General features: G+C 42.4%; 184 protein-coding genes, 1 tRNA gene and 1 pseudogene (2 of these 186 running past the window's edge). 86 read left to right on the forward strand and 100 right to left on the reverse strand.

All coding sequences use genetic code 11. From position 1 onward, the window contains the following. Nucleotides 1–1574 carry the 3' portion of a 30S ribosomal protein S1 gene (gene rpsA / locus SNE25_RS27250; protein ID WP_321566256.1) on the forward strand. Its footprint begins 403 nt before the window's first position, so 1574 of the gene's 1977 nt are visible here — the last part of the coding sequence; its start codon lies off the left edge, out of view; its stop codon occupies nt 1572–1574. Between the two features lie 172 nt (nt 1575–1746). Here rpsA and SNE25_RS27255 read toward each other — a convergent pair whose 3' ends face one another. Next, a complete protein-coding gene (locus SNE25_RS27255) occupies nt 1747–2313 on the reverse strand; it encodes a TetR/AcrR family transcriptional regulator (protein WP_321562179.1) in 567 nt (188 codons plus the stop codon). A gap of 148 nt (nt 2314–2461) precedes the next feature. On the opposite strand from SNE25_RS27255, the gene pyrR reads away from it, so the two are divergent. From pyrR to SNE25_RS27280, 5 genes and pseudogenes are all read left to right on the forward strand, one after another. Next, entirely contained in the window at nt 2462–3010 is a 549-nt protein-coding gene (gene pyrR / locus SNE25_RS27260; RefSeq protein ID WP_321562180.1) for a bifunctional pyr operon transcriptional regulator/uracil phosphoribosyltransferase PyrR, read from the forward strand. 59 nt (nt 3011–3069) lie between these two features. Beyond that, nucleotides 3070–3213 (forward strand): hypothetical protein, encoded by a 144-nt coding sequence (locus SNE25_RS27265; RefSeq protein ID WP_321562181.1) that lies wholly within the window; start codon nt 3070–3072, stop codon nt 3211–3213. Between the two features lie 29 nt (nt 3214–3242). Next, a pseudogene (locus tag SNE25_RS27270) lies at nt 3243–3440 on the forward strand (four helix bundle protein); the annotation flags it as partial. Between the two features lie 98 nt (nt 3441–3538). Then, nucleotides 3539–4465, forward strand: a complete 927-nt coding sequence (locus SNE25_RS27275) for an aspartate carbamoyltransferase catalytic subunit (protein ID WP_090467170.1) — start codon at nt 3539–3541, stop codon at nt 4463–4465. An 86-nt stretch (nt 4466–4551) separates the two neighbouring features. Beyond that, nucleotides 4552–5988, forward strand: a complete 1437-nt coding sequence (locus SNE25_RS27280) for a serine hydrolase domain-containing protein (RefSeq protein ID WP_321562182.1) — start codon at nt 4552–4554, stop codon at nt 5986–5988. A 240-nt stretch (nt 5989–6228) separates the two neighbouring features. On the opposite strand, the gene SNE25_RS27285 is transcribed toward SNE25_RS27280, so the two are convergent. The 3 genes from SNE25_RS27285 to SNE25_RS27295 are packed head-to-tail and all read right to left on the reverse strand — an operon-like array spanning nt 6229 to nt 12016. After that, nucleotides 6229–7323 carry an efflux RND transporter periplasmic adaptor subunit gene (locus SNE25_RS27285; protein WP_321562183.1) on the reverse strand — a complete coding sequence of 365 codons (1095 nt, stop codon included), beginning with the start codon at nt 7321–7323 and terminating at the stop codon, nt 6229–6231. A gap of 16 nt (nt 7324–7339) precedes the next feature. Next, on the reverse strand, nt 7340–10594 hold the full coding sequence (locus SNE25_RS27290; RefSeq protein ID WP_321562184.1) for an efflux RND transporter permease subunit: 3255 nt from the start codon (nt 10592–10594) through the stop codon (nt 7340–7342). Between the two features lie 21 nt (nt 10595–10615). After that, nucleotides 10616–12016, reverse strand: a complete 1401-nt coding sequence (locus SNE25_RS27295; RefSeq protein WP_321562185.1) for a TolC family protein — start codon at nt 12014–12016, stop codon at nt 10616–10618. Between the two features lie 91 nt (nt 12017–12107). Here SNE25_RS27295 and SNE25_RS27300 point away from each other — a divergent pair, with 91 nt between their 5' ends. After that, entirely contained in the window at nt 12108–13055 is a 948-nt protein-coding gene (locus SNE25_RS27300) for a LysR family transcriptional regulator (protein WP_321562186.1), read from the forward strand. Beyond that, nucleotides 13027–14256: a glycosyl hydrolase family 8 gene (locus SNE25_RS27305; RefSeq protein ID WP_321562187.1), complete on the forward strand. Its 1230-nt coding sequence runs from the start codon at nt 13027–13029 to the stop codon at nt 14254–14256. The genes SNE25_RS27300 and SNE25_RS27305 overlap by 29 nt, the downstream gene beginning before the upstream one ends. Before the next feature lie 120 nt (nt 14257–14376). Here the strand turns inward: SNE25_RS27305 and SNE25_RS27310 are convergent, their stop codons facing one another. From SNE25_RS27310 to bglX, 8 genes are all read right to left on the reverse strand, one after another. Next, complete coding sequence (locus tag SNE25_RS27310; RefSeq protein WP_321562188.1) at nt 14377–15687, reverse strand: flavin monoamine oxidase family protein; 1311 nt, start codon at nt 15685–15687, stop codon at nt 14377–14379. 69 nt (nt 15688–15756) lie between these two features. Further along, nucleotides 15757–17316, reverse strand: coding sequence for an FG-GAP-like repeat-containing protein (locus SNE25_RS27315; RefSeq protein WP_321562189.1), 1560 nt, complete (start codon nt 17314–17316; stop codon nt 15757–15759). A gap of 48 nt (nt 17317–17364) precedes the next feature. Then, entirely contained in the window at nt 17365–18930 is a 1566-nt protein-coding gene (locus SNE25_RS27320; protein ID WP_321562190.1) for an FG-GAP repeat domain-containing protein, read from the reverse strand. Nucleotides 18931–18948: 18 nt separating this feature from the next. After that, nucleotides 18949–20268: a vanadium-dependent haloperoxidase gene (locus SNE25_RS27325; protein WP_321562191.1), complete on the reverse strand. Its 1320-nt coding sequence runs from the start codon at nt 20266–20268 to the stop codon at nt 18949–18951. A gap of 10 nt (nt 20269–20278) precedes the next feature. Beyond that, entirely contained in the window at nt 20279–23752 is a 3474-nt protein-coding gene (locus SNE25_RS27330; protein ID WP_321562192.1) for a VCBS repeat-containing protein, read from the reverse strand. A 236-nt stretch (nt 23753–23988) separates the two neighbouring features. Beyond that, nucleotides 23989–25800 carry a RagB/SusD family nutrient uptake outer membrane protein gene (locus tag SNE25_RS27335; RefSeq protein ID WP_321562193.1) on the reverse strand — a complete coding sequence of 604 codons (1812 nt, stop codon included), beginning with the start codon at nt 25798–25800 and terminating at the stop codon, nt 23989–23991. A 26-nt stretch (nt 25801–25826) separates the two neighbouring features. Next, a complete protein-coding gene (locus SNE25_RS27340) occupies nt 25827–29105 on the reverse strand; it encodes a SusC/RagA family TonB-linked outer membrane protein (RefSeq protein WP_321562194.1) in 3279 nt (1092 codons plus the stop codon). Between the two features lie 877 nt (nt 29106–29982). Next, entirely contained in the window at nt 29983–32298 is a 2316-nt protein-coding gene (gene bglX, locus SNE25_RS27345) for a beta-glucosidase BglX (RefSeq protein ID WP_321562195.1), read from the reverse strand. A gap of 198 nt (nt 32299–32496) precedes the next feature. Here bglX and SNE25_RS27350 point away from each other — a divergent pair, with 198 nt between their 5' ends. Beyond that, nucleotides 32497–33258, forward strand: a complete 762-nt coding sequence (locus SNE25_RS27350; protein WP_321562196.1) for an NUDIX hydrolase — start codon at nt 32497–32499, stop codon at nt 33256–33258. Nucleotides 33259–33337: 79 nt separating this feature from the next. Here the strand turns inward: SNE25_RS27350 and SNE25_RS27355 are convergent, their stop codons facing one another. Beyond that, nucleotides 33338–33574 (reverse strand): hypothetical protein, encoded by a 237-nt coding sequence (locus tag SNE25_RS27355; RefSeq protein WP_321562197.1) that lies wholly within the window; start codon nt 33572–33574, stop codon nt 33338–33340. Nucleotides 33575–33718: 144 nt separating this feature from the next. Here SNE25_RS27355 and SNE25_RS27360 point away from each other — a divergent pair, with 144 nt between their 5' ends. The 7 genes from SNE25_RS27360 (at nt 33719) to SNE25_RS27390 (ending at nt 43170) form a co-directional block, all read left to right on the forward strand. Beyond that, entirely contained in the window at nt 33719–35587 is a 1869-nt protein-coding gene (locus tag SNE25_RS27360; RefSeq protein ID WP_321562198.1) for a M1 family metallopeptidase, read from the forward strand. A gap of 230 nt (nt 35588–35817) precedes the next feature. Next, complete coding sequence (locus SNE25_RS27365; protein ID WP_321562199.1) at nt 35818–36876, forward strand: sterol desaturase family protein; 1059 nt, start codon at nt 35818–35820, stop codon at nt 36874–36876. A gap of 69 nt (nt 36877–36945) precedes the next feature. Further along, the gene (locus SNE25_RS27370; protein WP_321562200.1) at nt 36946–37290 is read left to right on the forward strand and encodes a winged helix-turn-helix domain-containing protein; all 345 of its coding nucleotides are present in this window, start codon (nt 36946–36948) and stop codon (nt 37288–37290) included. Between the two features lie 103 nt (nt 37291–37393). Next, a complete protein-coding gene (locus tag SNE25_RS27375) occupies nt 37394–39397 on the forward strand; it encodes a TonB-dependent receptor plug domain-containing protein (protein WP_321562201.1) in 2004 nt (667 codons plus the stop codon). Nucleotides 39398–39729: 332 nt separating this feature from the next. Next, a complete protein-coding gene (locus SNE25_RS27380; protein ID WP_321562202.1) occupies nt 39730–41376 on the forward strand; it encodes a pectate lyase family protein in 1647 nt (548 codons plus the stop codon). A 129-nt stretch (nt 41377–41505) separates the two neighbouring features. Beyond that, the gene (locus SNE25_RS27385) at nt 41506–42651 is read left to right on the forward strand and encodes a cytochrome-c peroxidase (RefSeq protein ID WP_321562203.1); all 1146 of its coding nucleotides are present in this window, start codon (nt 41506–41508) and stop codon (nt 42649–42651) included. 9 nt (nt 42652–42660) lie between these two features. Then, nucleotides 42661–43170, forward strand: coding sequence for a molybdopterin-dependent oxidoreductase (locus tag SNE25_RS27390; protein WP_321562204.1), 510 nt, complete (start codon nt 42661–42663; stop codon nt 43168–43170). Nucleotides 43171–43394: 224 nt separating this feature from the next. On the opposite strand, the gene SNE25_RS27395 is transcribed toward SNE25_RS27390, so the two are convergent. Further along, nucleotides 43395–44042 (reverse strand): ankyrin repeat domain-containing protein, encoded by a 648-nt coding sequence (locus tag SNE25_RS27395; protein ID WP_321562205.1) that lies wholly within the window; start codon nt 44040–44042, stop codon nt 43395–43397. 338 nt (nt 44043–44380) lie between these two features. Here SNE25_RS27395 and SNE25_RS27400 point away from each other — a divergent pair, with 338 nt between their 5' ends. Both SNE25_RS27400 and SNE25_RS27405 read left to right on the forward strand, forming a co-directional pair. Further along, on the forward strand, nt 44381–46939 hold the full coding sequence (locus SNE25_RS27400) for an FtsK/SpoIIIE family DNA translocase (RefSeq protein WP_321566257.1): 2559 nt from the start codon (nt 44381–44383) through the stop codon (nt 46937–46939). Between the two features lie 68 nt (nt 46940–47007). Then, nucleotides 47008–47685, forward strand: a complete 678-nt coding sequence (locus tag SNE25_RS27405; protein ID WP_321562206.1) for a LolA family protein — start codon at nt 47008–47010, stop codon at nt 47683–47685. Between the two features lie 292 nt (nt 47686–47977). On the opposite strand, the gene SNE25_RS27410 is transcribed toward SNE25_RS27405, so the two are convergent. The 4 genes from SNE25_RS27410 to SNE25_RS27425 all read right to left on the reverse strand — a co-directional run bounded on the left by SNE25_RS27410 (nt 47978) and on the right by SNE25_RS27425 (nt 50845). Next, nucleotides 47978–48256: a DUF1456 family protein gene (locus SNE25_RS27410; protein ID WP_321562207.1), complete on the reverse strand. Its 279-nt coding sequence runs from the start codon at nt 48254–48256 to the stop codon at nt 47978–47980. 15 nt (nt 48257–48271) lie between these two features. Then, the gene (locus SNE25_RS27415; RefSeq protein ID WP_321562208.1) at nt 48272–49573 is read right to left on the reverse strand and encodes a DEAD/DEAH box helicase; all 1302 of its coding nucleotides are present in this window, start codon (nt 49571–49573) and stop codon (nt 48272–48274) included. A 238-nt stretch (nt 49574–49811) separates the two neighbouring features. Then, a complete protein-coding gene (locus SNE25_RS27420; protein ID WP_321562209.1) occupies nt 49812–50090 on the reverse strand; it encodes a hypothetical protein in 279 nt (92 codons plus the stop codon). Between the two features lie 77 nt (nt 50091–50167). Further along, entirely contained in the window at nt 50168–50845 is a 678-nt protein-coding gene (locus tag SNE25_RS27425; protein ID WP_321566258.1) for a pseudouridine synthase, read from the reverse strand. 136 nt (nt 50846–50981) lie between these two features. Here SNE25_RS27425 and SNE25_RS27430 point away from each other — a divergent pair, with 136 nt between their 5' ends. Beyond that, entirely contained in the window at nt 50982–52136 is a 1155-nt protein-coding gene (locus SNE25_RS27430; RefSeq protein WP_321562210.1) for an acyltransferase family protein, read from the forward strand. 66 nt (nt 52137–52202) lie between these two features. On the opposite strand, the gene rlmF is transcribed toward SNE25_RS27430, so the two are convergent. Continuing rightward, a complete protein-coding gene (rlmF, locus tag SNE25_RS27435; protein ID WP_321562211.1) occupies nt 52203–53165 on the reverse strand; it encodes a 23S rRNA (adenine(1618)-N(6))-methyltransferase RlmF in 963 nt (320 codons plus the stop codon). 20 nt (nt 53166–53185) lie between these two features. Then, nucleotides 53186–53656 (reverse strand): nucleoside triphosphate pyrophosphohydrolase family protein, encoded by a 471-nt coding sequence (locus tag SNE25_RS27440; protein WP_321562212.1) that lies wholly within the window; start codon nt 53654–53656, stop codon nt 53186–53188. A gap of 396 nt (nt 53657–54052) precedes the next feature. Between SNE25_RS27440 and SNE25_RS27445 the strand changes: the two genes are divergently transcribed. The 3 genes from SNE25_RS27445 (at nt 54053) to SNE25_RS27455 (ending at nt 57341) form a co-directional block, all read left to right on the forward strand. Then, on the forward strand, nt 54053–54412 hold the full coding sequence (locus SNE25_RS27445; protein WP_321562213.1) for a hypothetical protein: 360 nt from the start codon (nt 54053–54055) through the stop codon (nt 54410–54412). Nucleotides 54413–54533: 121 nt separating this feature from the next. Further along, complete coding sequence (locus SNE25_RS27450) at nt 54534–55973, forward strand: DUF2142 domain-containing protein (RefSeq protein ID WP_321562214.1); 1440 nt, start codon at nt 54534–54536, stop codon at nt 55971–55973. Between the two features lie 195 nt (nt 55974–56168). Next, entirely contained in the window at nt 56169–57341 is a 1173-nt protein-coding gene (locus SNE25_RS27455) for a DUF5009 domain-containing protein (protein WP_321562215.1), read from the forward strand. Between the two features lie 215 nt (nt 57342–57556). Here SNE25_RS27455 and SNE25_RS27460 read toward each other — a convergent pair whose 3' ends face one another. The 3 genes from SNE25_RS27460 to SNE25_RS27470 form a co-directional block, all read right to left on the reverse strand. Beyond that, entirely contained in the window at nt 57557–58315 is a 759-nt protein-coding gene (locus SNE25_RS27460) for a ThuA domain-containing protein (protein WP_321562216.1), read from the reverse strand. A gap of 120 nt (nt 58316–58435) precedes the next feature. Continuing rightward, nucleotides 58436–59560, reverse strand: coding sequence for a redoxin family protein (locus tag SNE25_RS27465; RefSeq protein ID WP_321562217.1), 1125 nt, complete (start codon nt 59558–59560; stop codon nt 58436–58438). Between the two features lie 15 nt (nt 59561–59575). Then, nucleotides 59576–61402: a glycoside hydrolase family 9 protein gene (locus SNE25_RS27470; protein ID WP_321562218.1), complete on the reverse strand. Its 1827-nt coding sequence runs from the start codon at nt 61400–61402 to the stop codon at nt 59576–59578. Nucleotides 61403–61663: 261 nt separating this feature from the next. Between SNE25_RS27470 and SNE25_RS27475 the strand changes: the two genes are divergently transcribed. Both SNE25_RS27475 and SNE25_RS27480 read left to right on the forward strand, forming a co-directional pair. Further along, nucleotides 61664–62053 carry a VOC family protein gene (locus tag SNE25_RS27475; RefSeq protein WP_321562219.1) on the forward strand — a complete coding sequence of 130 codons (390 nt, stop codon included), beginning with the start codon at nt 61664–61666 and terminating at the stop codon, nt 62051–62053. Nucleotides 62054–62217: 164 nt separating this feature from the next. Next, nucleotides 62218–62844: an RDD family protein gene (locus SNE25_RS27480; RefSeq protein ID WP_321562220.1), complete on the forward strand. Its 627-nt coding sequence runs from the start codon at nt 62218–62220 to the stop codon at nt 62842–62844. A gap of 15 nt (nt 62845–62859) precedes the next feature. Here SNE25_RS27480 and SNE25_RS27485 read toward each other — a convergent pair whose 3' ends face one another. Continuing rightward, nucleotides 62860–63426 (reverse strand): DUF1572 family protein, encoded by a 567-nt coding sequence (locus tag SNE25_RS27485; protein ID WP_321562221.1) that lies wholly within the window; start codon nt 63424–63426, stop codon nt 62860–62862. 30 nt (nt 63427–63456) lie between these two features. After that, nucleotides 63457–64428: an alpha/beta fold hydrolase gene (locus SNE25_RS27490; RefSeq protein WP_321562222.1), complete on the reverse strand. Its 972-nt coding sequence runs from the start codon at nt 64426–64428 to the stop codon at nt 63457–63459. Nucleotides 64429–64859: 431 nt separating this feature from the next. Between SNE25_RS27490 and SNE25_RS27495 the strand changes: the two genes are divergently transcribed. Further along, nucleotides 64860–67799, forward strand: a complete 2940-nt coding sequence (locus SNE25_RS27495; protein WP_321562223.1) for a PAS domain-containing protein — start codon at nt 64860–64862, stop codon at nt 67797–67799. A gap of 45 nt (nt 67800–67844) precedes the next feature. Here the strand turns inward: SNE25_RS27495 and SNE25_RS27500 are convergent, their stop codons facing one another. From SNE25_RS27500 to holA, 3 genes are all read right to left on the reverse strand, one after another. Beyond that, nucleotides 67845–68675: a sulfotransferase gene (locus tag SNE25_RS27500; protein WP_321562224.1), complete on the reverse strand. Its 831-nt coding sequence runs from the start codon at nt 68673–68675 to the stop codon at nt 67845–67847. 45 nt (nt 68676–68720) lie between these two features. Then, nucleotides 68721–69284, reverse strand: a complete 564-nt coding sequence (gene cysC / locus SNE25_RS27505) for an adenylyl-sulfate kinase (protein ID WP_321562225.1) — start codon at nt 69282–69284, stop codon at nt 68721–68723. A gap of 300 nt (nt 69285–69584) precedes the next feature. Continuing rightward, a complete protein-coding gene (holA, locus tag SNE25_RS27510; protein ID WP_321562226.1) occupies nt 69585–70604 on the reverse strand; it encodes a DNA polymerase III subunit delta in 1020 nt (339 codons plus the stop codon). A gap of 159 nt (nt 70605–70763) precedes the next feature. Between holA and SNE25_RS27515 the strand changes: the two genes are divergently transcribed. Beyond that, nucleotides 70764–71225, forward strand: a complete 462-nt coding sequence (locus SNE25_RS27515; RefSeq protein ID WP_321562227.1) for a type I restriction enzyme HsdR N-terminal domain-containing protein — start codon at nt 70764–70766, stop codon at nt 71223–71225. Here the strand turns inward: SNE25_RS27515 and SNE25_RS27520 are convergent. Both SNE25_RS27520 and SNE25_RS27525 read right to left on the reverse strand, forming a co-directional pair. Further along, nucleotides 71222–73021 carry a response regulator gene (locus SNE25_RS27520; protein ID WP_321562228.1) on the reverse strand — a complete coding sequence of 600 codons (1800 nt, stop codon included), beginning with the start codon at nt 73019–73021 and terminating at the stop codon, nt 71222–71224. The two genes, SNE25_RS27515 and SNE25_RS27520, sit on opposite strands and share 4 nt — an antisense overlap. 104 nt (nt 73022–73125) lie before the next feature. Beyond that, on the reverse strand, nt 73126–75801 hold the full coding sequence (locus SNE25_RS27525; protein WP_321562229.1) for a valine--tRNA ligase: 2676 nt from the start codon (nt 75799–75801) through the stop codon (nt 73126–73128). A gap of 400 nt (nt 75802–76201) precedes the next feature. Here SNE25_RS27525 and SNE25_RS27530 point away from each other — a divergent pair, with 400 nt between their 5' ends. From SNE25_RS27530 to SNE25_RS27555, 6 genes are all read left to right on the forward strand, one after another. Beyond that, on the forward strand, nt 76202–77551 hold the full coding sequence (locus SNE25_RS27530) for an MBL fold metallo-hydrolase (protein WP_321562230.1): 1350 nt from the start codon (nt 76202–76204) through the stop codon (nt 77549–77551). A gap of 27 nt (nt 77552–77578) precedes the next feature. Next, nucleotides 77579–78259: a tRNA (5-methylaminomethyl-2-thiouridine)(34)-methyltransferase MnmD gene (gene mnmD, locus SNE25_RS27535; protein ID WP_321562231.1), complete on the forward strand. Its 681-nt coding sequence runs from the start codon at nt 77579–77581 to the stop codon at nt 78257–78259. Between the two features lie 93 nt (nt 78260–78352). Next, the gene (mazG, locus tag SNE25_RS27540) at nt 78353–79156 is read left to right on the forward strand and encodes a nucleoside triphosphate pyrophosphohydrolase (protein ID WP_321562232.1); all 804 of its coding nucleotides are present in this window, start codon (nt 78353–78355) and stop codon (nt 79154–79156) included. Nucleotides 79157–79221: 65 nt separating this feature from the next. Then, complete coding sequence (locus SNE25_RS27545) at nt 79222–79668, forward strand: hypothetical protein (protein WP_321562233.1); 447 nt, start codon at nt 79222–79224, stop codon at nt 79666–79668. 341 nt (nt 79669–80009) lie between these two features. Continuing rightward, nucleotides 80010–80564: an RNA polymerase sigma factor gene (locus SNE25_RS27550; protein WP_321562234.1), complete on the forward strand. Its 555-nt coding sequence runs from the start codon at nt 80010–80012 to the stop codon at nt 80562–80564. Then, nucleotides 80557–82080 (forward strand): hypothetical protein, encoded by a 1524-nt coding sequence (locus SNE25_RS27555; protein ID WP_321562235.1) that lies wholly within the window; start codon nt 80557–80559, stop codon nt 82078–82080. Before SNE25_RS27550 ends, SNE25_RS27555 begins: the two co-directional genes overlap by 8 nt. Nucleotides 82081–82139: 59 nt before the next feature. On the opposite strand, the gene SNE25_RS27560 is transcribed toward SNE25_RS27555, so the two are convergent. Then, nucleotides 82140–83360 (reverse strand): ABC transporter permease, encoded by a 1221-nt coding sequence (locus SNE25_RS27560; RefSeq protein ID WP_321562236.1) that lies wholly within the window; start codon nt 83358–83360, stop codon nt 82140–82142. An 85-nt stretch (nt 83361–83445) separates the two neighbouring features. Between SNE25_RS27560 and SNE25_RS27565 the strand changes: the two genes are divergently transcribed. Together SNE25_RS27565 and fmt are read left to right on the forward strand one after the other, a co-directional pair. Next, complete coding sequence (locus SNE25_RS27565; RefSeq protein ID WP_321562237.1) at nt 83446–84690, forward strand: exo-beta-N-acetylmuramidase NamZ family protein; 1245 nt, start codon at nt 83446–83448, stop codon at nt 84688–84690. A 27-nt stretch (nt 84691–84717) separates the two neighbouring features. Next, nucleotides 84718–85635 (forward strand): methionyl-tRNA formyltransferase, encoded by a 918-nt coding sequence (fmt, locus tag SNE25_RS27570; RefSeq protein WP_321562238.1) that lies wholly within the window; start codon nt 84718–84720, stop codon nt 85633–85635. Between the two features lie 14 nt (nt 85636–85649). Here fmt and SNE25_RS27575 read toward each other — a convergent pair whose 3' ends face one another. Then, the gene (locus SNE25_RS27575; RefSeq protein ID WP_321562239.1) at nt 85650–86267 is read right to left on the reverse strand and encodes a hypothetical protein; all 618 of its coding nucleotides are present in this window, start codon (nt 86265–86267) and stop codon (nt 85650–85652) included. A gap of 272 nt (nt 86268–86539) precedes the next feature. Between SNE25_RS27575 and SNE25_RS27580 the strand changes: the two genes are divergently transcribed. Continuing rightward, nucleotides 86540–87217, forward strand: a complete 678-nt coding sequence (locus SNE25_RS27580) for a DUF3050 domain-containing protein (RefSeq protein ID WP_407667059.1) — start codon at nt 86540–86542, stop codon at nt 87215–87217. A 232-nt stretch (nt 87218–87449) separates the two neighbouring features. Here the strand turns inward: SNE25_RS27580 and SNE25_RS27585 are convergent, their stop codons facing one another. Both SNE25_RS27585 and SNE25_RS27590 read right to left on the reverse strand, forming a co-directional pair. Next, nucleotides 87450–88286 (reverse strand): aminotransferase class IV, encoded by an 837-nt coding sequence (locus tag SNE25_RS27585; RefSeq protein WP_321562241.1) that lies wholly within the window; start codon nt 88284–88286, stop codon nt 87450–87452. A 137-nt stretch (nt 88287–88423) separates the two neighbouring features. Continuing rightward, nucleotides 88424–89482, reverse strand: a complete 1059-nt coding sequence (locus SNE25_RS27590; RefSeq protein WP_321562242.1) for an RluA family pseudouridine synthase — start codon at nt 89480–89482, stop codon at nt 88424–88426. 123 nt (nt 89483–89605) lie between these two features. On the opposite strand from SNE25_RS27590, the gene SNE25_RS27595 reads away from it, so the two are divergent. From SNE25_RS27595 to SNE25_RS27605, 3 genes are all read left to right on the forward strand, one after another. After that, nucleotides 89606–90496, forward strand: a complete 891-nt coding sequence (locus SNE25_RS27595) for a 1-aminocyclopropane-1-carboxylate deaminase/D-cysteine desulfhydrase (RefSeq protein ID WP_321562243.1) — start codon at nt 89606–89608, stop codon at nt 90494–90496. A 199-nt stretch (nt 90497–90695) separates the two neighbouring features. After that, nucleotides 90696–92027 carry an L-lysine 6-transaminase gene (gene lat / locus SNE25_RS27600; RefSeq protein ID WP_321562244.1) on the forward strand — a complete coding sequence of 444 codons (1332 nt, stop codon included), beginning with the start codon at nt 90696–90698 and terminating at the stop codon, nt 92025–92027. A 235-nt stretch (nt 92028–92262) separates the two neighbouring features. Further along, entirely contained in the window at nt 92263–92700 is a 438-nt protein-coding gene (locus tag SNE25_RS27605; protein ID WP_321562245.1) for a hypothetical protein, read from the forward strand. A 79-nt stretch (nt 92701–92779) separates the two neighbouring features. On the opposite strand, the gene bshB1 is transcribed toward SNE25_RS27605, so the two are convergent. The 3 genes from bshB1 to SNE25_RS27620 are packed head-to-tail and all read right to left on the reverse strand — an operon-like array spanning nt 92780 to nt 94640. Next, a complete protein-coding gene (bshB1, locus tag SNE25_RS27610; RefSeq protein ID WP_321562246.1) occupies nt 92780–93505 on the reverse strand; it encodes a bacillithiol biosynthesis deacetylase BshB1 in 726 nt (241 codons plus the stop codon). Nucleotides 93506–93519: 14 nt separating this feature from the next. After that, nucleotides 93520–94020: a glutathione peroxidase gene (locus SNE25_RS27615; protein WP_321562247.1), complete on the reverse strand. Its 501-nt coding sequence runs from the start codon at nt 94018–94020 to the stop codon at nt 93520–93522. 2 nt (nt 94021–94022) lie between these two features. Then, nucleotides 94023–94640 carry a DUF4294 domain-containing protein gene (locus tag SNE25_RS27620; RefSeq protein ID WP_321562248.1) on the reverse strand — a complete coding sequence of 206 codons (618 nt, stop codon included), beginning with the start codon at nt 94638–94640 and terminating at the stop codon, nt 94023–94025. 108 nt (nt 94641–94748) lie between these two features. On the opposite strand from SNE25_RS27620, the gene SNE25_RS27625 reads away from it, so the two are divergent. The 8 genes from SNE25_RS27625 to SNE25_RS27660 all read left to right on the forward strand — a co-directional run bounded on the left by SNE25_RS27625 (nt 94749) and on the right by SNE25_RS27660 (nt 102971). Beyond that, on the forward strand, nt 94749–96971 hold the full coding sequence (locus tag SNE25_RS27625) for a RelA/SpoT family protein (RefSeq protein WP_321562249.1): 2223 nt from the start codon (nt 94749–94751) through the stop codon (nt 96969–96971). 142 nt (nt 96972–97113) lie between these two features. Further along, entirely contained in the window at nt 97114–97581 is a 468-nt protein-coding gene (locus tag SNE25_RS27630) for a Fur family transcriptional regulator (protein WP_310091542.1), read from the forward strand. 38 nt (nt 97582–97619) lie between these two features. Then, nucleotides 97620–98897 (forward strand): adenylosuccinate synthase, encoded by a 1278-nt coding sequence (locus tag SNE25_RS27635; RefSeq protein WP_321562250.1) that lies wholly within the window; start codon nt 97620–97622, stop codon nt 98895–98897. Nucleotides 98898–99125: 228 nt separating this feature from the next. Continuing rightward, entirely contained in the window at nt 99126–99527 is a 402-nt protein-coding gene (locus SNE25_RS27640) for a LiaF transmembrane domain-containing protein (protein ID WP_321562251.1), read from the forward strand. 318 nt (nt 99528–99845) lie between these two features. Further along, on the forward strand, nt 99846–100682 hold the full coding sequence (locus SNE25_RS27645) for a LiaF transmembrane domain-containing protein (protein ID WP_321562252.1): 837 nt from the start codon (nt 99846–99848) through the stop codon (nt 100680–100682). 17 nt (nt 100683–100699) lie between these two features. Continuing rightward, entirely contained in the window at nt 100700–101035 is a 336-nt protein-coding gene (locus tag SNE25_RS27650; protein ID WP_321562253.1) for a DUF4288 domain-containing protein, read from the forward strand. Nucleotides 101036–101193: 158 nt separating this feature from the next. Continuing rightward, entirely contained in the window at nt 101194–102228 is a 1035-nt protein-coding gene (locus SNE25_RS27655; protein WP_321562254.1) for a sensor histidine kinase, read from the forward strand. Next, nucleotides 102225–102971, forward strand: coding sequence for a LytR/AlgR family response regulator transcription factor (locus SNE25_RS27660; RefSeq protein ID WP_321562255.1), 747 nt, complete (start codon nt 102225–102227; stop codon nt 102969–102971). Before SNE25_RS27655 ends, SNE25_RS27660 begins: the two co-directional genes overlap by 4 nt. 126 nt (nt 102972–103097) lie before the next feature. Here SNE25_RS27660 and SNE25_RS27665 read toward each other — a convergent pair whose 3' ends face one another. The 5 genes from SNE25_RS27665 to SNE25_RS27685 all read right to left on the reverse strand — a co-directional run bounded on the left by SNE25_RS27665 (nt 103098) and on the right by SNE25_RS27685 (nt 106557). Continuing rightward, the gene (locus SNE25_RS27665; RefSeq protein ID WP_321562256.1) at nt 103098–103865 is read right to left on the reverse strand and encodes an NlpC/P60 family protein; all 768 of its coding nucleotides are present in this window, start codon (nt 103863–103865) and stop codon (nt 103098–103100) included. Nucleotides 103866–103868: 3 nt separating this feature from the next. Beyond that, complete coding sequence (locus SNE25_RS27670) at nt 103869–104138, reverse strand: hypothetical protein (RefSeq protein ID WP_310102282.1); 270 nt, start codon at nt 104136–104138, stop codon at nt 103869–103871. A 126-nt stretch (nt 104139–104264) separates the two neighbouring features. Next, nucleotides 104265–105155, reverse strand: coding sequence for a flavin reductase family protein (locus tag SNE25_RS27675; RefSeq protein ID WP_321562257.1), 891 nt, complete (start codon nt 105153–105155; stop codon nt 104265–104267). Between the two features lie 114 nt (nt 105156–105269). Next, nucleotides 105270–106265: a fumarylacetoacetate hydrolase family protein gene (locus tag SNE25_RS27680; RefSeq protein ID WP_321562258.1), complete on the reverse strand. Its 996-nt coding sequence runs from the start codon at nt 106263–106265 to the stop codon at nt 105270–105272. A gap of 25 nt (nt 106266–106290) precedes the next feature. Beyond that, nucleotides 106291–106557: a hypothetical protein gene (locus SNE25_RS27685; protein WP_321562259.1), complete on the reverse strand. Its 267-nt coding sequence runs from the start codon at nt 106555–106557 to the stop codon at nt 106291–106293. Between the two features lie 335 nt (nt 106558–106892). Here SNE25_RS27685 and SNE25_RS27690 point away from each other — a divergent pair, with 335 nt between their 5' ends. The 6 genes from SNE25_RS27690 (at nt 106893) to SNE25_RS27715 (ending at nt 112885) form a co-directional block, all read left to right on the forward strand. Then, a complete protein-coding gene (locus tag SNE25_RS27690; RefSeq protein ID WP_321562260.1) occupies nt 106893–108053 on the forward strand; it encodes a homogentisate 1,2-dioxygenase in 1161 nt (386 codons plus the stop codon). 120 nt (nt 108054–108173) lie between these two features. After that, nucleotides 108174–109319 carry a 4-hydroxyphenylpyruvate dioxygenase gene (hppD, locus tag SNE25_RS27695; protein ID WP_321562261.1) on the forward strand — a complete coding sequence of 382 codons (1146 nt, stop codon included), beginning with the start codon at nt 108174–108176 and terminating at the stop codon, nt 109317–109319. 81 nt (nt 109320–109400) lie between these two features. After that, on the forward strand, nt 109401–109871 hold the full coding sequence (locus tag SNE25_RS27700; protein WP_321562262.1) for a YciI family protein: 471 nt from the start codon (nt 109401–109403) through the stop codon (nt 109869–109871). Nucleotides 109872–109877: 6 nt separating this feature from the next. Then, a complete protein-coding gene (locus SNE25_RS27705; RefSeq protein WP_321562263.1) occupies nt 109878–110531 on the forward strand; it encodes a DNA alkylation repair protein in 654 nt (217 codons plus the stop codon). A gap of 451 nt (nt 110532–110982) precedes the next feature. Continuing rightward, the gene (locus SNE25_RS27710; protein WP_321562264.1) at nt 110983–112455 is read left to right on the forward strand and encodes an ATP-binding protein; all 1473 of its coding nucleotides are present in this window, start codon (nt 110983–110985) and stop codon (nt 112453–112455) included. 13 nt (nt 112456–112468) lie between these two features. Beyond that, nucleotides 112469–112885 carry a response regulator gene (locus SNE25_RS27715; protein ID WP_321562265.1) on the forward strand — a complete coding sequence of 139 codons (417 nt, stop codon included), beginning with the start codon at nt 112469–112471 and terminating at the stop codon, nt 112883–112885. A gap of 48 nt (nt 112886–112933) precedes the next feature. Here the strand turns inward: SNE25_RS27715 and SNE25_RS27720 are convergent, their stop codons facing one another. Beyond that, nucleotides 112934–113914, reverse strand: a complete 981-nt coding sequence (locus tag SNE25_RS27720) for a type I phosphomannose isomerase catalytic subunit (protein ID WP_321562266.1) — start codon at nt 113912–113914, stop codon at nt 112934–112936. Between the two features lie 138 nt (nt 113915–114052). Beyond that, on the reverse strand, nt 114053–115282 hold the full coding sequence (locus SNE25_RS27725; RefSeq protein ID WP_321562267.1) for an NADP-dependent isocitrate dehydrogenase: 1230 nt from the start codon (nt 115280–115282) through the stop codon (nt 114053–114055). A 210-nt stretch (nt 115283–115492) separates the two neighbouring features. On the opposite strand from SNE25_RS27725, the gene SNE25_RS27730 reads away from it, so the two are divergent. Then, nucleotides 115493–116197, forward strand: a complete 705-nt coding sequence (locus SNE25_RS27730; protein WP_321562268.1) for a hypothetical protein — start codon at nt 115493–115495, stop codon at nt 116195–116197. An 84-nt stretch (nt 116198–116281) separates the two neighbouring features. After that, nucleotides 116282–116740 carry a hypothetical protein gene (locus SNE25_RS27735; RefSeq protein WP_321562269.1) on the forward strand — a complete coding sequence of 153 codons (459 nt, stop codon included), beginning with the start codon at nt 116282–116284 and terminating at the stop codon, nt 116738–116740. An 81-nt stretch (nt 116741–116821) separates the two neighbouring features. On the opposite strand, the gene SNE25_RS27740 is transcribed toward SNE25_RS27735, so the two are convergent. Continuing rightward, nucleotides 116822–118642 (reverse strand): DNA polymerase III subunit gamma/tau, encoded by a 1821-nt coding sequence (locus tag SNE25_RS27740; RefSeq protein ID WP_321562270.1) that lies wholly within the window; start codon nt 118640–118642, stop codon nt 116822–116824. 75 nt (nt 118643–118717) lie between these two features. Continuing rightward, nucleotides 118718–118912, reverse strand: coding sequence for a hypothetical protein (locus SNE25_RS27745; RefSeq protein WP_321562271.1), 195 nt, complete (start codon nt 118910–118912; stop codon nt 118718–118720). 176 nt (nt 118913–119088) lie between these two features. Between SNE25_RS27745 and rpsF the strand changes: the two genes are divergently transcribed. From rpsF to mtgA, 4 genes are all read left to right on the forward strand, one after another. Further along, nucleotides 119089–119454 carry a 30S ribosomal protein S6 gene (gene rpsF, locus SNE25_RS27750; protein ID WP_321562272.1) on the forward strand — a complete coding sequence of 122 codons (366 nt, stop codon included), beginning with the start codon at nt 119089–119091 and terminating at the stop codon, nt 119452–119454. After that, nucleotides 119454–119717 (forward strand): 30S ribosomal protein S18, encoded by a 264-nt coding sequence (gene rpsR, locus SNE25_RS27755; protein ID WP_022833472.1) that lies wholly within the window; start codon nt 119454–119456, stop codon nt 119715–119717. Before rpsF ends, rpsR begins: the two co-directional genes overlap by 1 nt. Before the next feature lie 15 nt (nt 119718–119732). Next, nucleotides 119733–120176 (forward strand): 50S ribosomal protein L9, encoded by a 444-nt coding sequence (rplI, locus tag SNE25_RS27760; protein WP_321562273.1) that lies wholly within the window; start codon nt 119733–119735, stop codon nt 120174–120176. Nucleotides 120177–120365: 189 nt separating this feature from the next. Continuing rightward, nucleotides 120366–121046 carry a monofunctional biosynthetic peptidoglycan transglycosylase gene (gene mtgA / locus SNE25_RS27765; protein WP_321566259.1) on the forward strand — a complete coding sequence of 227 codons (681 nt, stop codon included), beginning with the start codon at nt 120366–120368 and terminating at the stop codon, nt 121044–121046. Between the two features lie 439 nt (nt 121047–121485). Here mtgA and SNE25_RS27770 read toward each other — a convergent pair whose 3' ends face one another. The 3 genes from SNE25_RS27770 to SNE25_RS27780 all read right to left on the reverse strand — a co-directional run bounded on the left by SNE25_RS27770 (nt 121486) and on the right by SNE25_RS27780 (nt 122942). Next, a complete protein-coding gene (locus tag SNE25_RS27770) occupies nt 121486–122094 on the reverse strand; it encodes a YdeI/OmpD-associated family protein (RefSeq protein WP_321562274.1) in 609 nt (202 codons plus the stop codon). 62 nt (nt 122095–122156) lie between these two features. Then, nucleotides 122157–122444 (reverse strand): YciI family protein, encoded by a 288-nt coding sequence (locus SNE25_RS27775; protein WP_321562275.1) that lies wholly within the window; start codon nt 122442–122444, stop codon nt 122157–122159. A gap of 15 nt (nt 122445–122459) precedes the next feature. Continuing rightward, complete coding sequence (locus SNE25_RS27780) at nt 122460–122942, reverse strand: ABC transporter ATPase (protein WP_321562276.1); 483 nt, start codon at nt 122940–122942, stop codon at nt 122460–122462. Nucleotides 122943–122987: 45 nt separating this feature from the next. On the opposite strand from SNE25_RS27780, the gene SNE25_RS27785 reads away from it, so the two are divergent. Further along, a complete protein-coding gene (locus SNE25_RS27785) occupies nt 122988–123473 on the forward strand; it encodes a hypothetical protein (protein ID WP_321562277.1) in 486 nt (161 codons plus the stop codon). Here the strand turns inward: SNE25_RS27785 and SNE25_RS27790 are convergent. Both SNE25_RS27790 and SNE25_RS27795 read right to left on the reverse strand, forming a co-directional pair. Next, the gene (locus tag SNE25_RS27790; protein WP_321566260.1) at nt 123468–124235 is read right to left on the reverse strand and encodes a (Fe-S)-binding protein; all 768 of its coding nucleotides are present in this window, start codon (nt 124233–124235) and stop codon (nt 123468–123470) included. The two genes, SNE25_RS27785 and SNE25_RS27790, sit on opposite strands and share 6 nt — an antisense overlap. A gap of 118 nt (nt 124236–124353) precedes the next feature. Further along, the gene (locus SNE25_RS27795; RefSeq protein WP_321562278.1) at nt 124354–125655 is read right to left on the reverse strand and encodes a (Fe-S)-binding protein; all 1302 of its coding nucleotides are present in this window, start codon (nt 125653–125655) and stop codon (nt 124354–124356) included. A gap of 218 nt (nt 125656–125873) precedes the next feature. On the opposite strand from SNE25_RS27795, the gene SNE25_RS27800 reads away from it, so the two are divergent. Next, nucleotides 125874–125946, forward strand: a tRNA-Phe gene (locus tag SNE25_RS27800). A 128-nt stretch (nt 125947–126074) separates the two neighbouring features. On the opposite strand, the gene SNE25_RS27805 is transcribed toward SNE25_RS27800, so the two are convergent. Both SNE25_RS27805 and SNE25_RS27810 read right to left on the reverse strand, forming a co-directional pair. After that, the gene (locus SNE25_RS27805; protein ID WP_321562279.1) at nt 126075–127205 is read right to left on the reverse strand and encodes an acyltransferase family protein; all 1131 of its coding nucleotides are present in this window, start codon (nt 127203–127205) and stop codon (nt 126075–126077) included. A 55-nt stretch (nt 127206–127260) separates the two neighbouring features. Beyond that, nucleotides 127261–127983 (reverse strand): 3-keto-disaccharide hydrolase, encoded by a 723-nt coding sequence (locus tag SNE25_RS27810; protein WP_321562280.1) that lies wholly within the window; start codon nt 127981–127983, stop codon nt 127261–127263. 165 nt (nt 127984–128148) lie between these two features. On the opposite strand from SNE25_RS27810, the gene SNE25_RS27815 reads away from it, so the two are divergent. The 6 genes from SNE25_RS27815 (at nt 128149) to SNE25_RS27840 (ending at nt 138023) form a co-directional block, all read left to right on the forward strand. After that, nucleotides 128149–129036, forward strand: coding sequence for an AraC family transcriptional regulator (locus SNE25_RS27815; protein ID WP_321562281.1), 888 nt, complete (start codon nt 128149–128151; stop codon nt 129034–129036). A gap of 533 nt (nt 129037–129569) precedes the next feature. Beyond that, nucleotides 129570–130211 carry a sigma-70 family RNA polymerase sigma factor gene (locus SNE25_RS27820; protein ID WP_321562282.1) on the forward strand — a complete coding sequence of 214 codons (642 nt, stop codon included), beginning with the start codon at nt 129570–129572 and terminating at the stop codon, nt 130209–130211. 51 nt (nt 130212–130262) lie between these two features. Then, nucleotides 130263–131300, forward strand: coding sequence for a FecR family protein (locus tag SNE25_RS27825; protein ID WP_321562283.1), 1038 nt, complete (start codon nt 130263–130265; stop codon nt 131298–131300). 224 nt (nt 131301–131524) lie between these two features. After that, a complete protein-coding gene (locus SNE25_RS27830; protein WP_321562284.1) occupies nt 131525–134836 on the forward strand; it encodes a SusC/RagA family TonB-linked outer membrane protein in 3312 nt (1103 codons plus the stop codon). A 4-nt stretch (nt 134837–134840) separates the two neighbouring features. Further along, entirely contained in the window at nt 134841–136586 is a 1746-nt protein-coding gene (locus tag SNE25_RS27835) for a RagB/SusD family nutrient uptake outer membrane protein (protein WP_321562285.1), read from the forward strand. Nucleotides 136587–136670: 84 nt separating this feature from the next. Continuing rightward, nucleotides 136671–138023 (forward strand): glycoside hydrolase family 27 protein, encoded by a 1353-nt coding sequence (locus SNE25_RS27840; protein WP_321562286.1) that lies wholly within the window; start codon nt 136671–136673, stop codon nt 138021–138023. Nucleotides 138024–139935: 1912 nt separating this feature from the next. On the opposite strand, the gene SNE25_RS27845 is transcribed toward SNE25_RS27840, so the two are convergent. The 5 genes from SNE25_RS27845 to SNE25_RS27865 all read right to left on the reverse strand — a co-directional run bounded on the left by SNE25_RS27845 (nt 139936) and on the right by SNE25_RS27865 (nt 148112). Continuing rightward, the gene (locus SNE25_RS27845) at nt 139936–141117 is read right to left on the reverse strand and encodes a CehA/McbA family metallohydrolase (protein ID WP_321562287.1); all 1182 of its coding nucleotides are present in this window, start codon (nt 141115–141117) and stop codon (nt 139936–139938) included. A gap of 28 nt (nt 141118–141145) precedes the next feature. Continuing rightward, nucleotides 141146–142786, reverse strand: a complete 1641-nt coding sequence (locus SNE25_RS27850) for a RagB/SusD family nutrient uptake outer membrane protein (protein WP_321562288.1) — start codon at nt 142784–142786, stop codon at nt 141146–141148. A gap of 34 nt (nt 142787–142820) precedes the next feature. Continuing rightward, nucleotides 142821–146045: a TonB-dependent receptor gene (locus SNE25_RS27855; protein ID WP_321562289.1), complete on the reverse strand. Its 3225-nt coding sequence runs from the start codon at nt 146043–146045 to the stop codon at nt 142821–142823. 204 nt (nt 146046–146249) lie between these two features. Further along, entirely contained in the window at nt 146250–147434 is a 1185-nt protein-coding gene (locus tag SNE25_RS27860; protein WP_321562290.1) for a FecR family protein, read from the reverse strand. Nucleotides 147435–147488: 54 nt separating this feature from the next. Next, on the reverse strand, nt 147489–148112 hold the full coding sequence (locus SNE25_RS27865) for an RNA polymerase sigma factor (protein WP_321562291.1): 624 nt from the start codon (nt 148110–148112) through the stop codon (nt 147489–147491). A 297-nt stretch (nt 148113–148409) separates the two neighbouring features. Between SNE25_RS27865 and SNE25_RS27870 the strand changes: the two genes are divergently transcribed. Continuing rightward, a complete protein-coding gene (locus SNE25_RS27870; protein WP_321562292.1) occupies nt 148410–148673 on the forward strand; it encodes a hypothetical protein in 264 nt (87 codons plus the stop codon). A gap of 313 nt (nt 148674–148986) precedes the next feature. Here the strand turns inward: SNE25_RS27870 and SNE25_RS27875 are convergent, their stop codons facing one another. The 5 genes from SNE25_RS27875 to SNE25_RS27895 form a co-directional block, all read right to left on the reverse strand. After that, on the reverse strand, nt 148987–151299 hold the full coding sequence (locus SNE25_RS27875; RefSeq protein ID WP_321562293.1) for a glycoside hydrolase family 3 N-terminal domain-containing protein: 2313 nt from the start codon (nt 151297–151299) through the stop codon (nt 148987–148989). A gap of 179 nt (nt 151300–151478) precedes the next feature. After that, nucleotides 151479–153287: a RagB/SusD family nutrient uptake outer membrane protein gene (locus SNE25_RS27880; RefSeq protein ID WP_321562294.1), complete on the reverse strand. Its 1809-nt coding sequence runs from the start codon at nt 153285–153287 to the stop codon at nt 151479–151481. 21 nt (nt 153288–153308) lie between these two features. Then, complete coding sequence (locus SNE25_RS27885; RefSeq protein ID WP_321562295.1) at nt 153309–156722, reverse strand: TonB-dependent receptor; 3414 nt, start codon at nt 156720–156722, stop codon at nt 153309–153311. A 133-nt stretch (nt 156723–156855) separates the two neighbouring features. Then, entirely contained in the window at nt 156856–158052 is a 1197-nt protein-coding gene (locus SNE25_RS27890; protein WP_321562296.1) for a FecR family protein, read from the reverse strand. Nucleotides 158053–158110: 58 nt separating this feature from the next. Then, nucleotides 158111–158701, reverse strand: coding sequence for an RNA polymerase sigma factor (locus SNE25_RS27895; RefSeq protein ID WP_321562297.1), 591 nt, complete (start codon nt 158699–158701; stop codon nt 158111–158113). A 328-nt stretch (nt 158702–159029) separates the two neighbouring features. Between SNE25_RS27895 and SNE25_RS27900 the strand changes: the two genes are divergently transcribed. The 3 genes from SNE25_RS27900 to SNE25_RS31965 all read left to right on the forward strand — a co-directional run bounded on the left by SNE25_RS27900 (nt 159030) and on the right by SNE25_RS31965 (nt 160469). Continuing rightward, nucleotides 159030–159356, forward strand: a complete 327-nt coding sequence (locus tag SNE25_RS27900; protein ID WP_321562298.1) for an ArsR/SmtB family transcription factor — start codon at nt 159030–159032, stop codon at nt 159354–159356. Continuing rightward, entirely contained in the window at nt 159289–160218 is a 930-nt protein-coding gene (locus SNE25_RS27905) for an SRPBCC family protein (RefSeq protein ID WP_321562299.1), read from the forward strand. Before SNE25_RS27900 ends, SNE25_RS27905 begins: the two co-directional genes overlap by 68 nt. Before the next feature lie 110 nt (nt 160219–160328). Further along, a complete protein-coding gene (locus SNE25_RS31965; RefSeq protein WP_407666965.1) occupies nt 160329–160469 on the forward strand; it encodes a DUF3606 domain-containing protein in 141 nt (46 codons plus the stop codon). On the opposite strand, the gene SNE25_RS27910 is transcribed toward SNE25_RS31965, so the two are convergent. Genes SNE25_RS27910 through SNE25_RS27920 form a run of 3 tightly spaced genes read right to left on the reverse strand, consistent with a single transcriptional unit; the run spans nt 160425 to nt 165087 of the window. Next, nucleotides 160425–160625, reverse strand: a complete 201-nt coding sequence (locus tag SNE25_RS27910) for a hypothetical protein (RefSeq protein ID WP_321562300.1) — start codon at nt 160623–160625, stop codon at nt 160425–160427. The two genes, SNE25_RS31965 and SNE25_RS27910, sit on opposite strands and share 45 nt — an antisense overlap. 59 nt (nt 160626–160684) lie before the next feature. After that, nucleotides 160685–161383 (reverse strand): family 16 glycoside hydrolase, encoded by a 699-nt coding sequence (locus tag SNE25_RS27915; RefSeq protein ID WP_321562301.1) that lies wholly within the window; start codon nt 161381–161383, stop codon nt 160685–160687. A gap of 23 nt (nt 161384–161406) precedes the next feature. Further along, nucleotides 161407–165087, reverse strand: coding sequence for an ABC transporter permease (locus SNE25_RS27920; protein WP_321562302.1), 3681 nt, complete (start codon nt 165085–165087; stop codon nt 161407–161409). Between the two features lie 67 nt (nt 165088–165154). On the opposite strand from SNE25_RS27920, the gene SNE25_RS27925 reads away from it, so the two are divergent. After that, nucleotides 165155–165439: a hypothetical protein gene (locus SNE25_RS27925; protein WP_321562303.1), complete on the forward strand. Its 285-nt coding sequence runs from the start codon at nt 165155–165157 to the stop codon at nt 165437–165439. A gap of 384 nt (nt 165440–165823) precedes the next feature. On the opposite strand, the gene SNE25_RS27930 is transcribed toward SNE25_RS27925, so the two are convergent. The 3 genes from SNE25_RS27930 to SNE25_RS27940 form a co-directional block, all read right to left on the reverse strand. Next, the gene (locus tag SNE25_RS27930) at nt 165824–166741 is read right to left on the reverse strand and encodes an NADP-dependent oxidoreductase (protein ID WP_321562304.1); all 918 of its coding nucleotides are present in this window, start codon (nt 166739–166741) and stop codon (nt 165824–165826) included. 134 nt (nt 166742–166875) lie between these two features. Continuing rightward, entirely contained in the window at nt 166876–167427 is a 552-nt protein-coding gene (locus SNE25_RS27935) for a carboxymuconolactone decarboxylase family protein (protein WP_321562305.1), read from the reverse strand. A 29-nt stretch (nt 167428–167456) separates the two neighbouring features. Next, complete coding sequence (locus tag SNE25_RS27940) at nt 167457–168074, reverse strand: nitroreductase family protein (protein WP_321562306.1); 618 nt, start codon at nt 168072–168074, stop codon at nt 167457–167459. Nucleotides 168075–168181: 107 nt separating this feature from the next. Between SNE25_RS27940 and pdxR the strand changes: the two genes are divergently transcribed. Then, entirely contained in the window at nt 168182–169705 is a 1524-nt protein-coding gene (pdxR, locus tag SNE25_RS27945; RefSeq protein ID WP_321562307.1) for a MocR-like pyridoxine biosynthesis transcription factor PdxR, read from the forward strand. 37 nt (nt 169706–169742) lie between these two features. Here pdxR and SNE25_RS27950 read toward each other — a convergent pair whose 3' ends face one another. Next, on the reverse strand, nt 169743–171215 hold the full coding sequence (locus tag SNE25_RS27950; protein WP_321562308.1) for an aminotransferase-like domain-containing protein: 1473 nt from the start codon (nt 171213–171215) through the stop codon (nt 169743–169745). A gap of 205 nt (nt 171216–171420) precedes the next feature. On the opposite strand from SNE25_RS27950, the gene SNE25_RS27955 reads away from it, so the two are divergent. After that, nucleotides 171421–172068 (forward strand): FMN-dependent NADH-azoreductase, encoded by a 648-nt coding sequence (locus SNE25_RS27955; protein ID WP_321562309.1) that lies wholly within the window; start codon nt 171421–171423, stop codon nt 172066–172068. 62 nt (nt 172069–172130) lie between these two features. Here the strand turns inward: SNE25_RS27955 and SNE25_RS27960 are convergent, their stop codons facing one another. Both SNE25_RS27960 and SNE25_RS27965 read right to left on the reverse strand, forming a co-directional pair. Next, nucleotides 172131–172562: a GNAT family N-acetyltransferase gene (locus SNE25_RS27960; protein WP_321562310.1), complete on the reverse strand. Its 432-nt coding sequence runs from the start codon at nt 172560–172562 to the stop codon at nt 172131–172133. Between the two features lie 29 nt (nt 172563–172591). Next, complete coding sequence (locus tag SNE25_RS27965; RefSeq protein ID WP_321562311.1) at nt 172592–173038, reverse strand: DoxX family protein; 447 nt, start codon at nt 173036–173038, stop codon at nt 172592–172594. A 656-nt stretch (nt 173039–173694) separates the two neighbouring features. On the opposite strand from SNE25_RS27965, the gene SNE25_RS27970 reads away from it, so the two are divergent. Then, nucleotides 173695–174033 (forward strand): zinc ribbon domain-containing protein YjdM, encoded by a 339-nt coding sequence (locus tag SNE25_RS27970; RefSeq protein WP_321562312.1) that lies wholly within the window; start codon nt 173695–173697, stop codon nt 174031–174033. Nucleotides 174034–174569: 536 nt separating this feature from the next. On the opposite strand, the gene SNE25_RS27975 is transcribed toward SNE25_RS27970, so the two are convergent. Next, nucleotides 174570–175664, reverse strand: a complete 1095-nt coding sequence (locus SNE25_RS27975) for a tellurite resistance/C4-dicarboxylate transporter family protein (RefSeq protein WP_321562313.1) — start codon at nt 175662–175664, stop codon at nt 174570–174572. A gap of 275 nt (nt 175665–175939) precedes the next feature. Here SNE25_RS27975 and SNE25_RS27980 point away from each other — a divergent pair, with 275 nt between their 5' ends. The 5 genes from SNE25_RS27980 to SNE25_RS28000 are packed head-to-tail and all read left to right on the forward strand — an operon-like array spanning nt 175940 to nt 180683. After that, nucleotides 175940–177007, forward strand: coding sequence for an MFS transporter (locus SNE25_RS27980; RefSeq protein WP_321562314.1), 1068 nt, complete (start codon nt 175940–175942; stop codon nt 177005–177007). Between the two features lie 41 nt (nt 177008–177048). Continuing rightward, nucleotides 177049–179265: a molybdopterin oxidoreductase family protein gene (locus tag SNE25_RS27985; protein ID WP_321562315.1), complete on the forward strand. Its 2217-nt coding sequence runs from the start codon at nt 177049–177051 to the stop codon at nt 179263–179265. 25 nt (nt 179266–179290) lie between these two features. Further along, nucleotides 179291–179860 carry a 4Fe-4S dicluster domain-containing protein gene (locus SNE25_RS27990; protein ID WP_321562316.1) on the forward strand — a complete coding sequence of 190 codons (570 nt, stop codon included), beginning with the start codon at nt 179291–179293 and terminating at the stop codon, nt 179858–179860. A gap of 8 nt (nt 179861–179868) precedes the next feature. Then, nucleotides 179869–180405, forward strand: coding sequence for a Rieske (2Fe-2S) protein (locus SNE25_RS27995; RefSeq protein ID WP_321562317.1), 537 nt, complete (start codon nt 179869–179871; stop codon nt 180403–180405). Nucleotides 180406–180437: 32 nt separating this feature from the next. Beyond that, a complete protein-coding gene (locus SNE25_RS28000; RefSeq protein ID WP_321562318.1) occupies nt 180438–180683 on the forward strand; it encodes a DUF6755 family protein in 246 nt (81 codons plus the stop codon). A gap of 87 nt (nt 180684–180770) precedes the next feature. Here the strand turns inward: SNE25_RS28000 and SNE25_RS28005 are convergent, their stop codons facing one another. The 5 genes from SNE25_RS28005 to SNE25_RS28025 form a co-directional block, all read right to left on the reverse strand. Further along, nucleotides 180771–183203: a sugar-binding domain-containing protein gene (locus tag SNE25_RS28005; RefSeq protein ID WP_321562319.1), complete on the reverse strand. Its 2433-nt coding sequence runs from the start codon at nt 183201–183203 to the stop codon at nt 180771–180773. A gap of 20 nt (nt 183204–183223) precedes the next feature. Beyond that, nucleotides 183224–184756 carry a glycoside hydrolase gene (locus SNE25_RS28010; protein WP_321562320.1) on the reverse strand — a complete coding sequence of 511 codons (1533 nt, stop codon included), beginning with the start codon at nt 184754–184756 and terminating at the stop codon, nt 183224–183226. A gap of 56 nt (nt 184757–184812) precedes the next feature. Further along, complete coding sequence (locus tag SNE25_RS28015) at nt 184813–186510, reverse strand: RagB/SusD family nutrient uptake outer membrane protein (protein ID WP_321562321.1); 1698 nt, start codon at nt 186508–186510, stop codon at nt 184813–184815. Between the two features lie 12 nt (nt 186511–186522). Next, nucleotides 186523–189753 (reverse strand): SusC/RagA family TonB-linked outer membrane protein, encoded by a 3231-nt coding sequence (locus SNE25_RS28020; protein ID WP_321562322.1) that lies wholly within the window; start codon nt 189751–189753, stop codon nt 186523–186525. Between the two features lie 284 nt (nt 189754–190037). Next, nucleotides 190038–194222, reverse strand: coding sequence for a hybrid sensor histidine kinase/response regulator transcription factor (locus tag SNE25_RS28025; protein WP_321562323.1), 4185 nt, complete (start codon nt 194220–194222; stop codon nt 190038–190040). A 327-nt stretch (nt 194223–194549) separates the two neighbouring features. Here SNE25_RS28025 and SNE25_RS28030 point away from each other — a divergent pair, with 327 nt between their 5' ends. Further along, nucleotides 194550–195113, forward strand: coding sequence for a dihydrofolate reductase family protein (locus SNE25_RS28030; protein WP_321562324.1), 564 nt, complete (start codon nt 194550–194552; stop codon nt 195111–195113). A gap of 186 nt (nt 195114–195299) precedes the next feature. On the opposite strand, the gene SNE25_RS28035 is transcribed toward SNE25_RS28030, so the two are convergent. From SNE25_RS28035 to SNE25_RS28075, 9 genes are all read right to left on the reverse strand, one after another. Beyond that, nucleotides 195300–195833, reverse strand: a complete 534-nt coding sequence (locus SNE25_RS28035) for a carboxymuconolactone decarboxylase family protein (protein ID WP_321562325.1) — start codon at nt 195831–195833, stop codon at nt 195300–195302. A gap of 52 nt (nt 195834–195885) precedes the next feature. After that, nucleotides 195886–196431, reverse strand: coding sequence for a DUF417 family protein (locus tag SNE25_RS28040; RefSeq protein WP_321562326.1), 546 nt, complete (start codon nt 196429–196431; stop codon nt 195886–195888). Between the two features lie 127 nt (nt 196432–196558). Next, nucleotides 196559–197410 carry an AraC family transcriptional regulator gene (locus SNE25_RS28045; protein ID WP_321562327.1) on the reverse strand — a complete coding sequence of 284 codons (852 nt, stop codon included), beginning with the start codon at nt 197408–197410 and terminating at the stop codon, nt 196559–196561. 21 nt (nt 197411–197431) lie between these two features. Next, the gene (locus tag SNE25_RS28050) at nt 197432–198202 is read right to left on the reverse strand and encodes an SDR family oxidoreductase (RefSeq protein ID WP_321562328.1); all 771 of its coding nucleotides are present in this window, start codon (nt 198200–198202) and stop codon (nt 197432–197434) included. Nucleotides 198203–198236: 34 nt separating this feature from the next. Beyond that, nucleotides 198237–198890, reverse strand: coding sequence for a TMEM175 family protein (locus SNE25_RS28055; protein ID WP_321562329.1), 654 nt, complete (start codon nt 198888–198890; stop codon nt 198237–198239). 74 nt (nt 198891–198964) lie between these two features. Continuing rightward, on the reverse strand, nt 198965–199834 hold the full coding sequence (locus SNE25_RS28060) for an alpha/beta fold hydrolase (RefSeq protein WP_321562330.1): 870 nt from the start codon (nt 199832–199834) through the stop codon (nt 198965–198967). An 84-nt stretch (nt 199835–199918) separates the two neighbouring features. Then, on the reverse strand, nt 199919–200779 hold the full coding sequence (locus tag SNE25_RS28065; protein ID WP_321562331.1) for an alpha/beta fold hydrolase: 861 nt from the start codon (nt 200777–200779) through the stop codon (nt 199919–199921). A gap of 79 nt (nt 200780–200858) precedes the next feature. After that, nucleotides 200859–201398 carry a TetR/AcrR family transcriptional regulator gene (locus SNE25_RS28070; RefSeq protein WP_321562332.1) on the reverse strand — a complete coding sequence of 180 codons (540 nt, stop codon included), beginning with the start codon at nt 201396–201398 and terminating at the stop codon, nt 200859–200861. 118 nt (nt 201399–201516) lie between these two features. After that, nucleotides 201517–202068 carry a TetR/AcrR family transcriptional regulator gene (locus SNE25_RS28075; protein WP_321562333.1) on the reverse strand — a complete coding sequence of 184 codons (552 nt, stop codon included), beginning with the start codon at nt 202066–202068 and terminating at the stop codon, nt 201517–201519. Nucleotides 202069–202499: 431 nt separating this feature from the next. Here SNE25_RS28075 and SNE25_RS28080 point away from each other — a divergent pair, with 431 nt between their 5' ends. After that, the gene (locus SNE25_RS28080; protein ID WP_321562334.1) at nt 202500–203900 is read left to right on the forward strand and encodes a tetratricopeptide repeat protein; all 1401 of its coding nucleotides are present in this window, start codon (nt 202500–202502) and stop codon (nt 203898–203900) included. 100 nt (nt 203901–204000) lie between these two features. Here SNE25_RS28080 and SNE25_RS28085 read toward each other — a convergent pair whose 3' ends face one another. Further along, on the reverse strand, nt 204001–204183 hold the full coding sequence (locus tag SNE25_RS28085) for a hypothetical protein (RefSeq protein WP_321562335.1): 183 nt from the start codon (nt 204181–204183) through the stop codon (nt 204001–204003). Here SNE25_RS28085 and SNE25_RS28090 point away from each other — a divergent pair. The 4 genes from SNE25_RS28090 to SNE25_RS28105 all read left to right on the forward strand — a co-directional run bounded on the left by SNE25_RS28090 (nt 204182) and on the right by SNE25_RS28105 (nt 212222). Beyond that, nucleotides 204182–207274: a TonB-dependent receptor gene (locus tag SNE25_RS28090; protein WP_321562336.1), complete on the forward strand. Its 3093-nt coding sequence runs from the start codon at nt 204182–204184 to the stop codon at nt 207272–207274. The two genes, SNE25_RS28085 and SNE25_RS28090, sit on opposite strands and share 2 nt — an antisense overlap. 47 nt (nt 207275–207321) lie before the next feature. After that, nucleotides 207322–209169, forward strand: coding sequence for a cytochrome-c peroxidase (locus SNE25_RS28095; RefSeq protein WP_321562337.1), 1848 nt, complete (start codon nt 207322–207324; stop codon nt 209167–209169). Between the two features lie 21 nt (nt 209170–209190). Then, nucleotides 209191–210630 carry a purple acid phosphatase family protein gene (locus SNE25_RS28100; protein ID WP_321562338.1) on the forward strand — a complete coding sequence of 480 codons (1440 nt, stop codon included), beginning with the start codon at nt 209191–209193 and terminating at the stop codon, nt 210628–210630. A 173-nt stretch (nt 210631–210803) separates the two neighbouring features. Beyond that, a complete protein-coding gene (locus SNE25_RS28105) occupies nt 210804–212222 on the forward strand; it encodes a nicotinate phosphoribosyltransferase (RefSeq protein WP_321562339.1) in 1419 nt (472 codons plus the stop codon). A gap of 24 nt (nt 212223–212246) precedes the next feature. On the opposite strand, the gene SNE25_RS28110 is transcribed toward SNE25_RS28105, so the two are convergent. The 11 genes from SNE25_RS28110 to SNE25_RS28160 form a co-directional block, all read right to left on the reverse strand. Beyond that, entirely contained in the window at nt 212247–213995 is a 1749-nt protein-coding gene (locus tag SNE25_RS28110) for a GxGYxYP family putative glycoside hydrolase (protein ID WP_321562340.1), read from the reverse strand. Between the two features lie 107 nt (nt 213996–214102). Next, the gene (locus SNE25_RS28115) at nt 214103–215737 is read right to left on the reverse strand and encodes an FAD-dependent oxidoreductase (protein ID WP_321562341.1); all 1635 of its coding nucleotides are present in this window, start codon (nt 215735–215737) and stop codon (nt 214103–214105) included. Between the two features lie 51 nt (nt 215738–215788). Further along, nucleotides 215789–217801, reverse strand: coding sequence for an FAD-dependent oxidoreductase (locus SNE25_RS28120; RefSeq protein WP_321562342.1), 2013 nt, complete (start codon nt 217799–217801; stop codon nt 215789–215791). Nucleotides 217802–217851: 50 nt separating this feature from the next. Beyond that, nucleotides 217852–219087, reverse strand: coding sequence for an MFS transporter (locus SNE25_RS28125; protein WP_321562343.1), 1236 nt, complete (start codon nt 219085–219087; stop codon nt 217852–217854). Between the two features lie 10 nt (nt 219088–219097). Next, nucleotides 219098–219835 carry an SGNH/GDSL hydrolase family protein gene (locus tag SNE25_RS28130; RefSeq protein ID WP_321562344.1) on the reverse strand — a complete coding sequence of 246 codons (738 nt, stop codon included), beginning with the start codon at nt 219833–219835 and terminating at the stop codon, nt 219098–219100. A gap of 414 nt (nt 219836–220249) precedes the next feature. Further along, nucleotides 220250–220393, reverse strand: a complete 144-nt coding sequence (locus SNE25_RS28135) for a hypothetical protein (RefSeq protein WP_321562136.1) — start codon at nt 220391–220393, stop codon at nt 220250–220252. Between the two features lie 56 nt (nt 220394–220449). After that, on the reverse strand, nt 220450–220572 hold the full coding sequence (locus SNE25_RS28140) for a hypothetical protein (protein ID WP_321561241.1): 123 nt from the start codon (nt 220570–220572) through the stop codon (nt 220450–220452). A gap of 55 nt (nt 220573–220627) precedes the next feature. After that, nucleotides 220628–222349 (reverse strand): RagB/SusD family nutrient uptake outer membrane protein, encoded by a 1722-nt coding sequence (locus SNE25_RS28145; RefSeq protein WP_321562345.1) that lies wholly within the window; start codon nt 222347–222349, stop codon nt 220628–220630. Between the two features lie 10 nt (nt 222350–222359). Then, nucleotides 222360–225782 carry a TonB-dependent receptor gene (locus tag SNE25_RS28150; RefSeq protein ID WP_321562346.1) on the reverse strand — a complete coding sequence of 1141 codons (3423 nt, stop codon included), beginning with the start codon at nt 225780–225782 and terminating at the stop codon, nt 222360–222362. A 224-nt stretch (nt 225783–226006) separates the two neighbouring features. After that, complete coding sequence (locus tag SNE25_RS28155) at nt 226007–227182, reverse strand: FecR family protein (RefSeq protein WP_321562347.1); 1176 nt, start codon at nt 227180–227182, stop codon at nt 226007–226009. A 101-nt stretch (nt 227183–227283) separates the two neighbouring features. Next, entirely contained in the window at nt 227284–227877 is a 594-nt protein-coding gene (locus SNE25_RS28160; protein ID WP_321562348.1) for an RNA polymerase sigma factor, read from the reverse strand. A gap of 216 nt (nt 227878–228093) precedes the next feature. On the opposite strand from SNE25_RS28160, the gene SNE25_RS28165 reads away from it, so the two are divergent. After that, nucleotides 228094–229080 carry a 3-keto-disaccharide hydrolase gene (locus SNE25_RS28165; RefSeq protein ID WP_321562349.1) on the forward strand — a complete coding sequence of 329 codons (987 nt, stop codon included), beginning with the start codon at nt 228094–228096 and terminating at the stop codon, nt 229078–229080. A 64-nt stretch (nt 229081–229144) separates the two neighbouring features. On the opposite strand, the gene SNE25_RS28170 is transcribed toward SNE25_RS28165, so the two are convergent. Next, nucleotides 229145–230686, reverse strand: partial view of a beta-galactosidase gene (locus SNE25_RS28170; protein WP_321562350.1) — the 3' portion only. 945 nt of this gene lie beyond the right edge of the window; the window shows 1542 of its 2487 coding nt (coding positions 946–2487); the start codon falls outside the window, past its right edge; it ends in the stop codon at nt 229145–229147.

Raw genomic sequence — 230686 nt, forward strand, 5'->3', positions numbered from 1 at the left:
TTGTTGAATCGCAGGAAGATGCTAACGGTCAGTTAGTACTTTCACGTAAACGTGCAAAAACTCAAAAATCATGGGAGCGCATTAATTCAGCCTTGGATAACGATGAGATCATCACCGGTTTTGTGAAGAGCAGAACTAAAGGTGGTTTAATTGTTGATATAATGGGCGTTGAAGCCTTCTTACCTGGATCACAGATCGACATTAAACCTATCAGGGATTACGATGTGTATGTAGGTAAAACAATGGAATTCAAAGTTGTTAAAATCAACCACGAGTTTAAAAACGTAGTGGTATCGCACAAAGTGCTGATTGAAGACGATTTGGAAAACCAAAAAACTGAAATTGTTGCCCGCCTTGAAAAAGGACAAGTACTGGAAGGTACCGTTAAAAACATTACCGACTTCGGTGTATTTATTGACCTTGGTGGTGTTGACGGCTTACTGCACATTACAGATATATCTTGGGGCCGTATTGAGCACCCACGCGAAATTCTTTCATTGGATCAAAAAATCAACGTTGTTGTGCTTGACTTTGATGACGAGAAAAAACGTATTGCCCTGGGCTTAAAACAATTAACTCCACATCCTTGGCAATCACTTGACGAGAACATCGTTGTTGGTTCAAAAGTTAAAGGACGTATTGTTACTGTTGCTGATTACGGTGCATTCCTTGAAATCATCCCTGGTGTTGAAGGTTTGATCCACGTATCAGAGATGTCATGGTCACAAAACTTGCGCAACCCTCAGGAATTCCTGAAAGTTGGTGACGAGATCGAAGCACAAGTATTAACACTTGACCGCGAAGAGCGCAAAATGTCATTAGGTGTTAAACAATTAACTCCCGATCCATGGCAAAATGCTGCTGAGAAATATGCTATCGGCACTCAGCACGTAGCTACAGTTAAAAACATGACTAACTTTGGTGTGTTTGTTGAACTGGAAGACGGCATCGACGGCTTAATCCACATCTCTGATCTTTCATGGTCTAAAAAAGTAAATCACCCTAACGAATTCACTAAAGTTGGTGAAAAATTAGACGTGATTGTTTTAGAACTTGATGTTGAGAACCGCAAATTAAGCTTAGGTCACAAACAGCTTGAAGAAAACCCTTGGGATACTTTTGAAACCATCTTCACTATTGATTCAATACATGAAGGTACCGTTATCAAAGTAACAGACAAAGGTGCTATCGTAGCTTTACCTTACGGTGTTGAAGGCTTTGCGCCAACCAAACACCTGGTTAAAGAAGACGGTAAAAGCATTAAAGCTGAAGAAACCGCTGAATTCAAGATCATTGAATTTAACAAAGAGAACAAACGTATCGTTATTTCACACTCACGTATATGGGAAGAAGCCCGTGCTGACGCTCGTGTACAAGAGTTCGAAAACCGCAAAAAAGAAGCAAAATCTGCAAGCAACGCGGTGAAGAAAGTGAAAGAATCAGTTGAAAAATCAACTTTAGGTGATCTTAGCGTATTAGCTCAGTTAAAAGAGCAAATGGAAGGTGCTGAAAACAAAGCCCGCAAGGCTGCACCAGCTGCTAAAAAATCAGAATCTGAAGAAGAAGAAGCATAAGCTTTAAACTGAACACATATTCTCACAAAGCCCTTTCGTTAATTCGGAAGGGCTTTTTTTTTGCCTCACCCGGCCGTCTCCAAAGGAGAGGGTTCTCAAAAACATGATTCATGTTTTAAACAACAGTGATATGCGACATTAACAATAAAATAAAAATGCCATGGCAAAAAATTCAGAAAATCAATCGTTTAACAATAGCCTTTGACTCTTCTATAGGCTTTACTGACCTTTGCAGTGATGATTCAACGCCGCAGCCCTCAAACAGGGTATAAATTAGTTCTGTTAGCTCTTTTCGTGCAGTTACATAGGTTGCGGGCTCCAGTAATTGAACCTGGTTAAACATAAGTGTTTTAACCAATTGCTTGTGCCTGCGTATCACTGTATATGCTCTTTCATCAAGGGCAGGCAGTTCATAAACCAGCCGTAGAAATGCGCAACCCTTAAACTTATCCGTTTCGGCCAGTTGTTTGCGGTAATCAAAAAAAGTGAGCAGTATTTCTGCAGGCGACTGGCAGTCAACAAGCAGTTCGTTCAAACCATCAAACCATTTTTTTCCGGCATGGGTTAAATATTCTGATAACAGATCTTCCTTTGATTTAAAATGCTGATATAAGCCAGATTTGGATATGCCTGCTTCGGCAGTGATCTGATTAATGTGCGTAGCTAAGTACCCCTGGTCATAAAACAACCTGCTGCAAGTATCAATTACTCTTTCACGTATACCCGGCGCCCTTTCCATAAAACAAAACTAAAAAACAAAGGTCATTCAAGTCTGTTCCATTTTATAATTGTACGTCAACTTCACATATTGGTATACATAAACACTTTAAATCTCATCCCTTAAAACTCAAAACTATTTACTATTTTTGCCCAAATCCACCCATACGATGCAAAATCTTACACTGCTCGACGGACAGAAATTTCAGATCACCATACAACGTTTATGTCGCCAGTTGATTGAAAATCATAATGATTTTTCAGATTCGGTACTCATTGGCATTCAGCCCCGGGGCATTTACCTCGCCAAACGGGTAGCCGAAGAACTGCGTAAAATACTGCCCGGTAAAATCATTTTACAGGGCGACCTCGATATCACCTTTTATCGTGATGATTTTCGCAGGCGCGAATCGCAGCTGGTGCCCAATCAAACAAAAATTGATTTTATTATAGAAGGCAAAAAGGTAGTGATGATGGATGATGTGTTGTGGACCGGCCGTACCATTCGTGCAGCTATGGACGCCATGCAGGCTTTTGGTCGCCCGGAAAAGATAGAGTTGCTGGCACTGGTAGACCGCCGCTATTCGCGCCACATACCGGTATCGGCCGATTATGTAGGCATAGAGGTCGATTCCATAGCATCGCAAAAGGTAGTGGTAAGCTGGAAAGATACCGATGGAGAAGATAAAATTGTGTTGGTATCGGAAGCAGCTGAATAAATAATTAATATCAAACATCGAATTCTGAATATCGAATATCGAAGTTAAACAACATATAAATGAATAACATCAAATACGATTTAGAGGAAAGGCTAATTGATTTTGCTGTTATGATAGCTGACATTATTGAAGCCTTATCGAATACCCGGCTTGGTAATTATATTGCTGGCCACTTGTACGCTCAGGATGCTCACCGGCTTTAAATTATGGTGAAGCTCAGTCTGCCGAATCAAGAAATGATTTCATTCATAAAATGAAGATCATTTTGAAAGAGTTAAGAGAGTCTATGATCTCATTAAAAATCATTAAAAGAAGAGAAATACACAACTTAGATAATACTGCATCAGCCATTAACGAATGTAACCAACTGATAGCCATCTTTGTAAAAAGTATTGAAACAGCTAAGAAAAACAATATAAAACAACAATAACGAAACAGGAAGGTATCAATAATGAAAGTACATCTTACTTTAAGAATTACATCATTATTCGATATTCAAAATTCAATGTTCGATATTATTAAAACATCATGGCAGGACTAAGCACAAGGCACTTATTAGGTATAAAAGATTTAAACCGGGCAGATATTGAATTGATATTTGAAACCGCTGATACTTTTAAATCTGTTTTAAACAGGCCTATCAAAAAAGTGCCGTCACTGCGCGATGTAACCATTGCCAATATATTTTTTGAAAACTCTACCCGTACCCGCCTGTCATTTGAGCTGGCAGAAAAACGTCTCTCGGCAGATGTAGTAAACTTTGCGGCATCATCATCATCAGTAAGCAAAGGCGAAACACTGATAGACACCGTGAACAACATTTTAGCCATGAAGGTAGATATGGTGGTCATGCGCCACCCCTATGCCGGCGCAGGTATCTTCCTGTCAAAACATGTAAAAGCCCAGATAGTGAATGCCGGCGACGGCGCGCATGAGCACCCGACCCAAGCCTTGCTTGATGCCTTTTCCATACGCGAAAAATATGGCGACGTGGCCGGAAAAAAGGTAGTTATCGTAGGCGATATCCTGCACTCGCGCGTTGCCCTTTCAAACATTCTTTGCCTTAAACAATTAGGCGCCGAGGTAATGGTTTGTGGCCCAACCACACTAATCCCTAAATATATTGGCTCTTTGGGTGTAAAAGTTGAACACAACTTAATAAAGGCCCTTAACTGGTGCGATGTGGCCAACATGCTACGCATACAACTGGAACGTCAGGACATTAAATATTTCCCATCGTTAAGGGAATACACGATGCTTTTCGGTCTTAATAAAACCATTTTAGATTCGCTGGACAAAGAGATCACTGTAATGCACCCCGGTCCTATCAATCGCGGCGTGGAAATCACCAGCGATGTAGCCGACAGCAAGCAATCTATCATATTAGATCAGGTAGAAAATGGTGTGGCCGTACGCATGGCGGTGTTATATTTATTGGCCGGACAAACCCCATAATTACTCATCAGAACCTTCAAAATAGATGTTTTTTAGCAGCACGCATATAATAGGTACTATTAAGGGCGTTGTAAATTAAAGCAACAATGATGAAGTTTAATAAGTCGTGCTATCTATATCTTATCATTACAGCGACGTTTTACTCGTTTCCTACCTTTGCCCAAAGCCGTCAGCAAATAAAAACAGATTCGGTGTTCGCGCGGGTTCAAAGATTTTTTAATGCCAAGCAAGCCGATTCACTTTATGCCCTCGGCGGTGAACAGTTCAAAAAAACGTTAAGTCCCGCGGCTTTTAAGGCTGCTTTAGACCAGCAGCTTTTCCCTATGAATGAGATCAGGGGGGCATCGCTCATTAGTTTTGTAAATAATAAGGTGAGTACGTATAAACTCATATTTGAGGCCGTTACCATGCAGTTTCAATTGAGCCTCGATCAAAACAACAAGTTCGATCTGTTTCTGTTCCAGCCATTCAGACAGGTAACCGCCGATAAGCTCACCACCGCTGCCACCACCAACAAGCTTTTAACCTCAATGGATAAAGCAGTGGAACAGGTAGCAAGGCCATACATTCAGAAAGCTAATACAGTGGGCTTAAGTATAGGCATTTTAAAAGATGGCAAAATAACCACCTATAACTATGGTGAAACAGTAAAGGACAACGGACGATTGCCGACGTCGAATACTATTTTTGAGATCGGCTCCATCACCAAAACATTCACCGCCGCGCTCTTGGCTTATTATACTAATGAGGGCAAAGTAAAGCTTACCGATCCTATAACTAAATACCTGCCCGATTCTGTCAGCGCCAACAAATCGCTAAGTGGTATTACCTTATTAATGCTGAGCAATCACACATCAGGGCTCGACAGGGTACCGGGTAACCTGGATATTAAGCCCGGCGATGAACTCAATCCTTACAAAACTTATAATAAGCAACAGCTTTTTGCTTTCCTCAAAACATGTAAGGTTAACAACCCGCCGGGCAGTCGTTACGATTATTCCAATTTAGGCGTGGGTTTGCTGGGTACTATCCTGTCGCAGGTAAGCGGTAAAACATTTGAGCAAATGTTTGCCGATGTAATATGCAAACCCCTGCTGATGCAGAGTACTGCTCAGCATTTAAGCGTGGCACGGCAGGCAAACTTTGCAACTGTTTATAACGAAAGCGGCAATGTCACACCTGCCTGGGATTTTGACGTTTTAGCCCCCTGCGGGGCCCTGCGTTCAACCATAAATGATTTATTGATATACGCCAGGGCTAACATGATACCCGCCACAGACAAGCTTGGAAAGGCCTTTGAACTAACCCACCAGATAACCTTTAGCAAAGATGCCAAAATGGGTTTGGCCTGGCACATAATACTGGTTGATGGTGTTGAATACTATTTTCATAATGGCGGCACTTACGGCAGCAGCAGCTTTTTGGCATTTAACACCCAAAAGAACCTTGCCATAGTAATACTCTCAAACGCTGCCGAAAGCACCGATGCTATTGGGACGGAAATATTGAAAAAACTACAGTAGCTTGGCCTGAGCTTTGATTTTAAAAAAACTGTGTCGTTGCAAGGAGGAACGACGAAGCAATCGCGAATTGTGCATGTGTGCTCGCCTGCGTGAGATTGCCGCGCTATCGCTCGCAATGACATGTTTTTTATCAGGAATCGAACTCCTCCTAAAACATCGCATCCCGCTCTGCAAGCAGAGCGGGATGCGAACCTCAATAATCAGTGAAGCGAATTAACTCAATCTAACCCTATCAACTCATTATTTATCTTTTACGGTAGCACCGTCCCTTATTTCGTCGGTTGCAACTTTCACCAGTTTATCGTCCGGTTTCAGGTCGCCAAAAACTTCGATCATATCACCCGATGAAAATCCTTTTTTGGCATCAACCCACTGTGCTTTGTGGTTTACCACTTTAATTACAAATACCTTTTCAGTTGAGGTAACTACAGCGGTTTTAGGAACAACAAAAGTACTGTCGCCACCGGCAAGTGGTACGTTCACTTCGGCAAACATGTGCGGCAGCAGTTTTTTATCTTTATTGTAAACGTCCATTTCTAAACGTTCCGATCTTAGTTTTTCGTCAAGCGCGCCTGCCATGCGTTTTATCTGCGCGGTAAACTTTTCATTTGGCAGTGCTTTTACGGTGAAGCTAACTTCACTTTTGTTGCTTAGGCTGCCGGTTGAGTTTTCTGGTATAGATACCACCAGGCGCAGCCTTTTCTGATCCTGCAGGGTAAACAGCGGGTCGGCATTTTTGCCGCCCGGCCCTACATAGGCTCCCAGGTTTACATTACGGCTGGTGACCACCCCGTCAAACGGGGCCCTGATCTCCAAATAAGCAAGATTAGCAGAAACCTCTTTATAGGCAGATTTCGCGGCGTCTACATTGGCAAGATCGGCGTTTTTCTTAGCCTCAGCTTGTTCCAGGTCATTCTGTGATACGGTACCGGGGGTTTTGCTGGTGTTTACCAATCTGTCATAAGTGGCTTTGCTGGCATAGTAAATAGCTTCCTGCTGCTTTATGCGCGACTGTGCTCCTGCCAGCTGCGAGTTTATTTCAGGCGCCTCTAAAACTACCAGTAACTGGCCCTGATGTACTTCCGACCCAATATCAACCAGCAGTTTTTTTACATAGCTGTTTACCTTGGCATACAGATCAACCTGCTGATAAGGGATCAATTCGCCGGGGATGGTAACATCAGTATTCAGTTTTCCCTTTTTAACTGGGGTAAGCTCAACCGAAGGGGTTTCAACCGCCTGTTCCTGTTGTTCTTCAGCGCTTTCTTTTTCTTTTTCTTCTGAATGACAGGCACTCAGTACGCTGCTGATAGCTACTGCTAATACAGCAAGCATAAGGGTTGATCTATTTTTAAGCTTTTTCATGGTGGTGCAAAGGGACATAAAATTTACTTTCTTTATCTTCTGGGTCTAATGAAACAGATTGTGTAGAGGCATTGCCTTGTACCCAGGCAAAAACCAGTGGTAATATTAATAATGCGGCAAAGGTAGAAGCAAGTAGCCCGCCTATAACGGCGCGACCAAGCGGCGATGTTTGGTCGCCACCTTCACCCAGACCCGACGCCATAGGTATCATACCCACTATCATGGCCAAACTTGTCATTAATATTGGTCTTAAACGCAAAGCTACTGCTTCGCGGGCAGATTTTAAGGCATCGCCGTTATGCCTGCGTAATTCTTCGGCATTGGTTATCAGCAGCACAGCGTTTGATATGGATACACCTACAGACATGATCATACCCATATACGACTGCAGGTTAAGCGTGGCGCCTGTTATTTTAACCAGGAACAACGAACCGAACAACACCGCCGGTACAGTTGATAATACTACCAATGACATTTTGAATGACTGGAAGTTAGCCGCCAGCATTAAAAATATTACCAGGATAGCTACCAATAAACCCGATTGCAAGCTATCCAGCGTTGAGGTAAGCGTCTGGCTCATACCCCGCAGTTCAATAGTTAGTCCATGCGGTAATTTACCTAACGAGTTTATAGCTTCCTGAACATCATTGGTAGCAGTACCCAGATCCTTATTGTTCAGGTTAGCGGTAACCGAAAGCGTTGGAATGGCGCCTATATCGTCATTTTCACCATTAGTTAAACCGGTTTTAACATCGGCTACATCACTCAATGTTGGCCTTGATTGATTATTTAATACCGGAATTTCCTTTATATCGTTTAAACTCGCCATTTGAAACTCAGGTATCTGAACCTGTACCTGGTAGCTTAGACCTACTTTTTCATCAAGCCAAACATTTTTTTCGGTATATCTTGATGATGATGTAGAGGCAATTAATGACCGTGAAATGTCGCCTACACCCACACCAAGCTGTGCTGCCCGCTGTCTGTCGATATTAATATCAATAGACGGGTAATTAAATGATTGGCCAATCTGCGCGTCACGCAAATAATCTATATTTTTTAACTTATCCAGTACTTTAAAGGCATATTCTTCATTCTGCTTTTTGTTTTTACCCGACAAAGCAATTTCAATAGGGGTTGGTGAACCCTGGCTCAAAATTTTATCGGTAAGTTCAATAGGCTCAAAAGACATTTTTATACCAGGTAATTGTTTATGTATGGCATTTCTGAAACGTTCTTTCAGATCATCAAGATTTTTTACTTTATAATCCTCAGTTAAACTAACCTGCATAACAGCTTCCTGGGGACCAGCCATGAACAAATAAATGGGATTGGTTGAAAAGGATGCGGGATGCGAACCAACCATTGTTGAAGTTATGGCAATATGGTTTTTACCTACAAGCTCACCCAATACGTGCTGGGCCTTGATTGCAATTACCTCGGTACGCTCCATGCGGGTACCGTCAGGAGCTCTCAACCTAACCTGGAAAGTACCTGAGTTAACCTTAGGTAATACATCCCGCCCTATAATGTTAAATAGTAAAAATGCCAAACCAAAAGCAACTACTACGTAAGCAGTTACCAGAATTTTTTTATTAGGCAGCATACGGTCCATCAGGCGCATAAAACCATCTCTGAACCTGTCAAACCGGGTTATTTCGTTACCTTTATGTTCCAGGGCCATTTTCATGGCTTTTTCTTTCTGCTCCCAGGGTTCACCTTCATCCTCCAGCGCAAAACCATCCGGGTGGCTATGATCTTCATGTTTATTAATCATGATCCAGTTGGCCATGATAGGCACAAAGGTTTGAGCCAGAAAATAGGATATGATCATAGAGAAACCTATCGCTAATGCCAGCGGCAAAAACAGCGCCCCTGGTATGCCGGTCATGGTAAATGCCGGAGCAAACACCGCCAGGATACAAAACAGGATAAGCAGTTTAGGGAAGGCTATTTCCTTACAGGCATCCCAAATGGCCAGCGCCTTGGGTTTACCCATGTCAAAATGCTGATGAATATTCTCAATAGTTACCGTCGATTCATCCACCAGGATACCAATGGCCAGTGAAAGACCGCTCAGCGTCATGATATTGATGGTTTGATGAAACAGCGACAGGAAGAATATAGCTGATATAATACACGTGGGTATAGTCAATATCACAATCAACGCCCCACGTTTATCGCCCAGAAACAGTAGTACCATAAGACCGGTAAGTACAGCGCCAATAGCGCCCTCTTCGGCCAAACTCTTAACCGCGTTAATTACGTATACCGACTGGTCAAACACGAACGACAGCTTTACATCATCAGGTAATAAAGCCTGAAACCTGGGGATAGCTTTTTTCAAATTTTGAACCACATCCCATGTTGATGCAGTAGCCGATTTGGTAATAGGTAGATAAACCGAACGTTTACCATTTATTAATGCGTAACCGTTAGTAATGTCTGCACCGTCTTCAACAGTAGCAACATCGTGCAAAAACACCGTTTGAATGCCATTTTTATACAGCGGAATATCACCAAAATCAGAGATCTTTTTAATGGTGGTATTGGTTGGTGCCAGGTAATTATAATCACCTACCCTAACGTTTCCTGCCGGTGTTGTTTGGTTATTGTCTCGTAAAGCTGCAACAATTTGATCGGGGGTTAAATTATGCGAACGCAGCAATCCCGGATCAACTTTAATTACCACTGTACGTTGGTTACCTCCAAATGGGGCCGGAGCAACCAAGCCCGGAATAGAGGTAAAAGCAGATCGTACATATACCAACGCATAATCAAGCAATTCGTTATTTGAACGCTTAGGACTGCTTAATACCAGCTGACCAACAGGTAATGTTGAAGCATCAAAACGCAGAATAAACGGAGGCTGCGAACCCGGAGGAAAGGCTGCCTGGGCACGGTTGGTATAACTCGTGACCTCGGCCGCGGCCTGCGCCATATTAGTACCTTCATAAAAGGTAACTTTTATTAAAGTTAACCCTTGAATATTCTTTGTTTCGATGCTCTTAACACCCGAAACAAATAACAGTAAGTTAACGTATTGCTTACCGAAGTAAGCTTCCATCTGGTTTGGGGTAAAACCACCGTATGGATGGGATACATAGATAACCGGTAAGTTAAGATCAGGAAAGATATCTATCTTGATGGTACGTACCGCATTGATCCCGAAAAAAAACAGTCCGGCTACTATAACCAATATGGTAATTGGTTTCTGAAGCGCCCCTTTTATCATTCCCATTATAAATGTGTAAAGCTGTTATTAAAAATTATTGATAAATGTGCCAAAGTCGCCGGTAGCAGCCGACTTAAATAATAAAGCCTGCCATACATTATTAAAAGCAATATAGCGGTCAACCTCGGCACGGTTCAATGTAAAAAGGGCCTGTGTAAAGTCAACAATATTAGCAAGGCCATTTTTATACAAGGTGTACTTTTGTTTATACGCATCGCCTGCGGCCGAAACCTCAACCGGTACTTCGCGATAATTTTTTAAAGCATTGCCTATGCGTGTTTCGGCAAGCACCTGCTGCGCGGTTAATTTTTGCGCTGCCAGGTCATAGTCATCTTTAAATTGTGCCGATGTATATTTTTGCGATTGCACCTGGTAATGCACCCTGAACGGGCTGGTAAGGTTCCAAACCATGGCCACACCAAATAAATAGTTGTAACGCGTTGGGTTTGCACCTGCACCATAGCTGCTGCTGTAACTGTTTAAATTGGTGCTATAATCAGGATTAAAACCAGATCCCCTGCCCTGGTATACGCCAAACAAGCTAAACGTAGGCAAGGCAAACGTTTTTAAATATTTTGCCTGCTGATCGCTCACGTCAATGCGGTTCTGTAAAAATTTCAGTTCAGGATGATCTGCCAGCTGAACGGCGCCTGGTGCCGATAAATTAGTTGGCAACCTGGTGATAAAGGCGCTATCCAACTCAAATTCTTGCGCAGGGATACCTAAATAAACAGATAACTGGTTGCTTTGCTCCTGCACAGTTTGCTGCGTATTGGTCAACGCTATTTTAGCGTTTGATACTTCGGCATTGGCAAGGGCTGAATCAACACCTGCATTTAAACCATTCTTTACCCTTGCTACAACCACTTTTTGCAGGTCAATAGCCCGGTTAAGATTGTCTTGCTGGGCTTTGGCCAGTTGCTGTGCAGCCAGCAAGTTAAGATAAGTACTTGCAACCCTTACTTCGTGCTGAAACTGCTCTTGCGACAGATCATTCTCATCAAGGTTTACAATGTTACGCTGTACTTTAATTTTTTCGTGAGATTTACCAAAACTGAAAAAATCCCAGCTTACGTTGCTCAAGTAAAGTGAGCCGAAAGCGGCGTTCCAGTTTTGCTTAGGTAGTGTAGGGCCTGATGAGGCCACTGATAAGCCATGATAACCATACAGCGGGCCGTTTTGCCCATTTGCTGTACCGTAATCCTGTTGTGCAGAGATGCTTACATCGGGTAAATATTCTGTTCGTGTTTCCTTTAAATTTGCCTTTGCCGCATTTAGCTGATTAGCCTTGGATTTGATGGTACCGTAGTTAGCGAGTGCCATTTGTTCAGCATCTTTGATATTTAAAACTTTTTGCTGAGCATGTGCCTGGAAGACAGAAAAAACACCTAAAAACAGAAGTAGTTGTTTTGAAGGTAGATTAAACATTATTGTGTATTTTGTACACGGGCAAAGGTAGACCTATATTATATATGAAAAAAATGAATTAAATTTGTCATAATCATTAGAAAAACTAATAATGAATATAGCTCTTCATCATTTCCGCCTGGTTGATACCATTTCAAAGGAGGGAACTTTAACCAAAGCCGCTGAGGCTCTGCACCTTACACAATCAGCCCTTAGTCACCAGCTAAAAGAGCTTGAACGGGAACTTGATATTGAAGTTTTTCACCGGCAAGGTAAAAAGCTGCAATTGTCTGAGATAGGTTATCGCTTTTTACGCAGTTCTGAAAAAATCATTTCCGAGATCAGGACAATGGAAGAAGATATCAGGAATTACAAAAACGGAAAGACTGGTAAACTCAATATCAGCATGCAGTGCTATACTGCCTACCACTGGTTGCCGGGAGTAATTAAAGACTTTAAAAGCCAATGGCCCGATATTAATGTTAATATCGTGTCAGACGCTACACAACGGCCCCTGGAATACCTGATGCGCGGCGACCTTGACCTGGGTATAGTGCGTACACAAATGGTGAATACTAAAATACATTACGAAGCTATTTTTGAAGACCGGCTGAATGTTATCCTGCCGGCCGGCCATCCGCTGGCCCAGAAAGAGGTAATTGATATATGCGATTTCCAGGATCAGGAACTGATACTGGCCCTGTATGACCCCACCTACCAGGATACCCCGCTTATTGAAACACTGATACAGGAGCAACATGTAAGGCCTAAAACGCTTAATCGCATACATTATACGGACGCAACTATTGAAATGGTGAACGCGGGCCTCGGAATAAGCGTAATGGCCGATTGGATTGTACGGCCTTACCTTGCCAACAGAAACGTTGTAGCACGGCCATTGCACCATAGCGTTGCCAAAAGAACATGGTATGCGGCTACATGCAAGGATAATCCGGTTATACAGAATTTTTTATCGTGCCTTAAATTGTACTTTGCCGAAAATCAGATGTGCATGGAGCCAGAAAACTTTGATGAGCTATTGCAATTGCAGGTGGTTTAATTACCTCCTGCTTTTACTTTTAGCAGGCACACGGGTTAACGCGCAAGCGGTATTAAAACCGTTTCCGCAGCATAGCGCATATACTACAGGTTCTGTTAAGCCCAGCCATTTGCCCCAACAGCAACTCGATAAGCAGGTTACCACTTATTATGATCAATGGAAAGCGCGATATGTAAAAGCAGGCTGCGCAAAAGATCAATACTACATTTGGTTTGAGAATAAAGGCAAAGAGTGTGTATCTGAGGGGCAGGGTTATGGCATGATCATTACGGCGCTAATGGCCGGTTATGACAAAAATGCCCAGATCACTTTTGATGGCCTGTACAATTACTATAAGGCACACCCTGCCAAATCATCCCCTTATTTAATGGCCTGGGCGCAGGGCGCAAACTGCAAAGACATTGACCGCAGTACCGCTACCGATGGTGATATGGACATTGCCTATTCTCTGCTGCTTGCCGCAAAGCAATGGGGCACCAATGGAAAGCTCAATTACCTGCGCGAGGCAGGGATTATGATTGCGGCCATTATGCAGCATGAAATAAACCCAAAAACGTATGCTGTTTTGTTGAGCGATGCCATTGAGCACGACAGCAAGGACTATTTTGATATGCGTTCCTCTGATTTTATGCCCGCTCATTTTAAGGCATTTGAAAACATTTTAAAGAATGGTAAGTGGCAAAAAGCTATCAGCAATAACTACCAGCTTTTTAGCTTAATGCAGACTAAATACAGCCCCGATGCCGGCATTATACCCGATTTTATCAAAGACACTTACAAAACCCCCCGCCCTGCGCAGCCTAATTATTTAGAGTCGCCTTATGACGGGTATTATAATTACAACGCCTGCCGGGTTCCCTGGCGCGTTGCAACAGATTATTTGTTGTATGGCGATAAACGCTCAAAAGCCATCACCGATAAAATAAATCATTGGATCAGGGAAACAACTAACGGTAACCCGGATAACATTTCGGCCGGGTATACGCTGGCAGGGAATGATATTAAGGGGCGTTATTTTGAAGCATTAAGTTTTATCGCACCCTTTACGGTATCAGCCATGGTTGATAAGGGCAACCAGCAATGGCTCAATAAATTGTGGGATTACCTGGTTGCTTTTAGGCTAAAGGACTATGATTATTATGACAACAGCATTAAAATGCTGGATATGATCATTGTATCAGGCAATTACTGGAAGCCTTGATGATTCTCCAGGCGTCATTATAAGATACAAGGCAAGCCCACCTTTGTCATTCTGAGGCATGAAGGATCTGCCGTGAATAGATTCTTCGCTCCGCTCAGAATGACAAGTGCTAATAGATTATTACCAAATTTTTTTTATCCTTTTGGCTACATCTTTCCCATTGGTTAGGGCAGCCTCAACGGTGCCCATTGCCGCACCCTCATAAAGATATTCGCCGGTGAAAAATATGGTGTTATCAACAGGTGTATTAAGTGTTTTGCGGGCGGGCGGCGCATTTACGGTATCATAAGCATACGAGCCCCGGGTAAAGGGTTTTGCCGTCCAGTTGATTACGTGCCAGTTTTGGAGGATCCCTTTGAGCTCATCTATACCTAATTTAAAAATATTGGAGATTGATTGCAGGCCCTGCAGTAATATTTCATCGTTGGTAATATCTTTTTTGGCCGCGGCGTAAGGCCCCCCTATCCAGCCTGTAAAAACGGTTGAACGCTCAGGGTATTGCGTCCACCAGGTTGGTATTTCCTCCCCTGAAAACATGTAGCCCATATCTTTGAGATCTTTTCCGGCCATGGCTTTGGTTTGTTCACTCTCCCAAAACGCTTCGTCAAACTCCAGCACTATTTTTATTACCGCACCAAAACCCATTTGCATTATAGCTTCCTGGTGATCTTTTATCGGTGGATGAAACATCATAGCTCCTTTTTCATTTGCACCAGCTTGCAAAACGCCCAGCGGAACGGCCAGTATTACTTTTTCTGCATGATAAGCTGTTCCATCTCCCGTAATAACGCTAACCTTACCCGGTTCGTGGTAGATATCTTTTGTGATGCTGTTTAAATACACCTCGCCGGCGTTTTCTTTACATTCATTGGCCAGGTAGTTCATGAGTGCCGCATACCCTCCCTCAACGCGGTGCTGGGCGTCCTCATCCTCGTTTTGCCATTCCTTCCGCAACGCAAAACAACTTGCCTTTTTAGGATCTGCAGTATCATAACCCGATACAAACTGCCTTACCGATTCCCTGAGCGCGACATATTTATCGCCCGGGAAATTCTTTTGAATAAAATCATCAATATTGGTATCCCGCTCCAGTTTGTTTAGTTTATCTATCAGCAGATCCCAATGCGGTATAAAGTACTCGTTGGTGGTAAACTTTCCATCGCTGTATCGCCACATGGCTGCCGAGGCCGAGTTGTATTTGATGCCGGCTTCGCGGAGCAAACTCAATGTAACAGGTAAGTCGCCGTGCACAAACTCGGCCCCAAGCTCTATATGTTTTGCAGATGTATTTTCATAAACTGTTTGTATACGGCCACCTATACGCTCCTGCGCTTCCAGTACAATAACTTTTTTGCCCGCGTTTGCCAGTTCACGCGCAGCCATCAGACCGGCAGCCCCGGCACCTATTATCAATATTTCGGCAGTATTCATGCAAACTGTTTTATGGGTAAAGTTAGGCTTTGTATGCTTGAAGATTCAAGCTGTACAATGAAATTTTCACTACTTTTTAGCTTTATTATGAAGCACGATAAAAGGTTCATACATATCCCAGTTAGGCTCAACGTCTTTTTGGGTCATCAAACCTTTGGCGCCGAATGAAAAATTGCCCAGGATAATATCGGGGTAACCGTCATGGTCGATGTCATTTACATCCATGGCTATCCAGCGGCCATATTGGTTTATGGGCAGGGCATGCACTTTAAATTTACCCGGACTAATTTGCTCATGGTAAGTAAAACCTTCTTCGGGGTAATATTTAAAATCGGGAAAAAAGGCTATAACTGCTATATCCAGATCGCCATCATGATCAAAATCAGCAGCAATGGCTTTCGAACAGCCGTTTATATGGTAAAAATAAGTTTGTTTAAATTTCCAGTTACCCTGGTTAGTAAAAATATATACCCCATGATAAGGTTTAAATACCGGCGAAAAGTCGTTATTATCGCCACAGGTGTATACAATATCCAGCTTGCCATCATGATTAACATCAATAAGCTGAAAGCTGCTCGAACCATACACTGATGGAAAACGCATCAGGTTTTGGCTGGTAAAGCCGCCTTTTTTATCATTTAAAAACAGCCAGATATCTTCATCGGCCTGGGCAAACAAACATGCAACGTCGGGCCAGCCATCATTATTAAAATCGCCGGTAAACACCTGTGTAGCGCCGGGTATGGCTTTAATTGCCTTTTTAATGAATCGATGGTTCGGTTGCTGCTGTATCAGATATAAGCCGCCCCGGTTTCGCCCAAAACCACAGGATACATAATCAGTAAGGCCATCTTTGTTAAAATCAGCATAGGCGCTTTTTACCGGTCGTGGTAAGCTGTCGGTAATGAGTTTGGTATTCTTTTTTTCCGACTTGCTGTTCAGGTCAATATTTATCAGTTCGCCTTTTAGTGCATCATTGGGCGGTAATATGCCTATACAGGTTACAACAGCACCATTTGGCTCCGATGCTGTTTTAAAAAAGTTAACATCGGTAACGGGAGAATCAAACTGCTTAACAAGTACAGGGTTCAGACTGCTGCCCCACTTGTGGAGGTTATTACCGGCATCGCCGGTATAAATATGATTATCGTTTGGATTGAAAGCTACCATGGTGGTCATCGCCTGACGTCCCTTGCGATCCGTTTGTTGAGGTTGTTGTAAACTGAATATCGCCCAATCTTTTACCGCATTAGGTTTAGGTATCAGCATTTTTTTTGGCGATCTGTTTTTATAATACGCTATAATTTTATACCAATCTTCCTTAGATATGGCCGTACTTGCCGAAACCAGGTAATTACCCATAAAACTCGTAAAGCCCAATTTAGGTGCCATAGCAGGCATGATACCTGTTTCCCAGGTATGACTGTCAAGCAGCGCGGGATCGGGCAATTGATGGCAGCTTGAGCAATGCACCGTCGCCAGTTTTTTGCCTTCGGCCAGGTATTCTTCGTCATTAATGGCATTACCTTTTTCATTGTTGGAGCAACCACTTATTGCAAGAAAAACAATACCCCCAAAAACGAAAAGCAAGCGCAACTTATTTAAACGCAACCCGTATTTTTTAACCATGTACACTTTTCAATTTCGCAACACATGCAGGGTGCAGCTTTTATATTTTTATTTCCCGGTGTGATTTTCAAGCACTATTAAAGGTAATTTCTTATTCCACGAAGGTTTAAAATCAGGTATAAACATAAAACCACTGGAATAATTACCCAATATAATATCTGGTTTACCATCATTGTTCTGGTCGGCAACATCCATGCACATCCAGCGGCCATACTGGCTTACGGGTATGGCATGGGGCTTAAAATCAAAAGGCTTATTTTGTTCAAAATAAATAAACTCTTCTTCAGGCATATTTTTCATGTCGGCAAAAAAGGCAATGGTAGCAATATCCAGGTCGCCATCGCCATCAAAATCAACAGCAATAGCTTTTGTGCAGCCATTTATTGGGTAAAACCAGCGCTGTTTAAAATTCCAATTGCCGCTGTTGGTATAAATATACAAACCATGATAAGGCTTTAGCCTGCGCGAATCGCGGTAATTATAGCCACAGGTATATATCAGGTCGGTATTGCCATCATGATCCATATCCGCCAGCTGAAAACTGGATGAACCGTTTACCGGTGGAAAATGCAATAAATTCCTTTGGGTAAATCCACCTTTTTTATCATTTAAAAATTGCCACAGCCCCTCATCTCCGCTGCCAGTTAACACCATTACATCGAGCCAACCATCTTTATTAAAATCGCCCGCTACTGCCTGTACAGCTCCCGGCTTATTATAAATGGGTTCCTGGTTATAAGTATGGTCACGGTTTTGTGTTAATAGAAAAACACCACCTTTAAGTTTTCCTTGCCCGCAAACCACCATATCAGTAAGGCCATCTTTATTAAAATCGGCAAATACGGTTTGCTGCGGTCTGGGCAGATCGGATGCTACAAAGGTTTGGTCGTTATTTAACTCTTTGGCATCCAAGTTTACCTTTACTACCTTACCATTCGGAAAATCGGCAAGCTCCAGGCGGCCAACACATGAAAAATAACCTGCATTATTACCCGCAGTGTCTTTGGCAAATGCTACGCTTACCGCTGGCGAAGGCAGGGTGCCCAATGAATCTGGTTTCAAATTACTGTCCCAGCCAAGCAGCTTACTATTGGTAAAATCGGCGCTGTAAAGTTTGTGGGTATAAGGATTCACGGCTACCATGGTAGTAAAACTATCATAGTTTACGGGCGCCGGTTTTTTCAGTGTAAAACCTGCCCAATCTGCCGATAACGCAATTGGCTTTTTAGCCGGCAATACCGTATCGGGAGCGGCTTTTTTATAATAATCAACAAGGGTAAGCCATTCCTGCAGGGTAGCGCCGGTTGTATCTGCCGGATTGCGTTTGTAATAGGTTGACCCGTAGAGCGATATATGCATAAAACTGGCCATATACGGCAATACATGTCTTTCCCAAACATCCTTGCTCAATGCATTTACAGGTACAAGGGCATGGCAGCGTGTACATTTTAACTGTGCCAGGTTTCGTCCGTCGACAATAACATTACCGGTTAACTTATAAGGCTGCGGCGGGGCATCTTTTTGTTTACAGCCATTTACGAGTGTTATGACCGATAGCGACACAACAAACAACAGGATATAAGATGATATTAAGTAACACTTTTTAAAATTCATAAAAAAATTGCCCGGCTGTTATTTTTTTAGTTTTAGTTTTTTCCAGATGAATTCACCTACCTGCCGGCCTTGAACCGCGCCCTGATCAACACTATTACGGTAATGTATGCCGCCGTAAAACCGGCTGATAGAGGTTTCATCGGCTGCCTTTAAAAAAGAATCGAAATGACGCTGCATGCCTATATATCTTAAGTCGCTGGTATCCTGATAGGCAAAGTTATCGCCAAACAAATGGGTTAATACTACGGCCGACGCCCCGCTAATATCACTATGACCGCTCGGGTACTCGGGGAACGGAGGTGTTTGCAGCATGGGTAACCAGTTCTGGTCAATCTTATCGTTAATAACAGTTACCGGCCTGATGTAATTCAGGTCGTATTTTACCTGCCAACCGCAAATAAACGCATCAAAAAGAGCTATTGATGTAAGCGCATAGGCCTGGGCGGTTTTTACAATGTCAGCATGGGTTTGTTTACAGGCAATGGCGGTAATACCAATCCAGTGACCGCCTGGGGTGATTTTTTTATTGGCAAACATGATGTGGCCATTATGCTGAATCACAAACGGATTGTCATCCCAAAACTTAGCAATATCGATTTGTTCTTTGGTAAGGTTTTTACTTTGCTGATAAACCTCCATATTTTGTTTAAAGTACACGCTGTTTTTGTCATCGCTGAAAGGCGGCGGCGGTGGCAGTGGAAAATTAGTGGAGGTATCAACCGCAAAGGTATGCATGGTACCCCAGCAAAACTCAACCCCATCCAAATAATCAGGCGGCGTTGGATGCCACTGGCCGGGATTATCGTTACCTAAAAACCGAGGTTTACCACGGGTTTGCGGGTAATTATCAGTGGCACTCCGCTTTAATATATATTTACCAATTTGCTCGCCAAACGCCATTGAACGGGCGTAGGTGGAATCGTCAAGATTATCCTGATACGCCGCGAACACCTTGCTTTCATACTTTTTAAGTGTATCAATGGAAAAGGTAACTTTGTGTGCTACAGTAAAAAAAGCTTTAGTGGCGGCCAGTGAATAGTTATAGGCTTTATCTTTTTGCGGCTTTGGGGGTTCGCCAAATCCTCTTAACTGCGCTGTAATGGAATTATAATCGGGATTGGCATAACGCACCGCTTCATAAGCCGCTAATGTTGAATAGCCATATATACGCGCGGCCACGGGTGGCGTAAAAACATCATATATGATCACCTGCGTCAATTGGTCAACATTTTGATGTATTACATCTATATCGTTCATTTTAGCAGCCTTCTTTTTATTTGAACAACTAAAGATCAAAAAAACACCGGCAACGGCTATAAATATTTTAAAGCACTTCATATATCAATAATTAATTAAGCTGTATATTTCTCTGGCGTCCAAGGCCATCGGTTATTGTTACCGATGCCATATTGCTCTCAATATTAAAAAATCTGCCAGATTGCGACAAGAAAGAACTACCATTATAAAATTCCTGCTTGGTTGTTTTACCATTTTTATATTTAATGGTGGCGTATGCATCCAATGGCTGCAGGTTAACTGTTTTAACCTGCCTTTTTAATTCAAATAATTTCATTGCATCCCTGTTTTGCGTAGCGGCTAACAGGTAATTGCCCCTTGCGCTCTTTAGCTTAACCAGGGCCTTACCATCACCGGGAATATAAAGGCCCGACTGCAATAAAGTAAGTGGCTTAAAGTCCCCTTTTCCATCACCCTTAAGTATAAGGCCGTTAAAAGCATCATAACGGCCGGTTGTAACTTCAGTACCATAATCATTACCATTTATGGCAACATCGAGGTTACCATCTCCATCAAAGTCATCAACTGTAATGCCGCATAGTTCAGATACCTGTGCTTCCAAAGGCAGTGGAATAGCGGTGAATTTCCCGTTACCGTCATTACGTAGGTAGCACGACTGCAAGTACGTAGCTTTTACCCTTACTGCCCCTTCGCGCATTTTTGGCGTTATTACCGAATCCATAGTTGACACGGCGAATGACTTATAATTCTGATACCGGATACGCATACTGATCATTTGTTTTATAATATCATCTCGTCCATTAGCCGGAAATTCACGCATTACTCCTTCTTTATCTTTCAGAAAAACAGATGGAAAAGCATCATAACTGCCATTGTTATCAAAATCTTTGGCAGTGATATATACGGGGTACTGCTCTGTAGCCTTATAAAACGTATTAAGGCCGGTATTGCCAACTATATAGTCAGTATCGCCATCGTGGTCAAAATCGCCGGAGGCAATGGTGTTCCACCAGCCCAGTTTATTTTCAACACCGGTACCGGTAGTTATATTCTTAAACGTACCATGATCGTTTTTAAGGAAGGTGATCGGCATCCACTCACCAGTAAGTATCAGATCGGGCCAGCCATCATTGTTAAAATCGGTAAAGGTGGCATCGCACACCAGCCCAATATCTTTTAAGGATGTAGCCGCCGTCGCAGATACGTCTGTAAACTTAACTACACCGTTTTTACTATCGTTACGCAAAACAAAACTTGAAACCGGCTTAGGATAGTTCCATGGATCAACACGGCCTGAAACAAAAAGATCAGGCTTGCCATCGCGATTAAAATCAGCCGCCTTTACACATAATTTACTGGTAAAGTTCTTAGGCAATGCGTCTGGCTGAAGTGTAAAGTTGCCTTTACCGTCGTTTATGTATAACCTGTCCTGATAATTGACAGATCCGGGCTCACTTTCAAAACCACCACTGGCTATATACAAGTCGGGATGACCATCGCCGTTAGCATCAAACAACAGCATACCTTCATCTTTAACTCTCACTTTCGGTGTTAAATAATCATTATGTGCCGAAGCTGAATTAGCAGTTAACGCTGGTGCTGTGTTTACCTGAGGTAACAGGTTGCGCTGTATAAATTTACCGTTGGGCTGCTGCAATAAAACCTGGGCAGGATATTGAGTGGTACCTCCAATTACCATATCATCAAAGCCATTCCCATCTACATCGCCTACAGCCATAGCCGGGCTGTACTCTGATAATTTATGCGGTATCAGTTTCTGAATATTGAAATCAATATAATCCCTATCCTGATGCTTATAGTTTATACCTGCCGATTTGGTTATCTCGCTAAATAAGGACGATTGGTTAACTGCAGGCTGAGTAAAATTATAATCCTCCCTGGCGTCGGCAATGTTCACCTTTAGTGTTTGACCGGCTTTTATCTTGCGCAGAATTTGTTTTTTGCCATTATCCCACCGTATCACTACCGAATCGAGCATGGTAACCTTACCCAGACCAAAATGAGCTATATTCTGTATAGTTGACAAATATCCGCGATAAGGCGTATTTTCATATACCTGGTGTTTACCGTGGTCATAGTATATATCGGCCCAAGCGCCTATACCCTCCAGATTTTGCTTACCGCCGTGAAATTGTATATTTAAATAGTTGTTATTGCTTTTGTCTTTTTCCCTTGCAGTGTTTTTGTAAATAAATGCTTCATCATCAATATTATTGATAACCATGTCCATGGCCCCATCATTATCAAGATCGGCATAGGCCGCGCCGTTTGAAAATGTCGGGACATCAAGCCCCCAGCTTTTGGTCACATCCTCAAACTGAAGCCCGTTGGTGTTTTTAAACGCGTAGTTAGGTATTTTCACAATAGGTATTTGGTCAAGTACCTGCTTGGTTGAAGCAATAGAATAAGCCTCCTGCCTGAAGGTAATAAAATCATGATCGGTTACATCGCGCGGATAGCCGTTGGTTATGATAACATCGCGGTATCCATCGTTATCAAAATCGGTGATCATGGGGCCCCAGCTCCAGTCGGTTTGGCCTAAACCACTTAAAAACGCCGTTTCACTAAAAGTTGGGTCGCCTATAGAATCATTTTGCCCTAAGCGTGGCCCCTGGTTTATTTGCAGTGTATTGCGTGTATATTGGTACTGATAACCATAGCGGTCAAAATTTTGGTATATCTGGTAGTTATTGGGTGGCATGAACATTTTTTTGCGGTAATTATCCTCCGGGTTCATATCAACCTCAAATACATCGGCCAGGCCGTCATTGTTCACATCTATAATATCCTGGCCCATTGAGCTAAAAGCAGTATGCTTAAAGTATTCTTTTGTTCTGTCAGTAAAAGTACCGTCGTGATTGTTAATGTATAAAATGTTATTGGTTAAAAAATCATTGGTAACATAAATGTCTTTCCAACCATCCTTGTTAATGTCGGCAATACTGGCCGCATGGCCATATCCCTCAATAGTGATACCGGCTTGTTTTGATACATTGGTAAACACCCCATGTTTAAGCGCCGGGTTCCAGTCATTACGGTAAAGCCTGCCGGTACTCTTATGGCTGCCATCGTTTACAATAGGCCTGAATGTGCTTTGGTTATCACTGGCTACCGCCTCGTTCACGGTAAGGTACATATCCAGGTCACCATCGTTATCATAATCAAAAAACGATGCCATGGTAGAGTGTATGTTAATATCCAGACCATATTCCTTTCCCATTTCTTTAAAAATGGGTACCCCGTCTTTACCTACCCCCTGGTTAAGGTACAGCAGGTTGGTTCTTTTAACAGAATCATCCAGCAGTGTATTACAAACGTAAATATCGGCCAGGCCATCATTATTAATATCAATAACAGCAACGCCGCGGCCCCATCCTCCTTTACCGCCAACACCAGCCTTAACGGTTACATCCTCAAATTTCATATCGCCCTTATTGAGGTACAATTTGTTGGGTACAGCATTGCCGATAAAATAAATATCCTGTAGGCCGTCATTATTAAAATCGCCTATACCTACCCCGCCGCCGTTGTAAATATTGAGCATGGTAAGCGGATTTATTTTTTCGTTCTCAACGATTGTATTGCTAAATGTTACCCCAGAATGTGAAGAAGGTATCTTTTCAAAAAGCGTTGATTTTTTGCAGGCTGATAAACCACATGCAAGAAGGCATAAATAGAGGATCAAATACTTCATTAACTTGGAGAAATTGGCTATAAAAAAGGTGGAGATATAAATCTCCACCTAAAATTACACTTTTTATAAATTATAACAGGTTTAAATTAATAACCATTGTTTTGTACCAGGATAGCTTTGCCTGCCAAAGATTTTGACAAATCTATTTGCTGACCCGGGATTGGATAATATTCATTTTTATTAGGAGTGAAATGAGCACCCTGCAATTGTGAATTTATTCTCACATCATAAGCAAAGAAGGCATTAATAGCTGCAGCCATAGTACCGTCACTGGTTAATTTACCTGGCAAGCCGGCAGAGGCACCATCCCAGCGTTGCAAATCGAAGAAACGCATGCCCTCCATACCAAATTCCATTTTCCTTTCAAACCTCACTGCTTTACGGGCGTAGGTTTTATCATTAAATGAGCCTGCCGGATATGGGCTTACTTTGTACTTATCAGCCGGAGTTGCGTTTATAGTATAAGTTGATGAACCCGGAGCGTAAGTTGAGCCTTTATAAACCCATCCTTTTGGATTGGCCGCGCGGGCCCTAACAAGGTTAACATCAGTCTCTGCAGTTGCTGTGCTTCCTGCCTCAATTTCAGCTTCAGCTGCCATTAACAGAATGTCAGAAAAACGCATCAGGTTAATATTGTTTGATACCAACTGCACGTTGTTCCATATACCTGGGGTAACGTCAGAATTTGAGCCTCTCTCAGACAATGAATAAACATTTTTACGTGGGTTGAAAACACCATTTGTTGCGTCACGTATCCAGTTTGGTTTTGGATTACCCCAATCAAGATACGGAACACCCGGGCGGCCAACAGTAATGTCCAAACGTGGGTCAACATTACCAGTCCACGGAGTTGCACCATTGCTTACATCCTGACCTACTGTATTGTAAGTGTCTAATAATGGTAATCCGTTTGCGTCTGTTTTGAATGAGTTACCCAATGATTGAGATGGGTTAAACCATCCGCAGCATCCACCCGGAGCGCCGTCACCATAAGGGAAGTTCAAGTCATCACCTGCGTTACCGTTTTGACCACTGGCACCATCATTTACAGAGCTTTGTGCAGCAAATACCGATTCGGCACTGTTTTTCTGAGCGGCCTCAGGGCTAAAGTTTTGCTGAAACACATCGTTAAGCGCATATTTCTGGCCACGTGCCGTAACACCATTTGTTATTAAATCGCGAAGAATTGTCACCGCATCAGAAAACTTATGCTCACACATATAAGTTTTTGCCAAATAGGCTTGTGCTGCCCATTTATTTGCACGGCCAGCTTGTGGCTGTGTAGCAGGCAAATCAGCCATTGCAGCTTTAAAGTCAGCTTCTATTTTAGGAAAAACTTCTGCAGTATTTGGCACGTTAGTATCAACTGTAGTTTCATCAACATAAGCCACTTGACCATAAGTCCTTCTCAGCTCCAGGTAATAGAAGGCACGTAAAAACTTAGCCTCAGCAGATAATACTTTTGCCTGATCAGCAGGAAGGTCTTTTGCCAAAGGAATAGTCTTTAATACGTCATTAGCTCTTGCAACGCCATTAAATAATATAGTATATCTGTTTTGAATATAAATATTAAATGTGTTTGCAGTAAAGTTACCAACCGGCAAAGCATCCTGACCACCATCTGATGGTTGAGAGCCTTTGTAAGCATCGCCACCGGCAACACTACCGAACATCCAGTTTGAACCCGACGCGTTTGAACCACCCCCAATACCACCTACACCATCTAATAAGGAGTAGGCACCTATTAGCAACCCATTCACACCCGCGGCGTTCGAAAGATTATCGGGACTTAAATTCCCGATCGGGTTTTGGGTTAAAAGGTTCTTTTTACAACTATATGCCAAGCATAGCGCCACTAAAACCAGGGGTACTATGATTTTTAAATGTATTTTTTTCATAATTTTTTTGCTAAAAACATTAAACATTAAAACGTTGCCTGAAGACCTACACTATATCTTTTTTCGTTGGCAGGATAGTTACCAAAGTCAATACCAAAGCTGGTGTTATCACCATTAGTATTGTTATTAAGTGTTGAGTTTGGTAATTCCGGATCTAAACCTGAGTATTTAGTAACAGTGAACAAGTTGTTCCCTAATACAAATATCCTGATTTTAGAAATACCTATCTTGTTTAATTTTGCACCTGGAATGGTATAACCTATTTGTAATGATTTCAACCTCAGATATGAGCCATTTTCAATATAAAAAGAGTTGAAAGCGCCAGTATTACCTAAGCTTGCCGCCCTGGTTAAAATTGGGATTGTAGCATTGCTGTTATCAGCTCCCGCATGCCATGAATCGGTTATGATATTGGCACTTACGTTACCATCAAATACGGCAGGGAAACTGGTCCAGTATTTAACATAGTTAACTACCTTGTTTCCGTATACACCATATATAAACGCGCTCAGGTCAAAACCTTTGTAGCTTGCACTCAGGTTAAAGCCGCCGGTAAATTTAGGGTTAGGGTTACCGATAAACGTACGGTCGGATAAATCTATCTTACCATCACCGTTCACATCTTTTATTTTGAATAAACCAGGTTTCGCGTCAGAGTACTTAGGACCTGCGTCAACTTCGGCCTGGCTCTGATATAATCCTTCTACCTGTAAGCCGTAGAATTCGCCCACCGGCTGGCCTGGCTGTAACCTAACAAAGTTTTGCAAACGGGTAGAACCACCGCTGTTAACATCCAAATAAGGCTGACCAGAGTTTAACGCTTTAACTAAGTTACTGTAGTGGCTAAAGTTAACCCCTAAAGTATATTTAAAATCGTTGATGCTGCCGTGATAGTTTACGTTAATATCAAAACCATTGTTACGTAAATCACCGGCGTTAACATATGGTGGTTTAGTAACACCTGCCGGAGCAAGCAATTGAGATTGGAATAATAGACCGGTTATTGTTTTTCTGAAATATTCAAAAGAGATATCAAGTGAATTATTCAGGATAGTAGCGTCAAAGCCAACGTTTAATACCTTATCGGTTTCCCACGTGGTCTCTTTATTACCCTTTTGATTAAGAGATGCACCTAATAGCGCTGCGTTTCCTTTGCCTTCAATATCGTAATATTGTGTGCCAGGACCAGCAAGATATAAGTCAAATGCGTTATAAGGTTGAGTACTAACGCCGCTTAATGATCCTAAAGAGCCATAACCTCCACGGAATTTCAAATCATTTAACCAGCTCACTCCTTTTAAAAAGTCTTCCTGTGAAGCCCTCCAACCGGCGGTTACTGACGGGAATGTTCCGTAGCGGCGACCTTTGGCGAAGAATGATGAACCATCACGCCTGATAGTAGCTGTTATCAGATATTTATCAGCAAATGCATAGTTAAGTTGAGCAAAGTATGACTGTAATGTATTTGATGTAAGCTGGTTGGTAGCACTGTTATTGGTATTTTGCACACCAGCAGGCGAGCCTGTATCCAGGTTAATATAATCAGGATCAAGTGAAGCTGCATAGTTACCTCTGCTGCCTTGTACCTGGCGGGTGTAGTTACTGGTGTTTTCCTGACCTAATAACAGGTTAATACTATGTTTACCAAACAGTTGATTATATTTCAAAGTATTTGTCCATGTGTAAAAAGATCCGTAACCGGCAACCTCGGTATATGAATTAGCTCCGGTATTACCTTCTGCGTTTTCATAAGGAGTTGGGTTGAAAAAGCGGTTATAAGTATTTTGAAGGCGTCCACCAAATTGCGTACGCAATGTTAAATGCTTCAAAAAGTCAACCTCACCGTAAACGTTGCCTATTACTTCCCAATCCTGATTATTTCCTCTAAGCTTGCTATTATTCAGGTTACGCTGAACAATAGCATATGGATTTGAGGAGTTACTTAAACCGGGCGACCTTGAACCTGCATAATTACCTTTAATATCAAAAACCGGAATTATAGGTGGTTCACGATAAATGTATGAAACCGGGTTACCTTCGTTCTGGTTGTTGATCTGAGGGTTATTTTTGTTAAAGAAGTAAGCATTTTCACCAACACGAACATGGTCGTTAATATTAAAGTTGGTGTTTGCCCTTACAGAATAGCGTTTATCAAAAGTACCAATCAGTGTACCTTGTTGGTTAAGATAAGCCACTGACATTAAATAAGTATTTTTATCGTTACCACCGCTTGCTGTAACACTGTGCGATTGCAGGGTAGCCGGTTTAAATACTTCATGGAACCAATCGGTACCTTGTTTATTAGCCATGGTTACCTGGTTACCAACACCAGTTTGCGGATTAAGTGTATAATCGGCCAGGGTTGTTCCAGGATCACCGGTTTTTGCACCAGCTGGAGAAATAAAATCAGGAATGGTATACGTACCGGTTCCCAGCGGATCAAATTGCTTGTTCACATTCCCATTTACGCCGCCACCAACTTTACCATCATTTCTATATGATTCAAATTCAGCCTGCATATAGGTTTTGGTATCAGCAAGTTTAAAGCCATCAGGTAACGGTCTTGTAGTGCCGTAAAGGCCATCATAAGTAATTTGAGCTTTACCAGCCTTACCTTTTTTAGTAGTGATCACAATTACACCGTTAGAAGCACGCACACCATAAATGGCGGCTGAACCCGCATCTTTCAGTACCTGGATAGATTCGATATCGTTTACGTTAATATCATCCATCGTGCCAGGTGTACCATCAACAATTACGAGTGGTGCAGTACTAAATATAGAACCAATACCACGGATGTTAACCGCTGAACTACCGCCTGGTGAACCCGAGTTGGTAACAGTAACACCTGCAGCCTGGCCTTGTAACAGTGAGGTACTATTACCGGCCGGCACCGATTTGAATGTGGCTACGTTAACTACAGCTACCGAACCTGTGATGTCCTTTTTACGTTGAGAACCGTAACCGGTAACAACCACTTCGTTAAGTGAATTGTTGCCCGCCTGTAACGTGATCCTGAGATTTACATCGGTGCCTACGTTTATTTCGGTTGTTTGGTAACCGATGTAGGAAATCACCAGCGTGTTGCCTGGATTTAGGCTCAGTGTAAAATCACCGTTAACATCTGTTACAGCGCCAGTGGTAGTACCTTTGATGCGTATGGACGCACCAACAATGGGTAATTTGTCATCGCTGCCGATAACCTTACCCTTGTACTTTGTTTGGGCTGTAACTACCAATGAAGAGATCAGGCAGCATAATAGCACACCCAGAAACCTTCCTTTTAGGAGTAAACTTTTAAACATGAGATTGAGATTTAGTTGATTAATATATTTGATTTAAGATTGTTGGTCGATACCTGTTATTTTAAGTTTGTAACTGGACTAAAAAGTGTTTCGGGGTAAACTGTTTGCGGAGTGCAAAAAGCTCTTTATGGTGACTTCTGTGATGAAGCCCGTTAAAATTTGAAGATTTGAAAAAGAATGAATGTAAGAGTTTTATCATATAATCTTCTCGTAATAATTTAAACCTATCCCTCCTGGTTCACCTTTTTAATGCCCCTGATAAAAAGGCATTAAACATTAATATGTTATAATAATATTAGATTTTTTATGATTTCTGCTGTTCCAGAAATTTATATTGGCTATGCATCTAATGTAACGAGAGTGTATTGTTTACACAAGTGAGTAATGCAGATTTGCAAATTAATTATTGGTAAATCATTATAGCAGCTAAACATTGTAAATTACTGTCATTTTATTAAAAAATCCATAACAAACTAAACACTTTAATGCAAATATGTCAATGTAAAAATGTTGCTACTAATGATAACTTATTCAAAAACTTGTTTATAAACAATAACAATGTTTGAAAACCTTAAAAAAGTCGGCATTTTTTTGGCGTGTTTGATCCGATATTTTCTCAACAATTGTTTGTTCTTTAGTTTTAAAAAATCATCATTATTGGCAAATAATGTCATTCAAACATTTATTATTTTCACACATTTATAACTGTAATACAAACATTTATAAAATAATATCTTTAATAATAAACGTCTATGTTACAATTGTTATCCTTTAAAAAAAACATGCTTCTCCTGCATTAAATATCATCAAACAAAAGCGCACCCACATTTTTAATGCAGGTGCGCTTTTGGGTCTGTTCTTATAAATTTTATGCCGCTTATTTACTCCATTGTACCGATGCTGTATGTGTATCACTTGAGTTGGTACCCACTTGTATAATAAACTTCCCGGGCTCCCAGTCATACTTAAGCTGACTGTTATAAAATTTCAGTTCTTCTGGTGTTATAGTAAATGCCACTTCCTTTTGCTCACCGGGTTGCAGGCTTATTTTTTTAAAATCCTTTAACTCCTTTACAGAGCGGCTGATGCTGGCTACCGGGTCGCTGATATATAATTGCACCACTTCTTCTCCGGCATATTTACCGGTGTTGGTAACCGTTACAGTAGCGGTTAACGTTTCTGCCCCTTTTAGCTGGGTTTTATTAAGCTTAACATCGCTGTAACCAAAAGTAGTATAACTCAGGCCATACCCAAATGGGTAAAGCGGATCATTGGAAATATCAAGATAGTTCGATTTGAATTTCGACGGCCCTTTACCATCATAAGGCCGCCCCGTGTTTTTATGATTATAATAAATAGGTATCTGCCCTACACTGCGCGGAAAAGTGGCTGTTATTTTACCGGCAGGGTTGTAATCACCAAACAATACATCGGCAATTGCGTTACCTGCCTCGGTACCAGGCGCCCATACATCAAGTATAGCGCTGGCATGCTCATCTTCCCAGGTTAATGTAAGCGGCCTGCCATTAAACAGCACAATAACCAACGGCTTACCTAATTTAGCTAATGCCTTTAACATATTTTTCTGGCTTTCCGGAATATCAATATCCGACCGGCTTGATGACTCGCCCGACATACTTTGCGACTCGCCCACAACAGCAACTATCACATCAGATTTTTTGGCAGCATCTACGGCTTCGTTCAACAGTTCATCAGCAGTTTTTTTATCAACCGTTACCATTTGCTGACCAAAAAAGTTCAGTCTGTTTATAAACATACTATCTTGGGTAATATTTGCGCCTTTGGCATAGTTAATAGTTACGCCGTTACCCACCAGGTTTTTAATACCCTGCATTACACTTATCGATTTTTGCCACTCCCCGGCAACTACCCAGGTACCCAGCATATCGCGCTGGTTATCGGCCAGCGGACCTACCAATGCTATAGAGCCTGCTTTTTTAAGCGGTAATGTTTGTGCATTATTTTTTAACAATACAAATGAGTGTTTGGTTATATTCCTGGCCTCGGCCCGGTTTTCTGGTGTTAATACGTCCTTGCTCTCGCGCGACGCATCAATTGACTTGTACGGATTATCAAACAAACCCAGTTTATATTTGGCTTCCAGCACACGGCGGCAGGCCAGGTCAATCTCCAATTTGGTTACTTTACCCTCGGCAAGTGATTTTTTCAGCGTGGTTAAAAAGCCCTCTCCTACCATATCCATATCAAGCCCGGCTTTTAAAGCTAACGCCGATACCGCTTGCAGATCGCCAAGCCCGTGGGCTTCCATCTCGTTAACGGCTGTATAATCTGATACCACAAAACCTTTAAAGCCCCATTGCTTACGCAGTACATCAGTTAACAGCCATTGATTGCCTGTTGCCGGCACACCATCAATAGTATTAAAAGAGCTCATGAAGCTGCCCGCACCCGCGTCAACAGCGGCCCGGTAAGGTGGCAGGTAATCCTGGTACATCCGGATACGGCTCATATCAACTGTATTGTATTCCCGACCGGCCTCGGCACCGCCATACAAAGCAAAGTGCTTTACACAAGCCATCACTGCGTCGGCATTTTTCATGCTGCTGCCCTGGTACCCCTGCACCATGGCTTTGGCCACCTGACCACCATACCACGGATCTTCTCCCGACCCTTCTGAAATGCGTCCCCAGCGGGCATCACGCGCTATGTCAACCATTGGCGAATACACCCAGTTAAGCCCTTCAGCTGTGGCTTCTTTAGCCGCTATCTGGGCCGACCGCTTTATCAGCCCCATATCCCAGGAGGCCGATAAACCCAATGGGATTGGAAAAATTGTACGGTGCCCGTGTATTACGTCGAGCCCAAAAATAAGCGGAATATGCAGTCTTGAACCTTTTACTGCCAGGTCCTGCACTTCCTTTACATGATCGGCTCCCCAAATACCAAACACACCGCCAATTGCGCCTTTTTTAATCTTATCTTCAACCCCTTTATTCACCACCGAACCCGTTGTTGCCGCGCCTATAGTTACCAGGTTTAGGTGTCCTATTTTTTCGTCAATGGTCATTTTGCCCATCAGGCCATTAACAAAAACATTCATTTTAGCATCATCGGTTTTGGTTTGGGCCGATATCTTATTAAAAGGCAGCAACGCTACAACACAAAGTGCGCTGAACCTGTTAATACCACGGGGTAAAAAATACTTTCTCATTTTTTTAATTTAGATATATTGGAAACGGATAAACAAATATGGACATAAAAAAAGCCATGTAACTGTAAACTAACAACTTATTTTAATAAAATTTTATGGCTTTTAATTGGTTAAAATAAAACACATCAATGGTGTACAATGTACACAATTGTAATTATTATAATTAAAAAATCAAACTATTTTTGTACAATAGCACAAATGTTAACTAAAAAACAACTTATTGAGTTCTGCAGTGATGCCCGTAAAAACTACCTCGATCATGTTTCTATTGATTGTGTGGTATTTGGTTTTCATGAAGGACAGATGAAAGTGCTGCTGCTGCGACCACATGATGAAACCAAGTGGTTACTGCCGGGAGGATTTGTAATGAGACAGGAGCCTATTGAAATGGCGGCCAACCGTATATTGAAAGAACGTACCGGGCTTGATAAGATATTTTTGCAACAGTTTTTTGTTTTTGGAGATCCTGACCGCGCAAAATTTCACCATGACCTATATAAAGAGATGCTGCCCGATGATGAAAACTGGTTTTCAAACCGTTTTTTATCCATAGGCTATTACGCGCTGGTTGATTTTTTTGGGGTTGTTCCGCAACCCGATCAGTTCTCTGCAACCTGCACCTGGCGTGATCTGGATGATATGCCCGAATTTCTGCTTGACCACGAACAGATTTTTAAAGGTGCTTTAGATGCACTGCGGCTGCAACTAAACTACCAGCCTATAGGCTATAACCTGATGCCCAAACAGTTTACAATGCCCGAACTACAAAAACTGTATGAAAGCATACTGGGTAAAAAACTCGACAGGCGTAATTTTCAGCGGCGTATACTGGGGTTTGGCATCCTGAACCGGGCCGAGCAGCCACGCAAAGGTGGGGCACACAAAGCCCCTTACCTGTATTCGTTTGATCTGGAGAAATATCAAAACGCGCTTACCGAGGGCTTTAAAGGCGGGTGGTAGTTGTTTTAAGTATTGAATTAGATGTTGGAGTATCGAATTCTGAGTTTTAAGTTCAGAACTCAATACTCATCACTCAGAACTACTCTACTATGTACTCGAGTTTTACCTGTATATGCAGGTCTTCGTTCATTTTTGCAAACTGCCTTGGGTTGCGGGTAAAATCGGCATCAGTGTCCATGTACATGTTAATTATTTTAACCTCTTCCGGGTGTTTATCGGTTCCTATATTGTAAGTAAGGCCATTACCGCTCTCCAGGCTTTGCTTTAGCTCCAGGTATTGTTTACCTGTTATCATGATCATTTTTTCTGCAGTCATTTGTTTAGTTCTATAATTGGTTGCCGCAAAATATAAAAAACATAAAATAGGTCAAAATCACCTATTTGAAGCATTTGCATTGCTCTTTATTCCGTTTGCTATATTTACTTCAAATATAACTTATAACTGATATAATTTCTCTTAATGCTCAACCTTAAAAAATTACTCGCCATAACATTTTTGTTTGGCGGTGCCGCATATGCGCAAAATACATTACCAATTGCGGTCAATCTGCAAAATACCTATACCAAAGGCACACGAACTACAGACGGAGCACCCGGCAAAAATTACTGGCAAAACACTGCCGACTATAACATCAAAGTAAATTTCAACCCACAAAATCGGACTCTTACCGGCACAGTATCTATTGACTACTTTAATAACAGCCCTGATACACTGAGCAGGGTCGAGTTCAAGTTGTACCCTAATTTATATAAAAAAGGCGTGATACGCGATATGGCTGTATCGGCTTCTGATCTTACCGATGGCGTACATATCCGGTCCCTGAGTATTGATAACCAGCTGCAGGATAGCGCCCGGCGTAAAATTGATGGAACAAATATGATGGTGCACGTGCGGCCGATATTACCAAAACAAAAGGCCCATTTTGATATTGCATACACTTATACCCTCAACAAAACATCGCATATACGCACCGGGCAAATTGATCCGGGTGCGTTTTTTATAGCTTACTTTTTTCCACGGATTGCCGTTTACGATGATATTGACGGGTGGAACGAATATCCTTACCTGGGCTCTCAGGAATTTTATAATGATTTTTGCCACTTTAATGCGGAGATCACGGTACCCGGCAACTACCAGGTTTGGGCTACCGGTAACCTGAAAAACACCGACGAAGTGTATCAGCCTAAATATACCCGACTGATCAACCAGGCCGGAGCCAGCGATAAAGTAACAGACATTATTACCGAGGCCGATATAAAAGCCGGCAACATTACCAAAAACAGCACCTCCAACACATGGAAATTTGAAGCCGACAGCGTTACCGACTTGGTTTTTGCTTTAAGCGATCATTACATCTGGAAAGCGTCAAGTTTGGTGGTAGATCCAAAAACCAAACGCCGTACCCGTGTCGATGCGGTTTTTAACCCCGTTCACAAAGATTATTTTGAGGTGGTGAACTATGCCCGCAAAACAGTAGAAACCATGAGTTACAGGTTTCCGAAATGGCCTTACCCTTACCCGCATGAAACCGTGTTTGACGGCCTCGACCAGATGGAATACCCAATGATGGTGAACGATAACCCACTTGAAAACTCGGTCGATGCTATTGAACTTACCGATCATGAGATTTTCCACACCATGTTCCCCTTTTACATGGGCACCAACGAAACTAAATACGGCTGGATGGATGAAGGCTGGGCCACCATTGCCGAATGGCTCATCAGCCCAGTTATTGATTCAAAAATTGTAGATACTTATGGTGTTGGCCCTACAGAAAACAGCGCGGGCAACGAGCAGGACGCCCCCATCATGACCCTTACCCCGCAGCTTACCGGTATGGCCAAATTTACCGACAGCTACCCCAAACCGGCCATGGCCTACCTCTATGTAAAAGATATGCTTGGCGATGAATTGTTTACCAAAGCGCTGCATTATTATATTAACCAGTGGCATGGCAAACACCCTATGCCTTATGACTTTTTTAATTGCATGAACACAGGTTCGGGCACCAACCTTAACTGGTTCTGGAAAAACTGGTTCTTTGATGGCGGTATACCAAATCTGGCAATCAGTAAAGTCAGCAATCAGCAGCAAAAATATACAGTAACCATTAACAGTATCGGTACTAAACCGGTACCTGTAAATTTAACCGTTTATTATACCGATGGCAGTAAACAGCTTGTTCATCAAAGTATAGCCTGCTGGGCAAAAGGCGAGAAAACTACCACCGTGCAATTCACCGCGGCAAAACCGATTAAACAGCTGGTATTAGGCACAACTTATGATCCTGATACAGATAAAAGCGACAATGTTTGGAAGCCCTTATAATGAACTAAATGTTCCCGAAAACGCCGGATATAAAAATCTCTTATTGTCATTTTTATATCCGGCTTCTTGTAATACTCTCCTCTAAAACACAAATTTTACATCAGGCTAAATCAATTTAACTTGCGTGATAAATTTCTTTTTCCGACCTTTATAATAAATCTCTATGTATATACATAAATACATATTAATTACGTTATAAATTTAGTCACCAATTATAAAATTTTATCGGAATGGATTTTTTAGATGCCGTATTTAAACAGTTTGTAGGATTTTTTGGCTTCCACAATTTAATTGAGATCATCAAATCTGGCGATTACGACAAGTTGCTCACCTATGAGGGTTTCCAATCCCTTATATTTCCAATAATGCCATTTCTATTGGTGCTTGAAATTATACGCGCAGCCTTTTTCAGGCGATTTAAGGTTATTAGCTATAAGCTGCCTTTCTTCTCCTATGTTTTAAACGCCTTTATAGGCCGGGTAATTGCCATTGCAATGGTTGGCATTTGTATTGGGCTGTTTGAAAAATATGCCATTTTTAAAATTTCGTTCACCTGGTACTGGTTTATTTATGGCTATATAGTTTGGGAGTTCGGTCATTTCCTGTACCATTACTGGGGGCATAAGGTTAGGTTGTTCTGGTGCCTGCACTCTACTCATCACGCGCCCGAGAGCATGAACCTTTCTATTAGCTATGCACATTTCTTCTTAGAAGGGCCATATGCCGATTTTATCCGTACCACAGTTTGTATCTTATTAGGCGTACCACCGGCTATGCTGTTTGTGATCATGTTTATTGATGGTTTCTGGGGTGGTTTAATCCATATCGGCGAAAATCTGGTAGAAGACGGCCGTCTTGGCTTTTTGAATAACATCATCCTTACCCCATCGCACCACCGGGTTCACCATGCCAAAAATCCGCTTTACATGGATACCAATTTTTGTAACCTGCTCAATATCTGGGATAAAGTATTTAAAACCTATCAGCCCGAAGACCGCAGCATACCTATTGAGTATGGCATCAGCCGGCCGATGATAAAAAACAGTTTCCTGGATGCTTATTTTGGAGAGATAGTAGCGCTTGCTAAAGACGTTTACAGGGCACCTGGTATCAAAAATAAATTCCTTTACATGTTTATGCCTCCGGGATGGAGCCATACCGGCGATCATAAAATGACAACCGTAGTAAAAAAGAAATATTTTGAAGAGCTCCAGCAAAACGGAGCGACACCAGCGAAAGAGAAAGCCGATTTGGCCGAACCGAAAAGCGGCGAGCCCGTGTTATCATAAATCAAATGGCACCTTATATAGGGTGCCATTTTGCTTTTAATTAAAATAGCTTTACTTTCATTACCAGTAATGAGCAATCCTATATTTAAATTAAACGGCAGGGTTTGGATAGAAACCGGTGATGAAAAAATACTTGGTCATGGGCGCGTTGAACTGCTGGAGCGCATACAGGCATCAGGCTCAATAAGGCAGGCTGCCCTGCAAATGAAAATGTCATACAAACAAGCGTGGGACCTGGTAAATCACATGAACGATAAATTCGGGCAGCCTTTGGTTACCTCTCAGCGAGGTGGTAAAGGCGGAGGTAAAGCGGTTGTTACCGACCATGGCTTAAAAATAATTAGCCAGTTTCATTCCCTGCATCAAAAACTAAGCGATTTTCTGAAGGAAAACACAGAAAATTTAAGTTTCTAAGTGCGCCAGCATCTAAATCGAGGTTTTTTTTATGAAAAGCAATAAAATGTCAGTCAAAATTGCAATTTTGCGTTATATAAAATAAAATATAACGCAAAGCCGCATGAAAAAACCCTTACCCTCACTACTTACACTTTTAATTCCGCTTTTGGGATTGCATTTTAACCTTAAGGCACAGCAAACTGACACCGCTAAGCATGTTTTCCAGCTTGGGCAGGTTAATATTATCGGCACCAGGGACAGCCTGCGGTCAGACAAGTTAAACTCGGCCACCATAAACCGCTATAACAGACTTACGGTTTCCAACGCATTGAATCTGCTACCCGGCATTACACTTACCGCGGTAGGTCCGCGTAACGAATCCGCAGTAAGCGTTCGCGGTTTCGACGTTCGTTCGGTACCTATTTATCTGGATGGGATTCCCCTGTATGTCCCTTATGACGGTTATGTAGATCTGGCCCGGTTCAACACCTTTAATTTATCAGAGATACAGGTAGCTAAAGGTTATTCATCGGTATTATACGGCCCAAATGCCGAGGGCGGTGCTATCAATCTCATTAGTCGCAAACCAGTAAAACCATTTGAATTTAATGCCGTTGCCGGCTGGCTAAGCGGCGGATATAGGCTAAATACCAATATCGGCTCAAACCTGGGCAAATTTTATTATGAAGTTTCAGCATCGCAGTTAAAACGTAACTGGTACCCGTTATCATCGTCATTCGGTTCAACTAAAAATGAAGATGGCGGTCATCGCGACAATTCATACAATAATGATGTTGCCGTAAGCGGCAAAGTAGGCTTTACTCCAACAGCCAACCAGGAATATGCCATTGGCTACAGCTACCAGCACGGCACCAAAGGCACCCCGGTTTACGCTGGCAATGATGCAGCCAACGCGCTGTTTAAAAGTCCGCGCTTTTGGAAATGGCCAAACTGGGATACCCAAAGCATTTACCTGTTGAGTAATAACCGTATTAACAGTACCAACGTTATTAAAACTCGCTGGTATTATGATCAGTTTAAAAACAACCTGGCCAGTTATGATGACGCCTCATACAGTACCCAAACCAGGCCCTATGCCTTCACCAGTATTTACAACGATTACACTTTGGGCAGCAGCATAGCCTTTGAAAACACGTCGCTCACCAATAACAGTTTCAGCGTAGCCGGCCATTTTAAACAGGATGTACACCGCGAACACAATGTTGGCGAACCCGTTCGTCGCGATGCGGACAACAACTTCACCATTGGTGCCGAAGATACTTATCATATCACACCGGCATTAAAAGCAAACGTTGGTGTTAGCTATATGAACAGGCGCAGCATTGACGCCCAGCAATACACCAACAATGCCATAACCGAACTGCCGGCCAATAACAACAGCGCCTGGAACCTGCAGGGCTTATTGCAATATGATATTGACAGTACCAACAACATTACCCTCTCTGTTGCCCGCAAAACAAGGTTTGCTACTATAAAAGACAGGTATTCATACCGCTTTGGCACCGCCCTACCAAATCCCGACTTGAAAGCAGAGAACGCTTTAAACTATGATCTGAGTTATCAAACCCTACTTGTTGGTAAACTTACCCTGCAGGCATCTGTATTTTACAGCAAGATCACCAACCTCATACAAACAGTAAACAATGTTCAGGTTGATCCTAAAACCGGCACGCAGCAATCGCAGGTGCAAAACGTAGGCAGGGCCGAGTACTATGGCGCCGAACTTGCACTGGGTTTACCTGTTACCAACCAGTTAAGAATAGACGCCAACTACACTTATCTGAAACGTAACAACCTATCAAGCCCGACTATCTTTTTAACAGATGTACCTCAAAATAAAGTATTTGGATCTATCCAGTACACGCCAATAAGCAAGCTGTACATTATGGCAAGTGAAGAATATAACTCAAAAAGGTACAGCACCAGCTATGGCACGGTATCCGGCGAGTTTGCGCTTACCAATGTTAAAGCGCACATTACACTGGTTAAAGGTTTTTCAATTGAAGGTGGTGTGAACAACCTGTTCGATAAAAACTATACCTTGGTTGAAGGCTTCCCTGAAGCAGGCCGCAATTATTTTGCTAACGTTATATTTAGCTATTAATAATTCCTCAATACAGTAACAATAAAGGCGATATGCACTTTGCATATCGCCTTTATTATTTTAAAACGGCTATTTCTCCCTCCCACTTTTCCTTCTGTAGCAGGATTGATACACACCATGCTAACATCGTATAGTACGTGGAGAAAATATTATATGAAACCAATTGCATTAGCATAGATATTTGACTTTATATAAGCCTGACAACTGGAATATTAGATTAAAATGATACGAAAATAGCCCCTGCGCTATTTTTATCAGCATTACTGATGTGTTCAGTGAATTTATGTTGCATATAGTTTTTTGTATTTTTTTATCATTACCATTATAAACTAATGAATAAGTATTTAGCAAGCGCGGCAGTATTAGCCATATCGCTTACCGGGGTTAACGCAGCCAGGGCACAGTACCCGCGCATACCGCCTGCGGTACAGGCCAAATCAGACTCGGCCCTTGACGCAGCCAAAAAGCGCTCGGACGTGGCCTGGCAAAAAGCCCTGCCCATTATTGAGCAGGACGAAAAAAACGGCAAACCTTACGTACCATGGGCAAATAAGCCTTCAGACCTGCCTCAAGCCAAGCTCCCTGCATTTCCAGGCGCGGAGGGCGGCGGCATGTATACCGCCGGCGGTCGCGGAGGTAAAGTATTTGTAGTAACCAGCCTGGCCGATCACGGTCCGGGTACATTGCGTGAGGCTTGTGAACAGGGCGGCGCGCGTATCATTGTGTTCAATGTATCGGGTATCATTAAACTTACTGAACCAATCAGCATCCGTGCCCCTTATATTACCATTGAAGGGCAATCAGCTCCCGGCGATGGCATATGCGTGGCCGGCGAATCTGTTTGGATTGATACCCATGACGTGGTGATCCGCTTTGTCCGTTTCCGCCGCGGCGCTACCGACGTGGCCCGTCGTGACGATGCCCTGGGCGGCAACCCGGTTGGTAATATTATTATTGACCACGTTTCAGCAAGCTGGGGACTGGACGAGAACATGTCTATCTATCGCCACGTATATGACCGCAAAGGCGCAAAGCAAGAAAAAATGGCTACAGTAAATATTACCATTCAGAATTCTATATTCTCCGAAGCGCTTGACACTTATAACCATGCCTTTGGCAGTACTATCGGCGGGCATAACAGCACCTTTATGCGCAACCTTTGGGCCAATAATATTGCCCGTAACCCATCGGTGGGCATGAACGAGGACTTCGGTTTCTTTAACAACGTAGTATTTAACTGGTGGAACCGCAGCGCAGATGGCGGCGATAATACATCGTTCTTTAACTTTATAAATAACTATTACAAACCAGGGCCTATTACCCCGATGGATGAACCCATCAGTCACCGTTTCCTGAAACCTGAGGCTGGTCGTGACCCGGCCCATAAAGGTTATTATGGAAAAGTATATGTGAGCGGTAATATTATGGAGGGCAACGAAAAGGTTACCAAGAATAATTGGGACGGCGGTGTACAAATTGGCGATATGCCCGATGCCGGTCGCTATACTGATAGTATCCGTTCAGACAAACCTTTCCCCATCAAAAACAAGGTAACTATTATACCAACAAAAGAAGCATACAGTTATGTGTTAACCAATGTAGGTTGCTCATTACCAAAACGCGACCCTGTTGATAACCGCATAGTGGAAGATGTACGTACCGGTAAAATTAAATATACCGAAGGCGGTAAACTTCATTTAGGCGCACAATATGTAAAAGAACGCCTTCCTGATTCATACAAGCAGGGCATCATCAGCGATATCAGCCAGGTAGGCGGTTATCCTGAATACAAGGGTACTCCTTATAAAGACAGCGATAACGATGGTATCCCGGATGAGTATGAAACTAAACATGGCCTCAATGCGCATGATGCTGCCGACTCGCCTAAAATTGCAGCCAATAATGGTGGTTACAGCAATATTGAGGTTTACCTGAACAGCCTTGTTTCTTTAAAAACAGTAGTACCAACAGCAAAATAGTGTTACTTGGTTATAATTACAATTGGTTAGGCCTGCTCCGGTTACCGGGCAGGCTTTTTTTATTTCAAAACAATTTGTTTTGTCATAATACAGCTAAACGCAGCTCAATTTTATTCGTTAAATTTGACCATGTTCAGTTCACAATACAACCGGCGGCTATACAGCAGGCTATCCAAAAGCCGGGTTATGTTTTGCTTGTTTGCACTGATCATTATTTTATCGGGTTGGAGCTACTCGTCGCTCACTGTTGAAACCGGCGCTTATAATTTGGTTTATCCGACAAATTTTGGCAACCGAATCCATATCCCCGCAGATAACCCCACCACCAAACAGGGCGTTTACTTGGGGCGGTTGTTGTTTTACGAAACCAAATTATCGGCCAATAACACCCTATCCTGCAGCAGCTGCCACCAGCAGGATAAGGCATTTACCGATGGGCGTCCTTTTAGTCCGGGTGTTGACCATGTTTTAAGCACACGTAATTCCATGTCGCTGGCCAATTTACTTTGGGCGCGTAAGTTTTTCTGGGATGGCCGCGCCGAGGGGCTGGAACAACAGGCCCCCACCCCGCTCACCAATCCGCACGAAATGGGGCAATCGTTAGAGGTATCGGCCCAAAAACTTCGCGAAACTCCTGCCTATTTACCGCTGTTTAAACTGGTATATGGTGATGAAAATATTACCGGCGATCGTATTGTTAAGGCCATTGCCCAGTTTGAACGTACGCTGATATCGGCCAATTCACGTTATGATCAATATTTGAACAAAACCTATCAGCCCACAGCCGATGAACTGAAGGGCATGGAATTATTTAATAACGCGCCGCAACCCGAAAAGGGCATTCGAGGCGCTAATTGCGCGCATTGCCACGGTGGTGTTAAAACCTATATGGAACTATTCCACAACAACGGATTAGATAGCATCCCCCCCGATGCCGGGATGCAAATGCTTACCGGTTTGGCTGCCGACAAGGGTCGGTTTAAGGTACCTACCCTGCGCAATATAACACTGACAGCACCCTACATGCACGATGGTCGCTTTAAAACGCTGGAAGAAGTTGTTGACCATTACAGCGAGCATATTGTGGAATCGGCCTCGTTAAGCTCATTTTTACGCGGCGAATCAAATGTACCGGGAGGCAAAAGCCTGAAACTGTTACCACAGGAAAAAAGGCAGATCGTTGTATTCCTGAATATGCTTACGGATTCGGCATTTATTCATAACCCTGAATTTGCCGATCCGCGTTTACTTACGGCGAAAAATAAAAAACCATAAATTTATACCATGAAGAAACACATCCTGGCAACTTGCATCGCCATATTAAGCTTTACCGCCATCCCTTTTATAACCAATGCGCAAACAACCGAAAAGCAGGCCACCATTAAAGTGAGCGGCGAGGTTTCTGCGCCGCTAACCATAGATGCGGCTTACCTGCAAAAATTCGCCCAAACAACAGTTACACGTAAAGACAGGGATGGTAAAGATCATACCTATTCGGGTGTAATTATATCCGAGATCCTGAAAAATGCAGGAGTCACCCTGGGCCCCGACCTTAAAGGCGAAAACCTGACCAAGTACCTATTGGTTGAAGCCAGCGACGGTTACCAGGTTATTTTTGCTCTGGCCGAACTGGATAAAGGTTATACAGACCGCACCATTATTCTTGCCGACAAGGTAGACGGTCAGCCATTAGCCCCCGCCGACGGCCCTTACCGCATTATCGTACAGGACGAAAAAAAACCTGCCCGTTGCATAAAGCAGGTAACCGGTATGCAGGTGCATTTTGTAAAATAATACATAGCTGTGTATTCGACTCACCCGGTCATCACTCCGTTCGACCACCCTCTCTTAGCCTTCGGTGGAAAGAGGGAATTTAGAAGCTCAATATTAAAAATTAAGAAAATATTTTCGCCCTCTTTCCGCCGAAGGCGAAGAGAGGGCCGACAAGCGTAGCGATGTCGGGGTGAGTCTTCGGCAGGATGATAAAGTCAGCAACTTTTCTTTTCCGGTTGCTCGTATCAACCCAAAATCTCTGCTATTTCTTCAAACCCTTTTTCGCGAGCCAGGTCGGCGGGTAATTTGCCGCCTTCCATACGCACCTTGGTTTCGGCGCCATGCTCCAATAGTAAAATCAACAGGTCAATATTACCATTTTGTGCTGCCGAATGCAGTGGGGTGGCCCCAGCCTGCTGTTTCACGTTTACTTTGGCTCCGTTTTCAATAAGCATACGGGCAATGCTGGTATAATTATCGGCACAGGCTGAGTGTATCGGATAAACATGGAAGCCGTTGTTAGATGGCCTGTTAACCTCCGCACCACGGGCTACCAGGTATCTGGCCACTGCTTCATGACCAAAATAACAGGCCAGTCCTAAAGGGGTAAAACCATCGCCGGCATAATCATCTATGCTATTGGGGCTAACTTCAATAAGATGCGTCACCACCTCCAGCTTTCCGGCTGCTGCGGCTTCAAACAGGCTGATCTCGTTAATATAATTGAGCAGCACCCTGGTAACCTCCGGCTTTTTATAATAACACGACAACATTAAAGGCGAAACCTGGTGACTGGTAAGTGTAGTTGCCAGTGCAGGGGTTTGGTTTAACAATGCGTCAAGCTTACTTAAATCGGCAGTGGTAATGTATTCCTCCAGCTTTTCTATGCTCATTATTTATATTAAAATAACCACATTGATGTTGGTTATACTTTATGTAAAAAACGTTTTACGGTTATATTATCTGATGGTTTCCAATAATACTAAAAAATTAAAATTGCACCTAACTATTTGTTTAATCTGCTAACTTTATAGGAATAAATTTCGGATTTGGGATGTTCGATTTGGGATTTGGTAAATGCAAAAACAAAGTTATTGCATCTTCAAATTAGATAAATCCGAAATCGAATATCCGAAATCCAAATGTTTCAAAAAATTGATATGTTGTTTTAGCAAGGTTTACATAGGTGAAATTTTATGTAAGTTTGCACTTAAAGGATGTTACATCAGCGATGCCGGTAAAAGGAAATCAGTTTAAATCAAATAGTTTTAAGGACGAAAATCAGCCCCGGCAAACCGGTAAGGCCGATAAGGAACGTTATACAAAGCGGAAACTCCCAAAGATGCCTCAGCTGGATATGGAGAATGGCAGGGTGGTGAAAATAGCGGGTCTGCTTTCGCTCTTACTGTCCATCTTTTTTCTCATTGCCTTTACCTCCTACCTGTTTACCTGGCAGGAAGATCAGAGTTATATAGCAACAACCAACGGTGGCTGGCACAACCTGTCAACAGGTAAAACCATCCAGGAAATAGCCGATAATGGCAGCCCGCAAATAGCGCAAAACTGGCTTGGCAAATTTGGCGCCCTGCTCAGTAACCAGTTTATTTATGAATGGTTCGGGGTGGCATCTTTCCTGTTTGTTTTTTTATTTTTTGTGATAGGTTACCGTTTGCTATTTAAAGTACGCTTGTTCTCCATACCCAAAACACTGGGCTACACTATTTTCAGCATCGTATTTATATCTACAACGATAGCCTACTTCCACGCTTTCATCATCGACTATCCGCATTACCTGGAAGGTGGCTTTGGCTTTTGGACAAATCGCTTGCTCGATGCACAAATAGGTCCGGCGGGCACGGGCGGCTTTTTGATATTTGCGGCGTTAACAGTATTGGTAATTGCTTATAATATTGATTTTAAACTTCCGCAGCGCAGAAACAGGGCAGCAGCGCAAATGGCCGTTGATGAAGTAGTGCCCGAGCCCGTGGAGCTTACTGATGAGGAACCATCTATTCCGGTTGAATGGCCGCGCGGAAATAACCGTATCAAAGAAACTCATGTAAATGCCATAAGGCCCGAACCGATGCAGCAACACCCGTTGGTTCAAACCCCGGTTTACCATGAGCCTGTTGTGCTTACCCCAACTTCATCGCACGAGCCCGAGGAAGAAACAGAGATACCGCTTACCATCGACGTAAACCGGCCATTGCCTGAGCTAAGTGTTGAAAAGAGCGACGATGATAAAGCGCAAAGCCTGGTAAACCAGTTTGGTATTTATGATCATAAGCTCGACCTTGCATCATACAAATTGCCGCATCTTGATTTGCTGGAAAACCACGGATCAAACAAAATATCGGTTAATGCCGAAGAGCTGGAAGCCAACAAGAATAAGATTGTTGAAACGCTTAACCATTACAATATCGAGATTGATAAGATCAAAGCTACCATCGGGCCAACAGTAACCTTGTATGAAATTATCCCAGCCCCGGGTGTGCGTATCTCCAAAATCAAGAACCTGGAAGATGATATAGCGCTAAGTCTGGCGGCTTTGGGTATCCGTATTATTGCCCCAATGCCGGGCAAGGGTACTATAGGTATTGAAGTACCTAATCAAAACCCCGAAATGGTTTCCATGCGTTCTATCTTGTCTACGGAAAAGTTCCAGAACACTACGATGGACCTGCCTATTGCGCTGGGTAAAACCATATCAAACGAAGTGTTCATTGCCGATTTGGCCAAGATGCCCCACTTACTGGTTGCCGGTGCTACAGGTCAGGGTAAATCGGTTGGTATTAATGCCATATTAGTTTCTCTGCTGTATAAAAAGCACCCGGCAGAGCTTAAGTTTGTGCTGGTGGATCCAAAGAAAGTGGAGCTTACGCTTTTCCGTAAAATAGAGCGGCACTTTTTGGCAAAACTACCTGATGAGGCCGATGCCATTATTACCGATACCAAAAAGGTGGTAAACACCCTCAATTCGCTTTGTATTGAGATGGATCAGCGGTATGACCTGCTGAAAGACGCACAGGTACGTAACCTGAAAGAGTACAACCACAAGTTTGTAAACCGCAAAATAAGCGATCCCGAAAAACACCGTTACCTGCCATTCATAGTACTGGTAGTCGACGAGTTTGCCGATCTGATGATGACCGCGGGTAAAGAGGTGGAAATGCCTATAGCCCGTATTGCTCAGCTGGCCCGTGCGGTGGGTATCCATTTGGTTATCGCAACACAAAGACCTTCTGTTAACATCATAACAGGCACTATTAAGGCCAACTTCCCGTCAAGGCTTGCTTTCAGGGTACTGTCAAAAATAGATTCCCGTACCATTCTGGATGCGGGAGGTGCCGATCAGCTGATTGGTCGCGGGGATATGCTGTTCAGTACCGGAAGCGATCTGATAAGATTGCAATGTGCCTTTGTGGATACACCGGAAGTTGAAGCCATATCCGACTTTATTGGCAATCAGAAAGGCTATCCTACAGCGTTGCTGCTGCCCGAATACCTCGGTGAGGGTGAAACCAGCAGCGCCAAAGAATATGATCCAGATGACCGCGACCCAATGTTTGAAGAAGCGGCCCGTCTTATCGTGTTACACCAGCAGGGTTCTACCTCGCTTATTCAGCGTAAAATGAAATTGGGTTACAACCGCGCCGGTCGTATTATCGACCAGTTGGAAGCTGCCGGTATTGTGGGCGCGTTTGAAGGCAGCAAGGCCCGCGACGTACTGTACCCGGATGAATACAGCCTGGAAAGGTACCTGGAAACACTTCAAAAACCCAAAGATTAAACCAATTACAATTTATTTGCTCTAAACCAATAACTATTGATCATGATGGTTGTTGATAAAAAACACTAATGAAAAAGATATTCTTATATACCATTTTAGCGATAAGCGCCTGCAGTACGGCTTTCGCGCAAAAAGATACCCAGGCCAAAGCCATACTAAACCAGGTGAGCCAGAAATACAAATCGTACGATGCAATAAAAACAGATTTTACTTTTACCCTTGATAACCAGCAGGCCGGTGTTAAAGAAACCCAAAGCGGTACTTTAATTTCAAAAGCCAAATCGGGCAAATACAAGGTTACCCTTTATACCTCAGCCACCGCTAAGGATGTGGATAAAGAGATCATGAGTGATGGCAAAAGTCAGTGGACTTACCTTAAAAAAGACAAAGAAGTGCAGGTAAGCGAAGCTGCCAAAGGCGGTGATGGCATCAATAACCCCTCACAAATTTTCACTATTTATGAGCATGGTTATAAATACCTGTATACCGGCGAGCAAAAAATTGCAGGCAAGGTGTACCAGGCCATTGACCTCACCCCCGAAAATGCCAAAGCAAGTATTTTTAAAGTTCGCCTGCTGATTGATAAAGTAAAAAAACAGATTTACAGCGCGCAGCTGTTTGATAAGAACGGCAACAAGTACAACTACACCGTAAGCAGCTTTACCCCCAACGCACAGGTTGCCGATAACACATTTGCCTGGGACGCCAAAGCCCACCCCGGTGTTGAAGTTGTTGACTTGCGGTAAGCATAGGTTTTACGTTGGACGTGATACGCTTTAAATAACAATAACAAAAAGAGCGATGGCTTCACCATCGCTCTTTTTGTTTGGCCCCATTGTCAGGCTGAACTTGTTTCAGCATCCCATAGGACAGGTAGCCGTTATAGTATCTAAACTTAGTTTTCGCGTAGGGTCATGCTGAGCTCCGTCGAAGGAGTGTGTAGAAGCCTGCCCACCATGCTTCGACGGAGCTCAGCATGACACCTTTTGATTTATGATTTAAGTTTATGCCATTACTGGTGCTATCACTGACAACTTATTACTTCCCGTCCGGCTTAGAACGTTTATTCTCACCTTCCGGTTTAGGAGCTCTTTTATCGGGCATTGGACCGCGTTTATAAACAATAAGCCCGTTCAAAAAATTACGCAGTATCTGGTCGCCGCAAGGCTTAAAGTTGGGATGGTCGTCGGCGCGGAATATGGCGCCTAATTCTGTTTTGGTAATGCGGAAGTTGGCCAGCTCCAAAACTTTTATAATATCATCGTCGGTAAATTTCATTGCTACACGCAGCTTCTTCATGATATCGTTGTTACTCATGGTCTTCTCGGTTTATTATCTTGAAATATCTATTTTAACTTTTTTGCTTTTGATCTTTTCGCCTTTGACAGCCTGCACAGCGCGTTCAATCCGGTTACGTTTTACCGCTGCGTATGAGGCATAGTCGTGCACCTCTATCAGGCCCACATCTTCCTTATTCAAACCGCCTTTTTTAAGTAGCAGGCCAACAATGTCTATTTTGTTCACCTTATCCTTTTTACCGGCGGCAATATACAATGTGGCCCAGGGCGACAACGGCGGAAGCACAGGATTTCCGGGTAATTCTTCAATCTCCGGCATCTCCCTTAAATAAGGAGGTTTTTCATCGGGAGATAGCATGAGATAAGAAGTGCCTTTGGCGTGCATCCTGGCGGTACGACCATTACGGTGCAGATAGGCTTCTTCGTTATGCGGCAATTGGTAATGCACCACATGTTCTATCTCGGGTATATCCAATCCGCGCGATGCAAGGTCGGTAGTGATGAGTAAACGGTGGCTGCCGTTTCTGAATTTTAGCAGGGCCCGCTCGCGGTCGTCCTGCTCCATGCCGCCGTGGAATATATCATGGGGTAAGCCACGGTCATATAACAAATCGCTGATACGGTCAACCGCTTCGCGGTGATTACAGAAAACAAGCGTGGCCTGATCGCCTATTTTACAGATGAGCGCAAACAGGGCAGCCAGCTTATCGGCAGCTTCTGCTATTACCGCTTTTTGTTTTATATCCGGCTTAGCGGCGGCATTGGTCAGGAAATCCAATTCAACAGGCTTATACATACCGGTAAAATCAGGTATCTGATCCATTTTGGTAGCCGATGTAAGCATGCGCTTTTTAATGGCCGGCATTTGCTTTATAATGAAGGCCATATCCTCTTGAAAGCCAAATTCAAGGGCTTTATCAAATTCATCCAGTATCAGTGTGTGAATGGTATCGGTGCTGAAGCTCTCACGACGCAAATGGTGTGCAATGCGGCCGGGCGTTCCTATCAGTACTGCAGGTGGCTGCGACAGGTTGTTACGTTCAATTTTAACCGGGTGGCCGCCATAACAGCAGTTCACCTTAAAGCCGGTGCCCATTGTTTTAAACACCTGTTCTATTTGCAAAGCCAGTTCCCGTGATGGCACCATGATCATGGCCTGAACAGTTGGGATACTGGTATCAAGCACACTCAACAAGGGCAATAAAAAGCCCAGCGTTTTACCCGAACCAGTCGGCGACAGCAGTATTACATCACCTTTTTTGGCTGCGCTGATAGCGGCCTCCTGCATAGGGTTAAGGGCATTTATTTTGAGGTTCAGGAGTGCTTGCTTTATCATTATGAGTGTTGGGATGTGCGCAAAGATAAGCTAAATAAAACGGGGCTTTAAATTTGTCGTGCTGAGCAATTGTTGTTCGCTATGCATATCGCAGAATAGATCCTTCGCTGCGCTCAGGATGACAAGGTTGAATAAGATTAAATATGATGCAAAAAAAGGCCGTCATGGTGAGCTTGTCGAACCATGGTGGAAAAGCCTCTGCGCAGGTCTTCGACAAGCTCAGACTGACATGCCTATCTTAATTTACGTTCCCTTCCAGTTCCCTACGAATTTTATCTTTTATATAGGTTGCTATTTCTCCGGCCTGCTCATGAGTAAGATCGCCTAAACCTGTATATTCCCATTGGTGCATGCTATCATCAAAAACAATTTCACCCAGGTCCACATGTCCTTCACTCAGTTTAAATACCCCTGTAACATGTGTAGTGCTGCCGGGTAGCATTGGGCTTCCCGGTTTTATGGTGATAGAACGGTCACCATCTGCCGTATATAAACTATATTTTACCGGCTTAATCATCACTTTATGTATTTGAGTAAGCTACAATCAAGCAACGTTTTTGTTTAATTTTATTGCACTAAAATAAAGGAGGAATTTTACCAGCTCATAATATCTATTACGCGTTTAAATTCGGGCTGCAACTGAGCATCAATTTCAACCTGGTTACCCGTAACAGGATGGTTAAATGAAAGGTGCGAGGCGTGCAGTAACATGGTTTCCATACCCCAGGTTTCCTTAAACAGCTTATTCTGCTTGTTGCAGCCATGGGTACGGTCGCCAATAATGGGATGAAAAATATGGCTGAAATGCTTACGCAGCTGGTGCATGCGGCCGGTGGCAGGCATAGCCTCTACCAGCGAATACCTTGAGGTAGCATGTTTACCAAGCGGCACATCCAGTTCGGCACGTTTTAAAGTGGAGTACCGGGTAAAAGCATCCTGCAGGGTACCATTCTCTTTTCGCAACGGGTAATCAATATCCTCGCTATCAGGAGTATGGCCGCGCACTACGGCCAGATATTTTTTATGCACCTGGTTTTCCATAAACTGCTGCTGCATGGCTATTTCGGCCTGTTTATCCAGCGCGAACAATAATATACCGCCGGTTTTACGGTCGATACGGTGCGCAGGGTTCACTTTCTGCCCTATCTGATCGCGCAGTAACTGCAGGGCAAACTCAGACGCATCGGCAGCAATGGGCGACCGGTGCACCAGCAAGCCATGTGGTTTATTAATGGCGATAAGATACTCATCGCAGTATATGATCTCTAACATGCGGCGCTCCATTCCAAAGCGCGAAGTTACGACGCTGTGTAACAATTCCATTTTATAAAGTACAGTTAACTAAAAAAAATATTTTAAATAGTATGCTTTTTATATCTTTAATAAATCACTAAATCTTTTAAAACCAATGGCCTCCACAACAAGTACCACTACTACGGGCAGTAATGCGCCCGATGATATTAATACCGCGCCTACGCGCTTATTTTCGTTAGATGCCCTGCGCGGGTTTGATATGTTTTGGATAATGGGGGGCGAAGAAATTTTTCATACACTGGCAAAAGCTACCGGTTCGCCGTTTTGGGGTACCATAGCCAACCAGTTTACCCATCCCGATTGGAACGGTTTTCACCTGTATGATCTTATATTTCCGCTGTTCCTGTTTATGGCCGGGGTATCAACACCGTTTTCGGTAGGCCGCGAGCTGGAGAAAGGCAAAAGCCGCGGGCAGCTAACCGTCAGGGTTATCAAACGAGCGTTTATATTAGTGCTGCTTGGGTTAGTGGTAAACAACGGCCTCAATATTATGCCAATATCACAAATAAGGTTTGCCAGCGTGCTTGGCCGCATTGGTATCGCTTATATGTTTGCCAATATTATTTACCTGTACAGCAGAGAACGTATGCAAATGGTATGGTTTTGGTTTTTTATAATTGGGTACTGGCTGCTGCTCAAGTTTACATCGGCACCAGGCTTTCATCCCGGCGATCTTACCATGCAGGGCAATTTTGCCTCGTATATGGACCGCCTGTTGTTACCCGGCCGTTTGTATCTGGGTATCCATGATCCCGAAGGCCTGTTCTCTACCATCCCGGCCATCAGCACCGGTTTGCTGGGCATATTAACCGGTTCGTTGTTAAAAAAGAAGGGGCTACAACAAATACGCAAAGTAACCATCATGACGGTTACCGGTGTAATTTTCCTGATCATAGCGCAAATATGGAACCTTGATTTCCCGATCAATAAAAACCTGTGGACAAGCTCATTTGTAATGCATGTAGGTGGTATAAGCCTGTTGCTGATGGCGTTGTTTTATTATGTGATTGATGTACTGGGTTATAAAAAATGGGCGTTCTTTTTCAAGGTGATCGGCATGAACTCCATACTCATTTACATTTCGGGCAAATTCATTAAATGGCAATACACCACCAATGGATTTTTTGGATGGTTAGGTCAGCTTGTAGGCGATCCGTACAATATTGTGGTGATGGCTGTTTGCTTTATTATGGTGAAATGGATCTTCCTGTATTACCTGTACCAGAAAAAGACATTTTTACGCGTGTGATATAAACTCATGTCATTGCGAGGTACGAAGCAATGACACGTTCTTTAATCAACATAATCACTCCCATCAATGGTCAACCCACTGCGTCCGCTCTTCAGGCGAAAGGAATGTCCAGGCCATAATGCGGCTTGCTTTTTGGCCCTGCGACATGTTGATGGTTTGTACCTCGGTTGCGCTCGCTTTTTGCAGGGCATTATATAGAATGCGGAGGTTTTCTTTTTTTGATACCAATGTTGTAAACCATAAACATTGCTTAGCAAAACGGGTACTTTGCGTGGCCATTTGCTTTAAAAAAGCAGCCTCACCGCCCGGGTACCATAGTTCGGCATTCTGGCCGCCAAAGTTGAGCACAGGAGCTTTCTCATTACCTGATTTGAGCCCAAGATTATCCCACTTGCGGCGGGAACCTTCGGCAGCTTCTTTGATAGAGGCGTGAAATGGCGGGTTGCAAATGGTAAGATCAAACCGTTCGCCAGGTTTTATGGCAAATACAAAAATATCTGCCCGGTGCTTTTGCAGGCGCAGCTCAATGGCGTTTTTTAATTGCTTGTTATGATCAATAATGTTTTGTGCCGATACAATGGCCTCCTCATCTATATCTGTCCCTACAAAACTCCAGCCATACTCCTGGTGGCCAATAATAGGGTATACACAATTGGCGCCAACCCCTATATCCAGCACCTTTACCTTTTTACCCTTACGCACAACGCCTTCATTTGATGCTGCCAGCAAATCGGCCACGTAATGAATATAATCTGCACGACCGGGTATTGGTGGACATAAATAACCTTCAGGAATATCCCAATAATCAATATTGTAATGGAGCTTTAGCAAAGCACGGTTCAGCATCTTTACAGCTTCGGGATTGGCAAAGTTGATGGTTTGATTATCATACTGGTTTACCGTAACAAATGGCCGCAGCTGCGGAACGGCCTTTATCAGCGCCTTAAAATCGTATCCCAAGCGGTGCTTGTTACGCGCATGCATGGCGTCTTTAACTTCTGGTTGGTTTGGGGCTGATGCTGGCAAGTTGTTATTTTAAGTATAATTTATCCTACAATGCTGCCCAGATTGGCAGGTGAGTAATTTATTGATTTAAGGGTTTTATTATCGGCATTACGGTACACCAGGAACAAGCCGTCAATCTCTTTATAGTGCGATTCGGTACCGGCCGTATTGCGATAATGCTCAATGGTTTGATTAGCTTCTTCTACTGTTTTACAGGCTTTGCTCATGTTAGAGCGGTGCACCTCATCAAAAAGGTCTTTAAACTTTTCGCCCAGACCAAACTCCAGTACCGCACCCGACAGTACGTATTGCAGATCGCAAAGGGCATCGGCTATTTCAACGAGGTTATTATCATCAACCGCTTGCTGTAATTCTTTCAGTTCTTCGGCCAAAAGTTCGATACGCAACTGGCAACGCTCTTTTGAGGGGATCTGAGGAGCGGCTATTATGGGATGTTTAAAAGTACTATGAAATTCGGCTACCTGGTTTAATGAATTTAAATCTTTGATCATGGTATTTGAGCGTGTATAAGGTTGCTAAGTTATAAATTAACCCAAAAGCTTTCAAAAATCATTAATTATAAAATCAATGCCCCAGTTTTTCAGGGCATATACTCCGATTACACGATATACTAACCATAACAACAAACACGATTGTATTAAACAAAACCTTTTCATAAATTTAATTAGCCATTTAAATACAGCTATATGATATAATATCTAATTAATATTAAAATACAAATATTAGAACCCTAAAAATGAACAGAATAGCCACCCCGTTTTATTAATAATTACTTAACATTGAGGCACTTTGTTAACATAAACATAATATTAAAAGAACTTTTTATTAACTTAACTTTGCGCCGAAGAATATACTCAAAGCACTATTGAATTTCCCTATCCGTAAACATGAAGAACGATAAAAATAAAACCGCCGCTAAGGAAGCCCGCAAAGCCCTTAAAAAACAATTGAACGATAAGTTAGTTACTCAAATTAAAACTACAGTAAGCGAGTTTGAACCCGATTTAAAAAAGGTTAATAAAGCTATCGAAAAAGCTTCAAAAAACTTAGCTAAAACATTGGCATCAAAAATAGACGGTGCTGCGCCTGCCGCAAAGGTGGTAAAAGAGAAAAAGCAAGCCGCACCAGCAATTAAAGTTGCTGCAAATGCAAAACCTGCCGCAGCTCCGGTAAAAACAGTAAAGCCAGCTGCTAAAATAGCGGTAAAAAAACCTGCAGCTAAGGCAGATACTACCCCGGTAAAATAATATTTATTGTTCAGTTTAAGCCTGTAATGATCTATGGGTCATTACAGGTATCCTTATTTTGCTATAATATTGTAGCCATTCGGTTAATATAATTAGTTTTGCTTTTTATTATAAAAACCTGATGTTCAACTTTGAGGCGGCTTATTCAAAGCTACATAAGCACTTACATTTCATATATCTCCTGTATGCCATTCCATTGGTTTGCCTGACTGCTACCATAACCCCTCCACTCCAGAACCCAGACGAGCCTAATCATTTTTTACGAGCCGAACAAGTGTCAAGACTTGATATGGTACCAACTTTTGTATATGACAAAAGCGCTGTTTCTACAAAAAACGATTCATTATCTGCCGATCCAAGAATAATATACCCCGATAAAGGGGGTTTTGCCATTGATAAAGGGATTTTAGATCTTGAGGGTTTATATTCAGCTATTCAGTTTCACCCCGAGGCTAAAGTAAGACGGGATTTGACAAAGCGGGCGAACGATATTAAATGGGGGTTTGGTACCGGTTATAAAAACTTTGGCAACACCGCTATTTATCCTCCGGTTGTTTATATTATGCCTGCCATAGGTATTGCAGCAGGAAAATTGCTCCATTTGTCTATTGTAAAAACATTATATCTGTCAAGAATACTTAATGGCGCCCTTTCTGTGGCCATTTGTTTTTTTGCTTTAATGTTGGCCAGACGCGGTAATATTTTAATGTTCATTGTACTGCTTTTCCCAATGACGATAGCGTTGTTTGCGTCTGTTAGCCAGGATGCGATACTTATTGCTTGTGTTTTTCTTTTAGTTGCCGCTATTGACAACGTGGAATTCAGGGACGATAAAATTTACCGCAGATGGCACATATACACCATGGTTATCGCTATGTGTATAATAGGCATTGCCAAACCACCATACATACCCCTTGCCTTCATTTTTTTACTGTTAAAGCTATCGCCAAGAGCAAAGGCTGCGGGTATCATTTTACCGTTACTTAGCATAGCTGCCTGGCTTATTATCAACCATGCAAACTTTGCTATTAAATTTGCCCCTCCCGAACTCAGAACCAACGCAAAACTGCAGGTTCAGTATATTATTCATCATCCGTTTAATTTCATTGGCCTGTTTTTTAAGTTTGACCTGCCCGGTCTAACCGCCTGTTTGCACTCATTTATTGGCATATTGGGCTGGCTCGATCTCACCTTCCCTACCGATTATTATCATACCGCTTATGTTATCGTTTTTGCGGGTATTATTATAGGGATTAGCCCCGCCTGGAAAGAAAATATCCGATTAAAAACCGGCTTACTCATTTGTGCTTTTATTACCATTATAGCAATTTTAACCGCACAGTATGTTACCTGGACGGCACTCGAAGCAACATCATTAGGCGGTATGCAGGGCAGGTATTTATTGCCTGTGGCGCCGTTTCTGGCATTGGCCTTAAGCGGCAAAGTAACCAGGGACAAGTTTACCCGTTTAAAGTCGGCATTATTTATGGCTATATTGTTATTCCCTATATATAGCTCCATAGAGGTGGTTCATGGCTTATTTAAACGGTATTATGGCTAACAGGGGTTTTCAGGTCGGCTTTAAGGTTATTCTCACCCAAGGCGTATTTACTTTTTTGCTTTACCGTTAAGCGACAAAATAAATTTACTTAACTTACCCCATGTATTTATCTACAAAGGAAAGCGCATGCATTACAGGTATTTTCTGTAGTAAATGAATCGCGCACGCATATTGTTCACCATTAATCCCCTTTAAATGCAACAATTACCAAAACGCCTTTTATCAATTGATGTACTGCGTGCCATTACCATGCTGCTCATGATATTTGTTAACGACTCGAGCGGTGTAAGAAATGTTCCTGACTGGATTGATCATGCCCCCGGTAATGCTGACGCTATGGGATTTGCCGATACTATTTTTCCGGCGTTTTTGTTTATTGTGGGCCTGTCGCTGCCATTCGCCATAAAAAACAGGATCAGTAAGGGTAATTCGTTTATCTCTATTTTAATTTATATCATTACCAGAAGTGCCGCGCTCATTATCATGGGCTTTTTCCATGTAAACCTTGAAACCTACAGCACTGCTGCCATATTACCCAAAGCCCTTTGGGCCATCCTCATCACTATAGGTTTTTTCCTCATCTGGCTGGATTATCCCGAAACCATGAACAAAGCCAAGAGATATACGCTATCGGGCCTGGGCATTGTACTGCTTATAGCAATGGCCATTATATACAAAGGGAGTGAAGATGGCCAAATAACCTGGATGCGCCCGCAATGGTGGGGAATATTGGGTATTATTGGCTGGGCTTATTTAATATGCGCCATAATTTACCTGCTGTCAAAGGGTAAATTGAGCGTGCTTGTTACGGCACTTATTTTATTTATTGCCATAAACATAGGTAAACATACAGGTATTATTAACGGAAGATTGTTCATTATTGGCGATGCTTCTTCCATAACCTTAACTATGGGGGGTATCATCATTACAGAAATATACGCGCGCCTGGTTTCATTGGGCAAAACGCAGCGGTTATGGATCATTTTCGGGCTCACCGGCGTATTGCTTATTGTACTTGGCTTGCTTATACGTCCCTATGCGGATGGGATCTCTAAAATTCGCTCTACCCCGGCCTGGATATTCATTTGCAGCGGTATTACCGTACTGGTATTTGAACTCATGATATTCCTGGTTGATGTAAAGGGTAAAAAAAACTGGTTCAAAATAATATGGCCGGCAGGTACCAGTACGCTCACCTGTTATTTGATGCCGTACTTCCAGGTCTTCCTGATGATGTATTTCCATATTTATTTCCCCCGGGGGTTTAACTCGGGCTTTGGAGGCTTAGCCCGCTCCATGGCTGTCGCGTTTGTATTGATAGCACTGGTTGGCTTAATGGAAAAAAAGCGGATCAGATTAAAGGTTTAACATTTTAGACTCACCCCGTCTGCGCTTAGCTGGATGACCCTCTCTTCGCCTTAGGCGAAAAGAGGGTATAAAAGCTCTTCTTGTCATCTCGAGGAGGTACGAGGAGAGATATTGTGCATTTGATAAACTCACCCTCTGGTCGAGATGACGAGTGGTGAAGAGTAGTGGAGCAGCACCATCACTACACACCTGAAATCTGCATATCCGCACATCCTTTATTGTTTACCTACAGCCCAAAAAATGGCGTTGGTGACAATTTTAACCCAGGCCGGGTTATCAAACAGATTGGGCGAATGCCCCATGAAAATATAAACATTCCGTGCTTTTTTCTGATCATTGGTCCAGATCACCGGGTGATCGCCCATTTTGATATCGCCCTGCGGCTCATAGGTTGATTCATCAACACTGGCCAGCACGTGTACATGGGGGCGCGGACTTTTATCATAAGTGTACCACTCTTCTTGCTGTATAATGAACGAATCCGGCACCCCTTTCATAACAGGGTGCGTCTTATCCTCTATATTTACTTTGCCTTTAGTAAAGGTGGCTATGTAATTTTTGTAAGTAATCCCTCCCATAAAGTTTGAGAACCATTGCCACTCATGATAGCCGTCGAACTCGCCCAAAAGTGTAGCATGGTGAAAACCGATCCAGCCGCCCTTGCCTTCGTCAATGTATTTTTGAAAAGCGGCAACTGCTTTGTCGTTCCAGCCGTAAGGGACATAATCAAGCTGAAGAAAAAGTTGGTAATTGCTCAAAAAAAAATCGTCAATTTTATCGGTATTCTGGATGTAGTCAATAGTGAAACCTTTTTCGGCAGCCAGCTTATCCAACCATACTTTGGCGCGCTTTGAAAACTCAATATGGTGCCCGCCGTTTTCATACAAGGCCAATACCTTAAAATGTTTGGTTTGCGCATTAAGGTTAAAGCAGGCAAATATGCCGGTACAAATGAGCAGCAATAGTTTCTTCATATATCAAATATCATCAATTAAGGTTATTAATGAAGGCGACACCTCACCCAAACCTCTCTTTGAGCGGCTTAAAAAGCATTTAAAGTCTCCCCGTTTGGGGGAGATTTAGAGGGGGCTCTTCTATTTATAAATCCGCCCCATGGTTGGGTCATTCCAAATGATCTTCTTTAACTCCTCCGGGTTAATAATGCCTTGTTTGCCGTAAACCACTTTGCCTTCCGGGTCAACCAGCATGGTGTACGGCAGGGCGCCGTCCCATTTTGGGTCAACAGCTTCAATCATTTTGTATTTATCATCGCCGGTATAAATGTAGTTTGGACCCGAAGCCTGTTTCCCTTTCAAAAAGTTCAGAGCTTTATTTTTTCGTGAGGGGTCATCGGCGCTGATGGTAACAAATTCCAGCCCCCTGTCGCGGTAAAGGTGCATAATGGTTACCAGTTCTGGGAACTCGGCCACACAAGGCCCGCACCACGTAGCCCAAAGGTTAATAAGTCGCAGCTTATCAGATTTATTTTTTACCAGGTTAACTATACCCGCGGCAGCAATGGTATCCAGCTTTACGGGTTCATTAGCCCACGTAACCGTAGCCTTTTGTATCCAGTCCTGCTTTTCGGCCCATTTAATAGAGCAGCCAAAGGTTTTGGTAACGGGCACGGCCACCTCTTTACCGGCCAGCAGCGCTTCGATAGCGTTACGGGCATCTAATGATTTTGGCGTTTTGGCAGGGTTCTCCATATCATCAATACGGCCACTGTAGCGTAGTTTCCTTTCCTTGTCAAAAATAAAAATATGTGGGGTGGCCACCGGACCATATTTGTTACTGGCTACTTCCGTTTCGCCATCGTACAGGTATGGAAAGTTAAAATGGCGGTCTTTGGCGCGTATCTTCATATCATCAAATGAGTCGGTCAGGTCGCTGTACCCCAATTCATCCAACCGAAGCGACGCCGGGTTATTGGGATTAATGGCAACCACTTTAACGCCTTTGGGAGCATAATCGCTGGTGAGTTTTACCAGCCTGTCTTCATACGCCTGCGATGTTGGGCAGTGATTGCATATAAACACCACGGCCAGCACTTTAGCATCTTTAAATGATTGCAGCGTATAAGTTTTCCCATCAATACCGGGCAGACTAAAATCGGGCGCGGCCGAACCGGTAGCCAGCGTGGTGTGGGTAACCTGCGCAAAGCTAAACGGAGCAACAGCAAGCAGTAAAACAAATAGGGTGATACTAAACTTCTTCATATTTTGATAGATTGATTATTCATGTAAAGCAACCGCCAGCAGGTACCAGGCCGTGTGCGGCAGCCATTGTTCGGCCCAGCGCCAGTCGTAATCCTTATGTATCTGCGCGTAGGATAAATTAAAATCGATGTCATTTTCATCATTCAATCCGCCGGTTACGCCATTTACAATACCGCCAGGCGCGTTAGTGTACTCAAACGTTCCAAAGAAACCATACGCCGGGTTATTATGCCCCGTGCCCTGCAGCATACTGGCGTCAAAAGGGTTCAGGCCCAGGATCCAGTTCAACTGATCAACCGCAAAAGTTTCCAGCTGGTCATGATAGGCTTTGTCATCAGCAAACAAACCCGCGGCCAGCCGTGCGGCGGCGGCCATAGAACTTAGCCGCGCGTTTTCGCCCTGCCACCATGGCGAAGCATCGCTGCCCTGCGGAAAGAAGAACGATGTACGTCGATTGCCCAGCGTATCCTGCACCAGTTGCCTGCTGTAACCGAATGGGTTGTTTACCTCACGGGTAACCTTCAGTTCAAAATCAAACGAGGCTTTGATGGCTTTTTTAATGGATATCTGCATGGCATTATCGGCATACGGATAATAATAAATTAGGCTCACCACTGGCAAACCTGCATCTGACGGGTGAAAGAATGGCCTATCGGCACTATCGGCCTTCCAGTAGTTCTGATAGTTTTTCCAGGCAGCTAAACGACCCACAAGATTATTGGCACGTTTGGTAGCCGATGCCAGATATTCCTGTTTTTTGGTGGCTTTATATAATTCAGTAGCCGCGCTCAGGGCGCAATAATCATCAAGGATATTCTCATGACCGTCAAAATCCATCAGTTTGTTGTTTTCTTCCAAAAACTTAAAGGCATTCTCGGCGGCCTGCAAATATTGTGCGCTGGTGAAATCGCCACTTACGTTAAGTGTTGATGCCATGGCCAGGGCGGCTATCGCCATTCCCCCGCCAGAGCGGTAACTGCTTTGGTAACGGTGCCAATTGGTATTTTCGCGATTGGTACTAAACGGAGAATCTTTTGTTTTTTTAATGCGATATGATCCTTCATCGGGCTGAATCACGCGGTCTTTGGCCAGCTTACCGGGACCGGGAGCTGAAACCGACCGGTAAAACGAACCGTTTTTAGCCTGCATACGCGCCAGGTAATCGGCACCATAGGTAGCCTCGTCCAGTACCCGGCGATTGATCTGCCTGAAATCGGTTACGGTTTTTTTATCAAGCAGTTCCTTTGTTTTTAAAAGGCTCCATACCACCAAAGGTATTTGCTGCGGATTAAAATAATTAGAAAACGAAAGGTGCGAAAAATGCTTGCCATAATCGCCGGTGGCATCATACCAGCCGCCATGGGCATCAACCGTATCGGTGGTTTTGCCCGAAAGCAGCAAATGATGATCGGCCTTATCAATTTCGCCCGCGCTGCGCTGCCCTTTAAAATAATATACCACATCAGACAGGGTAGCCTGTTCCAGCACGTTCTTCCCTATTTTAAACGGGTAAGAGCTTAGTTTTTTTCCTGGCAGGGTTATCTGTACTTGGTAGCTGCCAGCGGTTGTAACGAAGGTAAAATCAAGCGTATAAAACTCGCGGTTTTTCCAGCCTGGTACTTTGCCGCTGTAAATAGCTTTCCCATTAAAAACCGTGTTACCATCTGCATCTATTAAAGCAAACGCGTTAATAGGGTATGGTTTATCAGTAACTACAATGGCCTTTTTGGCTTTGGTATCTTCATAACCTACCTGGTTGGTAACCACTTTAATTTTTTGCGCCAGGGCAACAGCAGGGAGCACGGCGATCATCAAAATCAAAAATTTGCAAGCTTTAATCATGAGGTTATAATAAGGTTAATATAAATCTACAACTTTTTAGCCTTCCGATCGTACCGAACATTCAGTAATTTGCTTGCGTTATTATCCGGCTCCTTTACTTACCGAGAGATACCTAACCTTGTTTAATAGCAACGGCGTACCGGCAACTTACTTTCAGAATCTGGTTAAAATTTTGATTTGCTTTCATTCTTTGAACAGCTGATATTTGTAGCAACGCTGTGTTAATTAACCACTTATTGCACCACAAAACGCAAAAAAACAATGTCAAAGCTTAATTTTATTACGCCTTTTTTTATTGTTTCGAATTTAAATGATTCGGTGTCGTTTTATGTAAATAAACTTGGGTTTGAAGTATGGTATACCGGCCCCGGGGACAATCCATATTGGGCGATGGTGGGCCGCGGCCCTGTTTCTATTATGCTAAAGGCAATTGCTGATAACATACAACCCATTCCCAATCATACCCGGCACGAATGGGCCGCCTGGGATGCATACATTTCTGCAGAAGAGCCCGATACTTTATTTGAAGAATTCAGTTCTAACGGTTTAACATTTCGACGCCCCATCCGGGACGATGACGATGGGCTGCGCGGATTTGAGGTAACGGATGCTGATGGCTACGTTTTGTTTTTTGGAAGGCCTAAAGTCTGACAAGCCACCAATCTCATCGCTTTTTTCGCCTTCACGCCTTGCGGATATACCTGCATTTACAAAAAATTATTTCTATTTACCTTACTGTTTTTTTAAACTAAAAAACAGCCAAACTTTGTTGGTATAAATATTTTCATTATTTTTCTGAACCTAAATCAACGCACATGATAAATGAATACTACCTTTTTAAGGATAATGAAAAACAAGGCCCATACAACCATAATGAATTAATGGATATGGGTATAGGCATACACCAAATGGTGCTGTCGCCATTGGCCGAAGACTGGCAGGCGGCTTCGGATCTGCCTGAGTTTGACGAATATTTTAAATCGGCAGGCATCTACGTTCCTGTGGCAAACAATGTAGCTAATTTTGGCTGGCGTTTACTGGCTTACCTTATTGATGATGCCGTACTATTTATTGCCGCAGTAATTCTTTGGTCGCTCGTTGTAATTATTGTACGATATACAACCGGATCTTTTGATACTGATTCAAACACAACAGATCAAGAACTTATGATTAGGCTGATCGCTGTAGTTTTATGGATTTTTTATAATGCTGCTTTTGAAGCAACTAAAGTTCAGGGTAGTATTGGCAAAGTAATTTGCCGCTTAATTGTTGTTGACGGCAACGGGCAAAGGTTAAATTTCACCACTGCCTTAGCACGTAACTTAAGCAAAATAATATCCAGTTTTCTTTGCAGCCTGGGCTTTTTTGCCATGCTTTGGAGCCCTATGAAACAATGCTGGCATGACCAAATGGCCAAAACTTTTGTGGTACGGAAAACCTAATAGAGGTTAAAAACGTCACTTTTCTTTATTAAACTCGTCGGTAAAATGCTCGCGGTGTTTGTCTTTTGCAAACTTATCGGCATTATAAGCTTCTGATTGCCCTCTGGGAATGGAAAGCGATTGCCATTTTTGGTCGCGAAGCATTTTGCCTATGAAAACTATTTGCCCAACGTGGTATGGGTAATGGGCCAGTTGGCGGTTAATGGCCTCGGCCACGGTATGTCCCATATTACGGATATAAATTATCCGGTCAAGATCAGTATCGGTAAGCTGCTCCAATGTATCCACAAGGCAACTCCAGCCTTTGTTCCATAAGGCTAAAATATCTTCGCGCGTATGGTTAATGGGTTCAAATTCGGCCTCGCGATTACGATTAGCCTTTTCGCCGTCGGAGGTAAAAATATCCATCCACCGGGAAACCATATTGCCCGAAAGGTGGTTCACAATCATGGCTATGCTATTTGATTCGGCATTGTATTGCCATACCAGCTGCTCATCGCTCAGCTGCTCCATCGTTTTTTCGCCCAGTAATTTATAATAGGCGAACTGCTTTTTAATACTTTCCAGGTAATCGGGTGTCATATATAAAGTTACCGGCTTTTTTTGTCCCGGTCAATTATTATAGCGTTTTTCAATAAAAGCTTTTACAGTCGCGATAAAGGCTTTGTTTTTTTCATAATACAGCATGTGCGCCCCATCAATGTTCACCATCTGCTGGTTTGGGAATTTAAATGTTTTATAATGATCTACGCCAATGGCATAATCGCGCGTACCGGTAATAACCAGCACCGGCACATTGATCTGGCTGCTGATTGGTGCGTAATCTTTCCAGTATTCGGGGTAGCGGTTTTGTGTGGTGCTATCAATCAAGTGAGCAATAATGGCATAACCAAAATCGGTATTGCGTTTATAGCTTTCCTCAATACTATCCATTTTTATAATGGTGGCAACGCTATCGGCCAGCAATTTGTAGCCCAATCTTATCTTGCTTAGCTGTTTCCGAACAGCCATATTCTGTTGCAGCAATGAAGCGGTATTATCCCCGGTTATGGTGGTATCCTTATGCAGCAAATGATAGGCGTACCCGATCTGCCCTCTCAAAGAACTGTTATTAAAAAAATGCAGGGTAGAATTGGCTAAAATTAAACCATATATATGCCGGGGATACTTTTTGGCGTAATTAACTGCCAGCACACCACCGAATGAGTGACTGAGCAGGTATATTTTATCAACATCTAACTGTTTGCGTGTGTCTTCAATATCATCAACCATCCTATCCAGGCTATAGTTTTTGGCGCTTTGCGAATGCCCGGAGCCCCGCTGGTCTATGTAAACCATCGTGAGGAATTCTTCGAGATTTGCCCCGCCCATTTTTTCAAATGAGAGGTAATCCTGTCCCGGGCCACCATGAATAAAAAAACATACAGGCCCTTTCCCTGCTACCTTAACAGCCAGGCGTACACTATCGGTTGTGGTAATACTTTGCTCACCTGTTTCAAGCGGACTATCCTGCAGGCGCGGTACGCAGCTATCAAATAATAAGCCTAAAAATAAAACGGATAGATATAACTTAAGTCCCTTCATTAGTAAAATTTAAGCCGGCGGTTATTTTTAATTTAGATGAACCGGAAGCACTGTTGTTACATCAATGTGGCCCAACATCAAACTCACGTTGTCATTCTGAGGTACAAAGGATCTTCTTTAATATATCAGTTACCGAATAGATGCTTCACTTCGTTCAGCATGCCAAAATTTGTATTTAGGCTCTATTATTTTGTGTGTTTGCACCTGTTCGGTAACGTTCGCGACTGTTCGCAAGTGTTCGTGGTGCTCGCAGTTCGAAAAAACGAACACTAAAAAACATTGTCAGTAATATTATTGTTTTACACGAGTATATGTGTTAATCCAGAAGCCCACAAGTATTATTTATTTTTCTTTAAAACATTTTCCTATGAGATAATATTTTAATAATTGCCTGAGGTTTAGTAATCTTGTTTATCTATCCGTCTTTTCCTATGCCCATACAACACAGTTCAGCTTTACCACCCGAAATGTTACGGGTTTTTGAAACATTACCTCATCCGTATCTGATACTTTCAAAGGAGCTGTACATACTTACCGCGAGCGACGCCTACACACAATTAACCGGTAAAAGCAGGGCAGAACTGCGTGAAAAATACCTGTTTGATGTTTTCCCCAAAATACCCGACTGGTCATCAGAGGAGGGTGGTATAGCTTTTTCCCTTGAACAGGTGATACAAACCGGAAAACCTCACCACCTGCCGGTAACCCGCTTTGATATTCCCAACCCGGACGATGAAAATAACCTGCTGGAGCGTTACTGGGATACCGCCCACACGCCAATTTTTGATCAGGACAATGATATCTGCTACATTATTCACCATACCCAGGATGTAACCGAGCGGGTGCTTGCAGAACGGAACCTGAAAGCCAGTTTGGAGAAGGAAAGAAAAACTGCCGAACGCGCCGAACAACTCAGCAGGCAAATGGAAAAGCTTTTTAACGAAATGCCTGCCCAGATTGCCATAGTAACCGGTCCGGATCTGATTTATGCGTTTATTAACCCCCAATACGAGAAAGAGCTTTTTCCCGGACGACGAGTGCTCGGTAAGCCGCTGCTCCTGGCGCTGCCCGAAGTTGCCGGCCAGCCCATCTGGGATGCACTGCAGCGTGTTTATAAAACAGGCGAAACTTATGCGGGCAATGAGATATGTATTCCCCTGGCCAAAGAAATTGGCGGTAAACTCGAAGATCATTATTTTAATTTTGTATATCAGGCCATACGTGACGAAAAAGGGAAGATCACCGGCGTTTTAAGTTTCAAATATGAAATAACCGAATTGGTTTTAGCTAAAAAGCGCCTGGAGCAAAACAAGGGCGAACTACTTGTGCTTAACGAGGGCCTCGCCTATGCTAACGAAGAGATACAGGCTACAAGCGAAGAAATACAATCGGCAAATGAAGAGTTAAGCGCTACCAACGAAGAGCTTTTTCAGGCCCAGCAAAACCTGCTTAAGCTTAATGACGAACTGGAGGAACGGGTTGAATTACGCACCATTGAACTGTTTACCGCACAGGCCGAGGCCACCGGTCAGCACGAAAGATTGAAAAGGTTTTTTATGCAGGCCCCGGCAGGTATCTGTGTGCTTGACGGGCCCGATTTTGTATTTGAACTGGTTAATCCACCCTACCAGCAGCTTTTTCCGGGACGTAAGCTTACTGGTAAACCACTAATGGACGCCTTGCCCGAGCTGAGGAGCCAGCTGATTGGTGATATCTTAAAAAATGTGTACGAAACAGGCGAAACCTACGAAGGAAAGGAACTGCTGGTACCCATGGCATATACAGACGATGGCCCGATTGAGGATCGTTACTTTAACTTTATTTACCAGGCACGACATGATGCTGAGCATAAGGTTGATGGCATCATGGTTTTTGTTTTCGAAGTTACTGAAACGGTACTTACCCGGCAAAAAGAAAAGGAAAACGAAGCCCGTTTCCGTTTTTTATTAAATGCTATACCCCAGCAGGTATGGACTGCCCGGTCAAACGGATCGCTTGATTATGTAAACGAAGTGGTTTGTGATGATTTTGGCCAAAATGCCGAAGATATTATCAGGCACGGCTGGCAAGCCTTTATTCATCCTGATGATCAGCAGAGTTGTTTAAAAAAATGGCTCATCTCACTTAGAACCGGTCGGGAATACATGGTAGAGTTCCGCCTAAAGTTTCAGGACGGGCAATATCACTGGCATTTGGCCCGGGCTGTACCTATGGTTGAAAATGGCCAGATCATACTATGGTTGGGTACAAACACTAATATCAATATCCAAAAAAACAATGAACAGAAAAAGGACGAGTTCCTTTCAATAGCCAGTCATGAACTAAAAACGCCGCTAACCAGTATTAAAGCCTTTAATCAGCTGATGCTGCGTATAAATGACCCTGAAAAACAAAAAGACTTCCTCCAAAAATCAGCTGCACATGTACTCCGGCTTGAAATACTGATCAATGATCTGCTGGATGTAAGCCGCATTAACGCCGGCAAAATTGAATATAACATGGAAACCTTTAATTTCCGGGAAATGCTGGCTGATAGTATTGAGGGGGTGCAGCATACAGCGCCATCGCACCGTATAATTCTGGAACATGCGGATGACCTACAGTACACGGGCGACCGTTTCAGGCTGGAACAGGTAGTAAATAATTTATTGACTAACGCCATTAAGTACTCGCCCGATGCAGATAAAGTAATTGTTAACTGCATAGTAAGGCGTGAAGATAACAGTCTCATTATATCTGTTCAGGATTTTGGGATAGGTATTGAAGAGAAGAACCTTACCAGGTTATTTGAACGTTATTACCGTGTTGATAATACCGCTATGCGCTTTGAGGGCCTTGGTTTGGGGTTATTTATTTCGGCCGAAATTTTAAGGCGTCACAAAGGCAGTTTCTGGATTGAGAGCAAACCTGGAGTGGGTTCTACATTCTTCTTCAGGCTTTTGCCAGATACCCCCTTAAAAAAGGAACCAATTATACAAGGCGACTACTTGTATCAGGACAGTACGCTTAAATTGAGTTATAATGAGGAAAATGCCCGTATTGATGCTGATTGGATTGGCTTTCAGAACCTCGAGTCGATACAAGAGGGTTGCCAGCAGATACTGGAAATGATGGTGAAAAATAAAGTATACAAAATACTTGATGATAACACCCATTTATTAGGCAATTGGTCTGAAGCTGTAGACTGGGTATCGCAGGAGTGGTTTCCGGCAATGGCAAAAGCAGGGTTACGATACTTTGCCTGGGTAGATTCGCATAGCATATTCAGCCAGTTATCGGCCCGCAAAAGCGCCGATCCCCTGCCACGTAATATTGACATCAACTTTTTTTCTGAGGTATCTGCAGCGGAGGCATGGTTAAATGAAAAATAATATTTAACCAACAGAAAAAATCAGTAAACCGGAGCCCTTTTGTTATCAAACAAGCTGCATATATCCTTTAAGCTCATCCTGAAGTTGTTTGGCGTTTTCTATGAGCGCTCTATCAGTTATATAATGGTCAATATTTATATCCTCACCCATCTGACTTTCTTTAAATATATCCTTAAACCTGAAATATTTCAGCGAAAAGTTCCAGTTGTTTTTAAGGTGCGAGAAAAGCGGAGTATCCTCTTTACATAATGTTGAATAATTGATGACCACAAAAGAATCATTGTTCAGCTTTTTTATACATTTTAAAATGTCGTGATTATAGGCCACCCATACTTTCAAGAATTTTACAGCATAAGCATGATAAAATTCCTGTAGTTTCTGCGATCTTCTTATCTTTTGCCATACCAGCCTCGAAAAATAGGTACGGGCCATATATTTATCATCAACGTCCTTAAACTCACGTCTTAATAATGAGCTCACTACTGATTGATAATCACGCAGAATGATCAAATAACAAGCATCAGGAAGCAGCTCCTGATAAACATCCAGAAAAAGGCATGTACGCGGGTCTTTCCAGCCCCATTGATCGTACAGCTGCTGCTTAATTTTAATTATACTTTTTAGCTTCTCTTTTTCATATATAGAAAAACTGTCAATTTGTACATCGGTTAAACCAGAGGATGGCAGGTTATTGTTAGTCAATACCTCTTCGTGCATCTTTAAAAATTCCACATCCTCAAAATGTCCGTCTACGTTTCCGTAGCCGGGCCCAACAAGTTTTTCGCCCAACTGTAACCCGCATTTGGCAAGCCAATGTGAAATAAGAGAGGTACCCGAACGGTGCATTCCTGCAATGATGAGTGTTCTTTTCTGCATAGTTTATAAAAAGACGAACGATTTAAAAATGCATAAGCGGGCTGCTTATAAATTATCAGTCATTTTATTTGTTATAGCTTCGGCAGGATAAAGGTTATTGAGTATGTAATAAAGTAATAACGAGGTACTTTGCTGTATAGTGTTCCTGCCGGTATTAATATAAAGATCAGCATCATAGGGTACATCAAACTGATCATTGATGCCCGTTAAGTTTAATAATTTGTTGGGGTGGCGCTGGGGTAAAAGAGCTCTTTTATACAACCCTTTGGTATCGCGCTCAATTAACTGGTCAACCGGGCAATCAACATGTACAATGCTTACATGACCATATCGCTCAACAAGTTCGCGCCTGATATTATCGTAAGGATTGATGGCACTGACAATGGTAATTATACCGTGTGCCGAAAACCGGCTAGCAATGAACCCCAGCCTCCTGATATTCTCACTTCTTTCATTTCTGGAAAACCCAAGATCCTTACAAACTTCCTGACGATATTCATCACCGTCAATTATTTCGGTCTTTATCCCGAGTTCGGATAATCCGATGGCAACACTTTTTGCCAGTGTTGTTTTGCCCGCCCCCGACAAGCCGCAAAATAAAAGTATCATACTCCTTAATTAAGTTTGTAAACATCATCTTGCGAAAGCCTTGCAGGACACTTTCTAAACGTGAACTTAATACAATTACTTATTGGTTATTTTATGGCCGATTGTAAATAATCGTTTACAATCATTCAAAAAACTTTCGTGAGCGTAAATCAAGAGGGCAAAATCTCCAATACAATGTTATTAGCGGGGTTTTTAATAAAACTGCCACTATTACGTAATACCAAATCTGTTTGATACTTCTTAACAAGAATGTTACTCAACTTTACAGGTATTACGCTCTTTGTCAGTTTAATTTGGGGATTAATGGAGTATCTTAAACATCAGTTCCTTCATTAGCTCGCCATGGGGCGCGTTTGATTCAACACCTTTGCTCTTTAGGTCGTATTCGCGTAGGTAACTAATAATCTGCATGGTTTTTTGATAATTGTAGCTACGGCCAGCCTGTTCATAGTCCTTTACAAAGTATGGGTTTACCCCCAACTCGCGCGCCAGATTTTGCTGCGATTTATCTTTTACATAGTGATAAGCAAGCACCTTGCTAAAATAATTATTCAGGTTACCCAGCACCAGCACAATGGGGTTGGCTTTTGGGTTGGCCTCAAAATAATTAATGATCTGGTTTACCTTATAGGCGTCCTTTTTGCTCAAGGCTGTTTGCAGTTCAAATACATTGTATTCTTTACTAATGCCTATATTATCCTGTATATGTTTTAGTGTAATTTCCTGACCAGCCGTTACATTCAGCATCAGTTTTTCCAGCTCGTTGGCAATTTTCGCTAGATCATTACCCAGGTACTCAGAGAGCATAGCCGATGCCGACGGATTAATTTTATACCCTTTGTCGGTTATATAGCCCTCTATCCAGACCGGTATTTTACTATCATACAAGGGGGCCGATTCAAAAACAAGTCCATTTTTTTCTATGGCCTTATAAGTTTTTTTTCGTTTATCAAACTTGCCATATTTATAGCAAAACACCAATATGGTGCTTTGCAAAGGGTTCTCAAGATAGCTCAGTAAAGGATCGATACCTTTTTTATCATCATCTTTACCCCATTTTATGTCCTGGGCCTCCTTTACCAATACAACCTGGTAATCGGCCATCATTGGATAGCGCTTGGCAGCGTTAAGTACCGCCATCATATCCGTATCCTTGCCATAAACAACTGTTTGGTTAAAGCCCTTCTCGGCCTCTGGCAGTAAACTGTCTTCAATATAATTGCTTACCAGATCAATAAAATAAGGTTCTTCACCATGCAGCAGATACAGGGGTTTATATTTACGGTTTTTAATATCTTTTAATATCTCTGCTGCAGTCATGCTGTTAATTCAAAAGTAAAAATTCAAAAGTCAAAATGCTTTTGTGTTCAAAAGTAAAATTAAAAACTGATAGCATATAAATTCAACTGTTTGAATTATTGAACCAGCCCCGTTATTTGCCGCTGATAATTTTTTACTTTTGACCTTTGAATTTAAACAATGGATCTGCTGCAACCGCTTAACCTGCCCCCATACCCTTTTAAAATAAGTGACCACAACGGGCAGTTAACGTTGTTTGACGAAATACGGAAGAAAAATATAATTATTACACCTGAGGAATGGGTGAGGCAGCATTTTGTTCAATATCTTATTAAACACAAAAACTACCCGCGTTCGCTCATTAAACTGGAAGGCGGCATGAAATTGAACGGCTTGCAAAAACGTACAGACATTGTTGTATTTAATACCCAGGGAAAACGCATATTAATGGTAGAGTGCAAAGCGCCATCTATAACTATTGACCAAAAAACATTTGATCAGGTGGCGCGATATAATATGGTGCATCAAGTATCGTTGCTTGCTGTTAGCAACGGGCTGCAACATTATTATTGTAATATTGACCTCGATAAGCGGCAATATCAGTTTATAACAGATTTGCCGGCTTACATTAAAGCGTTTTAAACCAGCGCTACAAGGCTCTGTATCTTTTCAAGCAGTTCATTCGGCTTAAATGGCTTTGATACATAATCATTCATTCCGGCCTCGAATACTTTATCTTTAATATCAATCATTGCCGAGGCAGTTAGTGCAATAATAGGCACATTTGCCTTTTTAGGATCGGCCATTTTTCTGATCTCGTCGGCCGCGTCAAAACCATTCATCACAGGCATCTGCAAGTCCATTAATATAATATCAAAATTACCATACTGCATAAATTCAACCGCCCGTTCACCATTTTCGGCAATAGTGGGTATTATATCCCATTTTGACAGGAGTTTTTTCATCAGCATTACATTCACCATGTTATCCTCAGCAATAAGCACCTTTAAGCCTGTTGACCCGCCCTGCTTTGTCTCTCCCGATGGTGTATCTGTTCCTTCGTCAATTACAGCGGTAGAAACAGGCAGTTCCATATTAAACGAGAACTCCGATCCTTCATCTATCCTGCTCAAAACATTCAGGTGCAGCCCCTGCAAATCAAGCAAACGTTTTACAATAGCTAATCCCAATCCTGTACCTCCATACTGGCGGGTTGTAGTTAAAGATTCCTGTGTAAAAGGTTCAAATATGCGGCAACGGTTTATTTCTTCTATACCTATTCCTGTATCTCTTACCGAAAATTTAACCGTAACCTTATTGTGTCTGTCTTCAAGGCAGATAACCCGTACCCACACATTTCCCTGAGTGGTAAATTTTATAGCATTGCTTACCAGGTTAAAAACAACCTGGGTTATGCGGGTAGGATCGCCAAAAAACACTTTATTATTTAACTTAGCATCAATATTAAGCGTAAACTCCAGCCCTTTTTCTTTGGCATTTAGCTTTTGGCCTCCGCAAACATTGTTCATGAGTTCGGCCAGGTTAAAACTTATGTTTTCAAACACCAATTTACCTGATTCTATTTTGTTAAAATCAAGTACATCATTTACAATAGCCAGCAGGTTGTTTGCCGAAAATTTTAATATCTCGAGGTTTTCCTTTTGCTCGGGCCTGGGGCTCCCCATCATCAGCAAATTGCTCATGCCAATTACAGCATTAAGGGGCGTACGGATTTCGTGTGACATGGTTGAAAGAAATTCCGATTTAGCCTGGGTAGATTTTTCGGCCTTTTCAATAGCTTTTTCAAGTTTACTGTTAAGCGCGGCCTGCTCCTCTCCGCTCTCTTTCAATTGTTTAATATTTTTTAAAAAGGAAGTGTAGAGGTGGCTGTGAATAAATATAAGCAGTATAAAATTGGCAAAAAGACTAATGATAATGGTAGCCTGGTCTATTTTATCGGGCTTAATATGTATTACATAGCCATTGCTATAGTCAATAAGCAAAAAAAACAATATGGGTACTGTATTTAATAAAGAATATACCAGGCCCCAGGTTTGGCCGAGCATATAATAGCTAAATATTATAACTACTATTACTGCCTGTACTGTTACAATATTTATAGTCTGCAGCGATACATAAACAATACTGAAGTTAATAAGGGTGCCGGCAATAAGCAGCGCATGCGATATCCGGAACCAATTGGGCCGATAGGTTAATGCCTTAAATAATACAGCAACATAAAGCATTAAAAAACCTGCTGTATAAGCCAGCAAATGTTGCCCTTGAAAATAAACACTTATAAACAAAGTTCCCGATGCAATAAATACCAGGAACAGGCCATAGTATAATAAACGTATACGGGCCTGGTTTAGATAAGATTGCTCCTTTGAAATTATTTTGTGAATGGAAAAATTAAAAAAGCTGACATCTTCGCACATATTCAAACCACAAACATTTGTTTATGCACTATTGTAACACAGCTGCTACAGGGTAACAGCCATGTTACAATGATACAATAGTTTGCAATTAATATGCAATGCAATTAATCAGCCAAACCGTCAAGGGCTTCCTGAATAATTTGCAGCTTGGCTTCGGCATCGGCTTTTTTACGCAGCTCAACCTCAATAATTTCGGGTTTTGCATTGCTCATGAAACGCTCATTACCAAGTTTTGCATTTACCGATTTTAGGAAACCTAAAAGATATTCTTTTTCCTTCTCAAGCCGGGTGCGCTCAGCAACCGGATCTATGTTTTCGCTCAGCGGAATATAAAATTCATCGGTTGAAGCTATGAAGTTAACGGCGCCATTAACCTTATCAGTAACAGTACTAAATTTGCTGATATTACCCAGCTTTACAATAATAGGCTCATACTGCTGGTACTGTAAACCAGAGTTTATTTTTACCGAAAGCTCCAGGGCCTCTTTAGGCGAAATTTGCTTTGTGTTACGAATGTTCCTTATTTGTGTAACAATTGTTTTGATAACTTCTAAGTCATTCAGTATCTGTGAATTTATTTCCCCAATAGCAGGCAACTGCGCAACAATGCAACAATCTTTTTCATCACGGGCACCAAACAACTCATCATGCCACAGCTCTTCGGTAAGGAAAGGCATGAATGGATGTAAAACTTTCAAAATATTTTCAAAATACTGAACTGACGTCGTGTAAGTAGCCCTGTCAATAGGCTGCTGATAAGCCGGCTTAATCATTTCCAGATACCAGGCGCAAAAATCGTCCCATACCAGTTTGTAGGTAGCCATTAGCGCTTCAGACAACCGGTATTGTTTAAAGTTATCTTCAATTTCGCCGAGGGCCTGATTAAAGCGGTTTCCGAACCATTCATTGGCTATCTTATTTGGATTTTTCAGGTTGTCATCAACTTCCCATCCTTTTACAAGCTTAAAGGCATTCCATATTTTATTGGCAAAGTTACGCCCTTGTTCACAATAACTTTCATCAAACATGAGGTCGTTACCGGCAGGCGAGCAAAGCAGCATGCCTACCCTTACACCATCGGCGCCATATTTCTCTATTAAATCGAGCGGATTAGGTGAGTTGCCAAGCGATTTTGACATTTTACGGCCCAGTTTATCGCGCACTATACCGGTAAGGTAAACGTTTTTAAACGGGACTTCTCCCCGAAATTCGTGCCCGGCCATAATCATCCTCGCTACCCAGAAAAACAAGATTTCCGGCGCGGTCACCAGATCGTTAGTAGGATAATAATAGTTGATGTCGGCATTATCAGGGTTTTTAAAACCATCAAATACCGATATTGGCCACAACCACGATGAAAACCAGGTATCTACCACATCAGGGTCCTGGGTCAGGTCATCAACGGTGATCGCGGGATTTTTGAGTTTTGCTTCCGTTAATGCTTCTTCAGCATTTTTGGCTATTACAAACTCACCGTTTGGAAGGTACCAGGCAGGGATTTGCTGCCCCCACCATAATTGCCTGCTAATATTCCAATCCCTCACATTCTCCATCCAATGGCGATAGGTATTTATAAATTTATCAGGAATCAGCTTTATTTCTCCGTTTAGCACATAATCAAGGGCGGGTTTGGCCATCTCGCTCATTTTACAAAACCACTGCATAGAGAGCTTAGGTTCAATAACCGCGTCGGTACGTTCTGAAAATCCTATTTGTGATTTATAATCTTCAACCTTTGCCAGCGCGCCGGCCTCTTCAAGCAGTACAGCAATCTTTTTACGTGCGGCAAAACGGTCTTCACCAACCAGTATCTGGGCCCTTTCGTTCAATGTACCATCATCATTTAAAATATCAATAACGGGCAAATGATGTTTCTGGCCCAGTTCATAGTCATTCAAATCATGCGCCGGGGTAACCTTTAAACAGCCTGTACCAAAATCCATGGTCACATATTCATCCAGAATAACAGGTATTTCACGGTTAATTAAAGGGATAAACACCTTTTTACCATGCAGGTGCAGATAACGCTCGTCATTCGGGTTTATGCAAATAGCCGAATCGGCCATTATGGTTTCCGGGCGTGTGGTAGCAATGGTCAGGTAGTGAGAACTTGCAGGTGAGTGGTGAGTTGCTCTTGCTTCACTCATAGCCGATAACTCATCAACGGCAACCGAGTAACGTATATAATAAAGCTTCTGATTAACCTCCTTACGGATAACTTCTTCATCGGATACCGCCGTTTTGCCTTGCGGATCCCAGTTCACCATCCTTACACCGCGATAGATCCAGCCTTTTTTATACAAGTGGATAAAAGTATCTATCACCGCTTCAGATAAATCCTCATCCATAGTAAAGCGAGTGCGGTCCCAGTCGCACGAGGCCCCTAATTTCTTAAGCTGCTCCAGAATAATACCGCCATATTTCTCTTTCCACTCCCAGGCATAAGTCAAAAACTCGGGTCGAGTAAGGTCGGCTTTACTGATGCCACGCTCTTTGAGCATGGCCACAACCTTGGCTTCGGTAGCTATGCTGGCATGATCAGTACCGGGAACCCAACAGGCGTTTTTGCCTTTCATACGGGCACGGCGAACCAATACATCCTGTATGGTATTGTTCAACATGTGCCCCATGTGCAAGACACCGGTGACATTTGGTGGCGGAATGACTATGGTGTAGGGCTCGCGCTCATCGGGCACCGATTTAAAAAAATCGTGCTTTAACCAGTAACTGTACCACTTTTCTTCGGTTTCTTTGGGCAAATATGTTTTAGAAATACTCATAACGCGCAAAAATAATGATTTTAAGTTGAGACCACTTATTTAGGTGATTTTTTACAATTGATTTAAATGATTTCCTGATTTTCAGCTAATTTTGGCCATTTGCACTGCCACTTCGTGCATACAATAGCACAATATTTTTACTATCAAATCGTTTTATAACAAACAAACCACAACAGTCATGAAATCAATGGATTTGCACCGTATCTGGCTTGATGTTTTAAAAAGGTCAAGACTCGGATTTTTTATAGACTGGTTTAACCGTTAAGCGGTTCCCTTTATTATAGTTGTAGATAGGTTTAGATCACAATAACACATAACTATACAAATTCATCATTTTACTTTACAATAACTTAACTGCCGTAGCCTATTACTTCTAAACCAGTATCTTTGCAGCTACATTATGGTAATTCATCAGTTCTACGATAAAGGTTTAGCGCATGCGTCATACGCGGTGATACGTACAGGTAAAATGATCGTTATTGATCCGGCCCGCAATCCGCAGCCTTATTATGACTTTGCCACGTTGCATGATGCAGATATAGTGGGCGTTATTGAAACCCATCCGCATGCCGATTTTGTGAGTTCGCACCTGGAAATACATGAGGCCACCAACGCGGTAATATATTGCAGCAAGCTCACCGGCGCCACTTATCCGCATGAAACTTTTGATGATGGCGATTTCATTCAGCTTAATGATATAAAACTTAAAGCCATCAATACTCCCGGCCATTCGCCCGATTCTATCTGTATTTTGCTGGAAGATGAGCAAGGCCGCGATACCGCGATTTTTACCGGCGACACCCTGTTTGTAGGTGATGTAGGCAGGCCTGATCTGCGCGAAAACGTGGGAAACATCACCGCTAAAAAAGAAGAGCTGGCCAAACAAATGTATCTGAGCACCCGGCAAAAATTAATGACACTTCCAAAAAGCGTTATCGTATACCCGGCTCATGGCCCGGGCTCATTGTGCGGCAAAAACATGAGTCCTGATCTGGAAAGTACCATAGGCCGCGAATTACGCGAAAACTATGCACTGCAACTGATGGATGAACTCACTTTTATTAAAACCCTCACCACCGATCAGCCTTTTGTGCCAAAATACTTTGGTTATGATGTTGATCTGAATAAAGCCGGAGCCGCATCTTTTAAGCAAAGTGTTGATGCCATTAAACGATTAAATCCTGAAACACCTCTCGAAAACAATATTGTTGTTATTGATGCACGCCCAAAACAGCAGTTTAGAAACGGGCACCTCAAAGGAGCAATTAATTTGCAGGACGGTGAGAAATTTGAAACCTGGCTGGGATCGATATTAAACCCGGAAGAACCCTTTTACCTGATAGCCGAAAATGAGGAGAGTATTGATAAGCTTGTAAAGAAGGCAGCTAAAATAGGTTACGAAAATAATATCAGGGCCACACTGCTGGCGCCAGCCAATGCCACGGAGAGATCTGCGGATCTTGACTTGAATGACTTTAGGAACAACCCTGAACATTATCAGGTTATTGATGTACGCAACCAGGGCGAAGTAAATGAAGGCAAAGTATTTGAAAATGCCATCAGTATACCCCTGTCTCAATTGCGTGAGCGAATAAACGAAGTACCAACTGATAGACCTATTGTAATACACTGCGCGGCAGGTTATCGTTCTGCTGCGGCAACCAGTATTGTTGCTGGCCAGATACACCAGGTACCTGTGTATGATCTGGGCGAAGTGGTGATCAACTTTGCAGAAGGAATCAATAGTTAATAATCCTGTAATACCTGCTAATTTGTAATGACTAAGGATAACCTTGAAATAGTAATTACGGCCGATGGCTCAAAAACCATTTACAATGCTGCTGTTGGCGAACATTATCATTCGCGTCACGGGGCCTTGCAGGAAAGCCGCCATGTATTTGTTAATGCAGGGCTCAATTATTTCTTAAGTCAAAACAGTGTTAATGAGGTAAGTATATTGGAGGTTGGCTTTGGCACCGGGCTAAACTTTTTATTAAGTGCCGATGAATGTTCATCAAAAAAGATATCGTTAAACTACACCGGCATCGAAGCTTATCCTCTAAGTGAGGCTATGATGGCGCAAACCGGTTATGAACAATATTTACCCTTAACCTTGTGGGAAACTTATTTAAAGCATTATCCTGAGACATTGCTAAATAAAGTTGATCTGGATACACAATGTCAACTGCAAATAGCAAACACTAAGCTTCTTGACTTCAGGGGTAGCACTCAGTACAACATTGTTTACTTCGACGCCTTCGCTGCTGCGCACCAGCCCGAAATGTGGGAATTACCGTCCATAAGTCATACCGTTAGTTTATTAAAGCCGGGAGGAGTATTTGTTACATACGCCATAACCGGCAATTTAAAAAGGATGCTTACCTCTCTGGGCGTCAAAATAGAAAAGGTTCAGGGTGCGCCCGGTAAACGCGAAATGCTGCGCGGGGTGAAGGAATAACAACCTGATAATTTGGCGCTGCCCTATTTCCATTTTACTCATCACGCACAATTCACTACTTCTCCTATCTTTGTAGTAATAAAAATTTATAACATGCCGTTACAAGCACCAGCAACTGCCACTACCCCTGCAACCGGATTTGAGCGCCTGCTCCACATTATGGACGACCTGAGGGCCAATTGCCCCTGGGATAAAAAACAAACACTGGAAAGCCTGCGGCACCTCACCATTGAAGAAACCTATGAACTTAGCGATGCCATTTTAAGCGCCGACATGCCCGAAATAAAAAAAGAACTGGGCGATATTATGCTCCACCTAGTTTTTTATGCCAAAATAGCTTCTGAAACAAATGACTTTAATATCACGGATGTACTGAACAGCGTTTGTGAAAAGCTGATAAACCGCCATCCGCATATTTATGGTGATATAGAAGTGCAAAATGAGGAAGATGTAAAACGTAACTGGGAGCAAATTAAACTAAAAGAGGGTAATAAATCTGTGCTGGGTGGTGTACCCGCTTCACTGCCTGCGTTGGTTAAGGCATCGCGGATACAGGAAAAAGCCCGCGGAGTTGGTTTCGACTGGGAAGAAAAAGCACAGGTATGGGCCAAAGTTGAGGAAGAAATGCAGGAATTTAAAAACGAATTTAATGCCGAAGATGAAAGCGCCATTGACCACGAAAAAGCCGAAGGCGAATTTGGCGACCTACTGTTCTCCCTAATCAATTATGCACGTTTTATAAATATCAACCCGGAAAACGCACTCGAAAAAACAAACAAAAAATTCATTAAACGTTTTCAGTACTTGGAACATAAAGCAAAGGAAAACGGTAAACAACTGCATGACATGAGCCTTGCCGAAATGGATATTTTTTGGGACGAGGCAAAAAAACTGTAAAAAATTTTAGCACGTTGTAGCGTTTAGTTAAATATTCACGTAATACTTAAAAAAAGATGAAGATTATGAAGCGCAATTTACTCTACTTATTACCATTGTTTTTATTGTTTATATTAGGTGAAGCCTGTTCACCTAAGTCTGATCCTGTACCTGTTCAAGAGCCATTTGGTACTTTCAGCGGCAAGTTCAGGTTATTGGTAAGAAACCCTACCAAAGGTGGCTATGACACCGTAAAAAAGGATTCAGCACTTATTTTAAATCTTGCTTCAACCGGCCGGTTCGCAGTAACCGGCGATACTGCTACAATACATGCCGGCAGTAAAGGCGTATATAGATATGATGGTGTTTACATGGGTTTTCTTGACAGCACATACAAAGCTGTACCTCAAACCAAATTCCATCTTGCGGGCACTTACGCATACCTTTATAACGGCACAGTATTGGCAATACAACGGGTTAATGCGGCTCAAGACTCTATTCTTGATTATAGATTTAATAAAACTTCGAATTAATTATTGTTTTAATTATTGGCCGTCGCTTTCTTAGTGGCGGCCTTTTACTCCGTATTTTTTTACCTGTGCAATATTAAAGATCAGCGGCACTTCATAACAGCGTTGCTGATCCTTTAATTTTTCTGGCAAGGTATCCCCATCGTTACCCAGCCGGGTATATTACAGATAAACAATCTATTAACATTTCCGTGTAATAAAAGATGCCGACAGGAAATGTATCGGAGCCTATTAAAAAAATAAATTACCGGGGCTGAAAAATCTTTTTTAAGATTGTATCAATATCCTGTTTTACTGCGTAAAGGGATAAAAAGAAGTAACATTAGCAGAATTAAATACATTTAATGCATCCACCCCCTCGCATTACTGAAGAAGAGATCATCAGCCAATGCAAAACAGGCAGCTTAAAGTACCAGGAAATGCTGTATAAGCTATTCTATGGCTATGCTATGGGTATAAGTCTGCGTTATAGTTTAAACCGGGACGATGCGTTAGAGGCTGTGAATGATGCTTTTATAAAGGTGTTTAATGCCATACACAATTACAACATAGATAAGCCATTTAAGGCGTGGCTGCGCACCATTGTGGTTAATACCGCTATTGACCGCCGCCGCAAGGATCTTAAATTCCAGTTAAATGTTGATTTGGATAATGCTGCCCCAATAAGCAGCAGCATAGGCACAGTTGATAATTTAAATGTACAGGATATTTTGAAACTGATGAGTGAGCTGCCTGCAATACAGCTTACCATTTTTAATTTATACGAGATAGACGGATATAATCACGACGAAATTGCAAACATGCTAACTATTCCGGTAAGCTCATCAAGGGTTTACCTGAGCAGGGCAAAAGAAAGATTAAGAAAAATGTTAAAGAAAGAAACACAAAGCCATGGATGAGCAGTTGGATAACGACTTGAGCAACCGCATCAGGGAGGTGTTTGATAATTTTGATGAACTCCACCCCTCTGCTGATGAAGGTTGGTTACTGCTCAGGAATAAATTTCCTGAAATGGAAAAGAAGCGTCCCGTTGCCTGGCTTTGGTGGGCAAGCGCGGCCGCGGCTATTTTATTATTTGCCACTATTGGCTTGTGGATGCTGAATAAAGAGCAAAAACCAGACACTTTAGCTTTAAAACCAGCAAAACAACAACACAAAACGTTACCAGCCGATACTGACAAATTACTAACTGCAAAACAAACACCATCTGTTAAGAATAATGAGACAGCAACGAGTCCCGAACCGGCAACTAATACAAATAACGCCATTGATAACGCTTCAAAAACACCAGAAAATAAGTTGGCTGTAACGCCTCCTGCCATCGGTGTAACAGATAGTACCCGGCCTGCTACTACCAGGCCTGGCATAACCCAACCGTTAAATAATGCCCAGATTGCAGCTTTAAAAACCAGGCAGGCAGATAGTGCAAAAGCCGCCGCCGCTAAAACTAATTCATCGCAATATGCTGTTACACCTCCTTCTGCTGTAAATTCGCCAGTTGTAACAGCCCCTGGTAAGAACAAGCCAGATAGCGCTAAAACCTTTATTGCCAAAACCAATATACAGCAGAATACTAATAATATACCTGTTGCTTCAAACAAGGCAGTTGCGGGGAGTTCAAGCGTTGTTATACAACAACCGGTTAAAGTTCCCAAAGTACCTGCCAATTCTATGGCCACATTGTTTGCCAATGAAAAAGCTGAACCGCAAAAACATAAAGAAGACTATACTGAAGACAAAAAAGTACGCTTTGGCGTTTATGCCGCTACTTTTTTTAATTATGCTAAAGGCAGTACCAACCAGGTAAATGCCGGGGCAGGCTTTACCTCAGATATTAAGCTCAGCAAAAACTTTAAGCTTTCAACAGGTGTGGCCCTGGCTCAAAATACACTGAGCTATAATGGCGGCCCCCCTGTTGCCTCCAACACCGATGCATTGGCAAGAGCGCCACAGGCTTTAGCCCCTTATGATAAACAAAGCTTATATTCAGCTGCTAATGCATCTTTTCCGGTACTTAAAAATTACAATGCCAGTTTAATCGGGTTAGATATTCCAATGAATATCAAATACGAATTCAACCCACAAAAAAATAACACCTATGTTTTGGCGGGCTTAAGTTCGGGTACATTTATAAATGAAGCTTATACATCGGTTTATAGCTACCCTGCATCATCAGTAGCTGCGGGCGCATCCACTCAAACAAGTAATGATGTAACCCGTAAAAATTTCAGCGGATTTTATATTGCCAAAACCCTTAACGTGTCTTTTGGCGTTGGTTATCCGATTGGGAAAGGCAACAAGCTATTTATTGAGCCATTTTTAAAATACCCGCTTGCGGGTTTGGGTTCACAGCAAATTCAGTTTGGAGCCGCAGGTTTAAACCTGAAGCTTAATTTCACATCGCCAAAAAAATAAAACGGGAGCGTTGGCTTGCCAACAGTGAATTAATATTAAAGTCTGTGGCTTGATTTAATTTATTTAAATCGTATTGCTTTTACCGGAGAGATCTTGCTCACGAGCATTGATGGTATGATAAGTACCAGGAGACAAATAACCAATGTACCGATATTCAGCATCAAAATATCGCCCAGGTTAAACTCAACAGGTACAACGCTCATATAATAAGATGCAGGATCGAGTTTAAAGAAATGGGTTTTGTTTTGAAAAAAGCCCAGGCCTAAGCCCAGCGCATTACCCAGCAGCAGGCCTAAACCTATCAAATAGGTAGCATTAAATAAAAACACTTTCTGTATGTTCCAGTTAGATGCGCCCATGGCCTTGAACATACCTATCATGGCGGTACGCTCGAGGATCATGATCAGCAGCGCCGATATCATGTTGATAACTGCAACTATAACCATAAGCACCAGCATTACTACCGAATTTACATCGAGCAGGTTGAGCCATTCAAATATGGCAGGATAATCTTCAACAACAGTATGTGACCGTAGCTTTACCGGCAGTATATCATCAATTTTATTAGCGGCATAATTTACATGGTCAAAATCAGATACGCGTAGTTCATACTCACCGATGTCGCCTGGTTTCCAATCGTTTAACCGGTTAATTAACGATAAAGCTCCCACTACAAAGGTTTTATCAACTTCTTCAACTCCTGTACTGAAAATGCCCTTTATGGTAAACTGGCGTTTACGCAGCGGCTCCTGTACAAAGTACATCAGCAGTTTGTCACCAACCCTGAGTTTTAAACGGTTGGCCGTTGTTTGCGACAGCATAATTTCTTTCTGCGCCTCTACCGAGTCGGTAAAATCAATAACACTACCAACCACCATAACCTTTTTAAAATAGGACCAGTCGTACGTTTTATCAACTCCTTTCAATACCACTCCTTCAATTTCGTTATTGGCTTTAATTATACCCGGCTTTGTAGCAGAAGGCATAACATGAGTAATAAGCGGACTTTTGAGCGCGCGCTTTATAAAACTGCTATCGCTCGCGAATGGGGAGCTTTCATAAGAACTGTTCAGGTCGAACTTAACTATGCGGATATCACCTGCAAATCCACGCACTTTTTCGCGGATCTCATGCTTAAACCCTTTAACAATGGCTAATGAAAGTATCATTACGCCCAAACCCAACATAATGCCAATAATGGCAATGCGCACTATCAGTTTTGAAAAGGTGCGTTTTGACTTAAAGGTTATACGTGCGGATATAAAGGAGGCGAAACTCAATGCAGCGTGATTTTTTGTACCTTCGCAAATATGCGGTTTTGCTGTTAAACCTGCTACTTTTTAAATTGTTTCAACATAATATTTTATGATAAGAACAAGTACCTTTTTACAATGCGCCTTAATAGCCGTTCTGTTATCAAACCCCGCGTGCGGCGGCCCTGCTGATTATAATAATCGCGATTCGATAATTACCCAAACCGCGGCGAAAATAATTCCTGAAATAATTACCGGGGCCGAGCAAATTCCGCTGTATATTGATTATCTTAAAGGGAAAAATATTGGGATGGTTGTAAATCAAACTTCTGTTATTGGTAAAGCCCTTACACCCAGTGTTGATAGTTTGGTAAAAGCAGGTATAACGGTAAAAAAGATCTTCGGGCCCGAGCATGGCTTCAGGGGCAACGCCAGTAATGGCGCAACCGTAAATGACGCAACCGATACCCAAACCGGGCTGCCCGTAGTTTCATTATATGGCAATAAGCACTACAAGCCCACTCCTGCTGATCTGAACGGTATTGACCTGATGATATTTGATATTCAGGATGTTGGCACCCGGTTTTATACCTACATATCAACTCTGCATTATGTAATGGAGGCTTGTGCCGAAAACAATGTAGAACTGATGATACTGGACCGGCCAAACCCTAATGGTTACCTGATTGACGGTCCGATACTCGATACCATAAATCATTCATTTGTGGGCATGCACCCGATCCCCATAAGCCACGGCATGACCATTGCCGAATATGCCCAAATGATAAATGGCGAGGGTTGGCTTAAAAATGGTGTAAAATGCAAACTCAAAATTATTAAGGTAGCTAATTACAAGCATGATATGGTTTATAAACTACCTGTAAATCCATCGCCCAATTTAAATACCGATCAATCTATTTTACTCTATCCAAGTGTTTGCCTGTTTGAGGGTACAACGCTTAGCCTGGGCAGGGGCACATTTTTTCCTTTTCTGGAAGTAGGGCACCCTTCATTGAAAGGGAAATACGCATTTTCTTTTACCCCGGTAAGCATACAGGGAATGAGCGAAAACCCGCCGCAAAAGGATAAACTATGCTACGGCATCAGTTTAAAAGGATATAGCAGCGATGCCATAAGAAACAAAGGCCGCATTGATTTATCCTGGTTGTTAGAGCTTTACAAAGCTTTCCCCGATAAAAAACATTTCTTTAATGAATATTTCATCAAATTGGCTGGCACTGCCGAGCTCAGAAAACAAATTGAAGCCGGCAAAACCGAAGACGAGATACGCAGCAGCTGGCAAGCCGGATTAAATAAATTTAAAACCACGCGCGGCAAATATTTATTATACGATTAAAAAGGATCACACCAAACATATAGAAACATGAGAATTGTATTTATGGGCACTCCCCAGTTTGCCGTAGCATCGTTAGATGCATTGATAAAAGCGGGCAGCGATATTGTAAGTGTGGTTACCGCTCCGGATAAACCCGCAGGTAGGGGTCAAAAAGTTAATGAATCGGCAGTGAAACAATATGCCGTGGCTAACGGATTAAAAGTACTTCAGCCCGAAAAGTTAAAGAACCCGGAATTTTTAGCTGAGCTTGAAGCCCTAAACGCCGACCTGCAGGTTGTAGTGGCTTTCCGGATGCTGCCCGAGCAAGTTTGGAATATGCCGCCGCGGGGCACTATTAATTTACACGCGTCATTGTTACCGCAGTACCGCGGCGCGGCCCCTATTAACTGGGTGCTGATCAACGGAGAAAAAGAGAGCGGCGTAACTACCTTTTTCCTGAAACATGAAATTGATACCGGCGATGTGCTGTTTACCGAAAAGGTAACGTTAAAAGGCCATGAAAGTGCCGGAGAACTACATGACTGGCTGATGAACAAAGGTGCAGGCTTACTGGTAAAAACAGTAAAAGCTGTAGAAAGCGGCCGGTACCATGAACACCCCCAAACACAACTGTTAACCGGTGAAGAATTAAGGCATGCTCCTAAAATTTTTAAGGAAGACTGTCTGATTGACTGGACTCAGCCCGCCCAACATATCTACAACAAAATACGCGGTTTAAGCCCTGTACCTACAGCTTACACCGAACTGAACGGAAAGGTTTTAAAAGTGTACGCATCGGTGCTGTTACCAGACGAACCGGCTATACAACCGGGAGGTTTCCTTACGGATAATAAAACCTACCTTAAATTTGCTGCAAAAGATGGATTCATCAGCGTGACTGACATTCAATTGGAGGGTAAAAAACGCATGGGTATTGAAGATTTTTTAAGAGGGATGAAGTTGTAATCCCTCCCATATCTTTATTCTTTGCTTAATTTAACAGCTTGTTGCTTTAATTTTTTCGACGTATTAGCCAAACTTTCAGCACTCTTGCTATCAGGCATATTTTTGTCCTGATAATTTTCTATTACGGGCATAGTTACAGCTATCTTCAGCGCAAGGTGATAATCATTTATCACCATCCTATTGCTGTCAATATCCTTCATCAACGCCGAAAACTTTTTTATTTTACCCGTGTACTTGCTGTTGCTGTTTTCTATTAACAAACGCAATCTTTCCCGCAATACCGAATCTTTAATGGTTAATAATGACCGTCTTGCTGCGTCATAATAACGGGCAGACTTTGCCGCATAATTATTAAATGCTTCCAAACTATCGGGCATGCCGGCGTAAAATTGCTGCAATCCTGTTTCCAGGCTTAGCAGGGCAGGCCGCTTTTTCACAAAGTCGGCATAAATGTCATCTACTAAGTCCCCTCCTCTTGAACTCACCCTTTTAATACTGATATCAGAATAATCATCTTTCAATGGTTCGGGAATCTCCGCTTTAGCAGACTCGGTATTTTTGGCGGGCATATGATTACAGGCTGAACAAAAAACAGCTATTACGGCAATTGACAATAAGGTTGTAACTTTCATGATTAAGGCTATAACTATATGACTGGTTAATTCATAAATTGTTACCAATCTAATTATAAGATCAAACCCATCAACCTAAAGTCAAAATAAACTAATCACTGCGTTAATAATCACCTTGTTTGCTACTTTTGTCCCCCATAAGTTTTATACCCCATGGCAAATTACAGCGACAGAATTACCCTTCTAAAAAACGAGATACAGCCATTACGCGAGCAGTTAATACAGCATGAGCTTATAAAAACATTAATTTGCTTGATGAGCTCAACGTTTTTATGGAACACCATGTATTTGCCGTGTGGGATTTTATGTCGTTGTTAAAATCATTACGGCAAAAACTTACCTGTACCGCTACCCCATGGATGCCAACAGGCAATGCAAATACCCGTTACCTCATTAACGAAATAGTTACCGGCGAGGAAAGTGACGTAGACGAAAACGGTAACCGCACCAGTCATTTTGAATTATACCTGCGCGCCATGCAGCAGGCAGGCAGCGACGCTGTTGCCATTAACAATCTGTTTAATGAGCTTAACTTTGGCAAACACATTGACGAGGCGTTGATAATTGCCGATATTCCTGTTGCGACCCGCAATTTTGTACAGCATACGTTTGAAGTGATCAGCAATAATAAAGATCACGTACAGGCTGCTGTGTTCACCTTTGGCCGCGAAGACCTGATACCTGAAATGTTTGTGAGCATTGTAAAGGAACTCAGCAGCCAGCTACCCGGAAAAGTTGATATTTTATTATACTACCTGGAGCGCCATATCGAGGTTGACGGCGACCATCACTCCCACTTAGCCTACCAAATGACTGCCGAACTTTGCGGCGATGATGACATCAAATGGCAGGAAGCAACCGCAGCCGTTAAAGAAGCGCTGCAGGCAAGGATAGCGCTTTGGGATGGCATATTGACCGCAATAAAAGCACCTGTATCTGTAGTAGAGTAATTGTAGATTTCTTAGAATACAACCAACCGTAGGGAATTCATCGTCTCCACGCGTCATTGCGGGGCACGAAGCAACCTCTATGCTATACAGAGCGAATAGAACAGTTTAGACCTTGCATACACGACCTGCTGGTGTAGAGATTATAATGTGTTTATTATTTTTCAGGTATTAATGAACTCACTTCGTTCGGTTGTCTTCGTACCTCGCAATGACGTCTTTTTAGTGTCTTCTACTACAATTTATTCAACTCATCAATCAGCACCTTGCTGATGCGGTTAAAATAGCGCCTTACGCCAAAGCCCATTACAGTTTGGATACCCCGGGAGGCATTGGTTAAAAACACTTCATCGGCTTCGTAAAGTATATCGGGGTTTATCTGGGCTTCGGTAACGTCAATGTTGTTTTCAAGGGCCAGCTTGATGACTATCTGGCGCATCACCCCTTCCACGCAACCCTCGCTCAAAGCCGGCGTGTACAAATGGTTCTGATAGTAAATAAATATATTGGAGCTGCTGGCTTCGCACAAAAAACCAGCCTGATTTAGTAAAAATACATCATCGAGCTTATTCTGGCTTTTATATATCCCTGCCATCACATAAATAAGCGAGTTGCAGGTTTTAATGTTCGACAGGTAATTTGATGGCTTGGGCAGTTCGGTAAACACATCCATGATCAAGCCTTTTTCGTTTAAAAAGTAACGGGGCTCGTCAGAGGGGGTAAGCTCCAGGCAATACCCCATCTTATTTTGCGATGGAGTGTAAAGCCCCTCGGCATCACGGTAAACCGTTAAACGCAGGCGGCCATGTTTTACTTTATTCCTTTTGGCAAGTTCTTCGGCAATGTCCTTCAAAAACCAGGCATCCATTTGCGAGTAGCCGTCAATTTTAAGCGCTTTCATACCGCGTTGCAAACGGCCGGCATGCAAGTCGGCAAATTTAAGCTGCCCCTTCATTAAGCGCATAGTTTCAAACAAACCATCGCCATACTTAAAAGCCCTGTTGGCTATAGTAAGCAAGTGACTGTTTGCCGGCAGTATATCTCCATTAAAATTGATAAAAACGGGCATCATTGGATGTGCAGATTTCAAGTGTGCAAATGTGCAGATTTTTTTAACTGGTAAGGTTATTCATTATGCTATACCATTGTAAATTCCCGCAACGATAGCTTCATATGCAAAAACCATGCTTATATTGATAAAACAAACACCTAAAATTCTTCTGCAACAGTATTTGTTTGATTACCAGCAGCTATATATTTGCGCCATTTTTGCAATACACTTTCAAAATCATTGGGTAACGGCGATTCAAAAGCTATTTGTTTTTTTAACGTAGGGTGCAAAAAACCGAGTGTCTGCGCATGCAGTGCCTGGCGCGGCATCAGTTCAAAACAGTTTTCTACAAACTGCTTATATTTGCTAAAAACAGTGCCCTTCAAAATCTTATCGCCTCCGTACATGGCATCACTGAACAGCGGATGCCCTATGTGCTTCATGTGCGCCCTGATCTGGTGCGTACGACCTGTTTCCAGCTGGCACTCTATCAATGTAACATAATTAAGTCGTTCCAGCACCTTATAATGCGTTACAGACCATTTACCCTTTTCAGGGTCGTCATATATTGACATTACCCTACGGTCGTTCATACTGCGACCTATGTAGCCTGTTACGGTGCCGTCCTGCTCCAGGTCGCCCCAAACCAGCGCTATATATTTACGGGTAATGGTATGATCAAAAAACTGCCTGGCCAGCCAATTCATGGAACGCTCATTTTTACTGATAAGCAGCAAGCCCGAGGTATCTTTATCAATCCGGTGAACTAAACCCGGCCTGCCATCGTTACCCGGTAGGGTGGGTAATTGCTGAAAATGATACACCAGCGCGTTAACAAGGGTGCCCGTGTAATTATTATATCCCGGATGCACCACCATACCCGCGGCCTTATCAACTATCAGCACGTCATCGTCTTCATAAACAATATTAATGGGTAGGTCTTCCGGGTAAACCTCGGTATCGCGCGGCGGATGTGGCAGCACCACCGATATAACATCGAGTGGTTTTACACGATAGCTTGATTTGATGGGCTTATCGTTCACCAGTACGTTCCCTAGATCAATAGCGTTCTGGATGCGGTTTCGCGAAGCGTTCTCCACCCGGTGCATTAAAAATTTATCAATACGTAGCAGGGATTGCCCCTTGTCAACCACAACACGTAAATGTTCATATAAATCCTGTTCTTCCTGCTCTATAAGTTCGCTATCGTCTGCCATTTGAAGGCAAAAGTAATCGTTTTTTGTGTTAGGTTAAGATAGTATCAGGATATTAGTATCAAGTATCAGGATTTTTAAATAGTTTGGCATTTGCAAACATATCTTGATACTTGATACTATATAATGAATATTGATTTGGAAATTTTTAGTCCGGTTCACTCCATCAGCAATCCGCTGTTTGATGAACATGACGTAAAAGTTTTTTTAAAACGCGATGATCTGATACACCCCATGATATCGGGCAATAAATGGCGCAAATTAAAATATGTGCTTAAAGCTGCCCGGCATCAGCGTAAAAATCATCTGGTAACATTTGGCGGGGCCTACTCCAACCATTTATTGGCCACAGCAGCGGCAGCGGCCCGGTTTGGGTTTAAAGCAACCGGTATAGTACGCGGCGAAAACGCCGATAATGACACCCTTTTTTTATGTAAGCTGCACGGCATGCAACTTTTATTTACCGACAGGGAAAGCTACCGCAATAAACAAGGCCTATTTATTAAACATTTTGCAGATGATACCAATGCCTTCTTTGTTGATGAAGGCGGTGCGTCAGCCGAGGGTGCTCGGGGTTGTAGCGAGTTGGTTGGTGAACTTACCGAAACTTATGACCATATAGTTTGCGCCTGCGGTACGGGCACAACCGCTGCCGGTATTATTAACGGGTTAACCGATCACCAGTTAAAAACGCGGTTTAATGCTGTACCGGTACTTAAAAATGGCGTTTTTATGAAACAAGAAATAGACCGCTTCCTAACCGCCCCTGCAGATTATGACCTGCACCTTGACTACCACTTTGGCGGTTACGGAAAAACCAATGATGAACTGATTGATTTTATAAAACAATTTGTTGCGTCCACCGGCATCGTGATTGAACCGGTTTATACGGGCAAAATGATGTACGCTCTTTATGACCTTATCGGCAAAAAATACTTTAAACCTGACAGTAAAATACTGGCCATCCACAGCGGCGGCATCTGGGGGTTGTTGGGGCTGAAAGACAAGTTTGTCTGATTCAGACACTCCTCATTTTAAGCATTATCTGCGCATCTGAAACCTGCACATCAGCACATATCACCTTATACTGTTTTTGGCTTTGGTACAAAAAGTAACTTTAAACAATTTAAAGTTACTTTTTCCCCAATCGGTTCAAAAACCGCCTAAATTTTGTTTTTGAGGGCTTTTTAGTAGATTTGTATTAAACCAAAATAATATGTACAACCTACTTGTTTCTCCCGAAAACGTACAGGCTTCGTTACAAAAGCACGTACTTGCCGATGGGTTCGACCTCACTTTTGATATGGAAAAAAGTAAGGGTGTTTATATTTACGATGCTAAATATAACCGGACGCTGCTTGATTTTTTTACCTGTTTTGCTTCGGTGCCCTTAGGTTATAATCACCCAAAAATGGTGAACGATGAGGAGTTTAAAAAAAATCTGATGCTGGCAGCTTTAACCAATCCATCAAACTCGGATATATATACCGCCCAGTACGCTCAGTTTGTAGAAACCTTTGCCAGAGTAGGCATACCTGATTATCTGCCCCATGCCTTTTTTATATCGGGTGGTTCATTAGCTATTGAAAACGCGTTAAAAGTAGCAATGGATTGGAAAGTACAGAAAAATTTTGCCAGAGGCTACACCAAAGAGAAAGGGCATAAAGTACTGCACTTTGAACACGCTTTCCACGGCCGTTCTGGCTATACCTTAAGCCTTACCAATACGCTGCCCAATAAAACAAAATGGTTTGCCAAGTTCGACTGGCCCCGCGTATCAGTACCTTATATTAAATTTCCATACAGCGACAGCAACCATGACGACCTGGTACAGCGTGAGCAGTTTTCTATTTCACAGATCAGGACAGCCTTTGCCGAGAATAAGGATGATATATGCGCAATTATTATTGAGCCGGTACAATCTGAAGGGGGCGATAACCACGTACGCAAGGAGTTCCTTGAAAAATTAAGGGAGCTGGCCGACGAATATGAGGCCATGCTTATATATGACGAAGTGCAAACCGGGGTTGGCCTTACCGGCAAATTCTGGTGCCATGAACATTTTGGAGAAAAGGCCCGTCCGGATATTTTAGCATTTGGCAAAAAGATGCAGGTATGCGGCATATTAGCCGGCAACCGTGTTGACGAGGTGGAGAACAATGTTTTCAAGGTATCATCGCGCATTAACTCTACCTGGGGTGGTAGCCTGGTTGACATGGTAAGGGCATCAAAAATCATGGATATTATTGAAGAAGATGACCTTTGCGAAAACGCGGCTCAAATGGGCGAATACCTGCAAAACCAGTTAAGTGAAATCGCCGCCAGAACTCCCGTGATAAGCAATGTACGTGGCAAAGGCTTACTTACCGCGTTTGATTTTCCTGACAAAAGCAAACGCGATGCATTTATTAACCGTGGTTTCGACAATAATATTATGTATTTAGGCTGCGGAGATAAAAGCGTACGTTTCAGACCCGCGCTTATCATTGAAAAAGAGCACGTTAACCACGGACTCGACGTACTTGAAAAAATATCACGTACTTTATAATAACTAATAATATCGTTGCAAGTAAATTAGTTCCCTCTACAAAGCATCCGATTTTAATATATAATATGTAATTAAGCCGTTGTAGTGAACAAAGAATGGCTCATTTGGAGCGCCTTGGAGAGTAAAATATTAATATATACTATTTTTTAACCAAAATACGCTATATTTTTAATTATTATTCGAGTTAAATTTGTACTATCCCTATTAAAGTATAAATCAATTCTTTTTTTACGCCATGAGCAAACACATAGAGAAATTAAAGAAACAACTTGTTGAGGTGTCTGAAGTTGTTAATTCGTTCCAATCCGAAGCTGTGCAGGTGCGGATCATTGAACGCTTATTAGATGTAATGATAGAATCCGAAAAAGTGGATGCGGACGGATCTGAGATATACAGCAAAAAAGGTCGTAGAATGCGCCCAGATGAAGAAAATTTCGCATCAGCCAGTCGTAAAAAACCAGGCGCCACCAAAATACTTAATCAATTATTGAACACTGATTTCTTTAACGAATCACGCTCAATATCATCAATTGCCAATTATTGCAAAGAACAGTTTGACTCAGATTTTAAAACCTCAGAACTTTCGGGCATATTATTAAAACTTGCTAATGAGGGTAAACTCAGAAGGGAAAGAAGCAATGAAAATAACCGCTTCGAATATATAAAAGCCTGATATTAATTTGCTTACATATTAATAAATAAGCCGCAGCGTTAATACATTGCGGCTTATTTATTAATAGTTAATATAGATATTATTTTAAGTAAAATAAATTATCTACTCCTAAAATCTTTCTACTGGTAAATCCTTCGGCATATTTTACTGATATGCTTTTACCAAACTCAATGGCACGGGCCTCAACAACTTTAATAAATTGCGGCGATGAAATATAGGTTTGTGGTTCGTCTCCCCAGTCAGGGTTATAAAATTGCGAACCAAAAGCGTAAATACTCTCTATTTTTTTATCCCAGTAATCAGTAACATCAATTAAAATATCAGGTTTAATGTAATTATCCTGTATAAAATGTAAAACATGATCAGGTCGCCACGCTTGTTGCACTACGCCGTCGTCATCCAGGGTTTCAATTTTACGCAGTCCTGCCAAAAAAGCCGATGCTTCTACCAGTTCGTTGGCCCGTCCATGATCCGGGTGCCTGTCATGGTAAGCATTGGTTATTACAATTGCAGGCTGGTATTTGCGTATGGCAGCTATAACCTTCAACTGGTACTCTTTGGTATTCTCAAAAAAAGCATCGGGCAGGGCCAGGTTCTCCCTTACGGCAAGCCCTAATATTTTTGCAGCGGCTGCCGCTTCCTGGGCTCTGATCTCTGCCGACCCCCTTGTTCCCAGTTCACCAAGGGTAAGGTCGACAATACCTACCTTTTTACCCATGGCTATATGTTTTAAGATAGTGCCTGAGCACCCCAGTTCGGCATCGTCGGGATGAACCGATAAGACTAATATATCTAATTTAAGCATAAATGTGGATTGAATTAACGAGCGACCGATAAAAGGCGCTCAATTTTTTTCCTGATCTTTGAAGAGGTGGGTTTGGTAAAAGGATAATAAAAATCAGTTACATGGCCTAATTGATCAATCAAAAACTTATGAAAATTCCATCGGGGGACTGACTTAAGGCGACCATTATCTTTTCTGGTGGCAAAAAACTGGTACAATGGATGCGCATACGGGCCGCGCACCCTTATTTTATCAAATACAGGATAATTAGCTCCGGCATTATCACAAAAAGCCGCAATGGCCGCTCCTTCCAGAGGCTCCTGCCCGCCAAAATCATTAGACGGAAAGGCCAGTATTTCAAAATCCCTGTCCTTAAACTGCTCCTTCAAAATGGCCAATTCTTTAAGTTGCGGTGTAAACCCGCACTGGGAGGCTGTATTAACTATTAAAAGTACTTTATCTTTATATGCAGATAAGCTGATCTCTTCACCGCTTAATGTATAAACATTAAACCTGTAGATACTGTTATTATCCATTATTAATTGTTAGTGGAAGTATATCCGGCCTGCCTAAGTATAGCCTCGATATCTTTCTGCTCTTCAGGGTCATAGGTTTCCTTTAGGTTATGGCCAAATATACTGGCAACTGATTGAAACATAAATGCTTTAAAACCGCCCTTCAGTTCTTTAACCATTGCAAAACTGGTAGTACCGGTTTCGCGGTCAATCAGCTTTATCAAAACCTCACCCTGACTAATTGTCAGATTTTTTATTTCCTTGTTAAACAATGTTTTTATTTCCGTTTCACAGGCTTTCACCAGCTCCTTTTGCTTGTGTTTATCTCCTGTAAGTGCCAGGTCGCGTTGCAACTGGCGATAGCGTTCCCCCGCAAAACGTGCGTAAGGCAACACTTTGAACACATTATACCTTAGTCTGAGGTAAGCCATACGGTCGGCCTCACTGGCAAATATACGTGTATCAACAATTTTCACTTCGGGTGTAACAATCCAGGGGACCAATTCTCCGTCAAGATCGGTCATAGCCGTTTTGATGGTATCATTTTTGCCTAAACTTACTGGTGCAGGTTTATCTGTCTGGGCCCGCAGCGAGCCCGTTATGCAACAACAAAACAACAACAGAAAACCAATAAATTTCATAATTTTACTTAATACAAAATTAAAGCAATTTTTTGTGGTATTTTAATATAATCTGTAATAATAATTTATAATTACAAGTTTATCAAGTAATACCATTAATATCAACATATGAAAGAGTTAGTGATTGACCTGGAAGCGGAAAAAAATGAGATATTAAAAAGATATCGCGCCTTACTGCGTGCCTGTAAATCAACCCTGCAAAAAGGCGATAAGCGCATGATACGCAAGGCATTTGATATGGCCTTGGAAAGCCATAAAGATATGCGCCGTAAAAGCGGCGAGCCCTATATATACCATCCCATTGCGGTGGCACAGATAGCCGCTGAAGAAATTGGGTTGGGTACCACCTCCATAGTGTGTGCCCTGCTGCATGACGTGGTTGAAGATACCAACATGACGCTGGATGATATTGAGATGGAATTTGGTAAAAAGGTAGCCAAGATCATTGATGGTTTAACCAAAATATCAGGCGTATTTGATACCAATAGCTCTTTACAAGCCGAAAATTTCCGTAAAATGCTGCTCACCCTTGCCGATGATGTACGGGTGATATTGATTAAATTGGCCGACCGTCTGCACAACATGCGTACCATGGAGTTTATGCCGCGCGATAAGCAGCTTAAACTATCGTCAGAAACAGTTTACCTGTATGCCCCGCTGGCACACAGGCTTGGCTTATATACCATAAAATCTGAGCTGGAAGATCTTTCCATGAAATACATGGAACGCGAAACTTACCAGTTTATTAAAAACAAGCTGAACGAGAAAAAGGCCGAACGGGAAAAATTTATCCGCGATTTTATTGAGCCGGTAAAAAAGGTACTTATTGGCCAGGGATTGGATGCTGATCTGTTTGGCAGGCCAAAATCAATACACTCCATCTGGAACAAGATGAAGAAAAAGTCGATCCCTTTTGAAGAGGTGTATGACCTTTTTGCCATCAGGGTAATTCTGGACAGCGCCCCCGAGCATGAAAAGGCCGATTGCTGGAAAGCCTACTCAATTGTTACCGATTTGTACCGCCCTAACCCCGACAGGCTGCGCGACTGGATCTCGTCGCCAAAGGCCAATGGTTATGAATCATTACATACCACGGTAATGGGTCCGCGCGGGCAATGGGTTGAAGTGCAGATACGCACCAAACGCATGAACGAAATTGCCGAAAAAGGTTTTGCCGCACACTGGAAATATAAAGAATCATCAACCGATAGCGGGCTCGACCAATGGGTGCAAAAGGTTAGGGATATGCTTAAAAACCCCGACTCGAACGCGCTCGACTTCCTTGACGATTTTAAAATGAACCTTTTCAGTGATGAAATATTCATTTTTACGCCAAAAGGTGCGCTTATACAGCTGCCGCTGAATGCCACCGCGCTTGATTTCGCTTTTGAAATACATACCGATGTGGGCGCCAGTTGTATTGGGGCCAAAGTGAACCATAAACTGGTGCCGCTAAGCTATAAACTGCAAAATGGCGACCAGGTGGAGATTATTACCTCCAGTAAGCAAACACCCAAGGAAGACTGGCTTAATTTTGTAGTTACCGCGAAAGCGAAGGCGAAAATAAAATCGGCATTAAAAGAAGAAAAAAGGAAAATTGCCGAAGATGGTAAGGAGATCCTGGAACGTAAACTCAAATCGCTCAAGATCACCTATAACTCTGAAAATATACATAAGCTGAGCTATTTTTTCAAGCTCGGATCAACCCAGGACCTGTTTTATAATATTGCCAAGGGTATTATTGACATGAAGGACCTGAAGGACTACCAGGCGTCAGAGAAAATAATTGAAAACAAGCCCCAGGATAAAATAGAGCAGGAACAGGTTCACAGCATGTTGCGCAACATTAAAACCAAAGACAGTGATATGCTGCTCATTGGCGAGGACATGCAAAAGATTGACTATAAACTGGCCAATTGCTGTAATCCTATCCCCGGCGATGATGTATTTGGTTTTGTTACCGTGAGCGACGGTATTAAAATACACCGCACCAACTGCCCTAATGCCGCTAAACTAATGGCTAATTACGGCTATCGTATTGTGAAAGCCCGGTGGACCAACCAACAGGAACTCGCATTCTTAACCGGTTTACGCATTACCGGCATTGACGATGTGGGTTTAATCAATAAACTTACTACGGTAATATCGCACGATTTTAAAGTGAATATCCGCTCCATTACGGTAGATAGTGATAACGGCATCTTTGAAGGTTCGCTGATGGTTTATGTTAATGATACCCAGCACCTCGAAAACCTTATCAAGAATTTAAAACTGGTAAAGGGTATTACCTCGGTTAACCGTTTTGATTCGGTAATTGAAAAGGCTTCTTAAACGAGAGGCAAGAGTTAAGAGAGAAGAACCAAGATGTTAAAATCAATTCAAACACATTTTTTGGATTATAACTTCTTGTCTCTTGATTCTCATTTCCTGATTCTATCTTTTATTAATAACTTTGTTCCCTTAATAGACTATTATGCCTCAACAGGATACCATAGCGCTGGTGAAAAAAATTTTCGAGGCTTATCTCGAAAATAAAAACCTGCGTAAAACGCCCGAGCGTTTTGCTATACTCGAAGAAATTTACTCGCGCACAGATCATTTTGATGTGGAATCATTATACATCCACATGAAAAATAAAAAATACCGTGTAAGCCGTGCCACTGTTTATAACACGTTGGAGCTGCTGGTATCATGCGACCTGGTTACAAAACACCAGTTCGGTAAAAATATGGCCCAGTTCGAGAAATCGTACGGCTACAAACAACATGACCATATTATTTGCATCGACTGCGGCAAAGTAGTTGAGTTTTGCGACCCGCGCATACAGCAGATACAAAGCATGATGGGCGATATCTTAAAATTCGAAATCAAACACCACTCCTTAAATCTTTACGGCAATTGCGTAAAATTAAGGGAGGGTAATTGTGACAGAAAAATTTAACTTTGCCTCCCTTAATATTATACTCTGAATTTACATAAATGGCTGTTGACGTATTATTAGGCCTCCAGTGGGGCGATGAAGGTAAAGGAAAAATTGTTGACGTGCTTAGTGCAGGTTATGACCTGATTGCACGTTTCCAGGGCGGCCCAAATGCCGGGCACACTTTAGAGTTTGATGGTAAAAAATTCGTTTTAAATACCATTCCTTCGGGCATATTTTTTGAAAACACTATGAACCTTATTGGTAATGGTGTGGTAATTGACCCTATAACCCTTAAAAAAGAATTAGATAAATTAAAGGATGCCGGGCACGATCTTTTAGCTAAAAAGAATTTACTGATAGCTAAAAAAGCGCACCTGATATTACCTACCCACCAGTTGCTCGATGCTGCAAATGAGAAAAAAATGGGTGATGGTAAAATAGGATCTACCTTAAAAGGTATTGGTCCTACTTATATGGATAAAACAGGTCGTAATGGCCTGCGCATTGGCGATATTACTCTGCCTGATTTTAAGGAGCGCTACCAGAAACTGGTTGATAAGCATGTATCCATGCTACAGGCATTATATGGCGAAGTAGCTGATTTTTCTGAACGCGAAGCAGCCTTTTTTGAAGCATTGGAAGTATTGCGCCAGTTTCCGCTTGTTGATTCGGAACACCTGGTAAACAAATACATTAAAGAGGGCAAAAAAGTATTGGCCGAAGGTGCCCAGGGCGCGATGCTTGATATCGATTTTGGATCATACCCTTTTGTTACCTCGTCAAACACTACAGCAGCCGGAGCCTGCACAGGCTTAGGTATAGCACCTCAGCAAATTGGCGATGTGATAGGCATTTTCAAGGCTTATTGTACACGTGTTGGCGGCGGCCCATTCCCTACCGAACTGGAAAATGAAACCGGCGAAGAATTACGCCGTACAGGCCATGAATTTGGCGCAACAACCGGAAGGCCCCGCCGTACCGGCTGGATTGACTTACCGGCTTTAAAATATGCCATTATGCTTAACGGCGTTACCCAACTGGTAATGACCAAAGCCGATGTATTGAGCGGCTTTGATAAAATATATGCATGTACGCATTACAACTACCTGGGAGAAAAAATAGACTACATGCCATATGATATTTGCTCGGTAAGTCCTGAACCAATTTTGAAAGAAATTGATGGCTGGAACGAAGATTTAACCGGCATTACCGAACTATCCCAGATCCCGGCCAAACTGCAATCATACATTGATTATTTAGAAACCGAGCTTGGCGTTCCGGTAAAATACCTATCTGTAGGTCCGGACAGGAAACAGACTCTGGTATTGCATTAATATTTTCGGTTTTGCAACTCTTCAAAAACGAAGAAGCCGTCTCATAAGTCAATTATGAGGCGGCATTTCGTTTTTGGTATCAAATCTACTCCGATTTGCCTTAACCGCCCCTCCATTTTCACCGGGTAAACCTACCTGTTTACCGTTTATTTGCCCAATGCCACCAACTTTGCCTTGTGGTACCCTATATAGTGGCGTAGTTTTAGGTATAATTTAATACTTAAAACGATGAACAACGATATAGAAACTACCATTACTCCCAATAATAGCAAAACCGCCGCAGGGGTAATTTTATTGGCCATAGGCAGTATATTACTGATCAGGCAATTCGACTTATTTTTTACGCCCGATTGGCTGTTTAGCTGGCCCATGTGGGTTATAGCATGGGGTTTATATATGGGCGCTAAATATAATTTCCGTAAACCATCATGGATCATGATCATGTTAATAGGCTTAGCCTTTTTACTTGACCAGAACATTCCCGGTGCCGACAATATTGTTTGGCCTGTAGCTATAATGGGTTTTGGCGCATGGATGATATTTAAGCCCCAAAAACATAAGGAAGATTATTATTTTGAAAAACCAAAAAGCACTTTTCATTTTGGTAAACCAACCGAACCAGAGGCATAATTTAATAGTTTGTTTTCAATTAATATAAGGGGGGTACCGCTTGGGTATTCCCCTTTTTGTTGAGTATTCAGGTTGTTATCAACTTATTCCAATATTGGCAGGAAGTATTTCAGGTCGTCGTTTGCAACAAGCTTCAGCGTGCAGCCGTACAAGTTGAGCATTACATTTTATGATATGATCAGCAGCCAAATATTTCCCCAGGCTTTTTCACCGACAAAACCTGTATTTTTACCGATTTCTTTAAATATATCACCAGTTTTTGTTTGGCTCATCTATAATGTTACCTTAGTTTTGGATATGATTTAATATGCACACAAAATGAACAACGATATAGGACAATCAAACAACCCCAATAGAGGAAAAGCCATGGCAGGTGTTATACTGCTTGTAGTAGGTGGGGTATTGCTTTTAAAGCAGTTTGGCGATTTTTTTATTCCCTCATGGATATTCAGCTGGCCAATGTGGCTTATAGCCTGGGGCCTTTATTTAGGCGCCAAACACAACTTCAGAAAAGCATCATGGGCCATCCTCACCTTTTTAGGAATAGCATTTTTATTTAATGAAAACATTCCCGATGCCGGCCGCATAGTTTGGCCCATAGCCATTATTGCTTTTGGTATGTGGCTCATACTACGCCGGGGCAAAAATTCAGACCCCGAATTTTGGGAAAAACAATATAAGGGCGGTAAATGGCAAAAACAGGACAAAGAGGCTATCAATTTTGGCACAGAAGGCCCCGAAGCTGATTATACTATAAAAGATGGCGATGTACCACCAAAAGACCCAAATATCCCTCCTTATGATTACCAAAGGGGCGATGACTTCCTTGAAGCGATTTCTATTTTTGGCGGCGTTAATAAAACCATACTCTCCAAAGACTTTAAAGGAGGTGAAATAGTAAACATTTTTGGTGGCGCCGAACTTGATTTTACACAAGCCGATATTAACGGTAGGGTAATTATTGATATTACCCAGGTTTTTGGCGGCACAAAAATCATTGTACCATCAAACTGGCAGGTAATATCTGACCTCGCTGCAGTTTTTGCCGGTGTTGATGATAAAAGGATCAGGAGTACCGCCTCGCCCAATAATGATAAGGTATTGGTACTTAAAGGAACATCCATTTTTGCAGGTGTTGACATACGCAGCTATTAATTATAAAATCAATAATCATGAACTGGTACGTAGCAAAATTAGTTTTCAGGGTGATTAGTGGCAATGGCGACCATCTGCCACAATTTGATGAGCAATTACGATTAATTAGTGCCGATACAGAACTGAGTGCCTATGAAAAAGCAAACAAAATTGGTCATGCCAATCAGGACTGCTTCAAAAACATTGAAAAACAAACCGTTAAATGGCAGTTTATTGATGTGGCCGAACTGAACCAAATCAATGACCTTACCGATGGCGCCGAACTGTATTACAATATTCATGAAACACCCGATGCCGACCTGTACATTGCCTGGGCGCATCATAAATCGGCACTATTAGGTGCAAGAAATTAGCAGAAAAAATAAAAATCCTAATATTGAATAATGAATTTCCAATATCTAAGAACGATGTGAAAATTTTAAATCAGTAACCAACCTGATTACTTCATTATTCAATATTTATTATTCGGTGTTCATCATTTTTAAAATCAATTAGTAAAAGAATATAAGTTTTGGCATTACCAACATTATCAGCTTCAAAATTGTACGGTGCATTTGTTGTATGCGGCCTTGTATGGGCTGGCCTGCAAACTTATATTGTGCATAGTTTTGGCTTTTTTTGGTTTACCGCCTCAACAGACGGCTTGCTGAGCGCTGTTTTATTATCTGGCGCCTGCTGGCTTATAAATAATAACCTGCGCTATTACCAGCCTGGTAAAGGCAGCTATATTAACCTATTTATATGGTGCGTGGCGCTCGCGGGCATTTGCACACTGGGTTGCCGCTACCTGCTGCCGCTTATTCATTCCGACAAGGTGTTTGTGAACTTTGTACAGCAATCATTAACCATCCGTTTTTTTACCGACTTTTTAGCCATCGGCTGGATGGCCATGATCAGTTTATTATGGTATTCGCAGCTTGATCAAAAAGAAACCCAGAAACGTAAAACCGAAGCTGAACAATTGGCGCGCGATGCCGAACTTTACAATCTGCGCCAGCAATTACAGCCTCACTTTTTGTTCAATAGCCTTAACTCCATCAACGCGCTCATTGGTTTTAAACCCGATGAAGCCCGCCGCATGATACACCAGCTGTCTGACTTTTTAAGAGGAACTTTAAAAAAAGACGATCAGCTCCTCGTGCCTTTAAGTGAAGAATTAGCACATTTGAACCTGTACCTGGACATTGAGAAGGTTCGTTTTGGCCATCGCCTGCAAACCGAAATAAGTTGCGACGATAAATGCGGCGAAGCGGTAATGCCCTCAATGCTGTTGCAACCCCTGGTTGAAAACGCCATAAAGTTTGGTTTGTATGATACGACCGGCGAGGTTACCGTTAGCATACGCAGCGAAATGGAGGAGCATTACTTGGTACTGATGGTGCAAAACCCTTATGACCCGCAAACTTCACGGCCTCAAAAAGGTACAGGTTTTGGTTTAAGAGGGGTGCAGCGCCGTCTTTATTTGCTTTTTGCCCGTAACGATTTGATGGAAACTCATGCAAATGATGATATATTTACAACCATTATAAAAATACCACAGTTATGAGGCGAGCCTTAATTATTGATGATGAACCTTTAGCCCGCATGGTTGTAAAGGAATACCTTCAGAATTTTAGCGAAATTGAATTGATACAAGAGTGTAATGATGGCTTTGAGGGATTGAAAGCCATACAGCAGCACCAACCCGATTTGATTTTTTTGGATGTACAAATGCCTAAAATAAACGGGTTTGAAATGCTTGAACTTGTAGAGCAGCCTCCTGCGGTAATATTTACCACCGCATTTGATGAATATGCCATAAAGGCCTTTGAAGCGCATGCTATTGACTACCTGTTAAAGCCCTTTAGTAAAGACAGGTTTAACAAGGCTATGGAAAAATATCTGGCTACTGCTCCTGAAAAACATACCCCTAAGCAAACCGAAGAACTGCTGGAAACCGCGGCATCTCAATCGCCGGCACAGCATGAGCGCATCGTGGTTAAAACAGGCACTAAAGTGAAAATCATTCCAGTATCTGATGTAGTATACCTGCAGGCCGATGATGATTATGTAAGCGTATTTACTCACGAGGGCTCATACCTAAAAAATAAAACCATGAACTTTTTTGAGCAAACGCTTGATGCACGCCAGTTTGTGCGGGTTCACCGTTCTTATATCATTGCCATACAGCAGATAACCCGTATAGACCCTTACGAAAAAGATGCCCATCTGGCCATACTAAAATCGGGCGCCAAAATACCAGTAAGCAAAACCGGGTATGTGAAGCTGAAACAGGTATTGGGTATATAAGCTTTTTAAATGTTCTATTTATCGTAGAGACACATCCATGTGTCTTTTTTTATGAATCAAAATAATTAAATACTTACGAAGTTTTAAAAACTTCGTAAGTATTCCCAAACGTGTTCAAAAGTTACTTTAATCATATTCAACCCGGTAATAACCTATAAAAGGAAAATATTCGGTATTGATATTTATGGTATCATAAATACCTAGGGGGGATACCGCTTGCAGAGTGCCTATAGCAATACCCTGCCCGCTTTTGGCACCAGGGGCAACGTAAAAGAAACCAAAACTACCAATTTGTCCCTTATAAAATATTAAGTCGCCAGGCAAGGGCTTGTCTACTTTTTTATAAAGTTTCATGATAGTTCCTGAAAGCGGTTCAACAGTGTTTCTGTTAATATTAATCCCGGTTTGTTTTAGTACATATTGTATATATCCGGGAGAATCAAAACTGGACTTAGGAGTGTTTCTGCCCAACTCAAACGGGATTTGTTTCCAGGTTGTTAAAAGCGCTATTGTTAATGCAAGCTTTCTTTTCCCCGACGGTAGATTTATAATTGTGCTTTTGATATTGCTCCAGTCAATTCTTTCGCCATCGGCAAGCGCGTTGCCTTGATTTGCCTGCGTGCTTTCTATTAAACTTATCAGATACTGATTAAGCTGCGATTCATCTGCTTTAAGCCCAGTTATCCGGTTTCTCAATTCAGCTACAGCCTTTTTTTGAATAATTAAGCTATCGCTTGATTTTTTGAGTTCGGCCTTTATTTCTTTCAGCTCTTTATTTGAATTGAATAGATTATAGCTGGCAAATATTAATGATGTAATAAAAATCAAAATACCAATAAGGCTGATTATTGCCGATCTTCGGGAAGATTTCTCCAGGTTATCGAGCTCATTCATTACTTACATTTTACCGGTTACAATAATTTTTAACGCCTGATCCCACATTCGAAGAAGTCGGCCGCCAGTGTAGGTAATTAGGCCCGAGGATCCAAACATTAGTGATAATTCGGCCTTACCGGCTTCTTTATTGTAAATCATAAGTGAAATGGCAACAAGCAGAATCACCAAGGAAATACCAGTAACAGCAAGATGAATAAACCGCTCAAACTTAAACAGCCTGACCAGTTTTTCAACTATGGAATAACGTTCGTCCAATTCTTCCTGTTTCATTTAAGCTCATTATTAGGCCGTTATACGAATTTATGAAATAATTCACATTATTCAAACAGACCATCAATGATGTTAGCGATAATAAAAAAAGTTAAAATACCCGGTAGATATCAGGTCATTCCAACCTCATTCCATCAATAACACCATTAACGCCTCTGCTACCCTATCTTCATCAAGCAATTGTTTGGCTTTTAAGTGTAGCTGCAGTTCGCGGGTTTGGCTGTCGCCAATGGTGGCATCCAGCAGTTCTTTAATTCCGGGGGATAACATGTAAGCTTCAATGGCTTCGTCGGAAGGTAATGCCTCCAGGTTGCCGAGCTGACCCAGATTATTACCGGTAAGCACCCTCGAATTGCGGATGCTGTATGGCAGCGCATCCACACCAATACACATTTTCATATTGGGTTTAGCTACTTTAAACAGGTTGTCTTCGGTAACGCGGCAGTACCAGTCGCCACCCAAACGGGCCACCAGATCAATCTTTGCCTGATCTATCCTGCCCTCGGCGTCCAAAATCTCGTCCTTAATGTGAATCAGCTTAATTTCGGCCAAAACCAGGTTGCCCGCGCCCGGTGTATCGCCAAGGGAGATCACCTGGTTAATAACGCACTCAAATTGTACAGGCGCCTCGGCTACGCGGGGCGGTTTAACTAATTCGGACGCCACAGGCGTTAAACCCGATTTAATAAACTCATTTATCCCCTTGGCATACATTACGCTCGAAAGCGATACCTGTTGCACCATATCGTAATTAACAATATTAATCACACATTCAGGTACTTCTAAAATATTTTCAAGCGTATGTTTTGTTGTATTGTCGCGCACACTGCGCGATGGCGAGAACACGCAAACCGGGGGATTGGTGCTGAATACATTAAAGAAACTAAAAGGGCTCAGGTTCACATTACCATCCTTATCTACCGTAGAAGCCAGGCAAATAGGCCTTGGCGCAATTGCATGGTTAAGATAGCTATGCAGATGCGCTATGGAAATATCGGAAACCTTTATTGATGGCATATAACGTATTACTATATGTCATTGCGAGCGCAGCGTGGCAATCGCATACTATGCAGAACATATACAGTCCGCGATTGCTTCGTTACTCGCAACGACATGATTTTTATTTTTGTGTTACTTCTTCAGTGCCAATATCGAAAAATCACTATCGGCTTTTTTTATGATGTTGCCCAGCATACCCAGGCCGGTAACCTCCATTTCAATAAGGTCGCCGTCTTTAAGCCATTGGGGCTGATAGCTGGGGTCATTCAATAACCCCGTTCCATTCAGCTCCAGAAAACAGCCGGTACCAACCGTGCCTGAGCCTATAACATCGCCGGGCAGCACATCACAACCGTAAGCGCAACGTTCAATAATCTCGGCAAAGGTCCAGTCCATATCAGCCATATTACCTGCCGATACCTGTTTGCCGCTTATTACACATTTCATTTCGAGGTTATAGGTATTGCCGATGTGGCCGGTTTTGGGGGCAACCTTATATTGTTCCAGTTCATCGGGTGTTACCAGCCAGGGGCCAATCACCGTCGAAAAATCCTTACCTTTTGCCGGGCCGAGGTTCAGCAGCATCTCTTCCATTTGCAGAGTGCGGGCGCTCATATCGTTCATGATCATGTAACCCGCAATAAAACTATCTGCATCGGCAGCTTTAATGTTACGTCCCTTTTTATTGAGCACTACCGCTACTTCCAGTTCAAAATCGAGTTTGTTAAAATGATCGGGCATACATTCAATTTCGCCGGGCCCCTGTATGGCATTATGGTTGGTAAAATAAAATATGGGGTATTGGTCAAACTCCGGTATCATATCAACCTTACGGTTACGACGGGCCGCGGCCACATGCTGCCTGAAAGCGTACCCGTCCCTGCATGACGACGGATGGGGCACCGGCGCAATCAGTTCAAAAAACAATTCCTCCTTAGCCTCCATTTTACCCGAACTAATAGCGTTGTGAACTTTGCGGGCATGATCCATCAGTTCGTCGCCTCCCCACAAAAACTCGTTCATATTGTCGGGGATCAGCTTGTCGCACGAGTTTAGGTTATAAATGTGATTATTTATAAAAATACCTAAATGCTCACGGTCTTCGGTTTTATAGGATACTAATTTCATAGGATGATGTGTTTATAATTGAGTTTTAAATCGGCTTTCGCCTGCTTAATAAAGTAATACGAACCAATAAAATAAAAGCAATCAATGCAATAACATCTATTAAAAAGTACGTTAAAATAACTCCGTGTTTTATAAAACTACCGGAGGCTGATTTACCTTCAAAATAGGTATAAAAGTGCAGAGGAAAACCAATAGACGTGAATCCGTCTGCAGCAGCATCAAATGTTGAAAACGCTACGGTTATTATAATCCAGATAGGTATTCCCCATAATATGGCTTTCTTCTTGATCATAACTGGTGATTGGTTAACTCAAAACTAATCAATTTACTTTACGGGTGGTTAATTTATTATGCTTGCATATTAAAAATATTACGTTTAATTTCGTGTTAACCATGTTAAGCATACAAAAGCATTTCCTGTTTTCGCTGGGCCTTACCAGTATGAGCGATGCCTCATCGTTCAGAGATGCTGTGCTTGCTAAAATTGTACTTGCTCAATACTAATTACGGTACTTTTCCCTGCTTTAAATAAGCCGTTAACCGCACTGTTCATTTTACGTTGGCGGTACAACTGCTTAAAACTATCCTGATATTTTAAACGTTTTATTGTTAACCAATTAAAACATTATGCCTGTATATCATTCATTAGGAGCTATTCCGCCAAAGCGGCATACACAATTCCGTAAGCCCGATGGTTCATTATATGCCGAAGAACTGGTATCTACCGAAGGTTTTTCCAGTTTATACTCATTGGTTTACCATGCCCACCCGCCCACCATCGTAAAAACATTGGGCGAGCCTTACAGCGTGGAGCCAAAAATAGTGCGCGAAAAACACCTGAAACACACTAGTCTGATAGGCTTCAACATTCAGCCGGAAGATGATTATCTGCAAAGCCGCAAACCGGTGCTTGTTAACAGCGATCTGCATATTTCGCTGGCCGCGCCGCGCAAATCCATGACCGACTATTTTTATAAGAACAGCCAGGCCGATGAGGTGGTGTTTATACATGAAAGTTCGGGTACATTGAAAACAGGTTTTGGTAAGATTAAATTTGTGTATGGTGATTACCTGGTGATACCACGTGGTACCATATACCAGATGGAATTTGATACGCCAGATAACAGGCTTTTTATTGTAGAAAGCTTTAGCCCGATTCGTCCGCCAAAACGTTACCGCAACCAATATGGGCAATTGATGGAGCACTCCCCTTATTGCGAGCGCGATATTAAACGCCCGGCCAACCTGGACACCCGCGATGAGTATGGCGATTTCAAGATACTGATCAAAAAGCAGGGGCTTATTTATCCATACATATATGGCACCCATCCGTTTGATTTTATTGGTTGGGATGGCTTTCATTATCCCTGGGCGTTATCCATACATGATTTTGAACCAATAACCGGGCGCCTGCACCAGCCGCCTCCGGTACACCAAACCTTTGAGGGCAACAACTTTGTAATATGCTCCTTTGTACCGCGTAAGTTTGATTATCACCCGCTCTCAATCCCAGCGCCTTACAATCACAGCAATGTGGACAGCGACGAGGTGCTGTACTACGTGGACGGCGATTTTATGAGCCGTAAAAGCGTAGTAAAAGGGCAGATTACCCTGCACCCGGGCGGCATACCGCATGGCCCGCATCCTGGTTCGGTAGAAAAATCAATCGGTAAAGAATCAACCGATGAACTGGCTGTAATGATAGATCCATTCCGCCCGCTGATGCTTACAGAGGATGCTGTAAAAATTGAGGATGAGAATTATTATAAGAGCTGGAGCCTCACCTAAATCCTCTCCAAAGGAGAGGACCTGGAATTGCAAAAGCGTAATAAATTAAACATCAACTACTCACTAAACAAGACTCCCTCTCCTTTGGAGAGGGCCGGGGTGAGGCAAATCATTAAAACAATGCAAACACAAACCATAAATAAAAAAGTCTCCCCTACCGGGGGAGATTTAGAGGGGGCTGATTTTTTACCCCTTAACGGTACCGATTATGTGGAGTTTTATGTGGGCAACGCCAAGCAGGCCGCTCATTATTATAAAACCGCGTTCGGGTTTCAGAACCTGGCCTACTCCGGACCAGAAACCGGTGTGCGCGACAGGTCATCGTACGTTTTACAACAGGGCAAGATCAGGATTGTGCTGACTACTCCCCTGCACTCCGACCACCCTATTGCCGAGCATATTAAAAAACATGGCGATGGCGTAAAGGTACTGGCACTTTGGGTTAATGATGCTTATGATGCCTTTGAGCAAACCGTTAAACGCGGCGCTGTACCTTTTCAGCAGCCCCAAACCCTTACCGATGAACATGGCGAAGTACGCACCAGCGGCATAAAGCTATATGGCGAAACTGCGCACCTGTTTATTGAGCGCAAGAACTATAAAGGCTTGTTTTTACCCGGATATCAAAAGTGGGAAACTGTATATAACCCGCCAACCGCAGGCTTACTATATGTTGACCATTGCGTGGGCAATGTGGGCTGGCATAAAATGAACGAGTGGGTTAATTTTTACGAGGACATTATGGGTTTCAGGAACATTTTAACCTTTGATGATAAAATGATCAGCACCGAATACTCCGCCCTCATGAGCAAGGTAATGAGCAACGGCAATGGTTATGTAAAGTTCCCGATCAACGAACCGGCCGAGGGCAAAAAGAAATCGCAGATTGAGGAGTACCTGGAATTTTATGAGGATGAAGGCGTACAGCACATGGCGCTGGCTACTGATGATATTGTGGCTACAGTAACCAATCTGCAAAAACGGGGTGTGGAGTTTTTAACCGTACCCACTACCTACTATGATGACCTTACCTCCCGGGTTGGCCATATTGATGAAGATCTGGAGCCCCTGAAAAAACTGGGTATCCTGGTTGACCGCGATGATGAGGGCTACCTGCTGCAAATATTCACCAAACCTATTGAAGACAGGCCTACCCTATTTTTCGAGATTATTCAGCGTAAAGGTGCAAAATCATTTGGTGCCGGTAATTTCAAAGCATTGTTTGAAGCTATTGAACGGGAACAGGAATTAAGGGGAAATCTTTGATGAGAAATGAGAAAGCCGGACATAGCCCGGCTTTCTTTTTTTGATTTAGTTATATTTGGTATACCTTAAATCCCCAATATCATGAAAAAGCTCATTTTGTTAATGGCAATTATAGCCTTCGGTTTTAATTGCTTTGCGCAAAATACCACCGCCGCCAAACCTGTTTATGATGCCGTTCTTGCCAAAAAGCTGGGTGCCGATGAGTATGGCATGAAAAAATATGTAATGGCCTTTTTAAAATCAGGCCCAAACCGGCTAAAAGATTCGGCGGCAAGGATGCACTTGCAAATGGCACATTTAAAAAACATTACCCGTTTAGCCGATGAAGGAAAGTTAGTGGTGGCAGGGCCATTTTTAGATGACCAGCCCATTAAAGGAATATTTATTTTTAATGTAGAAAGCATTGAGGAAGCTAAAGCACTCACCGAAACAGACCCTGCCATTAAAGCAGGTTCATTAGTTATGGAGTTACACCCCTTTTACTGCTCGGCCGCGCTGATGGAAGTAACCGGCATACACAACAAATTACAAAGTAAAAGCATAACTGATTAAATCCGGATGGCGGTACGGGAGATCATTGACCTTTTAAAAGATAAAGCGGAGCCTGCTTATCTTGCAGGTATGCAGCGTTTTGGTATTGACGCCACTCATGCCATTGGGGTAAAGCTTCCCGAGTTGCGTAAACTGGCTAAAATCATCGGGAAAAATCATGCCCTTGCGCTCGAGCTTTGGGATACCGGTTTGCACGAAGCACGTATGCTGGCCTCTATGATTGATGACCCGGCCCTAGTAACAGAACAGCAAATAGACAACTGGACAAAAGATTTTTACTCCTGGGATCTGTGCGATCAGGTATGTGGTAATTTGTTTGACCGTACCCCCTTCGCCATTGCAAAAGCTATAGAATTTAGTGCCCATGAAGAAGAATTTATTAAGCGTGCAGGCTTTGTTTTAATGGCCGAATATGCAGTGCATCACAAAAAAGCATCCGATGAAACATTTTTCAGGTTGTTCCCTATTATGGAACGTGAAGCCTGGGACAACCGAAATTTTGTTAAGAAAGCCGTAAACTGGGCATTGAGACAAATAGGGAAGAGAAATAATATTTTAAAAATGGCAGCCATACAAACGGCACATAATATTTTAAAGCAAAATCATAAATCTGCAAAATGGATAGCGACCAACGCGCTAAACGAGCTGACTTCCAGATAATGACAATATTTTCTCCTTTATTATAAAATGGCTAAAATACAGGACGTAAACTCTTAAATATATATCAAAAGCTCCTATTTTTTATTTTTCAATTTGGTATCTCTCTATTTTTCAAAGAAAAGCTCTCGGTTTAAAGTCATTATTTATTCGTTTTGCGGTAGTTTTGGTCAAATAACACTCAAAACGTCTAAATCCTCCTTATTTACTTCCTTATCACCGTAAATAATAAAAAAAACACATTAATAAATTTATTGGGTAATAGTCAGAATAAGAGCAGATTATATCGTTTCAAATATTATATTTGACCCAAGACAGTTTAAGTTTTAATATTAAAGATCAGAAAAAAACAGACACAACCTATGGTTGTAATTTTCGGGATTTAAAATTATGGCACATAATTTTCTAATAGAGAACATGTCCTTAATGAATAAATGAGTAGGGTATTAACAATATGAGTTTTTCTGAAGATAAATTTTCTGACGATAGCAGGCTGCATCTTGCTCAAATAATTGATAATGTTAATGCCGGTATCTGGGAGTATAATATTAATACGCGAGCTATAAAATGGTCAACCGGCTTTTATACCATTTTAGGGTACGCGCCAAACGAAATTGAGTGCTCCAACCATTTATTTTTCGAACATCTGCTTTACCATCAGGACAAACATATTTTTCTTAACGCCTTAAATAATCAAAACTCTGCCAAACCTTTACAAATAAGATTACTTACCAAAGCATCAGGCTATCATTGGTTCGAAAGTACCATTAAAAGGCACGATGATCAAAACGGGCACGTAATTTACGGCTCTATTATTAATATAAATCAATATAAGCAGGCCCAGCTGCAGGCTGCCAAAAATGACCTGCTTTATAGCGAAACCATCAGGATTGCCAAGCTGGGCAGCTGGGAAATTGAAGCAGGAACCCTCAACCTTACATTATCAAAACAGATATATGATATTTATGAGCTACAGAGCCAGGTAAAACTAACCCTTGATGAAGCTATAAGCTTTTTTGAGCCCTCCTATCGCTCTGTAATACAACATGCCATAAATAATGCCCTTGAATTTTGCCAGCCTTATGATCTTGAATTACTGTTCAGAACAGCTAAAAACAACGTAATATGGGTAAGGGCCAAGGGGGTGCCTATTATTGATGATTTTGGAAAAAGCGTTAAGGTTAGAGGCATCATACAGGATATTGACAACAACAAGCGCAAGGGCCTTAGCCTTGAATCGTCGCTGAATTTGCTAACTGATCAAAACAGGCGACTGCAAAATTTTGCCTATATCGTATCGCACAATCTGCGGTCGCATACCGGTAATTTACAGTTTATGGTGAATTTATACGAAGAAACTGAACTTGCAGGAGACCGTAATGAAATTTTTTCGCATATAAAATCAATTAGCGGAAGCCTAAACGCAACCATTGAACATCTTAATGAAATTGTTAAGATACAAACTGAAATTACCAACGAGCGCAGTATAATCAGTTTCGAATCCATTTTCAAAAACATACAATCGGCTATAAAAAGCAATATAGACGCGCTTAATGCACGTATAGAGTATGATTTTAGCCAATGTCAGCAAATAAGTTATATACCGGCATATATGGAAAGCATATTACAAAATTTGCTCACCAATGCCTTAAAATACAGCCATCCGGAGCGCCAGCCGTTGATCAGGTGCTATACTCTGAAAGACCGAAATCATATTTACCTCATATTTGAAGACAATGGAATAGGAATTGACCTTGAACGTTATGGCGACAAGATATTTGGCATGTACAAAACATTTCACCAAAATCCCGATGCAAGAGGGATTGGGCTATTTATTACCCGCAACCAGATAGAGGCCCTTGGAGGTACCATCAAAGTTGAAAGCACCGTAAATATTGGCACTAAATTTACAATCAAGCTGGTATAATTACAAAGCTATAATGATTGTAAGTCCCCCTCCTGTTAACGCCTGTATTATTGATAACAACACAACCTATGTTTACGGGTTTAAAAAATTGCTTAACCTGAAAAACCTGAGCAGCCGGGTATGCACTTTTAACAACGGCAGTGAGGCAATTTCCTATTTTAAGAACCCGCTCAACGCAAATAATTTACCCGATGTTATATTCCTGGATATCAGTATGCCCGTTATGGATGGATGGGAATTTATGAATGAGTTTGCGGAAATAAAATCACAACTGGGGAAAAAAATCACGATTTATATACTCAGTTCCTCAACTGATATTAATGATATTGAACGTGCAAAAAAAAATTCTGATATTTCTGATTACATCATTAAACCGGTAGATGTATCACGTTTAGCCAAAATATTCCGCGATCTTAACGATACAAATTAATAAGTACAGGCCCTATAAAATGCCCCATACTTATCAGATGCTTTCTAACTATTCAATATAGCTTTCCAGTATTTTAAAGCCGCCTGTTGTTTCCAATTCTATCTTATCAATGTTTTTAGGCAGCAATATACATTCGCCCATTTTTACAGGGTATGCCTCATCATTATATTTTACGGTATAGTCACCTTCCACACATATGTGGATCACAAACGAATCGAGCGTTGAATAATCTTTTGCAGTGCTGTGGGTAAAATCAAGCAGATTGGTAGTAAAGTAAGGGCATTTAACCAACTTTACAGTTTCATCCTTTTTAGGCTGATAACCGGTTTTATATTCCGGGTAATGTTTGTAATCAATAGCAGCAAGCGCTTCTTGGGTGTGCAGCTCACGTTTGTTGCCTTTATCATCAACCCTGTCAAAATCATATATGCGGTAGGTAATGTCAGACGTTTGCTGAATTTCGGCTATCAGTAATCCTTTGCCGATGGTATGCACCCTGCCGGCCGGTAAAAAGAAAACATCGCCCGCGGTTACATCTTCTTTATTCAGAATATCCATAATATGGCCGCTGTTTAAAGCGTCGACATATTTTTGCTCTGTCATATCCTGGTTAAAGCCGGCAATCAGTGTAGATCCCGGATCGGCCTCAATTACATACCACATTTCGGTTTTACCAAATGAGTTGTGACGTTTTTTGGCCAATTCGTCATCAGGGTGCACCTGTACAGATAGGTCATCATTAGCATCAATAAACTTTACCAGCAGCGGAAATATATTACCGAAATGAGCGTAAACTTTTTCGCCCACCAGTTGGCCCTGGTATTTCTCCAGTAAGTCGGCTAATGATTCGCCTGCCAGTGCGCCATCAGCAACAACAGATACATCAGATTTCACGCCTGATATTTCCCAGGTTTCGCCGCAATTTGGCAAAGCGCCAAAATCTTTATGCAGATAGGTTTTGATCTTTTGACCACCCCATATTTTGTCTTTATAAATGGTTTTGAATTTTAACGGATATAATGCTGACATGACTAATGTTTTTATGCCGCTAAGTTAGGAGATAAATAAGAAATGATAAAACGCTAAATTGATTTATCATTAATTAGCAAATGAATAAAAAAAGTCCGCATAGTTTTTATGCGGACTTTACTTTTTACAATTTCAATATTACTTACCTAATTTGGCTTTCAGGTTTTCGTCAATAGCTGCCAAAAACTCTTCGGTATATAAATAATCTTTACCGTGCTCCACTTTGGGTTTAATGGTGATGGCCAAATCTTTGGTCATTTTACCGCTTTCAACAGTTTCAATACAAACCTGCTCTAAAGTTTTGCAGAAGTTTACCAGTTCATGGTTATTATCAAGCAAACCACGGAATTCCAAACCTCTTGTCCACGCAAAAATTGAAGCGATTGGGTTAGTTGAGGTAGGTTTACCGGCCTGGTGCTCGCGGTAGTGGCGTGTTACGGTACCATGTGCTGCTTCAGCTTCCATTACGGTGCCATCTGGTGTAACCAGGGTCGAGGTCATTAAACCTAATGAACCAAAACCTTGTGCTACGGTATCAGACTGTACGTCGCCGTCATAATTTTTACAAGCCCATACAAAGTTACCATGCCATTTTAAAGCAGATGCAACCATGTCATCAATTAAGCGGTGCTCGTAAGTTAACTGGTTGGCTTCAAACTCCAGCTTAAATTCGTTTTCATATATCTCCTGGAAAATATCCTTAAACCTGCCATCGTATTTTTTAAGGATGGTGTTTTTGGTTGACAGATATAAAGGCCATTTTTTTAACAGAGCCTGGTTAAAGCAGGCGCGGGCAAATCCTTTTATTGATTCGTCGGTATTGTACATAGTTAAGGCAACACCATCGCCTTTAAAGTTATATACTTCGTATGACTGTTCTGCACCGCCATCTTCGGGGGTAAAAGTAACAGTAAGCTTGCCTTTACCTTTGGTAACAAAATCGGTAGCGCGGTACTGATCGCCAAATGCATGACGGCCAATACATATAGGAGCTGTCCAGTTAGGTACCAAACGCGGTACATTGGCCATTACAATTGGCTCACGGAAAACGGTACCATCCAGAATGTTACGTATAGTTCCGTTTGGCGATTTCCACATTTGTTTTAAGCCAAACTCCTGTACGCGTTGCTCATCAGGCGTAATAGTTGCACATTTAATACCTACACCATATTTTAAAATAGCATTCGCGGCATCAATAGTCACCTGGTCATTAGTTTCATCACGATACTCGATACCCAGATCATAATATTTTATATCAAGATCAAGATAAGGAATTATCAACCTGTCTTTGATAAATTTCCAGATAATTCGGGTCATTTCATCTCCATCCAGTTCAACTACCGGATTTTCTACTTTAATTTTTGACATACCTGATGTTGTTTTTTTGTTTTATTGGCACCAAATATATTAAATAGACTTTAGCTATTGCATTAAATAATACATGAAAATTATTGATTGCTTTAACCTGACTTTATTATGGCCAACTTATTGTAATTGTGAGGTTGCGTGCTATTTTTACAAAAAATAACACAACTAACCAAGCAGGTTATATAAAACAGCCCTTTATTTTCACAAAACATGATCAAACCAAGATTAAAAACACTCCTTATAACCATATTATGTATTTGCTCGTTTTTAGCAAAAGCCCAAATAGGATATGATTATGCACAGTATGATATAGGTTTTGCGGCAGGTTTAAACAACCCGACAGGTACCGATGTAACTACTGCAATAAAAAAAACGCCGTCGGCCCATTTCAACCTTACTTACAACCAAACACCTTTTCTTAATTATGTTTTTGAGGGCCAGTTTGGCAGGCTTAAGGCCGGAGACCCCGCTGCGGGTTACGGTTTGCAGTTTGAAAATCATTTTGCTTTGTTTTTTTTAAAGGTGCAGTTACAGGCCGGTGAACTGATTGATTACTCGCAAAGCAATGTGCTTAATGCCTTTAAAAACTTATATCTTTCAACCGGTGTTGGCTATCTGGTAAATCACGTAGTTGAAAAAGCGGATGTCGGCCTGCCCGGTGATAACAACACCAATATCCCCGTTATACCTGCAAGGATAGGCTATGAAATTAAGATATTTAACCAGTATAATGAACCCAGCGTAAAAATTGACCTGGGCTATCAGTACAATTTTGTAATGAATGATAATCTGGACGGTTACAATACAAAATTGCTAAACACAAAGTATGCTAATGATATGTTTACGCAATTTACTTTGGGGGTAAAATTTGCCATTGGCGGGGTAACTTCATATAGAAAGCAAATACATTATTAGTATAAAATTCAGCAATGTTAATTTGATGAATTGGTTTTGCTTTTTTGGCAAGGTTTTCGGTATATTTAAGTAAAATATAAACCTATGAACGATCAAAATATAAATCCCGGATATGATGATTATGAAGACGACGATGCACTAAATGATAATAGTACCGATCGTGACAGAACATTAAAGGATGAATTAGGTGAAACCATTGACAAGGAAGACCTTAAATATAATCCTGATGATAACAGCTTTGAATATGATGTACGAAGTGATGATCCGGACTATGACCATCCCGACCCGTATGATACTTCGGTAAAAAATGGCGACGATATGAATTCGACCTATGATGAGGCAAACCCCTATGATACGGCTGATGAATATGTAGAAAAAAGATCGCTTGAAACGGATGTTGACGACCTTGGCATGCACATTGATGAAGGCTCTATTGTAGAGGTTGACCCTACAGATTCTGCATTAGCACACACCCCCGAAGACGATCGTGATGATCTTGACGATGAAGGGTATCCTAAAAACGACACGGAATTTTTGAAATAATTTTTAAGTGATGAGTTTTGAGTTTAACCTTGAACAATTTAACTAACTCATCACTCAAAACTTAAAACCCATAACTACCTATCAGTCAAAATCAAGATTAAAGCGGCTCCTTAAATCATTAAGCTGCGGATTACGTGCAGCCATGTGCTGAAATTTCTCTATCGCAGTGTAAGGCTTTCTGACAACCTGCTGCTCATCAACCCGGGCATGCACTTCAATACTAAAATTGTTGAGTTTGCTGCGCAAAAAATTGTGCATTTCAGGGCGTTCCTCCTTAAACAGATTTTCCTGTACCTTATTCCCAACCACAACCTCAAATTCATAAGGCTTTAACATACGGGGCGCATTGGAGGTAAAAATGGTAACCAGGTTCTTTTTACCCTCAGCCTTTACTTTTGCGGCAAAATCGCTCCAGTATTTTAAAAAGCTGTCCATGGTAAAATCCTCGCGGGCGTCACCCTTTAAATAAGGGTCTTCCTCTTCCGCAATTTCTTCTTCGGTTTTCCCGGTATCGTTAAGTGAGGGTATTTTTATAGATAACGAGCCCAGGCTTGGGTTCGGGATAAATATTTTCGGCTTTTCGGCAGGTACTACCGGAGCCGTTTCCATTGCCCTCTGTGCTGCCTGGTTATTTTGTGGCTGCGGTGCCGATTTATTATAGGCAAGCGGTGTATCGCTCAATACAGGCGCATCATTACTGATCTTATTTTCCGGCGTTGGGGCGGTTACTGCTGAGGTATCAGGTTTTTTTTTTAATGACCCGTCTGTGGCGGATGTTGCGGCAATTGGTGAAGTTGCCATATTAAATACCGACGGCAGGTGGCACATTTTAAGCAAGGCCAACTCTACCTGCAATCGCTGGTTCTTACTGAGTTTATAACTAATATCGCACTGGTTGGCAATATTCATGGCCGACAGTAAAAACGACACCGAGCCGGTTTGCGATTGCTGCAGATACTTATTTCTGATACCCTCGCTTACTTCCAGCAATTTTACGGTAGCCTGATCTTTACTTACCAACAGGTTACGGAAGTGTTCGCTCAGGCCGGCAATAAAATGGGCGCCGTCAAAACCACGCGAAAGTATCTCGTCAAAAAACAACAATACTTTAGCAGTATCTTCCTGCAGCAGGCTATCAGTTATGTTAAAATAGTAATCGTAATCAAGTATGTTCAGGTTATCAATTACCGACCGGTAGGTAACCTTACCACCCGAAAAGCTAACGATCTGATCAAACATGGACAAGGCATCGCGCAAGCCGCCATCAGCTTTCTGGGCTATGATGTGTAAACCGTCGGGCTCATAGCTAATGTTTTCTTTAACCGCTATAGAAGCCAGGTGGCCTGCCATATCATCAACCTTAATACGGTTAAAATCAAATATCTGGCAGCGCGAAAGTATGGTGGGCAGTATTTTATGCTTCTCCGTAGTAGCTAATATAAATATGGCGTAATGAGGCGGCTCTTCCAGTGTTTTCAGAAAAGCGTTAAACGCCGCCTGCGACAACATGTGTACCTCATCAATAATATATACTTTATAACGCGCGGCCTGTGGTGGTATCCGCACCTGGTCAATCAGGCTCCTGATATCATCAACAGAATTGTTTGATGCTGCATCAAGCTCGTGTACGTTAAATGAGTTACCGTTTTCAAAGGCTTTGCACGAAGGGCATTCGCCGCAGGCTTCGCCATTGGGTTGTAAATTGGTGCAATTGATGGTTTTTGCCAGGATACGCGCGCAGGTAGTTTTGCCCACACCACGCGGACCACAGAACAAAAATGCCTGAGCCAGCTGATTATTTTTAATAGCGTTTTTAAGCGTGTTGGTTATATGTTGCTGACCAACAACGGTTTCAAAAGTAGCCGGACGATACTTGCGAGCCGAAACAATAAAATTATCCACAGGTACGAAGTTAACAAGAAAATGTTTTAAGTTAAAGTAGCATTAACACGATTGTTGAAAGATATTAATCCGCGCTTACTGCAGATCATCGTCGGGCAAATGATCATCATCTTCAGGATCAGACACATCTGGTATAACATAGGCATCCAGGCGGTCGTCAAAGTCTTCATCGTCCTCATCGCCCCAGTCGCCCTCAATAGGCCTGTTATCGCGCGGCGCGGCAAGCCTAACAGGGTTCGGTGTAAAAAACTGAGCATTAGCATGTTTCATTTGGCGGGGCGCAATCAGCATAAATGTATCTATTAAAATCCGAAGACTTTGCAAATGCAAGCAAATTAAGCGAAAATACTATTTTTCATTGCAATAATTGATTTGATTAATTCAAATTTCTTCGTACATTTGCAGCCCCGTATTAGCGGGTAATTAATTAAAAATCAAGTATAATAATGCAACAGTACGAAATCGTGATCGTTCTAACCCCGTTGTTATCAGAAGAGGTTGCTAAAGAAGCTAACGCTAAATATAGCAAAATTTTAACTGATGGCGGAGCCGAAATTGTCCAGGAGGATAATTGGGGTTTGAGAAAATTAGCGTACCCTATTCAAAAGAAAACTACAGGGTACTATCACTTAACTGAATTTAAGGCTCCAGGTGATTTAATTAACAAATTGGAGGTTGAGTTAAGGCGCGATGAGCGTGTTTTGCGTTTCCTGACCATTGCTTTGGATAAACATGCCATTGCTTACAATGATAAAAAACGCAGCGGTGCTTTTAACAAAAAACCAGCAGCTAAAGTGGAGGAAACAAACTAATGGCTAACGAACAAATTAAATACGTTACCGCTCCAAAAGTGGAGGATAACCGTAAAAAATACTGCCGTTTTAAAAAGAATGGTATTAAGTATATTGATTACAAAGACGCTAACTTTTTATTAAAGTTCATTAACGATCAGGGTAAAGTATTACCACGCCGTTTAACAGGTACTTCATTAAAATTTCAGCGTAAAGTGGCTCAGGCTGTTAAACGTGCACGCCATATTGGTTTATTACCTTACGTTACAGATTCATTAAAATAATAGGAGATTTAAGAAATGGAAGTTATTTTAAAACAAGATGTAAAAAACCTGGGTGATAAAGACGATGTAGTAAACGTTAAACCAGGTTATGGCCGTAACTATCTTTTACCAAAAGGCTACGCCATATTAGCTACTCCAAGCGCACGTAAAGTTTTAGCTGAAAACTTGAAACAAGCTCAGTTTAAACAAGAAAAAATCCGTAAGGATGCCGATGCGATAGCTGCCCGTTTAGAAGGTGTTAAACTTACCATTGGCGCTAAAGCCGGTGAAAGCGGTAAAATTTTCGGTGCCATCAACACTATTCAAGTTGCTGATGCATTGAAAAAAGAAGGCTTTGAGGTTGACCGTCGTCGTATTACTTTTGATCAGGATCCTAAGTTTGTTGGTGATTACATCGCAAACATAAACCTGCATAAAGAAGTAAAAGTACAGGTTCCTTTCTCAGTAGTAGCTGAGTAATTTATATTTCAGGATTCGGATTTTCGATTTCGGATTTTGAACTTAATTTTAGAATTTTAGAGGGTGTTTTGCTAAAGCAAAGCACCCTTTGTTATTTATAGATAATTATTAGTTTTCGTGAAACGAACACCCCCTTCTAAGAAAAATCCTAAATCGAAAGCCCGAAATTCAAAATCAAAGTTTGGTGGGATACCGCGGCTTATATTCAGGATATTTAAGCTGGCGTTTTTACTTTTTGTAGGCTTAAGCCTGCTTGGGGTATTATTTTACCGTTTTGTACGCCCGCCGTTTACCTGGCTCATGATTGAACGCGGCTTTCAGCAAAAGGCCCGCGGCAAGGAGTGGAAGATAGATAAACAATGGGTAAGTTTTGATGACATATCTGACAACATGAAACGTGCCGCTGTTGCCGCCGAAGACCAGACCTTTTTGGAGCACCATGGTTTTGATTTCCATGCTATTGAAAAAGCCATTGAAAAAAACGCACACAGCAAAAAATTGATTGGCGGCAGCACCATATCGCAGCAGGTAGCCAAAAACGTTTTCCTTTGGGACGGGCGCTCCCTGTTAAGAAAAGGTTTTGAAGCTTACTTTACAGTACTTATTGAGGTTTTCTGGAGCAAGAAACGTATCATGGAGATTTATCTCAACGAAATTGAAATGGGCGATGGCATTTATGGTATTGAAGCTGCCTCACAAGCTTATTTTCATAAACCGGCATCAAAACTAACCAAACATGAAGCGGCTGCCATAGCGGTAATTTTCCCGAGCCCGCTCAAATGGTCGGCCACCCACCCTACCCGTTACTTACGGCACAGGCAATACCTTATCATGAAAAATATGCGCCGACTGGGACCGCTGGATTTTTAAACCGCTTACAATACCAGTGCTGACATAAAGAAAGTGTCGTCTTGTGCGCCACCCTCCCCACGGGAGAGTGCAGGGAGGAGTTTCACCAGTAAGCCAGTATATCAAAATACGCATAAACCTCTCTCTGCCACTACGCATTCCTAACACACCCTCCCCATGGGGAGGGAATAAAAAAGGCATTTAAGTCAAGTAAAAAATATAGCTTGTCATTCTGAGCGCAGCGAAGAATCTATATTTCCTTTCACGCGTAATTACGAGGCAGGAGGCAAACCACGTGGGCTTGTCATCCTGAGCTTGTCGAAGGATCGTGCGGAGGGACCTGCCCACCATGCTTCGACGGGGCTCAGCATGACCGCTCTCTTTAGTATGAAATTTGATTAAGTACCGGCATGGCCCTTCAGTGTTCGTGGCGTTCTCACTTCAAAAAAACGAACACCTTTTATTTATACTTCCACATCCTTGTTTTGCCCTCGGTAAGCCATTCAATGGCTGTATCCAAACGTTTTTGACGGGTAGCATCAGTTTTGGCCTCAGTAAACCATTCCACATATTCTTTCTTATTAGAATAGCTGAATCCGTCAAACACTTCTTTAGCGCGGGTGTGATTTGCCAGTAATTCCGTAAAGTAATCAGGGACAACTAACTCTGCCCTTTCTGTTGCAGGCTTTTTAGGGTGGGCTTTAACGCCTAATTCATTCAGGGATATGGCCTGCTGTATATAGTCAATTAATATCTGTTTAGATGGAAGGTTATCAATGCTTACAAGGCGGCCAAAGCTTCCCATAGCCGCTTCTTCGCTGGGGTTCAATATGCCGTAAGTATCTTTAATAAGCGACGATCGCCAAAAACCAAACGCGCAATGCTGTTTAAAGGCGGCTATGTTGCATACCGAACCTTTGTAATCAAAAAAAGGCATACCCCATTTCATGGTTTCGCCAATCAGCGGCGATGCTTCATGCACAACGTCTCTGATGTATTCAAGTATTGGTTTGGCAAACTCGGCAGATTTGGCGATATATGCATCTACCCGGCTATCGTATTGTTCCATAAATAAATTTAAAAACAAATAGCCTAAAAATAAACTATAAAATACCGACCGCCTAATTATCCTTAACCAAGCAACCCCTCTAAATCTGGACGGTGTTTAGAAACTAAGGATTCTGTTATGGTGATCTCGGCCAATCCGTGTATGTGGAACGGATCTTCGGTAATGATTTTTTCTACGTCATCCTTAGTGGCGGCTAAAGCCAGGATAATACCACCAGTACGCGGTTGTTTGCGTCCCCATACCACAAATATTCCTTTATCGTAATATTTTTCCAGGTATTGAACGTGAGGATCCATGTATTTATCTATCTCTTCAAGCGGCACAATATAATTAAGATCGATGATGAACATAGTTTTAATGTTTGTTTAATTAACAAGGTCCCTGAACAATTGTATATGCCAGCTATTTTTAAACGGCACCTCCCACTTGCTTTCCAGTTCAGCCACGTTTTGTACCATGTTATTATACACGATGGTTTCGGTATTGATTTTACCTTGTTTTAAAAGATCTTCAAAAGCATGGCGGGGTAATGATTTCACCTCTTCGCCATCACGATAAGCGAGGTTAAACCTGTCGAACAGGTTAACGTTAAAACGCTGTTCCAACTGTTTCATAAAATGAACAGATTTATCGATAGAACATCCGCTGGCACCTGCCTGGCTTTCATCAACTACCAATATAAAAAACCGGTTATACCGTACCTCGGCCCTGGCCTTTAACTGGTTGTTATGGGCTGTCCAGCTGATGGTAAAATTATCCAGTTGCTGCTGCACTTCCTGCACTTCCAGATCGGTCAATTTTTTATCGGCCTGGTATATCCAAACTCTTGAGTGTTGAGAAAATTCCATTTACAAAAATATCAATTTATTAACTTCGGGTAACATTTTGTTGTCATGAAAAACACACATCTGTCGCAAACAAAAAAAATGCTGTTAGCCGGCTGCATTTTGCTCGCAGGTTGGCTTAATTATAGCTTCAGGCCACAAACAGACGATCAGGAATGGCTTGATTGGAGCAATAAATGTCTTTCAGAATCGTACAATCCACCGCCCGATGTTAAACTAAAAAAGTGGGAACTCACCCTCACAAACGATTATTTTTTACGTCTCCGAAAAACTTATCAACACGGTAAACAGGAGTATTACTCTTTCAATTTGAACCGTTTAAACGACGTCGAATACGAGGGCGATGACAAGGCCGGAATCCTGCAATTAAGCACTAATGCCGATGATATCATTGTGCAAACTTATGAAGATCCAAAGGGCGATATCGACTCCATGTCGACCATGATTGACCTACCCGTCAGGAACATGAGCAGCGAACGTTTAGACAGTCTGAAAAACGCGCTAAATTATTTTAAAACAAAAGGCGGTTTATAAGCCATTTGCCTTAACGGTAATTTCGGCTATATCCAATACGCGTATCTCCTGCTCCTTGTCCTGATGTTTTACGCCATCGGTAAGCATGGTCATACAAAACGGACAGGCAGCCGCTACTACCTGGGCCTTTGCTTCCAGCACATCCTGCATGCGCTCCATATTGATATCTTTTTTACCGGGTTCTGGTTCTTTAAACATCTGTGCCCCTCCGGCCCCGCAGCACAGGCCATTTGATTTGCAGCGTTTCATTTCTACCAGTTCGGCATCCAGAATTTCAAGGGCCGCACGCGGGGCCTCATAAACACCGTTTCCACGCCCAAGATAGCATGGGTCATGAAACGTGATCTTTTTACCTTTAAAGCTTTCGCCGCCCTCTGCTTTGAGTTTTCCCTCGTTTATCAGCTGCTGAATAAGCTGTGAGTGATGGATAACCTCGTAATTGCCACCTAAACCCGGATACTCGTTTTTAATGGTATTAAAACAGTGCGGGCAACCCGTTACTATCTTTTTTATATTATAGCCATCAAGCACCTGTATATTGGTCATGGCCAGCATCTGAAACAAAAATTCGTTACCCGCGCGTTTGGCCGGATCGCCGGTGCAGCTTTCCTCAGTGCCCAAAACAGCATAATTGATGCCCACATGCTGTAATATCTTGCAAATGTCGCGAGTGATTTTTTGCGCCCTCTCATCAAAACTACCGGCACAGCCAACCCAGAACAATATCTCCGGCTCCTGCCCCCGCGCGGCCATGTCGGCCATGGTAGGTATAACCTCATCCCGACCCTCTCCTCCAGAGAGGGAGCTTAATTCATTATTAATTAGATCTTCGCTCATCTCTTTTTTCAATTGTTTTAAAGTCCTCCACTCCGGGAAGGATTTAGGAGGGGTTACTCCAATTAAACCTGTCGGCCTGACTGTATTTCCAGGGAGCTCCATTATTCTCCACATTACCAAACATATTATTCAAACTTGCAGGGGCCTGAGATTCTTCCATCACAATGTAGCGACGCATTTCGGTAATAATCTCCAGCGGATTGATATTTACCGGGCAGGCCTCAACACAAGCGTTACAGGTGGTACAGGCCCATAACTCCTCGCGGGTAATGTAATTATCCAGCAAAGTTTTACCATCGTCATAGTCCTTACCATGTTTATCCAGGTTGTTACCCACTTCGGTAATGCGGTCGCGGGTATCCATCATGATTTTACGTGGCGATAACAGCTTACCCGTAATATTTGCAGGACAAACCGACGTGCACCTTCCGCATTCTGTACAGGTATAAGCTTCCATCAGGTTTTTCCAGGTGAGGTCGGTAACATCCTTAACACCGAAACGTGCTGGTTCGCCAGTATTTTCGGGCACAAAAGATGGATCAAGCATGGCCTTTACCTCATTGGTAACCGATGCCATATTGGTGAACTTTCCTTTTTTATTCAGATTTGAATAATAAGTATTTGGAAAAGCCAGCAGAATATGGAAATGCTTGGAGTAAGGTAAATAGTTCAGAAAAATCAAAATACCTACAATGTGAAACCACCAGCAAACACGTTCAAGAATTACCAGAGCTCCCGACCTGTTAGGCAGCAAAGGCGCAATCAGCGAACTTATGGGGAAACTGCCTGCCTTAACATAATGTTCAAAGTGCAATAGCTGTAGCTTATAGTCGGCCGCGTTCATGGTCAAAAAAGCGGTCATCAATAGAATTTCAGTAATGAGGATATAGTTGGCATCAGATTTAGGCCAGGCCGTCATTTCGGTACCTGTAAAGCGTTTTAAATGTACAATGTTACGCCGGCACAGGAAAACTACACAAGCAATTAGCACCAGCACTGCCAAACCCTCAAAGCCTCCTATCAGCAACCCATACAAACCACCCAGCGGATGAGCAAATATCCGGTGCGACCCAAAGATACCATCAATCATGATTTCCAACACCTCCAGGTTAATAATAATAAACCCGATGTAGATAAAAAAGTGCATAACGGCGGCTACCGGGCGTTTTACCATTTTGGTTTGCCCAAGGGCTATCTTAGCCATCACCTTCCATCGTACAGCAGGTTGATCTGAGCGGTCAGTATCTTTCCCCAACAATATGTTACGCCTTATTTTACCCGCGTTTTTGGCAAACAGATAAATGGCGGCCCCTAAAATGATAATAAATATAGCCTGTGCAATCATTATGCGTGCATAGTAAGTTTTTCAAAGTTAATTGAAATGTTTAAAGAGAAAAATGTTTTAATTTCTGAAAAATATTATCGAAGCTAAGTGACTGATTAATTGGATAATTGTTTGATTTTTTTGTTAAATTGTTTGATTCTATTCAAAAATTGGAAACTTTTTTCAAAAAAAACTTTCCAAACATAAAAAAAAAGCTACATTTGCACTCCCCAAACGGAGGTATCATAGCTCAGTCGGTAGAGCAAAGGACTGAAAATCCTTGTGTCGCTGGTTCGATCCCAGCTGATACCACAAAAGTTCGCAAGTTGCTAAGCACTTGCGAACTTTTTTATTTTATATTTCTTATAAGCATGTTTCTGCAATTAATTGGGATCGGTCGGAAAAGTTATGGGGAGACAGTGCCCTTCGAATATCAACGGTCAACCTTTTTTCATTAGAACTTTTCTTTTTAGCCATTTGCGGACAGGAGCGTCATAGAGTTTCAGGCAGGCATAGGCCAGCAATAAGCTCAGTATGGTTACCACTAAACCAACCAGTAAAGTCTGTTGCCCCATCGCCAGTTTATTGCTTACAACCCAGGCTGTGAAAACGTAAATCAACGGGTAATGCGTTATATAAAGAGGATAAGAAATATCGCCCAAAAACTTGCACAGTTTGGCCGATCGCGCGGTATGCAACTCACCACCCGCGCCCAATGCCACAACAATCGGAAAGACAGCGATAACACAAAGCGCTTCATATAGGCCATTCATCCATGCGTGATGAATGTCGCCAATCCGGGGAATACAAAATACTGCTATCAAGAGGACACTGCACCACCAGAACGCGTTTTTTGTTTTCATCAGCTTTCCTGTCCTGCAAAGCAAAACACCAGCAAAAAACGGATATAGTAGCCGGGTAAATCCAATAAATAATTGCATGGGATCAATTGACCAGCCACCGATAAGCGCCCCAAATTTGCTGGTCGCCAAATAACCGAGCAATAAGCAGCCAGAAAGTGCTACAAATATGGAAAGCCCCAGTTTGGAGAACCTGCGAATAACAACCGCGTAAAGTATGTTCGCGATATATTCAAAAAATAACGACCAGGCCGGCCCGTTTAAGGGGTGCATTTCCTGCCACCCGCGGATATCCATCGAAATTGGTACAGGGATTAATGTGCAACCTATCACCATGAGGAGCAGCATTTTCCAGATCGGCGTACCTGCTATGAGTGGAAATGCCGGACTAACCTGGAAATAAAAAAGTGCGGCACCAACCACGGAACCCATAATTACCATTGGTTGCAGGCGCACGAGCCTTCGTTTGTAAAAATCCCACTGCGTCATTTTACCCCAACGATCATCATATGCATACGCAACCACAAAGCCCGAAAGCAGAAAAAAGAAATCGACTGCGAGATAGCCGTGATTGATGAGCTGGCCAAATGCATTGCCTCCGCTTAAAGTTTCAAAAATGTGATAAATTACGACCAGCACCGAGGCAACGCCACGCAATCCGTCTAATATAGGATAGTGTTGCTTGGATTCGAGGTAAGTACTCTTGCTCATAAAAGATTTGATAGTTTTGACAGGGTTAAAATTGGTTGATAAAACTTTTTGCGATTTATAGTTCTCTTATTTTGATGTTTCTAAATGAGATGCCTGTAGCCCAGTCTTGTAATGCGATATGACCATTAATATGCTTGCCGAATTCAGGAAATCCCTTAAAATGAGAATCTGCTACTTTTTTTGCCCATGCAGTAGATGCAAAATCTTCTTCTGCTGTCAATACACCGTTCAGATAAAATTGCACCTTGCCATTCTTTTGTTTAATCTCCGAGTGATTCCAGGTATCAGAAGGTTTACTTTTCACCGGGTTCTTTTGAGGAGCAAACCCGTATAAACAACCCGAACGCGATTGTGGCTTTGCATAATCGGGGTGAGCGTCATCCAGCAATTGGTATTCCGGTCCTGACGCCCAGCCCGCCGGAATATCGTTCCTTTCTAAAACATTTATAAAGACTCCGCTATTCCCGCCTTTAGGCAGCTTCCAGTCAAATTTCAAATCGAAGTTTTTGTATTCTTTGTCCGTAATCATATCGCCAGGTCCGGATTTGTCCTGCGGATCACAGAATAGTTCACCGTCCTTCGCCTTCCATGCTGTAAATGCCGCCTGGCTGTTATACAAATGCCACCCTGCTGTTGAATGTCCGTCAAACAAAAGCTTCCAGCCCGCGGCCTGTTCTTTGGCCGTCAGTTTGTTGTTTGGATCGGGAGTGTAGGCGCAGTTAAAAATGGCCGCTAATACGACCAGGGCAGAGACAAATTTGGTCATGTGCTTTTTCATAATTTAGTTTTTTATTATTGGTGAATACTGCGGGATAAATTTTAAGGCTTATCCGCTTTAGCGCATTAATGAAAGTTGGAAAGCAAAAGTACAGGTAATGGGAAACCGGCATTTGTCTTATTATTGAAATTCATTGTCTTATATTTGGATAAATGCCTGCATTTGATGAAACAAACTGTTCAAAATATTAAATTTTGTCCGCCACCTACCGATAATGAACGGTCATTCTTTGTCGATCATGTTCGTATTCCGCCTAACGAGCAAATAACTTTCCATCAACACGAGGCCCTCGAAATTTCTTATATCATCGTTGGCTCAGGTAACAGGGTGATTGGTAATACCATGGAACCATTTTCTCACGGTGAAGTGGTTTTTATTCCTTCAAATGTTCCTCATTGCTGGTCTTTTGACGATTTCGACACTTGGCCCGACGGAACGATAGAAAATATTACCATCTTTTTTTCACCGCAGTTACTCGAGAATGCCTATCTGAATTTTCCCGAATTAAGAAGCTGCATATTAAAAATTCAACAAATCCGGGACGCAGTGGTGATTGCCGAAAGTACCATAACCAAAGTGCAGGTTTTGATGAAAGCAATGATGGCGGAAACTGAAATTGAGAAATTTTCGACGCTACTCAGGATATTCTCACTGATATCTTCAGAGCAGCAAAAAAATGTTGTTGGACGGCCTGTAGCCGAAGATCGGAACACCAAAAGAATACAACGAGCCTATAGCTTTGTAATCAACAATTTTCAAAAAGAGATTACACTTAATGAAGTAGCGCAACATGTTGGAATGGACAAATCTTCTTTCTGTACATTTTTTAAAAAGATGACAGGCAAAACATTTTTCACATTTCTTACCGAGTATCGTGTTGAATCTTGCGGCCAAATGTTGAAGAAAACCAGTTTGTCCGTGTCTGAAATCTGTAACGCAACGGGATTTAACGATGTGCCTTATTTCAACAGGGTATTTAGAAAAATAAAACAGGTGACCCCCACCCAATTCAGGGAAGGTAAATCAGTTAAAAGTACTGTTAATTTATTGTAATCAGACGCAGTGTCGAATTACCGTAGATTTCTTCACAAGAAGACCATAATTTTCTTGCTTAGCAAGGAGTTCGCTAACGGACAAATGTTTGCTACCATTTTAATAAGCATCACAGGCGCCGTTCGCAAAATCACAGTCAAGCCAGTAGCCGTCCACCTGGTCTGCTGTTTTTAATAATCCTGTTCAACCTGTCTTTGCTTCAAACGATAGGCTTCCCAAAAGCCCTCTGTCCTGTTTTTCAGCAAACGGGATATGATTTCAACATCTGGATTTTCTTGAGGATCATCCTTAACGACCAAATATCCTAATCAAGGGGACCATATTGCACAATTTAGCCGCCAATAGCATAAATATTTTAAAAAGTTAAATTTTAATTGTTTTTTTTACAATTAAAATTTAACTTCGTTATTAGTATAAGCAAAGTATAGACCAGGGCAGTTCACGCCTTTCAACAATTGCAATAAATTTCACGGATATGAATAATGTATATCGGGGACAGATGTACTTGTTAACGACCGGCTAATCGAACGATCATGGGCAATACAGATAATGAAGTACTGGAATGTTGGAATAAAATTATCCAGAACGATGATTTAAAGGCGCTTGAACGGTTGTTTTACCTTTTGCACGATAAATTTGTACGATTTTGCCTCCATTATGTTAAGAGTAAGGAAGTTGCCGAGGAAATCGTATCGGATGTACTGACTGATTGCTGGATGGACAGAGCTCAGTTGAAAGCCATCCTAAAACCGGAGGTTTACCTGCTCGTCGCCATAAAGAACCGGGCCATCTGCCACTGGAGAAAAAGTGCCGGTATGCAGATCGTTGACCTTCATGATACCTGCGCCGATCTCACCAGTCAATACCGGCCCGATCTTCAGTTGGAGAAAAAAGAGCTTATGCTCAATCTTGATAAAGCTATTGATTCCCTGCCCATACAATGCAAAACAATATTCAGGCTGGTTAAAGAAGAGGGAATGAAATGTGCTGATGTTGCAGAAGTACTTGACATCTCTGTAAGGACCGTACATACCCAGGTTTACAGGGCTATGAATAAACTCAGCAACTCCATGGATAAATATGTTAACGATGAACGGAAGGCAATTATCGTCAACATCTCCTCTTCATTTCTCTCCGTTTCGTCTATTCTTTTTTTTTATTTTCAATGCGTGTAAGTAATTTCCTGAAAAATCTCGTCCTGTCATTCAAAGGCACCAATTATTCCAATGGACCAGGACAATTTTATCAGGTTAGTTACAAAAAAATTTACGAAACAGCTCTCGGATGAAGAGCGTAAAGAACTGGCGGGCTTACTCGAGGATAATCCTGTATATCAGGAGAAATATGAAATCTTCAAAGCGTATTTCTCCATTAATCATACCGGGCAGTCCGGAAAAGAAGAAGCCTTCCTGAGAATCAGGGAGAAGATCACTAACCGGGAACAGCAACTCGACCTTAAACCTCGGTATCCTTTCAAAAAGTTCTATTTGAGGGCCATGGCTGCGGCAATAGTTATCCTGTGCATCACCTTTACATATTTACATTTTAATATTCCTGATCAAAATACGGTTCCGCTGGAAGCCAGGACTTTACGGTCATCTAAAAAGAATATTATCCTGAGCGACGGCACAAGAGTGATGTTAAATGCAGACAGTAAACTAACATTTCCCAAAGAATTTAACAATTCGACCCGAGAGGTATCTCTGACCGGAGAGGCATTTTTTGATGTGCATCATGATGCATCGCACCCCTTTATCATACATACCAGCAAAATGGACCTTAAAGTTTTGGGGACTGCATTTAATCTCAAAGCTTATCCGGATGATAAGTTTAGCGAGACAACATTACTAAGAGGAAAAGTCCAGATCACTTTAAAAGACAGGCCGGCAGATGTCATTACACTTAAACCTTCCGAAAAGCTGATCATCAGGTTTACCGAAGCCATTAATCCGGACATCAGCCACAAGGGTAAGAAAATGACAACCTTACCGGAAATCACTTACCTTCAGCATCAGGACACAGCCGTAGTCGAAACCTCGTGGATGTATCACCGTGTCTGCTTTAAGCATAAAACATTTGGAGAAATCTCCAATGAATTAGAACGGGCCTATGATGTTGATTTCGTCTTTAAGAATGAAAAGATCAGGAATCAGGTCTTCTCAGGAGCATTTGACCAGGAAAATATCCGCGAGGTTTTAGATGCGTTACGCCTTATTGAACCTTTCTCCTATAAAATTCAGAAAAACCAGATTATAATCAAGTAACCAATTTAACAACCTAGTTCATTTTAATTATGACAGACACTTTTACTTAGAAAAAACACGGGGATTGGACATCCCCGTGCACAAAATGACGATTCTTTAATTAAACAGGCAGCTTTGACCGGGTGCCTGTATTTCATCACCTTTAACAAACTAAAGTTATGAGTTTTTTTACGCATAAAAAGCGTGGACGGCAATTTTTTTGCCCTAATAATCCCCTATTAATCATGAAGCTAACGGTTTTGCTGATTTTAGCATTCAACTTACAGATGCTGGCAAAAGGATATTCACAATCCAGGATAACGCTGAACCTGAAATCTGCCGATTTCAAAACGGTAGTTTCAGAGATAGAAAAGAAAACAAGCTATCGTATTTTATTTAGTGACAATAAGATTCCGACAACGAAATTCACCGACATCCATGCAGAAGACCGCGATGCACTGGACCTGATCAGTGAGCTGTTGACCGGCAGTGATTTTACCTATCAAAAATTAAACAATGATTTGATCGCCATCGTCCCGAAAGGCCTACAGATTACGGAGTTGGTGGTATCCGGCTACGTAGTCGACGAAAAAGATCAGCCGCTGGCAGGGGTAACTGTAAAAATCAAAGGGGTGGCAACAAGTGGACTTGCCACGGATAAAAACGGTGCATTTAAAATCAATGTTCCGGATAATGCCATCTTGACCTTTACTTTTCTGGGCTATGAAACAGCTGAGGTCCCGGTAAGCGAAGGTAAACCATTAAAAGTAAAACTAACTCCGAATTCGCAGGGCCTGGGTGAGGTTGTTGTGGTTGGCTACGGCACGCAAAAAAAAGTGACTGTGACGGGTGCAGTATCCAGCATCAAAGGAGATGATTTAAAAACAGCACCGGTACCAGCCATATCCAACTCATTAGTTGGCCGTACCCCAGGCATAATAAGCTCTCAGGGAAGCGGCGAACCGGGTTATGATGACGCATCTATTTTGATCCGGGGGCGCAGTACATTTCAGGATGCCAGCCCATTGGTTGTTATTGATGGCGTTGCAGACCGTGCTGGTGGTTTTTCACGCCTGGATGCCAACGACGTGGAGAGTATTTCTGTTTTAAAAGATGCATCGGCTGCTATATATGGGTCTCGTTCAGCAAACGGCGTTATCCTGGTTACCACAAAACGCGGCAAAACGGGCAAACCCACTGTGAGCTATACCTTTAACTATGGTTTAAGGCAGCCTACACGTTTACCTAAAATGCTTGACGCAGCTACCTATGCGGAGGCATACAATGAAATTGAACAAACCATTTATAACAGGGCACCCAAATATACGGAAGATGATATACGAAAATACAGGGACGGCTCAGACCCGATAGGTCATCCAAATACAAACTGGTATGATGTAACCCTTCGCAAAACATCGCCGCAATACCAGCATAATTTATCGGTACAGGGAGGTACAGATAATATTAAGTATTTCGTTTCAGGCGGGTACCAGTTTCAGGATGGCTACTATATAAACAGCGCCACTAAATATAAACAATACAATGTGCGATCTAATATTGATGCGCAGATTACCAGTTCATTCAAACTTTCATTAAATCTTGCAGCCCGGCAGGAAAACCGCAGGTATCCTCACCACGGTTCCGAGCGTATTTTTAACGACATCATCAACGGCGATCCCAAAGCAATTGCCTATTGGCCGGACAGTAAATTACCCGGCCTTCCGCTCGGAGACGACCGTAACCCGGTTGTAGCAGTTACCGATGCCGCAGGTTATCAGCGCGATGACCGCACCTTCCTAAACGGCGACCTGGTTGCCACATGGAACCTGCCGGTTAAAGGACTAACACTGACCGGTGGTTTTTATGTGGATAAAAGCAATACATTCTACAAAAACTGGTTCAAATCTTTCACGCTTTATGACAGAGACCCTGTTACCGGAACGTCCATACCCCGCATTTATGGCCCGGCAGATAATGCTAATTTAAGTGAAAATATGAATGTTGGCCTGGGTATTACCGCTAACATCCGGCTCAATTACGCACATAAGTTTGGCGATCATAACCTCAGCGGTTTTGTAGCTTATGAACAATATAATTATTCGAGCGATTACCTGGCCGCAGCCCGTTCCAGTTTTATCAGTTCCCAGCTTGACCAATTGTTTGCGGGCAACACGGATAAGCTAACATCTTACAGCAATGACGGATCCGGAACAGAAACAGCCCGTCAAAACTATTTCGGTCGTGTAGATTATGATTATAAAGGTAAATACCTCTTTCAATTTAACTGGCGCTATGATGGCTCGCAGGCGTTTCCTCCGGGCTCCCGTTTCGGTTTCTTCCCCGGTTTCTCCGGTGGCTGGAGAATCTCCGAAGAGCCTTTCTTTAAAGAAGCCGCTCCCTTTGTCGATAATTTAAAGATAAGGGCGTCATGGGGGCAACGAGGTAATGACCGTGTTGCCGCTTTTCAGTACTTAGCCAGTTATGCCTACGGCTCGCCGGCTGTTTTCGGAGGGAACAATCCTGCCAATATACAGGGTGCCTACTCGGTGCGTACCCCTAATCCTAACATTAAATGGGAGGTTGACAATACCACTAACATAGGTTTGGAGTCACAGTTATTTAATAATAAAGTTAATTTCCAGGTAGACCTGTTTCAAAGTCTGCGCAGTAACATCCTCACACAGCGTAACGCTTCCATACCGCAGTATGCAGGCTTGACTTTACCCGATGAAAATATCGGTAAAGTTCGAAACAGAGGCGCGGAAGTTACCCTCGGTTACTCAAGGACTATAAATGATTTTTGGTTCAACGTCAGCGGCAATGTAACCTATACCAAAAGTAAAATATTGTTCATGGATGAAGCGGCATCTGCCCAACCCTGGCAAATGCGGACCGGGAAGCCTGTTGGTGCCGATTTTGTGCTGTACAATGCTATCGGGATCTTCCGCAGCGAGGCACAAGTTAACAGTACCCCGCACCTTGACGGTACTAAACCCGGTGACCTGATATTTGAGGATGTGAACAAGGATGGCATAATAGATGCCAAGGATAAGGTAAGGCAAACAAAATCTACTATACCCTCAACAATTTATGGTGTAACAGTGGCTGCCAGGTACAAAAATTGGGGTATTAATATGCTTTTACAGGGGCAGGGAGGCAATGTTGCTCAATACGTATACTTTGCTTCAGGCGAGATCGGGAATTTCCTGCAGGATTATTACAATAACCGTTGGACCCCCGCTAATCCCAATGCTTCAGGCCCGAGGCTTTATGATCGTGAAACGATCCCTTCAACCCGGGAAACCAATACTTACTTTTTGCGGAGTGCGGCGTTTTTACGCTTGAAAACAGTAGAGTTATCTTACACCTTGAATAAGCAAAGCGTTAAAAAGCTTCCGTTCAGCAACATTCGGCTTTATGTAAGCGGATTTAACCTGCTGACATTTGATAAGCTAAAATATATCGATCCTGAAGGACAGGCAACCAGCCAGAATTATGCCGGCTGGCTGACGCCACAGGCCCGTATCTATAACTTCGGTGTAAACGCTAATTTTTAATATCATGAACCTGACAAAGAAATATATATTGTTGCTGCTGGTACTGTCTCTGGCCGGTACAGCCTGTAAGAAAGACTTCCTGGACAAAAAACCGCTCACCGAAATTTCGGCGGATGTTTTCTGGAAGGATCAAAACCTGGCTAAAGCTTATGTAAACACCATTTACAGTCAAATCGGGCAAGGTTTCACCGAGTCCTGGATGAGTTCTGTTGTTGACGAAACTTATTTGACCTGGAGCCGTGGCTGCGAGCCTATAACGCAGGCCTATATCACCCCGTCCAATCTGGGGCGTATGAATGGTGCATGGTATGGTAATGACTACCGGAACTGGGGGACCATTTGGGCGAATATCAAAAACTGCAACGTCTTTTTTGAGAATGTAGATAAAACAACCTTTACTGACGCCAGCTTGAAAAACCGCTTATTGGGCGAAGTTACCTTCATCCGTGCCCTTGAATATTTCGACCTGGTATCCCGATGGGGTGGTATGCCTGTTATTACCAAGTCGTTCAACCTGGATAATGTAGACGAAGCGTCGAAGATGGTAAGAAATACCTACAAAGAAAATGTAGATTTCATCGTTGCCGAATGTGATAAAGCAGCTGCGTTGTTACCGGTAAGTTACAGCGGGCAGGATATCGGCCGCGCTACTAAAATTGCAGCGCTGGCATTAAAATCGCGTATGCTATTGTATGCCGCCAGTCCGCTGATGAATAAATCAGGAGTAGATCCCCTGGTTGGTTACGCAACTCCTGATGCGGCGCGGTGGCAAAAGGCTGCAGATGCGGCCAAAGCGGTCATAGACCAAGCCACGGCCAATGGCTACAGCCTGTATAATAAGTACAGCGATGTTAAGGCTAACTATACCCAGCTTTTTTTGGATAAAAACAACTCGGAGATCATATTTGACCGTCAAAACTTTGGAAGCATGCATTACCTTGACCAGTCGAACGGGCCTAATGGCTATGGCGAATGGGGCGGTAACACCCCTATACAAGAGTTTGTAGACGATTTTGAAATGGCAGACGGCACCAAGTTTGACTGGAACAACCCGGCAGAAAAAAAGGCTCCTTTCGCCAATCGTGATGCCCGTTTATATGCCACTGTGCTATCTGACGGCGACCCCTGGAAAGGAAGAGCTGTGGAGGACCATTTTAATGAGGTTAATGAAGGCGGCAAAGTCGTCTTAAGAGGAGGCAAAGACACCAAGGACGGCCCCAGCAGTTGGAATACCAGCAAAACAGGCTATAACGTACGCAAGTTTCTAAATGAGGCTTATGTCGTTGACAGCTGGACTTTTACCGGTGCATCGGCACAAAACTGGATCTGGTTCAGATTGGCTGAATTTTATTTGAATTATGCCGAAGCCGAATATAATTTAGGTAATGAAGGCGAAGCAAAACTTGCGCTGAACAAAATAAGGCAAAGGGCCCAAATGCCGCTGGCTACAGAAAGCGGTACGGCACTTTGGGATAAAATCGCTCATGAAAGGCGAATAGAGTTGGCTTTTGAAGAACATCGTTATTTTGATACCCGGCGCTGGATGATAGCTGCTACCGTATTGAATAGACCTGCAACCGGTATCGTTATTACTAAAAAGCTGGATGGAACTACAGAATATCTGGCACATACGGGGACCTCAGCCACGTTGGTCGAAGATCGTAAGTTTAAGGAGGCCAATTACTGGCTTCCTATTCCGCAGTCTGAAATAGAGCGCAATGCAGCCTTAAAACAAAACCCGGGTTATTAGCATAGCATAATCCTTTTCATATACAGATCAGAACATGCCCTTTCGCATGTTCTGATTTACAAAAACTTCAATAAAAAAACAGTTATGAATTTCAGAAAAAGCTGCTTACTCTTCATTTATACTTGCTTTATTTATTCATCCGCAGCGTTTGCTCAACAAAACTTCAGCACCTGGGCCCCTACCCCACCCATGGGCTGGAACAGCTGGGATTGTTATGGGCCAACAGTTACTGAACCAGAAGTAAAAGCCAATGCTGATTATATGGCCAAAAACCTGAAAGGTGCTGGCTGGGAATATATTATAGTCGACATCCGCTGGTATGTGGGTAACGATAAGGCACATGGCTATAATGAAAACAACCCCGACTATGTGTTGGACGGATACGGCAGGTTCCAACCCGCTGCCAATCGTTTTCCATCTGCCGCAAACGGTAAAGGCTTTAAACCACTGGCCGACTACATACATAGTAAAGGTTTAAAATTTGGGATCCATATTATGCGGGGCATCCCTGTTGAGGCTGTAAAACGCAATACGCCTATTATGGGCAGTACCGCCAAAGCTGCCGACATTTACAGCACAGAAGGGCAATGCAAATGGCTTAAAGATATGTACACCGTTGTTGCCGGTAAACCAGGTGCTCAGGAGTACTATAATTCGCTTTTTGAGCTTTATGCCTCATGGGGAATAGATTTTGTAAAAGTTGATGACCTTTCCAGGCCCTACCATGGCCCTGAAGTGGAAATGATCAGGAAAGCTATTGACAAAACAGGTAGAAAGATACTACTGAGTACATCACCCGGCGAAACCCCTATAGAAAGTGCCGCTGATGTACAGCAACATGCCAATATGTGGCGTACAGTTGATGATTTTTGGGACAACTGGTCTATGCTCAAAGATCATTTTGATGTTTTTAAAAGATGGAACGCCTACCGCATACCCGGAGGCTGGCCCGATGGCGACATGTTGCCGCTTGGCCGGATCGGTATTCGTGCGGAAAGGGGCGACAACCGTATGAGCAAATTTAGCAAGGATGAGCAATATACCTTGATGAGCTTATGGTGCATTTTTCGCTCGCCGCTTATGTTTGGAGGTGATTTACCCAGCAACGATCCCTTTACACTTGCTTTAATAACCAATAAAGAAGTGCTGTACATATTGCAAAAGAGTACAAACAACCAAGAACTTTTCAGGGAAGGCAGTAATATTGCCTGGGTAGCAGATGACCCCGAAACCGGCGATAAATTTGTAGCCCTATTCAATACAGGGGATGGAGATAGCGCAGTAAAGGTATCTGTTGACTTAAAACAACTTGGGTTTAGCAGAAGCTGCAAAGTACGTGATCTTTGGCTCAAAACCGATATTGGGACAGTGCAAGATAAGTTTGCTCCGATTATTAATAAACACGGAGCAGGTTTGTATCGATTTTCCAAAAACTGAGCGAAAAATTTCTTATGTCACGGTTTAATGCGAATCTAATCTTTTATAAATCAAATGAAAGTACAGTCGGAAAAAAATCACGATCAAAATCTTTAAAGTTGCTTTACTGTTCAGCTTCTTTACTATTTCATATGTCCCCCGTACAAATGTTAAGTGACCAGACAATAGTTATTGACGGCGAGGCTGGAGGCCGGCGGCTTGACGGCATTGGAGCAGTAAATGGCGGCGGTGCTACTTCGGTGTAAATGAAAGATTATCTGGGTAAACAACGAAATCAGGTGCTTGACGTATTATTCAAACCTAAGTTCGGCGCTTCCATATATGACGAGCCGGTCCGAAAATGGTTGAAATCAAAATGGGCTTAACAGTTAAATATATAATTTAATAAAGTGCGGTTGAATGTTTTATTTTCTTTAAGACCTAATAAAATAAGGTAATTAATTCACCTCAATTTGTTAATGACAATCCTTAGTCTTATCGAAGAGCAAATGCTTGTAAAGCTTAAAAATGATCTTTAACATAACTATAGGCTCTTAGGATTAGCTGTGAACTGGTCAGAGACATGGTATACTACAGAAATAACGATATTTTTCTGATGTTATACTGAAAAATTCAAATAACAAGGCGTCCCGGTTCCAAGGGGACGCCTCGTTATTGTTACAGCAAGTTAAATCCATAATCTTCAACTTGTTATGTCATTCATTTTCTCAGATCATCTTTTAATCCGGATGCACTTCAAAAAACCGGAAGATTTTTCCAGAGAGGATTAATATTTCCTTTCGGATCATGGGTTCAGATCCGAGATACTTCTTGCCAGTCCCGGGTTTTATGAAGTTCTCCGTAAACATGAATTCAGGCAGGGCGATTAGAGCCCAAAGAAGCATTAACGCTTAGGAAGTATATCAACCGTTATTGTTACCGTTCAATTCCTTTCGGTTTTTTCGCATTTGTGTCAGTCACCCAATGGCACACGGAGACAAAATTGGAAAGGCTCTAAACCTTCACCACGATACTTAGAACAAACCAGGGATAGCAGACCCAGGTATCTGGTCAATTACTGGACAAGTTAAACGGTCTGATTTGCAATTTGAAAGCATTCCCTCAATATACAAATCCCTAAAGAATATCGCTTTTTCAGAAGCGGTTTGGATACTGCTATGAAGCGCAGAGAGTACCAGCTGCAATCCATCGCGCATTCAAAAATCCTAAAGGGGTTTACTCCGAGATCGTCCGAGTCGGTATTGACATTTTACTTTGTAAAGCTCGCTACCAATTGCTCCATGCTGCACTATTATTATTCTTTTCATCCATAAACAACGAAAAGGCGTTTTGTTTAAAGTGTGACCTGCTAATACCATGTTGGTGGATAAAAAAGTCTCGGGTTCTCGAATCAAGACTTTACTTTTAATGGGGTATACGGCAGAGAATAAAAGCCTAGCTTAGAGGTGACTTACAGTAAATTGAAAAAACAAAAGAATTATTCTATTCCAGATGATTCGAATTTGGACAAGCGAGATCTAAGCATTACCATATACTGATAGGTAAAACAGGACTATGACTATAGTTAAAACCGCATGAGCTGACATCCGTAAAAGAACTGACGGCTCATGCAGGTTTCACACATTAAATTTACCATAGCGGCTTCATTAATGCTACTAAAAGATAAATAATACGTCAATAAAACAGTGGTGATTGATATGAATGCTGCTTACTCCCATTAACGAATACAAGATTCACCTTAATGTACTTTTCACCTTAAAAACAGCCCCGATAATCCGAGCCCCAAACCGTACTTTAAAGTCCTGTATTTTGTTAATCAGTAAGTCGTCAGAAATTTCTTTGCCCCGTCGATACAGTAAAGGCAAGCAGAAAACAAATCAGCACTTTCGTAGGGCTATCCTTTTAAATTTCATCAAAAATGCGGATCGAAATTAAAATATATCGGGTTTGACAAAGCAACCATATTACCGGAAACCGCCGCAGAACGAGGTACCTGCGGATAATCGGTAGACGGTCCTTCAACTATAAGGCGGTAGTACATGCGCTCAACTAATTTGGGCGTATCAGTAAACTCAACGACAGGGTTGCTGCCTGCCATTTTATAGCTACCAAACTTGCGGCCATCTTTAATTACATTCACAGTATAAGTACTATCCGCTTTTACGTTTCCTTTAAGCTCAACACGGAATTTAATAGGCTTACCGGTAGATTTTGCATTATCGCCCATCATCATATCCATTTTGCCGTCCTCGTTAATGTCAGCAAAAAACTCAACGCGTGGTGCATATGGGTTGGCGCTTATGGAAACGCGGCCGTTTACCAGTGCATCTACCACGGCTTGTGCAGTGTGTTTCGCTGCAAAAACCCAGGTGGTTGGGGTACCAATGTAATTTACATCACTTGGCCTGTGGACGTCGCTACCGCCACGTGCAGTAATTCTACGGCCTGAGGCTAACATATCTTCCCAGATCAGGTTTGAGTTAGCGTTTCTGGTCCACTGGCAAGAGTTCCAAACTTCCATGGCATCAACCAGGTCATAAGAAAAACCAAAGTGATCTTTAGGACCGGCCGGGTGGTTGGCCGACAGGTGGATGCCCAATTCTTTTTTCACTTTGGCTATATCCGCATCACGCTGATCACGAACATCATAGAATTTCTGGTGATCGTATGGTGTGGCGGAGAAAGTATTACCATGACCGCGGGTGGTTGTCCATTCTGCACCGTAAAGCATCAACAAAGTATTATCCTTGAAAGCGGTATCGGCCCAGGTATTATGCGCTACATCACCCAAAACGTGATTATCATGATCGGTAATACCAATAAAACCAAAGCCTACAGACTTGGCAAAAGCTTTAATTTTTGAAATAGGGTGACGTGCAGGGTCGTAGCCGCCCTCAGAACTGTAGCTGGAATGAACGTGCAGGTCGCCCTTCATCCATTCACCTTCGGTCAGGCTGGCAATTGGAGGCAATGCGCCCAGCGGCTTGATCCAGGGGTTAACATGGTTTTTGGGTATTTGTTGTTGTGCAGATACCATGTTACTAATGCTGATCATGGCCAGCAGTGCAAATGCGATGCGAATACTATTGTACATATTGATTATTGATTAAGTGATTCTAAAATTATTTACCAGGATAGCCAGGGTTCTGTGTCAAAGTTGGGCTGCGCACAATCTCCGTCACCGGGATGGGGCGTACCAAATACTTAGCATCAATGGTGGCAGGGTGATTGTGAGCGGTGAAAGCATTGTATTGCGCTGCGCGGGTAAGCAATGTTCCGGTACGCTTCAAATCCATCCACCGGTTTGATTCGCCAAAAAGTTCGCGGGCCGATTCGTCGAGCACATCCGTTAATGTGGCACTCCCGGTTAGCAGGTCATTTCCGCTCAACTTGGCTCGTGTGCGCAAGTCGTTGATCAATCCGGTAGCTAACCCTCCTTGTCCTTGTTTAACATATGCTTCGGCCAGGAGCATCATGGTTTCGGCGCGACGGAAGATGTATGTGTCGCGGTGCCCCTGCGGATCTACACCCGAATTGGTATAAACTACTACCGTGGGGTCATAGAACTTCCAGATGATAGGATAAATAGTGTTTGATCCAAAGAACTGATGATACTGATCTGGATTCACCACATAATACGTTGGCTTGTTAGCTGCCTCATAGGCGGAAATATCGCTTGCGCTCATTGCCACGCGGGGCAGGTAGATCACGTTATCGCCTGCCTTAATTGCGCCGTTAGGCCCTGTTGCATTGGCAGCAGCCACGATGTGTCTTTGTAAAAACCGCTCAGACGCCCGGTAATCAGTAGCGGCATAGAGGTTGAAAAGGTAAGAAGAAGGCTGATAAGAGGCATCCTGCCGCCAGTACGGCGCTGCCAGCGCTCCACCCGGAAACCTGTCGGTCCAAAATTTGAACTGCTGATAAAGGTTGTTGCCGGTTTTGTTGTTCGCATCGGTGCTGGAATAGCGGGCCGCAAAGATGACTTCTTTATTGCCACCAGCCGAGTATTGGTCGCCGAAGAGTGCATCCCATGTGCTGAGTGTCGATTTGTTCATAGCACCCTGCAAATTGCTAACGGCATTTGCCAAATCGGCCGATTGCGCATACGATTTATAGCTGCGCGTAAGCAATACCTTGCCAAGTAGGTGCTGGGCCATGGCCTGGGCTACGCGTCCATAGTCGCTTGGGTCGGCAGGCAACTGGGCGAGGGCTTGATTAAGATCGGCCACAATTTGTTTATACACATCTTCTTCAGAAGAGCGGGTAAAATTGTAGGTAGCCTGGGTCACCTCGCTGGTAATCAGTGGCACGCCTCCAAAAGTCTCCACCAGGTTAAAATAGGCATAAGCCCGCAGGGCCAGCAGTTCGCCGGTGCGGGTGGCATATACTTTCGGGTCTATATTCCCTTTTATTGCAGCTCCGCGTGTTAGGGCTGTGTTAGCCTTGGTTACCAGGTTGTAGTTGTCGGTCCACCAGCCCTGGCTTTCGTCGCCCGTAAATGTAGTGTAATCGTTAAGTGGCAATTGAGTGTCATCTACCACCCCTGTACGATCATACATATCTGTACCGTACCACATATGCGAAGTGTTTTGCAGCAAGGGGCGCAGGTATCTGTATGTTTCGTTCACCAGCTCCTCATATGAGTCTTGAGTAACAAAATACTTGTCACTCGTCACCGACGAGGGGTTAACTTCTTCCAGGCTGCACGATTGAGCGAATACCAGCAACCAAATTGCTAATATATAATTGATTGTCTTTTTCATGATTAATAATATGATGTGCGTGATCCTTAATGAATTAAAACGCTAAATTGAGTCCGAACATAAACTTACGTGTCATCGTATAACCATAGGTTTGCGTGTCCTTGCCTGCATTTTCCGGGTCCCAGCCTACATAATCGGTAAAGATGAAGGGGTTTTGACACGAAGCGAATACGCGCAACTTGCTAAGCCCCATTTTGCCTGTCAGGCTCTTAGGCAAATTGTAGCCGGCATTGATATAACCCACCCTCACGTACGAAGTCTTCTGATAATATAATACCTCCATCGGGCCGGAAGGTACGCCGGGGCGCACCCAGGTACCACCGGTATTTTGTGGGGTCCAGTAGTTGAGTTTCAGCACATTGAAATTCTCGTTGTCCTCCAGCGAGTATGATCCATGGAACTGCGAATATGAATATTGTCCCTGACGGGTGGTCACCGTAAATGCTAAGTCAACATTTTTATAAGTAAAAGTATTGGTGATGCCTCCTGTCCATTTAGGGAAAAGCGATCCTTTAAATACCTTGTCGGCATTGTTGATCGTGCCGCTGTTATCAATATCGCGCACTTTGATACTGCCTGGTGCCAGTCCGTATTTTTTCGCTTCTGCAGCCTCGTTTTCACCCCAATAACCAATCTGGTCATAGGTCCATACAACACCCACGGGTTGCCCCACAAACCAACCGTTGGCCTCATCGCGGCTCGAACCATCCGAAAGGCTTACAATTTTATTACTATTGGACGCAAAGTTGAGTGATGTATTCCATGAGAAGTTATCGGTTTTAATGTTGACGGTGTTTAGGCCAATTTCAATACCCTTGTTGTTAACCGAGCCCACATTGTCTGTCAGACTGGTAAACCCATTAAGGACAGACATCACCCTGTTCATAATAACGCCGTTGGTGCGGCGGTTGTATAGGTCGATCGTTCCGCCGATCCTTCCTTTGAAGAGTTCAAAGTCTAAACCAAGGTTAAACTCGTTAGTTCGCTCCCACGTCAAGTTTTTATTTGCAAAGCGCGTTATGGACGATGTATTCACCACATTTGAGGTGCCAAAAAGGTACCTAGCATTGGCTACTGTTGGATAACTGCTATAAGGCGACACACCATTATTGCCCGATACACCATAGCTAAAGCGTAGTTTCAAATTAGAAAGCGGGGTTTTGTCTTTCAAAAACTCCTCTTCAGAGATTCTCCAGGCAGCTGCTGCTGAGGGGAAGAATGCCCATTTGTGCCCTTCCGCAAGTTTAGAGCTACCGTCTGTACGCCCTGTAGCGGTTAAGAGGTAACGTCCCTTATAGTCGTAGTTCAGACGTCCAAAATACGAATCCAGCTGTTCTTGTATATAACCAGTAGACATGGAAGACATCGTTCCGGCTCCCAGGTTATACCAATCATAAGCATCGGTAGGGAATGCTCTTGCCGCCTCGGCCGAATTCATGATGGATGATTTATAATAGGACGAACCCAAAAGAAAATTTACGGTATGATCACCCCAGGTTTTATCAGCTTGCAACAAGTTGTCCCATGTATATTTTACCGTACGTCCTGCCTGGTATTGAGCACTGCTATTGGCCAGCGCTCCTGCACCGGTTTTTGTCATCGACCCGATGTACGATCCATATTCTAAATGCGTGATATCGGGAGCAAAGGTGGTGGTAAACTTCAGCCAGCTCAGTGGTTTCACTTCAAGGTATACGTTTCCAAAAGTATGCGTGTTGTTGGTTTGCGTATGCCTGTTCTTCTCCTCTATAAAAGGGTTGGTAATGGTTGTTATTCCGTCCGGATAGAACTTAAGCGACCCGTCTGCATTAAACTTATCAGACAACGGATTGAGGCGATAGATGGTCCGGAAGGTTTCGGGGCTGGCTTGCTTAGTGATTTCGTAAGCTGTATAGATGGTAGTCCCAATTTTAAATGTTTTGTTAATCTGCTTATTTAGCGATGCATTCAGGTTGTAGCGGGTATAGCCGTCGCCCTTAATTTCGCCATTTTCCGAATTGATTGCTGCGCCCAGGCTGTAAGTAAGCTTTTCTGCACTGCCATTCACGCTCAATGCATGTGATTGCGAATAAGCCGTTTTTAAGATTTCATCCGGCCAGCTAATAGATTTGCCTGCCTTGTAGTTACTGTATGCCGCCTGGCCAAGCAACTGTTGCAGGTCAGGTTGGTAGTTAGGGTTGGTATAGTTTTGTCCTTTGCTACGGTCTATTCGATATTGTACCCACTCATCGGCGTTGGTGAAGTGAGGTAGATTCATGGCGGAGCTCACCGTGCCTGAGCCTGTATATTCTACAGTATTTCTGCCTTGCTTTCCTTTTTTGGTAGTAACGATGATAACACCATTTGCCCCGCGCGAACCATAAATGGCCGTTGAAGAAGCATCCTTCAATACGTCGATCCGCTCAATATCGGTTGGCGAGATATCATTGATAGAATTGACATAGATACCGTCCAACACATAAAGGGGTGGATTAATGGCACTTAAGTCCGTGCCCGTTTTAATGGTGTTTTGTCCGCGGATGGAGATATCGAAGCCTCCACCAGGCTTAGTACTATTTGTTACGATGTCTACACCCGGTAGCTGACCGGCCAGTGCCTGGATGGCGTTGTTGAAGTGCGTAGCTACCAGCTTATCGTTGGATACAGAGCTCAGTGCGCCGGTAAGGTCGGCACGTTTCTGCGTACCATAACCTACTACAACCACTTCGTTTAGTGCAGAAACATCCTCCATGAGCGCTACGGTAATATCATTACGATTAGCGGTTACCTCCTGGGTTTTGTAACCAACATAAGTAAATACCAATGTTTCATTTTCGTTTGGGACTATAATGCTGAACTTACCGTCTTTATCTGTAATAACAGCCCGGCCGTTTGACTTGCATTTTACAGCCACACCAATCAATGTAACACCCTTTTCATCTACCACCTTTCCTGTTATTGTTTTTGGAGGTTCCGGCGCTGTTTTTTCTTTTACAACGATGGCTTTGTCTTCGGTAGTAATAGTGTAAGTAAGGGGCTGGTTGCTAAAGATTTCTGCGAGCGCATCCTTCAATTCCGCGTTTTTAATGTTCACAGTAACCGGCTTAGCTCTTTGAATAAGCCTCAGGTTATAAAAAAAATCATACCCGCTTTGATTACGGATATCATCAAACACCTGCTCCAGCGAAGCTTTATTTTTATTGAGCGTAATTTTTTGCGCGTAAGTAGCTGCACTCACCTGAAGGATGGCCGTTGTTAGTATGATGATAGTCAGTTTCATAATTAACAGGCATTTTTTTAGGACATGGTAAAAAATACCAAGCCTAACTTTTGAGAAAGTTTTATACATTTGTTACTAAGGGTTTAATCGAAAAAATCTTGTTCGCATAATATTTTTTCCGCTAACGCGGTAGGTAAGCCCAACATAGGCCAGTGGTGGTTCCAAGCACCTCTGGCTTTTTAGGTTACCGTTTGCTGTACTGGTTTATTGCATAACGGTTACCCTCCTTCCTTCAACTTTAAAGTGAACATTCCCGGTTAATTCCATGATCTTTAATGCAGATGATAGATTTTTGTAGCGTGATATTTTTCCGCCGAAGCGCAGAGAAGGATCGATATTGCCTGTGTAACTGACTTTTACATCATACCAGCGGGCTATCTTGCGCATAGTACTTTCCAGGTTTTCATTAAACTTGAAATAGCCGTTTTTCCAGGACGTTACATCTTCCAGATCAGCAACTTCTGTCACATTCATCTCCACATTGCTAACCTGCGCCTGCTGACCGGGCACCAATATACGCGACCTTCCATTATCCGAAATCCTAACCGAACCTTGTAACAGGGTAGTTCTCATCATTTGCTCATCATCATAAGCCATGATATTGAAATGTGTACCCAAAACCTCAACAGTCTGGCTTTTACTCGCCACCTTAAAAGGCATTTTCTCATTATGGGTAATCTCAAAATAAGCTTCGCCTTTCAGTTGTACCTTACGTTCGTTTCCCACGAAGCTTATTGGGTAAGTAAGGCTCGATTTTGCATTCAACCAAACTTTCGAATTGTCAGGCAGTACAACCTGCCATTGCCCGCCGGCCGGCGCTTCTATTGTATTATATTCAGGCAGTTCATCACCACCAGTCGATTGATCTGATATTTTATAAACGATTTGTCCATTAGCGGTTTTCGTGATCTGTGCTTTACCCTGCACCGCAATTTGGCCATTGCCGGATTCAGACAGAATAATTTTTTTACCGTTGCCTAATGTCAAAACAGCTTTATCACCACCTGGCTTAATGTCAACCTTTTGTGCGATGATGTTATTTTTTTCAAGCTTTAAGGTACGGTGATAGATAAGCGCCACACTCGTTATGATCAGAATTACGGCAGCGGCAGCTAATGACGGCTTCCATGAAGATTTTTTCTTTACTGGCGTTATAGGCAAACCGGCCATTTTTTGCTGAAGTTCTTCAAAATGCCGATCGCGCAGCATTTTCTGAGATGTTTTGGCCATCATAATCACCGTTCGTCTCAGTTCTTCTATCTGTAGGGCATCTTCGGGATGGTCTTCCAGCCATTGATTCCAATGTCTCACATCATTATCGTTCCGTCCGAAACAATAGTTCAGAAAACTCTCCTGATGAAGTAATTGCATGAGGTCTTTTTCAAGCATTTGCTAAAGCTTTGCATAATAGAGCAAGACACTCACAATTTTTCCTATGCTTTTTTAAAAAAAATAAAAAAACAAGGCAATCAATGAAATAACCACAGAAAGCACGTCCACATATTCCTGCCCGATGCGTTTTCTAAGCTTATTGACTGAATTATAAATGGTGTTATAGGCTGTTTTGACAGAGATATCATTGACATCTGCTATTTGTTCGTAGCTGAGATCGAGATAGAATCTCTGATAAACAATTTTGGTTTGGCTTTCAGACAATTCGCCAATGTATGATTGCAGCACCTCGGCTACTTGTTTTTGGGTTGTTTGCTGAATATATTCAGCCTCTACCGATGGGTAAACGGGCATCCCAGGCAGATCCAGCAGTTCCAGACTTTCTTCTGCGCCAAAATGTGGTTTACGGAACAGATTACGGATAAAAGCAGTTACCAAATAGTTATGATGATTACGGATGTGCAACAGCCTGCTTCGATTCTCAAACACGAACAGGAAAAGATCATTAATGCAATCTTTCGACTTATCCAGCGTGGCACCTCTCAAATTGCCTATATAGATCAGGTAATCATGATAGTGAGAGTAAAGCACATAAAAAACATCCTGATCACCTTCCAAAAGGAAAGTATCCCAATGCGCTTTTAACGCTAAACCGGATTTACCAAAACTGGGCATTTATTAAGAGCTAAAATGGGGTAGTAATTCGGGTTACAAATTTGGTTACTGCCCGTGCATTTCCGGTTTAGCCAATATTATTAATTTGTTAAAATTTATACCCGCCAGGTTTACTTTAAACACCCATTAAACGCTATGGTTGAAATATTTTAAATAAAAGCGGCCGGTAAACTTAAACTTGACAGTCAAATAGTAACTTTTATCAACAAGATTTCCTGAAGGTAACTGCTCCAGTTTATTGATTATAGCTGTTTCCAAGTCTGATTCACGGCAAACTCCATCAGAAAGGTATTTTGTGTGAAAGTCAATGGCAAATACGAATACTTTTGCCTTTCAGCGCTGGCTTTGAACAGCCGAACATCGAGCTGCTCTATTTCCCCTACAGCTGGCTGCCGGGCTTTATTACACCCGCACATGGCAGGTCCGTTCGACCTGACCGCACCCGTAACTAAAATGCTGGCCATCGGCCGTTGGACTGAAAAAGGCATGGATAAAGCCGCCCGCTTCAGTTTACCGCTGGCCGACGCTTACAACATAAAAATGATGAAATGGCTGCCGTGATAATTAAGAACGTCTACGACGAATTATTGAAACAGAGTTTGACATTTCTGCTATTGTAATTGATCTGATTTTATAAAAAAGTATCGCCATTAAATTTTATGCAAATAAAAAACCCCAACTCGCCAGAGTTGGGTTAAATCATTTATTTTCAGGATACTTATACTGGGTTATCTTCGAACCAATTCATTGAAAATTTACGAAGAATTGGAAATTTGGGGGAATCATTTTAAGACTTTTTTTATATATTGCTGTTCTTTTAAAATATTTCAACCCAAATCGATGTTCTTTCGAGGGGATATTTAAAATACCTACATTAATTTTTATACTCCAATTGTTTCTTCAGCACCACATTATTTGCGGCTTTAGCAATCATTATATCAAACGTGCCCGACTCGGTAACCTGCTTCATTTGGCGGTTCCAGATCGCTATATCTTTAGCATTGATGGTAAAGTTCACTGTCTTAACCTCACCTGGCTCGATCTGTATTTTGCTGAAACGCCTTAATGACATCACCGGTGTACTTACAGAATTCACCTTGTTGCCCAGGTATAACTGCACTACTTCTTTACCTGCCATGTTACCTGTATTTTTCACATCTACAGAAACAGTTACCTGCTCATTTTTGCTGAACTCTGTTTTTGATACCTTAAGGTTACTATAATCAAACGAAGTATAGCTCAGGCCAAAACCAAATGCAAACAATGGATCTGTTGATGAAAACACGTAATCACGTCCTGGTTTTTCAATGGTTCCTGGCTCTCGGTTATTACCCCGCGATGAGTTTACATAATTATAAAACACCGGGATATGTCCTGTAGACTGCGGCACGCTCATGTTAAGTCTGCCCGATGGGTTTACTTTACCAAACAGGATATTGGCAATAGCCGTACCCCCTCTTTCGCCCGGGTACCAGGCTTCTAAAATAGCCGGGACATTTTCTTTTTCCCAGCTTATACTCCAGGGTCGGCCATTTTCCAATACCAGTATAACCGGTTTACCCGTTTTGTAAACAGCCTGCAGTAATTCGCGCTGAACACCCTGCGGGTTTATATCAGTAACATCATATCCTTCACCGCAGGTAAACGGATCTTTAGGTTCGTTACCCGGTGCCTGCCCGTTCCAGCCAACACCAGAGAATACAACACTGGTTGTTCCTAACACAACTATTACCGCGTCACTTTCCTGCGCGGTTTTTACTGCTTCGTCAAACCCGCTTTTATCAAGCCCGGTAAGTTCGCATCCTTTGGCGTAGTTTACTTTAATGCTGTTTCCCGCAAATTGTTTTATACCTTCCAATACGTTTACGCCGGATAAGTTATCCCGGGTAAAGCTGTAATCGCCGTATTGAACTTTATTGGCATTGGGGCCTATAACTGCTATTGATTTTAGCTTGTTAATATTAAGCGGCAACAGGTTATTATTGTTTTTTAATAGAACGATAGACTCCTCTGCTATTTGCTGGGATAGTTTAATATGCTCAGGTGTGTGTACCCTGTCTTTTAAACGCGCGGTGTCGGCCAAGGGCTTTTCAAACAAACCAGCCTTAAATTTAAGGGTAAGAATACGGGCCACCACGGTATCAATTTGCGATTCTTTGATTTTACCGGCTTTAACCAGTTCAACCAGATGAGGGTAAACGTCAGGACGTGCGGCTTCCAGGTCAACGCCGGCTTTCAGACCCAGCAAGGCTGCCTCCGATGCATTTTTAGCTATTTTATGAAAGTCGTACAGTTGACTAAGACCTCCGTAATCAGAAAATACATACCCCTTAAATCCCCACTCTTCTCTTAACACCTGCTTCAATAAAAACTCATTGCTATGTGCCGGGATACCGTCTATTTCATTATATGATGGCATGATAGCCGCGATATTTGCACCCTGTACCGCGTCGCGGAAAGGCGCAAGGAACATAGAGCGCAGTTCTCGTTCGCCAATTTCGGCCGGCGCCAAATTAATACCCGCTATAGGTTTGCTGTAGGCCGCAAAGTGCTTGCCGGTACACATTGCTTTATCAAAGGCAAAATGGTTACGGGTTTGTACCGGATCGCCCTGCATACCTCTTACAAAAGCTGAACCAAGCTGGCCAACCAGGTATGGATCTTCTGAAAAACACTCTTCTACCCTGCCGTAACGGGCATCTCTGATAAGGTCAAACAATGGAGACAACGCTTCGTCAACTCCTGATGTGGATGCTTCGGAAGCAATGGCCTGCCCCATTTGCTCTATAAGTGCAGGGTTCCAGGTGCTGCCTTGTGCTATGGCTTGCGGAAAGGTAGTTGCCCCCGCTGCTAATTGCCCGTGCAAACACTCGCCAATTTGTATAGGCGGAATACCCAGACGCGTTTGTTCACGACTATATTTTTTTGCAGCGGCAGATTTTATGGCCACATCCTTAACGTTAGTAAAAGGACTTTCTAAAACGCCGTAAGCAATTTTACTATTCTTCGCGCCCGTGAGTGACGACATGCTCATCTGGCCTACTTTTTCTTCCAGCGTCATTCGCTTTAAAAGGTCGGCCACCCGTTTTTGTACTGGTGCTTTTGGGTCTTTGTAAACTTGTGCTTGTGCCTTAAAAGCCGTTATCGCGGCACACATTAACAGAAAGATAGATTTGTTGTAGCGCATTTGATTTAATTAAAATTTATAATAACCGATGTTTTATTATCCGGTCATGCTTAGCTGCAAATGACCGGTACAGGTTTCATCTGCACCGGTCGTTTCCATTTGGCGTAACTATACTTTTTATAACTATTACTCCCAATAAGTAAAAATTAAAAGTAAAACCTCATGGGTATGATTCTCTCCTAATAGTTAGGGTTTTGTTTAATATTTGGATTTCTGTCAATTACTGGTTGTGGTATGGGATTCAAATACATTTTTGGTGTAAATACATGCGGATGGTTGAGCAAAACCGGCTCATATTTCCAAACACCTTTATTATCAGCAGGTGAGGTATTGGTGATCTTCATACCATGCCGGTCAACATTCAGAACACTCTCGGCTATACGCCAGCGGATAATATCATAATACCTCTTATTTTCCCAGCAAAGCTCTACTCTGCGTTCATTACGGATAACGGCACGCATTTGCTCCTGACTTAAAGTCTGACCTCCGTAAGCAGCTTCAAGTGTAGGAAGCTGGCTTCTGACCCTGATCTTATCAAGAGCAGCGTAAACATCTGCACTGGGGCCACCTGCTTCATTTTGTGCCTCGGCGTAGTTCAAGAGCACTTCCGCATATCTGAAGTAAACATAATTTACACCGTCGCTTGCACCGCCAGAGGGTCGGATATCAGGATTAAGCCGTTTTTTGAAATAATAGGCTGTATTGGATACATCCGACGAGCCAAAATCGATCTCGTTTAAGGACGGATGAACTTTATTAATCCGGGTAAAAATGGTATCTGTACCGGTCATCCAGTTTTGCTTGTAGGGAGCGCCATCATACACAATCCAGTCGTAAAAACGTTTTTCACGGTGCAGGTATGGGTGCTGAGGATCGTAACCCGATTTTGGATCAGTAATCGGTAAACCATTATCCATCCTGAACTGATCAACCAGCTCCTGGGTTGGATCATAATTACCCCAGGTAAAATACTGCCCTTGTATATAAACCGGCCCACCAAAAAGACAAAATGCACTGCCGGTTGTATTAGCAACGGCCTGTCTGTCAAATATCACTTCGGTGTTGTACTCGTTTGATTCCTTCCAGAAAGTGGTCATATCCGGGTATAATCCATAAGTTCCGCCAAGCTCATCCATAAATTTTTTGTTGGTTGCCGCGGCCTTGGTATAACGGGTTACGTCGGTATTGCCAAAACTGAAAAACTTATTAGGATCTGATCCCATAACGGCAGAGGCTGTATTAAAAGCCGGGCTTGCAGCATATAGCTCAATCCAGCCCTTTAAAGCCAGCGCCGCGCCAATGGTGGCACGTCCCGCATCCGCTTCGCCGGCGTTATATTTTTTTGCGAGATAGTTGTTATTTACCACAGAATCTAACTGGGTATCAATAAAATTAAAGGTGTCGCCAAAGGTGCTCCTTGGTTTAAATAGTTCGTCATGGGTATCTGTACTTCTGTCCTGAGGAACTGTTATAATCGGTAACCCGCCAACATGCATCCATAAGTAACTGTAAAAAAATGCCCTCAGGAAACGCACCTCATCTATTCGTTTGTTCCGATAAGCCTGCGATAAATTTGCCGAGTGTGCATTCACCTCCTGTATAAAAGTATTACACTTCCTGATTTTGGCGTAAACTGCATTCCATTCTTCATAGTTAGATGCATTACCATCATTTTCCTGCGGGGTTCCGTCTTCAACACCGGGGCCAATAATGCCCTGTCTCCATCGCCATGATTTCCAATATGGCCCTCCGTCATTATCATCGGTATAGCTATCCAGTGGGTCTGGCGTATCGCCCTGGTTATTTATCTGATGGTAAATGTCGTTTAAAAACAAATCGGCAGTGGTTTCGTTGCTCCATTGCACATCGCCGGCAATTGAATCTTTTGGTACATTATCAAGGTACTTTTTACAAGCCGCCATAGGCAGCACTACAACAGCCAATAAAAGCCAGCTGTAGTAAATATTATATTTATTTAATTTTTTCATGACTTTAATTACACTGGTTTGTTAAAAAGTTACGTTTAGCCCAAAAATGAAAGCTTTTTCAACTGGATATGATTCCTCACGCGAGGTATAACCTGTTTCAGGATCCATAAATTTCAGCTTGCTTGCCGTGAAGATATTTTGACCGGAAACATAAAACCGAAGCGACTGGATGTTGAACTTTTTGGTAATTGCAGATGGGATGGTATAACCAATTACTCCGGTCTTCAGTCTTAAAAACCCTGTGTTCGCCATCCATATAGATGATGAAAAATCACCAAACCCATCACCATTTAAAGGATTGGTTGTGTTATTGGTGTTTTTTGAAGCATAGGCTCTTGGATATTTTGCATCCTGGTGTTCAGGGGTCCAGCGGTTGTCAAAATATTCGTAAGATGTGTTGGTATTATTAATACGGAATGGTACGGTTTGATAACCCTGAATATTTAAACTGGCATGCGCCGCACCCTGAAAAAACAGGGTAATGTCAAAGCCTTTCCATGAAGCGTTTAGGTTAAGGCCGTAGGTTATTTCAGGATAGGTAGGATAACCAACTACGGTTTCATCATTGTCATCAATTTTCCCATCGCCGTTTAAGTCGGCATATTTCACATCACCCGGATGCAGCGTACCAAATTGGGTTATGTTATAACCGTCCTGACTGTCAATAATTCCGTCGCCATTTTTGTCGTCAGATGTTTTAAACAGGCCAAGTGCCTGGTAGCCAAATGGAGTGCCTAACGACCGGCCGGTACGGCTGCGCCTTGGATTATTCTTTGTAACGTCATTTTCAAAAACCTGCAGTAGTTTGTTTTTAGCAAAGCTAAAGTTACCCGCTACGCCCAACTGCAAACCATTACTGAACTTGTTATTTGTACCAAGCACAAACTCAACACCATGATTGCTCATTACCCCAGCGTTTTCCTGCGCCAGATCTAAGCCATATTCAACCGGTACCGTAACAGTAGGTTGGGTTAACATGTCAGACCGTTTTTCATAAAAATAATCGGCTTCAACAGTTAACTTTCCCTGCCATAAAGAGGCATCGAAACCAACATCAGATTTATTGGCTTTTTCCCAGGTAATTCGCGGATTGGCTTCCCGTGGTATATAAGATCCCTGTACAAGGCTTCCGGTACCAAAAGAGTAGGCGTTGCCATATAAATTATATTTAGTGAGATACTGATAGTCAGTAGCCGTAAGGTTTCCTGATTTACCCCACGACCCTCTGATTTTCAGGTTATCAATAAATGACAAATTATTTTTTATGAAGGGCTCTTCAGACAAGCGCCATGCTCCCGAAAAAGCTGGAAAAAAAGCCCACCGGCTGCCGGGTGCAAAACTGTAATGCCCGTCATACCTGCCGGTAGCCTCAATTAAGTATTTGCCTTTGTATGCATAGTTTACACGGTAAACATATCCGAGCTGGCTGCTGGTTGATGACGAGCCGCCGTTATCAAAGTTAAGGCGGTCTGATGTACCTAGACTCAATTCATCAACGTCCACGCTAAACCCTTTTCTCGAAGCATAAAAACTACTTCCTTTACCATTGCGCGCTTCTGCTACTAACAAACCCGTTATCTCGCTGTTACCAAATGTGCGGTGATAGTTCAAATAGCCCTGGTAAGTAAAATTCTGGCTTTTGCCAAAAGTTTGCGTAAGTGTTGTAAAGCCATCGCCAAGCTGCGTTTTTGTATAGGTGGCCGGCGTTTTTGTGCCATCATATAGGTAATAGTAATTTGGACGCGCCCAGTTTTTATCCGTTTCTGTACTTGGGTCGTAACCAAACACGCCTTTTATGCTTAAACCTTTTACAAATGGCAACTGCTGCTCTACTGATATGGAATTTAATGCCGTGTTTCTGCTGATTCTGGCATAACTTCCGCTTTCCAGATCTCCTGCTGGTGAATAACCGCCCGATTCACCCCAAAGACCGTTATGATAATAAATAGCTGCCGTAGGTATATAAGAAATGCCCTGCGGATTTGGCCCGGTTTGATTTTGCTCAATGGAATTGTTTAAAGCTACAGTTACTTTAGTGGTAGATGTGGCATTGATATCCAGCATAGCATTATAATTATAGCGGTTATATGATAGCGGATCATAAACACCATTCTGCCGTAAAAAATTAAATCCTACGTAATACTGTACCCTATCAGTACCACCTGATATTTGTAAACTATAGTTTTGCTGTGGTTTATTTAATTTAATCAGTTCGCGTTCGGCATTGCTATTAGGATATTTGTCGGGGTTTTGGGTATGCAAGTTATCATAGTTGCTTATAAGGTCTGCAGGAAATTCCGCTTGCCCCCCTGAGTTTACATCACCTTCGTTTTTGAGCGTCATGTAATCTTTTGCATTCAACATATTTGGCGGGAATGTTGGGCGCTGAAAGCCATAATAGCCACCCAATGAGATGGTAGGTGCACCGCTCTTTCCATGCTTGGTTGTTATCAGTATTACACCGTTGGCGCCTGCTAAACCATACGGGGCTACAGCTGCCGCATCTTTCAAAATAGATACTGATTCTATCTGATTTTGATCTATCTGGCCTATGTTGGGCCTAATAATACCGTCAATTACAATTAGTGCACCGCTGCTTCCATTTGTTCCTATTCCCCGCACGTGAATATCCGGATCATCCTGTCCGGGTACTCCTCCATTGGGTCTGGCAGATATACCGGCAACCCGGCCCGCCAAAGACGAAGTAATGTTAGGAACAGGAGCTTTAGCCAGCTCACTGCCTTTAACAGCCGAAACTGCAGATGTTAATGATGTTTTGCGCTGTGTACCATATCCTACTACCAAAACTTCATTTAAGTTTTGATTACCCTCTTTAAGCCGAACGTTGATAACAGTGTTTGCCCCAGGTACAATTTCAGCGCTTTCAAAGCCAACAAAACTAAAAATGAGGGTTCCTTTATTATCGGGTACAGTAATTTTATAATTGCCATCCCCATCGGTAACGGTACTGGTGCTGGTTCCCTTCAATATAATATTAACACCGGGTAGCGCCACGTTTTTATCATCGGTTACTTTACCGGTAATTGTAACAGGCAGCAGCTTTTCAACAACCGGAGCAGGTTTATATTTAATAACAATTACATTATTGGTAATTGTATAGGTCAGCGGTTTATCCTTAAAACAGGCCTTCAGTGCATCGTCTATAGTGGCATTTTTAAGGTTCAGGTCGGTATTGCCTAAACCATTTACCATTTCTTCGGCATACAGTACTTTGAAAAATGTTTGCGTTTGTATAACCTGAAAAAGCTTTTCTACAGGAACATTGGTGCCCTTATAGGTGATGCGCTGACCATAACTGGCCTGCGAAACCTGTAAAAAAACGGTGATCAATAAAACAACGGTAAGTTTCATTACCAGCAAAATTTTAGGAATACAGGCAGGGCGCATGCATCCCGTTTGAAAATAAAATTTCATACATTTGAGTGTTTGGGTTAAATTTTGGTTAAAGATTGGTCGTACAATTGTTAGCGGTTTATCCCAGGCTTAGCCAGGAGAGCGTTCGTAGCGCTTCCTGGTTTCTATTAGAAAAACCGCAATGAAGTAAATATTAAGGCATGGCGGTAATTCTCCTTTCTGTAATTTTAAAGTGTACTAATCCGGTTAATTCAAGGTATTTTAAAACTTCGGTGATGTTTTGCGAACGGGGTATGGTACCCACAAAGGTTGCCGATGTAGTTTTGCCCTCATAATCAACATCCACATCATACCACCGGGCTATTTTGCGCATAATGCTTTGCAGCTTTTCATGAGCAAAATTGAAGTTGCCGTTCTTCCATTCAACAGCCTCATTTACATTCACATTTTTCACTGTGATATCTTGTTTTACCATAGCCTGCTGGCCAGGCACAATCATCTGTTGTGTATTGCCTTTTATAATTTTAACAGATCCCTCAAGCAGCGTGGTTGTAGTCGCATCCTCGTCGTTGTATCCCATAATGTTAAAATGGGTGCCAAGTACCACTACCTCCGTGTTATTTACGCTTACCTTAAATGGGTGCATTTTGTCCTTAGCTACTTCAAAATATGCTTCCCCTTCCAGCGTCACACTCCGTTGTTTATCGGTAAAACGGGCCGGAAATTTCAGTGAAGATTGCGCGTTAAGCCATACCTTACTACCATCAGGCAGCACAACCTGATATTGGCCACCACGCGGCGTGCTTATGGTGTTATAAGTCAGTTCATCGGTTGGCTGAGCATTGTATTTTGAAACATCATAAACAAGCCGGCCATTTTTTGATTTATAAACATGTACGCCGCCCTGGCTGGCCAGCATACCATTGTGAGCTGAATCAAGAACAATCACCTTTCCATTGCCCAGCGTAAGCATGGCTTTATTGCCACCCGGAACTATTTTTGCCGCGTGAGTAACGTGAGCCGAAAACTCAGGCGTTTTTTTGTCTTTAAAAAAATAATAAAACAGGCCCAAAGCACACAACATAGCTGCCATAGCGGCTATTTTTTTTATAAAAGGCCACGAGTTTTTTTGTTTTGGAAGTTTTTTGTTTGATTCCGACGAGCCTTCAGCTTCATTGAGCTTACTCTCAATCAGGTTAGCCAGATATCCGTTTTCGGGATAGCGTTCATCCGGTTCGTTTTGAAAATACCAGCTATATTTGTTCAAAACCTCCTCAATTTCAGCTTCCGAAGCGGTTCTAAACCATTCTGTAAGCTGCAGATGATCGCTTTCGCTTTGTTGCTGATTTTTAAGTTTCTCGAAAAATTGATCAGGTATTGATTGGCTCATATCTATTAAGACGAACGCCAATTGTTAAAGAACCCCTGAGTGTGAAAATATTTTTAATTTACCGTGAAGAAATTGTAAGGTACAGTAATATTGCTACTATTTCGCCGTGTTTATAAAGGTATTTGCGCACAAAGCTAACACCGGCATATAATTGTTTTTTTACTACCGATTTGGAGATGTGGAGTTTTAAAGCAATCTCATCGAGCGTAAGTTCGTCATTTAAACGCAGTTTAAATATTTGTTTGCGTTTTTCGGGTAACAGATCTATGGCTTGCTGAGCCATTTGATAATATTCGCTATAGATAAAGTGATTGTCGGTATAATTTTCTCCCATCAAAGCATTTAATTCTATTATATCCAACGCTTTACTTTCCACCTGCAAACGGCGGATATAATCAAACAAGAGATGCTTTGCCGATTGGTATAAATAAGCTTTTACAGATTTCACTTTAACCAGGTTTTCGCGATTTTCCCAAACTTTTAAAAAAAGTTCCTGTACAATTTCCTCGCTGGTTTCTTTTACATAGCAAATGCTATATATGTATTTATAAATGTTCTTAAGGTATGCCGTGTAAAATTGTGTAAATGCTTCTCTGTCGCCAATGGCGATGCGATTAATTAATTCGGGTTCATTAAAAAGCACTTTCATTAAATTAAAATAGGGGTACTTATTATAACACAATGCTTCGCAATCGATTGCAATTTAATTTCAACTTTGCTCGCTGCTTAAATTTTTTTTTAATATAATAAACTATTTAATGGTTTGATTGGCACAAAGCAATTATACAAACATAGAAAATTCCCTGCAATACTTAAAATAATGCATTTTTCGATTTCTGTGGAGACTCAAAACTTAAGATTACAAATGCTATTAATGGATGATATTCATGTGATTTAAAAATACAAAAAAGATTTGCAAGTATTAAAATTATTAGTAAGTTTGTACTTACCGTAAGTTATTACTTACTAAATAAACAATGAACAGTAACCTGGCATTTAACGCATTAGGCGACCCGACCCGCCGCTCCATCTTTGAGAAATTACAGCATGGCCCTTTATCCGTAGTGCACATCGCCGAAGGGATGAGCGTCAGCCGCCCGGCCGTATCGCAACATTTAAAAGTGCTCAAGGAAGCGAAGCTGATCAGTCTGAAAACCGTCGGCAACAATAACATTTATGAATTGAACCGTGAAGGAATCATTGCGATGAGAAACTACTTAGACAAATTTTGGGACGATGCTTTGGCGAACTTCAAAGCACTGGCTGAACAAACCGAAAAAGCAAAAAATAATGGAAACCATTGAATTAAACACCATCAGAAAAGAAATTAGGGTAACGGCCTCGCAGCAGACCGCCTTTGAAGTATTTGTCAACCAGATGGGCCTCTGGTGGCCCGCTTCCGGGCACAATGATGACTGCCCGATGGTCAAAGTCGGCCTGGAAGCTAAAGCCGGCGGCCGCTGGATCGGCTACAACAGTGACGGTAAAGAACGCGATCTCGGTAAAGTGCTGATCTATGAACCTTACACGCTGTTTGCACTCGACTGGCAGACAGATGCCAACTTCCAATATAACCCGGAACTGCATAGCGAGGTAAGGGTGGAGTTTATCCCCGAAGGTCCGAAAAGCACCCGCGTCACCTTAACGCATAAAGACCTCAATGTATTAGGTGATCTGCAAAACGCGGCCGACATCAACGAAGGCTGGAGCGATGTACTGGCAGTCTATCAGCAATTTGCTACCAATTACACCACCCGTATTCAGGTAAACGCCAACCCGCAGGAAGCCGAAAAAGCGATCAGTCAGGTAGCCGGCTGGTGGGCGAAAAACTTTGAGGGAAGCGCCGCAAAGCTGCGCGACCAGTTTACTGTTCGTTTCGGCGAAACTTTTGTGGATTTTGAGATCGCTGATCTGATCCCGGGCGATACCATCGTTTGGGAAGTGAAAGATTGCTTCTTGCACTGGCAGGCAGACAAAACTGAATGGAACGGTACCCGTGTCGTCTGGGAACTCATCCCCGAAAATAACGGCACAAAAATCATTATGACCCATATCGGCCTGACGCCGGAAGTAGAATGTTATGAAAACTGCCGCACCGGTTGGACGGAACACATTAACCAAAGCATGCATAATTTCATCAACACGGGTAAGGGTGAACCACAATAATGACACTGGAAAATAATGTTTGAAATCGTCGCTCAAACCTCTTGGAATAAGATTTGTTAATTCATAAGAAATAACAAATTCATCGATCTATAAGTACTAGAGGAAGCAAAGTGGAACACCTTTCCGTATCGGATCAGCCCCACGAAATCAAATACGAAGCGCATAAAGAAGGCGTTAGCAAGCAGGAAATCAAAGACGCAAAGAAGTCAACCGGCAACCAGCGTAAGGATATCGAAAAGAAAGTCAAATAAGAACAGCCCCGTAAGGGGCTTTGTATCGGAATAACTTACGTGGTGAAGGTTATCTGGCCTGGCGTTCCCGCTCAGATGCATGCCCGAACTCAGATAGATCAGTCGTTTGGTTTTTTGGATCAGGCAGGTCAGGATATAGGGAGCCAATATATTCACATTTAATAATTGTTCGCTTGGTGCCTTTCATGTTTCGAATTTGTCAAAGAAGATCAAAACTATTTTTCTTTCACCACTTTGATATCCCGGAAAAAAGCATCCGTGCCGGCATCCACCCAAAGGCCGATAGCGCCGCTGTTGGATGCACCCAACTTCAGGTCGTTAACGATCAGGACGGGCTGCGGTTGATCGTTCAGGTAAAGTTTAGCCTGGGCATCCCTGACCACGATCTTCATTTTGATCCACTCGTTAAGCCCCATGTCGGCATAGGATTCATATTGTCCCGCAGCTTCTTTTCGAAGCCTGTCGAACTTATGATCAGGATAAGAGAAATATTGCGTGGAATGGTTCCTGCGAAGTTGGTCCTCCGCCCTTCCGTTGGTAGGCCTGATATAAATGGATTCAAACCGGCTGTTGTCCTGGCTGATCCGGAAGGCTAACCCGATAAAGCCCCTTGCATAACCCTCCGCGGCGGGCAGCAGCCGGCTCAACAGCTTGACCTCAATGGTCCCGTTGCGGAAATCACCGGTGTTGCTCAGCCGTACGAACGTGGGAATGTCAGCGCCTTTGATCGTGGTGTCCCTGCTTACGTTCACCGCTTTTCTGCCGCCGATGCTGGTGACCGACATCTTCACCGATACGGGTTTCAGGCCATAATTTTCAAAATTGGTATTCTGCGCGAATAAGCGGCAGCAAGAAGATAATAACCATATACTGATGATCGCGCCGCGTAAGAGGGGGAAATTTGATGAAAACATAATGATTTTTTTAAATGAAGTTTTTATTCGGTCCTGAGACTCTTTGCGGGATTGGCAACCGCCGTGCGCACCGTTTGGAAACCAATCACCAGCAATGCAATAATCAGTGATAGCAAACCTGCTGATGCAAATATCCACCAGCTGATATGGACACGATAAGCAAAATCCTGCAGCCAGACATGCATGATATACCAGGCAACAGGTGAAGCGATAATGATCGCGAGCAGTACCAGCCTGATAAAATCTTTCGAAAGCAGCAACACGATACCTGGTACGGAAGCGCCCAGCACTTTTCGTATGCCGACCTCCTTGGTACGCTGCATCGCAGTGAGTAACGATAACCCGGATAAACCCAGGCAGGCGATCAATATAGCCAACGCCGCGAACAGGCCGAATACTTTGCCGAACAGGTAATCGTTACTGTATTGTCTGTTGAACTTTTCGTCAAGGAAATAGTAATCAAAAACATTCTCCGGGAAATAGCGGTCATATAGTTTCCGGATGTCTTTAATAACCGTAGCCATATGTTGCGGGTCCACTTTTACAGAGAACTGGGTGAAGTGACCCGGCAGCGTCGGCAACAGCAACACCGGTTCGATCCCGGCCCTCAAGGATTGCTGATGAAAATCAGCCACCACGCCAATGATATACCAGGTGCGGCCCGATGCCATTACAGATTTACCGATGGCTTCCTGCGGCGATTGAAAATGCAGTTGTCGCAATGCGGTTACGTTGATGATAAAGTTGTGCACTTTGGTGAGGTCTTCATGGTAATCCAATGGAGAAAAGTTCCTGCCCGCCAGCAATTTCATTTGGTACAGGTTGATGAAATGCGTATCCACACCCATGGTCGCCATGGTCGATTTGCTTTTTATTGGAATATCCGTGCGGTCCACGTCGCTGATCTTGTCCAGTTCCTGCCCCGGTATCCGGCCCGAAGCCGCGGCGCCTTTTACGTAGGCCAACTGCTGTGCTGCCTGGATAAATTCATGCACGTTGTTCATGAATGCAGCGCCCGGATTACTCAGTACCGGCTTACGCAGCACCATCATCTGGTCCATATTGTAGCCCATGTATTGGCCGGTCATAAACCGGAGTTGCCTGTATATCACCAAAGAGCCGATGATCAGCAGTATGCTGATGGCGAATTGCGCAGTAACCAGGCTTTTCCTCAAGAACACACCGGTTACAGAATGTGCAAACGTTCCCCGCAGGACTTTCAGGGGATTGTAACCGGAGAGTATGAATGCCGGGTAGAAACCGGAAAAGAAAATGCCGGCGACCGTAAATAAGGCGAACAGGATGGTAATCGCTGCCTGCTTTGAGAACAGCATAGCCATCGAAAGGTTGCGATTGACGAGTTGATTAAATTCACTTTGCAGTAACCATGCAAAGAAAACCGCTATGATGATGGCCACCAGGTTAACTAACAGCGCCTCGGTGAGAAACTGCTTGATCAGTTGCATCCTTGATGCGCCCGTAACTTTTCTGATGCCTACTTCTTTTGCCCTTTCCAGCGACCGGGCGGTGGCTAAATTGATATAGTTCACCCAGGCCAGGACCAGTATAAAAAAAGCGATCACCAGCAGGCTCCATACAATGCGGTAACTGCCCGTTCTACCGATCTCATATTCAAAGTCGGAATAGAGATAGGCTTTTCTTAAAGGCTGCAGGTAAAACACATCCCTTGTGCCGGCAGCCGCGGCTTTGGGAAAATATCTGGTGTTCAATGCGGCAAATTTCCGTTCGACCGTTTGTGGATCGGCGCCTTTCCTCAACTGGATATATTGCCAGAAAGAAGGTTGCGTAAAATCATAATCGGCCACTGTGTACCTGTTGTTGCCATTGTTGCTGTAGAGTGAATTGTAAGAGATCAGAAGATCGAAATGCAGCTGTGAACGATCTGGTACATCCTTACATATACCTGTTATTTTATAAGGGAGGGAATCCGTATCGAATACCATTACCTGTCCAAGCAATGATCGCGGTTCTTTTACGCCCAATTGCTCCCTGGCCATTTTTTCCGAAATGATTATGCTGTTGGGTTCCAGTAAAGCGGTCTTTTGGTCACCTGCCAGCAGTGGGTAGGTAAACATGGAAAGAAAGGACGCATCCACCGCAATGGCGCGCTGATCGGCTATTTTTTTATCCGACCAGGAAATAACCTCTACCCGGTAAGGGGTCACGCGGCAATAAGCTTCCACTTCGGGTAGGTCCTGTTTCATGGCCCTCCCAATTCCGGAATAAGTCATGGCGCTGTGCTGTACCAGTGAACCCTGCTGGTAACGGTCGTCCACCACCCGGTACAGGTTATCCAGATTTTTGTGAAAACGGTCAACATTGAGCTCCGTGCTCACATATTGAATGATCAGGATACAGGCGCATAGCCCGATAGCAAGCCCGGTAATAGAAATAAATGAAAAGAACCGGTGTTTGACCAGGTTGCGCCAGGCGGTTTTTAAATAATTCCGAAACATATAATTGCGGTTTGATTGCTCTTCCAACCACTTATGCGTGGTTTCCTGGTTCGAAATTACCGCTGCAAACCGGGGATGACGCCCCAAATTAGAAAATGGTCGCTCTTTTTTTAGCCCCCTTTTATATTCTGCTGGATTTTTCCCTGTCATTTGCCGGAAAGTACGGTTAAAGGTCGTTTTCGAATTGAAGCCCGATTCGTAGGCGATGCCCAGGAGCGTGATATGATCATAAGCCGGGTCCTGTATCTTTAAGATGACCTCCCTAATGCGGTATTCATTGATAAAGTCATTGAAATTTTTTTTGAGCGCTGTGTTAATGATCCTGGATAATTCGTGGGGCGGGATATCCAGTTCATCAGCCAATGAGCTAACGCTGAGTTCCGGGTCTCGGTAATACCGGTTGGCCTGCATTGCTTTTTTGAGCCAGCTACCTTTTTCCCTCTGTTCCGTCGTGAGCGGTGGTTTAGGCGCAGCAGGCGGTTGGACCATCCATCCGGCATGCGGCCGTAAAAAGGCTGCCGCTGCAGTCCATATAATGATCACAGCGAAAAAGATATAAAAGGGATAATAAACATGTACACCCAATTGACTGCGATAACCAAGATAATCAACCACGGCAAAACTTATCCATAGTAGCCACAACAAAGCAGTAGCCGCCAGCAAGCGGCGCAGCCACCTGAATTCAAGACGGGACCGGTCCATCAGCACAGGCTGCAACCGGCGGTAAAAGTGTTCGATGAGCTTATGAGATCGGTACAGGTAGGTGATGATCGAAATGAATATGAGCAGTTGTAATACCGGGTTCAACTGCTGAAAGATCAGCGTAGTATAAGTTGCCACGCCTGTTCGGGTAACTTCTCTGGCCTCCAATGCCAGGGCGCCCTGTTCGAGCAGCAGCGGGATAAAATGCAGCAGGTCCTTCCACCTGAATTGATATGCCGGCCGCGTTATTTTCAGGACATAAAAATAGATCAGGGGCCCAAGTGCCAGCAAGAACTGCATTGGCAGCCGGTCCCAGCCGGGCAGGTAAGTTTCCAGCCGGATGTCAATGGCCAATACCTGCATCATCCATAAGATCATGGTGAGCAGCGCCAACGCGAGAAACCGGTTTGCGGCACGATTGACACTTTTGACGAATGCTAATAACACGGCAAAATTAAGCCCGATGAATATCATTCCGAAAAAGAACAGATCGTAAACGGTGATATGGAATGTATATGAATTCAAGTAAAATTAATAGCTCAATGGCTGTTCCAAATCTATAAAATGTTAATTTATAAAACCTTAACTGAAAATGGAAATAAATGGTGTACCGGAACCGGACGAAGGAATGTCCGGTTTTGAAAACCGGACAATTTTGGGAATACCTTACTTTCCCCTTTATGCTCATGGAAAAGGGAAATGTAAAAACTGGGTGTCACTATCGGGTTCGCTTTTTAACGAACGCCCTTATTTAGACCATGAGTGCTACCTGTTTTTAACCCTCTTACCACTAAGCCGCAAGCTTTCTTCATCGGCCTATTGCAATATCCTGCACAATTCAATAGCGCCTGTGGAATACAAAGACGAGTGTTATTAATAATTGGGTCGTTGGCTTGGTTGACACTGCTGAAATACCAGTAGGCATTCCTGGCACAAAACGGATAAACGTTGTAGATTCTGTCATTTTCATTCACAGTCAGAAAACACTTTTAGATGGTTAACCAGTTAAGGAATCTGGTTTGTTATTATTCCCAAGAAATTACTTTTCCTGAAGTTGGATTAGCTTATGCTATAATTGACCTTGGGGTGGGTGTAGTAACTGGAAAAACAATTACCGATCGTATAGGCGACGGAGTAGACAATGTTGTGTACATTAACGAATACAAATGAGTAATTTTTTGATTATATTTTTTATAGAACCACGGAGTTCTTCTATATTATTCCTATAATGGGGAGGTCGCTGGTCGACCTCCCCGGGTTCTTATTGGCGAACGCGGACAATTATTTTGCCCTTAGCCCGGTCGGTTGAGTTATAGGTGGCGACCGCGTTGTCAAGCGTAACAATGTTACCGGTGTTCGTTTTCAAACGCCCGTCACGAAACCGCTGCACGATCTCATTCAGTTGAGCGCGATCCGCTTCTACGACGAAATCAATATTCAAAACCCCGTGGGCTTGTTCTTCATTCCAGCCGGTAATGGACACAAACCTTCCGCCGGGACGAATTACACCCAGGGAACGCTTCGCGATGTCGCCGCCGAGAACATCAAAAACCAGATCGACCTGGCCGATATTTTCTAAAGCATCGTCATCGAGATCAACGAACTCGTTTGCGCCGAAACCGAGCGCTGCGTCACGGTGAGCAGCCCGACCGGTGCCGATGACGTACGCACCCGCCTCACGCGCCAACTGGACAGCCATCGAACCGACGATACCCGCCGCCCCATGTACGAGGACTCTTTGCCCTGACTGAAGCTGTCCGTGATCGAAAAGTGCCTGCCACGCCGTTAAGCCAGGCATCACGAGCGCAGTTCCGTCATTGAAGTCAACATCGTCCGGCAGCGGCGCCAGGTTGCGCGCCTCGATGGCCACGTACTCTGCCAGCGAGCCGTTGCGATACCAATCCTGAAGACCGAACACCCGTTGTCCCACCGACAATCCTGTCGTGCCATAGCCAAGTGATGTTACCACTCCGGCCAGTTCGTGGCCGGGGACCGATGGCGTCCGGCTAATGTCGGCACGGTCTGTCCAGGTGGATGGCCATGACAATTCGTCCCCGGTAATACTGGCCGCATAAACCTGAACGATGACATCATTTATCGCTGCCGGCGGCTCGGGCAACTCTACCAGTTTCATTCCGGCTAATCCCGCGTCCTGGTCTGTTACAACAATTGCTTTCATAATATACCTCCTTTTTTTCCAGCAACCACTTACTTAAGGAAGTGATGTTGCTGCATATTAGTTTTTTTTATTTTTTTTATTTTTAGCGTTAATCCATATCACAAACCATCCAGGCATTCCGGGAGATTACTATGCTATAGTGAGATCGAGCCAGCAGGCAATACCGGCGGAAAATCCTTTTCAGGATCAGACACGTTATTGATAAAATTCGTCAGGGAGTACATCGCCACAAGGCCAACGATCTCCATGATATTTGCATCTGTGTAGCCGGCATCCCGTACTGCGGCAAAATCGGCATCGCTAACCTTGCCTCGGGTCTCGATCACTTTTTTCGCAAACTGAACGGCTGCATCACGCTTAGGGTCAGTTGCGTTGCCCATACGGGCGAGAATGATCTCATCGGCCTCAAGCTTAGCCATATGCTTAGCGGTATAGCTATGAACGGTCAGGCAGTAGTTGCAGCCATTCACTTCTGAGACGGCGAGGCCGATGCTATCGCGTGTCTTCACATCGAGCGCTTTGGTCATGACGCTGAAAAGGGCAGTCCATGCGTTGAACGCGATTGGGCTCGCGGCGAAGGTTGCCATCATATTTGGAGTGAACCCGATGTTCTTGGTGAACGCATCAAGGGTCGGTTTTGAATCAGCCGGCACCTGCTCCGGCTTAAGGGCTTCAATTCTAGGCATTGTAGGGTCTTTTAGTTTTATTTTAATAATTATACAAAATCCAGTACTTCAGTAACCGGACGACGAGGCTTCTGCTTCCAGTTCCCAGAGCGTACTTTGCCTATAGATAAAAGCAAGACCGGTATTTCGTTTTCAGCCAGGCCGAACTCACGGGCAACATCTTCGGCATCAAAGCCGATCATCGGCGTCGAACCCAGGTCAAGTGAGCGGGCGGCGTACATCATCGCTGCGGCACCGAAGCTGGCGGTGCGTACAGCTTCATCGCGCTGACGCTGCGGGTAATCCATGTACAGATCGCGTGCAGGGATTTCCCAATCCGGCACCATCGCCGCCGGCATAACGCCAGCAGCTACCAAAGGAGCCAGACGCTCGGGTATAACGCTGGAATCGGCTAACTGGCCTACAACAATGAAAGTAACAGATGCCTCGGTGATCGCAGGCTGATGCCAGGCGATCGGACTAAGTTTGGATTTCGCTTCATGCGAGCGTACGGCAATGAAGCGCCAGTTCTGTAGGTGGAAAGATGTGGGTGCGCTGGTGCCAATTCGCACCAGTTCACTGATTTCGTCATCGCTCAGGGTAGCGGCCGGATCGTAGTACTTGGCGGCGCTACGGCTAAGGATCGTGTCAATGACAGCGTTGGTCATAATTTTAATATTAAAGTTGTACAATGATTTTTAAAATAATAGGATAAAATTATGTAGCTATTTGGATACCTTAGTGGACCAGATTTGAAAATTTCAGGGAACCAGTTATGATTCAGAAATTTCTTGACATTTCATTAAAAAAGGGCGGAAAACATCGTCCATTATATCAGCAGTTAGAAGCGGAAATTATTCAGTTGATCTGTCGTGGGACTTTGAAACCCGGGCAGCTTCTCCCATCTTCGAGAGAACTGGCACAAAGCCTGAAACTTAGTCGTAAAACAGTGGTGGCTACCTACGACGAGTTGAATGCGCAGGGCTGGGTGGAAACCTGGGACAGAAGTGGCGTTTATGTTTCCGATCATCTACCAGACACTACAGATCGCGTGATCAAAGAGGATAGCGAAAAATTGACACAAAACAGCCAACCGGGTTATCTTTTGATCATCAAACAAGCTGATGAACCAATCGCTACAAATCCAAATATAGATAACGATACGCCGGGAGCGACAGCACCACGCTACAGGATCGATGACGGTTTTCCTGATCCCAGGATAGCGCCTATCGAGCAGATAATCCGGGAGTTTAGAAGATTCGGGAAGGGCCACTTAACAAATCGATTGCTCATGTATGGCCCGGAGCAGGGCTCCTATCGTCTCCGGGGCGAACTCGCTCAGTTTTTAAACCGGACCAGAGGGCTTAAGGTCACTGAAAGAGAAATACTCATCACTAAGGGGACGCAAATGGCCATCTATCTGACCGCGCAGGTTCTTATCCGCCCCGGAGACACCGTATTTGTACCCGAACCCGGCTATAGGGATGCGAATCAGGCCTTTAAATTGGCGGGAGCCAACCTGGTATTCATTCCGGTGGATAAAGAAGGAATGGACGTAGACCGGATCGAACAATTATGTAAAAAGAAGACACCCAGAATGATCTATATTATCCCGCATCACCATCGGCCCACTACAGTTACCCTGAGCGCAGAGCGGCGCATGCGATTGATGAATCTGGCCTCCAAATACAGATTTGCATTGCTTGAAGATGATTATGATTTTGATTATCACTTTACAAGCGATCCGCTTTTTCCTTTAGCAAGTATGGATACGGGTAGACATGTTATTTATGCGGGTTCCTTTTGTAAAAGTATTGCGCCCGGTATCCGGATCGGTTTTATGGTCGCCCCGGAAGCGGTTATAAACGAAGCTGGCGCGATCCGCAAATTAATTGACCGGCAAGGTGAACGGTTATTGGAAGAGGCAACTGCTGAACTTTTGAGCACGGGTGAAATTTCCCGGCATCTTAAAAAGTCGCACAAGATCTATCAGGAGCGGTTAGAAAACACTTGCCGCTTGCTTCAGGAACAATTGGGTGAATATTTAACGTTTGACAGGCCCAACGGTGGTTTAGCTATTTGGGCAGCCTACAGAAAGCATATCAATGCCGGAACAGTTGCCCTGAATGCGGGAAAGCTGGGACTAAATATCAGCGACGGCAGTAATTATTTTTTTCAGCCCGATATTGCTATGTCAAATGATTTCATACGCATAGGTTTTTGCTCTCTAAACGAAACAGAAATGGCCGGTGCTATTGGTATATGGAAACAGGCGCTATCTTCGTTTGCTAAAAAATAATAGATGATAAACTATGGCAACAATAGTTCGCGTAAGGTTATTTTGCAAATGTGATCTTTTTAAGAACATCGACAGCAAATTCTAACTCCTTTTCATTTAACGAAGCAAATCCAAAACGAATAGCATCATGTGTTAAATCGCTGCTTTTGAAATAAGGCATTCCGATGAGTTGTAATCCTAAAGAACTTGCTTTATTAACGATGTTGGCTACCTGGTAATTCTCCTTAAACTTTAACCATAACGCCATGCCTCCCTGCGGCTTTTTAAATTCTACCAGATGGTTAAGTTCACTATTAATCAAGTTTGAAGCAGAGTCGCATCTGTATTCATACAGCTTGTTCGCTTTCATGATAAATCTTGAAAACTCGCCATTCTCCATAAGTGATGCTATTGTTCCTTCCATCAATGCATCGCCCCTTATATCAATTAACATTTTTAATTTAACAGCGCTGTGCAAAAAATTGGGTGTTGAAATCATGTAGCCAAGCCTAAAATTAGATCCAAGCACCTTTGTAAGCGAACCTATGTAAATCACGTTGCCGTCATGAGCCCCGCTGGCTAGCGGTAAATACGGGCTGTACTGATATTGAAAATCGTAATCATAATCATCCTCAATTACAGCCAGCTGGTGTATTCTGATCAATTCCAGGAGCTTGGCCCTGCGCGTGGAGCTTAATGTAACCGTTGTCGGATGATGGTGATGCGGAATAATGTATAATAATTTTATGTTATTTTTTTCCAAAGCATCTGCTATGGCGTCAACATCAGCACCTTCATCATCTACCGGCACAGTTATTAGTTGAGCGCCAAGCTGCATGAAAACAGCATCCGCTAAAAAAAAGTTCGGGCTGGTTACCAAAACCTTATCGCCAGCTTTTATGATTAGTGATGCTGCCAGGTAAATGGCCATTTGCGCCCCCCGTGTAATCATCAGATTTCCCTGCTCAATGTTCAGTCCCCGTGTATCATTCAGAAATGATGACAATGCCTCTTTAATAACCGGGCTCCCATCAATGTTCCAGGTTGCTGTAGATTTTTTTAATGTTTGGTGAGTAAGTAGTCTCCTGTATTCTTGTGAAACCCTTTCAACCGGAAATATATTAACGTCAGGGAAACCATCATCTACAATAACTTTAAATCCGGCAGCTATTTTGGGGAAGGATGGCAGATGCTCCAGTTTATCATAGATAATCGCTGATTCAGCCTTATAACTTGATTTGGATTTACTGGCATAGGTCCGGGGCTTTATAATAGGTAAGAGCGTAGATACCCGATACTCTTTCCTTTCTTTACTAATGAGCCAATCTTCTGCGATAAGTGTGTTATATGCGGCCATGATGGTTTTACGGTGCAAACCCAGATCTGCCGCCAGCAGGCGTGTACTGGGTAATTGCATATCGGGCAGTAATATTCCTTTTTGAATTAACAACACAAGCTGTGAGGCAATTTGCTTGAACACAGCTTCCGGACTGTTTTTATCGATATTTAATAGGGTTTTAAAAGGAAGCATAAATAGTCAAAGTAATTTTTATCACCGAACATCAATTGGGCTGGTCACTCTGATTGGAAAAAGCTGGTACCCGAAGCTATGAACAGTCGTATTTAAGTTTGTACTGTACAAATATATTACAATCGGCAGGATATGATAAACGCTTACGAGATACATTTATCGCGCAGGAAAGGCCGCCCCTTATTTGAATTAAACGATTAAAGAAATGAAGAACTTATTGATTATTAACGCGAGCCCAAGAGTTGAACGTTCGGTCACCAGAAATATGACCAAATTGTTTGTCGACAAATGGATAGAAGCCAATCCCGATCACATGATCTGCCACCGTGAAGTTGGCCAGGAACCTATACCGCACGTATCTGAGCTATGGATCTCAGCGGCGTTTAAATCAGCCGAGCTCAGAACTGAGGCCGAAATCAATGTATTGAAAATAAGCGACAAATACATTGCCGAACTCAAAGCTGCTGACGTTATCGTACTGGGAACGCCGATGTTCAATTGGTCTATCCCAAGCGTGTTAAAAGCCTATTTAGACCAGGTGATCCGGGCTAACGAAACGGTTAAAATGAGGCCTGATGACCCCCAAAACCCGTACAGGGGATTATTGATGGATAAAAAGGTTTATCTGTTTTTTAGCCGGGGAAATGCAGGTTATGAGCAAGGCGAATATTATGCACACATGAATTTTCAAACCGAATACCTTAAAACAGTTTTTAAGATCATGGGGCTTACTGATATCCAGGAAATCGCTTTAAACGGAAGCGCCTTTGATCCGGAAGTGTATGAGCAATCTAAGAAAGATGTTTATCATAAAATAGCCGAAATGGCAGCAAATACAGTGCGTAATTCCTAAAAGATTTTCGCGATAAGCTAATAAGCGATATCAATACTTACGAGTATTGATATCGATAAAAATCAATTGATTGATTTGGCAAAATGGTTGCACGCAAGGAAGTAACCTTTGTTAAGATATAATCTATGTGCCGTATGCAGCGCGTAGCCACTATCAAGATGAATGCTTTTTATACCTTCACTTGCAGCTTGTTCGGCAACATAATCTAATAAGGCACCGGCATAACCTAGTCCTCTGAATTCAGAAAATGTAAATAGGTCATCAACATAGATTATAGGCCCGGTACGTAGTAAGTTCAACTTTCGGTAGCCTATAAATGCCCCAGCTTTTGTATAATCCGCATTGGGAATAAAAACTAATTCAAAGCCTTCATGGTTAATCATCTCAAAAACCTGGTCAACGACCGTTTTCGAATCTAAATTTCCGCGAAACTCAAGGATCGCTTCTTTACAAATTTCAATATCAGCTTTAGTGATAGCTCTTCTGCATTCCATGATTTTTAAATACTTATAACAAAAGTTAATTACAAAATCTTTTTCTTGATATAGTTATCAATACTCCATTTATAATGATCAATGTCCGAAAGCACTAACGCACTACCCGTAAAAACAAAAACAGGGTAGTTAAACGGAGCGCCTATGCTTAAAAAAATTGCCATGCATAAGCCAAATACAAGGGTCAGGATACCCGCACCCAAAGCAACTTCTTTAATTCTGAAGCCTATGATGAGGCATATCCCAAATACAGCTTCTGCAATTGTTGCAAGAAAGCCCATAATATTAGATACTGGCCTGCTTGCAAATGGAATCAGCGTATTAGTATAATCAATAAAGTGTTTCCAGTCGCCCCATGTAGCTCCGCCAGAGCCTTGAGGACCCATGAAACCTAACCTGTCCATTACAGGCATTAAAAAACCAATTCCAAGGGCTAATCTTAAAAAAAGTTGGGCTATTCCCGAGGTGTTTTTCATTTGTTTTTGATTTTAAATCAAAGATAAAACTGGTTTTGTAAAATATCAGGTACCAGTTATTACAATTCAGACGGGCCAGCATTAGAAGTCTCTTTTACTTTTTGTTGCATATGAGTTTAGGGGCCCTGATTGGACATTCTGGAGCCATTGATCATTAAGTTCTGAAATTACGATCAATGAATTCTGCAACTTTAATCATGTTAATTAGTTGATTATCAAGTTCGTTTTCTGCCAATTCAAACACGACCTGATGGTCTAAAGTCTACAGAATGGACTGGTCAAGGCTCCCGCAATCCCCACTCTCAAAAGTAATGACAGGAAAAGTAAACGATATCGTAAAAGATTACTTCAATCGTTTGATAAAATACTAATCGATCATCGTTTTCGAAACAAAGCAGAAAATATTATAGAAATGCTTCAGAAGTGCTACACGATTTTAGTGTTTTTTAAACTCATTTAAATATTTGTACCATTTCTAACTCAAGTCCAAGTCTGCTAATCGCTTCAAATCATAGAAAAAGCGGTTTGTTATATGTAAAGTCTGGACCACAGAAAGAAAAAACCTCGATTCTACGCTGAAATCGGTTTTTTTGTTTTAGAAGTCGAAGGCATTACCCAGTGTCGGGCCACAATTTTATCTTTGTCAAAATTTTTATATGACAGAATTAGCCCCTTGCCCGTCGTGCAAATCAACTTTCACCTATGAAATGGACAACCTGCTGGCTTGTCCTGAATGCGGCCATGAGTGGAGCATGGAAGAAAATATTACTGGTGACCATGAATTTATAGTAAAAGACAGCAACGGCAATATACTGCAAAATGGTGATGCGGTAGTAGTTATAAAAAATCTGCCCGTAAAAGGTTCTTCCCAAAGCATAAAGGCAGGTACGAAAGTCAGGAACATTCGTTTAGTAGATAGCGACCATAATATTGACTGCAAGATTGATGGTTTCGGCGCAATGGCGCTTAAATCCGAGTTTGTCAAAAAAGCATAGCGCAGATTCGGTTGCTTACTTCTACAAAATGCCGCCCTTTTTCTCACTTTTTTAAAGTAATCCATGTTTTAAAGATATCGCTTTTAGTAGTTGACGAATTCAGATAGTATTAAAATAATTAAACCATTTTCAATTCAGGTCTAAATCCGCCAACCGCTTTAAATCATAAAAGAAATGGTTTGTTATAATTAAAGTCTGCACCACAAAAAGCCCTTAGATTAAGTTCTAAGGACTTTTTTATGCCCTACAACCGTTTTCAAGAATAAGAACTATCGAATTTCGCTCTCTTGGGTTACCCAGATATACACCTGGAGTTTAGGTACAAATCCATTTATCGTTCCAATTTATTCATTATTTTAATTAGTATAGAGAATGGAAAACTCACTTGTTTTAACAGCCTATCTGCAAAGAAAACGCCAAATCTTTTACAAGTATTCTATTTATTTAAGAGTTACATTGAATAAAAAGGAAGCTTATTTTCAGCTATTTTAATATAACAACAGATTCTTTACGAATAGGGCAATCTGTTTTTATACTTAAGTTTTCGAAATATTTAAGATTTCTTTTCTGGATATAAAAAACCCGATGAGCTGCCTCATCATCCCGATAAAAACAATTACCCAGGCTATAGCTGAAAAACAAATAAAAATATTGGAAATGGGCAGAATAAACGGGAGATTAAGTGCTTTAGAAAAATTAAAGGTAGCAACGGTGTACATCCCAGCCGGAAAAACGAGTGACCAGTATTGAGGATCATATTTTACAGGAACCTTTTGTATGATATGCCGCCATATAGGCAGTAAAAACAAGATCGGGATCCACCAGGTTGCAAATGCCCAGAAAAAAACAGTAAGACCAGGCAAAAAATATTGAATACCACTTATCCATTCGTAATGATGCGAATACATCAGTAAACGTGAACCCGCGAGCGTTGTAATGGCTACAGCACCCATGTTTATCCAGTAAGGAGGGGTAAGCAGTTCCGCTTTCATGCTTATAAAAAGCCACCGGTATATAATTAATGATATAAATACCATATAGTGCATGGCGCCAATGAGAAAAGCACAAAATGATATAAAAATAATAACGTCTTTATGAACCATCTCACCTGCAATTATGGCCCCGAGCACTGCAACAGATTCGGTTGCCACTACAATAAGCAGCCAGGCTCCGCTTAAACTTGCTTCCACGCCCTGCTTGGGTTCCTTAGCGGTAAGGACAACAAAAAAAGTGTAAGTGATCAGTACCCAGAGCACGATGCCAAACTCCCATAAAAAAATGGCTACGTCTTTATAGGGTGTCATTAAGGCAAACTGATTTCCTAAAACATTATTCGCGGCAACAATGGTTAAAAAAGTAACCCCCCGGGATGAACTGCTTATATCTTTCCATACATCTGCAGGGTATTTTATTACCCGGAGTACGAGCACTGCCCAAAGCAGAATATAAAAAATGACGTTAGCAACCAACATGATGTTGGCCACCTGTTTCATATTATATAAAAAAGCACCGACAGAAACTATTCCGGTTGCCATTACCAAAGCAAAATAACCCGGGAAAAAAGTTTGGAGAGAGTGGCCCGTAATTGGTTCGCCCGGTTTAGGTGGCAGTACTATATGCTGAGCTTCCATATTTATAACGAGGTGGTTAAAAACAGGTATTAATAAAAGGTAATTATTGAAGAATATGCTGTAATGTAATTAAAATCGATACAAGAAACTATTTTTTTGTATTTTTAAATGATTTATTATAGCATAGCATATTATAATAAACAAAAACTAGGAAAAACCCACATCAGAAATAGCAGTATATTTTTTGATGAAAATCTAATCCGGCTTTAGTGAAGCCGGTAATTGCTCAGTTTATAGGATACGATTTATATCATACCTTTTAATACAATTAATAGATGGATATTTCTCTCAATAAAAAGGCTTTATTTATAGCTACCGGAGTTTCCTTGTTGTTAATTTCATTAGTCTTTTATGGCTCCCGCAAGCTTCAAAATTTTGACCCGGCGTTAATTATTTATTTATTCGGAACGGTATTCGCTTTTTTTGGGGTAGTTTACCGTTATACCGTGTGGCTGCAACGGCCGCCTACCTGGATGTATTTTAAACGTACCTGCCAGTTTTTTTTTACGGGGAAGGTATTTTTACATGTTATTTCATTTGCAAAAGAGTTTATACAAAATATAGGTTTCCAAAAGTTTATTTATCCCCGCGGGCGTAGCCGGTGGATAGGACATTTTTTAATGGCAACGGGTTGTACAATGGCCTTTTGCGTTACTTTTCCTTTAACCTTTGGCTGGATAAATTTTACCATGAACCCGGCAACCAGTATAAACCCAACGAGCGTGCACATGTATGAAGCTCATTTCTTCGGGTTCAAGATGTTTGAGTTTGCACTGGGCTCATTTGTGGCATTTTTGATTTTCAAGGCGCTTTATTGGTGTTCCTGGTTAGTTATTGCCGGCGTATTGATATTTATGCGCCGCCGCCTCACCAACGCGGGTTTGGTAGCTACCCAAACATTTGAAGGCGATTTGCTGCCTTTAATATTGCTTTTAGCTATTGCAGTTACCGGTTTAGGCCTGAGTTATGGCTATGAGTACATGAAAGGTATTGCGTATGATTACATGGCTGTAACCCATGCTATAACGGTTATTATGTTTCTGATCTGGATCCCTTTTGGCAAATTTTTTCATATTATACAACGTCCAGCCCAGATAGGCGCTCATATTTACAAAAGAGAAGGTATAAAAAGAGGAATGGCAGTATGCCCTCATACCCACCAGGAATTTGCTACCCAATTACATATAAACGATTTGAAAATTGTAACCAAAGAGTTGGGCTTTGACTTTACACTGGAAGATGGCACATCGCACCTTGATCTGAGTCCCGAAGGGAAGCGCTCAAGACTGGCCATGGCTCATCTTAAAGCCCGGCAACAAAATGGAGGTAACCTTTTCGGTTAATTGACGGAGGTAGCAATTTAACAAGGCATTATACAAAATTTATGGCCCATTTACCAGTTTCGCCCGAAAAGTTAATAGAACAGTTTGGTCCGCATTTAAACTATCCTCCCCGGGAAGGGTTTGCCGGCCGTGATGAGCCTGATAAAGTGGTGAAAACGCATTGTTGTTTCTGTGGAATGCAGTGTGGTATAAAACTATTGGTAAAAAATGATAAGGTTGTTGGTTTTGACCCCTGGGAGGAGTTCCCTTTTAACGAAGGGCGCTTATGCCCGAAAGGGGTGCAACGATATATGCAGAACAATCATCCGGACAGGATTTTGCAGCCATTGCAACGCAAAGAGGGAGTGGGTTTTACTCCGGTTTCCTGGGATGAGGCGATGGAGAAAACGGTGGCCGAAATAAAACGGATACAGGAAAAATATGGAAATGATGCTTTTTCCGTGCTATCAGGAGTTTCACTTACCAATGAAAAAAGTTACCTGATGGGCAAGTTTGCCCGGGTTGCATTAAAAACTGCCAATTTAGATTATAATGGGCGTTTATGTATGGTTAGTGCTGGTGCAGGAAACAAAAAAGCTTTCGGACTTGACCGTACCTCAAATACATATGCCGACCTGGAGAAGGCAGAAGTGATCATTGTAGCCGGCGCCAACATCAGCGAAACCTTTCCGACCCTCACCCATTGGGTTTGGCGGGCGCGGGATCATGGGGCGAAACTGATCGTAGTTGATCCGCGGGTAATTCCACTGGCCAGAACCGCTGATCTGCATTTACCTGTCAAACCAGGAACGGACTCCGCCTTATATGGCGCTATACTTAAATACCTGGCCGATCATGACATGCTTGATCATGATTTTATTGATAATCATACCACAGACTTTGATAAGGCATTGGCAGCTGTAAAGGATTATACGCTGGAATGGGCAGAAGAAATAACCGGCATTGAAAAGGCAAAAATTGAATTGGCGGCACAATGGTGGGGCAAAGCAAAAACAAGTTTCCTGTTGCATGCCCGCGGTATAGAACATCATTCAAAAGGAGTAGACAACGTGCTTGGTTGTATTAATATTGTTCTTGCAACAGGTCGCATTGGGAAACCTTATTGTGGCTATGGTACTATTACAGGCCAGGGAAATGGACAAGGCGGAAGAGAGCATGGCCATAAATGCGATCAACTACCGGGGAACCGCGATATTACCAATCCTGAGCATCGCAAATATATAGCAGGGGTTTGGGGAATTGATGAAAAAGACATGCCTGGCAAAGGCTACACCGCCTATGAACTTATTGAGGCCATTCACCGGGGCGAAGTAAAAGGATTGCTGTCTATTTGTTTTAATCCGTTGGTGTCCCTGCCTAATAATAATTATGTGCGCGAAGCGCTGGAGAAGCTGGAATTTTATGTCAGCATTGATTTCTTTATGAATGAAACCGCCCGTCATGCTGATATTATCCTGGCCGGATCATTACAGGAAGAAGAGGAAGGAACGGTTACTACTGCCGAAGGCAGGGTGGTTCGTATCCGCAAAGCGGTGAACCCGCCGGGGCATGCGCGCAGCGATACATCCATTATATTAGAATTGGCAAAAAGGCTTGGTGCCGAAGATAAATTTACCTATCAGAACAGTGAAGAGTTATTTAATGAACTAAGGGTTGCTTCAAAAGGCGGTACCGCGGATTATTATGGTATCACCTACCAAAAAATTGAAGACACGATGGGCGTTTTTTGGCCTTGCCCTACTTTAAACCATCCGGGGACACCGCGTTTATGGGAGGATAAGAAATTTGCTACCCCCGATGGCAAGGCGCACTTTAACCCGGTGACTTACCGTGACCCCGGTGAAATTACAGATGAAGAATATCCAGTAATATTAACAACCGGCAGGGTTGTATCGCAATATTTAAGCGGAACGCAAACCCGCAGGATTGGCAAATTGGTTGATTTGTATCCTGAACCTAAACTGGAAATACACCCGGAACTTGCGCTGAAATATGGAATTAAACAAAATGAACTGGTGCAGGTAACCACTCGCCGTGGTACAGATGAGTTTCCGGCTAACATTGTAGAAACTATCCGTACCGATACCGTATTTTTACCTTACCATTGGCCTGGCAAAAAGTCGGCAAATCAGTTTACACCGGCAACGCTCGATCCGGTATCAAAAATTCCGGAGTTTAAAGTTTGCGCCTGTAATCTAAAGGCAACAGGTGTTATATCACCGCCATCAACAGCGTCAGGTGCGTATGCAAGTATTTAATAAATTGTAACCTAAAATTATAAATATGCCCGTAACCAATTATAGAACAGATCAGGAGTTCTTTGTAGACATGCAAAGATGTATCGGATGTAAAGCCTGTGAAATGGCTTGTTCAGAATGCGAAACAAACGGACACGAGTCTATGATCCATGTCAATTATATTGACCGTGCGGTTACTGTGCAAACCACCGTTCAGGTTTGTATGCACTGTGACGATCCGGTTTGTGCCAATGTTTGTCCGGCAGATGCTATAACCAAAGATGAATTTGGTGTGGTGCATACGGCTAATACAGCACGGTGTATTGGGTGTTCAAACTGTGTGATGGCATGTCCTTTTGGAGTACCGCAAAAAAAAGAAACGTATGACCTGATGATGAAATGTAATATGTGTTACGACAGAACCAGTGCCGGCAAAAAACCGATGTGCGCCACCGTTTGCCCAACACAAGCATTATATTATGGCACCAGAGAGGAGATCGCGAAAATGCGTCCTAACAGTACGCCTGTAAACAATTTTATTTTCGGGAAAGAGAGTGTGAGCACCAAGGTAAATATTATGATGCCTAAAGGAAGTACCTCATTAATTATAGATTGATATAATTTATGGCAACCGATAAAAAGGACAATCACTGGAAAGAAGATTTTCCGGTGTATCAGCTTGAATCTACCCAGGTAAGCCGGCGTGATTTTGCAAAATTTTTATGCCTCGTATCTGGTGGGTTGGCCGTTGGAAGCGGATATGTTGCTATAAAGGCTAATTTTTTTCCTCCTGAGAAAATTGCAGGCGAACATTTTGTCTGTAAAAAATATGAACTCCCGGTAGGCGGCACCCGCTCGTTTGTTATTGCCGGCAGTACCATTCCTTATATCCTTATTCGCATGGAAAATAATGAGTTCAGGGCATATGAACAAAAATGTACACATTTATCGTGCGCGGTTTTTTATAAACCCGGAAGCGGGAAAATCGAATGTCCCTGTCATAATGGTTTATTCGACGCTTTTACGGGCGAAGTGCTTGCCGGCCCGCCACCCCGGCCGTTACCCCGTTTAGAGGTAGTGATTAAAGGCGAAGAAATATTTGTTAAAGATTTTAAATCTGACAAGGAAAATTCAGAAAGAAGTAATCATTCGGCAACATAAGTCGTCTGCATTATAAAATTATAATTTAGGTTATGAGTAATTTTCGCGAAGCCCAAAATCAGGCACATCCCAATAAAACCAGTACACTTATGCTGGCGCTGATCGTTATATTGATTTTAAATGTGAGTATCCAGATATGGTTATTATATACGGCTTTGAACAACGCGCTGGAAGAAAATGCAGATATCGCTTTTCCTTCCTTTATTGCGTCTTTTGTTCTTTTTTTAATCGGCTTTGGCTGGTTGTACTTTTTGCCGTTGGGTCCACGAAAAATATAGCGATGTTACAATTAAATCGTTACCAAATATGCACCGGGCCTTTGGTTTGCCTGCGCGCCGGCGCACCTGTTAATTAGCCTGGTAGAATTATTTTATGGTTAATAATATACCTGCCGATTTAAGGCTGCCCGAACTGAATTGCACCTGCACACTCCCCGGCTTACCAGAAGTTTGTACATAGGCTAATAAACGCCCGTGCAACAACTTTCTTTGACTTGCCTGGTAACTTTCATGGCTACTATTGCTACCGTTTTCCAGTCCCAGTAATTTACCCGGACCAATAACGGATACTGTTACCTCATCATCAGCAGTAAATACTTGGTTACCATTTTTATCGATAATATACACCTCAATTTGGCTAAGCCCTTTTAATTTATTACTAAATACAATATTGTCAGGTATCGCCTTAAGCTGGTATGGGTCTCCGGCTGTTTTTATAGAGTTGTTGCACACCTCAATGCCATTATTATACCCTTTAACTAAAAGTTCGCCAGGTTGGTAATCCACCTCCCATGAAGGCACGTGCCCCCTTGATGCGCTACGCGATTGTTTTCCCAGCGAACGGCCATTCAAAAACAGCTCCGTTTCCTGACAATTGGTAAAACAATCAACTCTTATTTTACTACCAGGGCTCCAATTCCATACAGGTTCGGCCGTACGATGACTCCAAATACCTTTATCATCAGTTTTTGTAATTTCCCGGGCGCCTACGTAAACCATTGGTTTAGCAGACCAAAGACTTTGCCTATAAAAATATTCAGGCTTTTTAAAGCTAGCTAAATCAATAAGACCAGCTCCATTACTGCGCTGTGGCCATTTCCCTGCTTCGCCAAGGTAATCTATCCCCGTCCACAGATATTGAGCCGAAATGTACTCATTACTATCAACAGCGTTCCAGGCTTGTTGCTGCATTCCATTTTCACTGCCATAAATTATACGGTTGGGATACTTTTTATGATCATCAGCGTAGCGGTATTCCTGGTAATTATAACCTACAACATCCAATACATCTGGGTAACCAACCTCATTCGACATAACTACCCCAGCCAACGCGGCAGTTACCGGACGCGTTTCATCAACTGCCTTTACTGCTTTAACCAATTGTTTGGCTATTGGAGTTAGGTTACTGGCAGCAGGATGATCGGCTAAATAGCCTTTACCGTATATCTGCGGGTTACGCCCGGTATTTAATACTTCATGTGTATAAGGATCATTAGGGTAATCTATTTCATTACCAATACTCCACATGATGATAGAGGGATGGTTGCGAGCTCTCAGCACCATATCACTGATATCACGATTGGCCCACTCTTTGAAATATTCATGATAGCCGTTTTTGGAAGGTGTGCCTACATTCCAGCCTGCCACCCATTTATTTTTTCCTACTTCCCATTCGTCAAAGGCCTCATCCATTACCAAAAAACCCATCTTGTCGCACAAGTCATACAGATAATCAGCATGCGGATTATGGCTGAGCCTAAGTGAGTTTACCCCGGCATCTTTTAATATTTTAAGCCGGCGAACCCAGACCTCCGGCGGAACCGCTACACCAAGGGCGCCTGCATCATCATGGATACATACCCCTGTCAGCTTTGTACTTTTATCATTTAAAAAGAAACCTTTATCCTTATCAAAACGGATGCTGCGGATCCCTACATGTTGTGTTACCTCATCAATCTGTTTGCCGTTACGACTAACCGATACCTGAAGTTTATAAAGGTAAGGTGTTTCTGTATCCCACAACTGAGGAGATGTAATCTGCTGATCAAATTCTAATTCGCGCTTGCCGGTTTTTACCTGTATTTGTTTTTGTAAGGTCGCCGCTATTTTATTCTTATCATTTAACAGGTTCATCTTCACGGTCACATTCGCATTTGCAGACGTACTGTTTGTAACATTTACTTTAACCTTCATGGTAGCCTGACCTGCCGATACCTGAGGAGTGGAAAATGCCACATCCCACAGACCTATATGTACCGGATTTTTAACAACGAGATAAACATTACGATAAATGCCCGAACCTGTATACCATCTTGAATCGGCAAACTCACTGTGATCAACCTTTACTGCTATCGTATTTTTACCTTTTAAATTTAAATAAGGGCTGAGTTCATATTGAAATGGAATAAAACCATTGGGACGTTTGCCTAAATAATGCCCGTTTATCCATACCTCGCTATTTTTATATACTCCGTCAAAATAAATATACACCTGCTTGTCCTGCCATTTGCTACTGCCTGCAAAGCTTTTTTTGTACCATCCTATGCCACCGGGTAAATACCCTGTAGCACTCGCCCATTTGTCACTAAAAGGGCCTTCAATACTCCAATCGTGTGGCAAATCAATCATTTTCCACTGAGTTTCGGAGGCGAGGCCATTAATTCCAGTGCTGATATCGGCATTGTGAAACTCCCAGGCCGAATTAAATAAAACGGGCTTACCTGTACCCTGCGCTCTCAGTGCGCAAGGCAATAATATCAAACATGTAAAAAAAAGGAATAGGTAGATTTTATTTTTCATTAGTGGTAGATATATAATATTCAATTTTTGATAATTCCCGTAAGCGTTATAATAGAGCGTGCCGGAACAACGTTTTCTGCCGTTGATATTTTACCAGCTTTAAGTTCATCAGTTTCTGATGTAAGGTAAGAAGTGTTGAAGTGTATATCAGCAATATTGGTATTAAATATGGTCATTACATCCTCGTGCGTCGGATTGACAATAACAACGGTGAAATTTTTTCCATTTTTAAATGCCGAAACCCGAAGGGCGCTATTTTTTACCGATGAAACCCCGGCATCAACCCGTATAGCACCTGGCCTTACGAACCTGCTATAGTTGCCCATAGCCCAAAGCATTTTACTGACGTAAAAATCACCATCCGTTTTATGCTTATCAACGTAGATGAGGCCGTCCTTATAATCATAGGCAGAAATAGCGGTCCACCATTGCCACGCCGAAGCATTGGCTACAGTAAGATCGGTATGGATCACCGAAGCCAGATAAAGGGCCGCATTTATGCCCAAATCGCGTTTGTTACCGTCTATTTCGCCTGCATTATCACCTAAAATACAATATTCCGACTGCCAGAAATCCAAATCCTTTATTGTCGCTATACTATCGGCCAGCATCCCTCGCGCTTTCAAAGCCGCCGTTGCAGGAGATGTAGTAAAATAACTGTGTGCTGCTATGGTTTTACTTACCCCCGGCAAGTTGCCAATATAATTTGCGGATTCCGGTTTAAAGAAGTCATTTATCTGGTTTCCTTTGCCTGGCTTATCCCCGGCGGTATACAAATAATTAATGCTCCCCGCCTCTCCAATGATAATTTTGGAACCGATTCTATGATTTACAAATTCCTTGCTTATTGCTGTTGCAATACCCGCCATTTCGGTATTGGTATATGGGCAACCTTCTTGTCCGCCATCGCTCCAATCCCACTGTGGCTCATTTATCGGGCTTATATAATCAAATGAAACCGAACTTACCTTCTCCACTCCTTTTACAACATTTGCCAGGAATGTGGCAAAGGCGCCGTATTTATCAGTACCGATGTTAACCTTACCCCCATCTGTATATGCTTTACCGTTTAAGGTATATTGTACCGGCGGACTATTACTAAATCCTAAAAACTGGTTTACTCCTCGGTTTTTGGCTGCCTTTAAAAACCATAGCTGTCCTGCCTGGCTTTCCCAGTTATAACTACCGTTATTATTTAAAAACGACCCGGCACGGCGCCACTCATCTTTAATACCGCTTTGATCTGCCTGTTGGCTGCTGCCTGCGCCTATGTTGAAGCGCCATAATGACAAGCCTATACCCTTTGGCGAACCATTGACGTAATTATCCTGGCTAAAAAGCAGATCAGCAATTTTATTCCGTTTATCATCGGGCCAGTTGCCTACAAACTGGCATGACCATGCATCAGACGCGCCGAAGTTGGCGATGGTTTGATAAGTTTTTGAAAAATCGATGTTAATAGTAACTTCCTTAGTTTGACTGCTTGCTAAAGGTATATTTAGCGCCATAACAACAAATACAGGAAGCAATCTTTTTATAATAAATTTTAGCATAATCAGGGTTTAGATAAAAGGGGAGGAAAACAAGTTCCTCCCCTTTATAATGATGATCAATAACCAGTGTTTTGCTGCAGCTGACCGCCCGATGCCTGGATCTCAGCCCTTGGTATTGGTAACCAATAATGCTTGGTTGCAAAGGCACGACCATCTAATGCTACTTTAGGAGTGTAAATAAAGCTTCCATTACTTTTCGTGATGATTATTCCGCCTGCCGGTTTATTTTCAGTAACCTCCGCAATTTTCCAGCGACGTACATCATAAAAACGATGCTCTTCAAATGCAAGCTCAACACGGCGTTCATAACGTACGGCATCGCGCATTTGCGATTGTGAAAGTCCGCTTGGCAGATCGGGCATGTTAATACCCGGACGAGACCGGATCTGGTTAATAGCGGTACGTGCTGATAAGGTAGAACCTGCAGGAACCGCATCAGGCCCATAAGCTTCATTGGCAGCTTCGGCAAAATTTAATAGTATTTCGGCGTAGCGGAAATATATCCATGGCTGGAAGCCAGCATTACCCCATGGGTTTTGAAGCGGATAAGCATCATTCATGAACTTTTTAAGATAATAGCCGGTTTTGGTAGTATTCCAATTATCAGGCCCATCTTTACTATCTTTTCCACCTGGTATAAAGGTCTCAATAGTTTGGCCTCTGTAAGTAGCGCCGTTGTACAATACAGTAGCGGAAAATCTCGGATCGCGGTGTACATATGGGTTGTTAGCATCGTATCCCGAAGTTGGGTCGGTTATAGATTTGCCATTATCCATTTCATAATCATCAACCAGGTTTTGAAGAGGGGTATTACCGGCCCAGCCACCATAACCGTTTGGCCCATTGGCTATTTCAAGATGCGTGTGATTTGCGTTTTTGGTGTACAGACGAGCAAAAATAGTTTCGTTGGTTTCATTTATCAAAAACAGGTTGTTATATCCGCCGGTATATATGCCATATTTATTCAGGCTGATAACTGCCTGTGCCGCGGTTACCGCGCTTGCCCAGGTGCCTGCATTGTACAATGGGCTTGCCGCGTAAAGCAACAGTCTTGATTTTAAAGCCAGCGCCGCCCCTTTAGTAGCACGACCTAAAAGCCAGGCACCATCATTATTTACAGGAAGTTTTGACGCGGCATCATCAAGCTGTGCAACAGCATAATCAATACTTTCCTTAATACTTACCCTTTTAAACAGTGATGCATCCTGTAAGTTATCGGTAAGATTAGTCACTTTGTCGCTCATTAAAACAATACCACCGTAATTGCGGATGAGGTCCTGATAGCGGAAAGCCCTTATAAATTTCAGTTCGCCTTCAATACGGGTTTTATGTGCCGGACTAAGCGGCATGTTTGGCAAAATGCTTAAAGCGTAATTGCACTCCCTTATACTTCTGTAGCTGCGTCCCCAAAGTACACCCGCGCCCCCTAAATTTTCCGGAGCAAGTTGTCCTCTTTGCACAAGCCAGGTCGCGTCGTCATTATTATAGATAGACTCATCAGTAAGTGAGCTCCACATACTGTATTCAAATCCGCGGCCAAAACCTGGGTTTGAGCCGTCACCTTCTTTATCTTGTAACCGCTCGCCAATATACCTGTTAGTTACAAATGCCTCGAAAACTGCTGTATCCGATTCTATGGCCGACGTTGCTATCCTATCCGTTGGCTGTACATTTAAAAGATCTTTTTTACATGCTGTTATGCTGAGCGTACCGCCAATCATAAAATACAGCAAGGTTTTATATTTTAGTTTCATTATCTGTCCTGATTAAAATTTCACGTTAACACCTAAGTTTATAATTCTCTGCTGCGGGTAAAACTGGCCGCTGTTACCGGTTCCGTCCGAATAGTTTTGGCCGCTTCCACTGGTTCCTTCAGGATCATAATCCTTCACTTTTGTAATCGTAAATAAGTTGAATGCACTTACATATACTCTTAAACCGGAAACTTTAATTTTTGAAAGGAAAGGCGCATTAAAGCTATACCCCAACTGGATGTTTTTTAATCTGACAAAAGATGCATCGTTAAGCCAGAAAGTGTTTGGAAACGATCCGCCGCTGATGGCGTTTGATGCACGGTCGGCTACCTTTGGATAAGTACCATTCGGGTTTGTTGGGCTAAACCTATTATCTGCCCAACTGCTGTAAAAGTTGCCAACGCTGCCAGCCTCTGGCAAAACATACTGGCTAACTTGTGCCTGGCCTGAAAACAACACCGAAAGATCAAAGTTTTTATAAGCAGCATTAAGATTTAATCCATAAGTAATTTGCGGAATGTTGCCGTATTTAGTACGGGTTTGGTCATCAGCTGTTAGTTTGCCGTCATTGTTATAATCCTGATATTTCAAATCACCTACCTGAGCACCCGGTACATGTGGGTAGCTGTCAAGCTCTTGCTGGGTGCGGAAAATGCCTATGCTGTTGTATAACAAATAAGTATTTAACGGGCGGCCTGTTTTCCGCTGGTAATCTAAGGTACCACTGGCTTCATCAATAAAGATGATCTTGCTTTTGGCATAAGTAATGTTACTACTTACACCCCAGCTAAATTCCTGCCCGGTGTGGTTGTAACCTAAAGTTGCTTCAAAACCAGAGCTGTTAACCTTGCCGATATTTTCCGAAGGTACTAATGGCGTGTAAGTAGATGAGCCATCATTATAAGGATTTACTATACCTGAAGTGCCCGGAAGCGAAGCATTCCTGTTTGTAAGAATATCAGACCGTTTTTGCTTAAAGTAAATAGCCTCTAAAGTAAAGTTGTGCAAGAAGGTGGCGTTAACACCAATATCCAGTTTTTTGGCAACTTCCCAGGTAATATTGGGGTTTGCCAATTTTTTCAGACTAACATTAGGCTGAATAACGTTAGAAGTTGAGGATGGGTCATAGGCAACAAAACCGTTACCAACCAAAACGTAATTATCAAAATATTGGAACCCGTTAACGTTATCATTACCCAATGAACCGTATGATGCCCTTAATTTCAAGTCGTCAAAAAAACCGACATTGCTCTTAAACCAGTTTTCTTTAGATATTCTCCAGCCAACCGAAGCTGAAGGGAAGTAGCCCCATTGTTTTCCTGGGGGAAATATGGAACTGCCATCAGCACGTAACTGACCTTCAAATAAATATTTTTCGTCATAAGCATAGGCCAGACGGCTAATCACGCTTCGGCGGTTATAGTTTGAGCTGTAACCGGAGTTTAGGTAGTCTGTAGCAGCGCTCCCTCCCTGTGATAGTTCGGGCAGTTGTGATGACAAATAGTTGTAACGCCTGGCATCAAAATATTCAATATGATTTTTGCTTTGCTCGTAACCCACAAATGCGTTGATATCATGCAATCCATATTTTCTTACAAAATTCAGCTTAATGTTTGAGGTAATTAATGATTGATTATTCTGCGATTCAAACAGTGTTGCTTTGTTGTTGTTACCGCCAACCACAACAGTAGGGTATGTATTGGTAGCTGCATTATATTGGTATAAAACGTAAGGCTTGCTGAAGTTTTTATCAAAAGCGTCTGATTTATCTACAGAGAAAAAACCATCAAGCGATAAGCCTTCAATACCTGGTATTGCGTAACTACCTCTTAAAATACCATTGAAAACCTGTGTTGGGTTATTGTTTGTGCCGCCAATATCTGTTACCTGTACAGCGGGGTTGTTATTTTCAATACCGGTTGTTGGCAAGCCGTTGGGGAAATAGGCTCCAATTATAGGTTTTGCCCTATACACCGAACGGAAGATATCACCTGCGCCAGTGCCTGGGAACAACCTGTCTTCTTCTCTGCCCGAAAGGGATAATCCCACCTTTAAGCGTTTGGTAACGTTAGCATCGATATTTGAGCGAAAGTTGTACTGGTGGTATTTTGTAGCACCGTTTTTGTATATCCCATCCTGGTAAATGGAACCCAGCGACACGAAATATTTTACATCTTCACTGCCACCTCCGATAGATAGGCTGTGTTGATTTTGCAACGCAGTACTTTTAAGGGTCTGTTTTTCCCAATCGGTATTTGGATAATTAAGCGGGTCTGATCCATCTTTAAACTTCTGGATCTGTTCGGCAGTATAAGACTGGTTTAAACCCTGAGTAGGACTTGCATAATAATTGATCTCGTTCATGATCTGTGCATAGGTTGCCGCATCGGCCATTTTAGGCAAACGGGTTGGCGAACTGAAGCCCTGGTTAAAGCTGTAATTTATAGTAGGTTTACCAGTTTTACCTCTTTTGGTAGTAACCAAAATAACTCCATTGGCGGCCCTGTTACCATATATGGCTGCGGATGCATCCTTTAGTACCGACATACTTTCTATATCATTAGGATCAAGCCGTTCCAGCCCGCCAATTTGTCCGGGAACACCGTCAACCACAATAAGTACATTGTTGCTGCCCGTTGTAGCAAGACCACGAACGGTAATATTTGAACCATCATAACCTGGCTCGCCGCTACGGTTATTGACAATTACACCCGAAAACCTGCCAGCAAGCGCATTGGAAAGATTGGGTTGCGGGCTTTTAACCAGCTCGGCACCTTTAACCTGCGATATTGAACCGGTAAGCGTAGCCTTTTTCTGTGTGCCGTAACCAACAACCACCACCTCGTTCAATGATCTTGAATCGGCCTGTAGCTGTACATTAATTGTTGTTTGTCCGTTTAATGTTACCTCATGTGATATGTAGCCGATATAACTAAACACCAGTGTGCCCGATGAAGCACTTGGAACATTAAGCGTAAACCTTCCGTTAACATCCGTAACAACACCGGTGGTAGTTCCTTTCAGCGCAACACTTACTCCGGGTAATGTTTCACCTTTTTCACTGGTTACTTTACCGGTAATTTTTTCATCCTGGGTATTTAGTATTTTATTACTATTTGCAAAAGCAGCCGAAGGCGCTTGACAAATAATAAAACAGGCCATTGCAATGCCGGTAATAAGCAGAAAAAAACGGGGTGATCTTTTTCTGTGAGGAGAATCCTTTACATGTAAATTTAATTTCATATAGTTTTAATTTGGTTTTTAATTGGCTAAATCTTAGCTGAACAAAACGTACTTACCAACAGGCATGCAATAATGCAGAGCTAGGTTAGCCAGTCTTTTGTATGGGTCAGATCTATACCGAATACAGATATTGGGTTTATGCCATGGTTATTGGCGAAGCTAAATTGCAGCTTAAACGCAAAAGAAGTGAGGGGTAAATTCGGATTTAAACCGGGCTAAAATCACCAAAAAGCCGCAAAATAATATGTTTTGCGGCTTTTTATACAGGGGGTAAAATAATATCATCAATGATCTTTAACAATATCGCGGCTTACATTATAATTGTTGTGAAATGGCTTGCGGTATTTTTTTACATAATCAGAGGGGTTTATTCCAAAAAGTTTATTGAACTGTTCCCTGAAATATTTGAGATCGTTTATGCCTACCATTGAAGCGGTTTCATATACTGTACTATCGGTAGTTAAAAGAATCTCCGCCGCTTTCCTTAATCTGATAAAACGGATAAAACTATTGGCCGACTGGCCAGAAATTGATTTGATACGCTTATAAAGATTTGAATGGCTCATGTTTATTTCAGTTGCAAGCGTCTTTATGCTGAAGTCAGGATCCGATAAATGCAGTTCAACTATCTGTAAACATTTTTCAAGAAATTCCTTATATTCCTGTGATATTTTAAGATCATTTGATTTTAAAGTTATCTCATTATAAAAGTATTTCTGAAGATTATTCCGGCTTTTCAGTATACCATTAACGCGGGCGATCAGCAGTTCTTTTTCAAACGGTTTACTTATATAATCATCAGCGCCGCCTTCAATACCTTTAAGCTTTATCTCGGGCGATGAACTGGCTGTAAGCAATATTACCGGAATATGATTTAAAACCTGGTCTTCCTTAATACGGCTGCAGACTTCGATACCACTTAAACCCTGCATCATTACATCACTTATTACAATATCAGGCACCAGGTGATAAACCAGTTCGAGGCCTTGTGTGCCATTATCAGCCTCAAAAATCTCAAACTCAGCTGCAAATATCTGTTTAAGATAACTACGGATCTGATGATTATCATCAATAAGGAGCATGGTTTTGGTATCCGAACTTAAAGCTTCATGGCTTCTTGTTTTAATAGAATTTCCGGTTTCAATTGTAACCAGCTCATCCTTGATCTCTATCAGTTCATCCAAAAACACGGAAGTTTCTGCAACATCTTCAAAAACAAAATGCTGCCCCAAATGCTCACGACCCTTTAGCAAAGAAACATTGAACACAGTTCCCTGTTCCTGCTGGCTGGTATAGCTAATGGTTCCTTTATGACTTTCAATAAATAATTTAACGAGGTAAAGTCCTATACCAAAACCACCAGCCAAAGGCGCTGTATTTTGTAACTGATAAAACTTATTGAACAATTGATCGCCTGTACCTTCGGCTATACCACAACCGCTATCCTTTATTTCTATACCAACCCTAACATCAGCATCAGTAATTATGCAGCTTACACTACCGTGATCAGGAGTAAATTTTAACGCGTTTGAGATGAGGTTAAATAAGGCTATCTCGATCTTTTCTCTGTCGGCAAATATTTCAATAACTTCCTTTGGGCTAAAAAAATCAAACTGTATATGTTTGGTGCGCGCCTGATGATTAAAGCATAAAAATACTTCATGGCAAAGCGCTACTATATTAAGCCTTACAATTTTCAATTTATCTGTCTCGCTCTCGGCCTTTCGGAAAAGCAATAACTGATCAACAAGGCTTAAAAGGCGGCGCGCATTGCGATAAATAATATGCACGTTGTTTGGGTCATTAATTTGCCCGCTATTGCCAAAAAGCATATCCTTTACGGGGTTAATTATCAAGGTTAGCGGAGTCCGAAACTCATGTGATATATTAGTAAAAAAAGAAAGTTTGCGTTCACTTAACTCCCTATCTTTTTCTGCTGATAACTGGGCAACTTTTATTTCGTATTTAAGTTTAGTTTGGTTGGCCCTGTAAAGCATATAGCGATAAATAATCAGTCCGGTTACAATAATATAACTTAAGTAAGCCCACCATGTTTTATACCATGGCGGCATAATCTTTATTTGCAAAGTGGCGTAGTTTTCAGACCATAAACCATCCTGGTTTGATGCTTTCACTTTAAATACATAGTCGCCTGGTTCAAGGTACCGGTATGTGGCCAATCGCTGATTGCCCACGTAATTCCATGATTTATCAAGGCCTTCGAGTTTGTACGCGAAGCTTCCTTTTTGCGGATAAGTATAATTTAAAGATGTATACTGGATTGAAAACACAGACTGATCTGGCATTAAAGTAATTTGCCGGGCTTCATTAATCGCCTCGGGTAGTACGGCCCGGTCTTTATCAACCGCTCCCACTTCAACTTGCTTGCCAAAAATTTGGAGCCCTGTTATAATTACCCTGGGTTTGTAATTACTTTGATTTACCTTCTCAGGGTCAAAAAAATTGAGGCCTTCTGTCCCTCCAAAATACATCAGTTTATTAGTAGTATCAAATAAAACAGATCCGCCATTAAACTGGCCTGCCTGCAAACCGTCAGACTGATCATAATTTAGTATCTTATCAGTATGGGTATCAATGTTTGATAACCCCTTGTTGGTACTCAGCCATAAAGACCCGCTGCCTGATTCTTTAATGGCCGATACTGTATTATTGGCTAACCCGTTTGTTTCGTTAAATTTCTTAAATCTTTTATTTTCCAAATCATAAGAGATCAGGCCATCTCCTTCGGTTCCTATCCATAATCGTTTTTGGTTATCAGGAACTATTGAAAAAATGACCTGGCTGGGCAGGTTATTTTTCTCATCAACTGGGCTAAAAAACCTGCTAAATTTCTTTTGCCCAAAATTGTAAAAACTCAGACCTCCGCCGTAAGTACCAATCCATAAGTTCCCATTTTCAGCTTCGGCAATTGATCGCACATCATATGAAGTGATGCCGCTGTTGGCAGGGGTATAATTGGTAAATGTTTTTGTAATTGTATTGAATAAACTCAAACCTCCACCATTTGTTCCTACCCACAGATTTTTATGATTATCCTGATAAATTACCCTCACATCATTACCGCCTAAGCTTTTAAGATCATTCTGATCATGTTTGTAATTTATGAATGAATCTGTTTTTTTATCATATAGAAAAAGGCCTTTGGCATAAGTGCCGATCCAGACATTCCCATTCTTATCACTGTAAATACATAAAATAGCATTATCTGTAATACTGCCAGGTTTTCCATCGGCCTTATATTGCTTTACCTGATTGCCGTTATGACTCGTTTTAAATATACCTTCGCCATCGGTGCCCAGCCATAAAAAGCCGTCCTGGTCAGAACACATCCCATAAAATCTTACCGGGCTTTCACCTCCAAACCCAAACCGTTTCTTTGTGATTTTAGAAAACTTCTCTTTAATACTACTTACCATGTAAATACCATCGCCATAGGTACCTACCCAAATATTCTTGTCCTTATCTATATAAAGTGTTTGAACAGATCTTTGCGTAAGATAATAATCATCGTCACCTGTTACCGGCTGTAATAAAAAGTTTTCGGTATTATAATTTGCGTCATGCCCAAGGCTAACCTTATACAATCCGCCATCCTGCAAACCAACAAGCAATTGTTTATTACTGTCCTCAATAACAGATATGTATCTTTTACTTTTAATATCGGGTTGACTGGTTTGTAAAAGGGAAAATTTATTGTATTGCCTATTATAATATATAAGCCCGTTTCCTGTTGCTATCCATATATTGTGAAAATGATCTTCAAAAATGTCATTGATACGCGCAGCCGAAAGGTTTGCTATTTGACTTGTTAAACTTTGCCGGGTAACTATGACGCCGCCGTTATGGCTAAATACATTGATACCGTTCTCCTGCGTACCAACCCATAACAGCCCCTTTGAATCCTCAAATAAACTTATAACCCGGTTGCTTGATAGCCCGGGCAAATTAGCCTGAGTATAATTAATGAACTTTGTGGTTTTAATGTTAAAATATGAAAACCCTAAACCGTATGTTGCTATCCATAAATTACCATCATGGCTTTGTACGATATTACCTACGTCACTTTTAACGGCGCGGCCTGAAGTTAATTTATAATGGATGAATTTTTCTGTCCGGGTATCAAGTTTACTTAGCCCGTTTCGTGAAGACACCCAGATATTTCCGTGTACATCACATAAAACTTTCTGAACATAATTACTGGCTAAAGCGGAAGGATCAACTTGCCTTGATTTAAAAACCCTAAAATTTGTCCCATCAAACCGGTTAAGCCCATCGTTTGTGGCAAACCACATAAAGCCTTTATCATCTTGTGTAATGCTGTTTACAATACCAAAAGAAAGGCCATCTTTTAAAGAATAGTTAAGTATTTTGTTTTTTATTGGGGATTGTGCATAGCCCGAAAAAACGAATACAAAAAGAAAAAAGTAAAGGGGAATCTTTTTTTCCATTAATAGAAATCTGGTTACGATACAAATAATTGGTAAATTAAAGCTACCTAATTAATTGTTAAAAACACAATAAATATCATATCCTAATTAATTTAATTGATCTGCACCTGTAAAATAGTGCTGAAAGCAAGGCTTATTAATGGCATTACCGGCACAATAATTTTCATTTGCCCATGGTAGGTCTTTTTCTAAAGTGTTCAAAAAATATCAAAGCCTTCAGATTGTTTTCTGAAGGCTTTTTATCTAAGCATTAATAACTTATCTTACATGGGTTTGTTGGTAATAACATCTACATACAGCTAAACGCATATCTCAAATAACGTATAAATGGCGACAGATGCATTTAAAATAACCATACATATGGTTTCAAGTCTTGACGGCTATATTGCCAAAAAAGACAATAGTGTTTCGTGGTTTGAGACATCTGACAATTATGAGAAAGGAGTTAATGTTTCTGAGCAGGAAGTAAAGGAATTTCTTAGAACGATAGACTGCTATGTAATGGGTTCCCGGACATATGAGCTCGCTTTGGAACTTTCAAAATCTTATGGATGGGCTTACGGAGATAAGCCGGTTATTGTAGTAACTCACAGAAAACTTTCGATTGACAGACAGCACATTGAGATTTATTCGGGCGACCTGAACAAATTGGTGAACGAACGGCTAAAACCAAACTACAAGAATGTTTGGGTTGTGGGTGGCGCTAAACTTACTAAAGATTTCATTCGGTTAAACTTGGCGGACGAAATAAGACAGTCAATTCTACCTGTTATCTTAGGTGATGGAACACCTTTTTTTGATCAGATAGGACAAGAACAAACATTACACCTAAAAGGTGTAACAGCCTATAAAAACGGAATGGTGGAATTATGTTATGAAATAAAAAAATAACAGAATGATGGCTCGATATTGGTATCGTAGCTACCACAAACATCAAAAACCTCGATTTCAGTAAAATTGAGGTTTTTTGATGTTTATCTTTTTGAGACCTACTATGCTTTTAAAACCACGATTTCGGTTGGTGCATAACAAAGTCGATCCGAGGGGGTATTCTCGTTTTTTACTATCAAAATAATATTATAACTCCGGAGCAATTGGATAATCAATAGGCACCACGGTTAAAGCAAATACGTAATTGGTAATAATCTTATCGCCTACTGCAATAACCACATCGATCAGGTTACCGTCATTATAGCCTGCAGCATAAAAGTTTTCTACTAATTGCGGGTCAGCATGTCCCTGGTTTTCTGCTATGCTTTTAACCAGTTTAGCCAACGTATCCAGTTTAGGATCAAAGGTGATTTCTGCCCTGCGTACCTCCAATACCTGGTCATCAGAAAAGCCCAGTTTTTTTCCAATGGCAGTATGGGCGCTCAAACAGTATAAACATTTGTTTACCTGGCTCACAACCAGGTTAACCACTTCGCGTTCTTTAGCCCGCAGGGATGTTTTGCCGCTACCCAGGGTAAGGTAATTACCTAACGCGTTTTCTGAATGGGCAAATACGGCGTACAAATTTGGAACATGACCAGCCATTTTGGTCAGGTTATCAAAAAAGGCCTGGTTTGCAGGTGATACTTGTTCTCTGGTTGGAATTTGAAAAGTTTTCATGTTGTTATATTTTTAAAAGAATTTACTTGTTTATCGGTTTACTTACTGTTAGTTATGATTCTCTGACAGAATTGCTTTTTTTTCCAAAATAGCTGATCAGGTAAAAGGCAACACCAAGAGAAATTATATCCTTGAAAAGAAACAATCCGAGGAAACTCATATAGCCAATTCCATTAACCGGAGTAATTGCGCCCGGTGTGGTAATAACCATTGTACTGGTCACGAAAAACATAAGCATTGCTATGAATCCGCCTATAATACCTGCTTTCGGTTTAAAATAACCGGCAATAAGTAATACGGCTGCAGTAATTTCGGTCAGACCGATCAGATCAGACCCAACATAAGTACCGAATAATTTAAAATGCCAACTGATCAGCGGGCTATTGGAAACTAACGGAACAATTCCTTCCGCCCCCGGATTGGTCATTTTATAAGACCCGGCCCAAAGGAGCATCACTATCATGCCGATACTGGTGATCAGGAAAGGAATATTACGGTTAGTTATCCATTCAGCCAGGTTAATTAAGCTACTTTTGGTTGTTTTTGCAAGGTTAGCCGAAGAAATATGTTCTTGCGTCGGGTTTGATAAAGTTTTCATTTTCTTGTTTTTGTTTTGAATAATTGACACCTCAAAGGTCTGGCGAAAACGACTGCCGGAGAAGGTCAGGATTTCCCGAATAAGGGTTCCAATTTCCCGATCTGGCCTATGTGGCTTTCTAATGCGATCAATTAAGCGGTATGTACCTCTTATAATCGGTTGGTACAAAACCGGAATGCTTCTTAAAAAACTTGCTGAAATGGCCGGCATCTTCAAAACCCAGTTCGTACGCAATTTCTTTCGACGTTTTTTCCGTGTACAGCAGCAATCTTTTTGCCTCCGTCAATATCCTTTCCTGTATCACCTGTACCGGGCTTTTATGATTATACAGGGCAAAAACATTAGAAAGCGTCTTTGGCGATTTATAAAGTTTCTCAGCATAAAATTTCACCTGGTGCTGTTTCCTGAAATGATTTTCAACAAGCACACTATATTTCCTTACCAGATCCAGTTTATCGCCGGTTAGTTCCTTTTCTGCAATATACTGCTCCCTGGCCAGCCGGGTTACAATGATGATCAGGCGCTTCAGGAGTACCAGCATCATCTCTCCCTGTATAAAGTCTGCTGTTTCAAACTCGTCCCGAAAAATCTCTAATAACAGTTCGATCTGTTTTTGGTTACGTTCAGCCAGGCTAACGAGCATTTTTTCTGATGATCCGAAGAACAGGAAACCGGCACAGCTCACTTCCTTATCATGGTCAACAATACAGTAAAATTCCCTATCGAATTGCCAGGCCACAATAGCCGAAGGGTTTTCAAAATGGAAAGTTTCACTGGCCATCAGGCAGAGGACAGTGTTGGCTGGAAAGTTATAAAGCACACTATCGATATTTACCTGTTGTGCTTCGCCCCTATTCCAGGCAATGGTAAGCAATTTGTCTTCCCGGTCTTTACCATAAAAAATGCGGTCAAAATTATTTTCGTTATAAACCAGCCTAAACTGGGCGTTGCTCTGGCGGTGATTAAACTGTCGTATCATTGATGGTCATTTTTTATCGGATTATATGCCCTTCACTTCGCCGCCATCCATTCTTACCGCCGTACCGGTCATCCATTTGGCGGCTGGTGATATGAGGAACGCTACCAGCTCCGCAATTTCTTCCGGCTCACCATAACGTTCAATATGGGCCTCTACGAGGAATTTGGCTTTCGCCTCATCGAGGCTGATCTGGTTAGCCTCAGACCATTTTTTAAGAAAACTGATGCGCCGGTTGCTCATTACAGGGCCGGGAAGTATGCTATTTACCTGCACCCCGTCAATGATTCCCTGTTCTGCAAATGCTTTAGCCAGCGCCACAATTGCAGCGTTAATGGTTGCCACTGCGGCAAAACCGGGCTTTGGGGCTTCCGCGGAATTACCGGAGGTCAGTACAACAGATCCTTTTGAAGCTTTCAGATATGGCCACGCTTTAATGGTTAGCCGGCGGGCGCCATGCAGTTTCATTTCCGCACCGTCATTCCATTGTTCATCGGTCATTTCAAACAGATGTATCTGAGGGACAGCACCGGCAATATTGATAACGGCATCAATCTGTCTGAACCTTTCGATCGTTTTATCAACCACTTGCTCTGCTGCTGCGGCCCGCCGCAGATCAGCCTGAATAATCAGTGGCTCTGCGCCAGCGGCTTTTACAGCCTCAGCCGTTATTTTCAGTTCTTCCTCCCGGCGGGCTATGAGCACTAAACCCGCAAAATCTTTCGCTAATCTCACAGCAGTAGCTGCCCCGATACCGGCACTGGCACCAGTCACAATCGCAATTCTGTTTTTCATAATTGATTTGGTTTTAATTATATTTTATTGATCATCACATTTCTCTGTTTTTCATTATCCGGGGTTCTGAACTTTTGGTACCGGATACTTTTATTTCTGGTCTCAGATAAAGCAGTAGGCAACAGCAAACCACCGCAAACCCCAGGAGCGGAAACCAGAAAGCCAATATCATGGCGGCTAAAAACGCTGATAACGTAAGAAATGACCGCACATTAAATAGCCTCATTACCCTATCCGGAACGGCTGGATTTTCTTCGTTACAAAGCGTTTCCCAAACCAACACCAGGTAGGTGGCGTTCACCAGGAAAAATACAAACGCATACATGGCCACCGGTACCGGTGCTAATTCGCTTTCGGCCATCCAATCGGTTAGAAAGGGAATCAGGGACACAGAGAACAAGTGCCCGAAGTTGGCCCATATCAGACGAGGTGTTGCCTCCGAGGCGTACTTCAATAAATAATGATGGTTCACCCATACAATAGCAATAAATAAGTAGCTTGCTCCATAGCTGATCCAGGTGGGCCACAGCCGAAACAAGGCATGAAAAGTAACGCCTTCTGGTTTTTTTAACTCCAATACCATGATAGTAATGATGATTGCAAACACCCCATCAGAGAATGCGTACACGCGGTCTGGCGACGCGCCGTTCATCATCATTGGTTTCATTTTTTTGTTTTCGCGTAACATATCATAATCTCCTTTTCTTAATATAAGCAGCTGATATGAACAACTGCCTTATTCGTAGGAATCTAAATGCTGGCTTATTCAGGCAGTGTTTCCAGGAACTTAAGTATCTCCTCGCCGATCTCATTGACATGGGTTTCCAACGCGAAGTGTCCTGTATCAAAAAACTTCACAATGGCATTTGGAAGATCGCGTTTAAAGGCTTCGGCACCTGGCGGCAGGAAAAAAGGATCCTTATCGCCCCAGACAGCTAAAAAAGGCACCTGGCTTTCTCTGAAATATTGGTGAAATGCTGGGTACATCGCCACGTTGCTGGCATAATCTTTAAACAGGTCAAGCTGTGATTCTTCGTTTTCTTCACGATCAAGAAAAAACTGGTCTAATGAATACGACTCGGGTGCCACCAGGCTTTTATCGCTTACGCCGGTAAAGTATTGCCATTGGGTAGTAGCGGCGGTTGACATTGACCTTAAATTATTGCGATTTTCTTCGCTTGGATCTGCCCAATACTTCTGGATCGGGTTCCAGCCATCGCTTAGACCTTCTTCATAGGCATTGCCGTTTTGTGAAATGATACCGGTAATTTTTTCTGGGTTGGCTACCGCCAGCCTGTAGCCCACCGGCGCGCCGTAATCAAATACCTGGATGGCAAAACGTTTTAAGCCCAATTGATCTACAAAGCCCTGAACATATTTGGTGAGGTTATCAAAGGTGTAATGGAAAGATTTGTAATGTGGCGCGTCAGAATATCCGAAGCCGATCAGATCCGGCGCGATCACATGGTATTTTTCGCCCAATATCGGGATCAGGTTCCGGTACATGTGCGATGACGTTGGATAACCATGTAATAAAAGTACTACAGGTGCATCCTTGGGCCCTGCTTCACGATAAAATACGTTCAGGTCATCGACCTTTGTTTTCAGATATTTAACGATTGGTGTTTTCATGATATTGATTATTTGTATTGATTTTTATGTTATTTCTATATAAACCGAACGGGCTTATTATTAGTCGAAAAAGTGACGATTGCCTTACAGCATCAGAAATGTTTTTATTCTTTGGGCGATATCATCATGATATTCCCCCAGCGCCAGGTGGCTGGTGTCGTAAACATGTAGCTCCGCGCTTGGTACATTACGTTTAATTGCCTCAGCGGCCGATAGCGGGAAAAACACATCATTCTTTCCCCATACTAAAAGTATCCGTGGCTGTGCTTCTTTCAGGAAACGTTGCCAGTTCGGGTACTCCGCGATGTTGGTACGATAATCATAAAGCAGATCCAACTGAATCTCCTGCTGACCGGGGCGGCTTAAATAATACAGGGAGTTCAGGTAACCGTCCGGGTTGATCCGGGTCACATCTTTGGCGCCATTCAGGAAGAATTGTTTAATGCCATCCAATGCTAACAGCGGCTTTACCAGTTTCTCGGTTTCTTCATTCCGGCTTTCCAGGTAGGGCGCAGCAGCAATCATTGCCGGGCCTAATCCTTCTTCATAGGCATTAGAGTTTTGAAGAATATAGTTATTAAATAATGTAGGCCTTCTTAATGCGATCCGGAACGTTATGGGGCCACCATAACCTAATGCATAAACACTTGGGTAGGTAAGGCCAAGTTTATCGATAAATTTTTCAATAATTACCGAGATATTATGGAAAGTGTATTCAAAAGTATTTTGGTCGGGTATATCGCTGTTACCAAAACCCGGGAAATCCGGCGCTACCAAATAAAATTTGTCTTTCAGATCGTGGATCAATTCCTGGAACGCACCGGATGCGTTAGGGACACCGTTTAGTAAAACGATCTGCGGCTTGGTTTTATCACCAGCTTCTCTGTAGAAAATGTTGATCCCATCAACATTTACAGTCTTATAAAAGATACCTTGTTTATTCATTGTTTGTTTATATTATTATTACCTCAAAGCATTTTTTATATTAAAACAGACAAGTCTGTTTTATAAAGGATAAAAAAAGTTAAATTATTTTTTCTGCAACTTTGCGTGCTGATATCACTGGCCACGGATCGTCATGTACCTTATTACTAATCAGCGCTCCTTCAAATAAGATATAAATCTCATCCGCAAGAAGCTCTTTATCTATTGGCTTTAATATTTCCCAGAATAACTCACGCACACTATCCTTCTGTTTTTCAACCTGCTCCCGGACACGTATCGCACTCTGGGGCATTTCATAAACCATATTCAAAAAATGGCACCCGTAAAAATCATTATTGAGCATTATAGTTTTCAGATAGTCAAATACGGCGAGTATTTTATCCTTCGGTGTGTGATAGCCGTCAGCTGCCTGTTTCAATAAGCCAAGCGTTTCTGTACCAGTCTCTTCCAGGTACGCTATGAGCAGATCCTCTTTTGAACGAAAGTTATGGTAAAGGGACGATTTTGCAACTCCAGCTTCTTCAACGATCTGGTTAATTCCCGTATTACTGTAACCATTTTGATAAAATAACCGCGCCGCTGTTCGCATAATAGATTCTCTTACTGGTTTTGTTCTCATGAGTCAAAGTTAAATAAAATAAATAAAAACAGACAAGTCTGTTTTTATTTATTTTAAAGCTTATTATCTTTTTTATCATTTTATTGAATAAGCTATTGATTGTCAGTTAGATTATTTTTTATCCAAGAAGTTTTTCGGCAATTTTCCGGGCACTATTTACGGGCCATACTTCGTTATGCACCTTATTTGCGATCAGAGCACCATCAAACAAGGTATAAATTTGGTCCGCCATATCTGCTTTTCCAATTGGTTCCAGGATTTCGGAAAATAGCCGGCGTACACCATTTTTTTGTTTTTTGATCTGCGCTATTACACGCTCATCTTCTTTAGGTATTTCTGAGATAATATTAAGGAAATTACATCCATAATACTCTTTTTCCTGTACCAGTTCAACCAGATAATCAAACACTCCTAACACTCTTTCTTTAGGGTCTGTAAATTTGTAGGCAGCGTTTTTCAAGGCTTCATCCGTGGCGGCTCCCGAACTTTCCAGATAAGCCATCAGTATATCTTCCTTTGAGCGAAAGCTTGTATATAATGAAGACTTAACTACCCCGGATTCTTCGATGATCTGATTAATTCCGGTATTACCATACCCTTGCTTGTAAAACAACCGGGACGCAGTATCGACAATAGCCTGCCTGACTGCATTCTTTCTCTCTTTACGCATATACAAAGATAATAATAAAAACAAATCAAACAGACCTGTCTGTTTTAATTTTTAATTTGAAGGTATTTTAATACTTATCCGTTTCCATCACAATTGACGTCTTAACAATTTTATAACGTATAATTTATTGTGAAAAATTAATATTGATTTAAGTTTACTACTAATTGTTATTTCGCTAAAAAAATTGTTTGAGAAACTCAGGTATCCGGTTTTATTGTATTTCTCTTTTAAGACGTATTTGCTTCATATTTCTTTTTATTTGTGCTTTTTTCACTTGCTTTTGCAAACAGTTTCAGCATGGACAATTACTGAATAAGCCAGATAACTTAATTTTAAAAAATCCAGATTCTGCACTCTTTTCTATCCAGGAACTGAGCAAGAAATATGCTTTAACAGGAGATAACCACGCACTGGCCATAAGCTATCAGCAAATGGGCAAAATCTTATACGCGCAAGGCGCCTATCCTCAAGCCTTAAATTTTTATTATAAAGCCGATAAGCTATTCAGGAAATTAAACGATCGATTATTTCTTGCCCAAAATCTCAACAATATCGGCCAAACTTATAATTCTGTCCGTCTAAAGGAACCGCCCCTGCCTGTTTTTGATGAGGCTTTGCATATTTTTAAGGAGTTAAATAACACGAGCGGTATCGCACAAACTTATCATCTGGTCGGTCAGTTCTATGAAAAACGACATGCTTATGATACCGCCCTGCTTTACCAGCAGCGGGCCCTTAATACCTACCAAAAAATTGCCGATAGTAATGGGATCGCCGCGGTTTATGCTAATATGGGTGCTGCCTATGAACATAAACGCTTGTATTACAAAGCTTTTCATTATCTGAACAGTGCATTGATACTCAATAAAATGACCGGAAATATCTCTGCTGAGGTAGGCATATTAAACAATATTGGAGACACCTATCGAAAAACCGGAAAATTAAAAGAAGCCTTAGCTACAACTATGCAGGCCAAACAAATGGCCGTTCGCTCAAAGAACAAGCGGCAGCAATTCAGTACCAGCGATGACCTGGCAGAAACTTACAAACTGATGGGCAATACGGACAGCGCTTACTTTTACAGCCAGGCCGCCAATGAGCTTTATCACCAGGTCTTTCAGGAAGAAAGCGGGCGGCAAATCAACTTGTTGCACACGCTTTATGAAGTGGAACGTAAAGACAGCGAGATCAATCGCTTAAAACTGGACAAGCAGCTTACGCTGATCACAACAGGTGCAATTGTAGTAATTCTCCTGTTACTGATCATGCTTGGATATACTATCAACAGCCGCCAGCGGTTGAAAGCCCGGAACGATAAGACGATTTTCGAAACGCAAAGAAATTATATGGAAGTCGAGCTAAAAAACAGGCAGTTACAGGAAGAAAAGCTGAATGAAGAACTGAATGTAAAGAGTAAAGAACTGACCAGCCATACGCTGCATATCATCCAGAAAAACCAATTGCTGGAAGAACTTAAGCGTAACCTCACGGCCATTATCAGGAACGATAAACGGGATCAGCGAAAAGAGCTGAAGCAAGTAGTAACGCAAATCAACGTTAACCACAACCAGGATAAAAACTGGAATGACTTCAGGGTTGTTTTTGAAAATGTACACACCTCGTTTTTTACAAACCTTAAAAAGCATGCGGAAAACCTAACACCGGCCGACTTGCGTTTGCTAGCCCTGCTCAAGATGAATCTTGACTCTGCTGATATTGCTACCATGATCGGCATCTCACAGGATAGCTTGCGGACATCCAAATACCGGCTGCGTCAGAAATTACAAATACCCGAAGGCGAACAACTGCATAGTTTTATCCAGCAGTTTTGAGTCGTTATTGACGCTCCTCAATTTAATAATAGCTGCTTAACTTAAATTTAATGGCTAAATATTTCATGACAAGTATTTAATAAACAGTTGTTTATGGATTTTAAAAGCCAATTGTAGCTATTTGGTAACAGTTGTTCCTGTCACGGTAGCTGTTTCGTAACACCCACTGTTTTGACAACAGGATTTTCCTGTCAACCTTTGGGCCGTTATCCGGAAAACTTAACAAAGCGCTTTGAATTCTAACCTGTATCGCAACATCACTATCAAATCCAGTATCAAACATGAAACACCATTTACTAATCCTAATATTATTTTTATTATTGCCATCGGCGCTTTCCGCACAAAGCCTCATTACAGGCCGGGTGATTGACGAAGGTGGCCTTACCTTACCCGGTGCTACCGTAAAAATTGCTAATTTGAACAAGGGTACAGTAACCGATGAAACCGGCAGTTATAAATTACTGAGCGTACCAGCCGGAACGTATAATGTAGTAGTTACCTACATTGGTTATCAAATCCTGAGCCAGTCGGTGACCATTGCCCATAAGCCTGTCACCGTGGATTTCAAACTAAAACTGGCATCGAATGGCAACCTCTCAGAGGTTGTAGTTTCAGGCCAGATGAGCTCAACGTTAAAAGCACTTAACCAACAAAAAAACTCCGACAGGATCGTTAATGTGATCTCGGCAGACCAGATTGGTCGTTTTCCCGACGCCAACATCGGCGACGCGCTCAAAAGGATACCGGGTATCTATGTTCAGCTCGATGAGGGCGAGGCATCTTTAGTTAGTATTCGCGGCACCGATCCGTCAAAAAGTACCATCAACATCAATGGCACCAGTATCCCCGGTACCGGTGACGACCGCTCTGTGAGCATCAGTGCCATCCCGGCTGATATGGTGCAGACCGTGGAAGTCTCCAAATCAATTACGCCAGACATGGACGGCGATGCTATCGGTGGTGTGGTTAACCTGATCACCCGCAAGGCGCCTTATACCAGGCTGCTTTCATTCACGCTCGGTTCCGGATACAGCGAGATTGTCAATAAACCTACCTACAATGGCAACTTTGTATTTGGCGCCCGTTATTTGAAAGGTAAAAAACTGGGTGTTATGGCTTCGGCCTCTTATTATAGGCAGTTTCTGGGATCTTCCTCGCACGAAAGCGAGTGGGAAGATACCAAATGGGTGAACCAGCAAACCTATTTCATGCCAAAATACCTGAATATGGTGCAGAATAAGCTGGAGCGTATCCGGCAAAGCTATACAGTTGGCCTTGACCTGAAAATCAACCCTAAAAATACGCTGGTGTTTACCGGAATCTATAACAATTACCAGGACTGGCGGCAGATATCCACGCTGAAAGTGGATGATATCGGCGCTAAGTACCCGAAAAACTGGCAGCGGGCATCTGGCTGGGAGGGCGTTAAAACCAAGATCACGGATAAAAATAACGACTACGTGGATGATGTGAAGGGGCAATCCTATTTAAATACAACCAATGATCCGCTTCACCCGGTATTTCAGCCCGAACTGGAGAGACACATTGAGGGGGGTCTGAACGATCGCGACGCGGCCTACGTAGAGCAGAAAATCGTGAATTTTGGTTTAGAGGGAGAACACATTCTTGGTAAAGTAAAGATCAACTGGAAAGGATCTTATCTGCGAAATGTCCAAAACACACCTAACCGCCGCGAATTGGAACTGGAAAGCGAAAACGAAAAATCAGTGCAGATGGATTATACCGCCCCCAGGTTCATCAAAGCCAATAACGGTTTCGAGATCAACAATATCCTGGGTAACCTGAAAGGGCGTACATCTGCTCACGCAGATTCGGTAGACACCTGGTATATGGACAACTTTACGGGCACAGATGCCCGTGCCACCACCAAGCAATACCTGGCCCAACTGGACCTGACCGTGCCTATTGCTACCGGCAAATTTGCCAATTCGTTAAAATTTGGCGCTAAATATCGTGATATGGATAAATTGAGCGAAACGCTGGCTAAAGTGACCTGGCTGCCTAGTATAGATCCGGCTCTAAAGGCCGAGTATGATGCCAAAGTTGCCGCTGGTCAAACAGTCAACCTGAGGGATTATATTGGTTGGAATCCTTTTTGGACAGGCTTTGGCAATAACCTTTATAATATGAGCGACGCGCTGCATGTGCGGAACGCGGAATATAATGTTGGCAGCGCGGCCAGCTCTGCCTGGGTATCACATCAAAATGCCAGTTATTTCGGAAATACCGGCGACTATATCGTCAATGAAGTGAAACAGGATGCCCTGGCAAACAACTATAATGGTAATGAAGGTGTAGCCGCCGCTTACCTGATGAGCACGCAGAACTTCGGCGATAAGCTATCGCTGATTGCCGGCGGCCGTTTGGAAAGAAGTTCGGTTCACTACGGAGGTTACAATTACAATGAAGACTTGAACTCCGTGCCGACACCGGTAGAGATTGACCGCTCGTTCGTCAACTTTATGCCCGCAGTTTTGCTGAAATATACACCAACGAAGGATAAGGTATTTCGCTTTGCTTATACAAGCACCATCTCCCGACCTAATTACAAGGACATTTCCCCGTACCGCAGCGTTAATATTGAGGATCAGGAAGTGAGCGAGGGAAATGCAGACATCAAACCCACTACCTCTACTAATCTGGATCTGATGGGCGAGTTTTACACTGGTAATGCAGGATTGATCTCTGCTGGCGTTTATTATAAAAACATTCGCAAGTACCGGATTGACCTAAGAGATGAAGTTCGTTTTAATGATATCAAAGGTTCTGTTCAAAGTCCACAGTCGCTGCTGGATGAAGGAGCTGATCCGGCTTCTATTGCCGATTACCAGGATAATTATAACAAACTTGCCGATGAGAACGGTGTGCTGGAACGTACAAGACCAGGCAATGGGGGTGTTGCCAATTTGCTTGGTGTAGAACTGGCTTTTCAACGCAACCTGACTTTTTTGCCAAAACCGCTGAGCAATTTCAGTATTTACAGTAACTATACACATAATTTCATCTTTGTGAAAGCGGGTGAGCCCAAGCTGCCCGGAACGGCAAAAGACATCCTGAATCTTTCTCTGGCATATGAGGTTAAACGGTTTAACGCTCGAGTGTCTTATAACCACACCTCTGCCTTTGTAACAGTTCTGGGAGATATTTTTCAGAACGATGTGTATTACGACCAGGTTAACTATCTTGACGCCAATATTAACTTTTTCCTTACACCCAAAATAGTAATTTATGCATCGGGCAATAACCTGCTCAACCAGGCGCAACGCAAGTATCAGTATCAGGCGCAGTACACTTATTCGGCTTTATACACCGGTGCCACCGCTACTCTGGGTGTCAAATTCAATGTATATTAGGTAACTAATCCCGCTCCGGGTTTCGTACAACCCGGGGGCCTTTTTAAATGAGAAAAAAAACGGTCATATTTTTAGGTGTATTTAGCCTGTTAGCCATGCTGATATCTGCAACTGCATCCTATAAAGAGGATGTAGGAGCCACTGCTACCATCGAAACTTTCAGAAAGAATGCATTGTCATTTACTACATCGGTTACGGAACTTAACGCCGCCATAAAAGCAATCGATAAGGATAAGCTTAGTATTACGCAAGCAAGGAAATGCTTGCTAAATTGCAGGCTTAGTTATAAAAACATCGCCTTTTTTACCTCATACTTTTTTCCAAGTGAAACCAAATTGTATAATGCGCCACCCAAGTATGAGGTAGAAGAACCAGAATTAGAACTCGAAGAACCTATGGGCCTGCAGCAAATAGAAGCATTATTGTTCGATGCTGATGTCGTTGCTCATAAACCGGAATTGCTGGCGCAGACTGATGCACTATATACCTCCGCAAAGGATCTTCCATCGCTATTGTATCAGTTTAAGGCGGATGACCGGCAGATTTTGGAGAGCCTGCGGTTGGAATTGATCCGAATGGCGGCTCTTTATATCAGCGGCTATGATGCACCTTCGTTAAAATCGGGCATTACAGAAGCCCTCCAGGCCAGTCGCGCCCTGCAAGTTACCCTGCAGCCTTACTGCCTTTCGGGCAATCAGGCAGGGCATCTCCTGGCGCAGACATTGAACAATTCCATTGTTTACTTGTCGGCCCATCAGAACTTTGATGCGTTTGACCGGATGGCTTATCTGACCCGTTTCAACCTGCCTTTGCAGCAACAATTAGGCGCTTTGATCCAAAGCCTGCATCTGGAGCTGAATACCACAGCTTATCTGAACTATGGGGCCGGCAATATGTTTCGTCCGGGCTTTTTGAACCGGTGGGATTCCATTCCGCCCGTTCAGCGGAAAGACCTGGCCGCTTTAGGTAAGCGCCTATTTTTTGACCGCTCCCTATCGGGTAACCAGCAAGTAAGTTGCAGTACCTGCCACCGTCCGGAACAATATTTCACCGACGGAAAGTTCCGGAGTCCAGCCATGATGCGGGATTCGATCTTGAAACGCAACACACCGACCTTGCTGTATGCCGGTTTTCAGCACATGCAGTTTTGGGACGGTCGTGCGCCGGATATGGTCACGCAGATCAAAACGGTGTTATTTAATCCGCTGGAAATGGGCAGCAGCCCGGCTGCATTGCAAAAGCACGTTTGGCAAAACCCAGGTTACAGTGCCGAGCTCAAAAAATTAGCGCAGGCAGATCTGGTCGCACAGGACAAAACCGGTTTGCTCGCCCGCGCCATATCCGCTTATGTTGGCACCTTTGCACCACTGAACTCGCCCTTTGATCGGTATCTGGCCGGAGAAAGAAAAGCCATGTCGCCAGCACAGATCAAGGGCTTTAACCTGTTTATGGGCAAGGCGCAATGCGGAACCTGCCATTTCGTACCTTATTTTAATTCACTCGTACCGCCCTTGTACGATGTTTCTGAAACCGAAATATTGGGCACACCAAAAACAGATCAGCTGATCAAGCCGGCCGCAGACAGCGACCCGGGGCGCTATGACCTGTATGCCATCCGTTATTATCGCCAGGCCTTTAAAACACCTACCGTAAGGAATGCTCAGATGACCGCGCCTTATATGCATAATGGGACCTTCAAGACTCTCAAAAGCGTGCTGGACTTTTACAATAAAGGTGGCGGTAACGGCATTGGCCTCCAAACCGAAGAACAAACTTTGCCCGCTCAGCCCCTTAAATTATCTGACCGGGAGATGGACCAGATCACTTCATTTATTAATTCACTTACCGATAAACCTGTTAAACGCCGGTCGTCAAATACAGCTAAAACATCATAATTTAATCACATAATCAAATACATGAAAACACTAAAATTAGTATTTCTTTTTTTTCTGCTAATGCCTTTACTAACACTGGCTCAAGATAACGACGATGCCGCTCCAAAAAATCCAAAAAAAGTAAGTAGTGTACAACCCATACTTTTAAGAGGCCCGTATCTGCAGGTAGCTACGCCCACCAGCATGACCGTACGCTGGCGGACCAATGTCTACAGTCGTAGCCAGGTACGCTATGGATTAACAGCAGAAAAACTGGATAAAGCAGCCAGTGATTCAACCTTAGCCTCAGAGCATATTGTCAAAATATCCGGGTTGCAGCCTTTTACCAAATACTATTATGCCATCGGTGACTTTACCGGTCAGGTATTGCAGGGCGACGAAAATAATTATTTCTACACGCTCCCCGAGAAAGGCAGTGAACAACTGATACGCATAGCCGGCTTTGGTGATTGCGGTAATAACTCGATCAATCAGCGCAACGTGCGCGACCAGATTGTGAAATATCTGGGCAGCAATTACCTGAATGCCTGGATATTAATGGGTGATAATGCTTACTCAGACGGGACAGACGCAGAGTTTCAGGCGAAATTCTTTAATAATTATGAAGATTACCTGCTTAAAAAATATCCCTTATTCCCCGTTCCCGGCAATCATGATTACCATGACCTGCAATCGGCTGCGGTGACTGATCAGTTTAAGATCGCCTATTACCAGAACTTTTCGGTGCCAACTAAAGGTGAAGCCGGCGGTGTACCGTCAAACACCAAGTCTTATTATTCGTACGATATTGGCAATGTGCACTTCCTGGCGCTGGACTCTTATGGACCCGATAGCAAAGGGCAGCACATTTATGATGAAATGGGCGAGCAGGCGGAGTGGGTAACGAAAGATCTGAAAGCCAATACCAATAAAAAATGGATAGTTGCCTATTGGCACCATCCGCCCTACACCATGGGCTCGCATAATTCAGATACCGAGAAATTGCTCGTTCAGATTAGGGAGCACTTTATTAAAATCCTGGAAGATAATGGCGTTGACCTGATCCTTTGTGGTCATAGTCACGTTTATGAGCGATCCAAACTGATGAAAGGTTATTATGGCATGGAAGCTGATTTTAACCCGGCAAAATACAACCTGAGCACTTCGACTGCGTTGTATGATGGCAGCAAGGACTCGGCACCTTATTTAAAGAGCAAAACCAACACCAATGGTACCGTTTACGTGGTAAGCGGCTCATCCGGCGCGCAGGGCGGGCATAAACCAACCTGGCCGCATAATGCCATGTATTATTCCAATTGTGACATCGGCGGCGCGGTGATGCTCGAAGTGCAAGGCAATCGCCTGGATTTAAAATGGATTTGTGCTGATGGTCAAATTCGTGATCATTTTACGATGATGAAAGACGTGAATAAAGCGGATGAAACCATATTGAAAAAGGATAAACAACTTACCATTAAATAATAGTTTCATCAGTGCCTGGCGAGTTTGTTCAGGCACTGATAATTGAAAACCTGAACAAATTGTAAGCATCTTTAAATTATCAGGCATTATAATCAACATTTGTCTGCTTTGTGCAGATTGATAACTTTGCAACATGCCAGCCATGCGAAATATTAAAGCAGCTGTTGATGCCCATGAAACGCGAGAATTTGATCTTATTGGCTGACGCCTACAAATACGCCCACCATAAATTTTACTACCCTGGTACTACTCAAATATATAGTTACCTGGAAAGCCGGGGCGGCATGTTTAATGAGACTATCTTCTTTGGACTGCAGTATTTTCTGAAAGAATATCTGCAGGGCTCTTCTTTTACGCAACAGGATTTAGATGAGGCCGACGAGTTTCTGCAACAAGTGTTTGGCCGCGATGATGTGTTTGACAAATCTAAATTTCAATATATTTTAGATAAATATAACGGCCGCCTGCCGGTAAAAATCAAGGCCGTTGCCGAAGGCACCGCGATACCAACAGGTAATGTGTTGATGACCATCGAAAACACAGACCCCGAATGTTACTGGCTCACCAACTTTTTAGAAACCCTGCTCATGCAGGTTTGGTATCCATGTACGGTAGCAACATTAAGTAACCAGATCAGGAAAGTAGTAAGCCAATTTTATAGTGAAACTGCAACCGAGGGCACCGAAGCAGGGATTGATTTTGTGCTGAATGATTTTGGATTCCGTGGGGTAAGCAGTGTGGAAAGTGCTAAAATTGGCGGCGCGGCTCATTTAATCAATTTTAGTGGCAGCGATAACCTGGCCGGCAGCGGTATGGCCATTAACTATTACGGTGCTCAAAAGGTTTACGGCCTAAGCATCCCGGCGACCGAACACAGTATTTGTACTTTATTGGGCCGCGAAGGTGAACTGGAAATTTTCAAACATGTATTGCGCAGCTTCCCTACCGGCACCATAGCCTGTGTATCTGATAGTTTTAACATTTTTAAAGCTTGCAAAGAATACTGGGGCGGCGAGTTACGAGATGAAATCCTGAAGCGCGATGGCACCCTGGTTATTCGCCCGGATAGCGGCGACCCAATCATGACGCTGCTTAAGATATTCGAAATATTGTTTGAAACCTTTGGTTTTACCACCAATACCAAGGGCTACAAAGTACTGCCACCGCAAATAAGGGTAATACAGGGCGATGGTGTAAACTATAATGAGATCATTAATATTTACAATGCCTTAAAAACAAACGGTATTAGTGTCGAAAACCTGGCATTTGGCATGGGCGGAGCCTTGTTGCAAAAAATTGATCGTGACACCGAGCGGTTCGCCTTAAAATGCAGCAGTGCAATTATCAACGGACAGGAAGTAGAAGTAGAAAAAAGTCCCACTGAAATGGACGCACACGGTAATATTACCCCGAGCTTTAAAAAGAGTAAAGCTGGCCGTTTAAAGCTGGCTAAAATAAATGGCATCTTTAAAACTATGAATCAGCATGAGCATTTAGAATTAGCTGATGAACTGCACACTGTATTTGAAAATGGCGAACTGGTTAATACTATCACCTTTGAACAGGTGAAAGCCAATGCAAATAAAGCCTAAACTGTAATGACTAATGATGACTAATTAAAATTGAGAATGATCTATAACACTTTTCGTGTCCACGCTATTGTGTTGCATCCTCAAACGCCATAAAAGCTCTTCTATAGATATTACTTTGACAGTTTTATCCAGTAATTGTTTTGTCCACTTTACCGGCGTAACGCCCCTGGCACCTTTCATTGCAACTCTTTCATTGTTAGGTACATCTTCATTCTCATTATAATATTGGGACCAGGCATGTACAATAGTCCAGTTCAATTGCTTGGTCTTTCCAACTGCCGGAGCATCATCCTGATTGATCAAGTCAGCCAGTTCCACAGGGTTGCCCGAACCATTACTTTTCAAGTTGGCCCACAGCTGATATTTCGCGGTGATGACAGGAATTTCTATCCCATCCTTGTTTTTTACCCAAAATATTTTGCCGTGCCCGCCATTATAAGGCGAATATTGTACGGCTATGATACCAGTAATACCTTCCAGTTCTTCAGCATAAATTTGATATGCTTTTAAAGCACCGGCTGAGGAGATGTCCTTACAGATAAATCCAAAAACTTTTACACCTGTGAGCTTTAGCTGCGCATTGATTTTTTTCGCATAGGTTCGTAAAAGCTTCTCGCCGTCTTTCGTTTTCCGGCCAAACAAATCAGGATAAAAATAACCCGCACCATATTCTACAACCGATACATTGGCCTGCTGAGATTGTACCAGCTGGTCGTATACATCATCCGCGGCTTGTACTAAATTAACAGGGCATGCAGTAAAGGACATGGGAATTGCCGCATTAGCCCGATTATTCCAGTAATCCCTGCTATAAATAAAACTGCCAAACGTCCATTGCAGATTGTCGCCATCGCTCATTACAAAGGCCTCATAGTTTTTATCTTCTTGCCAGTTAATTAGCCCGGGATTAATGGATTTAACTTTTGCCGGTTGCCGGGATGAGGCCGCTGACAGTAAAGCCAGATTCTCGCACCAATCAGCCGGGATATTAACTAAACCCCGGCTTGTACAGGGTTCTATCTGTTTAAATTCATCACCCACATTCCATCCAATGATTGGCGACAGTGGTTGGATCCAGTTCAAAATGTTCAAATAGAGGCTGTCTACGCCATAATAAATGGCGCATTTATGCGCTATGGCAAAGTCTTTATTATTTGAAAACCGGGGGTTTGCTACTACGAGCAGATTGGAATTTAATTGACCGGATACGGATTGAAAAGCTTTCAAATCAAACGTACTTTTTGTTGCATCGTACAATTTGGGGAGCCCTTTACGAATGGCTGTTGCCTCCTGTGAAATATCTATTAATACCCCATTTTTTATTGAAGCGTAAATAGTGGCTAAATTGATCGAATTGTCCCTCCTGTTAACATCATATAAAATGTACCCATCAATAATACCACGTTGCTGATAACGGCCAACCAGTTCCCATACAGAAAACAATCCTCTCTCTTTAGCAGCTATCCGCTTAATTAAGGATTGATAATAGGTTTTATAATTGGCATTTCTACAATTCAACCAGACACCTTCATCACTGCTGCCTTCATTGACAGATTTGGCTGCCAGACCAGATACCGATTGTGCGAGATTCATCTCACCTACATCTGAGAAATTTTGAATTTTACAAGTAACCACATATTTAGGTGCTTTTTGCAAAGGCCAAAACGGTTTGGTTTCCTGTGCCGTTACCAGACTTGGGATGACCTGTAAAATAATTAACAAGAAGAAAACAGGTATTAATCCAGAATAGTTTTGCTTTACTATGTGGCACATATAAAATTTTTATGAGAGCGGATTTTCAAAGGATACTTCAGACACACGCAGATTAATTACGGGATAAGTACGCTTATCCCGTAATCATAGTTTCCACTTATAATATGTTAATCAATACCCATACCTGGTTTTAAATCGCCCAGGGTTTTAATTTTAGATTCGAGAAACGCACCGCGGGTACGCAACAGCGCTGCCAATTCTTTAATATCAATATCCTGCACCGTTTTTTGCTGTTTTACAGCCAGATAAGCAGCAGTACCGGCAGCCTGGCCAAGAATCATAAACTGAGGTTCCATCCTAAGCGTAGAATAAGCCACGTGACTGGCTGACAAACATACCGGAACCAGCAAATTCTTCACTTCAGATTTCCTGGGTATTATAGCCCGGTAAGGAATTTGATAAGGGATATGCTTCATTCTTTCCTGTTCAGTGCGCTGTGGCCGTCCCTCATATTTTAGTAATCCTTTATCATTAACCCAGGCTTGTACCGGGTGAACATCCAGACCATAAGAGCCTAAACCAATGGCATCTGTTTTTTGCATATCTGACACCACATCGTGTTGTGTTATAACATATACCCCAACCATGCGCCTTGCCTCTCTCACATAAAGTTCATACGGCCAATTATGATTATCTATAAACTCATCTTTGGAAAGCCCCCAGCGATTAATGGCATCACGATAGGCTTGTGGCAGATGTTCATCGTGACCAAGGAAATACATATATCCTGCAACATAATCAACGTGATCTTCCCATATTTGCTTCCTGCGCTGATATGATCCATCTGGATAGTCCCAGTTGCCCCCAACATAGTCGGCTGCATTGAGATCTACCTTATCATGTGGTACCTTGCCCATTCCGGGAAACATGTGTTCCGCAGCTTGTACAGCTCCTTCTTTATTGATCAATGTTAAAGTAGTTCTTAAAAGGTCAATATATCTCCTTGTGTCGTAGTGTCCCGGTTTTGGAAACGGGACCAAATTGCCAGGGTCGTTAGTTAATGATAATCTAAAATTATATGCTTGGGTTTTGGTATCACCAGAGCCCACAGGGCCGGGCGCTTGCGTTTGTACCCGGGGCAATAGCTTACCAGCATCGTCATAGGCGCTTTGAGAACCAAAGGAATCCCTGATACCGGCCGAATACTCATTGTATACTTCTTTAGCTTCGCGACCTACAATGTAAGATACACCGGCGAAAGCCATTAAATCGCCCTCATAAGTCGCATCGATAAACACCTTCCCCGTAAATTCGTCACCGTTTTCCATAATAAGGCCGGTAATTTTTCCACCTTCTATTTTCACACCCCCTTTTTCTTTTAGTCTTTTTTGATAGTATACGGTAATGCCCGCTTCTTTGATCATTTGATTTAATACTAATTCCGCGACGTGAGGTTCCGGGAACCATCCGATAGAATCCCTGGTCATTGATTGGTAATTGTAATACTTACCCAAACGTTTGAAAAACTCCAACGGATAGCCGCCAATAACTGATCGTCGGCCAATATCAGTGGCCGCTAATCCACCTGTTACCATCCCCCCTATGTGTAATTTAGGTTCAAGTATAACAACTTTAGCCCCTTCTTTTGCAGAGGCTATTGCCGCCATTACACCAGATGCTGTACCACCGTAGATAACAACATCGTAAGTGTTATTTTTATTTTTTTGTGGTAAGCCAACAGAAGTTTTATTTATGAAGAGTGCTATTATTAAAATTAGCAATGAACGAATAATTATTTTCATTTTTTATTTTTTAAAGTTATTATTGATAGATACATCATCGGAAAGGGGAATTTATTTTGATGGGTAAAACAATACCGCATCCGCGGCAATGGCACCATCGGCATTTTTATTGGTGATGGTTACAGATGCTTTGTTTCCCTTTAGCATTTGATAGCGCCCAAGGCTAACCCATTCGCCTGAGGTTTGCCCCCTGACCATAATTTTATCATGATTAATAACCACCTCTTTAGCCAAACTGCCATTATTTACGATACAAACCATATTTGATGACGCTTGATTTAACTTAGGAAGGACATAAGTATAAATCTCATAATATCCGGTTTGAGGAATTGTCTGGGTAAACTTTACCGCTTTGTATGCGTCGGTAACCTTATTCGAGATGTAAGCATTCGGGCCATAAAACCCGCCCTTCACCAGGGCCCAGTCTCCGGTAAGCTCAACATGCTGCTGATCGCTATTATCTACAATCATTTCCGGCAGGCTACCATCCACCAAAGGGTTTTGTTTGAGTATTTTCTGAATCTCACTAACATCGACATCCTGTACAGGAGCATTGTTGTTTACCGACAGTACAGCTGCCGTTGCCGAAGACTGTCCCAGCACCATAAATACAGGCTCCATCCGGATAGATCCGTAGCCGATATGACTTGCCGATAAACATACCGGAACCAATAAATTGGTGCATTCATTTCTTTTGGGAGTTAAGGCCCGGTAAGCAATGGGATAAGGCCCGACCCCGCCCTTCTCCACATCACCCTCATTTTTAGCCATACCATTAATTACTAACCGTTGAGTATTATGAGAGTCCATGCCATAAGCAGCCATACCTATCCCATCGGGAACAACTTCCCGGCGCTCACAATTTGCCTGGGTCATCACATATTCACCAATCATGCGGCGTGCCTCCCGCACATACATTTGCGGGCTCCAATGATGGTTATCCTGGTATTCATCTTTGGGATATCCCCAGTTTAACAGGAAATTCCTCATAGCTGCCGGAATACGCGGATCATGTTGTATAAAGTATAATAAACCCTTATCATATAATTCGTGCATTTTTTGAATCTCCGCCCTTTTCTTGTAGCCGGCATTCGGGTAATCCCAATTATAGCCAATCATATCGGTTGAAAAGCCGCCACCATTGTTGATGTCTGTTTTATGATTGGGCATCAGGTCAAATTTCAGGATCTCGCGGATATCATTCGTATCGGTTAATTTAGCGATATAACGGGGAAGCAATTCATAACGAACGGGGTCATAACCCGGGGGTTTGGCAATGGTAATACGGTTAGCTGGGTCATCCGTTAAACAGATCCGGAAATTATAAGCCTGAACGTGGTTGTCCCCCGTCCCTATTGATGCTAAAGGAGCATTGCTTATTCCCCATAGCAAACCACTTTTGGGATCGCCCGGGGTTTTATAGGGGTCCACTCCATCCGGTATCTGGTTGCCATGCTGTGGTGTTGCGGCGGGTTGTACCTGTACACCATTATAGCTTTCTCCATATACACTGGCGTCTTCGCGCCCTACTTTATAAGAAACTCCGGCTTTGGCCATTAAATCTCCTTCGTAAGAGCAATCAATAAAAACTTTTGCCCTGATGGTTTTGGCAGGCTTTAATTTGGAGTCAGAATTTTCAAGTACGATCTCCTTTATTACACGATTAACTTTTTTAGCTGAGATAATACGGTATTGATATAAAACCGGCACATGCGCTTTGTTGATATATTGCATAAATATATTCTCCGCCACATGTGGTTCAAAAATCCATGATTCAAGCTGTCCGTAATATTTACCTGTACGGCGATAAAAGTCAAGTCCTAATCCGGTAACTGCATATTTATTACCGATATCGGTATAACCTAATCCACCGGATGACAAGCCACCCAAGTGTTTACCCGGCTCGATCAGGAGAACTGATTTACCCATCATTTTAGCGGTATAAGCAGCGGTTACGCCGCCTGATGTTCCTCCGTATACACATACATCATATGATGATTGCGCGTTTACCTTTAGTGAAAGAAACACCATAAAGACTATGTATATTCTTAATAATTTAATCATGTTTTTGAATTTTATAAAAGGTTGATTAATTTTTTTAATTGAATGGCAGATTAGATTTCCAGGTAATTGAGATCTTTATGAAAAGTCTCCTCCATTTTCCATAAGGCCAGCAACGCCAAAATAATGGTAAGTGCTCCCACTGCACCTGCCGATGCAGTAATGCCCCAGTAGCCTTTTCCCAAAAGGAACAAAGGGGTAATCACATTAACACTGCCACGTACAAAGTTGGGCACAGTAGTAGCCACGGTAGCTCGCATATTGGTGCCAAACTGCTCTGCCGAAATGGTAACAAACAGTGCCCAAAATCCAATCGAAAACCCAAGGAAAAGGCATAGGCCATAAAAAACTATAGCATCTTTTGAATTTTGCAATAAAAACAGGGCGATAAAAAGGCTGGTCAGTAATAAAAAAATCAGTACTACCTTTTTGCGGCTTTTGAAATGCTGACTTAACAGGCCACTGCTAAGATCGCCCAGAGACAGGCCGATGTAGCCGAACATTACCGCTTTGCCGGCCTGAACAGGAACCGAAATACCGAATACTTTACCAAACTCAGGTGAGAACGTGAGCAGAACGCCAATAACGAACCAAATGGGCAGGCCGATCATGATACAACGCACATATTTCATCAGTTTAGTACCGGAAGTAAAAAGCGACAAAAAATTCCCTCTCGAAACTTTTTTCTCTTTTACGTGGCTAAACATTCCCGACTCAAATACATTAAACCGAAGTACCAAGAGCGCCAGCCCCAGGACCCCACCAATAATATAAGCGATTTTCCAGTCAAACGTATCTGCAACCAGGTATGCCAGCACAGCGCCAAGCACACCAACCGATGCAACAATAGAAGTTCCATATCCCCTGATCTCTTTAGGAAGGATCTCGGCTACCAGGGTGATTCCCGCGCCCAGTTCTCCGGCCAGGCCAATCCCGGCAATGAACCTGAGCAGGGCATACTGATCAACATTGGCCACAAAGCCATTGGCAATATTGGCTATAGAATACAATAAGATGGAACCGAACAGCACCGTAAGGCGTCCTTTTTTATCACCGATAACACCCCATAGGATACCTCCAAGCAACATACCAGCCATTTGTACATTGATCAGAAAGATCCCTTTTTCTAACAGGAGGGTAGACGGAACGTACAATGCCTTTAAACTGGGAACCCTGACAATGCTGAACAACAGCAGATCATAGATATCAACAAAATAGCCCAGGGCAGCGACAACTACAGGGATAGACAACAATTTTTTAAGAGAGGAGCTCTCTGGTATATATTTCATTTACGTGTTTTTATGATAATAACTTTTTTAAATAGGCCGGGTAGCTTTCATGGTCTACAGAGCCGTCTCCACGGGTTATGCTATCGCCGAAACAAACAATACGACTGGCAGGCAACTGATTATACTGGATAAACTGGCTGACGGACAATGCCAGAAAACGGTATCCGTTGGGTGTTGGATGCACACCATCGGTTTTACCGCTGTTTGCTTCATTCCTGATTAAACAGTCCTTGTCTGTTCCTATTTTCCCCACTTTTTCAAAGAGGATCCCTGCATCGAAAAAGGAAGTATTATACTTTTTGGCAACAGTTTTAATCACCTGGTTTAATTCGGTTCGCCTGCCAGACGGTCCCTGGGGTTCAAAAAATGAAGCCGGGTGACGGGTGAGTAAATAAGGTTCATAAAATGGGAGAATAGTTAACAACAGCACCTTACTGCCGGATGAGGTGATAAGTTCAACCAGCTTACCGAGGTTTTGATGGTATTTTTCCAGCGGAACATATTTGCCATTATTCATATCATTGGTACCAATCATCAGGATGGTCAGTGTTGGATTATGGCTCAGGCAATCAGGTTGCAGCCTTGCAATCAGGTTGTTTGTATTATTGCCTGATACACCTGAGTTGAAAACTGATACATCTTCTATAACTGTCTTGTCACCAAATGCACATAATAAGCCGGGAAAGGAAAATCCGGCAACGGTGCTTATTGTGCTGAAGAGAAATTTTTTACGATCCATTTTTACCATAATGTTTCTGTTTGTTTAATGATTCGGGGCGACTCATAAGGGCATGATCATGGCTACCGAAACAACAATTGTCCTGGTAGCCATTTATTGGTTTTAGTTACTAATATTTATTTTTGTCGAGTAGACCTGGGGAATTTCACCCCAAGTCCCTCATAGAACCGTGCTTGATAGTCTCCCATCACACGGCTCTTATTAACTAATACACCGGGGTCTGTCCTTGACTCCGCGTGTTTTGCTTTCATCCTTTGCTACCTCCTGATCGCTCAGTTTTGCGCCGGATATAGAAAGCCTGTTAATACATCCCCTTCGCTCCATTCCCATTACAGGAACTTCATTACTAATACGGGATGTTCCGCCCCCGTGCCATCCATCGGTACTTTCCCTCTTGCCGGTGCACCGACTTGAGGTTTTCCCTTAACATGATGGCGACAGGTTCTCGCGTTCCATACAAAAGCCTGTGTTAAGCTCGTGCCACTTATACACCGGATGCCGCAAAGCCAGTAAACAGGTTCCCGCCTTGCTTGTCCCTGGGTCGCTACTGTTACCCGGTTTTGACATCGTCTAATCCTTTCGATGCCTCATCAGTGGTTCACTTGCGTTCACCTTCTTAACACTTACCTGACACCTTTAATGATGCCTTTTCCGCTAACGCTCACTACCAAGGCACTTAACCAAAGCAGCTTAGCGGCGGTTTGGTACCCGCTCCTGTAAGCCGATACCGAGGGGCCGTCCCTCATCTTTTATACAGCTCGCAATCAGTGGTTCTGCGAACCTCTGATTTGCTCGCGACACTCAGTAGTTAGGATTTTGCTTGAAATTATCTTTATTGGTCGAGAGATCTAACTCTGCCTGCGGAATCGGAAACAAGTAGTGCTTTTCCGGGTTAAAGCTGGTGCTGGTATTCACAATTTTGGTGTCGGTAGGAGATCTTGTCTTTTCCAGAAAATCCTCAAACTTACCTGTTCTCGTAAGATCAAACCATCGTTGAAATTCAAAACAGAGTTCCCGGGCTCGTTCCATTAATATCTCATCAATGGTAATATCTGAAGCAGTATAGTTGTTAAAACCTGGTGTTGCTGTTTCTTTTATAGGATTACCGGTAGCATCCAACCCCCTCGCCCGTTGTCGTACCAGGTTTATAGCCGCTAACCCTTCATCAGAGATCGTTCCATTCTTTTTATAGTCTGCTTCTGCAAACATGAGCAACACATCGGCAAATCTCAGCACAATAACATTGTTGGGAGCATTGGAATACAGGTACTGCGAGGTTGTATGCCATGATGCCCCCCAGCGGTATTTGGTCACCCCACAACGCCCGAGTACGATCTGGTTATAAGAATCTGGTGTAGAGGTTGTGCCCCAGATATAAGTAAGTGTAGCCGGTACATTATTAACTACATTAACCAGTGAGTCTGCCAGGTTCCAAACCCGTCGTTTATCATAATCAATGCTTTTTATAGTTGGTTTATAATATTTATAGAACTTAGGAACGTAAACCAGGTTCCCTTGCCCGATCAACGAATTGGTATAATAGGCTGGATTACCATTGATGGTGCCACTACCCACCATACCATATTCTTTTGTCCACTGGGTACCATAAGGCACCACCGTGCTGAACTGTAATTCCCAAAGCGATTCCTGATTGATATTTTTGTTCTCTATTTTAAAAACGTCACCATAAACAGGTAATAAGGTAGCACCACTATTATCTTTTACATCTTTTAAAACTGTCCAGGCTTTAGTATATAGATCGTTTGTACTTTCAGTAATTGTTTTATAGCCGTCAACTTTTCCAACAGTTTTATTCATGGCTGTTTCTTTTGCCGAGGCCATGGTCAGATAAACTTTGCCTAATAATGCTTTTGCTGCCCAGTGGTTGGCATGGCCGTTATTGGTTTTTGCCGTAGGCAATACGCCGCTTGTTGCAAAAAGTAAATCACCAATAATAAAGTCATAAACCTCTTTGATTGATTGCCGTGGTTTTCCGTAATCAAAATCTCCGGTAACAGGCTTATCGGTTATCGGCAGCTCACCAAACGTTTGAACCAGCCGAAAATAGACATAGGCCCGCAAAAATCTTGCTTCGCCAATAATTGCATTTCTATCGGCTGTTGAAATGTTAGTGACGTTATTTGCAGCTGCGATTATACTATTTGCTCTTGCAGCAATCTCATAATGCCGTATCCAAAATTCGTCAATTGCTCCTTCGCTCGGAGAAAATGTGGACCGGTCAAAATTATATCTTACACCGGATGTGCCTTTGAACATCGCTTCATCGGTTCCTATCTCAGTCATGAACAGAGGTGTGTTGGTATAAACACCAAATAAATCCTTAACTGATGAATATATTCCCACTACACCGGCGTCTAATGATGTTTTATCTATAAAGAAGCTACTGGTTGTATATTGAGTTTCTGGTTTTTCTGCCAAAAACTTTTTACAGGAGCTGTTACTGAAAGTCAGCACGATGCAAGCCGCCGCAATTTTTATGATGTTTTTGTAATAATTTCTCATTTTTTTTTATTTAAAATTGAGCCCTGATACCTAATGAATAAACTCTTGACCGTGGATAAGATGCATAATCAAGTGATGGCATCAGATCGCCGAAACCGCCTTGCCGCGTGTTAACTTCCGGGTCATAACCGGTATATTTTGACCAAAGCCAAAGATTTTTACCGCTCCCGAAAAGTGTTAGCCCCCGTAATCCTACTCTGGAAATAAATTTGGATTTGAACTGATAGGACAGGGTTACATCGCTCAAACGCAGATAGGCCCCATCTTCGATCCAGTCTGAAAGCATTAAATTCTCTTCGGGGCTTCCGGGCATTCTATAACTATTGTTCGGGTTTCCGGTTTCTACTAACGCTCCGGTGGTATTATCATATAAGTTAGGACGCCAGGAGTTGGCAAGAACTGCATTTGAATTGTTGACATTCCTGCCTGATTCTAAAGCCACCCGGTTGGCATTGTAAATCTTATTTCCATAGCTATATTGTAAAACAACGTTAAGATTAAACCCTTTATAAGTAACCGAGTTAGTAAGACCACCGGTAAAAGCGGGCTGCCCCTGCCCTAATATGGTCCTGTCATTGGCATCAATTTTATTATCGCCATTAATGTCAATAAATTTTCTGGTGCCCGGTCGTACCGCGCTAATGGCGATTCCATTAATTTCGGTTAAGCCCGAGGCATTGATTTCCGCTTGTGATTGGAAAATGCCATTTGTTTTGTAACCATACCATTGGCCAAGAGGCTGGCCGTTTTGAATAATAGCTGATGTTCCAATACCTGACACCACTCCAGGTGCTAAACTCAATTGATCGCCAATTTGGATGGCCTTTGATCTGTTGAATCCAATATTGGCACCTATATTCCAGGAAAAGTTTTGCTTGGTAATAATTAGTCCGTTAATATCGACTTCCAGGCCACTGTTTTGAATGGATCCTAAGTTTGTCCAGGTGTTACGATAGCCGGTATATCCCGGAGTCACTTTTTGTATCAGCAGATCTTTGGTTCGTTTCAAGTACCAGTCAACCGTTAAACTAAGCCGGTCATGAAACAATCCCAGATCCATTCCGCCGTCTACCTGCGTTGTTGTTTCCCATTTAAGTGAAAGGTTTTCGGGCCTATCCACAACTACACCGTACGAGGGTGTATTGCCATTGATCGGCGAAAAATACGTGGCAATCGTTGACAAGGTTAGATATGAAGGAATAGCCGTATTTCCGCTTTGGCCAATACTTGCCCGGAATTTAAGATTACTTAGCGTACTTATTGATTTTATAAATTTCTCTTCTGAAGCGCGCCAGGCCAACGCAGCCGACGGAAAATAACCCCATTTATTTGCGCCGCTAAACCGGGAAGATCCATCGGCGCGCATTGTTGCGGTAAACAGATATTTATTTTTGAATGAATACTCTGCCCTCCCTAAAAATGAAGCCATCGTCCATTTAGCAATGTTGTAAGTTGGAATGATGGGGGTTGTGCCATTTGACAGTCCAAATACACCCAGAGTTTCCACGTTATAGTTCTGATTTTCAGCTGTGATCAGGCTATACTTACTTTGTTCAAATGTGGCCCCGACAAAAGCATTAATACGATTATCCTTATTGATTTGTGTTTTGTAATAAAGTAAGTTTTCATTTAAATACCTGTTGGTTACACCTCTTGACAATAAAGCTCTCCCGTTAAATTTAGAACCGGCAGAAACATTTTTTGGATAATAGGAGTCCGTGTTAGCATTAGTGTAAGTAAGTGTTCCGGTTGATCTGAAACTGAAATGATCATCTATGGTCCAATCTAAAGCCAACCTGGTAATGAGTTCGCTAATGTTCCGGTTATTGGTTACATATTTGGCCAATGAATAGGGATTGGTGGTTATGTAACCTGCTTGCTGGGCATTGTCCTCAATGTCAGTAAACGAAAGCGGATTTGCTGGGGGTTGCTGCAACATGGCGGTAATAATGGGATTTGATACAATTCCACCATTAAGCGCGCTTGTAGTTGGAATGAACCCATCGGTATTACTTCTGGTAAAAGAAATGTTGCTGGTTACTGTTACATTTTTTGCCAGGTTTTGTTGAAAATTAAAGCGGCCATTATAGCGCTGGTAATCACTGAAAACAATTAAACCTCCTTGATTAAGATATCCTCCCATAAAAGCGTATTTTGTATCCTTTGTTCCTCCTTGCACACTAAGTCTATATTCTTGTACAAGACTGTGTTGAAACATGGCTTTTTGCCAATCAGTATTCACAGAATCAGGGCTGGTATAATTTTGCCATGTACTATATGGAGAATCTGTTGGAACACCCCAAAAACCTCCTGGCGTTCCCAAAGGAGTATCGCGGTAATAATTATACCCGGTTAAGGTTGAGGCTGGCGTATTCGGGTCTACAGAACTTGCCGGTGCGTAAACATAATTGGCTAAATATTGTCGGTGAACATACTCTGATGAGTTCATTAGATTATACAAATGCGCCGGGGTTTGGTAACCTGTGTTGTTATAAAGTTCAACCTGTGCCTTTCCTGATTTGCCGCTCTTGGTTGTGATTAATATGACACCGTTGGCGCCGCGTGACCCATATATTGCTGTGCCAGACGCGTCTTTTAGTATTTCGATATTTTCAATATCACCGGGACTAATGTTATTAGCATCATCCTGTAAAACACCGTCAATTACATATAACGGCGTACTACTTGCACTGACAGAACTGGCTCCCCGAATCCGAATTGTATTGTCTGAACCGGGAGTACCATCATTTTGTGTAATTTGCACGCCAGCCGCCTTACCTTTAATAGCGTCGGCAAAAGAAAAGAGTGTGCGTTGTGATAGGGCTTCTTTAGATATTGAAGACACAGAAGCTGTAAGGTCTGATTTTTTTGTAGTGCCATAACCGATTACAACTATCTCGTTAAGCCCAGAATTTTGTGGTTTCATTGTAACGTTAATATCTGTCTTCTCCTGGCGGGGTATTTCGAGCCTTTCATACCCTATAAAAGAAAAAACAAGCACTGCATTGCTTTCAACCGCAAATTGATAGTGGCCGTCGTTATCGGTCACACTAATTTTTCCGCTTAGCTTGTCTTTAACAGTCACTCCCGGTAACGGTTGGTTCTTCTCATCAGTGACCAATCCGGAAACACGAGATGGTTCTTTTTCTGTTGCAGGAGCTGAAGTAGGCGTTTTTGATTTTATAGTAACTGTTTTACGGGTAATGGTATAAGTTAGGGGCTGCCCCGATAAACACTTATCCATAACATCGTTAATTGAGTTGCTGCTGATTGTTATGGTAACAGGCTTACCCGTTTTTAATAAATTGGCTGCATAAACAAAATCATATCCGCTTTGTTGCTGAATGCTCGCCACTACATTTTCTAATGACGCATTAGTAACGTTTAACGTAATTTTTGGAGGAGCTCCCTGTGCATATGCACCGAAAAACATTAGGGTACATAATATTAAAGACAGACAGAAAGCAGTGGCTTTTGAGTAAAAATGGGTAATAAGAAGCCACCTGCATTTTATTGCAGTAAAATTTTTATACATTTGAATGTTAGGTTAAATTATAATTGGTAAAATCGATATTAATACTACCTAATATAGGCTAAAAGCTTACCAACCGGGAGCGCGCCATCGCTCCTGGTTTTAGGTATTGTTACGACGTTATATTATGGCATAACAACTACCCTCCTTCCTTTCATCTTAAAATGAATAGTTCCTGTTTGTTCGAGTGCATTTAACAATTCTGTAATATCTTTTGAATTTGAATAGGTACCATCAAAACTTTTTTGCATTACGTCACCCTGATAACTAACGTCAATGTCATACCATCTTACCAGTTGGTCCATAATCGTTTTAATGTTATCATTATGAAAAATGAAGTAGCCATTCTTCCAGGCTACTGACTCGTAAGTATTTACGTTCTTTACTTGAATATCACTGGTGCTGTTTTTTGTAATTGACTGTTGGCCTGGTTTTAAAAGCATTGTTGAACTACTATTTGCTGTTTGTACCGTGCCCTCCAAGAGGGTTGTTTTTGTTTCTGCACCTCCGCCATACGCATTTACATTAAAGTGTGTGCCCAAAACCTTTATCGTGGTATAATCAGTTTTCACGATGAATGGCATGTCTTTATTCTTGGCGACTTCAAAATAAGCTTCACCCGAAAGTTCAACATTTCTTTCTCCCCCGGCAAAACGGATTGGATAACGTATAGATGAAGCGGCATTCAACCAAACATTGGTTCCATCGGCCAAAATCAAATGCCATTGACCGCCTCTTGGTGTCTCCGTTGTATTGTAACTGACAGACTGGGTAGCATCGCTATCTCCCCCCTGCACTACATACGTTAGTCTGCCTTGTTTGTCTTTATAGATTTTTAGGCCTGCTTCCTTAACCAATTCACCTGACTTTGCACCATTGAGATCTATTTTTTTTCCGTTCGCCAGGGTCAGTATGGCCTTATTAATACCTTTTTCTAAACTGGCGACCGGCTGTTTCATTACCTGGTCTTTGGAGCCTCTGTAAGTTAAAAGATATGCGCCAACGCTAAGAAAAATTATCAGCGATGCAGCAACGGCGTACCGGTACCATATTTTTATAGGACGAACCATGGCTGCTGGTTCTTTTGCCATGGTAATATCCGTTAAAAGCTGATCGCTTTCTTCGGCAGTTAAGAAATTTCCTGAGAAATCATGTTTATTCCACGATTCTTCTAATAATACATTTACCTGTTGCTCATTTCGATCATCAGCTACAAGATCCATTAATTCTTCTTTTTCCGCCGCAGTTACTTCACGGTGGAGAAATCGTTGAAATAAAAAATCCAGCCTCTTGTTTGTCATACCAGTAAATTCAATAATTAGATTTCAGGTTGTGCTACTTTTTAAGCAATATTATCCTAAAGACACCGATATACTAAAAAGTGGATATTGAAATTGAAAAATTATTTTTTCAGAACAGCGATGATAGCAATTATTACGGTTAACTCGCTGTGTGCTTTAACAAAACGAGAGATTGCTTTAATAGCTATTTGCTGATATTTAATTACTGATTGTGGTGAAATCCCCAATTCATTAGCGATATCCGCATTTTTGCATCCTTGCTGTTTAAGTACAAAAACACGCTTCTGCTGAGGAGGTAATTGGGCGATTGCCTGTTCAATAATTGGTTCGAACTGGTCGTAATTATGATCAGGAGAAGGTTCAGTTTCTTCCTGGGGCAATTGCAATTGAAATGTTTTTTTTCGATGCTGTTCACGAACAGTTGCGCGAATGGCGTTCAACGTAAAATTACGAGTTGTGATAAAAAGCCAGGAACTAAAATTTTTTATTTCTGGTAAAGTTGTACGTATTTCCCATATTTTGATAAATACATTCTGAATAATTTCTTTGGCCATTTCACGAGAATCCGTGACCAAAAAAACATATTCGCCTAAGCTCTGATGATAGCCATAAAACAACTCAGCAAAAGATTTTTCGTCATCTCTGGCTATTCCATTAAGGAGTTCGGCTTCATTATGAATACTTTTGATAGGCAAGGATGGCCAAGGCTTAAAATTAATTTAAAGTAGGGTGAATTTAAAATAAATTCTGTAGCAAACATACGATTCATCTTATAAAAACTACTTCTACAAGAAAAAAAAGCATTTTAAACCCCATCAATATCCAATTTTTTCTACTAAATGACATACATGATTAAACTGCAAAAAATTGAATGATAGTTTGTAGATTTAGAATTCATAAAATAGCATTTAATGAAAAACTTAACCGTATTAAGCAGCAAGTGTGTTACCAGGGCTATCCTGACACAAATTATTTTATCATTATTTCTTTTTTCAGCTACAAATGCGTCAGCGCAGGCGGCAGGAATAACAAAAGATCCGGATGTAATTGGGAGATGGGACATCACCATGGAAAAGGGAGGTAAAAGCCTGCCATCCTGGTTAGAGGTACAAAAATCTGGTTTCCATACACTTATTGGTCGTTTTACATACGCGTTTGGTAGTGCACGCCCCATTACAGAGGTTAAACCGCATGATGGCAAATACAGTTTCTCTATTCCACCTCAGTGGGAAGAAGGCGCCCGCAACATGGATTTTGAATTCGAGGTTTCCGGCGATAAAATAAAAGGCACCATGGTTTATACCGATGGAGCCTCCTATAACTTTACCGGTGTAAGGGCGCCTTTGCTCACAAGGACTAAAGCGCCGGTTTGGGGTAAACCTATCAGCCTATTCAACGGAAAAGATACCAAAGGCTGGCACACCGATGGCAAGAATCAATGGACAGTTGAATCCGGGATTTTAAGAAGCCTGCATTCCGGAGCTAACCTGATAACTGACAAAACCTTTACCGACTTTAAACTACATATTGAGTTTCGCTATCAGAAAGGCAGCAACAGCGGTATATATCTGCGCGGCAGATATGAAGTACAGGTTATTGACACCAAAACCGGCGAGCCGGAACCTATTAATAATCAGTTCAGTTCTATCTATGGTTTTTTGCCACCAAATAAAATGATGGCAAAAGATGCCGGCCAGTGGCAATCATATGATATTACTTTAGTAGGCAGGTTAGTTACCATTATTGCCAACGGAACAATGGTGATATGCAGGCAAGAGATACCAGGAATTACCGGTGGTGCCATTAACAGCCAGGAAGGTGAACCCGGACCATTACTTATTCAGGGCGATCATGGACCTATTGATTACCGAAACATCGTTATCACTCCTGCAAACTAACCTATTGCACCCGGTGCGTTATATTATAAAAAGCCAGCAGAATGTTTATTCCTGCTGGCTATTTTTATTTAAAACTGATAACCGACTTGTATTCGGGTGTAAATGTTACCCCGTTAATCTGAAGTGTTTGTTTCCCCTTATCCGCCATATCAGCAACTGATGCAGGCAGATCAACCAGGTACGGAGCACCTTTCATAATAGGCCTAAAATAAAAACCAAACTGGTTATCTTTAACTTTTTTGATAAAACGCTTTAAGCCAATTTCCCATGGGATGCCTTTATAAAATTCATCAGTAACCAAATTCCCGTCCAGAAAACCCATTCCTGTATCCCCTATATAATCTATTTTCAGGAATATGTCATTCAAGCCTACGGGTAATGTTTCGGGAAGATTTACCATCAACTTGCGGGTTCCAGATTTTGAAAACACAGGCGATAGGTTTGCCGGAAGCAATTCAACTGCATAGTTGGAGAACAGTTTGTCAGTTCCGGTTTCTGTGAGCTTGCCGCGATCAATTTGAGGCAAGGAGTGAATTTTCGGGTATACAGAAAAGTTATATTGATCATGGCCAGTGCTTAGCATTTCGGCCGATTTATCGGTTGTTAAAACCAAAGCATCTGTAAATACTAAATGACGCCCGCCTTTCCATTCCTGCAGATAACATCTCAGCGCCATAGCTTTGTTAATTACCAGTATGTTTATTTTAATCCCGTCTTTTCCCTGGAGTACGAAACCGGCAGGCTTATCGGTAATACAGTTTACAAATATTTTCCCATCGCGCGTTGTTGTTTTGCTGCCGGTAATTGGTTTAATGTTCACATTTCCTTTTGAAAAACAAAACTCTGGGTTTATACCCTCCGGGTTAAAAAACACATAGTAAGGATTAGCCGGATCATCCCCTTTTGCCAATAACTGTGCTGTGGCATAAATTAAATTAGTACCATGCACATCAAAATTAAATGGCAGTATAGCATTTTCTTCTGCCTTAATATTCAATCCTCCGGTTTCAGGTATATTAATTACACCTCCTTTAACTTTAACATTTATCCTTACCGCGTTTAAATCATGATTTTTCGAATTATCCTGGAAATTATTCAGGAAAAGAAAACCGGAGTTTCCGGAGGAACGGACAGCATAACGGAGTTCATCCATATTGTCAGGCTTTAGCTGAGCGACATTTCCGGGCAACGTTGTAACCATTGGAGCCAATTGCGGTGCAAAATCATTGATAAAAAAGTGGATCAGTTTAAGTCTGTTAAATGACGGCCGAATCTGCCCGTACTCTCCTACCGGGGCCTGAAAATCGTAGGATATTTTTGGGTAACCATAAGCTTCGTCATTAAAAAAATAGCGGTCGGCAACGGGGGTTGATCCGCCATGATACATGTAATAGCCTATACCATTGGCCCCACCGCCAATACAGCGATTAATAAGCGCGTCAAGGCTTTTCTCGGGAACAAGAGGACGCCGGGTGTATGTTGTCATAATCCCCGATCCGAGTTCGGCAGCAAAAGCGGGGTAATCATTTGCTTTATAACGCACCGGCGAATAATCAGGATCGGAATGCAGATCTTTATATAAATAAAACGGAGAAAGTTCTCTTTT

Source organism: Mucilaginibacter sabulilitoris, from assembly GCF_034262375.1.
Lineage (GTDB): Bacteria > Bacteroidota > Bacteroidia > Sphingobacteriales > Sphingobacteriaceae > Mucilaginibacter > Mucilaginibacter sabulilitoris.

Coding starts and splice junctions, on each gene's coding strand:
- SNE25_RS27255 (WP_321562179.1), bottom strand. CDS start 2,313: ATGGAAAGGGCGCCGGGTATACGTGAAAGAGTAATTGATACTTGCAGC.
- pyrR (WP_321562180.1), top strand. CDS start 2,462: ATGCAAAATCTTACACTGCTCGACGGACAGAAATTTCAGATCACCATA.
- SNE25_RS27265 (WP_321562181.1), top strand. CDS start 3,070: ATGAATAACATCAAATACGATTTAGAGGAAAGGCTAATTGATTTTGCT.
- SNE25_RS27275 (WP_090467170.1), top strand. CDS start 3,539: ATGGCAGGACTAAGCACAAGGCACTTATTAGGTATAAAAGATTTAAAC.
- SNE25_RS27280 (WP_321562182.1), top strand. CDS start 4,552: ATGATGAAGTTTAATAAGTCGTGCTATCTATATCTTATCATTACAGCG.
- SNE25_RS27285 (WP_321562183.1), bottom strand. CDS start 7,323: ATGCTTGCTGTATTAGCAGTAGCTATCAGCAGCGTACTGAGTGCCTGT.
- SNE25_RS27290 (WP_321562184.1), bottom strand. CDS start 10,594: ATGGGAATGATAAAAGGGGCGCTTCAGAAACCAATTACCATATTGGTT.
- SNE25_RS27295 (WP_321562185.1), bottom strand. CDS start 12,016: ATGTTTAATCTACCTTCAAAACAACTACTTCTGTTTTTAGGTGTTTTT.
- SNE25_RS27300 (WP_321562186.1), top strand. CDS start 12,108: ATGAATATAGCTCTTCATCATTTCCGCCTGGTTGATACCATTTCAAAG.
- SNE25_RS27305 (WP_321562187.1), top strand. CDS start 13,027: ATGAGCTATTGCAATTGCAGGTGGTTTAATTACCTCCTGCTTTTACTT.
- SNE25_RS27310 (WP_321562188.1), bottom strand. CDS start 15,687: ATGAATACTGCCGAAATATTGATAATAGGTGCCGGGGCTGCCGGTCTG.
- SNE25_RS27315 (WP_321562189.1), bottom strand. CDS start 17,316: ATGGTTAAAAAATACGGGTTGCGTTTAAATAAGTTGCGCTTGCTTTTC.
- SNE25_RS27320 (WP_321562190.1), bottom strand. CDS start 18,930: ATGAATTTTAAAAAGTGTTACTTAATATCATCTTATATCCTGTTGTTT.
- SNE25_RS27325 (WP_321562191.1), bottom strand. CDS start 20,268: ATGAAGTGCTTTAAAATATTTATAGCCGTTGCCGGTGTTTTTTTGATC.
- SNE25_RS27330 (WP_321562192.1), bottom strand. CDS start 23,752: ATGCTCAATATTTACAACGGCGGCGGGGTAGGTATAGGCGATTTTAAT.
- SNE25_RS27335 (WP_321562193.1), bottom strand. CDS start 25,800: ATGAAAAAAATACATTTAAAAATCATAGTACCCCTGGTTTTAGTGGCG.
- SNE25_RS27340 (WP_321562194.1), bottom strand. CDS start 29,105: ATGTTTAAAAGTTTACTCCTAAAAGGAAGGTTTCTGGGTGTGCTATTA.
- bglX (WP_321562195.1), bottom strand. CDS start 32,298: ATGAGAAAGTATTTTTTACCCCGTGGTATTAACAGGTTCAGCGCACTT.
- SNE25_RS27350 (WP_321562196.1), top strand. CDS start 32,497: ATGTTAACTAAAAAACAACTTATTGAGTTCTGCAGTGATGCCCGTAAA.
- SNE25_RS27355 (WP_321562197.1), bottom strand. CDS start 33,574: ATGACTGCAGAAAAAATGATCATGATAACAGGTAAACAATACCTGGAG.
- SNE25_RS27360 (WP_321562198.1), top strand. CDS start 33,719: ATGCTCAACCTTAAAAAATTACTCGCCATAACATTTTTGTTTGGCGGT.
- SNE25_RS27365 (WP_321562199.1), top strand. CDS start 35,818: ATGGATTTTTTAGATGCCGTATTTAAACAGTTTGTAGGATTTTTTGGC.
- SNE25_RS27370 (WP_321562200.1), top strand. CDS start 36,946: ATGAGCAATCCTATATTTAAATTAAACGGCAGGGTTTGGATAGAAACC.
- SNE25_RS27375 (WP_321562201.1), top strand. CDS start 37,394: ATGAAAAAACCCTTACCCTCACTACTTACACTTTTAATTCCGCTTTTG.
- SNE25_RS27380 (WP_321562202.1), top strand. CDS start 39,730: ATGAATAAGTATTTAGCAAGCGCGGCAGTATTAGCCATATCGCTTACC.
- SNE25_RS27385 (WP_321562203.1), top strand. CDS start 41,506: ATGTTCAGTTCACAATACAACCGGCGGCTATACAGCAGGCTATCCAAA.
- SNE25_RS27390 (WP_321562204.1), top strand. CDS start 42,661: ATGAAGAAACACATCCTGGCAACTTGCATCGCCATATTAAGCTTTACC.
- SNE25_RS27395 (WP_321562205.1), bottom strand. CDS start 44,042: ATGAGCATAGAAAAGCTGGAGGAATACATTACCACTGCCGATTTAAGT.
- SNE25_RS27400 (WP_321566257.1), top strand. CDS start 44,381: ATGCCGGTAAAAGGAAATCAGTTTAAATCAAATAGTTTTAAGGACGAA.
- SNE25_RS27405 (WP_321562206.1), top strand. CDS start 47,008: ATGAAAAAGATATTCTTATATACCATTTTAGCGATAAGCGCCTGCAGT.
- SNE25_RS27410 (WP_321562207.1), bottom strand. CDS start 48,256: ATGAGTAACAACGATATCATGAAGAAGCTGCGTGTAGCAATGAAATTT.
- SNE25_RS27415 (WP_321562208.1), bottom strand. CDS start 49,573: ATGATAAAGCAAGCACTCCTGAACCTCAAAATAAATGCCCTTAACCCT.
- SNE25_RS27420 (WP_321562209.1), bottom strand. CDS start 50,090: ATGATTAAGCCGGTAAAATATAGTTTATATACGGCAGATGGTGACCGT.
- SNE25_RS27425 (WP_321566258.1), bottom strand. CDS start 50,845: ATGTTAGAGATCATATACTGCGATGAGTATCTTATCGCCATTAATAAA.
- SNE25_RS27430 (WP_321562210.1), top strand. CDS start 50,982: ATGGCCTCCACAACAAGTACCACTACTACGGGCAGTAATGCGCCCGAT.
- SNE25_RS27440 (WP_321562212.1), bottom strand. CDS start 53,656: ATGATCAAAGATTTAAATTCATTAAACCAGGTAGCCGAATTTCATAGT.
- SNE25_RS27445 (WP_321562213.1), top strand. CDS start 54,053: ATGAAGAACGATAAAAATAAAACCGCCGCTAAGGAAGCCCGCAAAGCC.
- SNE25_RS27450 (WP_321562214.1), top strand. CDS start 54,534: ATGTTCAACTTTGAGGCGGCTTATTCAAAGCTACATAAGCACTTACAT.
- SNE25_RS27455 (WP_321562215.1), top strand. CDS start 56,169: ATGCAACAATTACCAAAACGCCTTTTATCAATTGATGTACTGCGTGCC.
- SNE25_RS27460 (WP_321562216.1), bottom strand. CDS start 58,315: ATGAAGAAACTATTGCTGCTCATTTGTACCGGCATATTTGCCTGCTTT.
- SNE25_RS27465 (WP_321562217.1), bottom strand. CDS start 59,560: ATGAAGAAGTTTAGTATCACCCTATTTGTTTTACTGCTTGCTGTTGCT.
- SNE25_RS27470 (WP_321562218.1), bottom strand. CDS start 61,402: ATGATTAAAGCTTGCAAATTTTTGATTTTGATGATCGCCGTGCTCCCT.
- SNE25_RS27475 (WP_321562219.1), top strand. CDS start 61,664: ATGTCAAAGCTTAATTTTATTACGCCTTTTTTTATTGTTTCGAATTTA.
- SNE25_RS27480 (WP_321562220.1), top strand. CDS start 62,218: ATGATAAATGAATACTACCTTTTTAAGGATAATGAAAAACAAGGCCCA.
- SNE25_RS27485 (WP_321562221.1), bottom strand. CDS start 63,426: ATGACACCCGATTACCTGGAAAGTATTAAAAAGCAGTTCGCCTATTAT.
- SNE25_RS27490 (WP_321562222.1), bottom strand. CDS start 64,428: ATGAAGGGACTTAAGTTATATCTATCCGTTTTATTTTTAGGCTTATTA.
- SNE25_RS27495 (WP_321562223.1), top strand. CDS start 64,860: ATGCCCATACAACACAGTTCAGCTTTACCACCCGAAATGTTACGGGTT.
- SNE25_RS27500 (WP_321562224.1), bottom strand. CDS start 68,675: ATGCAGAAAAGAACACTCATCATTGCAGGAATGCACCGTTCGGGTACC.
- cysC (WP_321562225.1), bottom strand. CDS start 69,284: ATGATACTTTTATTTTGCGGCTTGTCGGGGGCGGGCAAAACAACACTG.
- holA (WP_321562226.1), bottom strand. CDS start 70,604: ATGACTGCAGCAGAGATATTAAAAGATATTAAAAACCGTAAATATAAA.
- SNE25_RS27515 (WP_321562227.1), top strand. CDS start 70,764: ATGGATCTGCTGCAACCGCTTAACCTGCCCCCATACCCTTTTAAAATA.
- SNE25_RS27520 (WP_321562228.1), bottom strand. CDS start 73,021: ATGTGCGAAGATGTCAGCTTTTTTAATTTTTCCATTCACAAAATAATT.
- SNE25_RS27525 (WP_321562229.1), bottom strand. CDS start 75,801: ATGAGTATTTCTAAAACATATTTGCCCAAAGAAACCGAAGAAAAGTGG.
- SNE25_RS27530 (WP_321562230.1), top strand. CDS start 76,202: ATGGTAATTCATCAGTTCTACGATAAAGGTTTAGCGCATGCGTCATAC.
- mnmD (WP_321562231.1), top strand. CDS start 77,579: ATGACTAAGGATAACCTTGAAATAGTAATTACGGCCGATGGCTCAAAA.
- mazG (WP_321562232.1), top strand. CDS start 78,353: ATGCCGTTACAAGCACCAGCAACTGCCACTACCCCTGCAACCGGATTT.
- SNE25_RS27545 (WP_321562233.1), top strand. CDS start 79,222: ATGAAGCGCAATTTACTCTACTTATTACCATTGTTTTTATTGTTTATA.
- SNE25_RS27550 (WP_321562234.1), top strand. CDS start 80,010: ATGCATCCACCCCCTCGCATTACTGAAGAAGAGATCATCAGCCAATGC.
- SNE25_RS27555 (WP_321562235.1), top strand. CDS start 80,557: ATGGATGAGCAGTTGGATAACGACTTGAGCAACCGCATCAGGGAGGTG.
- SNE25_RS27565 (WP_321562237.1), top strand. CDS start 83,446: ATGATAAGAACAAGTACCTTTTTACAATGCGCCTTAATAGCCGTTCTG.
- fmt (WP_321562238.1), top strand. CDS start 84,718: ATGAGAATTGTATTTATGGGCACTCCCCAGTTTGCCGTAGCATCGTTA.
- SNE25_RS27575 (WP_321562239.1), bottom strand. CDS start 86,267: ATGAAAGTTACAACCTTATTGTCAATTGCCGTAATAGCTGTTTTTTGT.
- SNE25_RS27580 (WP_407667059.1), top strand. CDS start 86,540: ATGGAACACCATGTATTTGCCGTGTGGGATTTTATGTCGTTGTTAAAA.
- SNE25_RS27585 (WP_321562241.1), bottom strand. CDS start 88,286: ATGATGCCCGTTTTTATCAATTTTAATGGAGATATACTGCCGGCAAAC.
- SNE25_RS27590 (WP_321562242.1), bottom strand. CDS start 89,482: ATGGCAGACGATAGCGAACTTATAGAGCAGGAAGAACAGGATTTATAT.
- SNE25_RS27595 (WP_321562243.1), top strand. CDS start 89,606: ATGAATATTGATTTGGAAATTTTTAGTCCGGTTCACTCCATCAGCAAT.
- lat (WP_321562244.1), top strand. CDS start 90,696: ATGTACAACCTACTTGTTTCTCCCGAAAACGTACAGGCTTCGTTACAA.
- SNE25_RS27605 (WP_321562245.1), top strand. CDS start 92,263: ATGAGCAAACACATAGAGAAATTAAAGAAACAACTTGTTGAGGTGTCT.
- bshB1 (WP_321562246.1), bottom strand. CDS start 93,505: ATGCTTAAATTAGATATATTAGTCTTATCGGTTCATCCCGACGATGCC.
- SNE25_RS27615 (WP_321562247.1), bottom strand. CDS start 94,020: ATGGATAATAACAGTATCTACAGGTTTAATGTTTATACATTAAGCGGT.
- SNE25_RS27620 (WP_321562248.1), bottom strand. CDS start 94,640: ATGAAATTTATTGGTTTTCTGTTGTTGTTTTGTTGTTGCATAACGGGC.
- SNE25_RS27625 (WP_321562249.1), top strand. CDS start 94,749: ATGAAAGAGTTAGTGATTGACCTGGAAGCGGAAAAAAATGAGATATTA.
- SNE25_RS27630 (WP_310091542.1), top strand. CDS start 97,114: ATGCCTCAACAGGATACCATAGCGCTGGTGAAAAAAATTTTCGAGGCT.
- SNE25_RS27635 (WP_321562250.1), top strand. CDS start 97,620: ATGGCTGTTGACGTATTATTAGGCCTCCAGTGGGGCGATGAAGGTAAA.
- SNE25_RS27640 (WP_321562251.1), top strand. CDS start 99,126: ATGAACAACGATATAGAAACTACCATTACTCCCAATAATAGCAAAACC.
- SNE25_RS27645 (WP_321562252.1), top strand. CDS start 99,846: ATGAACAACGATATAGGACAATCAAACAACCCCAATAGAGGAAAAGCC.
- SNE25_RS27650 (WP_321562253.1), top strand. CDS start 100,700: ATGAACTGGTACGTAGCAAAATTAGTTTTCAGGGTGATTAGTGGCAAT.
- SNE25_RS27660 (WP_321562255.1), top strand. CDS start 102,225: ATGAGGCGAGCCTTAATTATTGATGATGAACCTTTAGCCCGCATGGTT.
- SNE25_RS27665 (WP_321562256.1), bottom strand. CDS start 103,865: ATGAATGAGCTCGATAACCTGGAGAAATCTTCCCGAAGATCGGCAATA.
- SNE25_RS27670 (WP_310102282.1), bottom strand. CDS start 104,138: ATGAAACAGGAAGAATTGGACGAACGTTATTCCATAGTTGAAAAACTG.
- SNE25_RS27675 (WP_321562257.1), bottom strand. CDS start 105,155: ATGCCATCAATAAAGGTTTCCGATATTTCCATAGCGCATCTGCATAGC.
- SNE25_RS27680 (WP_321562258.1), bottom strand. CDS start 106,265: ATGAAATTAGTATCCTATAAAACCGAAGACCGTGAGCATTTAGGTATT.
- SNE25_RS27685 (WP_321562259.1), bottom strand. CDS start 106,557: ATGATCAAGAAGAAAGCCATATTATGGGGAATACCTATCTGGATTATA.
- SNE25_RS27690 (WP_321562260.1), top strand. CDS start 106,893: ATGCCTGTATATCATTCATTAGGAGCTATTCCGCCAAAGCGGCATACA.
- hppD (WP_321562261.1), top strand. CDS start 108,174: ATGCAAACACAAACCATAAATAAAAAAGTCTCCCCTACCGGGGGAGAT.
- SNE25_RS27700 (WP_321562262.1), top strand. CDS start 109,401: ATGAAAAAGCTCATTTTGTTAATGGCAATTATAGCCTTCGGTTTTAAT.
- SNE25_RS27705 (WP_321562263.1), top strand. CDS start 109,878: ATGGCGGTACGGGAGATCATTGACCTTTTAAAAGATAAAGCGGAGCCT.
- SNE25_RS27710 (WP_321562264.1), top strand. CDS start 110,983: ATGAGTTTTTCTGAAGATAAATTTTCTGACGATAGCAGGCTGCATCTT.
- SNE25_RS27715 (WP_321562265.1), top strand. CDS start 112,469: ATGATTGTAAGTCCCCCTCCTGTTAACGCCTGTATTATTGATAACAAC.
- SNE25_RS27720 (WP_321562266.1), bottom strand. CDS start 113,914: ATGTCAGCATTATATCCGTTAAAATTCAAAACCATTTATAAAGACAAA.
- SNE25_RS27725 (WP_321562267.1), bottom strand. CDS start 115,282: ATGTCAAAAATTAAAGTAGAAAATCCGGTAGTTGAACTGGATGGAGAT.
- SNE25_RS27730 (WP_321562268.1), top strand. CDS start 115,493: ATGATCAAACCAAGATTAAAAACACTCCTTATAACCATATTATGTATT.
- SNE25_RS27735 (WP_321562269.1), top strand. CDS start 116,282: ATGAACGATCAAAATATAAATCCCGGATATGATGATTATGAAGACGAC.
- SNE25_RS27745 (WP_321562271.1), bottom strand. CDS start 118,912: ATGAAACATGCTAATGCTCAGTTTTTTACACCGAACCCTGTTAGGCTT.
- rpsF (WP_321562272.1), top strand. CDS start 119,089: ATGCAACAGTACGAAATCGTGATCGTTCTAACCCCGTTGTTATCAGAA.
- rpsR (WP_022833472.1), top strand. CDS start 119,454: ATGGCTAACGAACAAATTAAATACGTTACCGCTCCAAAAGTGGAGGAT.
- rplI (WP_321562273.1), top strand. CDS start 119,733: ATGGAAGTTATTTTAAAACAAGATGTAAAAAACCTGGGTGATAAAGAC.
- SNE25_RS27770 (WP_321562274.1), bottom strand. CDS start 122,094: ATGGAACAATACGATAGCCGGGTAGATGCATATATCGCCAAATCTGCC.
- SNE25_RS27775 (WP_321562275.1), bottom strand. CDS start 122,444: ATGTTCATCATCGATCTTAATTATATTGTGCCGCTTGAAGAGATAGAT.
- SNE25_RS27780 (WP_321562276.1), bottom strand. CDS start 122,942: ATGGAATTTTCTCAACACTCAAGAGTTTGGATATACCAGGCCGATAAA.
- SNE25_RS27785 (WP_321562277.1), top strand. CDS start 122,988: ATGAAAAACACACATCTGTCGCAAACAAAAAAAATGCTGTTAGCCGGC.
- SNE25_RS27790 (WP_321566260.1), bottom strand. CDS start 124,235: ATGGCCGACATGGCCGCGCGGGGGCAGGAGCCGGAGATATTGTTCTGG.
- SNE25_RS27795 (WP_321562278.1), bottom strand. CDS start 125,655: ATGATTGCACAGGCTATATTTATTATCATTTTAGGGGCCGCCATTTAT.
- SNE25_RS27805 (WP_321562279.1), bottom strand. CDS start 127,205: ATGAGCAAGAGTACTTACCTCGAATCCAAGCAACACTATCCTATATTA.
- SNE25_RS27810 (WP_321562280.1), bottom strand. CDS start 127,983: ATGAAAAAGCACATGACCAAATTTGTCTCTGCCCTGGTCGTATTAGCG.
- SNE25_RS27815 (WP_321562281.1), top strand. CDS start 128,149: ATGAAACAAACTGTTCAAAATATTAAATTTTGTCCGCCACCTACCGAT.
- SNE25_RS27820 (WP_321562282.1), top strand. CDS start 129,570: ATGGGCAATACAGATAATGAAGTACTGGAATGTTGGAATAAAATTATC.
- SNE25_RS27825 (WP_321562283.1), top strand. CDS start 130,263: ATGGACCAGGACAATTTTATCAGGTTAGTTACAAAAAAATTTACGAAA.
- SNE25_RS27830 (WP_321562284.1), top strand. CDS start 131,525: ATGAAGCTAACGGTTTTGCTGATTTTAGCATTCAACTTACAGATGCTG.
- SNE25_RS27835 (WP_321562285.1), top strand. CDS start 134,841: ATGAACCTGACAAAGAAATATATATTGTTGCTGCTGGTACTGTCTCTG.
- SNE25_RS27840 (WP_321562286.1), top strand. CDS start 136,671: ATGAATTTCAGAAAAAGCTGCTTACTCTTCATTTATACTTGCTTTATT.
- SNE25_RS27845 (WP_321562287.1), bottom strand. CDS start 141,117: ATGTACAATAGTATTCGCATCGCATTTGCACTGCTGGCCATGATCAGC.
- SNE25_RS27850 (WP_321562288.1), bottom strand. CDS start 142,786: ATGAAAAAGACAATCAATTATATATTAGCAATTTGGTTGCTGGTATTC.
- SNE25_RS27855 (WP_321562289.1), bottom strand. CDS start 146,045: ATGAAACTGACTATCATCATACTAACAACGGCCATCCTTCAGGTGAGT.
- SNE25_RS27860 (WP_321562290.1), bottom strand. CDS start 147,434: ATGCTTGAAAAAGACCTCATGCAATTACTTCATCAGGAGAGTTTTCTG.
- SNE25_RS27865 (WP_321562291.1), bottom strand. CDS start 148,112: ATGCCCAGTTTTGGTAAATCCGGTTTAGCGTTAAAAGCGCATTGGGAT.
- SNE25_RS27875 (WP_321562293.1), bottom strand. CDS start 151,299: ATGCGCTACAACAAATCTATCTTTCTGTTAATGTGTGCCGCGATAACG.
- SNE25_RS27880 (WP_321562294.1), bottom strand. CDS start 153,287: ATGAAAAAATTAAATAAATATAATATTTACTACAGCTGGCTTTTATTG.
- SNE25_RS27885 (WP_321562295.1), bottom strand. CDS start 156,722: ATGAAATTTTATTTTCAAACGGGATGCATGCGCCCTGCCTGTATTCCT.
- SNE25_RS27890 (WP_321562296.1), bottom strand. CDS start 158,052: ATGAGCCAATCAATACCTGATCAATTTTTCGAGAAACTTAAAAATCAG.
- SNE25_RS27895 (WP_321562297.1), bottom strand. CDS start 158,701: ATGAAAGTGCTTTTTAATGAACCCGAATTAATTAATCGCATCGCCATT.
- SNE25_RS27900 (WP_321562298.1), top strand. CDS start 159,030: ATGAACAGTAACCTGGCATTTAACGCATTAGGCGACCCGACCCGCCGC.
- SNE25_RS27905 (WP_321562299.1), top strand. CDS start 159,289: ATGCTTTGGCGAACTTCAAAGCACTGGCTGAACAAACCGAAAAAGCAA.
- SNE25_RS27915 (WP_321562301.1), bottom strand. CDS start 161,383: ATGTTTTCATCAAATTTCCCCCTCTTACGCGGCGCGATCATCAGTATA.
- SNE25_RS27925 (WP_321562303.1), top strand. CDS start 165,155: ATGGAAATAAATGGTGTACCGGAACCGGACGAAGGAATGTCCGGTTTT.
- SNE25_RS27930 (WP_321562304.1), bottom strand. CDS start 166,741: ATGAAAGCAATTGTTGTAACAGACCAGGACGCGGGATTAGCCGGAATG.
- SNE25_RS27935 (WP_321562305.1), bottom strand. CDS start 167,427: ATGCCTAGAATTGAAGCCCTTAAGCCGGAGCAGGTGCCGGCTGATTCA.
- SNE25_RS27940 (WP_321562306.1), bottom strand. CDS start 168,074: ATGACCAACGCTGTCATTGACACGATCCTTAGCCGTAGCGCCGCCAAG.
- pdxR (WP_321562307.1), top strand. CDS start 168,182: ATGATTCAGAAATTTCTTGACATTTCATTAAAAAAGGGCGGAAAACAT.
- SNE25_RS27950 (WP_321562308.1), bottom strand. CDS start 171,215: ATGCTTCCTTTTAAAACCCTATTAAATATCGATAAAAACAGTCCGGAA.
- SNE25_RS27955 (WP_321562309.1), top strand. CDS start 171,421: ATGAAGAACTTATTGATTATTAACGCGAGCCCAAGAGTTGAACGTTCG.
- SNE25_RS27960 (WP_321562310.1), bottom strand. CDS start 172,562: ATGGAATGCAGAAGAGCTATCACTAAAGCTGATATTGAAATTTGTAAA.
- SNE25_RS27965 (WP_321562311.1), bottom strand. CDS start 173,038: ATGAAAAACACCTCGGGAATAGCCCAACTTTTTTTAAGATTAGCCCTT.
- SNE25_RS27970 (WP_321562312.1), top strand. CDS start 173,695: ATGACAGAATTAGCCCCTTGCCCGTCGTGCAAATCAACTTTCACCTAT.
- SNE25_RS27975 (WP_321562313.1), bottom strand. CDS start 175,664: ATGGAAGCTCAGCATATAGTACTGCCACCTAAACCGGGCGAACCAATT.
- SNE25_RS27980 (WP_321562314.1), top strand. CDS start 175,940: ATGGATATTTCTCTCAATAAAAAGGCTTTATTTATAGCTACCGGAGTT.
- SNE25_RS27985 (WP_321562315.1), top strand. CDS start 177,049: ATGGCCCATTTACCAGTTTCGCCCGAAAAGTTAATAGAACAGTTTGGT.
- SNE25_RS27990 (WP_321562316.1), top strand. CDS start 179,291: ATGCCCGTAACCAATTATAGAACAGATCAGGAGTTCTTTGTAGACATG.
- SNE25_RS27995 (WP_321562317.1), top strand. CDS start 179,869: ATGGCAACCGATAAAAAGGACAATCACTGGAAAGAAGATTTTCCGGTG.
- SNE25_RS28000 (WP_321562318.1), top strand. CDS start 180,438: ATGAGTAATTTTCGCGAAGCCCAAAATCAGGCACATCCCAATAAAACC.
- SNE25_RS28005 (WP_321562319.1), bottom strand. CDS start 183,203: ATGAAAAATAAAATCTACCTATTCCTTTTTTTTACATGTTTGATATTA.
- SNE25_RS28010 (WP_321562320.1), bottom strand. CDS start 184,756: ATGCTAAAATTTATTATAAAAAGATTGCTTCCTGTATTTGTTGTTATG.
- SNE25_RS28015 (WP_321562321.1), bottom strand. CDS start 186,510: ATGAAACTAAAATATAAAACCTTGCTGTATTTTATGATTGGCGGTACG.
- SNE25_RS28020 (WP_321562322.1), bottom strand. CDS start 189,753: ATGAAATTAAATTTACATGTAAAGGATTCTCCTCACAGAAAAAGATCA.
- SNE25_RS28025 (WP_321562323.1), bottom strand. CDS start 194,222: ATGGAAAAAAAGATTCCCCTTTACTTTTTTCTTTTTGTATTCGTTTTT.
- SNE25_RS28030 (WP_321562324.1), top strand. CDS start 194,550: ATGGCGACAGATGCATTTAAAATAACCATACATATGGTTTCAAGTCTT.
- SNE25_RS28035 (WP_321562325.1), bottom strand. CDS start 195,833: ATGAAAACTTTTCAAATTCCAACCAGAGAACAAGTATCACCTGCAAAC.
- SNE25_RS28040 (WP_321562326.1), bottom strand. CDS start 196,431: ATGAAAACTTTATCAAACCCGACGCAAGAACATATTTCTTCGGCTAAC.
- SNE25_RS28045 (WP_321562327.1), bottom strand. CDS start 197,410: ATGATACGACAGTTTAATCACCGCCAGAGCAACGCCCAGTTTAGGCTG.
- SNE25_RS28050 (WP_321562328.1), bottom strand. CDS start 198,202: ATGAAAAACAGAATTGCGATTGTGACTGGTGCCAGTGCCGGTATCGGG.
- SNE25_RS28055 (WP_321562329.1), bottom strand. CDS start 198,890: ATGTTACGCGAAAACAAAAAAATGAAACCAATGATGATGAACGGCGCG.
- SNE25_RS28060 (WP_321562330.1), bottom strand. CDS start 199,834: ATGAAAACACCAATCGTTAAATATCTGAAAACAAAGGTCGATGACCTG.
- SNE25_RS28065 (WP_321562331.1), bottom strand. CDS start 200,779: ATGAATAAACAAGGTATCTTTTATAAGACTGTAAATGTTGATGGGATC.
- SNE25_RS28070 (WP_321562332.1), bottom strand. CDS start 201,398: ATGAGAACAAAACCAGTAAGAGAATCTATTATGCGAACAGCGGCGCGG.
- SNE25_RS28075 (WP_321562333.1), bottom strand. CDS start 202,068: ATGCGTAAAGAGAGAAAGAATGCAGTCAGGCAGGCTATTGTCGATACT.
- SNE25_RS28080 (WP_321562334.1), top strand. CDS start 202,500: ATGGGCAAAATCTTATACGCGCAAGGCGCCTATCCTCAAGCCTTAAAT.
- SNE25_RS28090 (WP_321562336.1), top strand. CDS start 204,182: ATGAAACACCATTTACTAATCCTAATATTATTTTTATTATTGCCATCG.
- SNE25_RS28085 (WP_321562335.1), bottom strand. CDS start 204,183: ATGTTTGATACTGGATTTGATAGTGATGTTGCGATACAGGTTAGAATT.
- SNE25_RS28095 (WP_321562337.1), top strand. CDS start 207,322: ATGAGAAAAAAAACGGTCATATTTTTAGGTGTATTTAGCCTGTTAGCC.
- SNE25_RS28100 (WP_321562338.1), top strand. CDS start 209,191: ATGAAAACACTAAAATTAGTATTTCTTTTTTTTCTGCTAATGCCTTTA.
- SNE25_RS28105 (WP_321562339.1), top strand. CDS start 210,804: ATGAAACGCGAGAATTTGATCTTATTGGCTGACGCCTACAAATACGCC.
- SNE25_RS28110 (WP_321562340.1), bottom strand. CDS start 213,995: ATGTGCCACATAGTAAAGCAAAACTATTCTGGATTAATACCTGTTTTC.
- SNE25_RS28115 (WP_321562341.1), bottom strand. CDS start 215,737: ATGAAAATAATTATTCGTTCATTGCTAATTTTAATAATAGCACTCTTC.
- SNE25_RS28120 (WP_321562342.1), bottom strand. CDS start 217,801: ATGATTAAATTATTAAGAATATACATAGTCTTTATGGTGTTTCTTTCA.
- SNE25_RS28125 (WP_321562343.1), bottom strand. CDS start 219,087: ATGAAATATATACCAGAGAGCTCCTCTCTTAAAAAATTGTTGTCTATC.
- SNE25_RS28130 (WP_321562344.1), bottom strand. CDS start 219,835: ATGGTAAAAATGGATCGTAAAAAATTTCTCTTCAGCACAATAAGCACC.
- SNE25_RS28135 (WP_321562136.1), bottom strand. CDS start 220,393: ATGTCAAAACCGGGTAACAGTAGCGACCCAGGGACAAGCAAGGCGGGA.
- SNE25_RS28140 (WP_321561241.1), bottom strand. CDS start 220,572: ATGAGGGACGGCCCCTCGGTATCGGCTTACAGGAGCGGGTACCAAACC.
- SNE25_RS28145 (WP_321562345.1), bottom strand. CDS start 222,349: ATGAGAAATTATTACAAAAACATCATAAAAATTGCGGCGGCTTGCATC.
- SNE25_RS28150 (WP_321562346.1), bottom strand. CDS start 225,782: ATGTTTTTCGGTGCATATGCACAGGGAGCTCCTCCAAAAATTACGTTA.
- SNE25_RS28155 (WP_321562347.1), bottom strand. CDS start 227,182: ATGACAAACAAGAGGCTGGATTTTTTATTTCAACGATTTCTCCACCGT.
- SNE25_RS28165 (WP_321562349.1), top strand. CDS start 228,094: ATGAAAAACTTAACCGTATTAAGCAGCAAGTGTGTTACCAGGGCTATC.